Source organism: Ottowia pentelensis, assembly GCF_964341695.1.
The window spans coordinates 112024-336436 of record NZ_OZ224513.1 but is presented as its reverse complement, the minus strand read 5'-3'; the positions used below and the strand labels follow the sequence as shown (position 1 = coordinate 336436).

At 69.4% G+C, this 224413-nt stretch carries 212 protein-coding genes and 2 pseudogenes (2 of these 214 running past the window's edge); 103 read left to right on the top strand and 111 right to left on the bottom strand.

Features of this window, described 5'->3' with window-relative positions; genetic code table 11:
• The 4 genes from ACWHMB_RS01580 to ACWHMB_RS01565 form a co-directional block, all read left to right on the top strand.
• Positions 1–833 carry the 3' portion of a hypothetical protein gene (locus ACWHMB_RS01580; RefSeq protein ID WP_377481208.1) on the top strand. Its footprint begins 790 nt before the window's first position, so 833 of the gene's 1623 nt are visible here — the last part of the coding sequence; its start codon lies off the left edge, out of view; it ends in the stop codon at positions 831–833.
• Positions 834–1018: 185 nt separating this feature from the next.
• Entirely contained in the window at positions 1019–1921 is a 903-nt protein-coding gene (locus ACWHMB_RS01575) for a glutamate ABC transporter substrate-binding protein (protein WP_377481206.1), read from the top strand.
• An 18-nt stretch (positions 1922–1939) separates the two neighbouring features.
• Positions 1940–2602: an amino acid ABC transporter permease gene (locus tag ACWHMB_RS01570; protein WP_377481203.1), complete on the top strand. Its 663-nt coding sequence runs from the start codon at positions 1940–1942 to the stop codon at positions 2600–2602.
• Positions 2599–3399 carry an amino acid ABC transporter permease gene (locus ACWHMB_RS01565; protein WP_377481200.1) on the top strand — a complete coding sequence of 267 codons (801 nt, stop codon included), beginning with the start codon at positions 2599–2601 and terminating at the stop codon, positions 3397–3399. Before ACWHMB_RS01570 ends, ACWHMB_RS01565 begins: the two co-directional genes overlap by 4 nt.
• 15 nt (positions 3400–3414) lie before the next feature.
• Here ACWHMB_RS01565 and ACWHMB_RS01560 read toward each other — a convergent pair whose 3' ends face one another.
• The 6 genes from ACWHMB_RS01560 to ACWHMB_RS01535 form a co-directional block, all read right to left on the bottom strand.
• Positions 3415–4113 carry an FAD-dependent oxidoreductase gene (locus ACWHMB_RS01560; RefSeq protein WP_377481197.1) on the bottom strand — a complete coding sequence of 233 codons (699 nt, stop codon included), beginning with the start codon at positions 4111–4113 and terminating at the stop codon, positions 3415–3417.
• Between the two features lie 24 nt (positions 4114–4137).
• Positions 4138–5217: an ADP-ribosylglycohydrolase family protein gene (locus ACWHMB_RS01555; protein WP_377481194.1), complete on the bottom strand. Its 1080-nt coding sequence runs from the start codon at positions 5215–5217 to the stop codon at positions 4138–4140.
• Positions 5218–5383: 166 nt separating this feature from the next.
• A complete protein-coding gene (ovoA, locus tag ACWHMB_RS01550) occupies positions 5384–7528 on the bottom strand; it encodes a 5-histidylcysteine sulfoxide synthase (RefSeq protein ID WP_377481192.1) in 2145 nt (714 codons plus the stop codon).
• A 75-nt stretch (positions 7529–7603) separates the two neighbouring features.
• Entirely contained in the window at positions 7604–8050 is a 447-nt protein-coding gene (locus ACWHMB_RS01545) for an iron-sulfur cluster assembly scaffold protein (protein WP_377481189.1), read from the bottom strand.
• A gap of 79 nt (positions 8051–8129) precedes the next feature.
• On the bottom strand, positions 8130–8750 hold the full coding sequence (locus ACWHMB_RS01540; RefSeq protein WP_377481186.1) for a glutathione S-transferase family protein: 621 nt from the start codon (positions 8748–8750) through the stop codon (positions 8130–8132).
• Between the two features lie 63 nt (positions 8751–8813).
• A complete protein-coding gene (locus ACWHMB_RS01535) occupies positions 8814–9509 on the bottom strand; it encodes a glutathione S-transferase family protein (protein ID WP_293222535.1) in 696 nt (231 codons plus the stop codon).
• Between the two features lie 98 nt (positions 9510–9607).
• On the opposite strand from ACWHMB_RS01535, the gene ACWHMB_RS01530 reads away from it, so the two are divergent.
• The 4 genes from ACWHMB_RS01530 to ACWHMB_RS01515 all read left to right on the top strand — a co-directional run bounded on the left by ACWHMB_RS01530 (position 9608) and on the right by ACWHMB_RS01515 (position 12948).
• Positions 9608–10567 (top strand): sulfurtransferase, encoded by a 960-nt coding sequence (locus tag ACWHMB_RS01530; protein ID WP_377481183.1) that lies wholly within the window; start codon positions 9608–9610, stop codon positions 10565–10567.
• A gap of 166 nt (positions 10568–10733) precedes the next feature.
• A complete protein-coding gene (locus ACWHMB_RS01525; RefSeq protein WP_377481234.1) occupies positions 10734–11801 on the top strand; it encodes a YeeE/YedE thiosulfate transporter family protein in 1068 nt (355 codons plus the stop codon).
• A gap of 15 nt (positions 11802–11816) precedes the next feature.
• On the top strand, positions 11817–11984 hold the full coding sequence (locus ACWHMB_RS01520; protein ID WP_293222529.1) for a hypothetical protein: 168 nt from the start codon (positions 11817–11819) through the stop codon (positions 11982–11984).
• Positions 11985–12105: 121 nt separating this feature from the next.
• Positions 12106–12948, top strand: a complete 843-nt coding sequence (locus ACWHMB_RS01515; protein WP_377481180.1) for a M48 family metallopeptidase — start codon at positions 12106–12108, stop codon at positions 12946–12948.
• Positions 12949–12954: 6 nt separating this feature from the next.
• On the opposite strand, the gene ACWHMB_RS01510 is transcribed toward ACWHMB_RS01515, so the two are convergent.
• Together ACWHMB_RS01510 and pyrF are read right to left on the bottom strand one after the other, a co-directional pair.
• Positions 12955–13929, bottom strand: coding sequence for a succinylglutamate desuccinylase/aspartoacylase domain-containing protein (locus ACWHMB_RS01510; protein WP_377481177.1), 975 nt, complete (start codon positions 13927–13929; stop codon positions 12955–12957).
• 23 nt (positions 13930–13952) lie between these two features.
• Positions 13953–14777 (bottom strand): orotidine-5'-phosphate decarboxylase, encoded by an 825-nt coding sequence (pyrF, locus tag ACWHMB_RS01505; protein ID WP_377481174.1) that lies wholly within the window; start codon positions 14775–14777, stop codon positions 13953–13955.
• Between the two features lie 63 nt (positions 14778–14840).
• On the opposite strand from pyrF, the gene ACWHMB_RS01500 reads away from it, so the two are divergent.
• Positions 14841–15959 (top strand): phosphoserine transaminase, encoded by a 1119-nt coding sequence (locus ACWHMB_RS01500; protein ID WP_377481171.1) that lies wholly within the window; start codon positions 14841–14843, stop codon positions 15957–15959.
• 106 nt (positions 15960–16065) lie between these two features.
• On the opposite strand, the gene ACWHMB_RS01495 is transcribed toward ACWHMB_RS01500, so the two are convergent.
• The 15 genes and pseudogenes from ACWHMB_RS01495 to def form a co-directional block, all read right to left on the bottom strand.
• Positions 16066–16965, bottom strand: coding sequence for a patatin-like phospholipase family protein (locus tag ACWHMB_RS01495; RefSeq protein WP_377481168.1), 900 nt, complete (start codon positions 16963–16965; stop codon positions 16066–16068).
• 39 nt (positions 16966–17004) lie between these two features.
• Positions 17005–17319, bottom strand: coding sequence for a hypothetical protein (locus ACWHMB_RS01490; RefSeq protein WP_377481164.1), 315 nt, complete (start codon positions 17317–17319; stop codon positions 17005–17007).
• A gap of 137 nt (positions 17320–17456) precedes the next feature.
• Positions 17457–18977 carry a hypothetical protein gene (locus tag ACWHMB_RS01485; RefSeq protein ID WP_377481161.1) on the bottom strand — a complete coding sequence of 507 codons (1521 nt, stop codon included), beginning with the start codon at positions 18975–18977 and terminating at the stop codon, positions 17457–17459.
• A gap of 210 nt (positions 18978–19187) precedes the next feature.
• Positions 19188–20084 carry a phosphoribosylaminoimidazolesuccinocarboxamide synthase gene (locus ACWHMB_RS01480; protein WP_377481158.1) on the bottom strand — a complete coding sequence of 299 codons (897 nt, stop codon included), beginning with the start codon at positions 20082–20084 and terminating at the stop codon, positions 19188–19190.
• A gap of 88 nt (positions 20085–20172) precedes the next feature.
• Complete coding sequence (fba, locus tag ACWHMB_RS01475; RefSeq protein WP_377481155.1) at positions 20173–21237, bottom strand: class II fructose-bisphosphate aldolase; 1065 nt, start codon at positions 21235–21237, stop codon at positions 20173–20175.
• Positions 21238–21298: 61 nt separating this feature from the next.
• The gene (locus ACWHMB_RS01470) at positions 21299–22114 is read right to left on the bottom strand and encodes a bestrophin-like domain (RefSeq protein WP_377481152.1); all 816 of its coding nucleotides are present in this window, start codon (positions 22112–22114) and stop codon (positions 21299–21301) included.
• A gap of 8 nt (positions 22115–22122) precedes the next feature.
• Complete coding sequence (gene pyk, locus ACWHMB_RS01465) at positions 22123–23556, bottom strand: pyruvate kinase (RefSeq protein WP_377481232.1); 1434 nt, start codon at positions 23554–23556, stop codon at positions 22123–22125.
• 288 nt (positions 23557–23844) lie between these two features.
• Positions 23845–25425: a phospholipase D family protein gene (locus tag ACWHMB_RS01460; RefSeq protein ID WP_377481149.1), complete on the bottom strand. Its 1581-nt coding sequence runs from the start codon at positions 25423–25425 to the stop codon at positions 23845–23847.
• A gap of 57 nt (positions 25426–25482) precedes the next feature.
• Positions 25483–26676 carry a phosphoglycerate kinase gene (locus ACWHMB_RS01455; RefSeq protein WP_377481146.1) on the bottom strand — a complete coding sequence of 398 codons (1194 nt, stop codon included), beginning with the start codon at positions 26674–26676 and terminating at the stop codon, positions 25483–25485.
• A gap of 46 nt (positions 26677–26722) precedes the next feature.
• Positions 26723–27070, bottom strand: a complete 348-nt coding sequence (locus ACWHMB_RS01450) for an AzlD domain-containing protein (RefSeq protein WP_293223890.1) — start codon at positions 27068–27070, stop codon at positions 26723–26725.
• A complete protein-coding gene (locus ACWHMB_RS01445; RefSeq protein ID WP_377481143.1) occupies positions 27063–27890 on the bottom strand; it encodes an AzlC family ABC transporter permease in 828 nt (275 codons plus the stop codon). The genes ACWHMB_RS01450 and ACWHMB_RS01445 overlap by 8 nt, the downstream gene beginning before the upstream one ends.
• Positions 27887–28534, bottom strand: a pseudogene (locus tag ACWHMB_RS01440) (methionyl-tRNA formyltransferase); the annotation flags it as partial. The gene ACWHMB_RS01445 and the pseudogene ACWHMB_RS01440, both read right to left, overlap by 4 nt.
• Before the next feature lie 348 nt (positions 28535–28882).
• A pseudogene (locus tag ACWHMB_RS01435) lies at positions 28883–29212 on the bottom strand (methionyl-tRNA formyltransferase); the annotation flags it as partial.
• 57 nt (positions 29213–29269) lie between these two features.
• A complete protein-coding gene (locus ACWHMB_RS01430) occupies positions 29270–29785 on the bottom strand; it encodes a hypothetical protein (protein ID WP_377481140.1) in 516 nt (171 codons plus the stop codon).
• A 184-nt stretch (positions 29786–29969) separates the two neighbouring features.
• Positions 29970–30500: a peptide deformylase gene (def, locus tag ACWHMB_RS01425; protein WP_377481138.1), complete on the bottom strand. Its 531-nt coding sequence runs from the start codon at positions 30498–30500 to the stop codon at positions 29970–29972.
• 144 nt (positions 30501–30644) lie between these two features.
• Between def and ACWHMB_RS01420 the strand changes: the two genes are divergently transcribed.
• Both ACWHMB_RS01420 and dprA read left to right on the top strand, forming a co-directional pair.
• Entirely contained in the window at positions 30645–31934 is a 1290-nt protein-coding gene (locus ACWHMB_RS01420; RefSeq protein WP_447648418.1) for a LysM peptidoglycan-binding domain-containing protein, read from the top strand.
• 30 nt (positions 31935–31964) lie between these two features.
• Positions 31965–33185, top strand: coding sequence for a DNA-processing protein DprA (gene dprA, locus ACWHMB_RS01415; RefSeq protein ID WP_377481132.1), 1221 nt, complete (start codon positions 31965–31967; stop codon positions 33183–33185).
• A gap of 8 nt (positions 33186–33193) precedes the next feature.
• Here the strand turns inward: dprA and ACWHMB_RS01410 are convergent, their stop codons facing one another.
• From ACWHMB_RS01410 to ACWHMB_RS01390, 5 genes are all read right to left on the bottom strand, one after another.
• Positions 33194–35767 (bottom strand): DUF1631 family protein, encoded by a 2574-nt coding sequence (locus ACWHMB_RS01410; protein WP_377481129.1) that lies wholly within the window; start codon positions 35765–35767, stop codon positions 33194–33196.
• 71 nt (positions 35768–35838) lie between these two features.
• Positions 35839–36792 carry a protein translocase subunit SecF gene (gene secF / locus ACWHMB_RS01405; RefSeq protein WP_377481126.1) on the bottom strand — a complete coding sequence of 318 codons (954 nt, stop codon included), beginning with the start codon at positions 36790–36792 and terminating at the stop codon, positions 35839–35841.
• A 13-nt stretch (positions 36793–36805) separates the two neighbouring features.
• Entirely contained in the window at positions 36806–38689 is a 1884-nt protein-coding gene (gene secD, locus ACWHMB_RS01400) for a protein translocase subunit SecD (protein ID WP_293222083.1), read from the bottom strand.
• Positions 38690–38776: 87 nt separating this feature from the next.
• Positions 38777–39103 (bottom strand): preprotein translocase subunit YajC, encoded by a 327-nt coding sequence (gene yajC, locus ACWHMB_RS01395; RefSeq protein ID WP_293222085.1) that lies wholly within the window; start codon positions 39101–39103, stop codon positions 38777–38779.
• A gap of 179 nt (positions 39104–39282) precedes the next feature.
• The gene (locus ACWHMB_RS01390; RefSeq protein ID WP_377481122.1) at positions 39283–42885 is read right to left on the bottom strand and encodes an indolepyruvate ferredoxin oxidoreductase family protein; all 3603 of its coding nucleotides are present in this window, start codon (positions 42883–42885) and stop codon (positions 39283–39285) included.
• A 187-nt stretch (positions 42886–43072) separates the two neighbouring features.
• On the opposite strand from ACWHMB_RS01390, the gene dacB reads away from it, so the two are divergent.
• Positions 43073–44557: a D-alanyl-D-alanine carboxypeptidase/D-alanyl-D-alanine endopeptidase gene (gene dacB / locus ACWHMB_RS01385; protein WP_377481119.1), complete on the top strand. Its 1485-nt coding sequence runs from the start codon at positions 43073–43075 to the stop codon at positions 44555–44557.
• Positions 44558–44615: 58 nt separating this feature from the next.
• On the opposite strand, the gene ACWHMB_RS01380 is transcribed toward dacB, so the two are convergent.
• Positions 44616–45239: a response regulator transcription factor gene (locus ACWHMB_RS01380; RefSeq protein ID WP_377481116.1), complete on the bottom strand. Its 624-nt coding sequence runs from the start codon at positions 45237–45239 to the stop codon at positions 44616–44618.
• Between the two features lie 89 nt (positions 45240–45328).
• Here ACWHMB_RS01380 and ACWHMB_RS01375 point away from each other — a divergent pair, with 89 nt between their 5' ends.
• The 4 genes from ACWHMB_RS01375 (at position 45329) to ACWHMB_RS01360 (ending at position 48547) form a co-directional block, all read left to right on the top strand.
• Complete coding sequence (locus ACWHMB_RS01375) at positions 45329–46324, top strand: diaminopimelate dehydrogenase (protein WP_377481113.1); 996 nt, start codon at positions 45329–45331, stop codon at positions 46322–46324.
• 12 nt (positions 46325–46336) lie between these two features.
• On the top strand, positions 46337–46786 hold the full coding sequence (locus ACWHMB_RS01370; protein ID WP_377481110.1) for a DUF1810 domain-containing protein: 450 nt from the start codon (positions 46337–46339) through the stop codon (positions 46784–46786).
• A gap of 97 nt (positions 46787–46883) precedes the next feature.
• Positions 46884–47348, top strand: a complete 465-nt coding sequence (locus tag ACWHMB_RS01365) for a MarR family winged helix-turn-helix transcriptional regulator (RefSeq protein WP_293224040.1) — start codon at positions 46884–46886, stop codon at positions 47346–47348.
• Positions 47345–48547 carry an MFS transporter gene (locus tag ACWHMB_RS01360; protein WP_293224041.1) on the top strand — a complete coding sequence of 401 codons (1203 nt, stop codon included), beginning with the start codon at positions 47345–47347 and terminating at the stop codon, positions 48545–48547. Before ACWHMB_RS01365 ends, ACWHMB_RS01360 begins: the two co-directional genes overlap by 4 nt.
• A gap of 3 nt (positions 48548–48550) precedes the next feature.
• Here the strand turns inward: ACWHMB_RS01360 and ACWHMB_RS01355 are convergent, their stop codons facing one another.
• On the bottom strand, positions 48551–49048 hold the full coding sequence (locus ACWHMB_RS01355) for a winged helix-turn-helix transcriptional regulator (RefSeq protein ID WP_377481106.1): 498 nt from the start codon (positions 49046–49048) through the stop codon (positions 48551–48553).
• Between the two features lie 100 nt (positions 49049–49148).
• Here ACWHMB_RS01355 and ACWHMB_RS01350 point away from each other — a divergent pair, with 100 nt between their 5' ends.
• On the top strand, positions 49149–50462 hold the full coding sequence (locus ACWHMB_RS01350) for a D-amino acid dehydrogenase (RefSeq protein ID WP_377481103.1): 1314 nt from the start codon (positions 49149–49151) through the stop codon (positions 50460–50462).
• A gap of 42 nt (positions 50463–50504) precedes the next feature.
• Here the strand turns inward: ACWHMB_RS01350 and lysA are convergent, their stop codons facing one another.
• The 4 genes from lysA to ACWHMB_RS01330 all read right to left on the bottom strand — a co-directional run bounded on the left by lysA (position 50505) and on the right by ACWHMB_RS01330 (position 56375).
• Positions 50505–51767: a diaminopimelate decarboxylase gene (gene lysA / locus ACWHMB_RS01345; RefSeq protein WP_377481100.1), complete on the bottom strand. Its 1263-nt coding sequence runs from the start codon at positions 51765–51767 to the stop codon at positions 50505–50507.
• A 40-nt stretch (positions 51768–51807) separates the two neighbouring features.
• On the bottom strand, positions 51808–53034 hold the full coding sequence (locus ACWHMB_RS01340) for an LL-diaminopimelate aminotransferase (RefSeq protein ID WP_293225335.1): 1227 nt from the start codon (positions 53032–53034) through the stop codon (positions 51808–51810).
• A gap of 270 nt (positions 53035–53304) precedes the next feature.
• On the bottom strand, positions 53305–54825 hold the full coding sequence (locus ACWHMB_RS01335; protein WP_377481097.1) for a CoA-acylating methylmalonate-semialdehyde dehydrogenase: 1521 nt from the start codon (positions 54823–54825) through the stop codon (positions 53305–53307).
• A 191-nt stretch (positions 54826–55016) separates the two neighbouring features.
• Complete coding sequence (locus tag ACWHMB_RS01330) at positions 55017–56375, bottom strand: aspartate aminotransferase family protein (protein ID WP_377481094.1); 1359 nt, start codon at positions 56373–56375, stop codon at positions 55017–55019.
• A 103-nt stretch (positions 56376–56478) separates the two neighbouring features.
• Here ACWHMB_RS01330 and ACWHMB_RS01325 point away from each other — a divergent pair, with 103 nt between their 5' ends.
• Positions 56479–57453 (top strand): LysR family transcriptional regulator, encoded by a 975-nt coding sequence (locus tag ACWHMB_RS01325; protein WP_377481091.1) that lies wholly within the window; start codon positions 56479–56481, stop codon positions 57451–57453.
• Here ACWHMB_RS01325 and ACWHMB_RS01320 read toward each other — a convergent pair.
• The 3 genes from ACWHMB_RS01320 to ACWHMB_RS01310 are packed head-to-tail and all read right to left on the bottom strand — an operon-like array spanning position 57344 to position 64454.
• A complete protein-coding gene (locus tag ACWHMB_RS01320; RefSeq protein WP_377481088.1) occupies positions 57344–59479 on the bottom strand; it encodes a two-component system sensor histidine kinase NtrB in 2136 nt (711 codons plus the stop codon). The genes ACWHMB_RS01325 and ACWHMB_RS01320 overlap by 110 nt on opposite strands.
• Complete coding sequence (locus ACWHMB_RS01315; protein ID WP_377481229.1) at positions 59476–60297, bottom strand: carbon-nitrogen hydrolase family protein; 822 nt, start codon at positions 60295–60297, stop codon at positions 59476–59478. The genes ACWHMB_RS01320 and ACWHMB_RS01315 overlap by 4 nt, the downstream gene beginning before the upstream one ends.
• Entirely contained in the window at positions 60297–64454 is a 4158-nt protein-coding gene (locus ACWHMB_RS01310; RefSeq protein ID WP_377481085.1) for a YhdP family protein, read from the bottom strand. Before ACWHMB_RS01310 ends, ACWHMB_RS01315 begins: the two co-directional genes overlap by 1 nt.
• Positions 64455–64573: 119 nt before the next feature.
• On the opposite strand from ACWHMB_RS01310, the gene glnE reads away from it, so the two are divergent.
• Positions 64574–67327, top strand: a complete 2754-nt coding sequence (glnE, locus tag ACWHMB_RS01305) for a bifunctional [glutamate--ammonia ligase]-adenylyl-L-tyrosine phosphorylase/[glutamate--ammonia-ligase] adenylyltransferase (protein ID WP_377481082.1) — start codon at positions 64574–64576, stop codon at positions 67325–67327.
• Between the two features lie 83 nt (positions 67328–67410).
• Here glnE and ACWHMB_RS01300 read toward each other — a convergent pair whose 3' ends face one another.
• From ACWHMB_RS01300 to ACWHMB_RS01290, 3 genes are all read right to left on the bottom strand, one after another.
• Positions 67411–68814, bottom strand: coding sequence for an aminopeptidase P N-terminal domain-containing protein (locus ACWHMB_RS01300; protein ID WP_447648417.1), 1404 nt, complete (start codon positions 68812–68814; stop codon positions 67411–67413).
• Positions 68815–68946: 132 nt separating this feature from the next.
• Complete coding sequence (locus ACWHMB_RS01295) at positions 68947–69255, bottom strand: hypothetical protein (protein WP_377481076.1); 309 nt, start codon at positions 69253–69255, stop codon at positions 68947–68949.
• Between the two features lie 182 nt (positions 69256–69437).
• Positions 69438–70292, bottom strand: a complete 855-nt coding sequence (locus ACWHMB_RS01290; RefSeq protein ID WP_377481073.1) for a nucleotidyltransferase family protein — start codon at positions 70290–70292, stop codon at positions 69438–69440.
• Positions 70293–70381: 89 nt separating this feature from the next.
• Between ACWHMB_RS01290 and ACWHMB_RS01285 the strand changes: the two genes are divergently transcribed.
• The 5 genes from ACWHMB_RS01285 to ACWHMB_RS01265 are packed head-to-tail and all read left to right on the top strand — an operon-like array spanning position 70382 to position 75335.
• Positions 70382–70606 (top strand): AbrB/MazE/SpoVT family DNA-binding domain-containing protein, encoded by a 225-nt coding sequence (locus ACWHMB_RS01285; protein WP_293219742.1) that lies wholly within the window; start codon positions 70382–70384, stop codon positions 70604–70606.
• Positions 70603–70989 carry a type II toxin-antitoxin system death-on-curing family toxin gene (locus ACWHMB_RS01280; RefSeq protein ID WP_377481069.1) on the top strand — a complete coding sequence of 129 codons (387 nt, stop codon included), beginning with the start codon at positions 70603–70605 and terminating at the stop codon, positions 70987–70989. The genes ACWHMB_RS01285 and ACWHMB_RS01280 overlap by 4 nt, the downstream gene beginning before the upstream one ends.
• 40 nt (positions 70990–71029) lie before the next feature.
• A complete protein-coding gene (locus ACWHMB_RS01275) occupies positions 71030–74707 on the top strand; it encodes a class I SAM-dependent DNA methyltransferase (RefSeq protein ID WP_447648416.1) in 3678 nt (1225 codons plus the stop codon).
• A gap of 36 nt (positions 74708–74743) precedes the next feature.
• Positions 74744–75064, top strand: a complete 321-nt coding sequence (locus ACWHMB_RS01270) for a type II toxin-antitoxin system RelE/ParE family toxin (RefSeq protein WP_377481063.1) — start codon at positions 74744–74746, stop codon at positions 75062–75064.
• The gene (locus ACWHMB_RS01265; protein ID WP_377481060.1) at positions 75036–75335 is read left to right on the top strand and encodes an addiction module antidote protein; all 300 of its coding nucleotides are present in this window, start codon (positions 75036–75038) and stop codon (positions 75333–75335) included. Before ACWHMB_RS01270 ends, ACWHMB_RS01265 begins: the two co-directional genes overlap by 29 nt.
• A gap of 144 nt (positions 75336–75479) precedes the next feature.
• Here ACWHMB_RS01265 and ACWHMB_RS01260 read toward each other — a convergent pair whose 3' ends face one another.
• Complete coding sequence (locus ACWHMB_RS01260; RefSeq protein WP_377481057.1) at positions 75480–75926, bottom strand: PaaI family thioesterase; 447 nt, start codon at positions 75924–75926, stop codon at positions 75480–75482.
• A 179-nt stretch (positions 75927–76105) separates the two neighbouring features.
• On the opposite strand from ACWHMB_RS01260, the gene tkt reads away from it, so the two are divergent.
• The 3 genes from tkt to ACWHMB_RS01245 all read left to right on the top strand — a co-directional run bounded on the left by tkt (position 76106) and on the right by ACWHMB_RS01245 (position 79708).
• Positions 76106–78139: a transketolase gene (gene tkt, locus ACWHMB_RS01255; protein ID WP_377481054.1), complete on the top strand. Its 2034-nt coding sequence runs from the start codon at positions 76106–76108 to the stop codon at positions 78137–78139.
• Positions 78140–78224: 85 nt separating this feature from the next.
• Complete coding sequence (gene gap / locus ACWHMB_RS01250) at positions 78225–79226, top strand: type I glyceraldehyde-3-phosphate dehydrogenase (protein ID WP_377481051.1); 1002 nt, start codon at positions 78225–78227, stop codon at positions 79224–79226.
• Between the two features lie 80 nt (positions 79227–79306).
• A complete protein-coding gene (locus ACWHMB_RS01245; RefSeq protein WP_377481048.1) occupies positions 79307–79708 on the top strand; it encodes a DUF3717 domain-containing protein in 402 nt (133 codons plus the stop codon).
• Positions 79709–79781: 73 nt separating this feature from the next.
• Here ACWHMB_RS01245 and ACWHMB_RS01240 read toward each other — a convergent pair whose 3' ends face one another.
• Positions 79782–81080, bottom strand: coding sequence for an integrase (locus tag ACWHMB_RS01240; protein ID WP_377542571.1), 1299 nt, complete (start codon positions 81078–81080; stop codon positions 79782–79784).
• A 383-nt stretch (positions 81081–81463) separates the two neighbouring features.
• Between ACWHMB_RS01240 and ACWHMB_RS01235 the strand changes: the two genes are divergently transcribed.
• Positions 81464–82162, top strand: a complete 699-nt coding sequence (locus ACWHMB_RS01235) for a TerC family protein (RefSeq protein ID WP_377484156.1) — start codon at positions 81464–81466, stop codon at positions 82160–82162.
• 32 nt (positions 82163–82194) lie between these two features.
• Entirely contained in the window at positions 82195–82530 is a 336-nt protein-coding gene (locus tag ACWHMB_RS01230) for a phage holin family protein (RefSeq protein ID WP_377484158.1), read from the top strand.
• Here the strand turns inward: ACWHMB_RS01230 and ACWHMB_RS01225 are convergent, their stop codons facing one another.
• On the bottom strand, positions 82531–84291 hold the full coding sequence (locus ACWHMB_RS01225; RefSeq protein ID WP_377484159.1) for a M48 family metalloprotease: 1761 nt from the start codon (positions 84289–84291) through the stop codon (positions 82531–82533).
• Between the two features lie 77 nt (positions 84292–84368).
• On the opposite strand from ACWHMB_RS01225, the gene moaC reads away from it, so the two are divergent.
• Positions 84369–84881 (top strand): cyclic pyranopterin monophosphate synthase MoaC, encoded by a 513-nt coding sequence (moaC, locus tag ACWHMB_RS01220; RefSeq protein ID WP_377484161.1) that lies wholly within the window; start codon positions 84369–84371, stop codon positions 84879–84881.
• Positions 84882–84884: 3 nt separating this feature from the next.
• On the opposite strand, the gene ACWHMB_RS01215 is transcribed toward moaC, so the two are convergent.
• The 6 genes from ACWHMB_RS01215 to sucC all read right to left on the bottom strand — a co-directional run bounded on the left by ACWHMB_RS01215 (position 84885) and on the right by sucC (position 90920).
• Positions 84885–86414, bottom strand: coding sequence for a PglL family O-oligosaccharyltransferase (locus ACWHMB_RS01215; RefSeq protein WP_377484163.1), 1530 nt, complete (start codon positions 86412–86414; stop codon positions 84885–84887).
• Positions 86415–86453: 39 nt separating this feature from the next.
• Complete coding sequence (locus ACWHMB_RS01210; protein WP_293221193.1) at positions 86454–87086, bottom strand: FHA domain-containing protein; 633 nt, start codon at positions 87084–87086, stop codon at positions 86454–86456.
• 105 nt (positions 87087–87191) lie between these two features.
• A complete protein-coding gene (locus ACWHMB_RS01205; protein ID WP_377484165.1) occupies positions 87192–87977 on the bottom strand; it encodes a Stp1/IreP family PP2C-type Ser/Thr phosphatase in 786 nt (261 codons plus the stop codon).
• A 20-nt stretch (positions 87978–87997) separates the two neighbouring features.
• Positions 87998–88702, bottom strand: coding sequence for a TerC family protein (locus tag ACWHMB_RS01200; protein WP_377484175.1), 705 nt, complete (start codon positions 88700–88702; stop codon positions 87998–88000).
• 108 nt (positions 88703–88810) lie between these two features.
• Positions 88811–89704 carry a succinate--CoA ligase subunit alpha gene (gene sucD, locus ACWHMB_RS01195; RefSeq protein WP_447648415.1) on the bottom strand — a complete coding sequence of 298 codons (894 nt, stop codon included), beginning with the start codon at positions 89702–89704 and terminating at the stop codon, positions 88811–88813.
• A 55-nt stretch (positions 89705–89759) separates the two neighbouring features.
• Positions 89760–90920, bottom strand: a complete 1161-nt coding sequence (gene sucC / locus ACWHMB_RS01190) for an ADP-forming succinate--CoA ligase subunit beta (protein WP_377484170.1) — start codon at positions 90918–90920, stop codon at positions 89760–89762.
• Positions 90921–91105: 185 nt separating this feature from the next.
• On the opposite strand from sucC, the gene argC reads away from it, so the two are divergent.
• From argC to ACWHMB_RS01175, 3 genes are all read left to right on the top strand, one after another.
• On the top strand, positions 91106–92020 hold the full coding sequence (gene argC / locus ACWHMB_RS01185) for an N-acetyl-gamma-glutamyl-phosphate reductase (protein ID WP_377484173.1): 915 nt from the start codon (positions 91106–91108) through the stop codon (positions 92018–92020).
• Positions 92021–92093: 73 nt separating this feature from the next.
• Positions 92094–92639, top strand: a complete 546-nt coding sequence (locus tag ACWHMB_RS01180; protein ID WP_377516474.1) for a helix-turn-helix domain-containing protein — start codon at positions 92094–92096, stop codon at positions 92637–92639.
• Positions 92567–93151, top strand: coding sequence for an IS630 family transposase (locus ACWHMB_RS01175; protein ID WP_377516475.1), 585 nt, complete (start codon positions 92567–92569; stop codon positions 93149–93151). Before ACWHMB_RS01180 ends, ACWHMB_RS01175 begins: the two co-directional genes overlap by 73 nt.
• An 8-nt stretch (positions 93152–93159) precedes the next feature.
• Here ACWHMB_RS01175 and ACWHMB_RS01170 read toward each other — a convergent pair whose 3' ends face one another.
• From ACWHMB_RS01170 to recA, 3 genes are all read right to left on the bottom strand, one after another.
• Positions 93160–93729, bottom strand: a complete 570-nt coding sequence (locus ACWHMB_RS01170) for a hypothetical protein (RefSeq protein ID WP_377484751.1) — start codon at positions 93727–93729, stop codon at positions 93160–93162.
• A gap of 195 nt (positions 93730–93924) precedes the next feature.
• A complete protein-coding gene (recX, locus tag ACWHMB_RS01165; RefSeq protein WP_377484753.1) occupies positions 93925–94407 on the bottom strand; it encodes a recombination regulator RecX in 483 nt (160 codons plus the stop codon).
• 4 nt (positions 94408–94411) lie between these two features.
• Positions 94412–95467 carry a recombinase RecA gene (recA, locus tag ACWHMB_RS01160; RefSeq protein ID WP_293221207.1) on the bottom strand — a complete coding sequence of 352 codons (1056 nt, stop codon included), beginning with the start codon at positions 95465–95467 and terminating at the stop codon, positions 94412–94414.
• Between the two features lie 142 nt (positions 95468–95609).
• Between recA and ACWHMB_RS01155 the strand changes: the two genes are divergently transcribed.
• The 3 genes from ACWHMB_RS01155 (at position 95610) to ACWHMB_RS01145 (ending at position 98345) form a co-directional block, all read left to right on the top strand.
• On the top strand, positions 95610–96089 hold the full coding sequence (locus ACWHMB_RS01155) for a MarR family winged helix-turn-helix transcriptional regulator (RefSeq protein WP_293221209.1): 480 nt from the start codon (positions 95610–95612) through the stop codon (positions 96087–96089).
• 66 nt (positions 96090–96155) lie between these two features.
• Positions 96156–96830: a response regulator gene (locus ACWHMB_RS01150; protein WP_377484755.1), complete on the top strand. Its 675-nt coding sequence runs from the start codon at positions 96156–96158 to the stop codon at positions 96828–96830.
• A gap of 57 nt (positions 96831–96887) precedes the next feature.
• A complete protein-coding gene (locus tag ACWHMB_RS01145; RefSeq protein ID WP_447648414.1) occupies positions 96888–98345 on the top strand; it encodes a sensor histidine kinase N-terminal domain-containing protein in 1458 nt (485 codons plus the stop codon).
• Here ACWHMB_RS01145 and ACWHMB_RS01140 read toward each other — a convergent pair.
• From ACWHMB_RS01140 to ACWHMB_RS01125, 4 genes are all read right to left on the bottom strand, one after another.
• On the bottom strand, positions 98308–98982 hold the full coding sequence (locus ACWHMB_RS01140; protein WP_377484759.1) for a glutathione S-transferase family protein: 675 nt from the start codon (positions 98980–98982) through the stop codon (positions 98308–98310). The two genes, ACWHMB_RS01145 and ACWHMB_RS01140, sit on opposite strands and share 38 nt — an antisense overlap.
• A gap of 75 nt (positions 98983–99057) precedes the next feature.
• On the bottom strand, positions 99058–99792 hold the full coding sequence (locus tag ACWHMB_RS01135; RefSeq protein WP_377484761.1) for an SPOR domain-containing protein: 735 nt from the start codon (positions 99790–99792) through the stop codon (positions 99058–99060).
• The gene (locus ACWHMB_RS01130) at positions 99792–100577 is read right to left on the bottom strand and encodes a biotin--[acetyl-CoA-carboxylase] ligase (RefSeq protein WP_377484763.1); all 786 of its coding nucleotides are present in this window, start codon (positions 100575–100577) and stop codon (positions 99792–99794) included. The genes ACWHMB_RS01135 and ACWHMB_RS01130 overlap by 1 nt, the downstream gene beginning before the upstream one ends.
• Complete coding sequence (locus tag ACWHMB_RS01125) at positions 100574–101122, bottom strand: SET domain-containing protein (protein ID WP_377484765.1); 549 nt, start codon at positions 101120–101122, stop codon at positions 100574–100576. The genes ACWHMB_RS01130 and ACWHMB_RS01125 overlap by 4 nt, the downstream gene beginning before the upstream one ends.
• A gap of 79 nt (positions 101123–101201) precedes the next feature.
• On the opposite strand from ACWHMB_RS01125, the gene ACWHMB_RS01120 reads away from it, so the two are divergent.
• Positions 101202–104219: a DNA topoisomerase III gene (locus ACWHMB_RS01120; protein WP_447648413.1), complete on the top strand. Its 3018-nt coding sequence runs from the start codon at positions 101202–101204 to the stop codon at positions 104217–104219.
• A 13-nt stretch (positions 104220–104232) separates the two neighbouring features.
• Positions 104233–105216, top strand: a complete 984-nt coding sequence (gene rssA / locus ACWHMB_RS01115) for a patatin-like phospholipase RssA (protein ID WP_293225347.1) — start codon at positions 104233–104235, stop codon at positions 105214–105216.
• Here the strand turns inward: rssA and ACWHMB_RS01110 are convergent.
• The 7 genes from ACWHMB_RS01110 to mltA form a co-directional block, all read right to left on the bottom strand.
• On the bottom strand, positions 105208–106737 hold the full coding sequence (locus tag ACWHMB_RS01110) for an MFS transporter (protein WP_293225349.1): 1530 nt from the start codon (positions 106735–106737) through the stop codon (positions 105208–105210). The two genes, rssA and ACWHMB_RS01110, sit on opposite strands and share 9 nt — an antisense overlap.
• On the bottom strand, positions 106734–107654 hold the full coding sequence (locus ACWHMB_RS01105) for a uracil-DNA glycosylase (RefSeq protein WP_293225352.1): 921 nt from the start codon (positions 107652–107654) through the stop codon (positions 106734–106736). Before ACWHMB_RS01105 ends, ACWHMB_RS01110 begins: the two co-directional genes overlap by 4 nt.
• An 80-nt stretch (positions 107655–107734) precedes the next feature.
• A complete protein-coding gene (gene rimI, locus ACWHMB_RS01100) occupies positions 107735–108250 on the bottom strand; it encodes a ribosomal protein S18-alanine N-acetyltransferase (RefSeq protein WP_377484769.1) in 516 nt (171 codons plus the stop codon).
• Between the two features lie 16 nt (positions 108251–108266).
• Positions 108267–108968 carry a tRNA (adenosine(37)-N6)-threonylcarbamoyltransferase complex dimerization subunit type 1 TsaB gene (tsaB, locus tag ACWHMB_RS01095; protein WP_377484771.1) on the bottom strand — a complete coding sequence of 234 codons (702 nt, stop codon included), beginning with the start codon at positions 108966–108968 and terminating at the stop codon, positions 108267–108269.
• Entirely contained in the window at positions 108965–109939 is a 975-nt protein-coding gene (locus ACWHMB_RS01090; protein WP_377484772.1) for a DMT family transporter, read from the bottom strand. Before ACWHMB_RS01090 ends, tsaB begins: the two co-directional genes overlap by 4 nt.
• Before the next feature lie 35 nt (positions 109940–109974).
• Positions 109975–110394: a hypothetical protein gene (locus ACWHMB_RS01085; RefSeq protein ID WP_447648412.1), complete on the bottom strand. Its 420-nt coding sequence runs from the start codon at positions 110392–110394 to the stop codon at positions 109975–109977.
• 79 nt (positions 110395–110473) lie between these two features.
• Positions 110474–111691, bottom strand: coding sequence for a murein transglycosylase A (gene mltA, locus ACWHMB_RS01080; RefSeq protein WP_377484774.1), 1218 nt, complete (start codon positions 111689–111691; stop codon positions 110474–110476).
• Between mltA and ACWHMB_RS01075 the strand changes: the two genes are divergently transcribed.
• The 6 genes from ACWHMB_RS01075 to cobA all read left to right on the top strand — a co-directional run bounded on the left by ACWHMB_RS01075 (position 111624) and on the right by cobA (position 117569).
• On the top strand, positions 111624–111776 hold the full coding sequence (locus ACWHMB_RS01075; RefSeq protein WP_377484776.1) for a hypothetical protein: 153 nt from the start codon (positions 111624–111626) through the stop codon (positions 111774–111776). The two genes, mltA and ACWHMB_RS01075, sit on opposite strands and share 68 nt — an antisense overlap.
• A 323-nt stretch (positions 111777–112099) precedes the next feature.
• A complete protein-coding gene (gene nirB / locus ACWHMB_RS01070; protein ID WP_447648411.1) occupies positions 112100–114610 on the top strand; it encodes a nitrite reductase large subunit NirB in 2511 nt (836 codons plus the stop codon).
• Between the two features lie 10 nt (positions 114611–114620).
• Positions 114621–115007, top strand: coding sequence for a Rieske 2Fe-2S domain-containing protein (locus ACWHMB_RS01065; protein ID WP_377484780.1), 387 nt, complete (start codon positions 114621–114623; stop codon positions 115005–115007).
• A 38-nt stretch (positions 115008–115045) separates the two neighbouring features.
• Complete coding sequence (locus ACWHMB_RS01060) at positions 115046–115858, top strand: formate/nitrite transporter family protein (RefSeq protein ID WP_377484782.1); 813 nt, start codon at positions 115046–115048, stop codon at positions 115856–115858.
• An 8-nt stretch (positions 115859–115866) separates the two neighbouring features.
• Positions 115867–116796: a DNA-binding protein YbiB gene (ybiB, locus tag ACWHMB_RS01055; RefSeq protein WP_447648410.1), complete on the top strand. Its 930-nt coding sequence runs from the start codon at positions 115867–115869 to the stop codon at positions 116794–116796.
• Positions 116793–117569, top strand: coding sequence for a uroporphyrinogen-III C-methyltransferase (gene cobA / locus ACWHMB_RS01050; protein ID WP_377484785.1), 777 nt, complete (start codon positions 116793–116795; stop codon positions 117567–117569). The genes ybiB and cobA overlap by 4 nt, the downstream gene beginning before the upstream one ends.
• A 60-nt stretch (positions 117570–117629) precedes the next feature.
• Here the strand turns inward: cobA and ACWHMB_RS01045 are convergent, their stop codons facing one another.
• The 9 genes from ACWHMB_RS01045 to purE form a co-directional block, all read right to left on the bottom strand.
• Complete coding sequence (locus tag ACWHMB_RS01045) at positions 117630–118730, bottom strand: Fic family protein (protein ID WP_293224072.1); 1101 nt, start codon at positions 118728–118730, stop codon at positions 117630–117632.
• Positions 118731–118869: 139 nt separating this feature from the next.
• Positions 118870–119421 carry an RES family NAD+ phosphorylase gene (locus tag ACWHMB_RS01040; protein ID WP_293224074.1) on the bottom strand — a complete coding sequence of 184 codons (552 nt, stop codon included), beginning with the start codon at positions 119419–119421 and terminating at the stop codon, positions 118870–118872.
• A gap of 15 nt (positions 119422–119436) precedes the next feature.
• Positions 119437–119778, bottom strand: coding sequence for an antitoxin Xre/MbcA/ParS toxin-binding domain-containing protein (locus ACWHMB_RS01035; protein WP_293224076.1), 342 nt, complete (start codon positions 119776–119778; stop codon positions 119437–119439).
• Between the two features lie 33 nt (positions 119779–119811).
• Complete coding sequence (locus ACWHMB_RS01030; RefSeq protein WP_377484788.1) at positions 119812–121092, bottom strand: hypothetical protein; 1281 nt, start codon at positions 121090–121092, stop codon at positions 119812–119814.
• Positions 121093–121495: 403 nt separating this feature from the next.
• Positions 121496–122563 (bottom strand): tartrate dehydrogenase, encoded by a 1068-nt coding sequence (locus ACWHMB_RS01025; protein ID WP_293224080.1) that lies wholly within the window; start codon positions 122561–122563, stop codon positions 121496–121498.
• 73 nt (positions 122564–122636) lie between these two features.
• On the bottom strand, positions 122637–123548 hold the full coding sequence (locus ACWHMB_RS01020; RefSeq protein ID WP_293224082.1) for an SGNH/GDSL hydrolase family protein: 912 nt from the start codon (positions 123546–123548) through the stop codon (positions 122637–122639).
• Positions 123549–123617: 69 nt separating this feature from the next.
• Positions 123618–124697, bottom strand: a complete 1080-nt coding sequence (locus ACWHMB_RS01015; RefSeq protein WP_293224084.1) for an L-threonylcarbamoyladenylate synthase — start codon at positions 124695–124697, stop codon at positions 123618–123620.
• Positions 124697–125881: a 5-(carboxyamino)imidazole ribonucleotide synthase gene (locus ACWHMB_RS01010; RefSeq protein ID WP_293224098.1), complete on the bottom strand. Its 1185-nt coding sequence runs from the start codon at positions 125879–125881 to the stop codon at positions 124697–124699. Before ACWHMB_RS01010 ends, ACWHMB_RS01015 begins: the two co-directional genes overlap by 1 nt.
• Positions 125882–126068: 187 nt before the next feature.
• Positions 126069–126560 carry a 5-(carboxyamino)imidazole ribonucleotide mutase gene (gene purE / locus ACWHMB_RS01005; RefSeq protein WP_293224086.1) on the bottom strand — a complete coding sequence of 164 codons (492 nt, stop codon included), beginning with the start codon at positions 126558–126560 and terminating at the stop codon, positions 126069–126071.
• A 53-nt stretch (positions 126561–126613) separates the two neighbouring features.
• Between purE and ACWHMB_RS01000 the strand changes: the two genes are divergently transcribed.
• Positions 126614–127582, top strand: coding sequence for a tetratricopeptide repeat protein (locus ACWHMB_RS01000; protein WP_377484791.1), 969 nt, complete (start codon positions 126614–126616; stop codon positions 127580–127582).
• A gap of 46 nt (positions 127583–127628) precedes the next feature.
• Here the strand turns inward: ACWHMB_RS01000 and rsmA are convergent, their stop codons facing one another.
• Genes rsmA through ACWHMB_RS00985 form a run of 3 tightly spaced genes read right to left on the bottom strand, consistent with a single transcriptional unit; the run spans position 127629 to position 132256 of the window.
• The gene (rsmA, locus tag ACWHMB_RS00995) at positions 127629–128393 is read right to left on the bottom strand and encodes a 16S rRNA (adenine(1518)-N(6)/adenine(1519)-N(6))-dimethyltransferase RsmA (RefSeq protein ID WP_377484793.1); all 765 of its coding nucleotides are present in this window, start codon (positions 128391–128393) and stop codon (positions 127629–127631) included.
• A gap of 40 nt (positions 128394–128433) precedes the next feature.
• Positions 128434–129900 (bottom strand): peptidylprolyl isomerase, encoded by a 1467-nt coding sequence (locus ACWHMB_RS00990; protein ID WP_377484795.1) that lies wholly within the window; start codon positions 129898–129900, stop codon positions 128434–128436.
• Positions 129893–132256, bottom strand: coding sequence for an LPS-assembly protein LptD (locus ACWHMB_RS00985; protein WP_377484797.1), 2364 nt, complete (start codon positions 132254–132256; stop codon positions 129893–129895). The genes ACWHMB_RS00990 and ACWHMB_RS00985 overlap by 8 nt, the downstream gene beginning before the upstream one ends.
• Before the next feature lie 76 nt (positions 132257–132332).
• Between ACWHMB_RS00985 and ACWHMB_RS00980 the strand changes: the two genes are divergently transcribed.
• The 3 genes from ACWHMB_RS00980 to ACWHMB_RS00970 all read left to right on the top strand — a co-directional run bounded on the left by ACWHMB_RS00980 (position 132333) and on the right by ACWHMB_RS00970 (position 135642).
• Positions 132333–133508: an aminoglycoside phosphotransferase family protein gene (locus tag ACWHMB_RS00980; protein ID WP_377484799.1), complete on the top strand. Its 1176-nt coding sequence runs from the start codon at positions 132333–132335 to the stop codon at positions 133506–133508.
• 63 nt (positions 133509–133571) lie between these two features.
• Complete coding sequence (locus ACWHMB_RS00975; RefSeq protein ID WP_377484801.1) at positions 133572–134726, top strand: ABC transporter substrate-binding protein; 1155 nt, start codon at positions 133572–133574, stop codon at positions 134724–134726.
• 52 nt (positions 134727–134778) lie between these two features.
• Positions 134779–135642: a class II glutamine amidotransferase gene (locus tag ACWHMB_RS00970; protein ID WP_377484803.1), complete on the top strand. Its 864-nt coding sequence runs from the start codon at positions 134779–134781 to the stop codon at positions 135640–135642.
• Positions 135643–135651: 9 nt separating this feature from the next.
• Here ACWHMB_RS00970 and ACWHMB_RS00965 read toward each other — a convergent pair whose 3' ends face one another.
• Positions 135652–137820 (bottom strand): heavy metal translocating P-type ATPase, encoded by a 2169-nt coding sequence (locus ACWHMB_RS00965; protein WP_377484804.1) that lies wholly within the window; start codon positions 137818–137820, stop codon positions 135652–135654.
• 54 nt (positions 137821–137874) lie between these two features.
• Here ACWHMB_RS00965 and cadR point away from each other — a divergent pair, with 54 nt between their 5' ends.
• From cadR to ACWHMB_RS00945, 4 genes are read left to right on the top strand one after another with little or no spacing between them, the layout of a single operon-like run.
• Complete coding sequence (gene cadR, locus ACWHMB_RS00960) at positions 137875–138330, top strand: Cd(II)/Pb(II)-responsive transcriptional regulator (RefSeq protein WP_377484806.1); 456 nt, start codon at positions 137875–137877, stop codon at positions 138328–138330.
• Positions 138331–138388: 58 nt separating this feature from the next.
• Positions 138389–139678 (top strand): solute carrier family 23 protein, encoded by a 1290-nt coding sequence (locus ACWHMB_RS00955; RefSeq protein ID WP_377484808.1) that lies wholly within the window; start codon positions 138389–138391, stop codon positions 139676–139678.
• A 45-nt stretch (positions 139679–139723) separates the two neighbouring features.
• A complete protein-coding gene (locus ACWHMB_RS00950) occupies positions 139724–140014 on the top strand; it encodes a nucleotidyltransferase family protein (protein WP_377484810.1) in 291 nt (96 codons plus the stop codon).
• Complete coding sequence (locus ACWHMB_RS00945) at positions 140011–140355, top strand: HepT-like ribonuclease domain-containing protein (protein WP_377484812.1); 345 nt, start codon at positions 140011–140013, stop codon at positions 140353–140355. Before ACWHMB_RS00950 ends, ACWHMB_RS00945 begins: the two co-directional genes overlap by 4 nt.
• Positions 140356–140473: 118 nt before the next feature.
• Here ACWHMB_RS00945 and ACWHMB_RS00940 read toward each other — a convergent pair whose 3' ends face one another.
• The 6 genes from ACWHMB_RS00940 to aroE form a co-directional block, all read right to left on the bottom strand.
• Positions 140474–140944: a DUF1850 domain-containing protein gene (locus ACWHMB_RS00940; protein ID WP_377484814.1), complete on the bottom strand. Its 471-nt coding sequence runs from the start codon at positions 140942–140944 to the stop codon at positions 140474–140476.
• Positions 140945–141065: 121 nt separating this feature from the next.
• The gene (locus tag ACWHMB_RS00935) at positions 141066–143138 is read right to left on the bottom strand and encodes a TRAP transporter permease (protein ID WP_377484816.1); all 2073 of its coding nucleotides are present in this window, start codon (positions 143136–143138) and stop codon (positions 141066–141068) included.
• A 112-nt stretch (positions 143139–143250) separates the two neighbouring features.
• Entirely contained in the window at positions 143251–144210 is a 960-nt protein-coding gene (locus tag ACWHMB_RS00930; protein ID WP_377484818.1) for a TAXI family TRAP transporter solute-binding subunit, read from the bottom strand.
• Positions 144211–144315: 105 nt separating this feature from the next.
• Entirely contained in the window at positions 144316–144897 is a 582-nt protein-coding gene (locus ACWHMB_RS00925; protein ID WP_377484820.1) for a cob(I)yrinic acid a,c-diamide adenosyltransferase, read from the bottom strand.
• Between the two features lie 7 nt (positions 144898–144904).
• Positions 144905–145354 carry a type II 3-dehydroquinate dehydratase gene (gene aroQ / locus ACWHMB_RS00920; RefSeq protein WP_377484822.1) on the bottom strand — a complete coding sequence of 150 codons (450 nt, stop codon included), beginning with the start codon at positions 145352–145354 and terminating at the stop codon, positions 144905–144907.
• Between the two features lie 41 nt (positions 145355–145395).
• Positions 145396–146235 carry a shikimate dehydrogenase gene (gene aroE / locus ACWHMB_RS00915; protein ID WP_447648409.1) on the bottom strand — a complete coding sequence of 280 codons (840 nt, stop codon included), beginning with the start codon at positions 146233–146235 and terminating at the stop codon, positions 145396–145398.
• Between the two features lie 68 nt (positions 146236–146303).
• Between aroE and ACWHMB_RS00910 the strand changes: the two genes are divergently transcribed.
• The 4 genes from ACWHMB_RS00910 (at position 146304) to ACWHMB_RS00895 (ending at position 149456) form a co-directional block, all read left to right on the top strand.
• Positions 146304–146732 (top strand): hotdog fold thioesterase, encoded by a 429-nt coding sequence (locus ACWHMB_RS00910; protein ID WP_377484826.1) that lies wholly within the window; start codon positions 146304–146306, stop codon positions 146730–146732.
• Between the two features lie 175 nt (positions 146733–146907).
• A complete protein-coding gene (locus tag ACWHMB_RS00905; protein WP_377484828.1) occupies positions 146908–148332 on the top strand; it encodes an FAD-binding oxidoreductase in 1425 nt (474 codons plus the stop codon).
• Between the two features lie 66 nt (positions 148333–148398).
• Positions 148399–148944: a helix-turn-helix domain-containing protein gene (locus ACWHMB_RS00900; RefSeq protein WP_377516474.1), complete on the top strand. Its 546-nt coding sequence runs from the start codon at positions 148399–148401 to the stop codon at positions 148942–148944.
• The gene (locus ACWHMB_RS00895; RefSeq protein ID WP_377516475.1) at positions 148872–149456 is read left to right on the top strand and encodes an IS630 family transposase; all 585 of its coding nucleotides are present in this window, start codon (positions 148872–148874) and stop codon (positions 149454–149456) included. The genes ACWHMB_RS00900 and ACWHMB_RS00895 overlap by 73 nt, the downstream gene beginning before the upstream one ends.
• 86 nt (positions 149457–149542) lie before the next feature.
• Here the strand turns inward: ACWHMB_RS00895 and ACWHMB_RS00890 are convergent, their stop codons facing one another.
• The 14 genes from ACWHMB_RS00890 to mnmG form a co-directional block, all read right to left on the bottom strand.
• A complete protein-coding gene (locus ACWHMB_RS00890) occupies positions 149543–150841 on the bottom strand; it encodes a type II toxin-antitoxin system HipA family toxin (protein ID WP_447648408.1) in 1299 nt (432 codons plus the stop codon).
• Complete coding sequence (locus tag ACWHMB_RS00885; RefSeq protein WP_377483702.1) at positions 150841–151167, bottom strand: helix-turn-helix domain-containing protein; 327 nt, start codon at positions 151165–151167, stop codon at positions 150841–150843. Before ACWHMB_RS00885 ends, ACWHMB_RS00890 begins: the two co-directional genes overlap by 1 nt.
• 201 nt (positions 151168–151368) lie before the next feature.
• The gene (locus ACWHMB_RS00880; RefSeq protein ID WP_377483704.1) at positions 151369–151860 is read right to left on the bottom strand and encodes a BON domain-containing protein; all 492 of its coding nucleotides are present in this window, start codon (positions 151858–151860) and stop codon (positions 151369–151371) included.
• Positions 151861–151921: 61 nt separating this feature from the next.
• Positions 151922–152980 (bottom strand): peptidoglycan-binding domain-containing protein, encoded by a 1059-nt coding sequence (locus ACWHMB_RS00875; protein ID WP_293224131.1) that lies wholly within the window; start codon positions 152978–152980, stop codon positions 151922–151924.
• A gap of 130 nt (positions 152981–153110) precedes the next feature.
• The gene (locus tag ACWHMB_RS00870) at positions 153111–153782 is read right to left on the bottom strand and encodes a class I SAM-dependent methyltransferase (protein ID WP_377483706.1); all 672 of its coding nucleotides are present in this window, start codon (positions 153780–153782) and stop codon (positions 153111–153113) included.
• A 140-nt stretch (positions 153783–153922) separates the two neighbouring features.
• A complete protein-coding gene (locus ACWHMB_RS00865; RefSeq protein ID WP_377483708.1) occupies positions 153923–154747 on the bottom strand; it encodes a sterol desaturase family protein in 825 nt (274 codons plus the stop codon).
• 38 nt (positions 154748–154785) lie between these two features.
• Positions 154786–155331, bottom strand: a complete 546-nt coding sequence (locus ACWHMB_RS00860; protein ID WP_377483710.1) for a midcut-by-XrtH protein — start codon at positions 155329–155331, stop codon at positions 154786–154788.
• A 164-nt stretch (positions 155332–155495) separates the two neighbouring features.
• The gene (locus ACWHMB_RS00855) at positions 155496–155873 is read right to left on the bottom strand and encodes a rhodanese-like domain-containing protein (protein WP_377483712.1); all 378 of its coding nucleotides are present in this window, start codon (positions 155871–155873) and stop codon (positions 155496–155498) included.
• A gap of 145 nt (positions 155874–156018) precedes the next feature.
• Entirely contained in the window at positions 156019–156981 is a 963-nt protein-coding gene (locus ACWHMB_RS00850; protein ID WP_377483715.1) for a ParB/RepB/Spo0J family partition protein, read from the bottom strand.
• Between the two features lie 27 nt (positions 156982–157008).
• On the bottom strand, positions 157009–157572 hold the full coding sequence (locus ACWHMB_RS00845; protein ID WP_377483718.1) for an RBBP9/YdeN family alpha/beta hydrolase: 564 nt from the start codon (positions 157570–157572) through the stop codon (positions 157009–157011).
• 55 nt (positions 157573–157627) lie between these two features.
• Positions 157628–158413 carry a ParA family protein gene (locus ACWHMB_RS00840; protein ID WP_377483720.1) on the bottom strand — a complete coding sequence of 262 codons (786 nt, stop codon included), beginning with the start codon at positions 158411–158413 and terminating at the stop codon, positions 157628–157630.
• A gap of 7 nt (positions 158414–158420) precedes the next feature.
• Positions 158421–159044: a LysE family translocator gene (locus ACWHMB_RS00835; RefSeq protein ID WP_377483723.1), complete on the bottom strand. Its 624-nt coding sequence runs from the start codon at positions 159042–159044 to the stop codon at positions 158421–158423.
• Positions 159045–159122: 78 nt separating this feature from the next.
• Positions 159123–159779, bottom strand: a complete 657-nt coding sequence (gene rsmG / locus ACWHMB_RS00830; protein ID WP_377483726.1) for a 16S rRNA (guanine(527)-N(7))-methyltransferase RsmG — start codon at positions 159777–159779, stop codon at positions 159123–159125.
• On the bottom strand, positions 159776–161761 hold the full coding sequence (mnmG, locus tag ACWHMB_RS00825; protein ID WP_377483729.1) for a tRNA uridine-5-carboxymethylaminomethyl(34) synthesis enzyme MnmG: 1986 nt from the start codon (positions 161759–161761) through the stop codon (positions 159776–159778). Before mnmG ends, rsmG begins: the two co-directional genes overlap by 4 nt.
• Before the next feature lie 255 nt (positions 161762–162016).
• On the opposite strand from mnmG, the gene ACWHMB_RS00820 reads away from it, so the two are divergent.
• Positions 162017–163327: a Glu/Leu/Phe/Val family dehydrogenase gene (locus ACWHMB_RS00820; protein ID WP_293224152.1), complete on the top strand. Its 1311-nt coding sequence runs from the start codon at positions 162017–162019 to the stop codon at positions 163325–163327.
• Between the two features lie 110 nt (positions 163328–163437).
• Entirely contained in the window at positions 163438–164043 is a 606-nt protein-coding gene (gene gstA / locus ACWHMB_RS00815) for a glutathione transferase GstA (RefSeq protein ID WP_377483732.1), read from the top strand.
• Here the strand turns inward: gstA and ACWHMB_RS00810 are convergent.
• The gene (locus tag ACWHMB_RS00810) at positions 164040–165260 is read right to left on the bottom strand and encodes a YbfB/YjiJ family MFS transporter (protein WP_377483734.1); all 1221 of its coding nucleotides are present in this window, start codon (positions 165258–165260) and stop codon (positions 164040–164042) included. The two genes, gstA and ACWHMB_RS00810, sit on opposite strands and share 4 nt — an antisense overlap.
• 112 nt (positions 165261–165372) lie before the next feature.
• Between ACWHMB_RS00810 and ACWHMB_RS00805 the strand changes: the two genes are divergently transcribed.
• Positions 165373–166500 (top strand): alkene reductase, encoded by a 1128-nt coding sequence (locus ACWHMB_RS00805; protein WP_293224158.1) that lies wholly within the window; start codon positions 165373–165375, stop codon positions 166498–166500.
• Between the two features lie 354 nt (positions 166501–166854).
• Here the strand turns inward: ACWHMB_RS00805 and ACWHMB_RS00800 are convergent, their stop codons facing one another.
• Genes ACWHMB_RS00800 through ACWHMB_RS00790 form a run of 3 tightly spaced genes read right to left on the bottom strand, consistent with a single transcriptional unit; the run spans position 166855 to position 170698 of the window.
• Positions 166855–168177: a c-type cytochrome gene (locus tag ACWHMB_RS00800; protein ID WP_377483736.1), complete on the bottom strand. Its 1323-nt coding sequence runs from the start codon at positions 168175–168177 to the stop codon at positions 166855–166857.
• A gap of 17 nt (positions 168178–168194) precedes the next feature.
• On the bottom strand, positions 168195–169961 hold the full coding sequence (locus ACWHMB_RS00795; protein ID WP_377483738.1) for a GMC family oxidoreductase: 1767 nt from the start codon (positions 169959–169961) through the stop codon (positions 168195–168197).
• A gap of 2 nt (positions 169962–169963) precedes the next feature.
• Positions 169964–170698 (bottom strand): gluconate 2-dehydrogenase subunit 3 family protein, encoded by a 735-nt coding sequence (locus ACWHMB_RS00790; protein WP_377483741.1) that lies wholly within the window; start codon positions 170696–170698, stop codon positions 169964–169966.
• 126 nt (positions 170699–170824) lie between these two features.
• Between ACWHMB_RS00790 and ACWHMB_RS00785 the strand changes: the two genes are divergently transcribed.
• From ACWHMB_RS00785 to ACWHMB_RS00750, 8 genes are all read left to right on the top strand, one after another.
• Entirely contained in the window at positions 170825–172123 is a 1299-nt protein-coding gene (locus tag ACWHMB_RS00785) for an integrase (RefSeq protein WP_377542571.1), read from the top strand.
• Between the two features lie 344 nt (positions 172124–172467).
• Positions 172468–173010 (top strand): spore coat protein U domain-containing protein, encoded by a 543-nt coding sequence (locus ACWHMB_RS00780; RefSeq protein WP_377483689.1) that lies wholly within the window; start codon positions 172468–172470, stop codon positions 173008–173010.
• A gap of 52 nt (positions 173011–173062) precedes the next feature.
• Positions 173063–173407, top strand: coding sequence for a hypothetical protein (locus tag ACWHMB_RS00775; protein ID WP_377483687.1), 345 nt, complete (start codon positions 173063–173065; stop codon positions 173405–173407).
• Positions 173408–173447: 40 nt separating this feature from the next.
• Positions 173448–174176, top strand: coding sequence for a fimbrial biogenesis chaperone (locus ACWHMB_RS00770; RefSeq protein WP_377483685.1), 729 nt, complete (start codon positions 173448–173450; stop codon positions 174174–174176).
• Positions 174130–176532 carry a fimbria/pilus outer membrane usher protein gene (locus tag ACWHMB_RS00765; RefSeq protein WP_377483682.1) on the top strand — a complete coding sequence of 801 codons (2403 nt, stop codon included), beginning with the start codon at positions 174130–174132 and terminating at the stop codon, positions 176530–176532. Before ACWHMB_RS00770 ends, ACWHMB_RS00765 begins: the two co-directional genes overlap by 47 nt.
• Positions 176529–177533, top strand: a complete 1005-nt coding sequence (locus ACWHMB_RS00760) for a Csu type fimbrial protein (RefSeq protein WP_377483680.1) — start codon at positions 176529–176531, stop codon at positions 177531–177533. Before ACWHMB_RS00765 ends, ACWHMB_RS00760 begins: the two co-directional genes overlap by 4 nt.
• A 92-nt stretch (positions 177534–177625) precedes the next feature.
• Complete coding sequence (locus ACWHMB_RS00755; RefSeq protein WP_377483677.1) at positions 177626–177862, top strand: type II toxin-antitoxin system Phd/YefM family antitoxin; 237 nt, start codon at positions 177626–177628, stop codon at positions 177860–177862.
• Positions 177859–178245 (top strand): type II toxin-antitoxin system VapC family toxin, encoded by a 387-nt coding sequence (locus ACWHMB_RS00750; RefSeq protein ID WP_377483675.1) that lies wholly within the window; start codon positions 177859–177861, stop codon positions 178243–178245. The genes ACWHMB_RS00755 and ACWHMB_RS00750 overlap by 4 nt, the downstream gene beginning before the upstream one ends.
• A gap of 3 nt (positions 178246–178248) precedes the next feature.
• On the opposite strand, the gene fghA is transcribed toward ACWHMB_RS00750, so the two are convergent.
• The 3 genes from fghA to ACWHMB_RS00735 form a co-directional block, all read right to left on the bottom strand.
• Positions 178249–179082: an S-formylglutathione hydrolase gene (gene fghA, locus ACWHMB_RS00745; RefSeq protein ID WP_377483673.1), complete on the bottom strand. Its 834-nt coding sequence runs from the start codon at positions 179080–179082 to the stop codon at positions 178249–178251.
• Positions 179083–179160: 78 nt separating this feature from the next.
• Positions 179161–179832 (bottom strand): NAD(P)H-binding protein, encoded by a 672-nt coding sequence (locus ACWHMB_RS00740; RefSeq protein ID WP_377483671.1) that lies wholly within the window; start codon positions 179830–179832, stop codon positions 179161–179163.
• Entirely contained in the window at positions 179829–180941 is a 1113-nt protein-coding gene (locus ACWHMB_RS00735) for an S-(hydroxymethyl)glutathione dehydrogenase/class III alcohol dehydrogenase (protein ID WP_377483669.1), read from the bottom strand. Before ACWHMB_RS00735 ends, ACWHMB_RS00740 begins: the two co-directional genes overlap by 4 nt.
• 258 nt (positions 180942–181199) lie before the next feature.
• On the opposite strand from ACWHMB_RS00735, the gene ACWHMB_RS00730 reads away from it, so the two are divergent.
• Entirely contained in the window at positions 181200–182729 is a 1530-nt protein-coding gene (locus ACWHMB_RS00730) for a lyase family protein (protein WP_377483667.1), read from the top strand.
• 1 nt (position 182730) lies between these two features.
• Here the strand turns inward: ACWHMB_RS00730 and ACWHMB_RS00725 are convergent, their stop codons facing one another.
• Both ACWHMB_RS00725 and ACWHMB_RS00720 read right to left on the bottom strand, forming a co-directional pair.
• Positions 182731–183312: a hemerythrin domain-containing protein gene (locus ACWHMB_RS00725; RefSeq protein ID WP_377483665.1), complete on the bottom strand. Its 582-nt coding sequence runs from the start codon at positions 183310–183312 to the stop codon at positions 182731–182733.
• 83 nt (positions 183313–183395) lie between these two features.
• On the bottom strand, positions 183396–185870 hold the full coding sequence (locus ACWHMB_RS00720; protein ID WP_377483662.1) for a heavy metal translocating P-type ATPase: 2475 nt from the start codon (positions 185868–185870) through the stop codon (positions 183396–183398).
• Positions 185871–185990: 120 nt separating this feature from the next.
• On the opposite strand from ACWHMB_RS00720, the gene ACWHMB_RS00715 reads away from it, so the two are divergent.
• From ACWHMB_RS00715 to ACWHMB_RS00675, 9 genes are all read left to right on the top strand, one after another.
• A complete protein-coding gene (locus ACWHMB_RS00715; protein WP_377483660.1) occupies positions 185991–186611 on the top strand; it encodes a class I SAM-dependent methyltransferase in 621 nt (206 codons plus the stop codon).
• 131 nt (positions 186612–186742) lie between these two features.
• Positions 186743–187075 (top strand): YnfA family protein, encoded by a 333-nt coding sequence (locus ACWHMB_RS00710; RefSeq protein ID WP_377483658.1) that lies wholly within the window; start codon positions 186743–186745, stop codon positions 187073–187075.
• Positions 187076–187167: 92 nt separating this feature from the next.
• Positions 187168–187368, top strand: a complete 201-nt coding sequence (locus ACWHMB_RS00705; RefSeq protein WP_377483656.1) for a heavy-metal-associated domain-containing protein — start codon at positions 187168–187170, stop codon at positions 187366–187368.
• Positions 187369–187475: 107 nt separating this feature from the next.
• Positions 187476–187898: a Cu(I)-responsive transcriptional regulator gene (gene cueR / locus ACWHMB_RS00700; RefSeq protein ID WP_377483696.1), complete on the top strand. Its 423-nt coding sequence runs from the start codon at positions 187476–187478 to the stop codon at positions 187896–187898.
• A gap of 153 nt (positions 187899–188051) precedes the next feature.
• Entirely contained in the window at positions 188052–188552 is a 501-nt protein-coding gene (locus tag ACWHMB_RS00695; RefSeq protein WP_377483654.1) for a Spy/CpxP family protein refolding chaperone, read from the top strand.
• Between the two features lie 487 nt (positions 188553–189039).
• Positions 189040–189777 carry a septum site-determining protein MinC gene (gene minC, locus ACWHMB_RS00690; RefSeq protein WP_377483652.1) on the top strand — a complete coding sequence of 246 codons (738 nt, stop codon included), beginning with the start codon at positions 189040–189042 and terminating at the stop codon, positions 189775–189777.
• Between the two features lie 235 nt (positions 189778–190012).
• Positions 190013–190828, top strand: coding sequence for a septum site-determining protein MinD (gene minD / locus ACWHMB_RS00685; protein ID WP_447648407.1), 816 nt, complete (start codon positions 190013–190015; stop codon positions 190826–190828).
• A gap of 3 nt (positions 190829–190831) precedes the next feature.
• Positions 190832–191125 (top strand): cell division topological specificity factor MinE, encoded by a 294-nt coding sequence (minE, locus tag ACWHMB_RS00680; protein WP_377483647.1) that lies wholly within the window; start codon positions 190832–190834, stop codon positions 191123–191125.
• Between the two features lie 124 nt (positions 191126–191249).
• Positions 191250–191924, top strand: a complete 675-nt coding sequence (locus ACWHMB_RS00675) for a hypothetical protein (protein WP_377483645.1) — start codon at positions 191250–191252, stop codon at positions 191922–191924.
• A gap of 20 nt (positions 191925–191944) precedes the next feature.
• On the opposite strand, the gene ACWHMB_RS00670 is transcribed toward ACWHMB_RS00675, so the two are convergent.
• Positions 191945–192172, bottom strand: a complete 228-nt coding sequence (locus ACWHMB_RS00670; protein WP_377483643.1) for a hypothetical protein — start codon at positions 192170–192172, stop codon at positions 191945–191947.
• A 340-nt stretch (positions 192173–192512) separates the two neighbouring features.
• Here ACWHMB_RS00670 and infA point away from each other — a divergent pair, with 340 nt between their 5' ends.
• Positions 192513–192782 carry a translation initiation factor IF-1 gene (infA, locus tag ACWHMB_RS00665; protein ID WP_377483641.1) on the top strand — a complete coding sequence of 90 codons (270 nt, stop codon included), beginning with the start codon at positions 192513–192515 and terminating at the stop codon, positions 192780–192782.
• A 244-nt stretch (positions 192783–193026) separates the two neighbouring features.
• On the opposite strand, the gene ACWHMB_RS00660 is transcribed toward infA, so the two are convergent.
• Both ACWHMB_RS00660 and ACWHMB_RS00655 read right to left on the bottom strand, forming a co-directional pair.
• Entirely contained in the window at positions 193027–194118 is a 1092-nt protein-coding gene (locus tag ACWHMB_RS00660; RefSeq protein ID WP_377483639.1) for a 3-deoxy-7-phosphoheptulonate synthase, read from the bottom strand.
• A 63-nt stretch (positions 194119–194181) separates the two neighbouring features.
• Entirely contained in the window at positions 194182–194424 is a 243-nt protein-coding gene (locus ACWHMB_RS00655; RefSeq protein ID WP_377483637.1) for a 4Fe-4S binding protein, read from the bottom strand.
• Positions 194425–194493: 69 nt separating this feature from the next.
• Here ACWHMB_RS00655 and ACWHMB_RS00650 point away from each other — a divergent pair, with 69 nt between their 5' ends.
• Positions 194494–194781: an acylphosphatase gene (locus tag ACWHMB_RS00650; protein ID WP_377483635.1), complete on the top strand. Its 288-nt coding sequence runs from the start codon at positions 194494–194496 to the stop codon at positions 194779–194781.
• Positions 194782–194789: 8 nt separating this feature from the next.
• On the opposite strand, the gene ACWHMB_RS00645 is transcribed toward ACWHMB_RS00650, so the two are convergent.
• Entirely contained in the window at positions 194790–195374 is a 585-nt protein-coding gene (locus ACWHMB_RS00645) for an NnrU family protein (RefSeq protein WP_377483633.1), read from the bottom strand.
• Between the two features lie 118 nt (positions 195375–195492).
• On the opposite strand from ACWHMB_RS00645, the gene ACWHMB_RS00640 reads away from it, so the two are divergent.
• The 22 genes from ACWHMB_RS00640 (at position 195493) to ACWHMB_RS00535 (ending at position 220897) form a co-directional block, all read left to right on the top strand.
• Positions 195493–197097 (top strand): AMP-binding protein, encoded by a 1605-nt coding sequence (locus tag ACWHMB_RS00640; RefSeq protein WP_377483631.1) that lies wholly within the window; start codon positions 195493–195495, stop codon positions 197095–197097.
• 279 nt (positions 197098–197376) lie between these two features.
• The gene (locus tag ACWHMB_RS00635) at positions 197377–200646 is read left to right on the top strand and encodes a carboxyl transferase domain-containing protein (protein ID WP_377483629.1); all 3270 of its coding nucleotides are present in this window, start codon (positions 197377–197379) and stop codon (positions 200644–200646) included.
• Between the two features lie 180 nt (positions 200647–200826).
• Positions 200827–202122, top strand: a complete 1296-nt coding sequence (locus ACWHMB_RS00630) for a nucleotide sugar dehydrogenase (RefSeq protein ID WP_377483626.1) — start codon at positions 200827–200829, stop codon at positions 202120–202122.
• Between the two features lie 9 nt (positions 202123–202131).
• Entirely contained in the window at positions 202132–203079 is a 948-nt protein-coding gene (locus tag ACWHMB_RS00625; RefSeq protein WP_377483623.1) for a Gfo/Idh/MocA family oxidoreductase, read from the top strand.
• On the top strand, positions 203076–203675 hold the full coding sequence (gene wbpD, locus ACWHMB_RS00620) for a UDP-2-acetamido-3-amino-2,3-dideoxy-D-glucuronate N-acetyltransferase (protein ID WP_293224595.1): 600 nt from the start codon (positions 203076–203078) through the stop codon (positions 203673–203675). The genes ACWHMB_RS00625 and wbpD overlap by 4 nt, the downstream gene beginning before the upstream one ends.
• Before the next feature lie 49 nt (positions 203676–203724).
• The gene (locus ACWHMB_RS00615; RefSeq protein ID WP_293224593.1) at positions 203725–203982 is read left to right on the top strand and encodes a FitA-like ribbon-helix-helix domain-containing protein; all 258 of its coding nucleotides are present in this window, start codon (positions 203725–203727) and stop codon (positions 203980–203982) included.
• A complete protein-coding gene (locus tag ACWHMB_RS00610; protein WP_377483621.1) occupies positions 203979–204416 on the top strand; it encodes a type II toxin-antitoxin system VapC family toxin in 438 nt (145 codons plus the stop codon). Before ACWHMB_RS00615 ends, ACWHMB_RS00610 begins: the two co-directional genes overlap by 4 nt.
• A 5-nt stretch (positions 204417–204421) precedes the next feature.
• On the top strand, positions 204422–205531 hold the full coding sequence (locus ACWHMB_RS00605; protein ID WP_377483694.1) for a DegT/DnrJ/EryC1/StrS family aminotransferase: 1110 nt from the start codon (positions 204422–204424) through the stop codon (positions 205529–205531).
• A 179-nt stretch (positions 205532–205710) separates the two neighbouring features.
• A complete protein-coding gene (locus ACWHMB_RS00600; RefSeq protein ID WP_377483619.1) occupies positions 205711–206700 on the top strand; it encodes an NAD-dependent epimerase/dehydratase family protein in 990 nt (329 codons plus the stop codon).
• Between the two features lie 14 nt (positions 206701–206714).
• Positions 206715–207851: a DegT/DnrJ/EryC1/StrS family aminotransferase gene (locus tag ACWHMB_RS00595; RefSeq protein ID WP_377483617.1), complete on the top strand. Its 1137-nt coding sequence runs from the start codon at positions 206715–206717 to the stop codon at positions 207849–207851.
• 8 nt (positions 207852–207859) lie between these two features.
• Positions 207860–208486: an acyltransferase gene (locus ACWHMB_RS00590; RefSeq protein WP_377483615.1), complete on the top strand. Its 627-nt coding sequence runs from the start codon at positions 207860–207862 to the stop codon at positions 208484–208486.
• A 19-nt stretch (positions 208487–208505) separates the two neighbouring features.
• Positions 208506–209843 carry a glycosyltransferase gene (locus ACWHMB_RS00585; RefSeq protein ID WP_377483613.1) on the top strand — a complete coding sequence of 446 codons (1338 nt, stop codon included), beginning with the start codon at positions 208506–208508 and terminating at the stop codon, positions 209841–209843.
• Complete coding sequence (locus ACWHMB_RS00580) at positions 209821–211254, top strand: lipopolysaccharide biosynthesis protein (protein ID WP_377483610.1); 1434 nt, start codon at positions 209821–209823, stop codon at positions 211252–211254. The genes ACWHMB_RS00585 and ACWHMB_RS00580 overlap by 23 nt, the downstream gene beginning before the upstream one ends.
• 356 nt (positions 211255–211610) lie before the next feature.
• A complete protein-coding gene (locus tag ACWHMB_RS00575; RefSeq protein ID WP_377483608.1) occupies positions 211611–212933 on the top strand; it encodes an ATP-binding protein in 1323 nt (440 codons plus the stop codon).
• Positions 212934–213059: 126 nt separating this feature from the next.
• Positions 213060–214157 (top strand): non-hydrolyzing UDP-N-acetylglucosamine 2-epimerase, encoded by a 1098-nt coding sequence (gene wecB, locus ACWHMB_RS00570; RefSeq protein WP_377483606.1) that lies wholly within the window; start codon positions 213060–213062, stop codon positions 214155–214157.
• A 193-nt stretch (positions 214158–214350) separates the two neighbouring features.
• The gene (locus ACWHMB_RS00565) at positions 214351–214617 is read left to right on the top strand and encodes a type II toxin-antitoxin system Phd/YefM family antitoxin (RefSeq protein WP_377483604.1); all 267 of its coding nucleotides are present in this window, start codon (positions 214351–214353) and stop codon (positions 214615–214617) included.
• Positions 214614–215045 carry a type II toxin-antitoxin system VapC family toxin gene (locus ACWHMB_RS00560; protein ID WP_377483602.1) on the top strand — a complete coding sequence of 144 codons (432 nt, stop codon included), beginning with the start codon at positions 214614–214616 and terminating at the stop codon, positions 215043–215045. The genes ACWHMB_RS00565 and ACWHMB_RS00560 overlap by 4 nt, the downstream gene beginning before the upstream one ends.
• A gap of 82 nt (positions 215046–215127) precedes the next feature.
• Positions 215128–216354, top strand: a complete 1227-nt coding sequence (locus ACWHMB_RS00555; protein WP_377483599.1) for a glycosyltransferase family 4 protein — start codon at positions 215128–215130, stop codon at positions 216352–216354.
• Positions 216355–216429: 75 nt separating this feature from the next.
• A complete protein-coding gene (locus ACWHMB_RS00550) occupies positions 216430–217593 on the top strand; it encodes a DegT/DnrJ/EryC1/StrS family aminotransferase (protein WP_377483597.1) in 1164 nt (387 codons plus the stop codon).
• Entirely contained in the window at positions 217590–218348 is a 759-nt protein-coding gene (locus ACWHMB_RS00545; protein ID WP_377483594.1) for a hypothetical protein, read from the top strand. The genes ACWHMB_RS00550 and ACWHMB_RS00545 overlap by 4 nt, the downstream gene beginning before the upstream one ends.
• Positions 218345–218932 (top strand): sugar transferase, encoded by a 588-nt coding sequence (locus tag ACWHMB_RS00540; RefSeq protein WP_377483591.1) that lies wholly within the window; start codon positions 218345–218347, stop codon positions 218930–218932. Before ACWHMB_RS00545 ends, ACWHMB_RS00540 begins: the two co-directional genes overlap by 4 nt.
• A 96-nt stretch (positions 218933–219028) precedes the next feature.
• A complete protein-coding gene (locus ACWHMB_RS00535) occupies positions 219029–220897 on the top strand; it encodes a polysaccharide biosynthesis protein (RefSeq protein ID WP_377483589.1) in 1869 nt (622 codons plus the stop codon).
• A 20-nt stretch (positions 220898–220917) separates the two neighbouring features.
• Here ACWHMB_RS00535 and ACWHMB_RS00530 read toward each other — a convergent pair whose 3' ends face one another.
• Complete coding sequence (locus tag ACWHMB_RS00530) at positions 220918–221592, bottom strand: MarC family protein (protein ID WP_293224566.1); 675 nt, start codon at positions 221590–221592, stop codon at positions 220918–220920.
• 103 nt (positions 221593–221695) lie between these two features.
• On the opposite strand from ACWHMB_RS00530, the gene ACWHMB_RS00525 reads away from it, so the two are divergent.
• Together ACWHMB_RS00525 and cutA are read left to right on the top strand one after the other, a co-directional pair.
• Positions 221696–222856: an aminotransferase class V-fold PLP-dependent enzyme gene (locus ACWHMB_RS00525; protein ID WP_377483587.1), complete on the top strand. Its 1161-nt coding sequence runs from the start codon at positions 221696–221698 to the stop codon at positions 222854–222856.
• A gap of 2 nt (positions 222857–222858) precedes the next feature.
• Positions 222859–223215: a divalent-cation tolerance protein CutA gene (cutA, locus tag ACWHMB_RS00520; protein ID WP_293224100.1), complete on the top strand. Its 357-nt coding sequence runs from the start codon at positions 222859–222861 to the stop codon at positions 223213–223215.
• Positions 223216–223265: 50 nt separating this feature from the next.
• On the opposite strand, the gene ACWHMB_RS00515 is transcribed toward cutA, so the two are convergent.
• On the bottom strand, positions 223266–224413 hold the 3' portion of the coding sequence (locus ACWHMB_RS00515; RefSeq protein WP_377483585.1) for an FAD-linked oxidase C-terminal domain-containing protein. Its footprint extends 364 nt past the window's final position; the window shows 1148 of its 1512 coding nt (coding positions 365–1512); its start codon lies beyond the right edge, outside the window; it ends in the stop codon at positions 223266–223268.

Below are 224413 nucleotides of genomic sequence, written 5' to 3'. Positions count from 1 at the left end.
GCGAAGGCGCCGCTTTCGCCGTCGTGCTCTTTGAGCACATCGGCTTGATCGCTGCGATCGGCCTCGCCTGCCAGATGGAGCCGGCCAACGGCGCAGAGGCCAGGGCGACCATCGAAAGCAATGTCACGGCGATTGCAGATGGTCTGTGCGCATTGATCCAGAACCATGGAGCGAGTGCATCGCCACGTCTCGACGGACACATCATTGACGTCACCCTGGCACTGATATTCCTGGTGCTTGCTGGAAGACACGACGTGGCCAAGGGCTGGGTCGCCGAAATGGCAAGGAGACTTGACTACTGCTTCAAGACCGAGTCGAAATTTCCTGTGTCAACAGATTCGCTCGAGGATCTCGTGGAGCTTGAAGTCAATCCGAAGGACTCCAAGCTGATCGAAAAGCTGATGAGTACATCCTGGTCCTTGGCCACGATCGCCGCGTGGTGTGTCATTTTCGAGCTGGATGACCACTACGCGGCCCTTGCACGAGGCGCCACTGGGCCATATGCCAAGGTCTGTGCCCAACTCTGGCACCCGACCGAAGAGTGGCCCGGCTCGTGGTACTTCGGCGGATCGCTGGACCAGGGTGCGGCCGAGGCCCCGTACGTACTCCTTCCGTCCACCGCAGACATGAGGCTGCGAATGAAGCAGTTCCGCGAGCGACCGGAGTTCGATTGGGTCGAATCGTCGCCGACGCGCAAGGTCGGGATCTGGGCACTTGACTTCGTTGCATGCAGACACTTTCGAATGCCGGTTCCAGCCACTGCTTGGTATCGGCTCAGCAACGAGGAGACAACGGAAACCAATGACGCGCATGACTCTGCTGCAGCGCAGTGAGGCGCTTTGGCTGAGTGCCGCTGGCGCGACCGACCGCTTTCGCTGCATATCGGTTATAGCGGGTGGACATTGATCGACCGCGTCGTGCCGAATCCGGCTGGTCGCGCCGCCCAGATGGGCGGTCACGAAGAGTCGGGTTGACCTGCGCTATATTGCCCGATGTCACACCCCACCAAGAGGACAGCATGCCGATCAAATCCATTCTCAAATCCACCGTGGTGGCACTGGCGTTCGTAGCCGGTGGATCTGCTTTCGCACAGGGCACGCCCATCAATGCCGCGGCGTTCGACGCGCTGGTGGCGCAGGGGCCCGTGGCCGATGCGGCGACGATCGCGTCGAGCACCTGGGCCAGCAAGATCAAGCAGGCGGGCGTGTTGCGCCTGGGCGGCACGCAAACGTCCAACCTGTTCTCGCTGCTGAACGAGAAGGACGGCAAGGCGCGCGGCTTCGACGCCGGCCTGGCGCAGATGATCGCGCGCTACATCCTGGGCGATGGGGCCAAGACCCAGTTCACGCAGGTGACCTCGTCCACGCGCGAGCAGGTGCTGATCAACGACCAGGTGGACATGGTGCTGGCCACCTACTCCATCACGCCGGCGCGTGCCGAGAAGATTTCGTTTGCCGGCCCCTACTACACCTCGCAGGCCGGGGTGCTGGTGAAGGCCAACAACACCGCCATCAAGTCGTACAACGACCTGGCCGGCAAGAAGGTGGCCACGCAGGCGGGCTCGACGGGGCCGGCGATCCTGGCGCAGTTCGCGCCCAAGGCGACCGTGCAAGAGTTCCAGACGCACCAGGAAGCGCTGGATGCCCTGCGCCAGGGCCGCGTGGACGCCTACGTGACCGACTACACGCTGCTGCTGAACGCTCTGAGCCAAGGCACCGGCGACACCAAGCTGGCGGGCGAGCCCTTTGGCACGAAGGACCCGTATGGCATCGGCCTGCCCAAGGGCTCGGACGGCGTGGCCTTCGTCAACGCCTTCTTGAAGAAGGTGGAAGCCGACGGCACCTGGGCCAAGCTGTGGACCATCGCCATCGGCGAGCGCACCGGCAGCACCGCCGTGCCGACGCCGCCCGCGCTGCCCTGATCTGCTGAACCAGCGCCCATGGGCGACGTTTCCAAGTTGCTGGTCGACTATGGGCCTGCCTTCGGGCAGGCCCTTTTGTTGACCTGGAAGCTGACGCTGCTGTCGTTCGTGCCCGGCTTTTTGCTGGGCATTTTGGTGACGGTGCTGCGGCTGTTGCCGCTGCCGCCGCTGCGCATTGCGCTCACCGTTTACGTCGAGATTTTTCGCAACATTCCCAGCGTGGCACTGCTGATCTTCATCGTGTTCGCGCTGCCCGATCTGCAGGTCGTGATCGACTATGAGCCCAGCGTGATCCTGACCCTGGCGCTGGTCGCCTCGGCCTTCACGGCGGACTATTTGCGCGCCGGCATCAACACCATCGCCGGTGGCCAGATCGAGGCCGCGCTCAGTCTGGGCATGCGGCCGCTGCAGGTCATCCTGTCGGTAGTCTTGCCGCAGGCGCTGCGCGCGGTGGTGCAGCCCATGACCTCGCTGCTCATCGCGCTGATGTTGTCGACCTCGCTGGCCTCGCAGGTGCCGTTTCCGGGCCGCGAACTGACCGCGCTGGTGTCCAAGATCGCCACCGACTCGGCCGCCGGCATCCCGGCGTTCGCGGTGGCGGCGTCCTTGTACGTGGCCACGGGCCTGCTCATTGCCTGGGCGGGCGCGCGCCTGGAAAAGAAAGCGCGGATCCTGCGATGAGCCGCGCGCTGGAAGACATCCTATACGGCGCGCCCAGCCCGCGCGCCCGGGCCACCATGCGGGCGATGAGCGCGTTGGCCGCGGCCGTGCTGGCGGTGCTGGCGGCGGGCGTGGTGTACCAGTTTCATGCCGCCGGGCAGCTCGACGCGCGCTTCTGGAAGTTCTTCGCCTGGTCGACGACCTGGGCCTTTCTGGGCGAGGGCCTGCTCGGCACCATGGCGTCGGCCGCGATGGCCGCCGTCATCGCGCTGGGCCTGGGGCTGGTGCTGTTGCTCGGGCGCCTGGCGCCGGTGCGGCTGCTGCGCTGGCCCAGTGTGGCGGCCATCGAGTTCTTGCGTGGCACGCCAACGCTGCTGCTGATCTACGTGTGCTTTCTGGTGTTGCCGCAGGTCGGCATCAAGCTGAGCACCTACTGGATGCTGACGCTGCCCATCAGCCTCAGCACCGCCGCCGTGGTGGCCGAGGTCTACCGCGCGGGCGTGCTGGCCGTGCCGCGCGGCCAGACCGAGGCGGCGCGCAGCCTGGGCATGAGCGAGGCGCAGGTGTTTTTCTCCATCGTCTTTCCGCAGGCCCTGCGCTACATCGTTCCGGCGTTGGTGGCGCAACTGGTGATCGTGGTCAAGGACACCACCTTCGGCTACGTCGTCACCTATGGCGAGCTGATGCAGAACGCCAAGGTGCTGATCGCCAACTACCACGCGCTGGTGCCGGTGTACCTGGTGGTCGCGGTGCTTTACTGCCTGGTCAACTACGCGATATCCGGGGCGAGCAAACGCCTCGGCAAGCCGATGCATTGAATCCGGCCCGGCCGCTCAATAGCCATCGAACTCCTCGGTGCGGACATTGTCTTCATCGGCCCCCACGTCCAGCACCAGCTCGCGCATGGCCTTGACCATGCCCTCGGGGCCGGCCAGGTAGAACCTCGACGCGGCGATGTCGGCCACGTGCTGGCGGATGGTGGCGGCACCGACGTGGCCCTGGGTGTCGGTATAGACGGGGACAAAAGTGAAGTTCTTGTTCTCGGCGGCCAGGCGCTGCAGCTCGTCGGTGTAGGCCGCCAGCGCGCGCGTGCGGTTGGCGTAGATCAGCGTGATCTTGTGCGGCGCGTGCTCGTGCGTGGCCTGCGCGATGATGCTGCGCACCGGCGTGATGCCGATGCCGCCAATGACGAACACGGCCGGCACGGCGGGGTTCTTGTGCAGGGTGAAGTCGCCCCACAGCGCCAGCAGCTGCACCATGCTGCCGTCGGGCAGCTGGGCGGCGGCGTTTTTGAAGGCGCTGGTTTTGCGCATGCGCGTGGCCATGCGCAACGTGTCCTCGAAGGGCGCGCTGACGAAGGAAAAGCCGTGCTTGGCGTTGTCGCCCGTCAAGCCGGTCGAAGGCGGCAGCACCAGGTCGCCGAACTGGCCGGCGCGGTACTCGAAGCCCTTGGGCTTTTCCAGCGTGAACTCCATCGTGCCTTCGGCGACTTCCTTCTTGTGCAGCAGGTGCACGTCGTAGCTGGTGGACATGGTTGATCTCCTCCTGTTCTAGGTTCAGCCTTGCGCGGCTTGGGCTGCGATGCGCCGCGCCAGTTGCAATCGCTCCTGTGAACGATCCAGCCCTTTGATGAAGCGCTCGGGGATGCCCTGCACGCCCACCATGGCGCCCACCAGCGCGCCGGTGAGGATGGCGCGCGCCTGGTTCTGCCCGCCGCCGTTGATGGCGTGCAGCACGGCGCACTCGAAGTCGTCGGCAAAGCGGGCCGCCAGGTGATAGGCCGCCGGCATCTGGTGGTAGATGGCGCAGGGCATGCCGTAGACCAGCGAGACCTTCCACGCTGGCTCGATGCGCACGTCGGGGTCGAGCGCGGCGGTGGCGATATAGCCCATGCCCAGCAGCGCGTCGGGCGAGGCGAACTGCCCGGCCTGGCGCGGCCGCTCGGGCCCGTCGGGCACGCCTTCTTCATCGGGTTTGGTGACGCTGTGAAACGGCAGCTTGCCCTCGCGCACCAGCCCCATCAACGCGCTGCCGATCTGGCCGTCGAAGCGCACGCCCTGCACCAGCTGGCCCAGCGCCAGCGCGTAGGCGGTGGTCATGGCGCCCACGGTGGCGTCGATCTGCGTCAACGCGGTGTTGCCGCTGACGTGGCGTGCCGCGGCCTGCGGGTCGCGCGCATCGCGCACGGCGATCGCCAGCACCCGCTCGGCGGCCTCGGTGGTGTCGGCCCAGCCGCCCACTTGGCCCCAGGGCTTGCCCCGCTTCACGCGCAGGCGGTACGACTCGCGCATCGACTGGCTGGTGTAGCCGCCGGGGCCGTTGTTGGGCGTGCCGTCGATGAGCGGAAAGAAGTCGCGGTCCATGCGTTGGCAAAAGTCGGCCTCGTCGTAGCCGCCGCGCTCGGCCAGCGACTTCATGGTCAGCTCCAGCAGCCAGCCGGCCTGCGAGGACTCGCCCGCCCGCAGGCCCTCGTGATAGCGCCCCGGCCTGGGCGTGGTGTAGTCGCTGATCCAGGGCCCGTAGGCGGCATGCAGCTGGTCCAGGTTGTAGTACCAGTGCGGGCCCACGCCCAGGGCGTCGCCGATCAGCGCGCCCATCAGGGCGCCGGCGGCGCGGTCTTCGAAGGCAGTGGTCATCGCAGGTCTCCGGTTGGTTGGGAACAACCATAGCCCGAACCGCTGGCGCGTGCCGAATGGGCCGGGGATACCTGCGTTGGGGGTGATGGGTGGACGAGAGATGTCGCCGATGCGAGGCGCCGCCGGCCCTCACCCCAACCCTCTCCCAGAGGGAGAGGGAGTCAAGCTATCGCACCCGCCGCCACAGCGTGGCCTGCGCCAGCGTGTGCTGGAACTTGCGCGCGGTCTCGCGGATGACGAAGGGCACGTCGCGCGGCGCGCCGAGGGGCTCGAAGTGCGGGCCCAAGAGGGCGCGCAGCGCGTCCAGCGTACGCCAGCTCTCGCCGTCCTTCTTGAAGCCGCCCAGCCACTGGTCGCGCGCGGTGTGCTCGGCCAGCCAGGTGTAGGGCGAGGTGATCATCAGCACGCCGCCGACGTTCAGGCGCTCGTGGATGGTGGTGACGAACTTGGCCGGGTCGTACAGGCGGTCGATCAGGTTGGCGGCCAGGATCAGGTCGTAGCCGCCGAACTGCGGCTTCAGATTGCAGGCATCGCCCTGCCAGAACTGCACGCGCGCGGCCGTGCCCTGCAGGCCCAGGTCGTCCAGCTTGACGGCCTTGTACTCGACCAGCTCGCCTTCTTCCACCGCCGTGTAGCGCACCGTGTCGCCGCGCGCCAGCGCCACGCCCTGGTCGATGAAGCGCGCCGAGAAGTCCACGCCCACCACCTCGTCGAAGTGCCGCGCCAGCTCGAACACGGCGCGGCCCACCGCGCAGCCCAGGTCCATCGCGCGGCGGCGCGGGCCGTGGCCCACGGCCTCGACGGCGATCTTGGCCAGCGCCTTGGGAAAGTTGGGCACGCCGTGGTACTCGGCGCCGTAGTGGAACTCCATGTACTGGGTGACCAGATCGTCTGTCTCGTAGTGCGAGGCGGGCGGGCGCACCGGCGCCTTGGCCACCACGTAGCGAAAGCCGGCGTGCTGGAAGAAGTGGCGCCGAAAGGCGTAGCGCGACTCCGGCTCGGCCTCGTTGCCGGTGGCGATCCACGAGCCGCCCTTGATGAGGTTGTGGCGGTCGTCGAAGGTGGGCGTGGTGAAGTCGTCGTAGATCGGGTGCGTCCTGAAACCCTCGAACGGATAGGTGGGCGTCTCGGTCCACTGCCAGACGTTGCCCACCGCGTCGCAAAACGGCCCGTGCGCGAAGCGGTCGACCGGGCAGGCCGAGGCCCAGTGCTCCAGGTACAGGTTGGCGTCGACGGGCCGGGCGTCCTGCAGATGCCAGCCGCTGGTGGCCAGCACGCGGTGCCACTCGTCTTCGGTCGGCAGGCGCACCGGCTGGCCGCTTTGCTGCGCCTTCCAGCGGCAGAAGGCGCGCGCCTCCAGGCAGTTGACCTCGACCGGCCAGTTCCAGGGCATGGCCACTTCCTGCGTCATCGCGCGCAGGCGCCAGCCATCGTGACCTTGCACCCAGAACGTGGGGTGCATGGCCTGGGCGAAGTCGCGCCAGCGCCGGCCTTCGTCGTCCCAGAAGGCGTCGTGCGCGTAGCCGCCGGCGGTGACGAACTCCAGGAACTCGCCGTTGCTCACCAGCAGGCGGCTGGCCTGAAAGGCCGGCACCTCGGCGGCGTGGCGGCCGTACTCGTTGTCCCAGCCATAGTGCTCGCTGTCGAAGGGCTTGCCCAGCGCGACCGGGCCCGCGGGCACGTCGACCAGGGTGTTGGGTGGCGCCGCGCCACGGTCCGGGCACAGCGGCCAGCCGGGCTGCGGGCGCACCCACTCCAGCCGCTGCTGGCGAATCAGCACCGAGGAGGTTTCCAGGTGGATGCGCTCGTGCTCCACGCCCATCACGATGGCCCACCAGGGGTTTTCCCAGTTCACGGGCAGGCTCAAAGGGGCGTTGTCGATCAGGCCGGTGACCAGCGCGCGCACCCGGTCGCGGTAGGCCTGCACGCGCGCCACGGGGGGCCAGTCGTAATGCGCCGCGTCGAGGTCGTCCCAGCTCATCTCGTCCACGCCGACGGCGAAGATGGATTCGAGCTGCGGGTCGATGCGCTCGGTGATCAGGCGCGTGAGCAGCAGCTTGTTGACGAAGAAGGTGGCCGTGTGGCCGTAATAAAAGATCAGCGGATGGCGCAGCGTGATCGGCTTTTCCACCCAGGCCGCGTCGCCCGCCAGGGTGCGAAACAGCGACTCGTAGGCGTCGAAGGTCTGCACGAAGTAGTCGCGCAGGCGCTGGCGAAAGTCCTGCGGGTCGCTGGCATGCAGGTCGAGGCGCCGCGGCAGCGCAACCAGGGCGGGCGGCGTGTTCAACAGGGTGGCTTCAACGCGGTTCATCGGTGTGCGCAAATCTTCTGGTCGTCAATGCCGGCAGGGTAGCACCGTGGCCAAGCCGCCCGATTGAACGCGGGTTTAGGGGCGCGAGCGCGCACGATCAAACAGCTGGCCCAGCGCCTCGAAGGGCAGCAGTGCCGAGCCGTGCCGGTTGGGCACGTCGCGCACCAGCGCGAACATCGCCAGCTCGGGCCAGTCGCTGTCCTCGCGCTCGCCCTTGAGGATGGCGCGCAGCTGCGCGCCCACGCGGCGCACCGTGGCCTCGTCCAGCTCGGCCAGGTGCTCGGCCACGATGCCGGTGCAGGCCTGGCCCAGCGCGCAGGCGTGCACGCTCCAGCCCAGCTGCTGCACGCGGCCGCCGTCGATCAGCGCGTCCAGCGTCAGCGTGCTGCCGCACAGGCGGCTGCGCACGCTGACCGAATCGGCCGGCGGCACGCTCAGGCGCAGGTCGGCGTGCACGCGCCGCTGGTAGCGCTTGAGCGTGCGGTAGAAGTCCTCGAGGGATTCTTCGGTGAGTTCAAACATGGGCCGTTTCGCCGGGCAGGCGCTGCTGATCCATGTCGCATTGTTGCGCGAGCGCGCGCGGCGCGCACGGGCCGGCCCGTCAAGCGGCGCGCGCGCTGGGCCGCTCGGCCACGCGGTCGCGCCAGGCCTGCAGCGCGGCAAAGCCTTCGGCGCCGGCGTTGAACTTCATCAGGCGCGCAAACTCGATGGCGCAAAAGGCGGTGATGTCGGCAATGCTGAAGCGCTCGCCCGCCATCCAGGGCCGCTGCCGCAGCGCCTCGTCCAGCCAGCGCGCCGCGTCGCGCACCTTCACGCCCTGCGACTGGCCGAAGTCCGGAAACTGCGGCTGCTCCAGCGTCGCCAGGCCGGGGTGGGTGTGGCGCACGCAGTTGGCGATGGGCAGCAGCCAGTACCACTCCACGCGGCGGTCGTGCATCTCGATGAAGGCGCGCTCGTCGAAGTCCTCGCCCATCAGATTGGGCTCGGGGTGCAGGCCTTCCAGATAGCTGCAGATGGCGCGCGTCTCGCTCAGCACGCGGCCATCGTCCAGCTCCAGCGCCGGCACGCGCGCCACCGGCACCTTGGCGCGATAGTCCGGCGCGCGGTGCTCGCCGGCGTTCAGGTCGATCGGCACTTGCTCGATGCCGGTGATGCCCTTTTCATGCACGAACATCTGCACGCGGCGGGGGTTGGGGGCGCGGGGGGCGATGTAGAGTTTCATGGGTTTACTATTAAATAGATAGCTGCTTGCGCTTGATCGATGCGGGCCAGAGCCACTTTTCGCTTAAATTTTTGCCCCGGTGACCATGCCGCGCGCCTGGGCCGAGAACTCGGCCGCCTTGGCGTCGCCATCGCGCGCCAGGTCGACCTTGGCGGGCGGGCGCTCGATGCCGCGCTGCACGGCCGGGCGGGCGCGGATGGCGTCGCGCCAGCGGCGCAGGTGATCCAGCCCGTCGATGGAAATGCCCGACCAGCGGTGGGTGCGCACCCAGGCCCAGTTGGCGATGTCGGCGATGGAATAGTCGCCGGCCAGCCATTCGTGGCGCGCCAGCTGGCCGTCCAGCACCTCGAACAGGCGCCGGCCCTCGGCCTGGTAGCGGTCGACGGCGGGCTGGATCTTTTGCGGAAAGTAGCGGTAGAACACATTGGCCTGCCCCATCATCGGCCCGACGCCGCCCATCTGGAACATCAGCCACTGCATCACGCGCGAGCGGCCCTTGGCGTCCGTGGGCATCAAGCGGCCGGTCTTTTCGGCCAGATAAACCAGGATGGCGCCGGACTCGAACACCACGAAATCATCCGCCGCGTGGTCGACGATGACCGGGATGCGCCCATTGGGGTTGAGCGCCAGAAAGTCCGCCCGCCTTTGCTCGCCGGCGGCCAGGTCCAGCACGCGCAGGGTGTAGGGCAGGCCGAGCTCTTCCAGCGCGATGGAAACCTTGTGGCCGTTGGGCGTGGCCGCCGTGTGCAGGGTGATCATGCGGGCATGGTAATAAGCATCTGAGAACTCTGTCTTTGGAATCCCGTGCCGGCGCGGGGACAATCGCAGCCCTTGTCCGTCTGCCCCCGCCCTGCGCCATGCGTTTTCTTCTTCGACTGCTGCTGCCCGCCCTGACCTGGGCTGCCACCGGCCTGGCCCTAGCGGCGTCGCCGCTGGTCACGCCGGCGCAACTCAAGGCCCTGAGCGAGGGCGGCGCGCGCATCATCGACATCCGCGAAGGCCCGGCCTACGCGCTGCAGCACGTGCCGGGCGCGGTGTCGGCCCCCTACGGCCTTTGGCGCGCCACCGGCAAGAACCCCGGCCTGCCGCCCACCCTGCCCGAGATGACCGCGCTGGTGCAGGAGCTGGGCCTGACCGCCGACACGCCCGTCGTCGTCGTCTACACCGGCATCGACGCCACCGACTTCGGCGGCGCCGCGCGCGTGTACTGGACGCTCAAGTCGCTGGGCGTGCGCCAGCTGGCCATCCTGAACGGCGGCCTGACGGCCTGGAAGGCCGCCGGCCAGCCGGTGAGCGACCAGGCCGCCGTGGCGCCCAGGAGCCACTGGCAACCCCGCTTCAACCCCCAATGGCTGGCCACGCGCGAGCAGGTGCGCGCCAGCCTGGACCAAACCGGCGTGCTGCGCGTGGACGCGCGCCCCGCGCCCTACTACCAGGGCCGCATCGCCACCGATTTGGCACACGCGCGCGGCACGCTGCCGGGCGCCGTGAACCTGGACAGCGAGAACCTGTTCGAGCTGGGCAGCGCGGCGCTGATGGACACCATGGCGCTGGAGGACGAGGCCGACAAGCTGAAGGCCGCGCCCGACGAGCCCATCATCACCTTCTGCAACGCGGGCCACTGGTCGGCCACCGACTGGTTCGTGCTGTCCGAGCTGCTGGGCCGCCCCGACGTGCGCATGTACGCCGGCTCGATCATCGACTGGAGCAGCGCCCCCGCTCCCCTGCCCATGGACAACGAGCCCGGCCGCTGGCAGCAGCTGCGCTACGCCGCGCTGAGCTGGGCGCACCGCAACCTGGGCACGAAAGCACCATGAGCACGCCGGGCCGCTCCCAAGTGCGAATTCCGCAGCGCGATGCGCGGAGGAACATCCAATGAATACCTTGGCATCTTCTTCAATCGCCGCGCCGGGCGAGCCGGCGGCGCCCAGCCGTGCCACGCCTGCCGTCCCCGCCGTCGCCTCCAGCGCCTGGCAGCGCCGCCTGCCGCTGTCGCTGGCCATCGCCGCGCTGTTCGGCTGGCTGCTGTGGTCGGTGTCGGCGCGCCAGGCGCTGCTGCTCCTGGTGGGCGTGGGCCTGGGCGCCACACTGGCGGCGGCGCGCTTCGGCTTTACCACCGGCTGGCGCGTGCTGGTCGAAAAGCGCGACCCCAGCGGCGTCTACGGCCAGATCGTGCTCTTGGGCCTGCTGGCGGCGCTGTCGATGCCGATCGTGTCGCACTACGCCGAGACCACGGCCGCGCTGGGCCCGCTGTCGGTCAGCCTGCTGGTGGGCGCCTTCGTGTTCGGCCTGTGCATGCAGGTGGCCGACGGTTGCGGCTCGGGCACGCTGTACAAGGCCGGGCTGGGCGTGCCGCTGAACATGGCGGTGCTGCCGATGTTCGTGCTGGGCAGCTTCGTCGGCTCGGTGCAGCTCAACGACTGGCTGGCGCTGGGCGCGCTGCCGGCCGTGGGCCTGGTGCAGCGCTGGGGCATGGGCGGCGCGCTGGCGGCCACGCTGGCGGGCCTGGTCGTCGTCACCTGGATCATCGGGCGCTGGAGCGGCCAGCCCTTCAACGTGCGCCGCATCCCGCGCCGCTGGCTGTGGGGCGCGCTGGCGCTGGCCGTCTTCGCCGCGCTCAACCTGTTCATTGCCGGCCAGCCCTGGGGCATCGTCTACGGCTTTGGCCTGTGGGGCGCCAAGGCCGCCACCGCGCTGGGCGTGTTCGACCCCACCGCCAACGCCTTCTGGAGCGACCCCGGCCACGCCGAGCGCCTGCGCGAAACCCTGCTGCTGGACGTGACCAGCATCACCAACATCGGCATCCTGGCCGGCGCGCTGTGGGTGGCCGCGGGGCGCCAGCAGACGGCCAAGTCCTTGAGCGGCACGCAATGGCTCATCGGCCTGGTGGCGGGCTTCTTGCTGGGCTACAGCTCGCGCCTGGCCTTCGGCTGCAACGTGGGCGCCATGGTCAGCGGCATCAGCACCGGCAGCGTGCACGGCTGGGTGTGGGTGCCGCTGGCCTTTGCCGGCACCCTGGTCGGGCTGCGCGTGCGGCGCCGCTTTTTCTGATCGGAGCGCCGCGCCATGCTCAACCCCACCACCCGCCGTGCCCTGTTCTGGCTGGTCCTGCTCGGCTTCATCGGCTGGGACTTCGTGCACTCGGCCCCCGTCAACCTGCGGCTGGAGCCGCCCATCATCACCGCCGGCTCGGGCACGCACGTGAGCGCCGGGCACTGCGCGATGCCCAAGTAGGGCGCGGCCCGCTTGCTTCAAGAATCCTGATTCGATAGCTGCTCGCGCTTGTCCCGCGCGGGCCAGAGCCCGATTTGGCTTGATTTGACCGTCGCGCGGCGCGCACGGCAAAATCGGGCGCATGAATTTGCGCACGACCTTTTTCTCCCGCCCCTTGATCCACGGCGCCGCCTGGCTGGGCGCCGCCCTGCTGGCCGCCGGCTGCGCCAGCACCACCAGCGGCAGCGTGGCCGCCGGCGGCGCGGGCCGCTCGCAGCTGCTGCTGGTGTCGTCCGACGAGGTGATGCAGCAGTCGCTGCAGTATTACGAGCAGCAGAACAAGCAGGCGCGCGCCAAGGGCGAGCTGATCACCAGCGGCCCCGAGTGGAGCCGCGTCAACGCCATCATGCAGCGCCTGACGCCGCAGGTGGCGGCGTTTCGCTCCGACGCCGCGCGCTGGCCCTGGCAGCTGGTGCTGATCAACGAGGACACCGTCAACGCGCACGTGATGGCCGGCGGCAAGATCACGGTCTACACCGGGCTGATCCGCAAGCTGCGGCTGAGCGACGACGAGATCGCCGCCGTGATGGGCCACGAGATGGCGCACGCGCTGCGCGAGCACACGCGCGAGAAGATGTCGCAAAGCGCGGCCGGCGACATGGCCATCTCGATCGGCGGCGCCCTGCTGGGCCTGGGCGAAGGCGGCCAGCAGATGGCCAGCATGGGCAAGCAGCTGGCGCTGGACCTGCCCTTTTCGCGCAGCATGGAAAGCGAGGCCGACCTGTACGGGCTGGAACTGGCCGCGCGCGCCGGCTACGACCCGCGCGCCGCCGTCACGCTGTGGCAGAAGATGGCGCAGGCCGGCGGCAGCAACGGCCCCAGCTTCTTGTCCACCCACCCGGCGCCGGGCGACCGCATGGCGGCGCTGCAGGCGGCCATCCCCAGGGTGATGCCGCTGTACGAGGCGGCGCGGCGTGGGCGCTGATCGCGCTTACAACGCGACCTGGTGCGCAAAGCGCACCACGGTGACGCCGGCGCGCGCCTGGCGCGTGGAGGGCATGACCAGCACGCAGTCGTCGTAGGGCGTGACCGCCGCCTCGCCCTGCCCCGGCCCGTCCTGGTGGCCGATGACGATGCCGGCCTTTTCGATCAACTCCAGCCCGGTGAAGGGCCGCACGAAGGCAAAGCGCTCGCTGCGCGCCACCACGGCGCCGTCCACCGTCAGCACCCACTGGCGCGGCGCGTCGCCCTGGCGCCAGCCGGGCAGGGCGGCGTCGAGCGCGGCGCCGTCCAGCGCGCCGGACTGCTGCAGAAAGCGCAGGCACATGTCCTGCGCCACTGCGCGGCTGGACGAGGCGCCGTGAAAGCCGCATTCCAGCAGCAGCGAGCGCGTTTCGGGCGCCACGTGGTCGGGCTGGCCGAAGCGGCCGAAGTCGCGCATGCGCACGCCGTCTTGATGGCCGCCGTCGATCACGATGTGGCCGGGCGTGCGCAGGCTGCGCGCCAGGTCGACGTTGCGCTGGTGCAGGCCCGTCAGCAGCAGGGGCGCGCCGGGCTCGTGCATGGAGTGCAAATCCAGCAGCCAGCTGGCGCGCTGCACGAAGGGCGCCAGCGCGGCGGCGCGCCGGCGCTCCGGCGTGTCGGCGGCCTGGATGCGCTCGGGCGTCCACTGGCGGTTCAAATCCTGCTCGACGAAGCGCGCCGCGTCGGGGTCGGCGGCGTCGAAGCGGTCGAACGCGGCCAGGTTGGCAAAGGCCAGCGTCAGCGTGCCGCGCGCCGGGCGCAGGCCGGCCTCCAGCAGGCCCTTGAGCGCCCAGGCGCCGCACAGCTCGTTGCCGTGGATCAGGGCGCTGATCAGCACGGCCTCGCCGCTGGCGCCGCTGTCGAAGTTCCACACGCCCTCCACGCCGGTGTTGCCGGCGCGCCAGGGCGCGATGTCGGGGACGGGCAGGTCGAAGCTCGGCATGGTGAAACTCTCCAGCAAACAGCTCAGGGGCGCGCCGCGTTCAGTTGGTCGCGCGTGGCCTGCGCGGCGGCGCGCGCAGCAGTGGCGAAGTCGGCGCCGCCGCTGGCGTACAGGATGGCGCGCGAGCTGTTGACGACGATCGGGCCAGCTTCGCGCCAGCCGGCGCGCACGGTGGCCAGCGCGTCGCCGCCCTGCGCGCCCACGCCGGGGATCAGCAGCGGCAGCGTGGGCGCCAGCGCGCGCACGCGCTCGATCTCGGCCGGATAGGTGGCGCCAACCACCAGGCCCAGCTGGCCGTTGGTGTTCCACGGCCCCTGCGCCAGCCGCGCCAGGTGCTCGTACAGGCGCGGCTGTCCGGGCACGTCGGCCAGCCGCTGGTTCTGCAAATCGTCGCCGCCGGGGTTGGAGGTGCGGCACAGCAGAAAGGCGCCCTTGCCCTCGTACTTCAGATAAGGCGCGACCGAGTCGAAGCCCATGAAGGGCGAGAGCGTGACCGCGTCGGCGCCGTAGCGCTCGAAGGCCTCGCGCGCGTACTGCTCGGCCGTGCTGCCGATGTCGCCGCGCTTGGCGTCTAGGATCACGGGCACCTGCGGCGCGATCTGCCGCAGGCGCGCGATCAGGCGCTCCAGCTGGCCTTCGGCCCGATGCGCCGCGAAGTAGGCGATCTGCGGCTTGAAGGCGCAGGCCAGATCGTGCGTGGCCTCGGCGACGGCCACGCAAAAGTCGTGGATGCCCTCGGCGTTGCGCGCCACGCCGGCCGGAAAGCGGCTGGGTTCCGGGTCCAGCCCCACGCACAGCAGGGACTGGTTTTGTTGCTGCGCCTGGCGCAGCTGGTCGATAAAGCTCATGGCGAATGATTTTAGGCACGCGCCCTAAAATTGCAGGCTTCGCCTTTTGTACCCCCTTCCCGCATGACCAAGCCCGCCCGCAAGCCCCAGATCCCGAATTTCTCGTCCGGCCCCTGCGCCAAGCGGCCCGGCTACGACGTCGCGCGGCTGGACTTGCGCGCGCTCGGCCGCTCGCACCGCAGCAGCCTGGGCAAGGCGCTGCTGGGCGCGTGCAGCACCGAGACCGCGCGCATCCTGGGCCTGCCCGCCGGCTACCGCGTGGGCACCGTGCCCGCGTCCGACACCGGCGCGGTGGAGATGGCCCTGTGGTCGCTGCTGGGTCCGCGCGGCGTCGACATGCTGGCCTGGGAATCGTTCGGCAGCGGCTGGGTGAAGGACGTGGTGCAGCAGCTCAAGCTGCAGGACGTGACGCGCCACGAGGCAGACTACGGCCTGCTGCCCGACTTGAGCAAAGTGAACTTCGACCACGACGTGGTGTTTACCTGGAACGGCACCACCAGCGGCGTGCGCGTGCCAAACGGCGACTGGATCCCCGACAACCGCGCCGGCCTGACGATTTGCGACGCCACCAGCGCCATCTTTGCCATGGACATGCCCTGGCACAAGCTGGACGTCATCACCTGGTCGTGGCAGAAGGTGCTGGGCGGCGAAGGCGGCCACGGCATGCTGGTGCTGAGCCCGCGCGCCGTCGAGCGGCTGGAAAGCTACACCCCGCCCTGGCCGCTGCCCAAGATTTTTCGCCTGACCAGCGGCGGCAAGCTGATGGAAGACATCTTTGCCGGCAGCCCCATCAACACCCCCAGCATGCTGTGCGTGGCCGACTACCTGGACGCGCTGCAATGGTGCGATCGCGTGGGCGGCCTGGCCGGCACCATCGCGCGCAGCCAGGCCAACCTGAAGGTCATCGAAGACTTCGTCGCCACGCACCCGTGGATTCACTTTTTGGCCCAGGCGCCCGAAACGCGCAGCAACACCAGCGTCTGCCTCACGCTCGACCTGCCCGCCGAGCAAGTCAAGGCGCTGGCCAAGTTGCTGGAAGCCGAAGGCGTGGCCTACGACATCGCCGCCTACAAGGACGCCCCGCCCGGCCTGCGCATCTGGTGCGGCGCGACGGTGGAGCAGAGCGACCTGCAGGCGCTGATGCCTTGGGTGGAGTGGGGGTATGGGCAGGTACGCGGCTGAGAAACGTGCCGAACCTTCGAGACATCAAGCCGAAACAGGCTCCAGCCCGCTTGGGAAAAGCGCAAGAAGCTACTTATTTGATAGTTATCGAGACACGCGCCGTTTGTCATCCCAGGCCCGATGCCGCAGTCTCCAGATGATCGCGGTGCGCCAGCGGCGCATCCAGCGGCCCGGTGCGATCGAGGCCGCCGGCGTTCAGCCAGTCGGTGCACTGGCGGCTGGCCTGCTCGATCAGCCAAGCGGTACGTGAAAAGTCGAACGCGGAGACGGCCAGCGGGCACAGGGGTGGCACGACCGTGATGCGCGCCTGCGACGCGTAGTGCAGGATGTCGCGGTCCAGCTGGCGCATGCTCAGCAGGCTGAGCACATGCAGCGCCAGCGCCGCCATGTTGCGGGGCGGCTCGCGCAGGGCGCAGCTCATGCCCGTGGGCAGCACGACGATGCGCGTGGCACCCAGTCGAACCGCGGTGGCGATCGGCGTGTTGCTGCAGACGCTGCCGTCGATCAGTCGGCGCTCGCCCAACGCAACCGCTGGAAACACCACCGGGATCGCCGTGCTGGCGCGCAGCGCCTGGCCCAGGTCGCCGGACGACAGCACCACCTCCTCGCCGCTCAGCACGTCGGCGGCAACGATGTGCAGCGCGATCACGGCATCCTCGATGCGCCGCGCGCCCAGCGTGCGGCCGATGATGGCTTGCAGCGCGCGGGCCTCGACCAGATGATCGCGGCCCAGCAGCAAGGCTCGCAGGCCGGCCAGCACGGTCAGCGGGAACACGTCGCGCCGCTGCAGGCTGCGCCACACGTCGGCCAGGCGCCTCACGCCAACGACGCTCGGATCGGCGGCGAAGAAGGCGCCATTGAGCGCCCCCACCGACGCGCCCACCACCATGTCCACCGGCAGGCCGACCTGGCTGAGCGCCTGCAGCATGCCCACCTGGATCGCGCCCAGGCTGCCGCCGCCGCTGAAAACCAGGGCGGTCCTGGGCGGGCGACTCGAAGTGCTCATGTGGGCCTGTGCTCGGCACGGTGGGCGCGTTGCCCGGCGTCAGGAGCGGTTTCCGACCGCGATCCGAAAACCGTGCTCGAGCGCCTGGCGCGTGGCGGCGCGAACGTCGGCGCGCAAGAGTCCGTCGCTCATGACGGGTTGCGCGTGGGCGCTCATCTCGCCCGCCGCTGGCGGCTGCCGCACGGCCTCGGCCTGGACGCTGGCGCGCTGCAGCGCGTGCGTGGCGGTGGGCGCGCCGTTGAACAGCGGCGCCTGGCCGGCGGCCGGATGCATCGGATGCGCCCAGGCGGAACCCGCGAACAACGCGACAGCAGCAACGGCGGCAACGGCGGCAACGGAATGGAACTTGGTCATGATGAATCTCCTTGACAGAACAGCCGCAAGTCGGTGGTGCCATGCCCCGGTTCGACGTCGAAGGGTTCGGCTGGGCGCCTCCGACACCCATTGGATGCATGCCCGAGGCATTTCGTGACACCGACTTGCGCCAAGGATCAAAGCGACTGCAGGTACGCCACCAGGTCCGCGCGCTGCGCATCGGTCAGGCGCAGGTTGCGCTCGGCCGGATCGTTGTAGCGGTTGACGACGCAAGCCAGATCGCGCTGGGCGCGGTCGTGCGATGCGGCCAGGCTGCCGATGTCCGAGCCGTCCCGGCACTTGCCGGACTGGGTGTCGAACGCCCCCGAGCCGTCATGAAAATACGGCGGGTGCTGCCAGATGCCCCGCAGGGGCGAGGTGCGCCAGCGCTGGGTCGCCGAGAACTTGATGTAGTTCTTGTCGAGCGCCACGCTGGCGCTGGCCAGGTGCAGGCCGAAGGTGTTGACGTCCGTGAAGGCCGGCCCGCTGTGGCACGCCACGCACTGCGCCTGGCCTTGAAACAGCAGCTGTCCGCGCGCGACCGCCGCCGCATCCAGCTGGGGCGCCACGCCCCACTGCGCGCCGTCCTTGGCGCGCGTCGGCGCCGCGATCGACCACTGGTAGGCCTCCAGCCCGGGCAGGACGGCGGTGACGCGATCCTCGCCGCCACGATGATCCACGCGGAGCGGCTGGCCGTTGATGATGAGCCGCTCGTCGAAGAAGCTGCCCTGGCCATGCATTTGCGCCACGCCGACGTAGCGGTTCCAGTACGCTACCGGCCCCGCCGGTTCGTGCGCCGTGTCGCCATCGCCCGTGACAGTCGATTTGTCCAGGCCCACCAGGCCGAAGGCCGGCGGGATCAGCACCGGAATGCCCCCGGCGGCTTTGTAGGCCGCCAGGTTGGCATCCACGTCGGGCCCCACCGCCGGGTTGCTGCCCGGGTCGGTGTTGACGTTGATGCGCGGGTCGTAGAAGCCCGGCCCGTACAGCGTGGCCCATGAGGCGTATTCGGCCGCCTGCTTTTCGGTCAGCGCCGGTGACAGCGAGAGAATCGTGCCGGGCTGCAAGTCGCGGTTGGGCCAGCCGTCCAGGCGATGCCCGACGATGCCGACGAGATCGGTCTTGCCGCCGGCCAGCACGTGCAGATCCCTGGACACCGTGGAATGGCACAGCGCGCAGGTCACGCCGAAGCGCTTCAAGGCCAGCCGGCCATCGGGCCCTTGGCTCACTTCGCCCTTGGCGCCCAGCACGGCATCCAGCTTCAGCAGCGCCAGCGTCGTCTGCGGATCGTCCAGGGGAATGGCGCCGCTCTGGATGCCTTCCAGCACCTCGGCAGGCAGGGCGTCGGCATCGATCTTCAAGCCCACCGATGCGGCGGTCAACGGGTCCACCGCCGACTCGATCACCTGGTTCATCATCAGCACGTCGGTCCAGAAGCGCTCGTCGCCGAAGCTGTCGTGGCGAAAGGTCTGCTGGCCCGCCGCCACCAGCGTCGGGTCGAGCGGCAAGGGCGGCTCCTGGCTGACTTCATCGCCCCCACCACCGCCGCCGCAGGCGGTCAACGCGAGCGTGGCCGCGGCCAACACGCTCAGAACGCCGCGCGGATGGCGGCAATGGACGTCCCCCGATCGGGACTTGTCGGTGTCGTATGTCTGCATGGATCGCTACCCTCATGGTCGAATGAAGACGGACGAGTTCTTGCGGACCCGACCGGGCAGCGGCATGCACGGACGCGAACACCCCGCAGGCCGCCCCTGCATTGGATGCAGCGGTGCGTGCTGGCGTTACAGAAAGAAAATTCGCGCCCGTTCGGGCCGGCGGCACGGTGAATCCGGGTGGGTACCCAGGAAACGGGCCGGCGCGCGGCCTCAGCCCATCAAGCGCTGCAAGGCCTCGCGATACTTCGCCGCCGTTTGCTCGATCACCTGGGCCGGCAGCTCGGGCGCGGGCGCCTTTTTGCCCCAGGGCTTGCCATCGACCTGCGCGCTCTCCAGCCAGTCGCGCAGGAACTGCTTGTCGAAGCTGGGCGGGTTGGCGCCCTCGTGCCAGGCATCGAGCGGCCAGTAGCGCGAGGAGTCGGGTGTGAGCACCTCGTCCATCAGCACCAGCGTGCCGTCGGGGCTCAGGCCGAACTCGAACTTGGTGTCGGCGATGATCAAGCCCTTTTGCAGCGCGATGGCGGCGGCGCGCTGGTACAGGTGGATGCTGATGTCGCGGATGCGCGCGGCAAGTTCCGGGCCGATCATTTCAGCGGTGCGCTCGAACGTGATGTTCTCGTCGTGCTCGCCGGCCTCGGCCTTGGCGGCGGGGGTGTAGATGGGCTGGGGCAGCTTGCCGGCGTTCTTCAGGCCGGCGGGCAGGGGCACGCCGCAGACGGCCTGGCCCTGCTGGTATTCCTTCCAGCCGCTGCCGGCGAGATAGCCGCGCACCACGGCCTCGACCGGGATGGGCTTCAGGCGCTGCACCAGCATGCTGCGCCCTTGCACCTGCGCCACTTCATCGGGCGCCACCACGCTTTCGGGCGCGTCGCCGGTCAGGTGGTTGGGCACGATGTCCTTGAGCTGTTCGAACCACCACAGCGCCATTTGCGTCAGCAGCGCGCCCTTGCCGGGGATCGGCTCGCCCATGACGACGTCGAAGGCGCTGATGCGGTCGCTGGCGACCATGAGGATGCGGTCGCTGCCGACGGCGTAGTTGTCGCGCACCTTGCCGCGCGCGAGCAGGGGCAGGCTGTGCAGTTGGCTGGTGTGCAGGGCGGCGCTCATGTCGGGCTCTCGAAAATCTGAATAAAAAAAGCTGCTGGCGCTTGATGGACAAGCGCTAGCAGCTTCTGATTTGATAGCGTTGGCGCGCTCAGACGACGCGCTGCGCCAGCTCGCCCTTGGCGTATTTCTGGGCCATGGCAGGCAGGGCCAGGCCCTTGATCTTGCTGCCCTGGCCTTCGCAGCCGAACTCCAGGTAGCGCTGCTTGCACACGGCCTTGGCGGCTTCGCGCGCGGGCTTCATCCACTCGCGCATGTCGAACTTGTCGGGGCTCTGGGCCTGGAACTGGCGCACCGCGCCGGTCATGGCCATGCGGATGTCGGTGTCGATGTTGATCTTGCGCACGCCGTGCTTGATGGCTTCCTGGATCTCCTTGACCGGCACGCCGTAGGTCTGCTTCATCTGGCCGCCGTACTGGTTGATGATGGCCAGCAGCTCCTGCGGCACGCTGCTGGAGCCGTGCATCACCAGGTGGGTGTTGGGGATGCGGGCGTGGATTTCCTTCACGCGCGAGATGGCCAGCACGTCGCCCGTGGGCGGGCGGGTGAACTTGTAGGCGCCGTGGCTGGTGCCGATGGCGATCGCCAGCGCGTCCAGCTGCGTGGCCTTGACGAATTGCGCGGCTTCCTCGGGGTCGGTCAGCAGCTGGCTGTGGCTCAGCTTGCCGACCGCGCCGATGCCGTCTTCCTCGCCAGCCTCGCCGGTTTCCAGGCTGCCCAGGCAGCCCAGCTCGCCCTCCACCGTGGCGCCGACCTTGTGGGCCATGGCCACCACTTCCTGCGTCACGCGCACGTTGTAGTCGAAGTCGGCCGGGGTCTTGCCGTCTTCCTTGAGGCTGCCGTCCATCATGACCGAGCCGAAGCCCAGCTTGAGCGCGCCGGCGCACACCGCCGGGCTGGTGCCGTGGTCCTGGTGCATCACCATGGGGATGTGGGGATAGGCCTCGGCCGCGGCCTGGATCAGGTACTTGATGAAGTGCTCGCCGGCGTACTTGCGCGCACCGGCGCTGGCCTGCAGGATGACGGGCGCGCCGACCTCGTCGGCGGCCGACATGACGGCCTGCACCTGCTCCAGGTTGTTGACGTTGAAGGCGGGAATGCCGTAGTTGTGCTCGGCCGCGTGGTCGAGCAGCTCGCGCATGGAAACGAGTGGCATGAGGCAGTCCTCCGAGAGTTCAAAAGCCGGTGGGCGCGCGCGCCCGCGAATCCGCCCGATTTTACCGACCGGCGCCCGGCTGCATGGCCGGCGCGGCCGGGCCCGCCTGCACCCGCTGCACGGCGGCGCGCAACGGCGCGTCGCTGATGGCGATGGCGCCCTCGAACGGCCGGTCGATGACGTACACCGCGTGCACCTGCACGCCGATGAACAGGCCCAGCAGCAGCGTCATCCAGCGGCTGGCGCGCGCCTGGTTGGCGTGTGCCAGCGCGGCGAAGGCCAGCACGATGAGGGCGCAGATCAGCATGGCGCGCCACAGCAGCACGGGAATGTGGCCGCTGGCCACGATCAGGCGCGTGTCGCGCGCGGCGGACAGGGCCTGCACGCCGCGGTCGAGCGCGCCGCGCAGCTCGGGCGACTCGGCGCCGAAGCGCTGCAGCGCGTCGATGCGCAGGCGCGCCAGCTGCCGGCCGGTGGCGGCGTCGGCGCCGTCCCAGCTCATGGTCGGCCATTCGCGCGCCAGCACCTGCTGGCCGTAGGCGGCCAGCTGCGCCGACCAGGCCGCGGCCGTGGCCGGCGCGGCGCTGGCGCCCAGGGTGTGCAGCGCGTGGATGGCCGACACCTCGGCGCGCACGGCGTGCTCGGCGTCGTCCACGTCGCGCAGCTCGATGGCGGCCATCAGGCCCATCCAGAACAGAAAGCCGGCCATCATGGGCGAGCCGATGGTGCCCACCAGGCCGCCCACGGCGGACTGGCGCCCGGGGCTGCGCCGCACCCAGGCGCTGGCGGCCAGCGACAGCGCCAGCGCGACGCCGGCGAACACCGCGTAGAAGGTCAGCGAGGACAGCCACAGGGGCCAGTACAGGATGGAGGACATGGGATCGGTCAAGTGACGCGGCAGATCTTGAGCATGTTGGTGCCGCCGGGCGCGCCCATGGGCTCGCCGCAGGTGATGGCGTAGATGTCGCCGGTGCCGACGATGCCCTGCGCCTTCAGGTGACGCTCGGCCTGCGTCAGCGCCTCGTCGCGGTTGGCGCTGGTGTCCATCAGCAGCGGGCGCACGTTGCGGTACAGCGTCATCTTGCGCTGGGTGGCCACCTTGGGCGTGAGCGCGTAGATGGGGATGCGCACGCGGTGGCGGCTCATCCACAGCGCGGTCGAGCCCGAGTCGGTCAGCGCCACGATGGCCTTGGCGCCCAGGTGGTAGGCGGTGAACAGCGTGCCCATGGCGATCGACTGGTCGATGCGCTGAAAGGCCGCGCCGCTGAAGTCGGCGTCCAGCTCGGCGGCGTCGTTCTGCTCGGCGGCCATGCAGATGGCGGCCATCTGCTGCACCGTCTCCAGCGGGTATTTGCCGGCCGCCGTCTCGGCGCTCAGCATCACGGCGTCGGTGCCGTCCAGCACGGCGTTGGCGACGTCGCTCACCTCGGCGCGCGTGGGCACCGGGTTGGCGATCATGCTTTCCATCATCTGCGTGGCGGTGATGACCAGCTTGTCGGCCGTGCGCGCCATGCGGATCATCTTTTTCTGCAGCGCCGGCACCGCCGCGTTGCCCACCTCCACCGCCAGGTCGCCGCGCGCCACCATGATGCCGTCGCTGGCGGCCAGGATTTCGTCCAGCTTGGGGATCGCCTCGGCGCGCTCGATCTTGGCGATCAGCCCCGGCTTGTGGCCCCATTCGGCGCCCGCCACGTGACACAGCTGGCGCGCCATTTCCATGTCGGTGGCGTTCTTGGGAAAGCTGACGGCCACGTAGTCGGCGCGCAGCTGCATGGCGGTCTTGATGTCCTCCATGTCCTTGGCCGTCAGCGCCGGCGCCGTCAGGCCGCCGCCCTGCTTGTTGATGCCCTTGTTGTTGGACAGCTCGCCGCCCAGCTTGACGGTGGTGTGCACCGCCTCGCCCTTCACCGCGTCCACCGTCAGCACGATCAGGCCGTCGTTCAGCAGCAGGGTGTCACCGGGCTTGACGTCGCGCGGCAGCTCCTTGTAGTCCAGGCCCACGCCGCCCACGTCGCCCGGCTCCTTGCGCGCCGCGTCCAGCACGAAGGGCGCGCCGGGCTGCAGCATGACCTTGCCGTCGGCAAACTTGCCGACGCGAATCTTGGGCCCCTGCAGGTCGGCCATGATGGCCACCTGGCGGCCGGCGCGCTCGGCGGCCTCGCGCACCGCGCGTGCGCGCTCGGTGTGATCGGCAGCCACGCCGTGGCTGAAGTTGAGCCGCACCACGTTGACGCCGGCGCGCACCATGGCTTCGAGCAGGGCCGGGTCGCTGGAGGCGGGGCCGAGGGTGGCGACGATCTTGGTGGCGCTGTGGGACATGGCGTGGGCGGCAAAGGCGTTGCGAGCGGACATTCTGGCATGCCGCCGTGACTGGTCGTCGATTTCATGCCGAATCGACCGCCAGCGCCCGCACAGCAAGCACAAGCAGCTATCGATAACAAAGCATATCAGTCACCCATGACGCGGTACATCACCCGCAGGGCATAAAACCCAAAGAGCCCAATGGCCGCGGAGCAGGCCACGCGGGAACGCCGTGGAGCGGGCTTGGCCCGGCCACTGGCGTTGTCCCCCTTGGGGGAAGGCGCCGAAGGCGACACAGGGGGTGTTTTATAACTGCGATTCGATCGGCAGCCAGCTCAGCAACCACACCAGCGCGCGCAGGCCGGCGCCGGTTTCGGGCTCGTGCGTCCACACGCGCTCGCCCGCGGCGCCCTGCCAGCGCAGGCTGCCGTCCTCGGCCAGGGTGACGCGCCAGGCGCTGTCGGGGCGGGTGCCGACGTCGAACAAGTGCCGCACCTCGGCCGCCAGCCCGGCGTGGTCGAACACCACGCCCATCTCGGTGTTGAGCTGGGCCGAGCGCGGGTCGAAGTTGAACGAGCCGACGAAGCCGCGCTGGCCGTCGACCACGAAGGACTTGGTGTGCAGGCTGGCGCCGCTGGAGCCCAGCAGCTCGCGCTCGGTCCTGGCCTGGCCCGGGCGCAGCTCGTACAGCGTCACGCCCTGGCGCAGCAGCGGCGCGCGCCAGTCCATGTAGCCGGCATGCACCATGGGCACGTCGTTGGCGGCCAGCGAATTGGTCAGCACGCGCACCTGCACGCCGCGCCGCGCCTGGCCAGCCAGCAGCAGGGTGCCGGTCTCGCCAGGCACGAAGTAGGGCGAGATCATCCAGCTGTCGCGCTCGGCCGAGTACAGCAGCTTCATGACGTCGAACAGCAGCCAGCCGGCCCGCTCCTGCTGGCTGGCCACGGGCGAGGCCTTCTCGGGCGGATCGGACAGCACGCGGATGCTGGGCGACCAGTGCATCGTCAGCGCGCCGCCGGGCTGCAGCTGCCGGGCCAGGTCGTCGCGCTCGGCCAGCGCCTTCACCCAGGGCGAGGCGCGGGCCTCGTCCTGCCATTGCTGGCGGTGGGCGCTGAATTCCTCGGCCGTCCAGCGCGAGCCCTGGTCGTGCAGCGCGCGCAGCGGCACCACGGCGGCGGAGTTCCAGAAGGCGTCGAACACGGCGCTGGCCTGCGTCACGGCGGGGCCGGTGAGCAGCAGGTCGGCGTCGTGGAAGTTGGTGTCGGCCGCGGCGTCGAAATACTCGTCGCCCACGTTGCGCCCGCCGACGACGGCCAGCCGGTTGTCGGCGATCCAGGCCTTGTTGTGCATGCGGCGGGTGAAGCCGACGAAGCGCAGCCCCATCTCCAGCGCGCGTCGCAGGCCGCCGGCGCGGTTGCGCCCGGGGTTGAACAGGCGCACCTCCAGATTGGGATGCGCGTCCATGGCCAGCAGGGCATCGTCCTGGCCGACCACGTTCATGTCGTCCAGCAGCAGGCGCACGCGCACGCCGCGCTCGGCGGCGGCCATCAGCTCGTGCTGCAGCAGGTGGCCGGTCAGGTCGCCGTGCCAGATGTAGTACATCGCGTCCAGGCTGCGCTCGGCCGCGCGCCCGGTGCGGGCGCGCACCACGAAGGCCGGCACGCCCTCGTGGATCAGCGCGGCGCCGCTCGCGCCGGGGGCTTGCCGGTCGAGCAGCGGCTGCACCAGCCGGTCCAGCCGGGTGGCGGCCGCGGCGGTGGGCAGCGCGCTCGAGGGCTGGCCGCGTGCACCAAAGGCAAAGCGCCCCCAGGACCATAGCGCCAGCAGCGACAGCAAGGCCACCACGACCAGCGCGATCAGGACCCAGCGAAGGACAGGATTGAGCATCAAACAGCCCCCTGACGCTTGCCCGGTCTGCGCTGGCAGCTATGGAAACAGCAGCTTTCAGCCGGCCGCGCGCCGCTCCAGAATCGCCAGCGCCGGCAGCTGCTTGCCTTCCAGCACCTCCAGAAAGGCGCCGCCGCCGGTGGAGATGTAGCCCACGTCCTGCTCGATGCCGTACTTGGCGATGGCCGCCAGCGTGTCGCCGCCGCCGGCGATGCTGAAGGCGGGCGAGGCGGCAATGGCCTGCGCGATGACCCGGGTGCCGTTTTCAAAAGGCGCCAGCTCGAACACGCCCACCGGGCCGTTCCAGACGATGGTGCCGGCCTGCATCAGCTGCGCCGCCAGCCGCGCGGCGGTGTCGGGGCCGATGTCCAGGATCATCTCGCCGGCGGCCACGTCGCTCGCCGGCTTGACGGTGGCGACGGCGTCGGCCTTGAACTCGGTGGCCACCACCACGTCGGTCGGGATCGGGACCTCGGCGCCACGCGCCTTCATGACCTCGATCACCGCCTTCGCCTGATCCACCAGGTCGGGCTCGGCCAGGCTCTTGCCGATCGGCAGGCCCGCCGCCAACATGAAGGTGTTGGCGATGCCGCCGCCGACGATCAGCCGGTCCACCTTGGACGCCAGTGCCTGCAGGATGGTCAGCTTGGTGCTGACCTTGCTGCCCGCCACGATGGCCACCAGCGGGCGCTTGGGCGCCGCCAGCGCGCGCTGCAGGGCGTCGATCTCGGCGGCCAGCAGCGGGCCGGCGCAGGCGATGGGCGCGTACTGCGCCATGCCGTAGGTGGTGGCCTCGGCGCGGTGGGCGGTGCCGAAGGCGTCGTTGACATAGATGTCGCACAGCGCGGCCAGCTGGCGCGACAGCGCGTCGTCGCACTTTTTCTCGCCCGGGTTGACACGGCAGTTTTCGAGCAGCACCAGCTGGCCGGGCTCAACGGCGACGCCGTCGACCCAGTTTTGCCGCAGCGGCACCGCGCGCCCCAGCAGCTCGCCCAGGCGCGCGGCCACCGGCGCCAGCGAGTCGGCCGGCGTCAGCTGCCCCTCGGTCGGGCGGCCCAGATGGCTGGTGACCATCACCGCCGCGCCGGCGTCGAGCGCCAGGCGGATGGCCGGCAGGCTGGCGCGGATGCGCGTGTCCTCGGTGATGGCGCCGGAGGCATCTTGGGGCACATTGAGGTCGGCGCGGATGAAAACCCTTTTGCCGCGGGCGGCGCCCTGGGCGCACAGGTCGGTAAAGCGAATGACGTTCATGACGGAGCGTGGACGGGTGAAGACCGGCCCGATTGTAGGAAGGCGATCAGAGCCCGAAGCCCACGCGCAGCACCAGGTACACCGCCAGCCCGACGAGGATGGACACCGTGAGCGCCTGGCGGTCGTTGCGGCGCCAGAAGCACCAGCCGGCCGTCACCAGCGCGCCCCAGGCCTGGGCGCTGGTGAGCGGCAGCACCCAGTGGCCGCCGGGCATGACGATGTCCGGCGCGATGGCCGCCGTCAGCGCGGCGATCGGCGCGTAGGGCAGGCCGCGCTGCAGCCAGCGCGGCAGCTGCAGGTCGCGGTCGCTGAAGAAGAAACCGCAGCGCGTGAGCACGGTGATCACCGTCATGCCGGCGATGATGAGCAGGGTCCACCCGCGCAGTTCACCCATGGTCCGGCTCCGGTTCCGGCTTGCGCGCGGCTTCGACCCAGCGCTCCAGCCACACGGCGGCCAGCACCGCCACGGCAATCGCCACCACGAGGCCCAGCCGATACGGCAGGCCCATGGCCAGCACGGCGGTGGCGCCGGCCAGCAGCGCCGCCAGCGCGCGCACGCGCGAGGTGATCAGCGAGCAGGTGACGGCCAGCAGGGCCAGCGTGCCGGCGTATTCCAGCCCCCAGCGCGCCGGCAGCGCCGCACCCAGAAAGATGCCCAGCATGTTCAGCGACTGCCAGGACAGCCAGTTCCAGCAGTTGCCGCCCCACAGGTAGGACAGCTGCGCGCGGCGCTGGCGCTCGGTCTCGGCCGGGTGCGGAAAGCGGCGGATGAACAGCACATAGGTCATGTCGCCCATGAAGTAGCCCAGCCAGATGCGCTTGCCGCGCGGCAAAAAGCGCAGGTACTCGCGCAGGTGCACGCCGAACACCAGAAAGCGCAGGTTGACGCACAGCGCGGCAACGAAGATCACCCACAGCGGCGCGCCGGCGGCGATCAGCGGCAGCGCCGCCAGCTGCGCGCTGCCGGCAAACACCAGCAGCGACATCAGCACCGACTCGCCCACGCTCATGCCGCTGCCCACCATGGCCACGCCGGTCATGAAGGCCCAGGCGGCCAGGCCCACCGACACGCCCGCCATGTCGCGCACGCCGACCCAGTACAGCGGATGGCGCGCCGTGTGCGCCCAGCCGTCGATGCGGCGTGACAGCCAGTTGCCCAGGCGCGAAGGCAAGGCGCCCTCGGGCGGCAGCTGGGGCGGCAGCGGCATGTTCATGGCGCCGCTCCCGCCGCGTCGAAGCACTGGCCGGGCGCCAATGCGAAGCCGGCCAGGAACTCGCGCGCCGGCAGGCGCTTGCCGCCGGCGCGCTGCAGTTCGGTGAGCCGCAGCACGCCGCGGCCGCAGGCCACCGCCACGCCGGCGTCGTTTGCAGACAAAATCTGGCCGCAGCGCGCGTCTGCCGGGCGCGAGCAGCTATCAATTTGAGACTGCCACACCTTGATGACCTTGCCGTCCAGCGCCGTGTGCGCGCCCGGAAACGGATCGAAGGCGCGCACCCGCCGCTCGATCGCGTCGGCCGGCAGCGTCCAGTCGATCGCCGCCTCGTGCTTGTCGATCTTGGCGGCGTACGTGACGCCCGCGGCCGGCTGCGGCGTGCGCACCCAGCGTTCGGGCTGGCGCAGCGCCTGCACGATCAGGCGGGCGCCCAGCGCGGCCAGCGCGTCGTGCAGGCTGGCCGTGGTGGCGCGTGCGTCGATCGGCAGTGCCTGCGCCAGCAGCATGTCGCCGGTGTCCAGCCCGGCGTCCATCTGCATGATCGTGACGCCCGTCTGGGCGTCACCCGCCTCGATGGCGCGGTGAATGGGCGCCGCGCCGCGCCAGCGGGGCAGCAGCGAGGCATGGATGTTCAAGCAACCCAGACCCAAGCCCATGCCCCCACGCTCCACGGCTTCGCCTGTTGCGCTGCCCCCCGAGGGGGCCTTCGCGCCTTCGGGCGGCCGTGCGGCGCTCGCGTCACTCCCCCCACGCTCCACGGCTTCGCCTGTTGCGCTGCCCCCCGAGGGGGCCTTCGCGCCTTCGGGCGGCCGTGCGGCGCTCACATCATTCCCCCCACGCTCCACGGCTTCGCCTGTTGCGCTGCCCCCCGAGGGGGCCTTCGCGCCTTCGGGCGGCCGTGCGGCGCTCACATCATTCCCCCCACGCTCCACGGCTTCGCCTGTTGCGCTGCCCCCCGAGGGGGCCTTCGCGCCTTCGGGCGGCCGTGCGGCGCTCATGGCATCGAGCACCCACTGCGGCAGGATCAGGCCGTAGGCGGCCACCACCATGACGTCGGCGCGCGCGGCCCGCAGGGCGGCCTGGGCGGCGGCGGCGTCCTCGGGGTACTTGCCGTCCAGCCGCAGGCTGCGTGGCTGGGCGACGGCGATGCCGCGCGCCTGCGCCAGCTGCTTGACGGGCGACGCCTGCAGCTTCAGGCCGCGCCCGGCCGGGCGGTCGGGCTGGGTCAGCACCAGGGGCACGGCAAAGCCCGCGTCCAGCAGCGCCTGCAGGGCGGCGCGGGCAAACTCGGGCGTGCCGGCGAAGACGACGCTCAGGCTCATGGAAAAGTCAGACGATGGCCCGCCATGGCAGGCGCGAAAACAAGGGGCGATGGGGCTTCAACGGGAGCCGGGCTCGATCTGGTCGGCCACGTTCTCGTCGCCCAGCGACCAGCCGCGCACCACGCCCTCGGGGTCGATGTCGATGTACAGCAGGCGCCAGACGGGCCCCATGGCATAGCGCCAGACCCAGATCTGGCCCTTGAAGTTGTGTACCGCCTCGATGCGCGCCGGCGCGCCGTACTCGCGCAGCACGTCGGCGCGCATCCAGCGGTCGGTCTGGATGCGGCGGGCAAAGCGGCCTTCGTCCAGCGCCTGCTCCACCTGGGTCACGCGGCCCTGGGCGTCCAGGTCGAGGTTGAACACGCGCTGGCCGGAAGGCTGGTACGAATACTGCAGGCGCGCCGGCTGGCCCGCCGCCGCCGGGTACTGCGCCGTGGGGCGGCCCAGGGTGGCCAGCACCTGGGCCTCGGGCGTGCCCGGCGCGATGCGGCTGGGATCGGCAAACAGCGCGCAGGCGCTCAAGGCCAGGGCGGCCACGGCGGCCAACACCACGCGGGCCGCTCGTGCGCTCATGGATCGACCCTCCGCGCTGCGCGCTGCGGGATTCGCGCTGGGGAGCGGCCCGGCGCGTGAACCTGACAATCCCTCCGCGCTGCGCGCTGCGGGATTCGCGCTTGGGACCGGCCCGGCGCGTGAACCTGACAATCCCTCCGCGCTGCGCGCTGCGGGATTCGCGCTGGGGAGCGGCCCGGCGTGCTCATACCGGCTCCCGCACCGCGTCCGCCTTGTCCAGGCGCTCGGCCTTGAGCAGCTTGGTCTTGATGCGCCCGCGCTTGAGCGGCGACAGGTACTCGACGAAGACCTTGCCGACCAGGTGGTCCATCTCGTGCTGGATGCACACCGCCAGCAGGCCGTCGGCATCGATCTCGCGCGCCTGGCCCCGCTCGTCCAGCGCGCGCACGCGCACCTGGGCGGCGCGCTCGACGCCGTCGTAGATGCCGGGCACCGACAGGCAGCCCTCGTCGCCCTTGACGCGTTCGTCGCTGGCCCACAGCAGCTCGGGGTTGATCAGCACCTGGGGCGTGTCGCGCTGCTCGGACACGTCGATGACCAGCACGCGCTCGTGCACGTCCACCTGCGTGGCCGCCAGGCCGATGCCCTGGGCGTCGTACATGGTGGCCAGCATGTCGCGCACCAGCGTGCGGATACGATCGTCGACCGCGGCCACCGGCCGCGCCACGGTGTGCAGGCGCGGGTCGGGATAGCGAAGAATGGGGAGCAAAGCCATGAAAATTGTCGTCCGGATGTCGCTATTTTCGCTACTTTTCGCCTTTCGCGCCGCCTGCGCGCGCCAATCTCGTTGCCCCGAGGCGGGCTTGGCTGCAGAATGTCCGATCAATTGTCAAGCGCCTTGATGCCCTTTCGTAAAACAATGAAACCACTTTTTCACGCCCGCACAGGCCTGCGGCTGGCGCCGCTGGGCGCCCTGGTGGCCCTGCTGGGCGCCGCGCCGCTGGCCCAGGCGCAGCACGGCATCCACTCGCCCGTCACCCCCAAGCAGCGTGCCACGGCACAACAGGCGGCCCAGGCCGGCGTGCCGCTGTCGGCGCTGGCGCCCGACGCGCCCGACGAATACACGGTGCGCCGCGGCGACACGCTGTGGGGCATTTCGGGCAAGTTCCTGCGCTCGCCCTGGCGCTGGCCCGAGCTGTGGGGCATGAACCTGCAGGACATCAAGAACCCGCACCTGATCTACCCCGGCCAGCAGCTCTACCTGGAGCGCAACGGCGACCGCGCCCGCCTGCGCGCGCGCCAGGCCGCCAACGGCCAGCCCGGCGCCACCGTGCACGTGTCGCCGCGCAACCGCGTCGAGATGCTGGACGCCAACCCGCTGCCCACGCTGCAGGCGCACCTGATCGAGCCTTTTTTGAGCGAGCCGCTGGTGGTCGACCAGTTGGAGACCTTCGAGCGCGCCCCGCGCCTGGTGGCCCTGCGCGACCGCGACCGGGTGCTGGTGGTCAAGGGCGACCGCGCCTACGCGCTGGGCCCCGACGACGCGCCGCTCGTAAAGGGCGCCGGCCACCCCAACGAATACCGCGTGTTTCGCACCGCCAAGCCGCTGAAAGACCCGGTCACGGGCGAAATCCTGGGCTACGAGGGCCAGTACGTGGGCCGTGTCGACCTGGCGCGCAGCCAGGGCGCGACCGAGGAAGTGCTCGAAGCCGTCAACGCCGGCAAACTCCCCGCATCGGGCAACGTTGACCCGGTGACGGAGGGCGATGACGGTGGGCCGCGCCACGTGGCCATCCCCGCCACGGTGGACGTGGTGGCCAACAAGGAAGAAATGCGCGCCGGCGACCGCCTGCTGCCCGAGCCGCCGCGCCAGTACCGCAACTACGTGCCGCACGCGCCGGCCCAGCCGGTCGAGGCGCGCGTGGTCTCGGTCTACGGCGACGCCGTGCGCTATGCCGGCAACAACCAGGTGGTGACCATCAACAAGGGCGAGCGCGACGGCATGCAAAGCGGCACCGTGCTGGCCCTGCTGTCCACCGGCCCGCGCGTGGTCGACAAGACCAGCAGCCGGCGCGAACCGATCCAGCTGCCCGACGAGCGCAACGGCTTGGGCATGGTGTTTCGCACCTTCGATCGCGTGTCCTACGTGCTGGTGATGGAAGTCTCCAACCCGGTGCAGGTGGGCGACAAGCTCGTCAACCCACGCTAAGGCGCCACCGGGCGACGCGCGGGCGCCGACATGGACCCGGACGAGCTGGCCGCTTGGCTGCGCCTGACGCTCACGCCGGGCGTCGGCAACGACACCGCGCGCCGTCTGCTGGCGGCCTTCGGACTGCCGCAGGCGATCTTCGTGCAACCCGCCGCGGCGCTGCGCCAGCTGCTCAGCCCCACGCAGGCCAGCGCCCTGGCGCAGGAGCCGCCCGAGCTGGCGGCCCGGCTCAAGGCCACGCAGGACTGGCTGGACGGCGCCGAGGACGGCCTGGGGCGGCGCGTCATCACGCTGGGCGACAGCGCCTACCCGGCCGGCCTGCTGACCATCGAGGACCCGCCGGTGCTGCTGTATGCCACCGGACAGCTCCAGTTGCTCGAATTCGAGTCAAATCGGCTTCCAGCCCCCTCTGACTCTGCGCCAACAGCTATCGATCCGATAGTTAACGGCTGGCCCACCCAGGCGCTGGCGGTGGTCGGCAGCCGCAACCCCACGCCGCAGGGCGCACAAAACGCGCGCCAGTTCGCGCGCCACCTGGGCGCGGCGGGCCTCACCATCGTCTCGGGCCTGGCGCTGGGGGTGGACGGCGCCGCGCACGAGGGCGCGCTGCAGGCCGTGGACGAGACGGCGCCCGCGCGCCGGCTGGCCACCGTGGCGGTGATCGGCACCGGCATCGACCGCGTCTACCCGCGCCAGCACCGCGCGCTGGCGCACCGCATCGCGCGCCAGGGCCTGATCCTGAGCGAATACCCGCTGGGCACGCCGCCGCTGCCGGCCAACTTTCCCAAGCGCAACCGCCTGATCGCGGGCCTGGCCCAAGGCACGCTGGTGATCGAGGCGGCGCTGCAGTCGGGCTCGCTGATCACCGCGCGCCTGGCGGCCGAGCAGGGCAAGGAGGTGTTCGCCATCCCGGGCTCCATCCACTCGCCGCAGTCGCGCGGCGCGCACGCCCTGCTGCGCCAGGGCGCCAAGCTGGTCGAAACGGCCCAGGACGTGCTGGAAGAGCTGCGCTGGCCCGCCGCCGCCGTGCCCGCCGACGCCCCCGGCACCGCGCCGGATGTACCGGCACCCAACGGCGACACCGCCGCCCTGCTGGCCGCCCTGGGCGCCGACCCGGTCGGCTTCGACGCCCTGCAGGCGCGCACCGGGCTGCCCACCGCCGTGCTGCAGGCGCGGCTGCTGGAGCTGGAACTGGAGGGCCAGCTGAGCCGCCTGCCGGGCGGCCTGTTTCAGCGCCTGGCGCGGGCGTAAGCGCGCGCTTACTGCAGCATCTGGCCTGGTTGGACCTGCAGCTTGGCCAGCGCGTCGCGCGTGGCGCGCACGGTGAGCGCCTCGTCTTCCAGCGGCACCAGCAGGCCCGCCTGCAGGTAGGCCGCCAGGCGCTGGGTCTGCAGCAGGTAGCTCCTGCCGGCGCGGCTGGCCAGCAGGTGCAGCTGACCGCGCGCGCTGCGCCACGCGTACTGCACCGCAATGGCGGCGCCCCGGTAGTCCAGCGTGAAGCCGGTCCCCAGGTCGAGCGTGCGCGCCCACTGCACGATCGCCTCCGGCGGCTGCGAGCCGCCCTCGGCCACCACCTCGACCGCGGCGGCGCTGGCGCCGAACACCATCTCGATCACCGCCGGGTCCAGCCACAGGTCGCCCTCGGGATCGTCGGTGACCACGTCCTCCAGCGCCGCCAGCGCGCCCGCCAGCTGCTCCAGCTGCGCCGGCGTGAGGCCTTCCTCGCGCGCCATGAAGGCCTGCATCACGGCGTCGTTGACGATCTTGATCTGCCGGTCCTGCTCCTCGGCGGGCAGAGCCAGCAGGCCCATGCCCTCGCGCAGGCTGTGCAGCAGGCGGGGCAGCTGCTGCACCACGCGCGAGCGCTCGGCGCGATCGGGCTTGGCGCTGACGGCCCACAGCAGCTCGGCCGCCGCCTGCTTGAGGCGCAGCGTGTCGGCATGCTGCGGCCCCTGGCGCACGGCGGCGATGGCCAGCACGTCCGACCAGATGCGAAACAGGAAGTCGCGCACCTCGTCGCCCACCGGCAGGCTGGCCAGCATGCGGCGCAGCTCGATGGTGTACTGCACCGCCAGCGCCTCCTTTTGCTCGACCTGCTGCGCCAGCGTGGCCGCCTGCTGCACGCCGCCGGCCTCGACCAGCGAGCTGCCCAGGAATTTCTTGAACTCGTCGAGCATGAGCTGGTACACGCGTCGGCCGGTCTCGGGGTACTGCTCGATCACCTGCACGATGCGCTTGACCTCGCGCTCCAGCCGCTCGTCGGTGACGGTGGCGGCGTCGAAGCCCAGCGCGCAGGCGCCCATGCGGTCGATCAGCTGGCGCGCCGGGTGCTCGACCGAGGCGAAGAAGTCGGGCTCGGCCAGCGCCAGCCGCAGCACCGGGATCTGCAGCCGCGCGAACCACACGCGGATGCCGGGCGCGATGCGCTCCTCGGCCAGGATGGCCTGAAACATCAGGGCCACGATCTCGATGACGGCCTTTTCGCTCGGCCGCTCGGCCTTGGCCTTCAGCTCGGTGGCGCGCTGGCGCAGCTGCTGCGCCACCACGCGCACGTCGGACACGCCCACGGGAGCGGTGTCGCTGCCGCGGCCGATCCATTCGGTGGCGGCAAACGCGGGATCGGGCTCGGCCAGCGCCTGCGCCAGCGGCGGCGAGGGCGGCTGCGGCGCCACGCCCGAGTCGTAGTCGGCCACGTGGTCGCTCAGCAGGCGCCGGATCTGGCCCAGCACGCCCTGCGCGCGTTGGCGCACCCGCGCCATCGGCGACAGGCCGGTCACCAGGCGCGTCTCCTGCGCCGCCCGCACCAGCGCCGAGGGCCGAACGCCCGCGCGCCAGCCGGTGGTGGCGCCGCCGGCGCCGCTCTCCACCCCGTCGCCCGCCGGCGCCAGCGACGCGCCCTCGCTGCGCCCGCCGACCCAGCGCTCGCCACCCGGACGGGCGTAGCGGCCCGTCCCCGCGGCCGGGCCCCGGCCCACGCCGCCCGACGGCGCGCGCGGCGTGGCGCCGCCGCCCGACATCGGCGCGCCGCCATAAGCGCCCGGCTGGGCGCCCCAGCCGGAGCTGCCGGTGGCCGGCCCGGCGGCATCGGCCGCGCCGTGGCCGGCAGCCGTGTTGGATGCAGCGGGCGGGCGGCCAGGCGCCCCGGCAGGGCCCGAACCCGCACCGGCGGGGCGGCGCGGCCTCAGCTCCAGCTCGGCGGCAATGCCCTGCTGCTGCAGGAAAGCGTTGGCCTGGGTGTAGGCGTCCTTGTAGCGCGGTGCCAGCGCCGTCTGCACGGCGGCGTGCACCAGCGCCCACATGGGGCGCGTCAGGCCCTGGTCGGTCCAGGCCTTGAGCAGGGCCTGCACCAGCACCTCGGGGCGCAGCGGGTCATCGCTGGCCAGATCCTCGCCGCGCTCCAGCCGCTTCATGCGCAGGCGCAGGTCGTTCCATTCGCTGCCCGCGCCCTCGACCACCGCGGCGCCCAGGCGCGAGGCGATGATCTTGCCTTCGACCACGTCGTCATCGACCAGATCGAAGTCCAGCGACGGCTTGCCGCCGGGTCGCGCGCCGCTGGTCGCCGTGGCCGCGCGCGCCGCGCCGGCGGTCGCCCACTGGCGGTGCGCGGCGTCCAGCCAGGCCGCGCGCACGCGCTTGAAGGCGCCCGCCGCCTCCATGGCCACCGACAGCTCGGCCATCGACAGACGGGTGCCGCCGCGCAGGGCGCCGTCGAGCTGGCCGTCGATGGCCGCGCCCAGCGGGTCGATCATGGCGTCGACCGCGCGCGTGAAACGCTCGCGCAATTGGCGCGCGAGCGGGTGCGGCGGGGAAGCGGGCGGCGCGGAGGTGACCATGGGCGTGCGATCCTTGACTCAGTATCGCACGCGCATCGGGCGCCAAAAGGCGCCCGATCGTGAACTATTGACTACACCACCGCACCGGCATTGGGGTCGTTCGGGTCGGTGCCGCCCGAGCGGTGGGTCTTGATCAGGTCCTCGCGCTTGATGCCCAGCCACATGGCGATGGCGGCGGCGACGAACACCGAGGAGTAGATGCCGAACAGGATGCCGATGGTCAGCGCCACCGCGAAGTAGTGCAGCGTCTCGCCGCCGAACAGCAGCATCGACAGCACCATGATCTGCGTCGAGCCGTGGGTGATGATGGTGCGGCTGATGTTGGCCGTGATGCCGTGGTTGATGATCTCCACCGTGTTCATCTTGCGAAAGCGCCGGAAGGCCTCGCGGATCCGGTCGAAGATGATGACCGACTCGTTGACCGAATAACCCAGCACCGCCAGCACCGCCGCCAGCACCGAGAGCGAGAACTCCCACTGGAAGAAGGCGAAAAAGCCCAGGATGATGACCACGTCGTGCAGGTTGGCGATGATGCCGGCCACCGCGTACTTCCACTCGAAGCGCAGCGACAGGTAGATCATGATGCCGATCACCACGAAGGCCAGCGCCTTCAGGCCGTTGGAGGCCAGTTCCTTGCCCACCTGCGGGCCGACGAACTCGTTGCGCCGCAGCTCGACGTCGGCATCGGCGGCCTGCAGCGCCGTCATCACCTGCTGGGTCTGCTGCGCCGAGGTCTCGCCCTTTTGCAGCGGCAGGCGGATCAGCACGTCGCGCGAGGTGCCGAAGTTCTGCACCTGCGCATCCGCGTAACCCATCTTGGCCATGGTGTCACGCACCTTGCCCAGGTCGGCCGGCTGGCTGTAGGCCACCTCGATCACGGTGCCGCCGGTGAACTCCACCGACAGGTGCAGCCCGCGCGTGACCAGGAAGAACACCGCCAGCGCGAAGGTGACGAACGAGACGACGTTCAACAGCAGCGCGTAGCGCATGAAGTTGTAGTCGCGGTGAATCTTGAAAAATTCCATGGTCTTGCTCCGCTCAGCCGGCGTCCGACACCAGTTCGCCCTTGGCCTTGGGCTTCCAGACGGTGCCGATCGACACGGTCTTGAGCTTCTTCTTGCGGCCATACCAGAGATTGACGATGCCGCGCGAGAAAAACACCGCCGAGAACATCGAGGTCAGGATGCCGATCACGTGCACCACGGCGAAACCGCGCACCGGGCCCGAGCCGAAGGCCAGCAGCGCCAGGCCGGCGATCAGCGAGGTGACGTTGGAGTCCAGGATGGTGGCCCAGGCGCGGTCATAGCCGGCGTGGATGGCCGCCTGCGGCGACATGCCCTCGCGCAGTTCCTCGCGGATGCGCTCGTTGATCAGCACGTTGGCGTCGATGGCCATGCCCAGCGTGAGCGCCATGGCCGCCATGCCGGGCAGGGTGAGCGTGGCCTGCAGCATCGACAGGATGGCCACCAGCAGCAACAGGTTGAACGACAGCGAGATGGAGGAAAACAGCCCGAACAGGTGGTAGTACAGCGTCATGAAGATGACGATCACCACGAAGCCCCACATCACGCTGTGAAAGCCCTTGGTGATGTTGTCGGCGCCCAGGCTGGGGCCGATGGTGCGCTCCTCGATGATCTCCATCGGCGCGGCCAGCGAGCCGGCGCGCAGCAGCAGGGCCAGGTCGTTGGCCTCGCTCACGCTCATCGAGCCCGAGATCTGGAAGCGCGTGCCCAGCTCGGCCTGGATCACCGGCGCCGTCAGCACCTCGCCCTTGCCCTTCTCGAACAGGATGATGGCCATGCGCTTCTTCAGGTTCTCGCGGCTGACGTCGCGCATGATGCGACCGCCCTTGGCGTCCACCGTGAGGTCGACCTTGGGCTGCTGGGTCTGCGAGTCGAAGCCCGGCTGGGCGTCGGTCAGGCTGTCGCCGCTGATGATGACCTGTCGCTTGACCACCACCGGCGTGCCGTCGCGCTCCAGGAATTTCTCGTCGCCGAAAGGCACCGGGCCCTGGCCCAGCGCCGCCGCGCGGCCCTCGGCGCTGTCGTCCACCAGGCGCATCTCCAGCGTGGCGGTGCGGCCCAGGATGTCCTTGGCCTTGGCCACGTCCTGCACGCCGGGCAGCTCGACCACCACGCGGTCGGCGCCCTGCTGCTGGATCACCGGCTCGGCCACGCCCAGCTCGTTGACGCGGTTGTGCAGCGTGGTGATGTTCTGCTTGATGGCGTTGTCCTGCACGCGGCGCAGGGCCTCGGGCTTGTAGTTCAGCACCACCCGGCCGTCGCCGCCGGCGGCTTGGTTGACCTGCAGGTCGGGGAACTTGTCCTGCACCAGGCGCCGCACGGCGTCCAGCGCGGCCGGGTCCTGGCCGGCGCGCACCTCGATGGTCTGGCCTTCGCGCGAGATGCCGCCGTAGCGCACGTTCTTGTCGCGCAGCGCCACGCGCAGGTCGCTCACCTGGGTGTCCAGGTTCTTGGTCAGCGCCGTGCGCATGTCCACCTGCAGCAGGAAGTGCACGCCGCCGCGCAGATCCAGCCCCAGGTACATGGGCTTGGCGTTGATCGCCTGCATCCAGGCGGGCGTGCGCGACACCAGGTTGAGCGCCACGATGTAGCCCGGGTCGGACGGGTCGGGGTTGAGCTGCTTCTCGACCAGGTCCTTGGCCTTGAGCTGGACGTCGGTGGTGTCGAAGCGCGCCCACACCGAGCCGCCTTCCAGCGTCAGCTGGTTGGGCGGCGTGCCCGCCTGCTTCAGGATGCCCTCGACGCGCGCCAGGGTGTCGGCGTCGATCCGGGTGATGGCCTTGCCGGCGGTCACCTGCACGGCGGGCGCCTCGCCGTAGAAGTTGGGAAGGGTGTAGAGCACCCCGATCACCAGCGTGAAGAGGATGATCGCGTACTTCCAGATCGGATAGCGGTTCATGGGAGAGGGGCCAGGTCGAAAGCGAGGGCCCGGGCGGCCGGTGTGCCCGGCCCGGGCCGCGAGAGGGGCGGCGCGCGCCGCCGGTGATTACTTGAGGGTGCCCTTGGGCAGCACCTGCACCACGGCGCTGCGCTGCATCTGCACTTCCACGCCCTGCGCCACCTGCACGGTGAGGCTGCCCTCGCCCAGCGCCGTCACGCGGCCCAGCAGGCCGCCGGCGGTCGCCACCTCGTCGCCCTTGGCCAAGGCCTCGATCATGGCGCGGTGCTCCTTTTGCTTCTTCATCTGCGGGCGGATCATGATGAAGTACAGCACCACGAACATCAGCACCAGCGGCAGCATGCTCATCAGCGAGGAGGACATGTCGCCCCCGGCGGCGGGGGCGGTTTGGGCAAAGGCGTTGGAAATGAACACGGGGGCAACTCCTGAAAGGGGGAAGGTCGAGACGGCGCACGCACCCGGCGGCGCCCGAGATGGGACGGCTTCACCCGCGCGCGGGCGAACCCTTTATTGTAATTCGCGCGGGTGCCGTGAAGACCCCGGCGGGCGCGGCAGAGTTCCGCCCGCCCGCGCGCGGCGCCGCCCGGCGCGCCTCAGGCCGCCCGGCGCAGCGCCGCGGCCTGCGGATCGCGCCACTGCGCCAGCAGTGCGCCCCAGCGCTCGCGCGCCGCCTTCAGGTTGCGATCCTTCACGTGGCCGTAGCCCTTGATCTGCTCGGGGATGCGGGCAATTTCCAGCGCCGTGGCGTGGTTGTCGGCGTTCAGGGCCTTCAGCACCTCCTCGATGCTGGCGCGGTATTCGCCGATCAGGGCGCGCTCGGTGCGGCGCTCGGAGGTAGCGCCGAACACGTCCAGCGCGGTGCCGCGCAGGCCCTTCAGGCGCGCCAGGATGCGGAAGTTGCGCAGCATGCTCGGGCCGTACTTGGCCTTGACCAGCTCGCCCTTTTCGTTGCGCTTGGCCAAGAGCGGCGGCGCCAGGTGGTAGTTCAGCTTGAAGTCGCCTTCGAACATGCCTTCGACGCGTGCCAGGAAAGCCGGATCGCTGTGCAGGCGCGCCACCTCGTACTCGTCCTTGTAGGCCATCAGCTTGAACAGGCCCTTGGCCACCGCCTCGCTCAGGCTGGTCTTGCCCAGCGTGCCCTCGGCCTGCCGCACCTGGTCGACAAAGGCCTGGTAGCGCTGGGCGTAAGCGGCGTTCTGGTAGCCGGTCAAAAACTCCACCCGCCGCGCGACGATGGACTCCAGCGTCTCGCGCGGCTTGAGCTGGATCGGCTGCTCGCCCAGGCTGGCCAGCGCCTTCTTGACGCGCTCGAAATCGTGCGCCGCCTGGCGGCCCCATTCGAACGCGGCCTTGTTGTTCTCGACCTGCACGTTGTTGAGCTCGATCGAGCGCAGCAGCGAGGCGCGCTCGAGCGGCACCCAGCCCTTTTGCCAGGCGTAGCCCAGCAGCATGGGGTTGACGTACAACGTGTCGCCCATCAGCTTGCTGGCCACGGTGTTGGCGTCGAAGCTGGCCACGCCGGCCTCGCCCACGGCGCGCGCGATGTCGACGGCGCAGCGCGCGGCCGGGTTCTGCCAGCCGCCGTCCTTGACGAAGGCGGCGGTGGGCGTGGCGTAGGCGTTCAGCGCCACGTGCGTGCGGCCTTCGCGCATGCGCGACACCGTCTCGGGGTTCACCGCCACGATGGGGTCGCAGCCGATCACCAGGTCGGCCGCGGCCGCGCTCACGCGCGTGGTGCGGATGTCGTCCTGGCTGGCGCCGATCAGCACGTGGCTCCAGGTGGCGCCGCCCTTTTGCGCCAGGCCCGCCGCGTCCTGCGTGATGATGCCCTTGCCTTCCATGTGCGCGGCCATGCCCAGCAACTGGCCGATGGTGATGACGCCGGTGCCGCCCACGCCCGCCACCACGATGCCCCAGGCGCCACCGGGCTGGGCCTGCGGCAGCGTCGGTTCGGGCAGCGCGCCCAGCTCGAAGGGCGAGACGCCGGACTTGGTCTTGGCCTTTTTCTTGAGCTGCCCGCCCTCCACCGTGATGAAGCTGGGGCAAAAGCCCTTGACGCAGGAAATGTCCTTGTTGCAGGTGCTCTGGTTGATGGTGCGCTTGCGGCCGAACTCGGTTTCCAGCGGCTCCACCGACAGGCAGTTGCTCTTGACGCTGCAGTCGCCGCAGCCCTCGCACACCAGCTCGTTGATGACCACGCGCACGGCCGGGTCGACCATGGTGCCGCGCTTGCGGCGGCGGCGCTTTTCGGTGGCGCAGGTCTGGTCGTAGATGATGACCGTGGTGCCCTCGATCTCGCGGAACTCGCGCTGGATGGCATCCAGCCGGTCGCGGTGCTGGATCTCGATGCCGCTCGGCAATCCCTCGGCACGCGCGCCCTCGTACTTTTCGGGCTGGTCGGTGACGACGGTGATCTTCCTGGCCCCCTCGGCGCGCATGTTCTGCGCGATCTGCACGACGGACAGGCCCTCGGGCCGCTCGCCGATGGGCTGGCCGCCCGTCATCGCCACGGCGTCGTTGTAGAGGATCTTGTAGGTGATGTTGACGCCCGCCGCCACGCTCTGGCGCACCGCCAGCGTGCCGCTGTGGTAGTAGGTGCCGTCGCCGAGGTTGGCGAACACGTGCTTTTCGTTGCTGAAGGGCTGCTGGCCGGTCCAGGGCACGCCCTCGCCGCCCATCTGCGTGAAGCCGATGGTGTTGCGGTCCATCCAGATGCTCATGAAGTGGCAGCCGATGCCGGCCATGGCGCGCGAGCCCTCGGGCACGCGCGTGCTGGTGTTGTGCGGGCAGCCCGAGCAGAACCAGGGCAGGCGCTCGGCGCCGCTGCCCTCGGTTTGCAGCACCTGCAGGGTGTGCTGGGCGCCGTCCAGGATGGCCAGCTGGCGGTCCAGGCGCGCCGTGGTGTCGGCGTCCAGCCCCAGCTTCTTCAGCCGCTCGGCAATGGCGCGGGCGATCAGCGCCGGCGTCAGGTCGGCCGTGGCGCGCAGCAGCACGTTGGCCGTGGGGTTGGTGCGCGACCACTCGCCGCCGCTCATGTCGCCCTCGCCGCCGCTGCGGAACTTGCCGACCACGTTGGGGCGCACGTCGGCGCGCCAGTTGTACAGCTCTTCCTTCAGCTGGTACTCGATCACCTGGCGCTTTTCCTCGACGACGAGGATTTCCTTCAGCCCGGTGGCGAACTGGCGCGTGGCCTGCGGCTCCAGCGGCCACACCACGCCCACCTTGTGCAGGCGAATGCCCAGTTGGCGGCAGGTGGCGTCGTCCAGGCCCAGGTCGAGCAGCGCCTGGCGCGTGTCGTTGTAGGCCTTGCCGCTGGCGATGATGCCGAAGCGGTCGTTGGGACCCTCGATGACGTTGCGGTTCAGCCGGTTGGCGCGGATGTAGGCCAGCGCGGCATACCACTTCCAGTTGAACAGGCGCTCCTCCTGCGGCAGCGCCGAGTCGGGCCAGCGGATGTGCACGCCGCCGGGCGGCATCTCGAAGTCGGTCGGCACCACGATCTCGACCCGCTCGGGGTCGATCATGGCGGTGGCGCTGGACTCGACCACCTCCTGGATGGTCTTCATGCCGGTCCACACCCCGGCGTAGCGACTGAGGGCGAAGGCGTGCACGCCCAGGTCCAGAATCTCCTGCACGCTGGCCGGGAAGAACACCGGAAAGCCGCAGGCCTCGAAGATGTGGTCGCTCTGGTGCGCGGCCGTGCTGCTCTTGGCGATGTGGTCGTCGCCCGCCACCGCGATCACGCCGCCCCAGGGCGTGGTGCCGGCCATGTTGGCGTGCTTGAACACGTCCGAGCAGCGATCCACCCCCGGCCCCTTGCCATACCAGATGCCGAACACGCCGTCGAACTTGTTGCTGCCGGGCGGCGCAAAGCCCAGCTGCTGCGTGCCCCAGAGGGCCGTGGCGGCCAGCTCTTCGTTGACGCCGGGCTGGAACACGATGTTCTGCGCCTGCAGATATTGGCGCGCGGCCCACAGCGCCTGGTCGTAGCCGCCCAGGGGCGAGCCGCGGTAGCCGCTGACGAAGCCGGCGGTGTTCTTGCCCGCCAGGGCGTCGCGCTGGCGCTGCAGCATGGGCAGCTTGACCAGGGCCTGGATGCCGCTCATGAAGGCGCGGCCGTGCTCCAGGCTGTACTTGTCGTCCAGCGTGACGGTTTCCAGCGCCTGGCGGATGGATTCGGGCAGGGGGGCGTTCATGGGGCGGGTCTCCTCGGGAGCGGTGGCGGGGCGCGATTGCCCAGAGTGTATGCGGCCTCCCCCGGTTCATGCCGGCGCAGGGGCGGCTCGCGCGGCGCCCGCCCGGCCGCCTTTTTTGCCGCCGCGCCAGGCCGCGCGCCTACACTTGGCGCCCATGCACACGCGATGGCCGGTCCGGATCCTGGGAATGGGGGCACTGCTGCTGGGCACGGCCAGCGCGGGCGCGGCGCCGACAGCGGCCCTGCCGGCCGAGGTGGCGGCGGCGCTGGCGCAGGCCGGCGTGCCCGAGTCGGCCGTGGCCATGGTGGTGGCGCCGCTGCCCCCGCCGCCGGGCGCCGTCAGCCGCCGACCCGAGCCGGTCAACGCCAGCGGCGAGGCCAACCCGGCCGCCGCGCCGCAGGCGCTGCCGGCGCCGCGCCTGGCCTGGCGCGCCGACGCGGCGATGAACCCGGCCTCGGTGATGAAGCTGGTGACCACCTACGCCGGACTCGACCTGCTGGGGCCGGGCTATTTCTGGAAAACGCGCGTCTACACCCAGGGCTACGTCAAGGACGGCGTGCTGCACGGCAACTTGCTGATCCAGGGCAGCGGCGACCCCAAGCTGGTGCGCGAGCGCCTGGCCGGCCTGATCGACGCCATCCGCGCCAAGGGCATCACCGCCATCGACGGCGACATCGGGCTGGACCGCAGCGTGTTCAAGCTGCCGCCGCACGATGCGGCCGCCTTCGACGACGACCCGCTGCGGCCCTACAACGTGGGGCCCGACGGGCTGCTGGTCAACTTCAAGGCGCTGGTGTTCAAGTTCATCCCCGAGCGCGGCGGCGTGCGCGTGGAAAGCGAGCCGCCCATCGCCGAGGTGCAGGTTCCGCCACGCGTGACCGCCGCCAAGGGCCGCTGCGGCGACTGGCGCACGCTGCTGGCGGCCGACTTCAGCGACCCGCTGCAGGTGCGCTTCAAGGGCCGCTTTCCACTGGCCTGCGGCGAGCAGCAGTGGGCCGTGGCCTACCCCGACCCGGACCGTTTCGCCCCGCGCGTGATCGAGGGCATGTGGCGCGCCGCCGGCGGCACCTTGAGTGGGCGGGTGTTGTGGCTGGATCGCCCCGCCACCGGCCAGCCGCTGGTGACGGGCTATTCGCTGCCGCTGGGCGAGGTGGTGCACGACATCAACCTGTACTCCAACAACGTGATGGCGCAGCAGCTGTTCCTGACGCTGTCGGCCAGCGTGGACGGGCACGGCAGCTTTGCCGAGTCCACCAACACGCTCAAGCGCTGGTGGCGCAGCCGCTTCGGCCTGCGCGCCACGCCGGTGGTGGACAACGGCTCGGGCCTGTCGCGCGAGGGGCGGGTGACGGCCGCCTCGCTGGTGGCGCTGCTGCAGCAGGCGGCCGTCGGGCCCAACGCCGAGGTGTTCGAGCGCTCGCTGCCGGTGGCCGGCGTGAGCGGCACCCTGCGCCGCCTGGCGGCACGCAGCCCGCAGTCGGAGGCGATCGGCAACGCGCGGCTGAAGACCGGCAGCCTGCGCGACGTGGCCGCCATTGCCGGCTACGCCTGGGGCCGCTCGGGCCAGGCCTATGCGGTGGTGGGGATCGTCAACGACCCCCGCGCCGGCGCCGCGCGGCCGGCGCTGGACCGGCTGGCGGAGTGGGCGATCCGCGATCAGCCGCTCGAGTAGCCGGCCGGCATTTTCAAGCCAAATCAGCCTGCAGCGCCCTCCAATCAAGCGCAGGCAGCTATCGTTTTTGTATCAAATTGGCCAGCTCGACGGCCGACTTGACGTCCATCTTCTCGAACACGCGGGCGCGGTGCACCTCGACCGTGCGCACGCTGATGTTCAGCTCGTCGGCGATCTGCTTGTTGGCGCGGCCCTCGGCGATGCGCGTCATCACCGCCGCCTCGCGCTCGGTCAGCTCGGCCAGCCGCGCCTGCAGCGCCTGGCGCCGGGCGCGTTCGGCCAGCCGCTCGCGCGACAGCGCCAGCGCCTGCTCCACGCGGTCGACCAGGGCGTTGTCCGAAAACGGCTTCTCGCAAAAGTCGAAGGCGCCGCGCTTGACGGTGTCCACCGCCGTCGGCACGTCGGCGTGCCCGGTCAGGAAGATCACCGGCCAGACGGCGGTCACGCCGCGCGCCAGCAGGCGGTCGAACAGCGTCAGGCCGCTGACGGCCGGCATGCGCACGTCCAGCAGGATGCAGCCGGGCGTGGCCGGCTCGGCCTCGCCCAGCGTCTGCTCGAAGGCGCCGGCGCTGGCGTGGGTCTGCGACAGCAGGCGGCGCGAACGCAGCAGCCAGGCCATGGCCTCGCGCACGCTGGGGTCGTCGTCGATGATGTGGACGATGGCATCACCGGGGTGGGTCATGGGGTGAATTCTAGGAGGCGGTCGGGCCAGCGGCGCGGCGTTTCATAATGCCCGTCCGACCTTTTCACCCACCTTTCCAGGCTCGTTTCATGGCAGCAGCAAGCAAACCCATCCGCATCGGCATCGTCGGGCACGGCAACCTCGGGCGCGGCGTCGAAGCCGCCATGGCCCACAACCCCGACCTGCGCGTGAGCGGCATCTACACCCGGCGCGACCCGGCCCAGGTCACGCCGCTGGCGGCCGGCACCCCGGTGCATCGCATGGCCGATCTGGCGGGCCACGCCGGCCAGCTCGACGTGCTGATCCTGTGCGGCGGCTCCAAGGACGATCTGCCGCTGCAGTCGCCCGAGTTGGCGGCGCGCTTTTGCATCGTCGACAGCTTCGACACCCACGCGCGCATCCCCGAGCACTTCGCCGCCGTCGATGCCGCCGCGCGCGCCGGCCGCACCACGGCGCTGATCTCGGCCGGCTGGGACCCGGGGCTGTTCTCGATCAACCGCGTCTACGCCGAGGCCCTGCTGCCCGATGGCGAGACCTACACCTTCTGGGGCAAGGGCGTGAGCCAGGGCCACTCCGACGCGCTGCGCCGCGTGCCCGGCGTGGCCGGCGCCGTGCAGTACACCGTGCCGGTGGAGGCCGCCATGCAGCAGGTGCGCAGCGGCACGCGCCCCAGCCTGAGCACGCGCCAGAAGCACACGCGCGAGTGCTACGTGGTGCTGAAGGACGGCGCAGACCCCGACGCGGTGCGCCAAGCCATCGTCAGCATGCCGCACTACTTCGACGAGTACGACACCACGGTGCACTTCGTCAGCGCCGAGCTGCTGGCCCGCGAGCACGGCCGCATCCCGCACGGCGGCTTCGTCATCCGCAGCGGCAACACCACGCCCGCGCACAAGCACGTGATCGAATACCGCCTGCAGCTGGACAGCAACCCCGAGTTCACCTCCAGCGTGCTGGTTGCCTACGCGCGCGCCGTGCACCGCCTGCACCAGCAGGGCCGCTTCGGCGCGCTGACGGTGTTCGACGTCGCGCCCGGCCTGCTGTCGCCCAAGAGCGCCGAAGAACTGCGCCGCGGCGACCTGTAGGGGCGGACCGCCATGCCCGGCGTCCAAGACCGCTGGGACTTGGTGCGCTTCGTGCAGGCGCAGCAGCCCAGCTACGCCGACGCGCTGGCCGAATTGCGCGCCGGCCACAAGCGCACGCACTGGAGCTGGTACGTGCTGCCGCAGCTGGCCGGCCTGGGCCACAGCGCGATGTCTCAGCGCTACGCCCTCTCGGGCCTGGACGAGGCGCGCGCCTATCTGGCCCACCCCTTGCTCGGCGCGCGGCTGCGCGAATGCGTGGCGGCGCTGAACGCACACGCGGGCCGCCGCGCCGACGACATGCTGGGCGCGGTGGACGCGCTGAAGCTGCATTCCTGCCTGACGCTGTTCCTGCAGGCCGCGCCCGGCAGCGCGCCCTTTCAAGACGCGCTCGAAACCTTCTTCGGCGGCGCACCGGACACAGCCACGCTGCGCCTGCTCGCGGCGCCGCCGGCGGCGCGCTGACCGGCGGGGGCGCGGCGGCCCTGCAGCGATCGTGTTGCAATGGTCGGCCGCCGAGCCTACAATTGCATAGTTATGCTATGCAATTATCCCGTCGGCAATGTCCAGTCCGGCCTCTGATGCCTCGACGGGCGCCGAGTTGCTCGACGTCATCGTGCGGCTCAACCGCTGGGTGACGCACCACAGCGACTGGACCGTGCCGGTGGCCCAGGTGCGCGTGCTGGCGCAGATCGACGACTGGGGCGAGGCGCGCACCAGCGATCTGGCCCGCGCCGAGCGCTGCAGCCAGCCGACCATGACCACGCGCCTGCAGCAGCTCGAAGCGCTGGGCTGGGTGGCCCGCGCGCGCGACCGCCAGGACGCGCGCGCCACGCCGCTCACGCTCACCGACGCCGGCCGCGCCGTGCTGGCCGACGCCCGCAGTGCGCGCACGCGCGTCATCGACACCCTGATGGCGCCCATGGACGCGCCCCGGCGCCAGCGCCTGCAGGCCGCCACGCGCGCGCTGCGCGAGCTGCTGGACGCCGCCTACAACCAACTTCCCCCGACCCGCCGCTCGCCATGAATTTTTTGCACCAACCCAAGGCCGTGCTGGCCGTCGCCTTCGCCTGCGTGATCGCCTTCATGGGCATCGGCCTGGTCGACCCCATCCTCAAGCCCATTGCCGATTCGCTCGGCGCCACGCCCTCGCAGACCTCGCTGCTGTTCACCAGCTACATGGTGGTCATGGGCCTGGCCATGCTGATCACCAGCGCGGTGTCCAGCCGCCTGGGCGTCAAGCGCACCCTGCTGCTGGGGCTGGCGATCATTATCGTCAGCGCCGGCCTGGCCGGGGCCTCCGACTCGATCGGCGCCATCGTCGGCTGGCGCGCGCTGTGGGGCCTGGGCAACGCGCTGTTCGTCGCCACCGCGCTCACCGCCATCGTCTCCAGCTCGGGCGGCTCGGTGCGCGAGGCGGTGATCTTCTACGAGGCCGCGCTGGGCGTGGGCATCGCTGCCGGGCCGCTGATCGGCGGCGTGCTGGGCTCGATCTCGTGGCGCGGCCCGTTCTTCGGCGTTTCGGTGCTGATGACCGTGGCGCTGCTGGTCACGGTGTTTTTGCTGCCCAGGACCGCGACGCGCGCGCAGCCGACGTCCCTGGGCGAGCCGTTTCGCGCCCTGCGGCATCGCGGCCTGCTGGGCGTGGCGCTGACGGCGCTGCTCTACAACTTCGGCTTCTTCACCTTGCTGGCCTACACGCCGTTTCCGCTGAACATGAACGCGCACCAGGTGGGGCTGGTGTTCTTCGGCTGGGGCGTGGCGCTGGCCGTCTCGTCGGTGTTCATCGCGCCGCGCCTGCAGCAACGCTGGGGCACCGTGCCGTCGATCCTGGCCGCCCTGCTCGGCTTCGCGCTGGTGCTGGCGGCGATGGCGCTCTGGACCGAGCAGCGCGCGGTGCTGGTGGCCGGCGTGGTGGTGGCCGGGCTGTTTCTGGGCATCAACAACACGCTGGTGACCGAGACCGTCATGAACGCCGCGCCGGTGCCGCGCGGCGTCGCCTCGGCCGCCTACAGCTTCGTGCGCTTTGCCGGCGGCGCGGTGGCGCCCTGGCTGGCGGGCTTTCTGGGCGAGCGCATCAACGACCACGTGCCCTACTGGGTCGGCGCCGCCGCCGTGCTGCTGGGCGCGGGCGTGCTGGCCTACAGCCGGCGCCACCTGCTGCACATCGACAAGGTGCTGGCGCACGGCGCCGCGCCCATGCCGCTGGCCGCCGCTCCCCGGTAGGGCTCACAAGCCCACGGGCAGCACCAGGCTTTCCTTGACCTCTTCCATCACCACATAGCTGTTGCTCTGCGCCGGCACCGGGATCTGGCGCAGGATCTGGCCCAGCAGGTCGCGGTATTCGCGCATCGCCGACAGGCGCGCCTTGACCAGGTAGTCGAAGGCGCCCGAGATCAGGTGGCATTCCAGCACGCGCGGCTCCAGCAGCAGCGCCTGGCGCACGGCGTCGAACACCGCCGCCGACTTGGACGCCAGGGTCAGCTCGACGAACACCAGCAGCCCGCGCCCCAGCGCCTCGGGGTTGACGCGCGCGTGATAGCCCAGGATCACGCCCGAGCGCTCCAGCCGGCGCACGCGCTCGCTGCAGGGCGACACCGACAGGCTCACGCGCTCGGCCAGTTCGGTCATCGTGAGGCGCCCCTCGCGCTGCAATTCTTCGAGGATTTTGCGGTCGATGCGATCGAATTCCATGTTTTCACTCTCGATGGTCAAATCGGCAGTCATTTTTGCTGAAACATGGCCGTATGCCAATGCATTTCGGTGACTTTCACCCCCGGCCGCTGCCTAAACTGCCCCCATCGAACCAAGGGTTTTGGAGACAGTCATGAAAGTCATCGTTCTGGGCGGCGGCGTGATTGGTGTCAGCACCGCGTACTACCTGGCGCGCGCCGGCGCGCAAGTCACCGTGCTGGAGCGCGAAAGCGGCGTGGCGCTGGAGACCAGCTTCGCCAACGCCGGCCAGGTCTCGCCCGGCTACTCCACGCCCTGGGCCGCGCCCGGCATTCCGCTCAAGGCCGTCAAGTGGATGTTCCAGAAGCACGCGCCGCTGGCCATTCGCCTGGACGGCAGCATGTTCCAGCTGCGCTGGATGGCCGCCATGCTGCGCAACTGCACCAGCGCGCGCTACGCCGTCAACAAGGAACGCATGACGCGCCTGGCCGAGTACAGCCGCGACTGCCTGCGCGGCCTGCGCGCCGACACGGGTATCGAGTACGAGCAGCGCACCCTGGGCACGCTGCAGGTGTTTCGCACCGCCAAGCAGATGCAGGCCGCGCAGCGCGACACCGCCGTGCTGCAGGAGTGCGGCGTGCCCTATCGCATGATGACGGACGCCAGCGCCCTGGCCGAATACGAGCCCGCGCTGGCCCACGCCCAAGGCCTGGTCGGCGGCCTGCAGCTGCCGGGCGACGAAACCGGCGACTGCCAGCGCTTCACCACCGAGCTGGCCGAGCGTGCCAAGGCGTTGGGCGTGCAGTTTCGCTTCGGCGTGCAGATTGCCGAGCTGCAACAGCGCGCCGGCCAGATCAGCGGCGTCAAGCTGGCCGGCGAAGCCGGCGAGACGCTCACGGCCGACCGCTACGTGCTGGCGCTGGGCAGCTATTCGCGCGCGCTGCTGGGCCCGCTGGGGCTGGACCTGCCGGTCTACCCGGTCAAGGGCTATTCGCTGACGGTGCCGCTGGTGGACGAGGCGCGCGCGCCGCGCTCCACCGTGATGGACGAGACCTACAAGGTCGCCATCACGCGCTTCGACCAGCGCATCCGCGTCGGCGGCATGGCCGAGCTGGCGGGCTTCAACCTGCGCCTGAACCCGGCGCGCCGCGCCACGCTGGAGATGGTCACGCGCGGTCTGTTCGACGGCGGTGGCGACCTGCCGGCCGCGACCTTCTGGACCGGCCTGCGCCCGATGACGCCCGACAGCACACCCATCGTCGGCGCCACGCGCCTGTCCAACCTGCTGATCAACACCGGCCACGGCACCTTGGGTTGGACCATGGCGGCCGGCTCGGGCAAGCTGGTGGCCGACCTGACGCTGGGCCACCGGCCCGACATCTCGACCGACGGCTTGGGCCTCGGTCGCTATTCAAAACAGAGCGCCTCGCGCTTGACCGGCGCGGGCCACCGGCCGGTTCATGCCTGAATTTCGCCGGCCCGGCGTTGCAACGCCGGGCCGCGCGCCCACTCACGCCGGTCGATAGACGTCGGGCTGGAAAGCCAGCGTGGCAAAGTGGTCCTGCAGCGTCTCGGCGCGGCGGATCAGCTCCACCTGGCCACCTTCGCGCAGCAGCAGCTCTTGCGGGCGCAGGCGGCCGTTGTAGTTGAAGCCCATGGCGTGGCCGTGGGCGCCGGTGTCCTGGATCAGCAGCAGGTCGCCGTCCTGCGTGGCCGGCAGGGCGCGCTGCACAGCGAACTTGTCGTTGTTCTCGCACAGCGAGCCCACCACGTCGACCACCGGGTCGCTGGCGCCGGGCGTCTTGCCCAGCACGTCGATGTGGTGGTAGGCGCCGTACATGCCCGGGCGCATCAGCGCCGACATGCAGGCGTCCACGCCGACGTAGTTGCGATAGATCGCCTTGTGGTTGATGACCTGGGTCACCAGCACGCCGTGCGGGCCGGTGACGTAGCGGCCGCTTTCCATGTAGACCTTGGGCTGCCAACCGTGGCGCTGCTTGAATTCGCCCAGCAGCGTGGCCGTGGCCTGGCCCAGCTTCATCACGTCGAAGGCGCCGTCCTCAGGGCGATAGGGAATGCCCAGGCCGCCGCCGATGTTGATGAACTCGAAGCGGATCGACAGCTGCTGGCCCAGCTGGGCGATCAAGTCGAGCAGCATCTGCACCGTCTGCACCATGTAGTCGGCGTTGCGCTCGTTGGACGCCAGCATGGTGTGCAGGCCGAAGCGGCGCGCGCCGCGCTGCTTCGCCTTGCGGAAGGCGCTGGCCAGCTGCTCGTGCGCCACGCCGTACTTGGCCTCCTCGGGCGTGCCGATGATGACGTTGCCGCTGCGCGCCGGGCCGGGGTTGTAGCGAAAGCACACCAGCTCGGGCATGCGCGGAACCTTGTCGATCAGGCTGATGTCGTCCAGGTTGAGGATGCAGCCGCCGTCGGCCAGCGCCGCCTCGAATTCATCGGGCGTGGTGTTGTTGGACGTGAACATGATGTCCTCGCCGCGCCCGCCGGCCTGGCGCGACAGCTGCAGCTCGGCCACCGAACTGCAGTCGTAGCCGAAGCCCAGCTCCTGCATGATGCGCAGGATGGCCGGGTTGGGCAGGGCCTTGACGGCGTAGTACTCGCGAAAGCCGGGCACGCCGGCAAAGGCCTGCTTCAGCAGGGCGCCGGTTTCGCGGATGCCGACCTCGTCGTAGATGTGAAAGGGCGTGCCGAAGTGCTGGGCCAGCGCGGGCAACAGGGGCTCGAGGCGCTGGCGAAAGCCGGAAGACATGGGCATGGCTGGAATCCGTTGTGAGTCGGGTTGAAGGCGCGGGTGCTTATTTTTTCAGTGCATCCGCAATGCGCTGCATCGCTTTTTGCACGTTCTCGAAGCTGTTGAAGGCGCTGATGCGGATGTGGTTCTCGCCGCAGCGGCCGAAGCCGGCGCCGGGCGTGCAGACCACGCCGGCTTCCTTCAGCAGAAAGTCGAAGAAGCCCCAGGAATCGCGCTCGGAGCGCACCCAGATGTAGGGTGAGTTGTCGCCGCCCACGCACTCGAAGCCCATGCGCTGGAAGGCCTGGCGCACATAGGCCGCGTTGGTCAGGTAGTGGTCGATCAGGCCGCGCACCTGGCGGCTGCCCTCGGGGCTGAACACCGCCTCGGCGGCGCGCTGCACCGGGTAGGACACGCCGTTGAACTTGGTCGTGTGGCGGCGGCTCCACAGGTCGCGCACCGACACCGCCGCGCCGCCCGTGGTGTAGGCCATGCAGCGCTTGGGCACCACGGCGTAGGCGCAGCGCACGCCCGTGAAGCCGGCGGTCTTGGAAAAGCTGCGGAACTCGATGGCCACGTCCTGCGCGCCCTCGATCTCGTAGATCGAATGCGGCAGCTCGGGGTCGCGGATGAAGGCCTCGTAGGCCGCGTCGTACAGGATCAGCGCCTTGTTGGTCCGTGCGTAGTCGACCCAGGTCTTGAGCTGCGCGCGCGTGATGGTGGCGCCGGTGGGGTTGTTGGGAAAGCACAGGTAGATCAGGTCGACCGGCTGCGTCGGCAGGGCCGGCACGTAGCCGTTGGCGGGCGTGCATTCCAGGTACACCAGGCCGGGGTAGCGGCCGTCCTGCGGCGCGCCGGTGCGGCCGGCCATCACGTTGGTGTCGACGTAGACCGGGTACACCGGGTCGGGAATGGCGACGCGGATGTCGCCCGCAAACAGCTCCTGGATGTTGCCGGTGTCGCACTTGGCGCCGTCGCTCACGAACACCTCATCGGCCGCGATGTCGGCGCCGCGCGCCTGGAAGTCGTGCTTGGCAATGGCCTCGCGCAGAAAGTCATAGCCCTGCTCGGGCCCGTAGCCGCGAAAGGTCTCGGCGCGCGTCAGCTCGTCGACGGCCTTGTGCATGGCCGTCACGCAGGCCTCGGGCAGCGGCTGGGTCACGTCGCCGATGCCCATGCGGATCAACTCGCGCCCCGGGTTCTCGTCCTGGTACTCGCGCACGCGCTTGGCGATGTTGGCGAACAGATAGCTGGCTTGCAGCTTCTGGTAGTTCTCGTTGATGTGGATCATGGCTGGAAGGCCCGGTGAGGGTGGATGAGGCTCCGCACACGCCTCTGTCCGCAAACCCTGATGCACGGCCCCCGTTGGGCCCTCGCCTTCAGCCAGCCTGGGGCCCGCGCCATGGGGCCCGACTTGATCCCGACAGAGTGTCGGATTTCGGGGCGGTAATTCTAGGGCATGGCGGCCGGGCGGCGGGTCCGCCTCGATGATGTCACCTGAAAACCCGCGCGACAGCGCTGTCGCGAGGGTGTCTTCGGGCGCACGCTCGGCCGCGCGCGTTCAGGCGTGATGGCTCGGAAAACTGAACACCGCCCCCTCGCGCACCCCCGCCGAGGGCCAGCGCTGGGTGATGGTTTTGCGCTTGGTGTAAAAGCGCACGGCGTCGGGGCCGTAGGCGTGCAGGTCGCCGAACAGGCTGCGCTTCCAGCCGCCGAAGGAGTGGTAGGCCACGGGCACGGGCAGGGGCACGTTCACGCCCACCATGCCGACCTGAATGTGATCGGTGAAGTGGCGCGCGGCCTCGCCGTCGCGGGTGAAGATGCAGGTGCCGTTGCCGTATTCGTGATCGTTGATGAGCTGCATGGCCTCGGCCAGCGAATGCGCGCGCACGATGCCCAGCACGGGGCCGAAGATTTCTTCCTGGTAGATCTTCATGCCCGGGCGCACCTCGTCGAACAGGCAGGGGCCGAGGAAATAGCCTTCTTCATGGCCCTTGACCTTCAGGCCGCGGCCATCGACCAGCAGCCGGGCACCCTCGGCCACGCCGCTGTCCACGTAGGCCTTGACCTTCTCGAAGTGTTGCCGGGTCACCAGCGGCCCCATGTCGTTGCCGTTGTCGCTGCCGGGACCGACCTTCATTTTCGCGATTTCAGTCTTGAGCCCGGCAATCATCCGGTCGGCCGTTTCGTTGCCCACGGCGACGATCAGCGGCACGGCCATGCAGCGCTCGCCGCAGCTGCCGTAGGCCGCGCCCATCATGGCGCTGACGGCGTTCTGGATGTCGGCGTCGGGCATCACCACCGCGTGGTTCTTGGCGCCGCCCAGGGCCTGCACGCGCTTGCCGTGCTTGCAGCCTTCGGCATAAATGGCCTCGGCGATGGGCGTGGAGCCCACAAAGCTGACGGCCTTGACGCGCGGGTCGCGCAGCAGCGCATCGACGGCAGCCTTGTCGCCGTTGACGACGTTGAGCACGCCGGGCGGCAGGCCGGCCTCCAGCGCCAGCTGGGCGATGCGCAGGGCCGACGAAGGGTCGCGCTCGCTGGGCTTCAGGATGAAGCAGTTGCCGCACACCACGGCCATCGGCCACATCCACAGCGGCACCATGGCCGGAAAGTTGAAGGGCGTGATGCCCGCCACCACGCCCAGCGCCTGGTGCTCGGCCCAGGAGTCGATGCCGGGGCCGGCGTTGCGGCTGTGCTCACCCTTCAGCAGCTCGGGCGCGTAGCTGGCGTATTCGATGTTCTCGATGCCGCGCTGCAGCTCGCCGTGCGCGTCGGCCAGCACCTTGCCGTGCTCGGCGGTGATGAGCTGCGCGATCTCGTCGGCGTGCTGCTCCAGCAGCTGCTTGAGCTTCATCATCACGCGCGCGCGCTTGAGCGGCGGCGTCTCGCGCCAGGCCGCAAAGGCCTGTTCGGCCGAGGCGATGGCGCGCTCGACCAGGGCCGGGCTGGCCAGTTCGACGCTGGTGGACGAGGCCCCCGTGGCGGGGTTGAACACCGGCTGCGAGCGGCCGTGCTCGTGCACGATCTGGCCGTCGATCAGGTGGCCGACGGTGGCGGTGACGTTTTTGTCGTGTTGCATGGTTTTATGAATAAAAAATGCTTGTAGCGCCCGTCCATAAAGCGCGAACAGCTATTAATAAAATAGTAAATACCGAGCGCAGAGGCCGCGGAGATTACGCAAAAGACGCAGAAAAACCCATCATATTTTTGACTTTCTCTTTTGCGTCCTCTGCGAATCCTTTGCGCCCTCTGCGTTCGGCTGTTGGAAGTTCAGGCCGTTTCCATCAGCGCATCGCCCAGCGCGCTCACCAGCCGGTCGATCTCGGCCGGCGTGGCGATGAAGGGCGGCGCCAGCTGGATGGTGTCGCCGCCGTAGCGCACGTAGAAGCCCTTCTTCCAGCAGGCCATGGCGATCTCGTAGGGACGCTTGGCGGGTTCGCCCGGCAGGGATTCGATGGTGAAGCCGGCGGCCAGGCCGTAACTGCGGATGTCCAGCACATGCCTGGCCCCCTTCAGGCCGTGCACCGCGGCCTCGAAGTGCGGCGCCAGCGCCTTGGCGCGGCCCACGCCGTCCTCGCGCTCCAGCAGATCCAGCGCCGCGATGCCGGCGGCGCAGACCACCGGGTGCGCGCTGTAGGTGTAGCCGTGGGCGAACTCCAGCATGTAGTCGGGCCCGCCCGCCGCCATGAAGCTGTCGTAGATCTCCTTGCTGGCCACCACGCCGCCCAGCGGCTGCGCGCCGTTGGTGACCTGCTTGGCGAAGGTCATGATGTCGGGCACCACGCCGAAGGCCTCGCTGCCGGTCATGGCGCCGCAGCGGCCAAACGCCGTGATGACCTCGTCGAAGATCAAGAGGATGCCGTGCTGGGTGCAGATTTCGCGCAGGCGCTGCAGGTAGCCCACGGGCGGGATGACCACGCCGGCCGAGCCGCTGAAGGGCTCGACGATGACGGCGGCGATGTTGCTGGCGTCGTGCAGGGCGATCAAATCGAGCAGGCGGTCGGCCAGCGCCACGCCGCCTTCGGCCGGCTGGCCCTTGATGAAGCTGCCCAGGGGCGGCTGGGTGTGCGGCAGGTGGTCGGCCTCGATGCCCTGGCCATAGGCCTTGCGATTGCCCACCATGCCGCCCACCGAAATGCCGCCGAAGTTGACGCCGTGGTAGCCCTTCTCGCGCCCGATCAGCCGCGTGCGTCCGCCCTGGCCCTTCAGGCGCCAGTAGGCGCGCGCCATCTTGAGCGCGGTGTCGGCGGCCTCCGAGCCGCTGCTGGTGAAGAACACGTAGTCCAGGCCGGCGGGCGTGAGCGCCTTGATCTTGTTGGCCAGCTCGAAGGACAGTGGGTGGCCGAACTGAAAGCCCGGCGAATAGTCCAGCCGCGCGGCCTGCTGGCCGACGGCCTCGGCGATCTCGCGCCGGCCATGGCCGAGGCCGCTGCACCACAGTCCCGACAGGCCGTCGAAGATCTTGCGGCCCTCGCCGTCGGTGTAGTAGGCGCCCTGGCCCGCCACCACCAGGCGCGGGTCGCGCTTGAACTGGCGGTTGGCGGTAAAGGGCATCCAGTGCGCGTCCAGCCAGGCGGCGTCGGTGCGCAGGGGGCTGGCGGCAGAGGCGGGGCTGACGATGGCGCTCATGGCTGGGTCCTCGAAAAGGGGCTGATCGAACGAAATTGACGCCGCCATTGTCAGCCGGTGCTTTAATCGGTCAAATCAGCAAATATTCCAGCTTGTTTGCCGAATGCCGCAAGTAAAGACCCGCCCACCCCGCGCCCGCGCCCTGCTGGGGCAGCTCAGCGACATGGACCTGCGCCTGCTGCAGGTGTTCAAGGCGGTGGTCGACTGCGGCGGCATGGCGGCGGCCGAGCTGGAGCTGAACATCGGCATCAGCGCCGTCAGCCGCCACGTGAAGGACCTGGAAACGCGCCTGGGCCTGACGCTGTGCCGGCGCGGGCGCGCGGGCTTCGCGCTGACGGCCGAGGGCCAGCGCGTGTACGACGAGACGCTGCGCCTGCTGGCGGCCGTCGACGGCTTTCGCGCCAGCGTGCACGACATCCACGCGCGCATGGGCGGCAAGCTGGCCATCGCGCTGTTCGACAAGACCGCCAGCAACCCCGCCGCGCGCATCCACCAGGCGATCGCGGCGTTTCGCGACCAGGCGCCCGACGTGGCGCTGGAGCTGCACGTGGGCACCATCCAGGCGATCGAGCGCGGGGTGCTGGACGGCAGCTTCGCCGTCGGCGTGATCCCGGCGCACCGCGCCTCGGGCAGCCTGCGCTACGAGCGGCTGTTCGGCGAGACCATGCGCCTGTATGCCGGCGCCGGCCATCCGCTATTCGATCAGGAGCACCTCGCGCTGGACTGGAAAGCGCTGCGCGCCCGTGCGGACTTTGCCGGCCTGGGCTATCACTCGCCCAACCTGGAGCTGGCGCACGCGCGCCACCTGCAGCGCGGCGCCACCGCCTTCGACCAAGAGGCGATCGCCACGCTGATCCTGTCGGGGCGCTTCGTCGGCTTTCTGCCCGACCACTACGCCGACGCCTTCGTGCGGCGCGGCCAACTGCGCGCCGTGGCGCCGGCCAGCCTGCACTACGCCTGCGACTTCGTCAGCGTGCTGCGCCGCTCGCCGCAGCCGCCGCGCGCGGCGCTGGCGTTTCATCAGGCGCTGCGGGCGGCGCATGCGCCGGCGGATCGGCCACCGTCAGGCCGAAGCTGAACACCGTGCCGCGCGGCCACTGCGGCTCGTGCACCAGCGCGCCGCCGTGCTGCTCGATGGCGGTGCGGCACAGCGACAGGCCCAGGCCCATGCCCTCGGCCTTGGTGGTGAAAAAGGGCGTGAACAGCTGGCCGGCCACCTCGTCGCTGATGCCGCTGCCGGTGTCCGACACGGCAAAGCGCAGCACGGCGCGCGCGCCGCGCGCCAGCGGCTCGGGCTGCACCGTCAGGCGCAGCAGGCGCGGCGACGGGCTGTCGGCCATGGCCTGCATGGCGTTGCGCGCCAGATTCAGCAGCACCTGCTCGATCATGGTCGGCTCGCACCACACCGCCGGCAGGCTGGGCGCGCAATTGATCTGCACGCGCACGCCCAGCTTGCGCGCCTGCAGCTGCACCAGCGGCAGCACGGCGTCCAGCAGCGCGGCGGGCGCCACCGCCTGGCGCTGGCTGGCGCGCCGGCGCACCAGGTCGTGCACGCTGTTGATGACCTTGCCGGCGCGGCCGGCCTGCTCGGCGATGCGCGCCAGCGCCACCCGCAGGTCGGCCAGCGTCGGCGTCGGCGCGGCCTCGGCGGCCAGCAGGTTGAGCGAGCCGTTGGCGTAGCTGGAGATCGCCGCCAGCGGCTGGTTCAGCTCGTGGCTCATCAGCGAGGCCATTTCGCCCACCGTGGCCAGACGCGAGCTGGCGGCCAGGCGCTCCTGGCTGGCGCGCGACATCTCCTCGGCGCGGCGCTGCGCCGTCAAATCCAGCACCGCGCCCATCCAGCCGCCGTGCTTGCCGGTGGCGCCGATCAGCGGCGCCTCGATGATGAGCACCGGAAAACGCGTGCCGTCCTTGCGCATGAACACCGACTCCATACCCTCGCGCGAGGGCGCCGCCGCGCCGGCCAGCCGCACCGCCTGGCGCTCGGCGTATTCCGACACGTGCTCGGGCGGCCAGTAGGGCGCGGGCAAGGCGTGGCCGATCAGCTCCTCGGGGGCAAAGCCGGTCATGGCGCAAAAGGCCGGGTTGACGTAGGTGATGCGCCCCTGCAGGTCGCGCGCGCGCAGGCCGGTGACCAGCGAATCTTCCATCGCCTTGCGAAAGGCCAGCGCCTCGCCCAGCTCGGCCTCGGCCTGCTGGCGGCGCCGAAAGTCGCGCGCCAGCAGGATCAGCACCGTCACCAGCGCGATCGACAGGCCGGTGACCAGCGCCGTCATCACGTTGGGCAGGGTGTCGGGCGCCTGGCGGCCGCCGTCCATGCGCAGCACCAGGGCGACGCCCGGCAGGTCGAACAGCTGCTGCGACACGAACAGGCGCGCGCCGCGCCGCGGCCCGCCCTGCACCGCCAGCCGGGTGCCGTCCAGTTCGGTGAAGGCCACGCTCTGGCGCTGGGTGTAGGCGGGCGCCAGCATGGCGCTCAGCATGCCGGCGAGCGAGTACGTCACCACCAGGTAGCCGCTGCGCCGCGCGCCGCTGCCGATCGGCAGGCACATCTGCATCACCTCCTCGCCCACGCCGGCCGAGCGCTGCACGAAGTGGCTTTCTGAGTAGCTCGCGCCATCGAGCCGGGCGGCGTTGGCGCAGACCTCGCGCACACGCTGCACCTCCTGTCCGAGCGGTCCCTCGTCGGGCAGCTGGAACGCCGGGTAGTACGGGCTGTCGGCACTGGCCAGCAGGCGCAGGTGGGTGTCGCGCCACTCCAGGCGCAGCCAGTCGCGGTAGCGGTCCAGCAGCGCCATGGCGGCCGGTGGCCAGCCTTCGGGCGTCAGCTGCAGGATGGCCAAGCCATGCAGGTCCTGCTGGCGCCGCACCAGCCCCTGGCGCAGGGTTTGCGCGGCGGCGGCGTTGTCGCGGTCGAGCGCGCGCTGCAACTCGTCGATCTCGTGGTTGCGCGCCAGCCAGGCCAGCACGCCCAGCATCAGCGCCACCACCAGCACCAGCGCCACCCACAGCCGCCAGCGCCGCCACAGCGCCAGCAGGCGCTGCCAGCGCGCGCGCACCTGCTGGGCCAGGCGCGGGCCGACGCGGGCCGCGGCGGCGGTCACAGCCGCCGGTGCTCCAGGGCCGGCAGCTGCCGGCGGCGCGCTTGCAGCGCCGCGGCGTCCAGCTCGGCCAGCACCACGCCCGCGCCCTCGGGCCGCTGCGCCAGCACCTGGCCCCAGGCATCGACCACCATCGAGTGGCCCCAGGTGCGCCGGCCGTTCTCGTGCACGCCGCCCTGCGCGGCGGCGATCACGCCGCTGAGGTTTTCGACCGCGCGCGCGCGCAGCAGCAGCTCCCAGTGCGCCTGGCCGGTGACGTAGGTAAAGGCGCTGGGCACCAGCAGCAGGTCGGCGCCCTGCGCCGCGTAGGCGCGGTACAGCTCGGGAAAGCGCAGGTCGTAGCACACCGACAGGCCGACGCGCCAGCTGTGGCCGTCGCGCGCGGGCAGCTCGAACAGGACCGGCCGGCTGCCGGCGGCCAGCACGGCGGCCTCGTCGTACTGGCGCTCGCCGTCGTTGAAGCGAAACAGGTGGATCTTGTCGTAGTGCGCCACGCGCTCGCCCGTCGGCGCAAATACCAACGAGGCATTGCGCACCCGATGCTCATCGCGCGGCGCGCGCGACAGCGGCAGCGTGCCGCCGACGATCCACAGCCCCAGCTCGCGCGCCGTGGCGGCCAGCCAGGACTGGATGGGGCCCTCGGCCAGCGGCTCCTGCAGCGCCAGCTTGTCGGTGTCGCGCCGGCCCATGACGCAAAAATATTCGGGCAGCACCGCCAGCTCGGCGCCGGCGGCAGCGGCCTCGGCCAGCAGGGCGTGGGCGGCGCGCAGGTTGGGCTCGACCTGGGTGCCGGAAACCATCTGGATGGCGGCGACGTGCATCATTTCTCCTTCGGTGCGGGGCTCGCGGCGGCGGCGGCGGCAGCAGCAGCGGAGGCGGCGGCCGCCGCCGCATCGGCCGACAGCTTGACCGGCACCACCTCCGGATTGTCCCAGCTGCCGGTGATTTCGAACTCGCGCGTGGCCGCCTGCGCCAGCGGCTGCTTGAGCACCAGCTGCGCCACGAACGCCCCCAGCCCGATGGCGGGGTTGATCAGCGCCGTGGCCAGCGCGGCGGTGCCGGCGTCGATCTCGGGCACCACCAGCACGCGCAGCTTCTGCGTCTCGGCATCCAGGTTCACCTGGCCGTCCATCAGCACGGCGGCGTTCACGCCCTTCATCTGCAGGTTGCTGGTGTGCGCCACACCGTGCGTGATCTGGGCATCGCCGCGCACGAAGTCGAACGCGAAGCCGCTGCTGAACACGTCGCGAAAGTCCAGCGTCAGGCGGCGCGGCAGCGCCTGCAGGCTGAGCACGCCCAGCAGCTTGGCCAGGCCCGGATCGGCCTTGAGGAACTGGCCGGCGCCGATGTCCAGGTGCAACTTGCCGTCCATGCTGGGGTAGTGCGGCGAGTAGGGCGAGCCGACCCAGCCCAGCTCGCCGTCGATGCGCCCCTGCCCGCCGCGCAGCACGCCGGCCATGCCGAAGCGCGCCAGCAGGGCGCCGGCGTCGCGCACGTCCAGCTTGAAGTCCAGCGCCGTGCGCCGCTGGTCGGCCGCGCTGCGCACCGAGCGCGCGCCCGGCGGCAGCGCCGGCGCGCCCGGCTGCGTGGCCCAGCGGCCGGAGGCGCTCAGGCTGGCTTCGGGCACGGTCAGCGCCAGCCGCGTCAGCTGCCAGTCCTGCAGCGCCTCGGCGTCGGGCGCGGCGCGCGCCTGGTCGGCGTCCAGGTTGACGGCCTGCACCTCCAGCCGGCCCAGCTTGTGGCCGTGCAGCTCGAACTCGTCGACCACCACGTCCAGCGCCGGGATGCGGCTGGGCGGCTGCTCCAGCGCGTTGGCGTCGGCCGCGTCGCCGGCGGCCAGGTTCAGGCGCGACAGGCGCGCGCGCACGGCGCCGGGCTGCCCGTGGGCGCCCTCGGTGTACTCCAGGCGCCCGGCCAGCTCGCGTGCCTGCACCTGGGCCTGCCAATGCTCGCCACTGCGCGTGGCGACGGCGTGCAGCTCGTGCAGCTTGCGCCGGTCCACCTGCAGCACGCCGACGTCGAAGGTCCATTGCTCGGGCAGCAGGCCGGCGCCGCCCGAGGCGAGCGCCGTGTCGGTCGGCACTGTGGGCGCCGCGGCTTCGGTGGCTGGCGCCGCGCCGCTTCGGGCCGGCGCCGCAGTCAGGCGATCGACCGCGCGCTGCCAGGCATCGACGTCGATCTCGGGCCAGCGCACGCTGGCGTGCACGCCGGCAGCCGGCAGCGCCAGCGGCTGGGCCGTGGCCTGGCCCAGCGCCACCGCGCCGCGCGGGGGCGCGCCCGCGCCCTGCTGCAGCTCCAGCGCCAGGCGGTCGGCCAGTTGCACCTGCAGGCGCTCGCGCGCGCCGCCGCCCGGACCGCCGGCCGGCGCCAGCTCGACGTGCAGCGGCCAGGCGGCGTCGGCCGGCTTGTCCAGCGGCGCCGGCCAGTCCAGCGCCAGGCCGCGCAGCGCGCTGCGCACGTCCAGTCGCATGGCCTGGCCCTGAAAGCCGAGCTCCAGCTGATAGTCGGCGCTGCCGCTGGCCTGGCGTGCCAGCGCGGCCACGGCGCTCCAGGCCGGCCCCCATTCGCCCGCCTGGCGCAAGCCCTCGGCGCTGGCCTGGCCGCTGGCCTGGATCTGCACCCGGGACGCATCCGCCGCCGTGCCGCCGCTCACCTGCACCGACCCGCCCAGCGCGCGCGCCTGGGCGCCTTCGATGGCGAAACCGGCTTCGGAAAAGCTCACCGCGCCGCTGGCCTGCTCCAGCGGCGGCGCGGCGGCGGCCAGGCGCAGCGTGTTGCCGGCCGGCCGCACGCGCCCCTGCACCTTGGCCTGCTCCAGCTGGTGCACCGGCAGGTCGAGCTTCAGGTCCAGCGTGGCGTCCCCGCTGGCGCTGGCGCCGTCCAGCGCGTGATGCGTGAACTCGGCCACCGGCGAGTCGCGCACGATGGCCAGCGCCGCCGCCAGCGGCCCGCTGCCCGTGGCCTGCACCTGCACCCGCGGCTGCTTGAAGTCGGGCACGCCGGCCTCGATGCCGGCCCAGCGCCAGCCGGCATGGCCCTGCACCTGGGCGGCGCCGGCGTGCACCTGCATGCCGGCGCGCTCGAACACCAGCTCGCCTTTCAGCGCCTCCAACGCGGGCCAGGGCGCCTGGCCCTTGGGCTGCAGGCCCGGCGGCACGTAGGCCAGCAGCACGCCGCTCACCGGCGCGGCGATGCGGAAGGTGCCCACTTCGCCCGGCAGGTTGTAGGGCAGCTCGTGCAGCCGGCCCTGCACGCGCACCGTCACGTCGCGGCCATCGCCCTTGCGCACGGCGTCGCGCACGTAGTGGCGCGCGGGCGCCGGAATGCTGAGCGGCAGATAGCGGTACACGCGCGCGCCGTTGGCGCGGCTGAAGCCCCCTTGCAAGTCGAGCACGCCCGGAAAGCGCGCGCCGCTGCCATCGGCGTTGTCGCCGCTGTGCCAGCGCGCCGAAAAGCGGCCGGCGGCGTCGGCGTTGGCCAGCGTCAGCTCGTCCACCTGCACCTCGATGCGCTCGCCCTGCACGCGCCACTGGGCCTGGGTCTTGAGCGCGTCCAGCGGGATGCGTGGCTCTTCGAACACGCCCGGAAAACTGAGCGCACCGTTTGCAATCGTCACGCTGGCGTGGCCGCCGGCCGGCCCGGCATCCAGTTGCAGCGTCGCGCCCTCCACGCCCGGAACGCCGGGGCGCGCATGGCCCTTGGCGTCGGGCGCGCGCTCCTGTGCGTCGACCCGCAAGCCCGTGGCCCGGGCCTGCAGCCGCCAGTCGCTGGGCGCCTGCAGCGGGCCGTCCCAGCGCGCGTCCACGCGCTCGATCAGGCCGGCCACCGGCTGCCGCTGCAGGCGCTCGCCCCACGCGGGCGGCAGCGGCAGGCTGGCGGCCAGCCGCGCCAGCATGGCCAGGTCGAGCCGGTCGGCCTGCAGCGTGCCGCCGGCCGCGCGGTGGCTGAAACTCAGGTTGCCGCCCGGCCAGGCCGTGCCGTCGGGCAGGGTAAAGCGCAGCACCTGCGTCGAGGCCTGAAAACCATCGGCCTGGCGGCGCCAGACCAGGCGCGTGCTCAGGTCGGCGAAGGCCAGCGGCGCCAGCCGCGACGCCAGCGTGGCGGCGGCGCCCTGCAGGGCCACGTCGGCGCGCGCGTCCACCGGCGCGCCGCGGCGCACGTCCAGCCACAGGCGCAGGGCGGCGGCGCCGCGCAGCCCGCCCACGCCCTGCGCCTGCAGCCACGGCGCCAGCGGGGTCGCGGCGGCGGCCTGCACGCCGGGCAGGCTGGCGTACAGCTGGCCGTCCCAGCTTTGCCAGCGCCCGGCGTGGCGCTCCAGCAGGGCCTGACGGAACTGGCCGATCAGCGTGAAGCGCTCGCCCCAGGCGGGCGGCGGCGTGGCGTCCACGCGCCACTGGTGGCGGCGCAGGCCGTTGCGCAGCACCGCGTCGATGCGCTCGAAGGCCGCCGGCGGCGCGCCCTGCTGTGCGTCGGTCCAGCTCAGGCGCGCGTTGCGCAGCACGATTTCTTCCTGCGCGAACAGCCAGTCGGCGGCGCGCGTGTCGCCCGCCGTCGGCGCGCTCAGGTCCAGCCCGCCCAGCCACCAGCGGCCCTGCGCGTCGCGCGCCAGCGCCAGCTCGGCGTCGTCGATCACCAGCTGCTCCACGCCGCCGCGCAGCAGCGAGGCGACCGAGAACACCACCAGCGCGCGCGGCACCCGCAGGCCGCCCTGGCCGTCGGGGCCAGGCACGCGCAGATCGCGCACCGCCACCTGGGGCACCAGGCCGTTGGCTTCGACCGTGAGCGTGCCGATCGTCACGGAAGTGCCCAGCGCCTGCGTGGCCGCCGCCTGCAGGCGCGGACGAAAAACGTCGATTCGCGGCACAATGAACCAATGCAGTGCCGACCAGGCCAGCACGATGAGCAGCAGCAAGGCGCCCACGATGCGCACGGCCCAACGCACGGCAACGGCAAGAACGCGGATCGGAAAGGGACTCAAGAGCGTGCGCGTGAAGCAGTCGATGAAAGCCGACCGGCGGCAGGGGGAAAGAAATTATGACCCGCGATGAAGCGCCGGGTTCGGTGCTGACACCCGATTCGCCCCACTTGGCAGGGGCCATGCACTCACGCCTGGTGCAGCGCCTGCGCCGCCGCTACGCCGACGAACTGCCCCTGCTGCCGCCCGGCACGCCCGATGCCGCCGCCATGGCCGCCACCCTGCAGCGCCTGCGCGCACGCGGCCACGCCACCGGCGCGGCGCTGCGCATCCTGCGCCAGCTGGTGATGGAGCGCCTGGTGGTGCTGGACTGCGAACAGGGCGCGCCGCTGGCCACCGTCACCGGCGTGGTCACCGCGCTGGCCGAGCTGGCGCTGGACGTGGCCTGCACCGAGGCCTTCGAGCAGCTCGACGCGCGCCACGGCGCGCCCCTGACGGCGGCCGGCGAGCGCGCCCAGCTGTGGGTGGTGGGCATGGGCAAGCTGGGCGCGCGCGAGCTCAACGTCTCCAGCGACGTCGATTTGATCTACATCTACGACGCCGACGGCGAAACCGCCGGCCGCGCGGGTGACGCCGAGGGCGCCGGCCGCATCTCGGTGCAGGAATACTTCACCCGCGCGGTGCGCCTGGTCAGCACCCTGATCGGCGACGTCACCGAGCACGGCTTCGTGTTTCGCGTCGACCTGGCGCTGCGGCCCAACGGCAACTCGGGCGCGCCGGCCAGCTCGCTGGCCGCGCTGGCCGAATACATGCGCGTGCAGGGGCGCGAGTGGGAGCGCTTTGCCTGGCTCAAGAGCCGCGTGGTGGCGCCGCGCGCCGTGCTGGCCGGCGGGCCGGTGCTGGCGCTGCGCTCGGTGGTGCAGCCCTTCGTGTTTCGCCAGTACCTGGACTACAGCGTGTTCGACGCCCTGCGCGAGCTGCACCGCCAGGTGCGCGAACACGCCAACAAGCGCAGCGCCGGGCGCCCGGCGCGCGCCAGCGACGTCAAGCTCTCGCGCGGCGGCATCCGCGAGATCGAGTTCATCGTGCAGCTGCTGCAGGTGGTGCGCGGCGGCCAGTACCCCGAGCTGCGCACGCGCCCGACGCTGGACGCGCTGGAGCGCATCGCCCGCGCCGGCCTGATGCCCGCCGAGGCCACCCAGGCGCTGGCGCGCGCCTACGTTTTTCTGCGCCGGGTCGAGCACCGCATCCAGTACCTGGACGACCAGCAGACGCACCTGCTGCCCACCCACGACGAGGACCTGCTGTGGCTGGCGCGCACCATGGGCTACCCCGACCTGTTCGCCTTCCTGGGCGAGTTCGACACCCATCGCGAGACGGTGGCCGAGCAGTTCGACCAGCTGCTGGGCGGGCCCGAGCCTTGCAAGGCCTGCAACAGGCTCAAGCCCGCTCCGGCCGGCCAGGCCGCGCCCGACGAGGGCGCCGACCTGGCCCGCCTGCCCGCGCTGACCGAGCACGCCGCCGTGCGCGCCGAGCTGCAGCGCTGGTGCGCCCTGCCGCACGTGCAGGGCCTGCGCGAAGACGCGCGCCAGCGCCTGCTGCGCGTGATGGGGCTCACGCTGCAATGGCTGAACGCCGGCCGCGTGAGCGACACCGCCGTGCTGCGCTTTCTCGAATGGGTGGACGCGCTGCGGCGGCGCCAGAACTACCTGGCCCTGCTGCTGGAGCGCCCCGCCGCGCACGAGCGCCTGCTGCGCCTGCTGGGCACCGCGCGCTGGCCGGCGCGCTACCTGATGCGCCATCCCGGCGTGATCGACGAGCTGGCCAACCCCGAGCTGCTGGCCGGCCGCTTCGACGCCGCCACGCTGGAGCGCGAGCTGCACGAGCGCCGCAGCGCGCTGGCGCGCGGCGGCGAGGACGACGAGGAAAACCTGCTGGCCCTGCTGCGCCGCGCCCACCACGCCGAGGTGTTCCGCACCCTGGTGCGCGACGTCGAGCGCAGCATCACCGTCGAGCAGGTGGCCGACGACCTGTCGGCGCTGGCCGACGCCATCCTGCGCGTCAGCCTGCGCTGGTGCTGGCCGCTGGTGCGCCACCACCACCGCGCCACGCCCCAGCTGGGCGTCATCGGCTACGGCAAGCTGGGCGGCAAGGAGCTGGGCTACGGCAGCGACCTGGACCTGGTCTTCGTCTACGACGACGAACACGAGCAGGCCGCCGAGATCTACGCCGCGCTGGTGCGCAAGCTGATCACCTGGCTGACGCTGAAAACCGGCGACGGCGACCTGTACGAGATCGACACCGCCCTGCGCCCCAACGGCGGCTCGGGCCTGCTGGTGACCTCCTTCGGCGCCTACGCCGACTACCAGCAGCAGCGCGGCAGCAACACCGCCTGGACCTGGGAGCACCAGGCCATGACCCGGGCAAGAATGGTGCCCCCCGAATTGCCCAGCGACAGCTCGGCGGCCCCTTCACCCATGGAGCAGCGCTTCAACGCCATCCGCCACGCCGTCATCACCGCGCCGCGCGACCATGCCGCGCTGCGCACCGAGATCGTGGCCATGCGCGAGCGCATGCGCGGCGCGCACCCGGTGCCGGCCGGGCAGTTCGACGTCAAGCACAGCCCCGGCGGCATGATCGACGCCGAGTTCGCCACCCAGTACCTGGTGCTGGCCCACGCCGGCGAACACCCCGAGCTGGAGCCCAACCTGGGCAACATCGCCCTGCTGGCGCGCGCCGAGGCCGCCGGCCTGCTGCCCGCCGGCGTGGGCCAGGCCAGTGCCGACGCCTACCGCAGCCTGCGCCACGTGCAGCATCTGGCGCGGCTGGACGAGCAGCCCACCCAAGTGCCGCCCGAGACCCTGGCCAGCGAGCGCGCGGCCATCGGCGCGCTGTGGCAGGCGGTGTTCGGCGCGGCGGCCGGCACGTCGTCCTAGATACTATTATTTATATAGCTGCCAGCGATTGATGGACAAGCGCCGGAGCCACTTTTTATTCAAAACCCTGGGGCCCGCCCGCCTCACCCACGCATCAGCGCCTCGATCTCGTCGGGCGCCACCGGCACGCCGCGCGAGATCAGCTCGCAGCCGGTTTCGGTCACCACGGCGTCGTCCTCGATGCGGATGCCGAGGTTCCAGAACTCCTGCGGCACGCCCTCGCCGGGGCGCACGTACAGGCCAGGCTCCAGCGTCAGCACCATGCCGGCGCGCAGGATGCGGCTGGGCCGGTCCTTGATGACTTCGCCCGACAGCGGGTCGGTGCGCTCGCTCACCTGGCCCAGCTCGCTGGGCTCCACGTAGCTGCCGCAGTCGTGCACGTCCAGCCCCAGCCAGTGGCTGGTGCGGTGCATGTAGAACGGAAAGTAGGCGCGCTGGGCGATCACGTCGGGCGCGCCGCCGACCTTGCCCGCATCCAGCAGGCGCAGGTCCAGCAGGCCCTGGGCCAGCACCTTGACCGCCGCCTCGTGCGGGTCGTTGAAGCGCGCGCCCGGCCGGGTGGCGGCGGCGGCCGCGTCCTGGCTGGCCAGCACCAGCTCGTACAGCGCGCGCTGCGGGCCGCTGAAGCGCCCGTTGGCCGGAAAGGTGCGCGTGATGTCGCTGGCGTAGCCGTGCAGCTCGCAGGCGGCGTCGATCAGCACCAGCTCGCCGTCGCGGATGGGCGCGTTGCCGGCGCGGTAGTGCAGCACGCAGGCATTGGCGCCAGCGGCGACGATGCTGGTGTAGGCCGGGAACTCCGAGCCGTGCTGGCGAAACTCGTGCAGCAGCTCGGCCTCCAGGTGGTATTCGCGCACGTCCTCGCCGGCGCGCAGCATGCGGCTGCTGCGCTGCATGGCGCGGATGTGGCCGCGCGCGCTGATGGCGCCGGCGCGGCGCATCAGCGCCAGCTCGTGCGCGTCCTTCGTCAGGCGCATCTCGTCCAGCAGCGCGCAGGCGTCGCGCTGCGTCTCGGGCGTCAGCGCGCCATAGCGGGCGCGGGCGCGCACCTGTTGCAGCCAGCCGTCAACGCGCGACTCCAGCCCGGCGTGGGTGGCAAAGGGGTAGCACACGGTGGCGCGGTTTTCCAGCAGCCGGGGCAGGCGCGCGTCCAGCTCGGTGACGGCAAAGGCCTCGTCCACGCCCAGCGCGGCGGGCGCCGCCTCGGGCCCCAGGCGGTAGCCGGTCCAGACCTCGCGCTCGGCGTCCTTGGGCTGGCAAAACAGGGTGCTGCGGCCGTCGGCGGCCAGCACCAGCCAGGCCTGCGGCTCCTCGAAGCCGGTCAGATACCAGAAGTAGCTGTTGGCGCGATAGGGAAAGTCGCTGTCGCGGTTGCGCTGCTGCTCGGGCGCGGTGGGGATGATGGCGATAGCGCCCGGGCCCATCTGCGCGTTCATCTGGGCGGCCAGGCGCGCACGGCGGGCCGCATGGGGAGAGTCGGTGCGGTTCATGCCGCCAATCATGGCACGCAGTGGCGCGCGCTGCGTGGCGCGCTCCCAAACGACATCACCCCGGACGGGCGAACCCGGCCGGGGTGATGCGTGCGATGCCGCACGGCAGGCCCTCGGGCCCGCCGCTGGGGATCAGGAGTGTTGGCCCAGGGCGGGGTGATCGCCGCGGGCAATGGCGTTGATCGTGGCGCTGCGCACTTCGGCGCGGGTCAGCGTGCTGGCGGGCTCGGCCTGCAGGGCGACGGCGCTCAGCTCGCCCGAGGCAGGCATCTCACCGGCCGCGGCACGCACGTCGGGGCGTTGCGCGCTGCTGCTCAGCGCGATGGCCGTGTCGGCGAAGGGCGCTTCGCCGGCGGCGGGCTGCAGCGAGGCGGCAAAGGCGTTGCCCGACAGCAGCAGGGCGGCGGCAGCGGCGGCGATGGAGGCATTGAACTTGGTCATGATGGCTTTCCTTTTCAAAACTGAATCAATCGGTCTGGATGTCGAAGGTCTCAGTTGTTTGCCTTCGATGGAACGTAGTTTGCGCCGACCGACCAGTTTAAAAAAGCTATTGAAAGTGATTTGACTATTTCCAATTTGGAAACAATGGCGTGATAGAGCCCCGTCGCCGCGCCGTGATGCCGCTATTGCAGCGCCGCCAGCCGCTCGGGCGTGCCGACGTCGGTCCAGGCGCCGGTGTACAGCTCGGCGCCGACCTGCCCGGCGGCGATGGCGCGGCGCAGCAGCGGCGCCAGCGGCGCGGCCACGCCCTGCGGGTTGCCGGGCGCGATGTCGCACCAGGGCGGCTCGAACAGCGCGCGCCGGTACAGCCCCACGGTGCTGAAGGTGTAACGGCCCCCACGCTCCCCCGCTGCGCGAGGTGCGCTGCCCCCCGAGGGGGCCTGCCCGCCTTGGGGCGGCCCGGCGGCGGGCGGCGCGCCCCCCGGCGGCGCCTCATTCAGCGCCAAGCCGTCCACCCCGATGCCGAAGTCGCCCGCCGGGTGATGCGGCGGGTTGGGCACCAGCCACAGCTGCGCCAGCCGGCCGCTGGCGGCGAAGCGGCGCACCGCCTCGGGGTCGAAGCGGAAGTCGGGCGCAAAAATGTCGCCCGCCAGCACCCAGAACACGTCCTCCGCCGTGGGCGCCAGCAGCGGCAGCGCGCGGGCGATGCCGCCGGCCGTCTCCAGCGCGCGGCCGAAGTCGCGGCCTTCGGGCGAGAAGCGGATAGCGGGTTGGTCATTTTTCGATAGCTGCTCGCGCTTGCCCATCAAGCGCTGTGGGCCAAAATAGCCCTCGATCTGCTCGCCCAGCCAGGCGGTGTTGACGACGACTTCGCGCACGCCATCGCGCGCCAGCGCGTCCACCCACCACTGCAGCAGCGGCCGACCGCGCACCGGCAGCAGCGGCTTGGGCGTGTGGTCGGTCAGCGGGCGCATGCGCTCGCCGCGGCCGGCGGCCAAAATCAGCGCGCGCGGCGCGGGCAGGGCGTCCAAAGTCATGGCGTGACTGTAGAAGATCGCCAGCGCCCGCTGGACAGCCGCGCCGGGCCGATTTATTATTACGTCTGTAATAACGTCAGGAGCCCATCATGCACACCCTCAAACTCACGCAGATCGGCAATTCGGTGGGCGTGATCCTGCCCAAGGACGCGCTGGCCAAGCTCAAGCTGCAAAAGGGCGAATCGGTGTTCCTGACCGAATGCGCCGACGGTTTCATCCTCACGCCCTACGACCCGGCGCTGGACGAAGAGTTGAACGCCGGGCGCGAGTTCATGCGCGAGTACCGCGACACCTTCCACCAGCTGGCCAAATGAGCTGGCGCTGGATCAGCAAGCCCGCGCTGCTGCTGCTGCACGCCGAAAGCCTGGCCGAGCACGGCGGCAGCCCCGGCCTCCGTGACGAGGGGCTGCTCGACTCGGCCCTGGCGCGCCCGCAAAACCTGCTGGCCTATGGCGAGCCGGACGCGGCCGCGCTGGCCGCCGCCTACGGCAGCGGCGTGGCGCGCAACCACCCCTTCATCGACGGCAACAAGCGCGCCGCGCTGCTTTCTATCGGCCTGTTTCTGCACCTGAACGGCTGGCGCCTGACCGCCAGCCAGGCCGACACCACGCGCACCATGCTCGCCCTGGCCGCCGGCGAGCTCCCCGAAGACGCCCTGGCCGACTGGCTGCGCCGCCACGCCGCGCCGCGCGCCTGAACGGCCCACGGTGGGCGGGCCGCACCTATCATTGCCCGCCATGCCCCCGCCGCCCGACCTCGCCGCCGCCGACCCCGCGCACGCCGCCGCCAACCAAGCCGCCGCCGCCTTCATCGCCCGCTGGCAAGGCGTGCAGGCCAGCGAGCTGGCCACCGCGCAAAGCTTCGTCATCGACCTGTGCCGGCTGCTGGGCGTGGCCGCGCCACACCCCACGCCCGAGCAGGACTACATGTTCGAGCGCCCCATCACCTTCGCGCACGGCGACGGCTCCACCAGCGCCGGGCGCATCGACTGCTACCGGCGCGGCGCCTTCGTGCTGGAGGCCAAGAAGCTCAAGGCCGCCGGCCACACGCGCAGCTTCGACGACGGCCTGATCCGCGCCCGCAGCCAGGCCGAGGGCTACGCCCGCGCGCTGCCGGCGGCCGAGACGCGCCCGCCCTTCCTGCTGGTGGTCGACGTCGGCACCGTGATCGAGGTCTACGCCGAATTCAGCCAGAGCGGCGCCACCTACACGCCGTTTCCCGACCCGCGCAGCCACCGCATCGCGCTGGCCGACCTGGCCCGCCCCGACATCCGCGCCCGCCTGGCCGCCATCTGGCGCGACCCGCACAGCCTCGACCCCGCGCGCATCAGCGCCCGCGTCACGCGCGAGGTCTCGGCCCTGCTGGCCGAGCTGGCGCGCTCGCTGGAGGCCAGCCCCGATTTAACGTCAAATCAGGCCGCAGCGCCCGCCCATCAAGCGTCGACAGCTTCCGAAGTGGTAGCAAACTACCTCACCCGCTGCCTGTTCAGCATGTTTGCCGAGGACGTCGAGCTGCTGCCCAAGGGTGCCTTCACCCAGCTGCTGCAAACCCACCGGCACGACCCCGAAACCCTGCGCCAGATGCTGCGCATCCTGTGGGCCGACATGGACCACGGCGGCTTTTCGGCCGCGCTGGCCGGGCGCGTGCTGCACTTCAACGGCAAGCTGTTCAAGGGCGCGCAAGACGAGGGCTACAGCCTGCTGCTGACACGCGCGCAGATCGAGCTGCTGATTGCGGCCGCGCGCTGCAACTGGCGCGAGGTCGAGCCCGCCATCTTCGGCACCCTGCTCGAACGCGCGCTCGACCCCGCCGAGCGCCACGCCCTGGGCGCGCACTACACCCCGCGCGCCTACGTCGAGCGCCTGGTGCTGCCCACCGTCATCCAGCCACTGCGCGCCGAATGGCAGGACGCCCACGCCGCGGCCCTGGTGCTGGCCGCCGAGGCGCACGCCTTGGACGGCCGCGCCGCCGACGAAAAAATGGCCGCCGCGCGCCAGCAGGTGCGCGCCTTCCACCACCGCCTGTGCAGCCTGCGCGTGCTCGACCCGGCCTGCGGCAGCGCCAACTTTCTCTACGTCACGCTCGAACACCTGAAACGCCTCGAAGGCGAAGTGCTCAACACCCTGGCCGACCTGGGCCAGACGCAGGACGCGCTGGCCTTCGAGGGCGAGACGGTGACGCTGCAGCAGCTGCGCGGCATCGAGCTGAACGAGCGCGCCGCCGCCCTGGCCGAGCTGGTGCTGTGGATCGGCTGGCTGCAGTGGCACGTGCGCACCCACGGCCTGGCCAGCGTGGCCGAGCCCGTGGTGCACAACTACGGCAACATCGAATGCCGCGACGCCGTGCTGGCCTGGGACGCGCAAGAGCCGGCGCATGACGCCGCCGGCCGCCTGCTTTCGCGCTGGGACGGCGTCACGCACAAGCCCCACCCCGTCACCGGCCAGCCCGTGCCCGACGAGGCCGCCCAGGTGCCGCAGTGGCGCTACCTGGGCGCCCGCAAGGCGGCCTGGCCGCCAGCCGACTTCATCGTCGGCAACCCGCCCTTCATCGGCAAGCAAAGAATGAGCGACGCATTGGGCGAAGGCTACGTGCAGGCGCTGCGCGCCGCCTGGCCCGAGGTGCCCGAAAGCTGTGACTTCGTCATGCACTGGTGGCAGCACGCCGCGGCGCAGGTGGCCGCCGGCGCCGCGCAGCGCATGGGCCTCATCACCACCAACAGCCTGCGCCAGACCTTCAACCGCCGCGTGGTCCAGGCCGCGCTGGCCGCCGGCACCCACCTGGCCCTGGCCGTGCCCGATCACCCCTGGGTCGACGGCGCCGGCAACGCCGACGTGCGCATCGCCATGAGCGTGCTGGCCCCCGGCCCCGGCACCGGCACGCTGCTCACCGTCACCGACGAAACCCCCGGCGAGCACGGCGAGATGGCCGTGCAGCTGCAGGCGCGCGAGGGCCTGATCCACGCCGACCTCAGCATCGGCGCCAACGTGGCCGCCGCGCAAAGCCTGCGCGCCATGCAAGGCATCTCCTCGCCCGGCGTCAAGCTGCACGGCGCCGGCTTCATCGTCACGCCCGAGCAGGCTGCGGTATTGCTCCCTCTCCCTCTGGGAGAGGGTGGGGGTGAGGGCCAGCGACACCTGATCCGCCCCTACCGCAACGGCCGCGACCTCACCGACACCCCGCGCGGCGCGCTCGTCATCGACGCCTTCGGCCTCGGCAGCGACGAGCTGCGCGACCAGCACCCCGCCGTCTGGCAATGGCTGCACGAGCGCGTCAAGCCCGAGCGCAATGCCAACAACCGCGCCAGCTACCGCGACAACTGGTGGCTGTTTGGCGAACCGCGCAAGGACTTGCGCCCGGCACTGGCCGGCCTGCCCCGCTACATCGCCACGGTGGAAACCGCCAAGCACCGCACGTTCCAGTTTCTCGACGCCGCCATTCTGCCCGACAACATGCTCATCGCCATCGCGCTGGACGATGCCTATGCGCTGGGCGTGCTCTCCAGCCAGGTGCACATCGACTGGGCGCTGGCCACCGGTGGCACGCTGGAAGACCGACCCCGCTACAACAAGACCCGCTGCTTCGAAACCTTCCCCTTCCCCGACGAAGACACCGGCCTGACCGCGCCCCTGCGCCAGCGCATCGCCCAGCTGGCCGAGCAGATCGACGCCCACCGCAAGCGCGTGCTGGGCCACGACACCTTCCCCCTCTGGGGGAAGGCAGGGATGGGGGCCGGCGGCACCAGCGCCGACGTCGAGCCTGCGCCAGCGGCCCCCACCCCAACCCTCCCCCAGCGGGGGAGGGAGCAACAGCCGGGGCGCGAGAAATTGACCCTGACCGGCCTGTACAACGTGCTGGCCGCCTTGCGCGAGGACCGCGCGCTGACGGCCAAGGAAAAGGCCATCCACACCCAGGGCCTGGTCGGCGTGCTGCGCGAGCTACACGACGAGCTGGACGCCGCCGTGCGCGCCGCCTACGGCCTGCCACCTGCCGCCGACACCGAGGCCGTGCTGGCCCGGCTGGTGCAGCTCAACGCCCAGCGCGCCCAGGAAGAAGCCGCCGGCCACGTGCGCTGGCTGCGCCCGGCGTTCCAGAATCCTGAAAAATCACTATCAAAACAAGAGCTGATCGCGCTTGACCATCGAGCGCCAGAGGCCAATTCGAGCACTGAAAAATCACTATCGAAACAAGAGCAATTCGCCCCCCAGCCCTGGCCCTCGGCCCTGCCCGACCAGGTGCGCGCCGTCGCCGCCGTGCTGGCCCAGGCCAAGTCGCCCCTGCCCCTGCCCGCCATCGAGGCGCACTTCAAGGGGCGCGGTGCCTGGACGAAAAGCCTGCCCACCCTGCTCGCCACCCTGGAAGCCCTGGGCCGCGCGCAGGCGGTGGCGGTGGATGGTGAGGCGGGGTGGCGGGGGTGACTGGCACATTCGTAGCCATCGGGCTACACTTCGACGATGTTCACGGTCGTCGAAACCGAGCATTTCACGCAATGGATCAACGGCCTGCGCGACCTGCCGACGCGCATTCGCCTGCTTCGGCGTTTGGGCAAGGCGGCGCGCGGGCAGTTGGGCGACGTCAAGCCTGTCGGGCAGGGTGTGTGGGAAATGCGCGAGTTCTTCGGCCCGGGTTGGCGCATGTACTACGTCCGGCAAGGCGGCACCCTGATCGTGATGCTGGGCGGTGGTGACAAGGCCTCGCAGCAGGCGGACATTCGGCACGCGCATTCGATGGCGCAGGAGTTGAGCAATGAGCAAGATCAAGACCCGCCCGTTTGACATGGCGCAGCATCTGCAGGGCGAGCAGGAGATGGCGGAATACCTGCGTCAGGTGCTGCACGACGGCGACCCGATCGAGCTGGCCGCGGCGTTGGGCGACATCGCTCGCGCGCGCGGCATGACCCAGCTGGCGCGTGACACCGGGCTGTCCCGCGAAAGCCTGTACAAAAGCCTCTCGGGCGAGCGCGCGCCCAGTTCGGACACGCTGCTGAAGGTCATCCGCGCGCTGGGCTTCAACCTGACCATCGAGCCGGTGGAGCAGCCGCAGTGACCCGGCACAAGCCCCGCCCCAAACAGCCGCCCAAGGAGTCCGGCGCAGCGCCGATTGGGCCGGCGCGCCGCTGGGATGGTTTCTTTCTGGATGGCCCGCGGGTCAGCGAGGATTTCCTGCCCGCTCGCGCAAGTCAGACGGACTTCACACCCCAAACCCCGCCGGCAGCTCCGGCCCGATCTTGAACACCCCGCTGGCGCGCGCGCAGGGCACGCCGTCGGCCGTCACCAGGCCCTGCGCGAACACCAGCGTGCGCGTGGCGCGCAGCAGTTCGGCCCTACCCTCGATCCAACAGCCCAGCGGCGCGGGCGCGAGGTAGTCGATCTGCAGGCTGATGGTGGGCAGAAAGCGCCGCCCCGGGTGCTCGCCCTTGCGATGCACCGTCAGCGGGATCAGCATGTCGCAAAAGCTGGCCATCATGCCGCCGTGCAGGTTGCCCATGGGGTTGACGTGGCGCGGCTCCACCCGCAGGCCCAGGCGCACGTCCTCGCCCTGGTGCAGCAGGTAGAGCGGGCCGTTGACGCCGATGAAACCGCTGTCGGCAGACAGCGGGCGAAAGCCGGGCGGGATGGCGGGATGCGAGGGGGACACGAGGGGACTCCGGATGCAAGGCAACGGGCCAGCATAGCGGCTCGCGCGGCGCCGGCGGTTGTCGCAGGCGACAGCAAAAAGATGATCTGACCCCCATTAAGGGGCCGCCTCGCAGGGCCATTGGCGGCCGGTAAAATCAGGGGTTTACCCCCGCCGCACCCGCCCACTGGAGCCGCCTCATGGCAAACCCCTCTCGCATGGCCAACGCGATTCGCGCGCTGGCCATGGACGCCGTTCAACAAGCCAAGTCGGGCCATCCCGGCGCGCCGATGGGCATGGCCGACATGGCGGTGGCGCTGTGGGCGCGCCATCTGCGGCACAACCCGGCCAACCCGCAGTGGCCGGGGCGCGACCGCTTCGTGCTGTCCAACGGCCACGGCTCGATGCTGCTGTACGCGCTGCTGCACCTGACGGGCTACGACTTGCCCATGCAAGAGCTGAAGCACTTTCGCCAGCTGCACAGCAAGACGCCCGGCCACCCCGAGGTGGGCGTGACGCCCGGCGTCGAGACCACCACCGGCCCGCTGGGCCAAGGCCTGGCCAACGCGGTGGGCATGGCGCTGGCCGAGAAGCTGCTGGCGGCCGAGTTCAACCAGCCCGGCCACACCATCGTCGACCACCACACCTACGTCTTTCTGGGCGACGGCTGCCTGATGGAGGGCATCAGCCACGAGGCCTGCGCGCTGGCCGGCGCCTGGAAGCTGGACAAGCTGATCGCGCTGTACGACGACAACGGCATCAGCATCGACGGGCGCGTGCAGCCCTGGTTCGTCGACGACGTGGCGGGCCGCTTCAAGGCCTATCAGTGGAACGTGATCGGCCCGATCGACGGCCACGACGTCAACGGCGTGGACCGCGCCATCGAGCAGGCCAAGCGCGCCAGCGGCAAGCCGACGCTGATCATCTGCAAGACGCACATCGGCAAGGGCAGCCCGAATCGCCAGGACACCGCCAAGGCGCACGGCGAGCCACTGGGTGCCGACGAAATCGCCCTCACGCGCAGCGCGCTGGGCTGGGAGTACGGCCCGTTCGAGATTCCGGCCGACGTGTACGCCGACTGGGACGCCAAGGTGGCGGGCCAGGCCGCCGAGCAGGCCTGGGACGACGCCTTTGCCGCCTACGCCGCCGTGCACCCGGCGCTGGCCAGCGAGTTCGCGCGCCGCGTGGGGGGCGAGCTGCCGCGCCACTTTGCCCAGGTGGCGGTGGACGCCGCCGTCGAGGCGCACACCAAGGCCGAGACCGTGGCCAGCCGCAAGGCCAGCCAGCTGGCGCTGGAGGCGCTGACCGCCGAGCTGCCCGAGCTGCTGGGCGGCAGCGCCGACCTGACGGGCTCCAACCTCACGCTGACGGCGCACACGCTGAACCTGCGCTTCGACGAGCAGGGCGCGGTGGTCAAGAACGAGGCGGGCCAGGGCGGGCGCCACATCAACTACGGCGTGCGCGAGTTCGGCATGGCCGCCATCATGAACGGCATTGCGCTGCACGGCGGCTTCATCCCCTACGGCGGCACCTTCCTGACCTTCAGCGACTACAGCCGCAACGCCATCCGCATGGCGGCGCTGATGAAGCAGCGCGTGGTGCACGTGTTCACGCACGACAGCATCGGCCTGGGCGAGGACGGTCCCACGCACCAGAGCATCGAGCACGCCGCCAGCCTGCGCCTGATTCCGGGCCTGTCCGTCTGGCGCCCGGCCGACACCGCCGAGACCGTGGTGGCCTGGGCCGTGGCGCTGGAAAATCGCCACCAGCCCACCGCGCTGCTGCTGAGCCGCCAGAACCTGCCCTACCTGCCCAAGCGCGACCTGGGCGACATCTCGCGCGGCGCCTACGTGCTGAGCGAGCCGGCCGACGTGGGCCTGAAGAAGAAGACCCAGGCCGTCATCATCGCCACCGGCAGCGAGGTGCACCTGGCGCTGAAGGCGCAGGAGCTGCTGGCGGCGCAAAAGATCGCCGTGCGCGTGGTCTCCATGCCCAGCACCACCGCCTTCGACCGGCAGGACGCCAAATACCAGAAGGCCGTACTGCCCGCCGGCCTGCCGCGCATCGCCGTCGAGATGGGCGTGACCGACGGCTGGTGGAAGTACGGCTGCGCGGCCGTCGTCGGCATCGACCGCTTCGGCGAGTCGGCGCCGGCGCCGGTGCTGTTCGAGCACTTCGGCTTCACGCCCGAGAACGTCGCCGCCACGGTGCGCGCGGCGCTGGGTCGCCGCTGAGCGCGGTTTCAAGCCAAATCGGCCTGTAGCCAGCACCCATCAAGCGCAAGCAGCTATCAATTACTTAGCAAAAAGGAAACGTGTCATGACCATCAAGATCGGCATCAACGGCTTCGGGCGCATCGGGCGCATGGTGTTTCGCGCCGCCATCGCGCGCCACGAGGACATCCAGGTCGTCGCCATCAACGACCTGCTGGAGCCCGACTACCTGGCCTACATGCTGACCTACGACAGCGTGCACGGCCGCTTCAAGGGCGAGGTCAAGGTCGAGGGCAACACCCTGGTCGTCAACGGCCAGAAGATTCGCCTGACGGCCGAGCGCGACCCCGCCAACCTGAAGTGGGGCGAGGTCGGCGCCGAGGTGGTGCTCGAATCCACGGGCCTGTTCCTGACCAAGGAAACGGCCGAGAAGCACCTGGCCGCCGGCGCCAAGAAAGTGATGATGAGCGCGCCCAGCAAGGACGACACGCCCATGTTCGTGTTCGGCGTCAACGACGACACGTACCAGGGCGAGGCCATCATCAGCAACGCCAGCTGCACCACCAACTGCCTGGCCCCGGTGGCCAAGGTGCTGAACGACAAGTGGGGCATCAAGCGCGGCCTGATGACCACCGTGCACGCGGCGACCGCCACGCAAAAAACCGTGGACGGCCCCAGCAACAAGGACTGGCGCGGCGGCCGCGGCATCCTCGAGAACATCATCCCCAGCAGCACCGGCGCCGCCAAGGCGGTGGGCAAGGTCATTCCGGCGCTGAACAAGAAGCTGACCGGCATGAGCTTTCGCGTACCCACCTCCGACGTGTCGGTGGTCGATTTGACGGTCGAGCTGGAAAAGCCCGCCACCTACGACGAGATCAAGGCCGAAATGAAGGCGCAGAGCGAAGGCAAGCTCAAGGGCATCCTGGGCTACACCGAGGACAAGGTGGTGGCCACCGACTTCCGCGGCGATGCGCGCAGCTCCATCTTCGACGCCGACGCCGGCATCGCGCTGGACGGCACCTTCGTCAAGCTGGTCAGCTGGTACGACAACGAGTGGGGCTACTCCAACCGCTGCCTGGACATGGTGCGGGTGATGGCGCGCAAGTAAGCCGCTCGCCCCCATCGCAGCAAGGCGCGCCCGCGGGCGCGCTTTTTTCTGCCCCGCTGCCGCGCGCGATACTGCCCGCCATGGACGTGCTGCACATCACCGACCTCGAGGCCGCCATCAACCACTGGCGCCAGCGCGCACCCGCCGGCCCCAGCGCCGCGCTGGCGCCCGAGCTGGCGGCGCTGGCCGAGGTGTACGCGCGCATGGTGATCGAGCACCGCGACGAGCTGGACGCCGCGCACCTGCCCGCCGCCGCGCGCCGCGCCTGGCTGGCCTGGTACGCCGGCACGCCCGACGCGCCCTGCATCGCCGTCTGCTCCACCGCCCAGGGCGACGCGGTGTGCAAGGGCTGCGGGCGCACCGAGGCCGAGGTGCGCGACTGGCCGGCGCTCGGCCCCTGGGCCAAGCGCGCCGTGTGGCGGCGCATCACGCGCGAGGGCACGGCGCTGCGCTTTACCCGCTATGCGGAGCGCGCGCGCTGACCCGCCGCCCGGGGGTCGTGCAGTCTTTTCCAATTCAGGTATGAGCCTGAACGAGCCGGATTGAAGGTTGGGTTCAGGCCAAGCGTCTGGATCGTTTTTCAATTGTCGCAAACAGCGCCATGCGCGCTGCATTGAGCTGTTCAGCGGCCTGCAAGTCAGTCACTTGCACGGCCTGCTGTTGCAGCAGCTGGACAGTGATGCCGCGGCGCAACTGCTTGTCAATGTCCGGCAAGCTCGCGAGCTTCTCCAACGGCGTTTGCACCAGCTCGGGTGGGTAGGTCTTGCGAATTTTGCCCTTGGCATCCATCACCTGCTTGGCAAACAGGCAAGGGCGGTGCAGGTTGACGTAGGTGTTCAGATGCTCTTGGCAGAACGTGTTGATCAGGCCGGCAAAGCGCTGCGGAATATGGCTGTAGCCGAACGTCTTGCGCACCACGGCGGCGTTCTTGCTCTCGGCCAACGCGTTGTCATTGCTCTTGCGCGGGCGCGACTTGGTCTGCTCGGCCTGCAGCTTGCCCAGCAAGGCGGCCACCTGTCGATTGACGAACTCGCCGCCGTTGTCCGAATGAAAGCCGCGGATCGGAAACGGAAACTGAGCCATGAGCTGCTCCAACACCGGCAGCAAGAACGCCTCGCTGATGCGCTCGCAGCAAGCCACCACCTCCCACTGAGTGAGGATATCGACGGCATTGACGTAGTACACCCCCTTGATGCGATCGAGATCGCCCTGATGGACGCTGTCGATGCGAATGAAGCCCACTCGCCCGCCGGGGTCGGGCGCGCGTCGCTGGCCAATGGCATTGAGCACGGGCCGGGTTTTGGTCAAGGACACCCGGGCGGCTTTGTATGGGCCGCTCTTGCGCAGGTTGTACAGGTGCGAGGGCGACAGTTGCGCCAGGCGTTCAAAGCGCGCATCACCGTGCACATGCCAGGCGCGGCGCAGCAGGTGCACCGTCGCCGGCCCCGACAAGCAGCCATGGGCGCGATCAACGCTCACCAGCAGCGCCACATCGGCGGGGCTGTAGCGCCGGGCAAAGGCATGCGCTGGCACGCGGTAGCGCTTGGCCAGAGGCTGGCCTTCCAGCACGCGCGCCAGCAGCCGCGTCAGTTGCGCGCGCGAGTAGCCGCTGGTGCGCGCCAGATAGCGCAGCACGATGCCCTTGTCGGGCCTGGACAGACGCGTATAGCCCAAGCGGCGCACCACGCTGGCAATGTGCGCATAGCGCTCTTGATCATCGGCGAAGGCGCTGAAGCTGACCTCCAGCGTGCCTTCGAGAAACGCCTGCAATTGGGCAATGCTGCCCAGCCGGGATTCGTCCATGTCGATCACCATCTGAAAAATGATCGACCCAGATCGCCCATTCAGGCTCATATCTCGTTGGAATCTCGGCAACTCGTTCAGGCTCATACCTCGTTGGACAAGACTCGTGCTTGCCAAAAGCCGCGATCGATGTTCCAATATTGGGTTGTTGAAGGGGAGTAGCTCCCCGCCGCGCGGTTTTGCAGCGCGGCATCGCCGGTTCGTCAATACGAAGCATGCAGGCCACGAGGCTTGCCCAGTCTTCCGGGCCGGTGGGTGGTGCGTCCAGACTAGGGCGCGCCGCCGAGCAAGACCTTCGACCCAACCCCGTTCGGGGTGCGTTGGTCGAAGTCACCGGTCTTGCCACAGGCGTTCCTGTCTTTCTTGCCGCAAGCCCGCTCGATCAACGCGCGTCCGCGCGATCGACACGTCTTGCAAACAAGGAACCTGCTCTCATGGAATTCATGTCCGCCCCCTGGTGGTCCGCCCTGCTGGCCATCATCCTGATCGACCTGGTGCTGGCCGGCGACAACGCCATCGTCATCGCGCTGGCCGCGCGCAACCTGCCCAAGTCGCTGCAGACCAAGGCCATCGTGTGGGGCACGGTGGGCGCCATCGGCGTGCGCACGCTGATGACGCTGATCGTGGTGTGGCTGCTGAAGATTCCGGGCCTGATGCTGGTCGGCGGCCTGGGCCTGCTGTGGATCGCCTACCGGCTGGTGGCCGACACCGACACCGGCAGCGAGGAGCACGGCCCGGCCGCCAGCACCTTCTGGGGCGCGATGAAGACCATCGTCATCGCCGACGCGCTGATGGGCATCGACAACGTGCTGGGCGTGGCCGGCGCGGCGCACGGCGCGATGGACCTGGTGGTGATCGGCCTGCTGATCAGCGTGCCGATCGTGGTGTTCGGCTCGACCCTGGTGCTCAAGCTGGTCGAGCGCTTTCCGATCATCATCCAGCTGGGCGCCGCCGTGCTGGCCTACACCGCCGCCTCGATGGTCACCAGCGAGCCGCTGCTGGCCGGCTGGTTCGGCACCCGCGAGGCGCCCGAGCAGGCGCTGCGCTGGGCGGTGGCGGCGCTGGCCATCGTGGGCGTGCTGGGCGCCGCGCGCTGGGCCACGCGCCGCCCGCGCGGCACCGACGCGGCTTGAGGCCGCCGCCCCGACTGCGCTAAGCTGCGCGCATGATCCTGATCCTGAAATGGCTGCTGTCGGCGGGCGCGCTGCTGCTGATCGCCTACCTGTACGGCGGCGTGCAGGTGGCCAGCTTCGGCTCGGCGCTGTGGGCGGCGCTGGTGATCGGCCTGCTCAACGCCGTGCTGCGGCCGGTGCTGGTGGTGCTGACCATTCCGGTCACGGTGATCACGCTGGGGCTGTTCCTGTTCGTCATCAACGCGCTGATGTTCTGGGCCGCCTCGGGCCTGCTGTCGGGCTTTCACGTCAACGGCTTCGGCGCGGCGCTGCTGGGCTCGCTGATGTATTCGGCGCTGGGCGTGCTGATCAACCAGGCGTTGGGCTGATCAACGGTTCTTCTGCTCCTCCAGGCGTTGCTGCTGCAGCAGCGCCTGGGCCTCGCGCATGCGGGCATCGACGATGCTGGCCTCGATCAGCGCCGCGCTGTCGCCGGGGTGCTGGCGCGAATAGTCCTGCGCGGCGCGCCAGCGGTTGACCGCGCCGGCGTAGTCCAGTTGCGCCAGCGCCACCTCGCCCTCGGCGCGCAGTGAGCGCAGCATCTGCCCCTGCGCCGCATCGGCCTGCGCCAACGCCTGCCAGGCGCCGCTGTCATGGGCGTGATCGGCAACCCAGGTGCGCAGTTGCGACGCCGCCTCGCCCGCCTGGCCGGTGCGCAGCAGGGCCTGCGTGCGCAGCATGAGCACGGCACGGCCCGCCTGGCTGGTCGATGAGCCCCCACGCTCCGCGGCTGCGCCTGCTGCGCTGCCCCCCGAGGGGGCGCTCGCCGCCTTGGGGCGGCCCGGCGGCGGCTCGGGCTGGCCCCCACGCTCCGCGGCTGCGCCCGCTGCGCTGCCCCCCGCCGGGGCGCTCACGGCCTGATCGCGTCGTGCCAGCACGCTGGCGGTGGTCGGGACGTTGGCCAAAATCGCCAGTGCCCGGGGCGCCTGGTCGGCGCGCAATGCCAGTTCGGCCTGCAGCAGATGCACCTGGCGCAGCGCGCGCGGGTGCTCGGCCATCAGCGGGGCCAGCCGCTCGGCCAGCGCCTGCGCGGGGGGCAGCTCGCGCAGCTCGGCGCGTGCCAGGGCGGCGGCGTAGAGCGCGCCGGCGCGCTGTGCCAGCGGCTGGCGGGCGAAGTCGGGCTGCGCGGGCTCGCCGGCCCAGGCGCGCAGCACGTCGACGCCGGGGCGCGAGAGCACGCGCGCCCGCGCGGCCACCAGCACCGTCTCCCAGTCCGTGCCTTCGGGCGGCAGGTGCAGGGCCTGCACGCGCTGCTGCATGTCGGCGATGCGCTGGGTGGTGAGCGGGTGGCTGCGCAGGTAGGGCCAGTCGCCGTTGTCGTCCACGCGCGCGGCGGTCTGCAGCTTCTGGAACATGCTGACGAAGCCCTGCGGCGCAAAGCCGGCCTGGCTCATCACGGCGTAGCCCACGCGGTCGGCCTCGCGCTCCATGTCGCGCGAGAAATTGAGCTGCTGCTGGGCAATGGCGGCCTGTCCGCCCACGGCCAGCGCGGCGCCGGCCTGCGGGTTCTTGCTGGCAGCGATGGCGCCCGCCACCATGGCGGCGATCAGCAACGGCGTCTGGCGGCTTTGCTGGCCCAGCAGGCGCGCGATGTGGCGCTGGGTGACGTGGCTCATCTCGTGGCCCAGCACCGAGGCCAGTTCGTCGCGCGTGCGCACCACGCCCACCAGCCCCAGGTTCAGGCCGAAGTAGCCGCCGGGCAGCGCAAAGGCATTGATGCTGCGGTCGCGCCCCAGAAAGACCTGCCAGGCAAAGCGCTCGTCCAGTTCCGGCGGCAGCTCGCCGCGCGTGCGCGCGCCCGCCAGCAGCGCGCGCCAGACGCCGTCGACGTATTCGCCGATCACCGGGTCGTCGATGTAGTCCGGGTCACGGTACAGCTCGCGCGCGATGGCGTCGCCCAGCTTGCGCTCGGCCAAAGGCGTCATCTCGCCGGCCTCGCCCAGCGAAGGCAGGGCGCCGCCGGCCGCGCCGCCCTGGGCCGCGGCCGGCAGCGCGCCCAGCAGCAGCGCCGCCGTCGACACGACGGCCAGCGCGGCGCGCCGGGCCAGGCGCGCGGCGCGCGGGGGGGATGAATGAAACGGCAGGCTCATCGGACGGCAGGGCGGCGGCGCTGCCCCTATGATGCCCCATCCGCCCGCGTGTTCCCGGGCCTTTGTGACCGCTTGCCATGCCCAAATCCGCCGCCTCGCCGCTCACCCATTTCGACGCCCAGGGCCAGGCCCACATGGTCGACGTCGGCGCCAAGCCCGCCACGCACCGGGTGGCGGTGGCCGGCGGGCGCATCGAGATGCAGGCGGCCACGCTGGCGCTGATCGAAGCGGGCACGGCCCAGAAGGGCGACGTGCTGGGCGTGGCGCGCATCGCCGGCATCATGGCGGCCAAGAAGACCAGCGAGCTGATTCCGCTGTGTCACCCGCTGGCCCTGTCACGGGTGACTATCGATTTCATAGCTGCTCGCGCAGATGCAACGGGCGCCAACGGTATTTTTTGCACTGCAACGGCGGAAACGACCGGGCCGACCGGGGTGGAAATGGAAGCGCTAACGGCGGTGCAGATCGCCCTGCTGACCATCTACGACATGTGCAAGGCGGCGGATCGCGCCATGACCATCACCGGCGTGCGCCTGCTGGAAAAGCGCGGCGGCAAGTCGGGGCACTACCGGGCCGACGGCCAGCCCTAGCATTCAGCGCGCGGGCGGGCTGGCGCCGCTGGCCGCCGGCTGCAGGTGCTGCAGACCCTGCAGCAGGCGGGCGTTGTCTTGCGTCCAGCGGCGGTAGTCGGCCGGAAAGGCGGCCCGAAAGCGCGCCATCTGCGCCAGCGCAATGTCGTCGCGGCCCAGCAGGCTGGCGGCTTCGATCACGCGCGTGATGACGCGCGGCTCGGGCGAATAGTGTAGGCTTTGGCGGGCGGCGGCCAGCATCCAGGCGGCGTCGGCGCGCGTGACGGGCCGGGTGGTCACCTCGGCAAAGCGCACGGCGCCGGCAAACAGCCAGGACTGGCGCGCCGCCGCCATCGGATCGTCGCGCCACCAGGCGGTGCGCTGCGCGGGCGGCAGATAGACCTGGCTGATGCGCCAATAGTCCCAGCCCGCATAGAGGGTGGCAGCCAGCAGCAGCGCTGCCACGCCCAGGCGCAGGCCGGGCGCGAATGCAGGCCTGGCCTGTGCGGGCGCCGCCGCCCGCGTGCGCCACAACAGCCAGACGCTGATCAGCGCGGCGATCTGAAACGGTCCGTACCACAACGGGTATTCGACCGCACTGTGCAGCCCGATCACCATCAGCACGCCCCAGGCCAATTGCCGCGCCGGATCGGGCTCGCGCCAGGGCGCGCCGCGCCACAGCAGCCAGGCCAGCGCGGCACACGCCACCAGGGCCAGCGGCACGCCCAAGGTCACGGCCAGGTGCAGCGGCAGGTTGTGCGCGTTGTCCAGGATGTAGCAAAAGCGCAGTTCCGGAAACAAGGTGACGTAGTGCGCCCAGGCCAGCTCGCCCCAGCCCCAACCCGTCCACGGCTTGAGGGCGATGAGGTGCAGCACGTTGTGCCACAGCGCGACGCGGCTGCCGCACAGGCTGTCGCCCTCGCGCAGGCGCTCGACCATGTCCCGTCCGCTCGGCACCGCACCCCACTGCGCCAGCAGGGGCAAGAGCAGCGCTGCCACGACGTACAGCAGCACGGCCAGCCCGACGCGCCATGATGCGCGCCGCGCCCCCCGCTCCCACCATGCGATCATGGCGGCGGCGGCCAGCAGCTCGACCAGGCCGATGCGCGATACCGTGGCCGCCAGGGCCACGAGCAGCAGCGTGCCCAGCCACGCCGCCCACCGCCCACCCACCCACCCACGCTGCTCCAGCGCGCGCAGGGCCAGCAGGCTGATCACGAGCAGCGTGGCCAGCTGGTTGGGCTGGCGCAGGTTGCCGAACGCACGCGCGTTTGCGCTGCTGTTGACCCACGGATACAGCGGCCCTTCCAGGCTGAAGTACTGCAGCAGCGCGATGACGGCGCTGATCAACGCCGCCGTGAGCCAGCCGGCCGCCACGGTGTCGACGACACGCTGCGGATCCCGCCCCGACGGCCACAGCGCCAGCAGCAGCGCGGCGCAGGCCAGCGACACCAGGTACGGCTGCACGCCCGCTGTCGGGCCGGAAGTGAAGGGCCACAGCCAAGGCAGGGCCACCAGCACGACCAGGCCCAGGCGCCGCGGGGAAACAGACATGGCGCGATTGTGCCCATCGCGGGCGCGGCGCCGGGTCGATTAAACGTCCAGATACTCGAGACGCACGGCCCCCATGGCGATCTGGTCACGGTTTTGCAGGGCGATGGGGCCGCCTTCGACCGACACGCCGTTGACGCTGGGGACGTGTGCCCCCTCCACATGGGCCAGCTCGAAGCCGTGCGCACTGCGGCGAATGGCCGCGACCGAGAACCCGGCCCGGCCGATGGTGGTGACTGGCTTGGTCAGCGGCAGCTCGCGCCCGCGGGCGGCGCCCGTCAGCACGCGCACCCTTGCACCCCGGCCCGCCGGCGGCTCGGGCAAGGCCGCCAAGTCGCTCTCCAGGCCCTCGATCTCGGAGGACGGCGCATCGTCGACGGCTGCACCCGCGTGAACCAGGTAGCGCACGGCACAGCGGCCGATTTCCATCACGTCGCCGTCGGCCAGGGTGTGCTTGCGCACCGCGCGGCCGTTGACGAAGGTGCCGTTGGTGCTGCCCAGATCTTCCAGCACGGCGTCGGGACCCGCCATCTGGATGACGGCGTGCTCGCCGCTGACGGCGAGGTTGTCGATCACGACGTCGTTGTACGGCCGCCGGCCGATGGTGGACCGGTCCTTGGTCAGCAGCGCTTCCTTGATGACGACACCGTCGATCGAGACGATCAACTTGGGCATGGACACACTCCCTGTGGCACGGCGAGGCCGGCGACCCACGCGGCTCCCGGCTTCATTTCATTTTTCGGATCACAGGAAGATACCGTCAATCGGCTTGCTTTGTAGCTACTTCTTCCACCATTTTCCGGCGTTTCCTGACTTTTTTATCATTTGCCCCACGTGCACCAGGATCACCGAGACGTTGTCGCGTCCGCCCGCCGCCTTGGCCGCGTCGATCAGTTGCTGCGCCTGCACGGGCAGCGGGACGGGGTCGGCCAGGATGGCGGCGATCGCGCGGTCGGGCACCATTTCGGTCAGGCCGTCCGAGCACAGCAGCAGGATGTCGCCCACGCGCAACGGATGCTGGCGGGTTTCCAGCAACACGGTGTCTTCCACCCCCAGCGCCCGCGTCACCCAGCTGCGATAGCCCGAGACGGCCGCCTGCTGGGGCGTGATGAGGCCGGCGTCGAGCTGCTCCTGCAGCAGCGAGTGATCGCGCGTCAGCTGCGCCAGCGCCCCGTCGCGCCAGAGGTAGGCGCGCGAATCGCCGGCGTGGCCGACCAGCACCTGGCCCTCGTGCAGCACCGCCAGCACCACGGTGGTGCCCATGCCGGCGCAGTCGGGATGGGTGTTGGCGGCTTCGAAAATCTGGCGATTGGCCCGGTCGGTGCTGTCCTCCATGGCGCGCAGCACCTCGGGCGCCGAAGCCTCGGCAGCCGCCTGGTCCAGCCACGCGCCCAGCGCATGGCCGATGTGCTCGACCGCCATGGCGCTGGCCACTTCGCCCGCGTTGTAGCCGCCCATGCCGTCGGCCAGCACGGCGATGCCACGGGCTTCGTCCACGCGCACCGCGTCCTCGTTGTTGGCGCGCACGCAGCCAACGTCGGTCAGGGCGCAGTAGGTGAGCTGCATGGGCCCGGACCTCCCGGGATTCAGCCGGCGGGAGCGGCGGCGCGGCGGCGCTGCAGCCACTTGCCGATCACCAGCACCAGCAGCGCGCCCGCCACGCCGAGCGCATAGTGCCAAGTGCGATCCTGCGGCAGCCAGGGCACCAGCGCCGGGTCGGTGTGGGCCATGGTGCCGGCGATCCAGCCCAGCAGCATGCCGCCCAGGGTGATGATGATCGGGAAGCGGTCCATCAACCGCAGGATGATCTGGCTGCCGCCGACGATGATGGGGATGCTGACCAGCAGGCCGAAGATGACCAGCGCGAGTTCGTGCTTCTCGCCTGCGCCCTGCGCGGCGGCGGCGATGGCAACCACGTTGTCGATGCTCATCACCAGGTCGGCGACGATCACCGTCTTGATGGCCGTCCACAGCTTGTCGCTGGACTGGATGTTGCCGTGCTCGTCCTCGTCGTCGGGGGCGATCAGCTTGACGCCGATCCACAGCAGCAGCAGCGCGCCGATGAACTTCAGGTAGGGGATCTGCAGCAGCGCCAGGGCGAAGGCGATCAGGATGATGCGCAGCACGATCGCGCCGACCGTTCCCCACACGATGCCCTTGGTGCGCTGGTTGTCGGGCAGCTTGCGGCAGGCCAGGGCGATCACCACCGCGTTGTCACCCCCGAGCAGGATGTCGATCATGATGATCTGCCCGACGGCGACCCAGAAGTGCGGGGTGAGGAATTCTTCGATCATGTCTCTTTCGTTCTCGTGGCGGCGGCGCCGCCGAAACAAGGCAGCCGGATCACCCGCGTCGAGCGTCCGGCTGCAAGAAATGCTGGCGTGCCGCAGCGGCGCCGCTTACAGCAGGGTCTTGAGCAGCTTGCCCATCTCCGACGGGTTGCGCGTGACGTGGAAGCCACATTCTTCCATGATCGCCAGCTTGGCGTCCGCGGTGTTGGCGCCGCCCGAGATCAGCGCACCGGCGTGGCCCATGCGCTTGCCCGGAGGCGCGGTGACGCCGGCGATGAAGCCGACCACGGGTTTTTTCATGTGGGTCTTGCACCACTGGGCGGCATCGGCCTCGTCCGGGCCACCGATTTCGCCGATCATGATCACGGCGTCGGTGTCGGGATCGTCGTTGAAGGCCTTCATCACGTCGATGTGCTTGAGGCCGTTGATCGGGTCGCCGCCGATGCCCACGGCGCTCGACTGGCCGATGCCCAGTTCGGTCAGTTGTGCCACGGCCTCATAGGTCAGCGTGCCGGAACGGGACACCACGCCGACACGGCCCTTTTTGTGGATGTGGCCGGGCATGATGCCGATCTTGATCTCGTCGGGCGTGATGAGACCCGGGCAGTTGGGGCCCAGCAGCAGGGTCTTCTTGCCGCCCTTGGCTTCCTTGGCCTTCATCTGGTTGCGTACCATCAGCATGTCCTTGACCGGGATGCCCTCGGTGATGCAGATCGCCAGGTCCAGCTCGGCCTCGACGGCCTCCCAGATCGCGGCGGCGGCGCCCGCCGGCGGCACGTAGATCACGGAAACCGTGGCGCCGGTCTGTTGGGCGGCTTCCTTGACGGAGGCGTAGATCGGCACGTCGAAGATCTTCTCGCCGGCCTTCTTGGGGTTCACGCCGGCCACGAAGCAGTTCTTGCCGTTGGCGTACTCGATGCACTTCTCGGTGTGGAACTGGCCCGTCTTGCCGGTGATGCCCTGGGTGATGACCTTGGTGTCTTTGTTGATGTAAATCGACATGATGTGTCCTACCTAGTCAGTCGGGGACAGCGCTGGAGGCCTGTCCCCAAAGTCATTACTTGACGGCCTCGACGATCTTGGTGGCCGCTTCGGCCATGGTGTCGGCGCTGATGATGGGCAGGCCGGACTCGGCCAGCATCTTCTTGCCCAGTTCTTCGTTGGTGCCCTTCATGCGCACGACCAGCGGCACGGACAGGTTCACGGCCTTGCAGGCGGTGATCACGCCGGTGGCGATGGTGTCGCACTTCATGATGCCGCCGAAGATGTTCACCAGGATGCCCTTGACCTTGGGGTTCTTGAGCATGATCTTGAACGCCTCGGTGACCTTCTCGGGGGTGGCGCCGCCGCCCACGTCCAGGAAGTTGGCGGGCTCGCCGCCGAACAGCTTGATGGTGTCCATGGTGGCCATGGCCAGTCCGGCGCCGTTGACCAGGCAGCCGATGTTGCCGTCCAGGCTGATGTAGGCCAGGTCGAACTTGCTGGCCTGCACCTCGGCCGGGTCTTCCTCGTCCAGGTCACGCAGGGCCACGATCTCGGGGTGGCGGAACAGCGCGTTGGCGTCGAAGTTGAACTTGGCGTCCAGGGCAATGATGTTGCCCTTGCTGTCGCGGTTCAGGGGGTTGATCTCGACCAGGCTGGCGTCGGTCGCCATGTAGCACTGGTACAGCTTGCGGCACACGTCCACAAACTGCGGCACCGAGCCGGCGGGCATGGCCACGCCCGTGGCCAGTTCCTGGCCCTGCGCGTCGGTCAGGCCGACCAGCGGGTCGACGAACACCTTGACGATCTTCTCGGGCGTGTTGTGCGCCACTTCCTCGATGTCCATGCCGCCTTCGCTGGAGGCAATGAAGGCCACCTTCTGCGTCGCGCGGTCGGTGACCACGGACAGGTAGTACTCCTTCTGGATGTCGGCGCCTTCCTCGATGTACAGGCGGCGCACCTTCTGGCCCTCGGGCCCGGTCTGGTGCGTGACCAGCTGCATGCCCAGGATCTGGCCGGCCAGCTCCTTCACCTGCTCGATGGACTTGGCCAGCTTGACGCCGCCGCCCTTGCCGCGCCCGCCGGCGTGGATCTGGGCCTTGACCACCCACACGGGGCCACCCAGTTTTTGCGCCGCCTCGACGGCTTCCTGAACGGTGAACGCGGGGATGCCGCGGGGAACGGGCACGCCAAATTGACGCAGGATCTCCTTGCCCTGGTACTCGTGGATTTTCATGAGGCTCTCTCGGAGTGGGAACGGAAACGCCCGGGCCGCCGGTCCAGCAGGGCTGGCGCCGCCCGCGTGCGTGCAGCAACGTGATGCGCCCGTGAATGTATCATGCTGCGGTGCATCAATCACGGCCGAGCGGGCATTGGGCCCGCCGCGGGGGATGCCTTTTCATTCGCACGAGGACAGCGCGCATGGCTCGGATTTTCATCGACGGCGAGGCCGGCACCACCGGCCTGCAGATCCGCGAGCGGCTGCAGGACATGGCCGGCGTGACCGTGGTCAGCATCGACCCGGCGCGCCGCAAGGACCCCGCGGCCAAGCGCGAGATCATGGCCGCGGTCGACCTGGTCATCCTGTGCCTGCACGACGACGCGGCGCGCGAGTCGGTGGCCATGATCGACGCCCTGCCGGGCAACAAACCCCGCATCATCGACGCCAGCACGGCGCACCGCGTGGCCGAGGGCTGGGTGTTCGGCTTTGCCGAGCTGGCACCTGGCCAACGCGCCGCCATCCAGGCCGCCGAGCGGGTGGCCAACCCCGGCTGCTACGCCACCGGCGCCATCGCGCTGCTGCGCCCGCTGGTGGACGCCGGCGTGCTGCCGCCCGACTACCCCGTGACCCTGCCCTCGGTGAGCGGCTACACCGGCGGCGGGCGCACCATGATCGAGGCCTACGAGGCCGGCCAGGCCCCCGCCTACGAGCTGTACGCCCTGGGCCTCAAGCACAAGCACCTACCCGAGATCGTGAAATATGGGCACCTCACGCGTCGGCCGATCTTCATCCCGGCCGTGGGCAACTTCGACCAGGGCATGCTGGTCGAGCTGCCGCTGCACCTGGACCTGCTGCCCGGTCGCCCCGGCGCCGGGCGGCTGCACGACATCTATGCCGCCCACTACGCCGGCAGCGAGTGGGTGCGCGTGGAGCCGGCGCACGAGTCCGGCAAGCTGGACGCGGTGGCGCTGAAAGACAGCGATCGCCTGGAAATCCGCGTCTTCGGCAATCAGGATGCCGGTCACGCCGTGGCCGTGGCGTGCCTGGACAACCTGGGCAAGGGCGCCAGCGGCGCCGCGGTGCAAAACCTGCAGCTGATGCTGAACCTGGACTGAAGCCCGGGCTTATTCCATTTCCATATCAATAGATCAATAATATCCATGTCACCGATCCCGCAAGGAGAACGACATGGCAAGAACAGCCCGAGGTGCCGACAGTCTGGAGTCGGCCCGTCAAATGCTGGCCGGCGCACAGACCGCTGAGCAGCTTCGCCAAGCACAGGCGGTGGTGTTGCCGCTGGACTATGGCTTGAGCCTGGAGCAAACCGCGCAGGTCATCGGCCGCTCCCCGGCGTGGACCTGCCGCTTGCGCAATCGCTTCCTGGCCGGCGAGGTTGCAGGTGACGGCCAGCGCCCCGCGCGCGGCGGCAGGCGCCACCAGAACATGACGACTGAGCAGGAGCGCCAGGTGCTGGCGCCCTTTCTTGATCGCGCTCGCACGGGCGGCATCCTGGTGGTCGGTCAAGTCAAGTGTGAAATCGAAGCTGCCCTGGGCCGTCCCATGGCGCTGTCCTCGGTCTACAACCTGCTGCACCGCCACGGCTGGCGCAAGCTGGCCCCCGACAAACGCCATCCGCAAAGCGATCCTTTGGCTCAAGAGGAGTGGAAAAAAAACTCCCCGAGCGCCTTGCCGAAATCTGCTCGCACTGGCCGCAGCAAGGCCCCATCAAGCTGATGTTCCAGGACGAGGCGCGCTTTGGACGCATCAACGACGTGCGCCGCTGCTGGGCGCCCAAGCCGGTGCGGCCGCTGTGCCAAGCCATGTTGACCCACGAGTACACCTACGCGTACGCCGCCGTCGATGTGGCAAGCGGCCAGTTGGACTCGCTCATCTTGCCTCACGTCAACACCGAGTGCATGCAGTTGTTTCTCGACGAGGTGAGCGAGCGTCACCCGCACGAGCGCATCGTCATGGTGCTTGACGGTGCCGGCTGGCATGCCAGTGGTGAGCTGCACCCGCCCGCCAACATGCGCCTACTGAGCCTGCCCCCCTATGCGCCGGAGCTCAACCCGGTGGAGCACGTGTGGGACGAGCTGCGCGAGAAGCGATTCCACAACCGCGTCTTCGACAGCCTGGAGGCGCTCGAAGATCACCTTGAGCTCGCCCTGCGAGACTTCGAGAGCAACTGCGAACGGATCCGATCCATCGTCGCCTGGCCGTGGATTATTGATGCGCTATTGAATTAGAAATGGAATTAGGGCACGCCGTTTTCCAGCGGCTGCAGCAGCAGGGCGGCGGCATGGGCGAACTCGCCCGCCGCAGTGCGGCCCGCGCGCGCCAGGATGGCCTCCAGCAGCGGGTTGAGCAGGGGCAGCAGTTCGGGCACCTGAGCCGCGCGCTCGACGCGCCAGCGATAGGGCGCGCCGGTGTCGCCCAGATGGCGCTCGATCGAGCGCAGCATGAAGTCCCCCAGTGCCTCGTGCACGCTCGGTTCGCCGCGCGGGCTGGCCATCGGCGCAGCAAAGGAGGACAGGTCTTGCGGCACGCTGGCCAGCAGTTCGGACGCCGCTCCGGATCGCGTGGCCCGGCCGCCCGCCGTCGGGCGGGTCGTCGTCGCCGAGTCGGGAAAAATATAGCCCGCGGCCAGCAGCCAGCGCAGGCCACCCGTGGTGATGGCGTTGCGGCCCACGGAATTCAGCAGGTCGGCGCGGGTGCGCCGGCCATCGACCATGCGCAGCAGCGCGTGCAGCTCGCGCAGCAGCAGCGGTTGCTCGGCCGCGCATTCGCGCCGACCCTTGGGGCTCAAGCTGAAGACGGTGTCCATTGTTGTTCTCTCCCTGGCGGCCGCTTCGTACCGGGCCGTTCCGTCCGGCGACGCTCGAGCCGCACCGGACAAGCGCCGATTGGAAAGCAGGCCGAGGGGCGCCGTCAATGGGCTGCCGGTCGCCGCGGCGCAGGCCGTCACGCTGCGCGCGACAAATGTCACGCCGGATGCGTCCGGACATCGGCGCGGGCGGGATCAGCCCGGCTCGTCCTCGGCCGGCGGGTGGTTCAGCAGCTGCCGCACCACTTCGCCGCCGAAGCCGCGCGCAGCCAGAAAGCGCATCTGGCGCGCCCGCTCGGCCGCATCGCGCGGCGGCTGGCCGAATTTCTTGCGCCAGACCTCCTGCGCGCGCGCCAGCTCGGTGTCGCGCAGCGCGCCGGCTGCCGTGCGGATCAGCTCTTCGGGCACGCCCTTGGCGCGCAGCTCCTGCAGCACGCGCGCGTTGCCCACGCGGGCCGCACGGCGATGCACCAGCGACTCGGCCACGCGTGCCTCGTCGATGAAACCCTTGGCGGCCAGCTCGTCCAGCACGCGCTCCACGGCGCCGGGCGCGTCCTCGTCGGTGACGAAGCGCGCCAGCTTGGCCGCCAGCTCGGCGCGCGAATGCTCGCGGGCGGCCAGATAACGCAAGGCTCGCGCCTTGAGGGACGGGCCGGGGCGCGCGGCCGGACCGCCCACCGCCTCAATCCTGCTCGTCGCCCGCGGCCGCCGGTGCCGCTGCCGGCCGCAGGGCAATGCCCAGTGAGTCGCGCACCTTGTTTTCGATCTCCCTGGCCAGATCGGCGTTCTCGCGCAGAAACTCGCGCGCGTTGTCGCGGCCCTGGCCGATTTTCTCGCCGTTGTAGGCGTACCAGGCGCCGCTCTTGTCCAGCACCTTGGCGTTCACGCCCATGTCGATGATCTCGCCCTCGCGCGAGATGCCCTCGCCGAACAGGATGTCGAACTCGGCCGTCTTGAAGGGCGGGCTGACCTTGTTCTTGACCACCTTGACCTTGGTCTCGTTGCCGATCGCCACGTCGCCCTTCTTGATGGTGCCGATGCGGCGGATGTCCAGGCGCACGCTGGCGTAGAACTTGAGCGCGTTGCCGCCGGTGGTGGTCTCGGGGCTGCCGAACATGACGCCGATCTTCATGCGGATCTGGTTGATGAAGATCACCGTGCAGTTGGTCTTCTTGATGGTGGCCGTCAGCTTGCGCAGCGCCTGGCTCATCAGGCGCGCCTGCAGGCCGGGCAGGCTGTCGCCCATCTCGCCCTCGATCTCGGCCTTGGGCGTGAGCGCCGCGACCGAGTCGACCACCACCAGGTCGACCGCGCCCGAGCGCACCAGGCTGTCCACGATCTCCAGCGCCTGCTCGCCGGTGTCGGGCTGGCTGATCAGCATGTCGGACAGGTTGACGCCCAATTTCTGCGCGTAGCCCGTGTCCAGCGCGTGCTCGGCGTCGATGAAGGCGCAGGTGCCGCCCAGCTTCTGCATCTCGGCGATGACCTGCAGCGTGAGCGTGGTCTTGCCCGAGCTTTCCGGACCGTAGATCTCGATCACCCGGCCGCGCGGCAGGCCGCCCACGCCCAGGGCGATGTCCAGGCCCAGCGAGCCGGTGGAGACGACCTGGATGTCCTCGATCGCCTCGCCCTCGCCCAGGCGCATGATGGTGCCCTTGCCGAACTGCTTTTCGATCTGGGCCAGCGCGGCCTGCAGGGCCTTGGCTTTCTCGGTCTTGTCGGCAACCGCCATGTCCATGATTTTCTCCTTGTGATTCAGTGGCTTGGTGCATTCAGCCCCGCCGATGAACGGGACGATCTGGATGCATGAACAGGACTGTACAGGAATACATTTAATTCGGTAAACCGATTTTTAAGTCAGTTTGACTTACCATTGCCAAATGATCTTCGAAGCCGCCGACGACCGCTGGCGCCAGACCCACCTGGGGCGCCTGCTGGGGCACGCCATGCGGCGCTTCGACGAGCGCGTGCTGACCTTGATGGCGGCCAGCGAGCGCGCTCCGCTGGCGCTGTCCAACCTGGCGGCGCGCGACAAGGTGGGCGCGGCCATCGTGCACGTCACGCGCCATCTGCCGCTGGGCGGCGCGCGCCTGACCGAGCTGGCGCTCTGGGCCGGGATGAGCAAGCAGTCCATGGGCGACCTGGTCGACCAGTGCGAGGCCTGGGGCTTGGTCACGCGCGAGCGCGACGCGCACGATGCGCGCGCGCGGCGCATCGCCTTCACCACCGCCGGGCTGGACTGGCTGGCCGCCTTCCAGGCCGCCGTGACGCAGGCCGAGGCGGAATTTCGCGCCGCCGTGGGCGCCGAGGTGGCCACGGTGGTGGCGCTGGGGCTGGATGCCTACGCCAGCGGCCCCTGAAGGGCGGGGCGCGCCACTAGAATTTCCCTTCGAACGCCCGCCGTGGCGCAACCGCCGGAGACACCCATGCGCATCCTCATTGCCGAAGACGACCAGGTGTTGGCCGATGGCCTGCTGCGCAGCCTGCGCGCCGCCGGCGCGGCGGTCGACCACGTGGCCAGCGGCGCCGAGGCCGACACCGCCCTGCTGGCCAACACCGAGTTCGACCTGCTGATCCTGGACCTGGGCCTGCCCAGGCTGCACGGCCTGGAGGTGCTGCGCCGCCTGCGCGCGCGCGGGCAGTCGCTGCCGGTGCTCATCCTGACGGCCGCCGACGGCGTGGAGGAGCGCGTCAAGGGGCTGGACCTGGGCGCCGACGACTACATGGCCAAGCCCTTTGCGCTGTCCGAGCTGGAGGCGCGCGTGCGCGCGCTCACGCGCCGCGGCATGGGCGCGGCCAGCAGCGTGATCCGCCACGGCCCGCTGGAGTACGACCAGACCGGCCGCGTGGCCCACATCGACGGCCAGCTGATCGACTTGTCGGCGCGCGAGCTGGGCCTGCTGGAGGTGCTGCTGCAGCGCTCGGGCCGGCTGGTCAGCAAGGAGCAGCTGGTCGAGCGCCTGTGCGAGTGGGGCGAGGAAGTCAGCCACAACGCCATCGAGGTCTACATCCACCGCCTGCGCAAGAAGATCGAGCAGGGGCCGATCCGCATCGCCACGGTGCGCGGGCTGGGCTACTGTCTGGAAAAAATTCAAGGCTGATTGGCCTGCAGCCCGCGTACCATCTGCGCAAGCAGCTATCAATATAGAAGTATCGGCGTGAAGCTCTTTCAACGCACCCAGCGCTCGCTGTTCGGCGAGATCCTGGACTGGATGCTCACCCCGCTGCTGCTGCTGTGGCCCATCAGCCTGGCGCTGACCTGGCTGGTGGCGCAGAGCCTGGCCAACAAGCCCTTCGACCGCGCCCTGGTCGACAACACCCAGGCGCTGGCGCAGTACCTGAGCGTCGGGCCCGACCACCGCCTGCAGTTCGCCTTTCCGCAGGCCGCCGGCGAGCTGCTGCGCGCCGACGATGCCGACAACGTGTACTACCAGGTGCTGGGGCCCGGCGGCGCCTTCGTCTCGGGCGCGCGCGCGCTGCCGCACCCGCCCGGGGCGCCGGCGGCCGACGCCGGCGCCCCGGCCGCCGAGCCACAACTGCGCGACGCCGAATACCAGGGCGTGCCGGTGCGCGTGGCCGCGCTGTGGGTGCCGGTCGAAGGCCTGGCCGGCCCGGCGCTGGTGCAGGTGGCCGAGACGCGCGAAAAGCGCAGCGTGCTGGCCGCCGAGATCATCAAGGGCGTGATGCTGCCGCAGTTCGCCATCCTGCCGCTGGCGGTGCTGCTGGTGTGGCTGGCGCTGGTGCGCGGCATCCGGCCGCTGTCCGAGCTGGAGCGGCGCATCCGCGGGCGCCGCCCGGACGACTTGTCGCCGCTGGACGAAAGCGCCGTGCCGCAGGAAGTGGGCCCGCTGGTGGACTCGGTCAACGAGCTGCTGACGCGGCTGAAGGACTCCATCGCCACGCAAAAGCGCTTCCTGGCCGACGCCGCGCACCAGCTCAAGACCCCCCTGGCCGGACTGCGCATGCAGGCCGGCCTGGCCCAGCGCGCCGACGCCAGCGAGGCCGACCTGAAGCAGTCGCTGCAGCAGATCGGCCGCGCCAGCATGCGCGCCACGCACACCGTCAACCAGCTGCTGGCGCTGGCGCGCGCCGAAAGCGGCAGCACCGAACTGGCGCGCCAGCCCTGCGACCTGGCCGCCATCACGCGCGACGCCGTGCAGGAGGCGGTGCCGCGCGCGCTGCGCCAGCGCATCGACCTGGGCTACGACGGCCCGCTGCCCGGCACGCCCGGCACCGTGCTGACGGGCAACGCCACCCTGCTGCACGAGCTGGTGCGCAACCTGGTGGACAACGCCCTCAAGTACACCCCCAGCGAGCCGGCGCAGCCCGGCGTGGTGACGGTGCGCCTGCGCATCGGCAGCCTGCACGATGCGCGCGTGCTGCAGGTGGAGGACAACGGCCCCGGCATCCCCGCCGCCGAGCGCGCGCACGTCCTGCAGCCCTTCTACCGCGTGCTGGGCAGCGCGGTGGACGGCTCGGGCCTGGGCCTGTCGATCGTCGACGAGATCGCGCGCCAGCACCGCGCGACGGTCGCGGTCGACGACGCGCACCCGGGGCAGCAGCCGCCGGGCGCCCGCTTCACGGTGCGCTTTCCGTCGCCGGCCGATACAGGTTGAGCTGCAGGCGCTCGCGCTCGATGGCGCGCGCCACCGCCGGCACCTGGGCCGTGCGCTGCACGTGCGTCCACAGCAGCGCGCGCTGCGCCGGGTCGATGCCGGCCAAGCTGCCCCAGCGCGTCAGCGTCAGCGCGTAGGTGTCCAGCGGGCCGCAGTGCGCGCCACCCAGCCAGTCGTGGCCGCCCGCGTGCGCCGCGCGCACCCGCTCCTGCAATTCGTCCAGCAGCGCCGGGTACTGCGCGCGCGCATGGGCCTGGATGGCCTTCTGCGCCGCCTCGTCGTCGGTGAACTTGTGCGGCATGAAGATGTGGGTGAAGGTGGGGTGCACCGTGTTGTTCATCCAGGCCAGCGCCTCGACGAAGCGCGCGCGCGCCAGCGGCTCGCGCGGGATGAAGGCGTTTTCCGGGAACAGGCCGTCGATGTAGGTCACCAGCGCCAGGATCTGCGTGATGACCTGGCCCTCGTGCACCAGGGCAGGCACCTGGCCGCGCGGGTTGATGGCCCGGTACTCGGGGCTGTTTTGTTCATTCTTGTGCAGCTTGACCAGCATCGGCTCGAAGGTGGCGCCGGCCAGTTCGAGCATGGAATGCGGCACGAAGGAGCAGGCGCCGCTGGCGTAGTAGAGCTTGAGGGTCATGGCGAGATCCTGAAGGACGACGAAATGGACTGGGCAGCATACCGCGCACGCGCGGCGGGCTCAATCGGCGCGGGTTCATTCGCAGGGATGCAGCGGCCGGCCCGCCAGCGCCGGGCCCAGCGCCAGCACCTGGGCGCGCAGCGCGGCGTCGGCCTGCGGCAGGCGCAGCTGGTAGCTGGCGCTGTCGCGCCGCTCGGCCACCACGTGCGCGGTGCGCACGCCCTTGCGGCCCAGCTCGCCCAGCGCGCGCTGGGCGGCTTCTTCGGTCGAATAGCGCCCCAGGGAAATGCCGGGCTCGAAGGCCGCGCCGGGGCGGTCGGTGTCCACCCCCAGCTCGCGCAGCTCGGCGCGCTTGGCACGCACCGCGTCGGCGTCGGCCAGCTTGCCGATGTAGACCATCCAGCGACCCGACAACACGGTGCCGTCCAGGCGCCAGCTGCCAACCGGCAGGCCGGCGACGGCGTTGCGCAGCGCGCCGGCCTGCTGCTCGTCGAAGGGGCCGGCCTGCAGGCACGCCGCGGCCACGGCCACGGCCGGGGCGGGTGCCGGCTCCGGTGCCGTGGTCGGTGTCGGCACGGGCGCCGAGGCCGCCATGCCGGCATCCGGCGGCGGGCTGGGGCGGGCCGCCGGCTCGCTGCGGCGCGCGGGCGCAGCGGCGGGGGCGTCCTCGGCCAGCGCATGCAGCCGCAGCGCCTCGGCGTGCAGCGGCGCCGGGCGCGGCGCCTCGGCCGCGCCGCCGGCGGCGCTGCGCGACCACGCCCACAGGCCGGCGTTGGCCAGCAGCAGCAGCAGCACCAGGGCGCGCAGCATCAGCGCCCGCCCTCCGCGGGCCGCACGCTGACCTCGGCGCTGCTGATCTCGCGCCGGCCGGCCGCGGTGTCGACCTGCAGCGCGCCGCTCGGTCCCACGCCCAGGGCCAGGCCTTCGGTGCCGTCGGACAGGCGCACCGGGCGGCGCGCCAGCACGTCGCGCGCGTTGAAGCGCGCCGCCAGCGGCGCAAAGCCGTCCTGCTCGAAGCACCGCACGGCCTGCACCAGCGGCGCCAGCAGGCGCGCCAGCGCCGCCGGCGCATCCACGCCCGGCAGCAGCTCCTGCAACGCCGCGGGCGGGGTGGAGAAGCCCTCGCCCGGCCGCGGCGCGATGTTCAGGCCGACGCCGATCACCACCTGGCGCGTGGCCTGCGCGGGGGCGACGGCGGTTTCGACCAGGATGCCGGCCAGCTTGCGGTCTTGCCACCACAGGTCGTTGGGCCACTTCAGGCCGATGGCCGGGTGCAGGCTTTCGGCCACCGCCAGGCCGACGGCCAGCGACAGCCCCGACCAGTCGCGCGGCGCCAGCGGCAGGGCCAGCGAAAACGACAGCGCCGCCCCCGGCGCGCCGCTTTGCCAGGGCCGGCCCAGGCGGCCGCGCCCGGCGCTCTGCTGCTCGGCCACCAGCAGCGCCGGCGTGGTGGCGCCGGCGCGGGCGCGGCGCATCAGCTCGGTGTTGGTCGAATCGATGCGGGCGCACACCTCGACGGTGACACCGGGCAGCACCGCAGCCAAGCTGGCGCGCAGATCGGCCGCCGGCCAAATGAGCGCCAATGGTTCGTTCATGCCTTCCTGCGCTGGCCGGACTTGGCCTTGGCCTTGCGTGGCGCGCCCTCGGCCGTTTCGAGGTCGCTGGACAGCAGGGTGCCGCGACAGTTTCGGCTGCCGCAGCGGCAGGGGTAGTCGGCCTTGAGCTCGGGCGTGAGCGGCTCGTCGATCACCAGGCCGTAGTCGTAGTTCAGCTCGGTGCCGGCCGGGATGGCGCGGCGCGCCTTGATGAAGATGCGCCCGTCCTCCTCGTCGGCCACGCAGTTCGGCGAGCAGCTGTGGTTGATCCAGCGCGAGGCGTTTCCCCCGTGCAGCGCGTCGATCACGCGGTCTTCGTCGATGTGGAAGTAGAAGGTGTGGTTGGGATCCCGCGGATCGTGCGGGTGGCGCCGCTGCGCCTCGTCCCAGCTGATGATCTCGCCCACGTATTCGATGATGCGCGTGCCGCGCGGGATGTCCACCAGCGCGAACACGCCCTTGCCGTGCACGCCCGAGCGGCGCACCTGGATGCGGCGGCCCGTGCTGGATTGGGCCGGGGACGAAGCGGGAGATTTGTGGACCACGGGAAATTTGCTATGTTGAATTCATGCATGTGCGTGCGCAGGCGCGCGCGCGTGAGAGCATCGGATTCTAAAGAGCCCCATGAAGACACTGGTCATCGCTGAAAAACCCTCGGTCGCGCAGGACATCGTGCGCGCCCTCACGCCCGTCGCGGGCGCCTTCGACAAGCACGACGAGCATTTCGAGAACGCGCACTACATCGTCACCAGCGCCGTCGGCCACCTGGTCGAGATCCAGGCGCCCGAGCAGTACGACGTCAAGCGCGGCAAATGGAGCTTCGCCCACCTGCCGGTGATTCCGCCGCACTTCGACCTCAAGCCCGTGGACAAGACCAGGACGCGCCTGAACGCGGTGGTCGAGCAGGCGCGGCGCAAGGACGTGGACCGCCTGATCAACGCCTGCGACGCCGGGCGCGAGGGCGAGCTGATCTTTCGCCTGATCGAGCAGTACGCCTTCGGCGGCGATGAAGCCGCCGCTCCAGCCCGCGGAAAGGCGCAGCGCAAGCCGGTGCAGCGCCTGTGGCTGCAAAGCATGACGCCGCAGGCCATCCGCGACGGCTTCGAGCACCTGCGCAGCGACGCGCAGATGCGCGGCCTGCAGGACGCCGCGCGCAGCCGCAGCGAGGCCGACTGGCTGGTCGGCATCAACGGCACGCGCGCCATGACGGCCTTCAACTCGCAGGGCGGCGGCTTCTTCCTGACCACCGTCGGGCGCGTGCAGACGCCCACGCTGGCGGTGGTGGTGGAGCGCGAGGAGCAGATCCGCGCCCACGTGGCGCGCGACTACTGGGAGGTGCACGCCAGCTTCGGCGCCGAGGCCGGCAGCTACGTCGGCAAGTGGTTCGACGCCGCCTGGAAGAAAAACCCCGACGACGCCGAGCAGCGCGCCGACCGCCTGTGGCAGGCCGCGCAGGCGCAGGCCATTGCCGCCGCCGTGCAGGGCCAGCGCTGCCGCGTGCGCGAGGAAAGCAAGCCCAGCACCCAGGCCAGCCCGCTGCTGTTCGACCTGACCAGCCTGCAGCGCGAGGCCAACGGCCGCTTCGGCTATTCGGCCAAGACCACGCTGGCGCTGGCGCAAAGCCTGTACGAGCGCCACAAGGCGCTGACCTACCCGCGCACCGACTCGCGCCACCTGCCCGAGGACTACCTGGCGGTGGCCAAGAAGACCTTCGAGATGCTGGCCGGCGGCCACCAGGGCCACCTGGCGCCGCACGCGCGCAAGGCGCTGGAGGCGGGCTACGTGCGCGCCAGCAAGCGCATCTTCGACAACAGCAAGGTGTCGGACCACTTCGCCATCATCCCCACGTTGCAGGAGCCCGGCAGCCTGTCCGAGGCCGAGCGGCGCCTGTACGACCTGGTGGTGCGCCGCTTCATGGCGGTGTTCTATCCCAGCGCCGAATATCAGGTCACGACCCGCGTCACCACGGCCACGCACGAGGGCAAGGACTACGACTTTCAGAGCAACGGCAAGGTGCTGGTGCAGCCCGGCTGGCTGGCCATCTACGGCAAGGAGGCGGACGACGAGGTCGAGAAAAAGGAGGGCGACAGCGGCAAGTCGCTGGTGGCCGTGCGCCCCGGCGAGCGGGTGCAGCACGAATCGACCGAGATCAAGGCCCTGCGCACGCGCCCGCCGGCACGCTACAGCGAAGCCACCCTGCTGGGCGCCATGGAAGGCGCCGGCAAGACCATCGACGACGACGAGCTGCGCGAGGCCATGCAGGAAAAGGGCCTGGGCACGCCCGCCACGCGCGCGGCCATCATCGAGGGCCTGATCGGCGAGAAATACCTGCTGCGCGAGGGCCGCGAGCTGATCCCCACCGCCAAGGCGTTCCAGCTGATGACGCTGCTGCGCGGGCTGCAGGTCGAGGAACTCAGCAAGCCCGAACTGACCGGCGAGTGGGAATACAAGCTGGCGCAGATGGAAAAGGGCCAGCTCAGTCGCGAGGCCTTCATGCGCGAGATCGCCGCCATGACCGAGCGCATCGTCCAGAAGGCCAAGGAGTTCGACCGCGACAGCGTGCCGGGCGACTACGCCACCTTGCACACGCCCTGCCCGCACTGCGGCGGCGTGGTGAAGGAAAACTACCGCCGCTATGCCTGCGTCGGCCGGTCGGACGACGCTTCACTTTCCGGGGTCGACGGCGCCGCCGAAGGCTGCGGCTTTTCCTTCACCAAGACGCCGGGCGGGCGCACCTTCTCGACCGAGGAGGCCGAAACGTTCCTGCGCGAGCGCCGCATCGGCCCGCTGGACGGCTTTCGCAGCAAGGCCGGCTGGCCCTTCAGCGCCGAGCTGACCCTGGTGCCCGACGAGGCGACGGGCATCCCCAAGCTCGAGTTCGACTTCGGCGACGACGCCAAGGCCGAGCAGACGGGCGAGATCGTCGACCTGTCGGCGGTCGAGAACCTGGGGCCGTGCCCCAAGTGCGGCGGCGCCGTCAAGGCCTTCGGCAAGAGCTACGTGTGCGAGCGCAGCGTGCCCACCGCGCAGCAGCCGGTGCCCAGCTGCGACTTCAAGAGCGGCCAGGTCATCCTGCAGCAGCCGGTGGAGCCGGCGCAGATGAGAAAGCTGCTGCAGGACGGCAAGACCGACGTGCTGGACAAGTTCGTCAGCATGCGCACGCGCCGCCCCTTCAAGGCCCGCCTGGCCTGGAACGCCGAGGAGGGCAAGGTCGGCTTCGAGTTCGAGCCGCGCGAAGGCGGCCGCAAATACCCGCCGCGCAAGACCGCGGCCGCCGCCGCCGCTGCCAAAACTACAAAATCAGGAGCTGCCGGCGCTCGATCCACGGGCGCTGCAGCCCCAAAAACCTCAAAAACCGCGGCCACCGCCAAGAAAGCCGCCACGCCCGTCAAAAAGACCGCCAAGGCCCCGCGCGCCGGCACGCTCAAGCCCAGCGCCGCCCTGCAGGCCGTCATCGGCGCCGGCCCCTTCGGCCGCGGCGAGGTGATGAAGAAGCTGTGGGACTACATCAAGGCCCACCAACTGCAAGACCCGCAGGACAAGCGCAGCATCCGCGCCGACGACAAGCTGAGGCCCGTCTTCGGCGCCGACAGCGTCGGCATGTTCAAGCTGGCGGGCATCGTGGGCCAGCATCTGTCCTGATCCGGGCTGCGCCATGCCGACGTCGCCCATCCACCGCCGCCCCCGCATCGGCCTGGCCCTGGGCAGCGGCTCGGCACGCGGCTGGGCGCACATCGGGGTGCTGCGGGCGCTGCTGGAGGCCGGCATCAAGCCCGACGTGGTGTGCGGCGCCTCGGTGGGCGCCATCGTGGGCGCGGCCTATGCCACGGGGCAGCTCGACCGCTTCGAGGACTGGGTGCGCGGCATGGACCGGCGCGCCGTGATGTCGCTCATGGACTTCAACCTGAGCGGCGGCATGCTCAAGGGCGGGCGGCTGGTGGCCACCTTGCGCGAGCACTTCGACGCCCAGCCGATCGAGGCGCTGGCCATGCCCTTTGCCGCCGTCGCCACGGCGCTGCACACCGGCGACGAGGTGTGGCTGCGCAGCGGCTCGGTGACCGACGCGGTGCGCGCCTCGTTCGCGCTGCCGGGCCTGTTCACGCCGGTGTGGCAGGACGGGCGCCTGCTGGCCGACGGCGGCCTGGTCAACCCGGTGCCGGTGACGCTGGCGCGCGCGCTGGGTGCCGACTGGGTGATCGCGGTCGATCTGAACCACGACAAGCTGGCACGCTACTTTCACGACACGCCGGCGTCGGCGCCCGAACCCGAGCCGCCCGAGGCATCGGCCGGCTGGATGCAGTCGCTGCAGCAGGGCCTGGGCGCGCTGTGGCCGCTGGGCAAGGACGCGCCGGCGCCCGACGCCGAGCCGCCGCTGCCCTCGCTGCTGAGCGTGGTGAGCGACAGCATCAACGTGATGCAGGTGCGCATCACGCGCAGCCGCATGGCGGGCGATCCGCCCGAGGCGGTGGTGGCGCCACGCCTGGCGCACATGGCGCTGCTGGACTTTCACCGTGCGGCCGAGGCCATCGACGCCGGCCGCGCCGCCACGCGCGAAATCCTGCCGCAGCTGGCCGAGCTGGGCCTGATCAGCCCGCCCGCCGCGCCCGCGCCGCCCGCGCCGAATCCGCCTTCAGCCTGAGCGCGGCGCGACGCCGTCCATGGCAAAGCGCCGCGGCACCGCCAGCAGCACCGCCGCCATGAAGACGGCGGCCACGGCCATGCCGACGTACAGCTCGCTGGTGGCGGCCGCCAGCGCGGCCTTCAGCCAACTCTGCACCGCGGCGGGCGCGGCGCCGCCCTGCAGCAGCGCCAGCACCGAGTCGACGCCGGCCGGCAGCTCGCCGCGCAGCGCCGGCGGCGCCTGCGCCAGCCGCTGGCCCATGGCGTGGTTGAACAGGGCGCCGAACACCGCCGCGCCCAGGCTTTGCCCCAGGTAGCGCGCGAACATGTTGCCGCCGGTGACCACGCCGCGCTGCTGCCAGCCCACCACCGACTGCGCGCCCACCAGCAGCGCGGTGGACAGCAGGCCGAAGCCGGCGCCCAGCACCAGCTGGTCGAGCACCACCGCCCACACCGGCTGCGGCTGCGGCAGGGCGCGAAAGCCCAGCGCCGCCGCCAGCGCCAGCGCGGCGCCCAGCAAGGCCGTGTCGCGATAGCCGATGCGCAGGTACAGCCGCGCCGACAGCGCCGAGGCCGCGGGCCAGCCCAGGCTCAGGCTGGCCAGCACCAGGCCGGCGGCAATGGCGCCCAGGCCCTGCACCGACTGCAACAGGGTGGGCAGATAGATGCTGGGCGCCATCATGGCCAGGCCCATGGCGATCATCACGAGGTTGGAGCCGGCCAGCGCGCGGTCGCGCCACAGCCAGCCGGGCATCACCGGCTCGGCGGCGCGCCCTTCCACCCACACCAGCGCCGCCAAGGCCGCGGCGGCGGTGGCCAGCAGCGCCAGCGAGGGCGCCGAGCCCCAGGCCCAGGCCTGTCCGCCCTCCAGCAGCGCCACGATCAGCGCGCCCAGCGCCAGCAGCACCAGGGCGGCGCCGGCCCAGTCGATGCGCGGGCGGCGCAGCTGGCGCCGCTCGTGCAGAAAGCGCCCGATCAGGCCCAGCGCCAGCACGCCGATCGGCAGGTTGACCAGAAAAATCCAGTGCCAGCTGGCGTACTGGGCAAAGGCGCCGCCCAGCAGCGGCCCGGCAATGGCCGCCATGCCCCACATGCTGGACAGCCAGCCCTGCACGGCGCCGCGCTCTTCCACCGCATACAAATCGCCCGCCAGCGTGTTGACGGTGGCCATCACCGCGCCCGCGCCCAGGCCCTGCAGGCCGCGAAACACGATCAGCGCATGCATGCTCCACGCCAGCGAGCAGGCCGCCGAGCCGGCCAAAAAAATGAGGGCGCCGCCGATCAGCACCGGCTTGCGGCCCAGCAGGTCGGCCAGCTTGCCGTAGATCGGGATGGTCACGGTCTGCGCCAGCACGTAGATCGAGAACACCCAGCTCACCAGGGCCAGGCCGCCCAGATCGCCCACGATCTGCGGGATGGCGGTGGCCACGATGTTGGTGTCCATGGCGGCCAGCAGCATCATGGCCATCAGGCCGGCCAGCACCCAGCGGCGCTGGCGCGCGTCGGGCGCGGCGGGGGCCGGCGCCGCGGCGACGGTCATGACTCGGCGGCGTCCGCAACCGACTGCACGGTGGTCAGCGCCAGGCACAGGTCCTGCCAGGCCTTGGCCTTGTCGGGCAGGGCGCGCAGCAGGTAGGCCGGGTGGTAGGTCACGATCACCGGCACGCCCTGGTAGTGGTGCACGCGCCCGCGCAGGCGGCCGATGGGCTCGCTGGTGTTCAGCAGCGCCTGCACGGCAAAGCGCCCCATGGCCAGGATGATGCGCGGGCGCACCAGTGCCACCTGGCGGCGCAGGTAGGGCTCGCACTGCGCCATTTCGTCCGGCAGCGGGTTGCGGTTGCCCGGCGGGCGGCACTTGATGACGTTGGCGATGTAGACGCCGTGCTTCAAGCCATTTTGGCCTCCAGCGCCCACTGGATAAGCGCTGTCAGCTTCCGCTTTGATAGCATCATCGATGGTGCGCGACAGGCCGATGGCGGCCAGCATGTTGTCCAGCAGCTTGCCGGCCGGGCCGACGAAGGGCTCGCCCAGGCGGTCCTCGGTCTCGCCCGGCGCCTCGCCCACCACCATCCAGTCGGCCGTGCGGCTGCCGACGCCGAACACCGCCTGCGTGCGGCCCACGCACAGCCCGCAGGCGCGGCAGCCGGCCACGGCGGCCTGCAGCGCGTCCCAGTCCATGGCCTCGATGCCGGCGGGACGCGGGCTGGGCACGAAGTCGCCGGCGGGCGCGGGCGCTGCGGCTGGTGCAGCGGGGGCGGGCGGCGTGGCGCGCACGCGCGGCGGTGGCGATGCGGCCGGGGCCATGGGCGTCGCAGGCTGCACGGGCGGCACCGCCTCGGCCGCCACTGCCGCCACCCGTTCGGCCGGCGGCGTGGGCGCCCTGGGCTGCGGTGCCCACAGCCGCACGCCCATTTCCGCGAGCATCGCCCGCTGGCGCGCATCCAGATCCAAAGTCATCATGCCCCCACGCTCCCCCGCTTCGCGTGGTGCGCTGCCCCCCGAGGGGGCGTTCGCGCCTTCGGGCGGCCGGGCGGCGCTCACGCCGCACCCCCATCCGCCAGCCGCAGGTTCATCACCACCGCATCCTCGCGCTGGCCGCGGCCGGCGGGGTAATAGGCCTTGCGCAGGCCGACCTGGGCAAAGCCGTGCTGGCGGTAGATGTGCTGAGCGCGCACATTGCTGGCGCGCACCTCCAGCCACAGCCATTCGGCCTGCTGCCAGCGCGACCACAGCGCCAGCGCGTCCAGCATGGCGCGCGCCCAGCCCTGGTGCTGGTAGGCCGGCGCGACGGTGATGTTGAGCAGGTGCACCTCGCGGTAGCCGGCCATGGCGACGAAGTAGCCCGCCAGCTCGTCACCGACCCACAGGCACTGCGCCAGGTAGCCGGCGGCAACGCTGTCGCTGAAGTTGCCGCGCGACCAGGGGTGGCTGTAGACGGCCTGCTCGATGGTCTGCACCGCGTCCAGTTGCGCGGCCGACAGCGGCTCGAAGCGCGCCGCACCCGGCGGACGGGGCAGCGCGTCGGCGAGGGGCGGGGTGGGCAGGGCGCTCATGATCGCTCGCCTGACGTCAGCGCGCGGCCGCCGCGGCGCGCTCGGCGGTGGTTTGCGCCACCTTGTCGCGCACGTACAGCGGCAGCGCCTGCTCGGCCGGCACCGCACGGCCGGCGGCCAGCAGCGCCGGCGCCAGGCCCAGCAGGGCGTGCGCGCTGGGCGCGGCGGCGTGTTGCGGCAGCGCCCGCAGCGCGGCCGGCAGGCGTGCGCCGTAGGCCGCGAAGGCGTTGCCGGCCAGCACCCAGGGCGCCGCCGGCCCGGCCGGCAGGGCCAGGGCCTCGGGCGCGCCCACCTGGGCCTCGCCCAAAGCCGTCCAGCCGGCGCCGGCCGTCCAGGCCCAGGGCTGGGCATAGACCTGGTCCATGCGCGCGTCCAGCAGCGCCAGCACGGACGTGCCGCCGTGGGCGGCGCGCGCGTCCTCGGCCACGGCCAGCAGGGTGTCGACCGGCAGCACCGGCACGGCGGCGCCGAAGGCCAGGCCCTGCGCCACGGCGCAGGCGGTGCGCAGGCCGGTGAACGAGCCCGGCCCGCGCCCGAAGGCGATGGCGTCCAGCTCGGCCAGCGCGAGGCCCGCCTCGTGCAGCAGGCGCAGCACGATGGGAATCAGCGTGCTGGAGGCCTGCGCGCCGCCGGCGCCCGTGTGCAGCCACTGCCGCTCGCCGCGCTGCACGCCGATGGACAACTGCTCGGTGCTGGTGTCGAAGGCCAACAGCTTCATGAGGCGGCCTCCTGCAACGCGTGGTCGCCCCGCGTGGCGGCCGGCGCCGTCACGCCCAGCAGGATGCCGGCCGTCACCAGCACCAGCCCGGCGACCAGGTTCCAGCCCAGCGGCTCACCCAGCAGCGCCACCGCGCCCAGCGCCGACAGGCCGGGCACCAGGGCGGTCAGCATGGTGGTGCGCACCGGCCCGAAGCACCGGATCATGACGACGAAGGTGATGCCGGCCAGCACCACCAGGCCCAGGCCCTGGAACAGCGCCTGCGCGATGACTTCGCTCCACGGCGCCTGGTGCAGCCGCGAAGGCAGCCAGCCCAGCGCCGTGCCCAGCACGAAGAAGGGCACGTAGCACAGCGCGCCGAAGGCCGTGATGGCGATAGTGGCGCGCACCGCGTCGAACGCGAAGCGCCGCGCCAGCACGCCGTACATCGACCAGCAGAAAGCCGCGCTGACAAAGATCAGGTCGCCCTTCCACACTTCGCCGCCCGTCAAGGCCGTGCGCAGGCTGGCGCCGCCCACCACCAGGCCGCCGCCGGCAATGCAGCCCAGCGCCAGCAGCCGCGCGCGCGTCAGCCGCTCGCCCAGGATCGGCACCGCCAGAAAGCCCGCCCACAGCGGCAGGCTGCCGGGCATCAGCACCGAGGCGTGCGCGGCCGGCGCGTAGAAAAAGCCCGCATAGCACAGCACCGAATACAGCAGGCCGCCGAACAGCCCGGCCCAAGCGGTTTGCCTGAATGGCAGGGGCGACAGCCCCCACAGCGAGGCGCTGCCATGCGCCGGCCCGCCGCGCCGCGTGAGCCACAGCGCCCAGGGCACGGTGACCACGGCCGCGCCCCCCAGGCGCACCAGCGCCAGGTCGAAGGGCAGCAGGGTGTGGGAGACCGAGGCCCGGCCGACGATGATGAAGCCGGTCCACAAGGCCACCGTGACGACGGCCGCCAGGGTGCCGGTCGCGCGCGGTGACAGGGGCATGGGGCGATTATCGCCCTGCGCCCCTCGGCGCGGCGCTACCCCGGCCCCACGTTGCCGTCGCCAAAGCGGATGTTGGTCTCGACCGGCGCGTCGGGGTCGTAGGGCGGCGGGTTGCGCGGGCCCGGGCGCGGCGCGGCGCGCACCGGCGCGGGCGGCTGGCCGGCGGCGGGCGCCACGCGGGTGCAGGTGACGGCCTCGGGGATGCCGGCGTAGCTCAGGCGCACCAGGCGCTGGTCCACGCCCAGGCCGAAGTCGGCCGTGAGGGTGGCATCGCCGTAAATCAACGCGTCGGCCTGCTGCGATGGCCGCCGCTCCAGCACGGCGTGGCCGCGCTGGCCGTCCAGCAGGGCCATGTCCTCGTACAGCCGCGCCTCGAAGCCGAGGCCCTGGGGGCATTGGTAGGCCAGGCGCGGCGCGTCGCGCAGGGCGGCGCAGCCGGCCAATGCGCCGAACACTATCAAATAAATAGCTACCTGCGCTTGGTGCGCAAGCGCCACAGACCGATTTGGCTTGAAACCGCTGCGCACGCCGCGCCTACTTGGGCCACAGCGCCCACAGCTGGAGCGGCTGCTTCATGCGCCCGGCCAGCTCGCCCGCCTCGGCACCCCAGCCGGCAAAGTAGTCGGCGCGCACGGCGCCGCGGATGGCGCTGCCGGTGTCCTGCGCCAGCACCAGGCGCTGCAGCTTGGCCACCGGCCCGCTGGAGACCAGCCACACCGGCGTGCCGTAAGGGATGCTTTGCGGATCGACGGCGATCGAGCGCCCGGGCGTCAGCGCCACGCCTTGCGCGCCCTTGGGGCCGAACTGCTCGTCCAGCGGCGTGAGCGGCTCTTCGCGGAAGAACACCACGCGCGGGTTGCTCCACAGAAAGTCCTGCACGCGCTCGGGGTGCTCGGCCAGCCAGGCCTTGATGCCGGGCCAGGTGGCGTCCTGGATGGCGCCCTGACTCAGCAGCCAGCTGCCGGGGCTGCGATAGGGCTGGTTGTTGGTGCCGGCAAAGGCCAGGCGCACCAGGCGCTGGCTGCCGTCGGGCTCGGTCACGCGCACCCGGCCCGAACCCTGGATCTGCAGGATCATGGCGTCCACCGGGTCGGCCAGCCAGGCGATCTCGCTGCCGGCCAGCTGGGCGCGCACCTCGGGGCGGGTGTCGATGTCGCGCCGCGTGTACCAGGTCTGGCGCGCGTTCAGGCCGGGCGGCGGGGCGAAGATGGGCACCTGGAAGGCGCCGCCGGGCTGGCGCGCGGCCTCGTACACGGGCTCGAAATAGCTGGTCAGCAGGCCATCCGTGACGCTGCCGTTCAGCGGCTCGACGCGGTAGGGCTGCAGGCGCTGGCGCATCCACTGGCGCTGCTCCTCGGGCGTGGCCAGCGACAGGCGCCGCACCTCGCTGCACAGGGCCTTGAAGGCGGCCGGCGGGCGCTCGCAGCTTTTCAGCCAGGCGTTCCAGGCCTCGTAGGTGGCGTCCTGGTCGAAGCCCGGCAGGTCGGCCCAGCGCACCGGCACCCAGCGGCTGCCCGGGCGCTGCAGCGCCGGCCCGGTGGGCACGCTGTCGGGCGTGGCGGTGAGTGGCGGCAGGGGCGACTCGGCGCCTGCGGCCGGCACGCTGGGCGCCGGCGGCTTGAGCGCGCAGCTGGCCAGCGTTCCTACAATGGCGGCCATTGCCAAAACACGGACTCCCCGCGACATGACGATCCTGATTCTCGAAGCACTGGGCGTGCTGGTGCTGTTTTTGCTGATGATCTGGTGGACCATGTTTTCGGGACGCAAGAAGGGCGAGTTGCCGCCCAGTGAATCGTCGGAACAGCGGGACGAAGGCCCCAAGGGTCCGCCAGCCTGAACGACTCAGGGCGCGCGGCGCCGAGTCGATGGACTGGCTCGCGCCATTATGGTTCCAAGCTCGGCCTGCACGGCGCGGGGCGGTGCAGGCCCGCGCGCGCACCACATCGGTGCAGCGGGGTGATCGGTGGTCACGTCGCTGGCGTTTCGCACCAAGTTCGATTTTCATAGCGTCCAGCCCTTTTCCATCAAGCGCTGCGGCGCTTCCACCTTCATTCATTCTTCCTCTTCGGCGCGCTTGGCACGCTAGTTGCTGAGCTCTGCTTGCAAGCACGGCACCCGCCGTGGCTTCCAAGCGGTTCGGGGACAGGCCCCGGGGAGAAGATGGTGACTCGATCCAGACTGGTGATGGTGGGCAACGGCATGGCGGGCGTGCGCACGCTGGAAGAGCTGCTGAAGATCGCGCCCGATCGCTACGACATCACGGTGTTCGGCGCCGAGCCGCACCCCAACTACAACCGCATCCTGCTGTCGCCGGTGCTGGCGGGCGAGCAGCAGCTGTCGCAGATCGTGCTGAACGACTGGAGCTGGTATCGCGAGCACGGCATCCAGCTCCACGCCGGCTGCACGGTGACCGCGGTCGACCGGCGCCGGCGCCTGGTGCGCGGCGTGACGGCCGCCGGCCAGGCCATCGAGGCCGGCTACGACCGCCTGATCCTGGCCACGGGCTCCAAGCCCTTCATGCTGCCGATCGCCGGCAGCGAGCTGCAGGGCGTGCTGGCCTACCGCGACATCGCCGACACCGAGGCCATGATCGATGCGGCGGCGAAGTACCAGCACGCCGTGGTCATCGGCGGGGGGCTGCTGGGCCTGGAGGCCGCCAACGGCCTGATGAAACGCGGCATGCAGGTCACCGTGGTGCATGGGGCAGAGTGGCTGATGGAGCGCCAGCTCGACCGCGTGGCCGGGCAGATGCTGCAAAAGGCACTGAGCGAGCGCGGCATGCGGTTTTTGATGCAGGCGCAGACCCAGGAGCTGCTGGGCAACGAGGCCGACCGGGTGCGGGCCGTGCGCTTCAAGGACGGCAGCGAGGTCCCCGCCGACCTGGTGGTGATGGCCGTGGGCATACGCCCCAACACGGCCCTGGCCGAGTCCATGCACCTGCATGTGAACCGCGGCATCGTCGTGGGCGACACGCTGCAGACCACCACCGACGCGCGCATCTACGCCGTGGGCGAATGCGCGGCGCACCGGGGCATCGCCTACGGCCTGGTGGCGCCGCTGTTCGAGCAGGGCAAGGTATTGGCGAATCACCTGGCGGAGTTCGGCATCGGCCGCTACCCCGGCTCGCAGACCTCCACCAAGCTCAAGGTCACGGGCATAGACCTGTTCTCGGCCGGCGATTTCATGGGTGGCCCGGACACCGAGGAAATCCTGCTCAGCGACCCCGCCAGCGGCCAGTACAAGAAGCTGGTGCTGAAGGACGACAAGCTGGTCGGCGCCTGCCTGTACGGCAACACCGTGGACGGCAGCTGGTACTTCAAGCTGCTGCGCGATGCGCGGCCGGTGAGCGACATCCGCGCCACGCTGATGTTCGGCGAGAGCAACATCGGCGAGGGCGGCCACGCCGGCCAGAGCCAGGCCGCCGCCATGCCCGACACGGCCGAGGTCTGCGGCTGCAACGGCGTGAGCAAGGGCGCGATCTGCAAGGCCATCAAGGACAAGGGCCTGTTCACGCTGGACGAGGTGCGCAGGCACACCAAGGCCAGCGCCAGCTGCGGCTCCTGCACCGGCCTGGTGGAGCAGATCCTGATGGCCACGGTGGGCGGCGCCTACGCCGCCACGCCCAAGACCAAACCGGTCTGCGCCTGCACCGACCACGGCCACCAGGCCCTGCGCGACGCGATCCGCACGCACCATCTGCTGTCCAAGGAGGCGGTGTTCGCCTTCATGGAATGGAAGACGCCCGACGGCTGCCCCAGCTGCCGCCCGGCCGTCAACTACTACCTGCTGAGCACCTGGCCCAAAGAGGCGCAGGACGACCCGCAAAGCCGCGCCATCAACGAGCGCAGCCACGCCAACATCCAGAAGGATGGCACCTACAGCGTGATCCCGCGCATGTGGGGCGGCGAGACCACGGCCGATGAGCTGCGCCGCATTGCCGACGTGGTGGACAAGTACCAGATTCCCACGGTGAAGGTGACGGGCGGCCAGCGCATAGACCTGCTGGGCGTGAAGAAGGAAGACCTGCAGAACGTCTGGAACGACATCGGCATGCCCAGTGGCCACGCCTATGCCAAGGCGCTGCGCACCGTGAAGACCTGTGTGGGCAGCGAATGGTGCCGCATGGGCACGCAGGACAGCACGCAAATGGGCAAGGATTTGGAGCGCGCCTTTGTCGGCATGCATGCACCGCACAAGCTCAAGTTCGCCGTCAGCGGCTGCCCGCGCAACTGCGCCGAGAGCGGCATCAAGGACGTGGGCGTGATCGGCGTCGATTCGGGCTGGGAGATGTATATCGCCGGCAACGGCGGCATCAAGACCGAGGTGGCGCAGTTCTTCACCAAGGTGAAGACCGCCGCCGAGGTGCTGGAGTACACGGGCGCCTTCATGCAGCTGTACCGCGAGGAGGGCTGGTACCTGGAGCGCACGGTGCACTACGTGGCGCGCGTGGGCCTGGACCACGTGAAGAAGAAGGTGCTGGACGACGCCGCCAACCGCCAGGCCCTGTGGGCGCGGCTGCAGCAGGCGCTGGCCGGCGAGCCCGATCCGTGGTTCGAGGGCGAACGGGCGCGCGTGGATGCGCGCCAGTTCATCCCGATCGTGCCGCAGGCCGCGCCATTCGATGCCCAATCGACCTGCAGCCGGCCAGCGGCAAGCGCCATCAGCTCTTGAAAGAATAGCAATGACCGAATGGACCGCCATCTGCTTCGTGCACGACATCCCCGCCCTGGGCGCGCGCCGCGTGCGCCGCGCCCGCGGCCTGGACGTGGCCATCTTCCGCAACGGCGCGGGCGAGCTGTTCGCCCTGCTCGACCGCTGCCCGCACCAGGGCGGCCCGCTGTCGCAGGGCCTGGTGTTCGGCCGCAGCGTGGCCTGCCCGCTGCACGGCTGGACGATCGAGCTGGCCGACGGCCAGGCCGCCGCGCCCGACACCGGCTGCACGCCGCGCTTCGCGCTCAAGGTCGACGCCGGCATCGTGTACCTCAGCACGCAGGAGCTGGCCAGCCACGCGCTCGACCTGCCGGCGCCGGTGGCCGGCCCCTGCCGGCGCCGCCATGCCCTGGCCTGAATCCCGCTCCGTCCCCTGAACCCAGCCGAAAGCCCAAGATGTCCTACCTCAGCCCAACAGAGTTCGTCACCAAGATGGTGGATACCGGCGAAGCCAAGATCCACATGTCCACGCGCGACACCCTGATCCGCGCCTACATGGCCGGCGCCATCCTGGCGCTGGCGGCGGTGTTCGCCGTCACCGCCTCGGTGATGAGCGGCTCGGCCCTGATCGGCGCGCTGCTGTTTCCGGTGGGGGTGTGCATGCTCTACCTGCTGGGCTTCGACCTGCTGACCGGCGTGTTCATGCTGACGCCGCTGGCCTGGTTGGACAAGCGACCGGGCGCCAGCATCAAAGGCATCCTGCGCAACTGGGGCCTGGTGTTCGTCGGCAACTTTCTGGGCGCGCTCACCGTGGCGGCGATGATGGCCTTCATCTTCACCTATGGCTTTTCGGTGCCGCCCAACGAGATCGGCCAGAAGATCGGCCACATCGGCGAGGCGCGCACCCTGGGCTACGCCAAGTACGGGCTGATGGGCTGGCTGACCATCTTCTTGCGCGGCGTGCTGTGCAACTGGATGGTGTCGACCGGGGTCGTCGGCGCCATGATCTCCACCACCGTCAGCGGCAAGGTCATCGCCATGTGGATGCCCATCATGCTGTTCTTCGCCATGGGCTTCGAGCACTCGGTGGTCAACATGTTTTTGTTTCCCTCGGGCCTGATGATGGGCGGCAACTTCTCCATCCTGGACTACTTCATCTGGAACGAAATCCCGGTGGTGCTGGGCAACCTGGTGGGCGGCATCGCCTTCACCGGCCTGACGCTGTACACCACGCACGCCCGCACCGCGCCGGCGCGCACGCTGGCCTGAGTCTGGTCATGAGCATCGGCGCCTACATCAAGCAGATCGGCCGCGGCGCGCGCGGCGCCAGGGGGCTCACGCGCGCCCAGGCGTCCGACCTGCTGGGCCAGGTGCTGGACGGGCGGGCCGGCGAGCTGGAGGTGGGCGCCTTCTGCGTCGCCATGCGCATCAAGGGCGAGACGGCCGAGGAGATGTGCGGCTTCGTCGACGCGGCGCAGGCGCGCGTGGCCCGCTTTCCGGCGGGCGCCGACGGCCGGCCGCTGATCGTGCTGCCCAGCTACAACGGCGCGCGCAAGCTGCCGGTGCTGACCCCCCTGCTGGCCCTGCTGCTGGCGCGCGCCGGCGAGAGCGTGCTGCTGCACGGCATGCGCACCGAGGCCGGCCGGGTTGTGTCGTCCGATGTGCTGGCAGCGCTTGATCTGCCTGCGCTGGCAGCCATCAAACCGATAGCATCGGGCAAAGTCGCCCATGTCGCCACGCCGCTGCTGCACCCCGGCCTGGCGCGCCTGCTGGCCACGCGCGAAACCCTGGGCCTGCGCAACCCCGGCCACAGCGTTGTCAAGCTGCTCACCCCCTGCGCCGGCCCGGCGCTGCTGGTGACCAACTACACGCACCCCGCGTACTTCGACACCCTGTGCGCCAGCTGCGCCACCCTGGGCCTGGACGCGCTGCTGTCGCGCGGGCTGGAGGGCGAACCGGCCGCCAACCCGCGCCGCGCGTCGCGCCTGGACGCCTTTGTCGCCGGCGCGCACCAGCTGCTGGACGAGCAGCAGCCCGGCACGGCCGCCGAGGTGCCCGGCCTGCCCGCCGCCATCGACGCGACCGCCACGGCCGACTACACGCGCCGGGTGCTGGCCGGCGAGCTGCCGGTGCCGGCGGCCCTGCAGCGCCAGGTCGATCGCATCGTCGAGTTGAGCGCGCGCATCACGGCGAGGACACCGTCATGACCCGCAGCCTTGGCAGCTGCACCCTGGTCGGCGCCGGCCCGGGCGACCCCGAGCTGCTCACGCTCAAGGCGCTGAAGGCCATCCAGGCCGCCACCGTGCTGCTGGTCGACGACCTGGTGAGCGCGGCCATCGTGGCCCTGGCGCCGGCCGCCGCGCGCGTGGTGCCGGTGGGCAAGCGCGGCGGCTGCCGCAGCACGCCGCAGGCCTTCATCCACCGGCTGATGGTGCGGGCCGTGCGCGCCGGCGAGCACGTGGTGCGACTGAAGGGGGGCGATCCCTTCATCTTCGGCCGCGGCGGCGAGGAGGTGGAGCACCTGCGCGCCGCCGGCATCGCCGTCACGGTGGTCAACGGCATCACCGCCGGCCTGGCCGGCATGACGGGTCTGGGCGCACCGCTCACGCACCGCGAGCATGCGCATGGCGTGCTGTTCGTCACCGGCCACAACCACCCGGGCGAGGCGGCCACCGACTGGCGCCAGCTGGCCGCCACCGCGCGCGACGCGCGCCTGACCCTGGTCATCTACATGGGCGTGGCCGGCTGCGCCGACATCCAGCAGGGCCTGCTGCAAGGCCTGCCCGCGCACACGCCGGCGGTGGTGATCCAGCACGTCAGCCTGCCCCGGCAGCGCCACGTGCGCACCACGCTGGGCCGCCTGCAGGGCAGCATCGAACGCGAAGGCCTGGGCAGCCCGGCGGTGATCGTGGTCGGCGACGTGGTGCGCGGCGTGGCAGCGAGCAATTTATGGGTCGAAACAGCCTGCGGCCGTTGCTGAACAAGCGCGGGCAGCTTTTATTTTTATAGCTTTGCGCGAACGACGGCTGCGCCCCAACCCTCACCCCGCCACCAGCTCGTACGCCGTGCTGCGCCCGCCCCCCTCCAGCTTGCGCAGCACGCCCAGCGCCATCAGTTCGTTGATGTCGCGCAGCGCCGTGTCGGGCGAGGACTTGGTCATGGCCGCCCACTTGCTGCTGCTCAGCTTGCCCTCGAAACCGTCGAACCAGCGGTTCAGCATCTGCGTCTGGCGCGGGTTCATCGGCGTGCCGGCCCAACGCTGCCAGAAGCGCGCCTTGGCCAGCACCGCATCCAGGCCATCGTGCGCGCTCGCCACCGCGCGCTCCAGCGCGGCCAGGAACCAGGTCAGCCAGGGCGTCACGTCCAGCGCGTCGGCGCGCGTCACCGTCTGGGTGCGCTCCAGAATCTCGTAATAGGCCTTGCGCTCGCGCTGAATCTGCGCCGACAGGCTGTAGTAGCGCTGCGGCGCCATGCCGTCGGCGCGCGCCAGCAGCAGGTCGCCCACCGCGCGGGCGATGCGCCCGTTGCCGTCGTCGAACGGATGCAGCGTGACCAGCCACAGGTGCGCCAGCCCGGCCTTGATCAGCCCCGGCTCGCCGGTCGGCGCGTTCACCCAGGCCAGAAAGTTGTCCATCTCTTGCGCCAGCCGCGTGGCCGGCGGCGCCACGAAGTGCACGCGCTGGCGCTGCACCGGGCCGGAAACCACTTCCATCGGCCCCGCCGCATCGTCGCGCCAGGCCCCCACGCAGATGCGCGCGACCCCGCTGTACCCGGTGGGAAACAGCGCCGCATGCCAGCCGAACAACCGCTCCGCGCTCAAAGGCGCGTCGCAGCGGCCCGTGGCGTCCAGCACCATCGCCACCACGCCCTCCACATGCCGATCCACCGGCGCCAGCGCGCCGATGTCCACCCCCAGCCGCCGCGCGATCGACGAACGGACGGATGCCACCGGCAACGCCTCGCCCTCGATCGCACTGGTCTTGACCACGTCCTCGGTCAGCGCCGCCAGACTGGCCTGGCCTTGGGCGGCCAGCCCCACATCGGCCAAGCGCCCCGCCAGCAAGCCCTGCGCGCGACTCACGCACTCCAGCGCGGGCCAGTCGGTGAGTTGCCAGAGGTAGATTTTTTCACCGCGTGACATGCGGAGATTGTGGAATTTAATCGCCGCAACCACAACGAGCCGCGCACCGGCTTATGCCCTACGATTGCGCTCGCAACCATACCCGATTGGATTGACCTGTTTCCCTATGGCATGATCTCAACGCAAGAGCACCGATCTGTCACATCTCCTCGTGGTCATACAAACCATTGGCTTTAGCCCACGCGAGCCACTCCACCTCTTCGCTCTCCAGAATTTCCAGCTCGCAATCTATGGCCAGGCGCTCTGGAAACAAAATCAAGTTATCGCAAGACCATCGCGCTGATGGCGCGATCAGGCCATCACACCCCAAATACTCCACCGCAGCCCCGATCTGCTGAGTTCGCAGCAAACCAACCTCTTTGTATTGCTCCCTGGGCACGCCCAAGCTCGCGATGTCAGCCTGAATGAGCTTCAACGTACGCCGTGAAGAAACCTGCAAGCGGTGAACTGTTACCGGCTTCGTCGGAACTGGGGTCATTCGCGCGTAGTGAAAGGAAATCTCGGCCAGCGATCCTTCTCTCTGCTGGCTGGTGTACAGCACGGGAGCGGCTCGCGGAACCATCCATCGCCCGCCGTTGGTCGAAGCAGCGACAGGCGACAGGTTCTGCCTCGTTGCCCTGAAAACAACGCCATCAAAGGGCACTGGCTTAAAGGCCGCCAGTGCCTCCAGCAAATCAGGATCATGCTGCACGATGCAATCTCTGTCTTATAGGTAAACCCCATCGAGCAGTCGATCCACTACGGCAAGTACATCGTCTACCTGTCCCTGCTGAATCAGTTCAGCCGGCACTCTTCCTTCGAGGACGCGCTGGCGCGATAGCAACCACATGCGTGCGTCCCGGGGTTCGTAGACGTCCGCCAGTTTGTCTACGATGTACTCCAGCTCCAGCAGTTGTTTTTCAGTTGCCGCATGCGGCAATGTCTTCCCGGTGCTCCACCGGGACACCGTCTCCGGCCTGACATTCAAGATATTGGCTATGTCAGCCGAACGCATAGCTCCCTTGTCATGAATCGATTCAAGCCGACGCGCGATGGCATTGGCACCCATTGCGACTCCTCAAGAAGTTGAAGAAGTTGAGAATTAGCCATTCCCGACACGGGCGATCCGTGTCTTGGGATGGCTTGCGAACGACTTTTCCCGGCGTTCTTTGGCATAAGGCCCCAAAGTCGTTCTCAGCGTGTTGAGCCCCTTCGCCTTGACCTGCATCTTCTTGAGCAGATCCTCTGGGAGAGACATCTGTTTGGCAATCATGGCCACATCACTGGCAGGGCGGATGTGATCCTCCAAAAACCACGAGGGCCGAAGCGTTTCTGGGATTTGGCCCAGTGCGGCCACCTGCTGGCTGCGCTGATGCAAAAAATGCCGCTCCGGCATCGCACACATGTCCTCGACCCCACGCGGGCAACAGTGCGCATCATGACACCCGAATCTGGCGCGCGCCTTTCCGCCACCAGCCTCAAAAAAACGCTCCGCGTCGTCGCGAGGAAGCGACATGTCGATCTGGGGGATATAGACACGCACCTTTGGGCTAAATCCTCGGCCACTGGGCGGCTTGCGCCAGTTGCTCACCTCCAGCCGCTCGCTCAGAGTAATCCCATGAGCGATACCCCCTACCCCACCAAATGCCATCAGCGACAGGCCTGGTATACCGCCAACATGGTCAGCAACGATGGGCACACCCAACGCTTGAAAATCTGTAGCGGCATCGCAATAACGAACAATCTGGGTTGCATTGCTGTCCGCTCCGCAACCCGCCACGTTCAGCCACAAACCTTGCACATTGGCGGCCCGCAGCCATTCGATCACCGCTAAGCGTTTGGCTGGCGTGCGAAAGATCTCGTACGAAATGGTCAAGGGATACAGAACTTCGATGGCTCCGCCCCCATTGCGGTCAAGCGCGTCCCGCAGGTTGCTCGCGAGCGCGATGTCAATAGGCAACCATGGCGATTCAACCTCAGTGATCAGATGTGTTGGTGCCAGCACCTGAGAGAACCCATTATCCATAGCAAAGGCAGCAAGGCCTTCAGCGCACTGTCTTTGCGCAAACGCTGTCTGAAAGTCCTGCACCGTATGGGGCCGATCCTTGGCCCACGGCAAGTCTTTCATCGATGAACGATACCCACCCGGCGTCGCCATGGCAGCGGTCATTGGGTCAAGAACCACATCAATCCGCCTCTCCTGCGCCAGCGTCAGCAACTCCTTTTGGTGTTTGACCAGCTTGGCTTCCAGAACGACCCCTGTGAACTGGATGTGTCGTGTTGCGATGAAACTCTGTAGCTCAGGGCTACCCACGCGGGCAACACGGATGTAAAGACCTAGGGGATCGGGAGCTGAACGTACGAGGCGCAGATTGGGGGTCATGGCAATGGACTCCAAAGTGTTGGGGAGATTATCTTTTTAACAGCCATTTGTCAAGTCTTATTTATTGACATTTCAATTGACTCGAACCCAACCATGCGAAAAATTGCTGTCCACATCAAATGGCTCCCCCTCACCTCGGTAAGAACAACAACCACACCACCAGCAACACATTCACCACCCCGCTCACGCCCAGCAACAGTTTCCACGGCATCGTCAGGTCGCGCTGCGGCAGCGGGGTATCGGGAAGGCCGCGGTCAGGGGGCAGCTGACGACGCGTTCGAGGGCGAGCAGGAATTCCTCAACGGCTCAAAGTACCGTCGCTTGCCGTGCGCCGCCGCGTTCAAGGCGCGGCTCTTGGCGACCTGATTCTCGACGTAGCGACCTCGTAAGCGCTCGCCACCTATCAGATCAACGCCGCAATCGCCTGACCCATCTCGACGGTGTTGGCCGTGCCGCCCAGGTCGCGCGTGCGCGGGCCTTCGCGCAGCACGGTCTCGATGGCACGCAGGATCGCATCGTGCGCCGCCTGCTCGCCCAGAAACTGCAGCATCAGCGCGGCCGACCAGATCATGGCCACGGGGTTGGCGATGCCTTGGCCGGCAATGTCGGGCGCCGAGCCGTGCACGGGCTCGAACAGGCTGGGGAATTGGCGTTCGGGGTTCAGGTTGGCCGAGGGCGCCAGGCCGATGGTTCCGGTGCAGGCCGGGCCCAGGTCGCTCAGGATGTCGCCGAACAGGTTGCTGGCCACCACGACGTCGAAGCGCTCGGGCTGCAGCACGAAGCGCGCGGTGAGAATGTCGATGTGGTGCTTTTGCACGGCCACCTGCGGGTAGCGCGCAGCCATGGCGTCGGCGCGGCCGTCCCACCAGGGCATGGAAATCGCAATGCCGTTGCTCTTGGTGGCGACGTCGAGCTTCTTGCGCGGGCGCGCCGCCGCCTGCTCGAAGGCAAACTTGAGCACGCGGTCGGTGCCGAAGGCGCTCATCACCGTCTCCTGCACGACGATTTCGCGCTCGGTGCCGGCATACATCACGCCGCCCAGGTTGGTGTATTCGCCCTCGGTGTTTTCGCGCACGACGAGAAAGTCGATGTCGCCCGCCTGCTTGCCGGCCAGCGGGCAGGGCACGCCCTCGAACAGGCGCACCGGGCGCAGGTTGATGTACTGGTCGAACTCGCGCCGAAACTTCAGCAGGCTGCCCCACAGCGACACGTGGTCGGGCACCGTGGCCGGCCAGCCGACGGCGCCGAACAGCAGCGCGTCCATGGGCTGCAGCTGCTGCTTCCAGTCGGGCGGCATCATCTCGCCGTGCTGGCGGTAATGCTCGCAGCTGGCCCAGGCGATGGGCGTGAGGTCGAGCTGGACGCCGAACTTCTGCTGCACGACGGCGAGCACGCGCAGCGCCTCGGGCATCACCTCGGTGCCGATGCCGTCGCCGGGGATGACGGCGATGCGGTGGGGGCGTGCGCGCACTGGACGACCCTCCGCGCTTGCGCGCTGCGGGATTCGCACTTGGGAGCGGCCCGGCGTGCTCATGTCTGCCGCCTTACCAGCGTTGCTTGAAGCGCGTGTAGGCGTTCTCGAGGTAGCCCTCGTTGGTGAACAGGCGCAGCATGGCGGGCGTGAAGTACAGGCTGTCGGCAAACAGCCAGCGGTTGTAGTCGGCGCCGGCCACCAGCGTGCCGGTGGTGCAGGTGCTGGCGTCGGGCGTGGTGCAGACCGGGTCGTTGCCGTTGTCGACCGGATAGTTCTGGGGCTTGTTGTAGACCAGGTTGAAGAACAGCGCGGGGTCGAAGTACAGCACGGTGGCGCCCATGTCGACGATCTGGGTCAGCAGGCGGTCGTTGAAGGCCACCGACATGCGGGTGGCGTCGTCGGTGATGTTGCGGTTGCGCGCCCAGGGCGTGATGCCCAGGTTGTACACGCCGCTGACCACCACGTGCGTGGCGCCGGCAGCCACCACGCGGCGCACCTGGTCGGCCAGCGCGCGGGCGGCGGTGTCGATGGCGGTGTCGGTGGCGGCCGAGATGCCGGTGGCGGCCACGGCGTCGACGATGTCGCTCATGCCGCCGTTGATGAACACCACGTCATTCTTGCCCAGCGCGGTGCGCGCCAGCACGGCGTCGATCTGCGCCGTCACGCTGGGGGCGTTGGTGCCGCTGGTGGTGTCGGCCAGGGCCACGCGGGCGTTGCCCTGCGCGTAGCCGAAGCCGCCGGCGGTGGCGGCGGTGAGCGTCAGGTTGTAGTAGCCCGCCAGCTGCTGCAGCCAGTTGGGCGTGCCGTCGTTGACGGTGTAGCGGTGGCCGTTCTGGCCCACGTCGGCAAAGCCGTCGCCCACGCTGATGAAGCGCTCGGGATGCAGGTCAGACACCACCGAGCCCGAGCCGCAGGAGGCCAGCAGGGCGGTGGCGGCAACCAGCAGGCCGCCAGCGGCGCGGCGAATCCACAAGGAAGGCATGGGGTGAGCTCCAGAGACGACAAAAGCGCAAGTTTAACGAGGGCGCGACGGGCCGCGCCGCACTCGCCGTCAGCCGGCCGCGGTGGCGCGCTGCAGGCGGTCGCGCACGCCGTCCCAGGCGGCGTCCGCCGGTGGCGTCTCGACCCAGATCAGTCTGGCCTGCGCGTCGTCGAAGGCGCGCAGCACGGCAAACAGCTGCTGCGCGGCGGCGCCGGCGTCGTCGGGCATGCGGCGCAGCAGCAGGTGCGCGCTGGGCGAAGCGAGCGGCGCGCGCGCCCACACGGCGATGTGGCGTGCGTCGGCCCCCAGCAGCTGCAGCGCGGTGCGCAGCTCGGCCGCGCTCATCAGGCGCACGCGGGCGCGCGGCGCGTAGTGCGCGGCCAGCGTGCCCGAGGCCTTGGGGTCGGGCGCGCCCAGCTCGGCCTGCGTGCGCAGGCGCTGGCCGGCGGCACGCTCGATGTCGGCGCGCGCCAGCTGGCCGGGCCGCAGCAGCACCGGCGCGCCGCGCGTGCAGTCGACGATGGTGGATTCGATGCCGACCGCGCAGGCGCCGCCGTCCAGCACCAGCAGGTCGTCGCCGAACTCGGCCGCCACGTGGGGTGCGGTGGTGGGGCTGACGCGGCCGAAGCGGTTGGCGCTGGGCGCCGCCAGCCCCAGCACGCCGCGCGCCGCGCAGGCCGCCAGCAGCGCCTGCGCCACCGGGTGCGCCGGGCAGCGCAGGCCGATGGTGGGCTGGCCGCCCGCCGCCGCTTCGGCCACGCCGGCCCGGCGCGGCAGGATGAGGGTGAGCGGGCCGGGCCAGAAGGCGTCGATCAGGCGCTGGGCAAAGGCCGGCACGGCGGCGTGTGATGTTTGCCCCCACGCTGCGCTGCTTCGCATGCTGCGCTGCCCCCCGAGGGGGCCTTCGCCGCCTTGGGGCGGCCCGGCGGCAGCGAAATGCGCAACCTGCGCTGCGCTGGCCACGTGCACGATCAATGGGTGATCGGCCGGCCGGCCCTTGGTGGCGTAGATCTGGCGCACCGCGGCGGCGTTGTCGGCGTCGCCGGCCAGGCCGTAGACGGTTTCGGTCGGCAGGCCGACCAGCTGGCCGGCGGCCAGGGCGTCGGCGGCGCGGGCGATGGATGCGGCCTGCTGGCCGTCCAGGATCATCACCAGGCCTCGATGCCCAGCAGCGCCGCCGCGCGCAGCGCCTGCTGGCGCACGCTGGCGGCATCCGGGCCGATGACGGTGAGGTGACCCATCTTGCGGCCGGGCCGCGCCTGGGCCTTGCCGTACAGGTGCAGGCGCGCGCCGGGCAGGGCCAGCACGGGGGCCCAGGGCGGCTGGCGCGGGGCACCGGCCGCGTCGAACCACAGCTCGCCCAGCAGGTTGAGCATGATGGCGGCGCTGTGCTGGCGCGGCGCCGGCAGCGGCAGACCGGCCAGGGTGCGCACCTGCAGGTCGAACTGCGACAGGTCACACGCGTCGACCGTGTAGTGGCCGCTGTTGTGCGGGCGCGGCGCCATCTCGTTGACCACCAGGCGCCCGTCCTGCAGCACGAAGTATTCGACGCACAGCACGCCGACGTAGCCCAGCTCGTTGACTATGTTTTTGGTAGCTGCTTGCGCTTGCTGGACAAGCGCTGTGGGTAGATTTTGTTCAAAAACCTCGGTCACGGCCAGGATGCCGCCGCGGTGCAGGTTGCGCTGCACCGGCAGGCTGACCACGCTGCCGTCCGCGCCGCGCGCGACGATCACCGAGCACTCCAGCGCCAGCGGCAGCAGTTGCTCCAGCACGCAGGCCACGCCGCCCATCTGCCGCCAGGCGGCGGCCAGCTCGGCGCGCGTGGCCACGCGCGCCTGGCCCTTGCCGTCGTAGCCCAGGCGGGCCGACTTGAGGATGCCGGGCAGCAGGGCGCCGGGCACGGCGGCCAGGTCGGCCTCGGACTCGATCACCGCGTGCGGCGCCGGCGCCACGCCGCTGGCGGCGGCGCAACGGGCAAAGTGCGCCTTCTCGCGGATGCGGTCCTGCGCGATGGCCACGCACGTGGCCGGTGGCGCCACCGCGCGCGTGCGCGCCAGCTCGGCCAGCGCCTCGGCCGGCACGTTCTCGAACTCGGTGGTGATGGCGTGGGCGCGCGCGGCCAGCTCGCGCAGGGCGTTGGCGTCGCGGTAGTCGGCCTGGATGAAGTGGTGGGCGATGCGCCCGGCCGGGCTGGCGCGGTCGGGGTCGAGCACCACCGTCTCGTAGCCCAACGCCTGCGCCGCGTGCACGAACATGCGGCCCAGCTGGCCGCCGCCCAGCACGCCCAGGGTGGCGGGGCGGCCGTCCACCATGCTGCTGGGAAGGATCATCATGCCTCCAGGCTGCGCGGCTGCCGTGGCTGCGCGTCACCCGCAGCGCATGAAACACCGCGTGCCCAATGGCCGCGAAGCAGGCCATGCCAGCGATCGCCGTGGCCGGGGTCTCCCCGGCCACTGGCGATGCCCCCTTGAGGGGGGAGGCGAAACATCGCGCAGCGAGTGGAGCAACGGGGGTGGTTCATTTCGGCGGCAAAGTCATGGCGCGCGCGGCGGCGGTTTGTTCGGCGCGAAAGGCGTGCAGCCGCTCGCGCAGGGGCGCGTCGTCGGCCGCCAGCAGAGCGACCGCAAACAGCGCCGCGTTGGCCGCGCCGGCCGCGCCGATGGCGAAGGTGGCCACCGGCACGCCCTTGGGCATCTGCACGATGGAATGCAGAGAATCGACGCCCTGCAGGTGGCGCGAGGCCACCGGCACGCCCAGCACCGGCACCACGGTCTTGGCCGCCAGCATGCCGGGCAGGTGCGCCGCGCCGCCGGCGCCGGCGACGATGGCGCGCAGGCCGCGCGCCTCGGCCTGCTCGGCATAGGCAAACAGGTCGTCGGGCATGCGGTGCGCCGAGATCACGCGCGCCTCGTGCGCAATGCCGAACTGCTGCAGGATGTGCACCGCGTGCTGCATGGTGTCCCAGTCGCTGCTGGAACCCATCACCACGCCGATGAGGGGACTCGTCATGAGGCTATTGCACAATGGTTGTTTTCCCCGATTTTGCCCGCACATCAGCCAACATGATCGACGTCACCGTACAAAACTTCGAAACCGAGGTGCTCAAGGCCTCGATGACCGCACCCGTGCTGGTGGACATCTGGGCCGAGTGGTGCGGCCCCTGCAAGCAGCTGGGCCCCGTGCTCGAGCAGCTCGAGCTCGAATACGCCGGCCGCTTTACGCTGGCCAAGCTCGACGCCGACAAGCAGCAGGACATCGCCGGCCAGCTGTCGCAGATGTTCGGCGTGCGCAGCATCCCGTTTTGCGTGCTGTTCGCGGGCGGCCAGCCGGTGGACGGCTTTGTCGGCGCGCTGCCCGCCGCGCAGGTGCGCCAGTTCCTGGACAAGCACGTGCCCAGCGAGGGCGCGCTGGCCGCCGAGGCCCAGGCCGACGAGGCCGACGCGCTGCTGGAGTCGGGCGACACCGACGCCGCCCTGGCCAAGCTGGCCGACGCGCTGGCGCAAGACCCCGGCAACGACGCCGCGCGCTCGGACTACGTGCGCCTGCTCATCGCCACCGCCCGCTACGACGAGGCCGCCGCCGCGCTGGCCGAGCCGCTGGCGCGCGAGCCGCGCCCGCTGCACTTCGACGCCCTGCGCCGCTGGCTGGATGCGATCGAGTTCGTGCAAAAGGACGAGCGCGGCAACTGGCCCGTCGAGCAGTTCGACGCCAAGATCGCCGAGAACAAGCGCGACTTCGACACCCGCTTTGCCAAGGCCCAGGCGCTGCTGGCCGAGGGCGCGTGGACGGCCAGCATGGACGAGCTGCTCGAAATCATCATGCGCGACCGCAAGTGGAACGACGAGGCCGCGCGCAAGACCTACGTCGCCATCCTCGAGTTGCTGACCCCGCCGCCGCCCAAGCCCGGCGCCGCCGCCGATGGCAAGAGCGCCGGCGGCATCGAGCTGACCGGCAAGGCCGCGCAGCAGCAGGACCCGCAGGCCGAACTGCTGTCGAGCTACCGGCGCAAGCTGAGCATGGCGCTGAACTAAGGGTCTTTCAGGCCTTCAGCGCCCGCCTTGCAAGCGCGGGCAGCTCTTATTTTTGAAGTGAAGTGGCGAGGGCGAGGTATTCGTCCACCGGCACCTCCTCGGCGCGGCGCTGCACATCAAACTCACCCGTAAATCCGCGCGCCTCCAGCCACCGGCCCAGCGTGTGGCGCAGCAGCTTGCGCCGCTGGCTGAAGGCGACCTGCACCAGCTCGGACAGCAGCGCGGCGTCCACGGGCGCGAAGTCGGCGCGCGGCTGCATGCGCACCACGGCGCTCATCACACGCGGGGGCGGATCAAACGCATCGGGCGGCACGGTGAGCACGCACTCCATGGCGTAGCGCCATTGCAGCATCACCGACAGGCGCCCGTAGTCGGAGGTAGAGGGCGCGGCCACCATGCGGTCGACGACCTCCTTTTGCAACATGAAGTGCTGGTCTTCGATGCCGTCCGCGAAAGGCAGCAGGTGAAACAGGATGGGGCTGGAGATATTGTAGGGCAGGTTGCCGGTGACTCTGATTTTTGTAGCTGCCAGCGCTTGCGCCACCTGCGCAAAATCCACTTTCAGCACGTCGGACTCGATGACGGTGAGCTGCGGGTGCGCACGCAGGCGGGCGGCCAGGTCGCGGTCCAGCTCGATCACCGTGAGAAGCCCCAGGCGTTCCACCAGCGGCTGGGTCAGCGCCGCCAGGCCGGGGCCGATCTCGACCACGGCCTGACCGGGTCGCGGGTCGATGGCGCGCACGATGGCGTCGATGACGGCCGGGTCGGCCAGAAAGTGCTGGCCGAAGCGCTTGCGGGGGATGTGCTTCATCGGGATGGGCCCGTGACGGCGCACCGCGCCGCCAAGGGGCTCATTGCGGCGGCTCGCGGTACTCGACGTAGGCGCGCCCGCGCACTTCCTTGGACCAGGTGTCGAAGGCCTCCTCGGCCTTTTTCTCGCGCAGCACGTTGCGCGCCAGCTGGCGCTGCTGCGCGCTGGTGAGCACCTGCTCGCGCCGGCCTTCGACCTGCACCAGCTGCACGCCGGCGGGGGTGACGACCGGATCGCTGATCTGGCCGGCGTCCAGGTTGCCGACCACGCGCTCCAGCTGGGGCACGAACTGGCCGGGCGGCACCCAGCCCAAGTCGCCCCCGGTGGCGGCGCCGTCGTCCTGCGAATACTGGCGCGCGAGTTGTTCAAAAGTGGCCTGGCCCGACTCGATGCGGCGCTTGATGTCGGCCAGGCGATCGCGCGCCACCTGCACGCTCTGGGTGGGGCCGACCTTGAGCGTGATGCCGCGCACGTGGGTGAGCGGGATCTTGACCTCGGGCAGGTCGCGGTTGATCTTGCGCTCGAGCACCTTGAGGATGTGAAAGCCGGCCGGCGAGCGCACCGGCCCGACGATGCCGCCCACGCGCACGCCCTGGGTGCTCTTGACGAACAGCTCGGGGTATTTGTCCAGCGGGTGCAGGCCCAGCACGCCGCCGTCGCGGCCGCGGTTGTTGGCGTCGGAGTATTCGGCCGCCAGCTTGGCGAAGTCCTCGCCCGCGCGCGCCTTCTCGGCCGCCTCGTCGGCGCGTTTTTGCAGCCGGGCGACTTCGTCGGCGCTGGCGTTCTCGGGCACCTCGACCAGGATCATGGCCAGGTTGACCTCGGGCACGGCGGTCTGCGCCCCGGTCTGCTCGCGGATGTAGGCGTCGACGTCGGCGTCGGTCACGCGGATGCGCGGCTCGATCTCGCGCTCGCGCAAGCGCGACAGCAGCACCTGGTTGCGCACGTCGGCCCGAAAGTCCTTGACCGAAATGCCCTCCTGCTCGATGCGCCGGTACAGCTCGGGCACGGTGGCCAGCTGGTTCTGGCGGGCAATCGACAGCTCGGCCTGCTCCAGGGTGGCGTCGTCCACCGTCAGGCCCAGCTCGCGTGCGTACTGCAGCTGGGCGCGCTCGGAGATCAGGCGCTCGAGCATTTCCTTGCGCAGGGTGGCGGCGGGCGGCGGCACCATGCCGCGCTCGCCCATCTCGCGCAGGGCCCGCGCCACGCGCGCGCGCACCTCGTTGTTGGTGATGGGCTCGGTATTGACCACGGCGACGATGTAGTCGGCAGGGCTGGGCGCCGCCGCCGGAGCGGAGGCCGCTGCCGCGGGCACGGCGGCGGCGGCGGCGGCCGGCGCGGCCGCGGCGGGGGCCTTGGGCTTGGCCGCGGGCGCCTTGGCCTTGGCGGCGCGTTGGCTGGGGCGCTTGCCGTCGGCGGCGGACTGGGCCTGCGCCGGCGCGGCCAGGCCCGCCAGCGCGGCCACGGCGGCCCAGGCCAGAAGGTGTCGATGCAGGGGCTTATTCATAGTCGGTGAACCGGCTCGGTGTGGTGGTTTCCTGGCGCAGCAGCTGGTAGTGGGGAATGCTGTTGCGCAGGCTGCGCAGCGGGCTCGATCCCAGGCGCGAGAGGCCGACGAGCTCCAGCTGGAACATGATGCGCTTGGTCGACGAGGTGAGCGAGCTGTTGACCTTTTCGAGCACCACGCGACCGATCCAGCAGCCCGCATCGTATTCGAAGCCCAGCAGGCCCTCCACCACGCGGCGGTCGGTCATGCTGTAGTTCAGGCGGCCGACGCTGTACCACTGGCCGCCGCAGCTGCCGCCGCCCGAACGCCGCGTGGTGCCCAGCTCGCCGCGCACGCCCCCGCCGCCCAGCGGCCACTGCCAGCCGACGTCGACCGACTCGTTGGCCAGGTCGCGCTGCAGGCGATAGGCGGCGCTGACAGTGCGAAACGGCCCCGGCGAATAGCGCGCCTGCACCGTGGTGCGGGTGGAGCGGTGCGTCTCGCGGTTGTACTGCACCACCGAGTCGAAGGCCCAGTGCGGGTCCCAGTTGATGCCGGCGCCCAGCATCAGGTCCGACAGGCCCTTGTCGGCCGGCGTGCCGCCGGGCAGCACCACCTGCTGCGGGCGGAAGCGGTAGCGCTGCGCGACCGACAGGCGCAGCGCCTCGGCGCCGGTCTGCGCGTCGAGCAGGCGGCTGGTCAGACCCGTCGTGACCAGGTTGTTGTCGACGATGCGGTCGTTGCCGGCAAAGATGTTGTCGGCCCAGATGGTGGCGAAGTTGAAGTCGTACAGGCCGCTGTCGTAGTTGGGCAGCAGGTTCTGGTCGCGATACGGCGTATAGACGTACTTCAGGCGCGGCTCCAGCGTCTGCGTGAAGGCGCGGCCGAACCAGCTGGCGTCGCGCTCGAACACCAGGCCGCCGTCCAGGCTGAGGGTGGGCAGCACGCGGCCGGCCGACGTGCGGCCATCGGCCAGCGGGCGGTCGAACTGATAGTGGCTGGCGTGCAGCTGCAGCTTGGGCGTGAAGAAGCCCCAAGGCCGCAGCATGGGGCGCGCCAGCTGGGCATGCATGAACTCGCGGTCGGCGTTGGGCTGGCCGGTCCAGAACGAGTCGGCGCGAAAGCGCGTGGCATCGAGGTCGATCGAATAGTCCAGCCCGCCGTCGCCGGTGCGGCCCCAGCGCGCGCTGAGTTGCGGCAGCCGGTCATAGGGCGGCACGATGGGCGCGCTCAGGTCCTGCAGCGTCTGCCACTTGAGCGCGCGCAGGTTGACCGACCAGTCGCCCCGCCCCCAGGACAGGCCGCCGTCGCTGGCCAGCAGGCGCGTGGTCAGCGGCATGCCGCGACTGCTGAAGTCGCGCCAGTAGTCGTTGTCGCTCACCCGATTGAGGTTGAGCGCCAGGCCCAGGCTGCCGATGCTGGACAGGCCCGTCTCATAAGTGCCGTTGTGCCGCGTGAACAGGCCCCAGCGCGTGCGCTGGCGCAGGCGGTCGTTGGGCATCAGGTTGCCGGTCACGCTGCCCTGGTAGTTGTTTTCGAGGTAGCGGAACTCGCCGCCCGCATCGACCCCGCGGCGCGACATCACGGTGGGCGTGAAGGTGGCGTCGCGGTTGGGCGCGATGTTCCAGTACCAAGGCACGGACAGCAGCAGGCCGCTGGTGCTGTCCAGCCCCATGGTGGGCGGCAGCCAGCCCGACTGGCGCGCGTCGCTGAGCGGAAAGCGCATCGAGGGCACCGGCAGGATGGGCACGCCCTTGAAGTCGAGCACCGCGCCTTCGGCCTGGCCCACGTCGTCCTCGTGGTCCAGCGTCAGCTTGTCGGCGCGCAGGATCCAGTCGGGCACCCAGTCCGGCCCGGGCCGCACGCAGGTGGTGTAGTTGGCCTCGGTCAGCGTGGCGCGGTCGCGGTCCTGAAAGTCGATGCGCGCGGCGTCGCCGTGGGCGTCGTTGATCAGCAGGCGATAGGTGAGCTGCAGCAAGAAGCCCTCGAAGGCGTCGACCTGCAGTTGCCCCTCGCGCGCGGTGTAGCGGTCGCCCTTGGAGTTGACGCGCACGTTGCCGGTGGCCGTCGCCACGTCGGTGCTCTGATCGAAGCTGAGCGTGTCGCCCCACAGCGCAAGCCCCGGGCGGCGCAACTCGGCGTGGCCCTGCACCGTGGTCTCCAGGTCGGCGCGGCCGGTGATCGCGTCGCCCGACACGAAGGTGACCGAGGGCTGGCCGGGCGGCAGCTTCTCGGCCAGCCTGGGCGTGGCGCGCAGCCGCAGCGGCGCGTCGTCCGCCAGCGGCGCCGGCTGCGCCAGCGCGGCACCGGCCAGGCACGCCAGCGCCGCGGCCACCACCGGCCGCAGGGACGGTGGGGGCCGGCACAGACCACGCAAGCCACGGGAAAGGAAGCAATCAGGCACGGGCAAACAGACGGCGCACCGCCAAGGCGCGCCCTAGAATCAATTATCCATGAGCCCCACCGCGCCCACCTCGCCACCCGCCGCCCCGACGTGGGACGATCCGACCCGCCAGCAGGCCTTCGAGCGCTGGCTCGCCGCCTTGGCCGGCGTGCAGGGGCTGCGCCCCGGGAGCCTGCGCATCGCCTCGGCCGACGCCAGCTTTCGGCGCTACCTGCGCATCGACACCGCAGGTGGCGGCTCCCGCATCATCATGGACGCCCCGCCGGCGCACGAAAACTGCGCCCCCTTCGTGCGGGTGGCGCAGCTCATGCAGGACGCGGGCCTGAACGCGCCGCGCGTGCTGGCCTGGGACGAGGCGCAGGGCTTCATGCTGCTGACCGACCTGGGCGCGCGCACCATGATGGAGGCCATCGACCGCGAGCGGCCCGAGGCCAACCGCCCGCTGTACGAGCAGGCGGTGGGCGTGCTGCTGCGCTGGCAGCAGGCCTCGCGCCCCGACGTGCTGCCGCCCTACGACGCCGCGCTGCTGCAGCGCGAGCTGCAATTGTTTCCGGACTGGTACTTGGCGCGCCACCGCGGCGTGGCGGTGGAGGGCGCGCTGCGCGAGACGCTGACCAAGACCTTCGATCTCATCGTTGCGCGCAACCTGGCGGCGCCGATGGTGTATGTGCACCGCGACTTCATGCCACGGAACTTGATGGTGAGCGAAGCCACACCTGAGCCGCCGCCGGGCCGCCCCAAGGCGGTGAGCGCCCCCTCGGGGGGCAGCACAGCAGGCGCAGCAGGGAGCGTGAGGGCTCCGTGTCTTGGCGTATTGGATTTTCAGGACGCCGTCCACGGTCCCATCACCTACGACATCGCCAGCCTGATGCGCGACGCCTTCCTGAGCTGGGACGAGGAGTTCGTGCTCGACATCACCATCCGCTACTGGGAGCGCGCCAGGAAGCTCGGCCTGATGGATTTCGAGGACTGGCACAGCGACTTCGGCAGTTTCTGGCGTGCGGTCGAGTGGATGGGCCTGCAGCGCCACCTGAAGGTCGCCGGCATCTTCGCGCGCCTGACGCTGCGCGACGGCAAGCCCAAATACCTGGCCGACGCGCCGCGCTTCATCGCCTACATCCGCCACACCGCGGCGCGCTACCGCGAGCTGGCGCCCCTGCTGCGCCTGATCGACCAAGTCGAGGGCACGGCCGCCGAAAGCGGCTGGGCCTTTGGGCGGATGTGACGGCCCGTGCAAGCACGCTGCCCCTTCTGAACCTTCATCCTGCCAAACCCGGAGACCCGCACCATGCCATCGACCTCGCCGTTCAAACCCATCGCCCTGCTGGCCGCGCTCGGCCTGTGCTGCACCGCGGCCATGGCCCAGATGAAGGTGGGCGTGGTCTATTCGGCCACCGGCCCGACCGCGCTGGTGGGCATTCCGCAAAAAAACAGCGTGCCCCTGCTGCCCAAGAAGATCGGCGACCTGACGGTGGAATACATCGGCCTGGACGACGCCAGCGACCCCACGCAAACCGTCAACAACGTGCGCAAGCTGCTGGCCGAGCAGCACATCGACGCGCTGATCGGCCCCAGCGGCTCGCCCAACGCCATGGGCGTCATCCAGTTCATCGCCGACGCCGGCGTGCCCATGCTGGCCCCGGTCGGCACGGCGGCCGTGGTGCAGCCGATGGACGAGCAGAAGAAGTGGGTCTTCAAGACCACGCAAAACGACGAGATCATCGGCGCCGCGCTGTTCGACCACATGGCCAGGACGGGCATCAAGACCCTGGGCTACATAGGCATGGCCGACCCCTATGGCGAGAACTGGTTTCGCGTGGCCAGCGAGCTGGCGGCCAAGCACGGCATCCAGATCATCGCCAACGAGCGCTTTGCCCGCACCGACAGTTCGGTGGTGGGGCAGACGCTCAAGCTGGTGGGGGCCAACCCCGACGCGGTGCTGGTCGGCGCCGCCGGTGGTCCCTCGGTGCTGCCCGAGATCAGCCTGGTCGACAAGGGCTACAAGGGCAAGATCTACCAGACCCACGGCGCGGCGCTGCCGGCCTTCATCAAGCTGGGCGGCAAGAAGGTCGAGGGCACCATCATGGCCGCCAGCCTGATGCTGGTGCTGCCCGAGATTGCCGACAGCAACCCGTCCAAGAAGCTGGCCACCGAGTACATCGACGCCTACAAGAAGCTCAACGGCGAGGCCCCCGCCACCTTCGGCGCCAACGTGTACGACGCCGGCCTGCTGCTGGCCAACGCCGTGCCCAAGGCCGAGAAAGCGGGCAAACCCGGCACGGCAGCGTTTCGGTCGGCCCTTCGCGACGCGCTGGAGCAGACCAAGGAGCTGGTCGGCACCCAGGGTGTCTACAACATGACGCCGCAGGATCACAGCGGCTTCGACGAGCGCGGGCGCGAGCTCATCACCATCCAGGACGGGCAGTTCAGGCTGCTGAAATAAGCGCCCGGCCGAGCCGCTTGCCTTGGCGCGCGCGCCGGCGTATACCGGGCGCATGTGCCGCCTGCTCGCCTACAAGGGTCGTCCGCTGCCGGTGGACGACCTGCTCTACCGGCCCGACCACTCGCTGGTCCAGCAGAGTCATCACGCCAACGAGGTCTCCGAGCCGCTGAACGGCGACGGCTTCGGCCTGGGGTGGTACGAGCCCGACATCACGCGCGAGCCGGCGGTGTTCGCCTCGGTCACGCCGGCGTGGAACAACCGCAACCTGCGCTACATGGCGCCCAAGCTGGTGTCGCCCTGCATCCTGGCGCACGTGCGCGCGGCCACCGAGGGGCAGGTGTCGGAGTTCAACTGCCACCCGTTTCACCACCAGAACCTGCTGATGGCCCACAACGGCAGCGTGCGTCCGTTTGCACGCATCAAGCGCGCCCTGGTCGAGCGGCTGTCCGACGAGCGCTTTCTCTGGCTCAAGGGCCAGACCGATTCGGAGCACCTGTTCGCCCTGTTTCTCGACCGCTACCTGGCCCGGCGCGAGCGCGACGCCGAGGCCATGGCCGATGCGCTGCAGGCCATGTTCGACGAGCTGGCGGCCCTGAAGGCGGCGCACGGCGTGACGCAGGCCAGCGGGCTGAACATGGTCGTCACCGACGGTCGCGCGCTGGTCGCCGCGCGCCACTGCGACGACCCCGGCGTGGCGCCGGCATCGCTGCACCACACCGAAGGCAGCCACTACGTCTGCGACGCCGGCGGCTGCCGCATGGCGCCAGCGCCGCACCATGAGCAAGCCGTGCTCATCGCCTCCGAGCCCCTGACGCGCGAGAGCCAGCACTGGCGCGACGTGCCGGCGCGGCACTTCGTGCTGGTCGACGCGCACAACCGCATGTCGTTTCGGCCGATCCGCATGGCTGGCGGCTGAGCCCCGCACTCAGCGCCGCAGCAGCCGCAGGCCGTTGGCCACCACCACCAGGCTGGCGCCCATGTCGGCGAACACCGCCATCCACATGGTGGCGATGCCGGCCACGGCCGCCACCAAAAACACCGCCTTGATGCCCAGCGCCAGCCCGATGTTCTGCCACAGCACGCCGTGCACGCGGCGCGACAGGCGCAGCAGCTCGGGCAGGCGGCGCAGGTCGTCGTTCATCAGCACCACGTCGGCCGCCTCCATGGCGATGTCGGTGCCGGCGCCGCCCATGGCCACGCCCAGATCGGCGCTGGCCAGCGCGGGCGCGTCGTTGATGCCGTCGCCCACCATGGCCGTGGGGCCGTGCGCGGCCCGCAGCGAGGCGATGCGCGCCAGCTTGTCGGGCGGCAGCAGGCCGCCGATGGCCTCGCTCACGCCCACCGCCTGGCCCACCGCCCGCGCGGCGGCCGGGTGGTCGCCCGACAGCATCACGGTGGTCACGCCCATGGCCTTCAGCTCGGCGAGCGCCTCGGGCGCGTGGTCCTTCACCGTGTCGGCCACCGCCAGCAGGGCCAGCACCTCGCCGTCGCGCGCCAGCAGCGACACGCTGCGCCCCTGCGCCTGGTGCGGCGCCAGGCGCGCCGCCACGGCCTCGCTGCCCAGGCCCAGCGCCTGCGCGGCGCGCCAGCCGATCAGGCGCAGGCGCTGGCCGTCGATGCGCGCGCTCACGCCGTTGCCGGGCGCGTCGGCAAAGCCTTCGCTGGCGCCGGCTTGCACGCCCTGCGCGGCCAGGCCGGCGGCAATGGCGCGCGACACCGGGTGATCGGATGCGGCGGCCAGCGTGGCGGCCCAGCGCTGCCAAGTGGCGGCGGGCACGGTGCCCGTGAGCGCTTCGCTCGCCACCAGCGCGGGCTGGCCCACGGTCAGCGTGCCGGTCTTGTCGAAGGCCATGGCCTTCATCAGGCGCGCGCGCTCCAGGTGCACGCCGCCCTTGATCAAGAGGCCCCGCCGCGCCGCCTGCGCCAGTGCGCTGACCAGGGTAACCGGCGTGGCGATCACCAGCGCGCAGGGGCAGGCGATCACCAGCAGCACCAGCGCCTTGTACAGGGCGTCGTGCCAGGCCCAGCCCATCGCCCACGGACCCAGCAGCGCCACCGCCAGCGCCAGCGCGAACACCAGCGGCGTGTAGACGCCCGCGAAGCGGTCGACCAAGGCCTGCGTGGGCGCGCGGCTGGCCTGCGCCTGCTCCACCGCGTGGATGATGCGCGCCAGCTGCGTGTCGCGCGCGGCAGCCGTCACGCGCAGCACCAGCAGGCCCGTCTGGTTGAGCGTGCCGGCGTACACCGCATCGCCCACGCCCTTGTCCACCGGCAGGCTCTCGCCCGTCACCGGCGCCTCGTCGACGGCGCTGCTTCCTGCGGTCACCACGCCGTCCAGCGCCAGCCGCGCGCCGGGCTTGACGCGCACCTGCGCGCCCACCGCCACCTGCGTGGCGGGCACGCTGCGCCAGGCGCCGTCGGCGTCCAGCCGCTCCACCTCGTCGGGCGCCATGCGCAGCAGGTCGCCGATGGCCCCGCGCGCGCGGTCGACGGCACGCGCCTCCAGGTGCTCGGCCAGTGCGTACAAGGCCATCACCATGGCGGCCTCGGGCCACTGGCCGATCAGCAGGGCGCCGGTGACGGCCACGGTCATCAGCGCGCTGATGTTGAGCCGCCCGCGGCGCAGCGCCAGCAGCCCCTTCCAGTAGGTGGACAGGCCCGACAAGGCCACCGCCAGCACCGCCAGGACCACACCGAGGGGCGCCCAGCCGGGCGGCGCCAAGGCGTGCGTCAGCTCGGCGAGCAGGGCCAGCAGCAGCGCGGCCACGATGCGCGGCAGCGTGGGCGCCAGCAAGGCCGAGCGCCAGTCGAACGCGCGGGCCTGGCGATCGTGCCCATGCTCATAGTCGTGCGCGTGCCCTTCGCTTGGCGCGCCGTCCGCCGGCGCAAAGCCGGCCGCGCGCAGGCTGGCCTCGACCGCGGGCAGGCTGCCCGGCGCGGCCTCGACGTGCAACTCGCGCGCGCCCAGGTGAAAGCGCAGGCCACGCAGGCCGGCAATGTCCTTCAGGGCGTGGCGAATCTCGGCTTCCTCGGCCGCGCAATCCATGTTGGGAATGCGGTAGACCCGTTGATCAATGGTGGCGGTGGGGCTCATAGGGTCATTGGAAACCCTGGAGCAACTCCAATGTCAAGCGCGTAGCATGGGGCCATGAAGATCAGCGAACTCGCCGCCGCCACCGACACCCCGGCCGACACCATCCGCTACTACGAGCGTGCCGGCCTGCTGCCCGTGCCGCCACGCACCGGCAACAACTACCGCCACTACGACGCCGGCCACGCCGAGCGCCTGGCCTTCATCCGCCAGGCGCGCGGGCTGGACATGTCGCTGGACGAAATCCGCACCCTGCTGCGCTGGCAGGCCGAGCCCGGCGCCGACTGCGGGGCGGTCAACGCGCTGGTGGACGAGCACATCCGCCACATCGCCACCCGCATCCGCGAGCTGCGCGCGCTGGAGCGCCAGCTGAAGGTGCTGCGCGCGCAGTGCCGGCAGGCCAGCGACACCGCGCACTGCGGTATCCTGGCCGGGCTGAGCCACGCCGACGCACCGCCGGTGGGCGCGGCGCCGCCGCACCAGCACATCGCCGGGCCGCACGGACGGCACTGAAAGCCCTCGCTTCTCCACTACCATCGGGGCCATCAAAAACCCCCGAGGAGCGGAGAAGATGAGCCTGTTCAACTGGCAAGAAAAGCCGGTCGCGGCGCTGGCCAACGAGGGGGTGATCGCCCCCGACGAGCGCCTGCCCTGGCCCCAGACCACGGCCATGGGCGTGCAGCACGTGGTGGCCATGTTCGGCTCCACCGTGCTGGCACCCATCCTGATGGGCTTCGATCCCAACCTGGCGATCTTCATGAGCGGCATCGGCACGCTCATTTTTTATTTCATCACCGGCGGCAAGGTACCCAGCTACCTGGGCTCGTCGTTCGCCTTCATCGGCGTGGTGATCGCCGCCACCGCCTACGCGGGCCAAGGGCCCAACGCCAACATTCCGGTGGCGCTGGGTGCCATCATCGTGTGCGGGGCGATCTACGCGCTGATCGGCGTGGTGGTGCAGGCCATCGGCACGGCCTGGATCGAGCGCCTGATGCCGCCGGTGGTAACCGGCGCGGTGGTGGCGGTGATCGGCCTGAACCTGGCCTCCATCCCGGTCAAGAACATGGCCGCCAGCGGCTTCGACAGCTGGATGCAGGCCGTCACCTTCGTCAGTGTGGCGCTGGTGGCGGTGTTCACGCGCGGCATGGTGCAGCGCCTCTTGATCCTGGTGGGGCTGGCCATCGCCACCGCGATCTACCTGGTGCTGACCAATGGCATGGGGCTGGGCAAGCCGATGGATTTCTCGGGCATTGCTGCCGCGGCGTGGCTGGGTTGGCCCAAGTTCCAGGCCCCGGTGTTCGACAGCGCCGCCATGCTGCTGATCGCCCCCGTGGCGCTGATCCTGGTGGCCGAGAACCTGGGCCACATCAAGGCCGTGAGCGCCATGACCGGGCGCAACCTGGACCCCTACCTGGGCCGCGCCTTCATCGGCGACGGCATCGCCACCATGGTCTCGGGCAGCGCCGGCGGCACCGGCGTGACCACCTATGCCGAGAACATCGGCGTGATGGCCGCCACGCGCATCTATTCCACCGCGGTGTTCATCGTCGCCGCCATCGTGGCACTGTGCCTGGGCTTTTCGCCCAAGTTCGGCGCGCTGATCCAGGCCATTCCGCTGCCGGTGATGGGCGGCGTGTCGATCGTCGTATTCGGCCTGATCGCGATTGCCGGCGCGCGCATCTGGGTCGACAACAGGGTTGATTTCTCCGATCCCGCCAACCTGCTGATCGCCGCGCTGACGCTGATCCTGGGCACCGGCGACTTCACCCTCAAGTTCGGCGGCTTTGCGCTGGGCGGCATCGGCACCGCGACCTTCGGGGCGGTGTTTTTGGCGGCCTTGCTGCTGCGCAAAACGCGGTGACCGGTAGGGCGCCGCATCCACAGGCGAGCGCTATCATTTGACCTCATGCTGCTCGATCAACTGCGTGCCAACAAGGGGCTGATCCATGCCGCCTGCCGCCAATATGGCGCCGGGCGCATTCGCGTGTTCGGCTCGGTGGCACGCGGCGAGGAGCAGGCCAACAGCGATGTCGACTTTCTGGTCGACCTGCCGCAAGGCTACGACCTGTTCACCCAGCGTCTGCCCCTGCAAAGGCGCTTGTCGGAAATCACCGGTCGCCGCTCCGACCTGGTGCCGACGCACGAACTCAATCGGCACCTGCGCGCCGCCGTGATGAACGAGGCCATCGAGCTGTGAGCAAGCAGTGGCGGGCTTATGCCCTGCACATCCTGGACACGGTCGAGAAGCTGCGGCGCATTCAGCAGCGCGGCGACCTGACCCGAGACGACATCCTGTACGACGCGGCGCTGCGCAACCTGCAGACCCTCTCGGAAGCGACCCAACGCTTGCCCGATGAACTCAAGCTGCGCTTCCCGTCGATACCGTGGAGCGAGATCGCGGGCTTTCGGAACATTCTGGTTCACAACTATCTCGGTGACATCGATGCGCGCACCGTCCTGTCCGTGCTGCAGCATCACGTGCCCGCGCTCGAATCCGCCGTGCAGGCCATGCTGGCCGAGGCGGACGGAATGCCCTGAGCCCGATAGGGCTTTGAAGGAAGTGACGGCGCCATCGCCTTGGCAAATGATCTGAGCGCAAGGTCAAATCAGGCTCAAGCCCTTGTCCGACAAACGGCAATAGCTATCAATAACGAAGTCATGAGACGCCCGTTTCCTCGCACGCCCACAGCAGCGTGATGTCGCCGTCGGACGGCAGCCAGGCGCCCATCGGGCGGCAGGGTTGGCCGGCCGGGCACAGATCGAAGTCGGCCGTGTAGGGCGAGCGCGTCAGCCGCAGCGCACCCTGCGGCTGGTCGGCGGGCACGTAGTCGTACCAGGCGCCGTGGTGCACCGCATCCGGCGGCGGCTCCATGCCAGCGCCGGTGCCCTGGATGCGCGCCCGCGTCAGGCGCAAGTGCGGCCGGCCGGCGCCGTCGCGCTGCACCTGGTAGTCCTCTTCCCAGCGGATTTTCTCGATCGAATGCATCCACGCCAGGGTGAAGCGCGTCTGCGGCACGAAGCGCACGCGGGCGTCGCTCGTGGCCGGCAGCGCGCCGTCCGCATCGGCGCCCGGCGGCAGGCCGGCGGCCAGCGCCAGGCACACGCCCAGGACGGCTGCAGCGCTCACCAGACGACCCTCCGCGCTGCGCGCTGCGGGATTCGCGCTTGGGAGCGGCCCGGCGCGCTCATTGGACTGCCCTCCGCGCTGCCGCGCTGCGGGATTCGCGCTTGGGAGCGGCCCGGCGCGCTCATGCCGGCGCGGCCGCGCGCACCTGGCGGGTACGCCACACGTGCCACAGCACGAAGGCGGCGGTGGCGGCAAAGCCGATTTCGTCGGTCCACGGCACGGCCGCCACCAGGAAGCACGCCGCCAGCAGGCAATACAGGCGTTCGACCCAGTTCAGCGGCGTGAACAGATAGCCGATGGCCGCCGCACCCCACAGGCCGATGGCCACCAGCGCCTTGATCACGACGTAAGCGGTGGCCCCCCAGCTGTCGCCCAACAGCAGCAGCTCGGGCGAATACACCATCATGTAGGGCGTGATGAAGCCGGCGATGGCGATGCGCATGGCGTGCAGGCCGATCTTCAGGCCCGACTCGCGCGCGATCGGCGCGGCGGCGAAAGCGGCCAGCGCCACCGGCGGCGTCAGGTCGGCCATGATGCCGAAGTAGAACACGAACATGTGCGAGACGATCAGCGGCACGCCCAGCTGCAGCAGGATGGGCGCGGCCAGCGAGCTGGTGATGATGTAGTTGGGAATAGTGGGGATGCCCATGCCCAGCATCAGGCAGGTCAGCATGGTCAGCACCAGCGCCAGCAGCAGGTTGTCGCGCCCCAGGGCGATGACGTAGCCGCCCATCTCGGCCGCCACGCCGGTGAGGTTGATGATGCCGATGATGACGCCCACCAGCGCGCAGGCGATGGCCACCGGCAGCGCGTGGTGCGCGCCGTCGACCAGCGCCTGCACCGCCAGCCGGCGCGCGTCCTGCCCCGTGTGCAGCGCAAACGTGACCGCCACCAGCAGCGCCACCAGCACGAAGAAGGTGCCGACGCCGAACTTGAAGAAACCCGCCGTGGCGATGCCCAGCAGCACCCAGAACAGCACCCGCAGCGCGGTGCTGCCCACGCCCGTCATGCAGGCGGCGCCGAAGATCAGGATCGCCGTCAGCCCCAGCCCCACGGTGCCCGAAAACAGCGGCGTGTAGCCCGAGAACAGCAGCACCACCAGCCCGATCAGCGGCAGCAGCAGATACCACTGGCGCTTGATGGCCAGCCAGGGGTTGGGACACTCCTCCTTGGGCAGGCCCAGCAAGCTCTTGCGCCCGGCCTCCAGATGCACCATCCAGAACGCGGTGACGTAGTAAAGGATGGCCGGGATGGCCGCCGCCTTGCAAACGTCCACGTAGGGGATGTTCAGCGTCTCGGCCATGATGAAGGCCACCGCGCCCATCACCGGCGGCATGATCTGCCCGCCCATGCTCGCGGTCGCCTCCACACCGCCGGCGAAGGCGCTGGAGTAGCCGAAGCGCTTCATCAGCGGGATGGTGAACTGACCCGTGGTGACCACGTTGGCCACGCCCGAGCCGTTGATGGTGCCCATCAAGCCCGAGCTGATGACCGCCACCTTGGCCGGCCCGCCGCGCGTGTGGCCCACCGTGCCCATGGCGAAGTCGGTGAACAGCTGGATCATGCCCGCCTGCTCCAGGAAGGCGCCGAACAGGATGAACAGGAAGATGTAGCTGGACGACACGTAGGTCGGCGTGCCGTACAGGCCCTCGGTGCCGAAGGACAGCGTGCTGATGATCTGGTCCAGCCCGTAGCCGCGGTGCTGGAAGGCCTGCGGCAGGTATTGGCCCCACAGCCCGTAGGCCAGGAACAGCCCGCAGATGATGGGCAGCGCCCAGCCCATGGTGCGGCGCGCGGCCTCGAACACCAGCACCAGCAGCACCACGCCCACCACCCAGTCGGCGTCGCTCAGGGTGCCGGCGCGCTGCACCAGGTCGGCCTCGAAGATCCATTGGTAGATGCCGGTGGCGAAGCCCGCCAGGCCCAGCACCCAGGCCAGCGGCTTGAAGCCGGCGCGGGCGCCGTGCTTCTTGCTGAAGCCCGGCTCGATCAGGAAGATCATCAGCAGCACGAAGCCCACGTGCACCGCGCGCACCACCTGGCTGGAGAGGGGGCTGAAGGCGGCCGTGATGACCTGGAAGCTGGAAAACACCAGCGCCACCCAGAACACGGCGCTGCGCCAGGCCAGCTTGTCGTGCGTGGGGGCGGGGGGTGCGTCGAGCGGCGTGTGGCTGACGGCGGCGGCATCGGTCATGGCGAGCTTTCTATCGCGCGGGTGGCAAAACAAGGGGCGCGCCCATCAAAAAACCGGCGCTTCGCAGCGCCGGTTCTCGATGGTTTCACCCTTCGGACATCGGCAGGGCGCCTTACTTCAAGACGCCGGCCTCGCGGAAGTAGCGCTCGGCGCCGGGGTGCAGCGGAATGGGCATGCCCGTCAGCGCGTTCTGCAGCTTGATCGCCTTGGCGGCGTTGTGCGCGGCATACAGGGTGTCGAGGTTGCCGTACATGGCCTTGGCCATCTGGTAGACCAGCTCGTCGGGCACCTTGGACTGCGTGATCAGGAAGTTGGGGATGGCCACCGTCGGCACCGCCTCGGTCTGGCCGGTGTAGGTGTCGGCCGGAATCTCGGTGGCCACGTAGGCCGGGCTGCCGATCTTGGCCACCACCTCCTTGGGCACGGCCACCACGCGGATCTTGACCGAGCTGGCCAGGTCGCGGATGGAGGCCACACCCAAACCGGCCGACTGCAGGGTGGCGTCGAGCTGGCGGTTCTTGATCAGCTCGACCGATTCGCCGAACGGCAGGTACTCGACCTTGGCCAGGTCCTTGTACGTCAGGCCCGCGGCCTTGAAGATGGCGCGCGCGTTCAGCTCGGTGCCCGACTTGGCGGCGCCCACCGACACGCGCTTGCCCTTCAGGTCGGCCAGGGTCTTGATGCCCGAATCCTCGCTGGCGACGATCTGGATGTAGTTGTTGTAGGTGGCCGAAAAGCCGCGCAGGTTCTTCAGCGGCTCCTTGAAGCCGGCGTCGGCATCACCCGCCCAGGCGTCGGCCACCGCGTCGCCGAGCGAAAACGCCAGCTCGCCGCGCCCGGCCTGCAGCAGGTTGAGGTTCTCGGCCGAGGCCTTGGTGACCTGCGCCGTGGCGCGCGCGTCGGGAATCGCCTTGGCGAAAATCTGCGCCAGCGACACGCCCAGCGGGTAGTACACGCCGCTCTGGCCGCCGGTCAGCACGTTGATGAATTGCGGCTTCTGGGCCAGGGCGGCCCCGCCAAGTGCCAGCAGACCGGCCATCAGGCCGGCCGCCAGGGTGGTTTTCAAACGCATCTTGCCTTGCTCCTCTCTTGCGTATGGCAACAAAGGAAACCATGGTAAGGGACGATGCGGACCGCGAAAACCCGGGATTCACCCCATGCGGGTCAATCGCCGCGCTCACTCGCCGTGCTGCGTGCGCTCCAGCTTGTCGCTCTTCCAGTAGACCTCGTCATTCAGCTCGTGCCCGCTGGCGTCGCGGTTGAACACCCGCGCCAGCACGAACATCAGGTCCGACAGGCGATTGAGGTAGCGCCGCGGCGTGGGCTGCAGTTCCTCGTGCTCGCCCAGCGCCACCACCGCGCGCTCGGCGCGGCGCGCCACGGTGCGGCACACGTGCGCCTGCGCGGCGGCGCGCGTGCCGTTGGGCAGGATGAACTCCTGCAGGCGCGGCAGCTGCGCGTTGTAGGTCTTGAGCGCCGCGTCCAGCTGCGCCAGCGCCTCGTCCTTGAGCAGCGTGAAGCCCGGGATCGACAGCTCGCCGCCCAGGTTGAACAGCTGCTGCTGGATGTCGGTCAGCAGCTGGCGCACGTCGGCCGGCAGCGGCTCGCACAGCAGCAGGCCGATGTGGCTGTTGAGCTCGTCGACGTCGCCCATGGCCTGCGGGCGCGCGCTGGCCTTGGACACGCGGGTGTTGTTGCCCAGGCCGGTGGTGCCGTCGTCGCCGGTGCGGGTGGCGATCTGCGTCAGGCGTTTTCCCATGATGTTCTCATTTTTTGATAGCTGTCTGCGCTTGCCCCACCAGGGCGCGCAACCCCAAAAGGTATGAATCGACGCCGAAGCCGCAGACCTGGCCGGCAGCGATCGGCGCGATGAAGGAGCGGTGGCGAAACGGCTCGCGCGCGTGGATGTTGGACATGTGCACCTCGACGATCGGGCAGCGCAGGATGGCCAGCGCATCGCGGATGGCGAGGCTGGTGTGCGTCCAGGCGCCGGCGTTGATCAGCACGCCATCCGCCGCGTCGCGGTGCGCCTGGTGGATGCGCTCGCACAGCGCGCCCTCGTGGTTGGTCTGAAAGCACTCCACGCCGACGCCCAGCTCCTGCGCCAGGCTGCGCAGCCCGGTGTCGATGTCGGCCAGCGTGGCCGTGCCGTAGTGCGCCGGATCGCGCTGGCCGAACATGTTGAGGTTGACGCCGTGCAGGACGAGGAGCTTCATGCCTGCCATTATGAAGAACGCTGCCAGCAGGGATATGCGCCTCAATCCAGCGGCACCGCCAGCCGCGCCAGCACCGCGCGCGTGTCGGGCCGCACGCCGCGCCACAGCGCGAAGGACTCGGCCGCCTGCTCCACCAGCATGCCCAGGCCGTCGGCCACGCGGGCGCAGCCGGCGGCGCGCGCCGCCGCCAGAAACGGCGTCAGACCCTGGCCGTAGACCATGTCGTAGGCCAGTGCGCCGGGCGCGAAGGCGCTGGGCGGCACGGCCGGCGCCTGCCCGCTCAGGCTGGCCGAGGTGGCGTTGACGACGACATCGAAGGCGCCGGCGCCCGCCAGCGCGTCCAGCCCGCCGCCGGCCAGCGCCACGCCGCCCAGGTGCGGTGCCAGCTCGCGCGCCAGCGCGTGCGCCTTGTCGGCCGTTCGGTTGGCGATGAAGATGCGCGCCGCGCCGGCGCGCGCGATCGGCAGCAGCACGCCGCGCGTGGCGCCGCCCGCGCCCAGCAGCAGCACGCGCCAACCCGCCAGCGGCGTGCCCAGGTTGTGCTCGATGTCGCGCACCAGGCCGATGCCGTCGGTGTTATGCGCCCGCGCGTGCGCGCCCTCGAAGATCAGCGTGTTGGCCGCGCCCGCCAGCCGCGCATCCGCGCTGGCCTCGTCGGCCAGCTGCAGCGCCGCCAGCTTGAAGGGCAGGGTCACGTTCAGCCCGCGCCCGCCGGCGGCGCGAAAGGCCTGTACGGCGCGCTCGAAGCCGCCTGGCGCGGCGCCGCCGTCGATGGCTTCGTAGGTCATGTCCTGCCCCGTGGCTTGGGCGAACAGGTCGTGGATGAAGGGCGACTTGCTGTGGGCGATGGGGTGGCCGATGACGGCGTAACGGTCGGGCATGGGGCGATGGTAGCGGCCCGCCTGCTGCGGTAGGCTTGATACATCGACCACTCATGAGGGCCCGCGCCATGCGCATCTGGCAACAAGCGATTTCGGTGGAGCGGCTGACCGCCATCCACCTGGACACTGCGGTGCAGCACCTGGGCATCGAGTTTCTGGAGGTGGGCAACGACTTCATCCGCGCCCGCGTGCCGGTCAATGCGCACACACGCCAGCCCTACGGCCTGCTGCACGGCGGCGTCAGCGTGGTGCTGGCCGAGACCCTGGGCTCATGCGGCGCCGCCTTTTGCTGCCCCGAGGGCTGGCGCGCCGTGGGCCTGGACATCAACGCCAACCACCTGCGCGGCGCCACCGCGGGCTGGGTGACGGGCGTCACGCGCCCGGTGCACATCGGCCGCAGCACGCAGGTGTGGGCGATCGAGATGAGCAACGACGCCGGCGAGCCGACCTGCGTGTCGCGCATCACCATGGCGATGCTGGCGCCGCGCGGGGCGTAGCCGGCGAGAGATGTGAAGCGGGCAGGATTCAAAGCAAAATATGCTTGTAGCGCGCACCCATCAAGCGCGGAAAGCTATTGTTTTTGAAGGTCCTGTCGACCCAATTTCATCACTGCCCACCGCACGCCGCCGCGCGCGCCACCGTACACTGTCCCTCATCCGCAGGAGCCCCCCCATGAACGCCCCCACCCAAGCCGTCCACGTCACGCCCGAGATCAAGCCACGCCCCGTGCCGGCGGCCCTGATCGATGCGCTGAAAGCACGCTTCGGCGCGCAGTTCTCGCAGGCGCAGGCCGTGCGCGAGCAGCACGGGCGCGACGAGTCGGCCTTCACCACCGTGCCGCCGCCGGCTGCCGTGGTGTTTGCCGACAGCACGGCCGACGTGCAGGACGCCGTCAAGCTGTGTGCTCAATACAAGGTGCCGGTGATTCCCTACGGCGTCGGCTCCTCGCTGGAAGGGCATTTGCTGGCCGTTCAGGGCGGCGTCAGCCTGGACGTGAGCCGCATGAACAAGGTGCTGAGCGTCAACGCCGAAGATCTGACGGTGACCGTGCAGCCGGGCGTCACGCGCGAGCAGCTCAACGCCGAGATCAAGAGCACGGGCCTGTTCTTTCCGATCGACCCTGGCGCCAACGCCAGCCTGGGCGGCATGTGCGCCACGCGCGCCAGCGGCACCAACGCCGTGCGCTACGGCACCATGCGCGAGAACGTGCTGGCGCTCGAGGTCGTCACCGCCGCCGGCGAGGCCGTGCGCACCGGCACGCGCGCCAAGAAAAGCAGCGCCGGCTACGACCTGACGCGCCTGTTCGTCGGCAGCGAAGGCACGCTGGGTGTGATCACCGAGGCCACCTTGCGCATCTACCCGCTGCCCGAGGCGGTGGCGGCGGCGATCTGCTCGTTTGGCAGCATCGCCGACGCGGTCAACACCGTGATCCAGATCATCCAGCTGGGCGTGCCCATCGCGCGCGTCGAGCTGCTGGACGGGCACACCGTGCGCATCGTCAACCAGCACAGCAAGCTCACGCTGCGCGAGGGGCCGATGCTGCTGATGGAGTTTCACGGCTCGCCCGCCGGCGTGAAGGAGCAGACTGAAACCGTGCAGGCCATCGCGGCCGAGCACGGCGGCGCCGGCTTCGAATGGGCCGACACGCCCGAGGAGCGCTCGCGCCTGTGGGCGGCGCGGCACAACGCCTACTTCGCCGGCGTGCAAAGCCGCCCCGGCTGCCGCTGCATCACCACCGACGTGTGCGTGCCCATCTCGCGCCTGGCCGACGCGCTGCTCGACAGCGTGCAAGAGGCCGACGACAGCCGCATCCCCTACTTCCTGGTCGGCCACGTGGGCGACGGCAACTTCCACATGGGCTACCTGATCGACCCCGACGACGACGCCGAGCGCGCGCGCGCCGAGCAGCTCAACCGCCAGGTCGTCGCGCGCGCCCTGGCGCTGGGCGGCACCTGCAGCGGCGAGCACGGCGTGGGCCTGCACAAGATGGGCTTTCTGCTGGACGAGGCCGGCGCCGGCGCGGTGGACCTGATGCGCACCATCAAGCGCGCGCTGGATCCGCTGGACATCATGAATCCGGGGAAGGTGTTCAGTTGAGTTGATTCCATTTCCATATCAATAGATCAATAATATCCATGTCACCGATCCCGCAAGGAGAACGACATGGCAAGAACAGCCCGAGGTGCCGACAGTCTGGAGTCGGCCCGTCAAATGCTGGCCGGCGCACAGACCGCTGAGCAGCTTCGCCAAGCACAGGCGGTGGTGTTGCCGCTGGACTATGGCTTGAGCCTGGAGCAAACCGCGCAGGTCATCGGCCGCTCCCCGGCGTGGACCTGCCGCTTGCGCAATCGCTTCCTGGCCGGCGAGGTTGCAGGTGACGGCCAGCGCCCCGCGCGCGGCGGCAGGCGCCACCAGAACATGACGACTGAGCAGGAGCGCCAGGTGCTGGCGCCCTTTCTTGATCGCGCTCGCACGGGCGGCATCCTGGTGGTCGGTCAAGTCAAGTGTGAAATCGAAGCTGCCCTGGGCCGTCCCATGGCGCTGTCCTCGGTCTACAACCTGCTGCACCGCCACGGCTGGCGCAAGCTGGCCCCCGACAAACGCCATCCGCAAAGCGATCCTTTGGCTCAAGAGGAGTGGAAAAAAAACTCCCCGAGCGCCTTGCCGAAATCTGCTCGCACTGGCCGCAGCAAGGCCCCATCAAGCTGATGTTCCAGGACGAGGCGCGCTTTGGACGCATCAACGACGTGCGCCGCTGCTGGGCGCCCAAGCCGGTGCGGCCGCTGTGCCAAGCCATGTTGACCCACGAGTACACCTACGCGTACGCCGCCGTCGATGTGGCAAGCGGCCAGTTGGACTCGCTCATCTTGCCTCACGTCAACACCGAGTGCATGCAGTTGTTTCTCGACGAGGTGAGCGAGCGTCACCCGCACGAGCGCATCGTCATGGTGCTTGACGGTGCCGGCTGGCATGCCAGTGGTGAGCTGCACCCGCCCGCCAACATGCGCCTACTGAGCCTGCCCCCCTATGCGCCGGAGCTCAACCCGGTGGAGCACGTGTGGGACGAGCTGCGCGAGAAGCGATTCCACAACCGCGTCTTCGACAGCCTGGAGGCGCTCGAAGATCACCTTGAGCTCGCCCTGCGAGACTTCGAGAGCAACTGCGAACGGATCCGATCCATCGTCGCCTGGCCGTGGATTATTGATGCGCTATTGAATTAGAAATGGAATGAGCCCCCCCTGCGCAACTCAAGGTTTGCTCATGGACAACCGGGCCTGAACTCGAGGACGTCACCCGGCCGACGCCATCAAAGCAGGCGGGCCGCAGCGTCCAGTTGCACATGCTCGAAGGCGGGCGCGAAGTCGTCCAGCTCTTCCGCACGCAATCCCACCCCCGGCGTTTGCGCCAGCTGCCGCCATTGGCACACCGCCGCGTACACCTCGCCCAAGACAGTCAAGGCCTCGGCTTTGCCCAGGGCAAAGTAGGCAGCCCGCGCCAGCAGCATGGCCACGTCGGTGACCGGCCCGTCCCGCTCGGACAACCAGGTCTTGGATTCGCGCTCCTTGTCGGGGAAGGGGTTCAGGTCGAACGCCGGGGCCAACCGCCACTGCCCGTGCGCCACATGCAGAAAGCCGTGGTTTTGCAAGTGGTCGTCCACGTTGGTGATCAACAGATTGAACACCAGCCGCCGCCAGAGCTGGCGCACATCTTCAGTGGGCGCATGACCATGGGAGCGGATGGCGTCGGCCGCTTCGGTGTAGCTGCGCTCGTCCTCGCGCGAGGCTTGCAGTAGCGAGGCCGCCGATTGATAGGGAATGCGCCCACCCTCGCCATCACGGTCAAACCGCTGGATGACGGCAACCGGCACCTGTTCGTTGCCGCTGCCCAGCAGCACCACGCGTGCGGGCGCCACATCCACGCCCGCCAAGGCGGCCAGGCGCAAGGCCAGCACCTCGCCGCGCGTCACGCTGCGCGCGTCCTGCACGCTGGGGAACTTGCCGATCGCCAGACGGCCGTCTGCGTCGATCAGCGTGCACTTGGGCCGCATGCCGCCCAACGACGTGCCCTTGCCCTGCAAGTAGCGCAGGTCTTCGGCGGTTTCCTGTCCACGCTCCACTGCACGGCTGGCCTGGAAGATGTGCTCCAGTTCGATCAGGGGTGGGGTGCTGCGCTGGCCCTGGGCCACGGTGCGCTGCCAAGCCCCGTCGGCGCCACCCAGCCGCAGCGCGCCCACGCGGCTGAAGTCGTCCACCGCCAGCAGATAGTCCAGCTCCGTCAGCGCGGGCAGTTGCGGGTTGGCGCGGCGGCGCTTGGCGTGGTCGCGGGCGATGACGCGTCGCCCCCAAGCATCGGGCGCGGTATCGGCCAGCGCGCCATGGAAGACCGAGTCCTGCGCGCTGGCCGCCTTGTGCGCCTGGTAGCCCGCCACCAGCGGCAGGTCGGCCGATACGCCAAAGCGCACGGGGTTGTTCAGCCAGGCCTGGTCATAGGCAAAGGCGCAGTGCTCGCGCCGCCCCTGCCGGGCGTACACCAGCGTGCCCAACGCCAGCCCGACCTTGCCGATGCCGACCTGAACCTCCTGGCGCAGCGCCGCGGGGGCCACCATCACAGGGCTCCCGAGGGCGTGCGGGATTTGCTGCGCACCCGCTGAGGCAACTGCTCATCCATCAGCGCCAAGCCGATTTCATCCTTTGGCGTGTCCAGCAGATGTTCCAGGGCCTGCAGCTCGCCAAACACATGCAGCGCGCGAGCAAAAAAATGGATGGGCACGCGCGCATCGCCCTTTTCCATGCGCCGCACCGTGGACAGTGACGCACCCATGCGTTCGGCCAGCGAGGCTTGGGAGACATGCCGACGCCGGCGCGCCAGGGACAGGTCGGCGCCGAGCTTGAGCAGGGCGCGTTGTACCGGCAGTGGAATGGAAGGCGGCAATTTAAACGATCCAATGAAGCTTTCAATGATATTTAATCGTTCCCATTAAAACCATTATAAGTTCATTGGCGTGCGACGCCAACAGCAGCCCATGGCGTAAGCCGCCCGCACCATCACAGCGCTTCATCGCTCAGCGCCTGTTGTTGCACGCCGACGGTCGAGCGGATCACCGTCGCGCAACCAGCTCAGCATTCACTCGTTTCACCGAGCCACCCTGTACGGCACCGGCCCCTGCGTCTCGCCAGGCACAACCAGCTGGTTGACGACCCCCATCACATCATCGACCAGGCCCACCGATTGCTCCAGCAAGCGTCCCTGCTCCTCCGACCGCACGCAGCCCTTGAGCGTGACGATGCGGCGCTGGCCCAGCACCCACACGCTGGTGTCGGCAAAGCGCGGGTCGTACTGGATGTACTTTTGCACGCGCGGGATGATCTCGGCGTCGTACTGGTACGAATTGGGCAGGCGGCAGCGCCCGGAGGTGTAGCAGCTGGTGCCGTGCTGGGTGCGCTCGTGCTGCTGCTCGCGCACCTGCTGCTCGGTGTAGAGCGGCCCCTCGGGTACGGGGCAATGGGCGATGGCCGACGTGACCTGCACGAAGGGGTCGTTGAAGGCATTGCTGCGCGCCGGCTCGGCGGGCCCGCCCGCGTGGGCCGCGGCCGCCAGGCACAGGGCCAAGAGGGGCCAGCGCATGGGGTTCACCCCTCAGCCATGGCCTGCCGCAAGAAGAGGGATGGGGCCGGGCCCCACCCGCTCACTTGCCGGACAGCACGTCCTGCGTGGCGGCGTCCAGCCGGCCGCTGGGCTGCAGGCTGTTGTCGCGCTGGAAGGCGCGCAGCGCCGCGGCGGTGCGCGGGCCGGCGGCGCCGTCGGGCGTGCCGACGTTGTAGCCCAGCTCGTTCAGCCGCGCCTGTGCCTCGCGCATGGACAGGGTCTTGCCGCCTTGGCCGGGAATCGAGGTTCGCGAAGGTCCGGCACCGCCGTCCACGCCCAGCCGACCGCCGCCGCCCAGGCCCTGGCCCTGCACCGACTGCGCCTTGTAGTTGCGCAGCGCGACGACCATCTGGTTGTACGCATCCATGAAGGCCGCCGTGATGACCTTGCCCTGCGGCGTGTTCTGGTAGCCGCCCAGGCCGGCGCCCGCACCGCCGCCGAACAGCGCGCCCATGCCGCCGAAGTCGGTCTTGGAGGCGCTGCCCTCCGACGCCGCCACCTGCACGCCCGAGCGGTTGTCGACCAGGGTCAGCATGACGTTGGCCTCGCGCGTCTTGGTGCCGGCCGCCACCGCGCCCAGCACCGCGCCCCCGCCGCCGAACAGCCCGCCCAGCGCGCCGCCGATGCCGCCGGTGTTGCCCTCGTTGAAGACGATTTCGGGCGACAGGCCGTAGTCGGACGCCACCATCTGGCCGCCGCCCATCTGGCTGCCCTGGCGCATTTGGCCGGACTGCATCAGCTCGCGCTCGCGGCTCATGGCGCGCATGCCGGCGGCGCCGCGCTCGACGACGACGAAGCAGTTGGACTGCTGGATCATCAGGCGCAGCAGGTTGGAGGTGGGCGGCAGCTTGTATTCGTTGCGCAAGATGGTGTACCAGCCGGCGTTCTGGTTCTCGACCAGCGACACCGTGCCCAGCGGCGAGGCGCAGCGCTGCAGCTCGGAATTGGCGTTGGCCGAGCCCGCGCCGGCGGCGCTGCCGGTGGCCACGGTCTTGCTGTCCGAGCCGCCCATCTTGAGGTCGGTGGTTTCGCAGCCGGCCAAAGCCAGGGCGGCCAGGAGGGCGGTGGTCGTCAGTGCGGTGCGTTGGATCGTCAACATGCGGAGGTCCTCCCGGTTCGGGGTGTCTGGTTTTTTGGGCTGCTTGGCCGGGCCTGCGCGGCCCGAAAAGCGGGCGCCCATGATAAGCGCATGGGCTGGCGGAAGATAGTGCGGTTTACGCTCTATGCCGTCACGCCGACGGCGCGTGCGCCAGCACGTCCACCCGCGCCGGCGGCAGGTTGGCCAGCACGCGCTCGCGGCGCTGGCACACCAGGCCGGCCTGCTGCCAGGGCGAAGGGCCGTGCAGCGCGTAGGTGAACTGCAGCAGCCGCCCGCCCGGCGCCAGCACCTGCGCGCCGGCCTGCAGGATGCGCTGGCGCGCCGGCGCCGGGATGGACAGCAGCGGCAGGCCCGAGACGATGTGCCGCACGCGCACGGGGCCGTCAGCCCCGTCCAGTCGAGCCAGCAACGCCGGCAGCTCGGCCGCATCGCCGTGCAGCACCTGGATGGCCGGAAAGCGCTGGCGCAGGTGGGCCGCCAGGCGGTCCGACTGCTCGACCACCGCCAGCCGCGCGGCGGGCACGCCGTGCGCCAGCAGGGCGGCGGTGATGACGCCGGTGCCGCCGCCCAGCTCCACCACCCAGCCCTCGTCCGCCAGGTCGACCAGCGCGGCCATGCGCGCGGCCAGGTAGGGCGAACTGGCGCAGATGGCGCCGACGGCCAACGGCTGGGCCATCAGCTCGCGCAAGAACAGCGAACGCGGCGAGCGCGACACCGCGCGCCGCATGCGCACCACGCCGGCGCGCGCCTTGCGCACGGCGCTGACCGGGCGCACCGCCAAGGCGCGGGCCAGGGCAACCATTTCAAGCGGTGGGGGAACGCGGCTGTGGGGCATGGCGATGGGCGTGGCGCAGCGGGGGCGGCGAGCGCGCAGCTTACACCGTTGCCGCGCCCAGCCGCCATCGAATCGGGCTCACCCGGGGGCGCACATGCAAGAGACTGTCACGCGCCATCGCGGGCGGCGCGGGGCCGGGCCGCCTCAGCCACCGGCGCGGCCGCAGCACTGAACGGCGCGCGCAGCAGGGCCGCCAGCGACTGGCTGCGCGCGTCGCGCCCGCGCTCCAGCCCCATGGTCAGACCGCGCCCACCGTCCGGCGGCACCGGGGTCGCGCTGCGAAAAAGATGATCGAACAGCGGCAGCAGCGTGGCGTAGTTGCTGTCGGTCTGCGGCCGGTGGGCGCTGTGGTGCACGCGGTGGTAGGCGGGCGTCACTACCAGCCAGCGCAGGCCGCGGTCCAGCCACGCGGGCAGGCGCAGGTTGCCATGCGACAGGGTGGCGACAGCCAGCGCCACCAGGCTGTAGGCCAGCACCGCCAGCGGCGGCGGCGCCAGGGCGATCAGCACGGGCAGGGTGAGCAGCGCGCCGACCAGGTTTTCCAGCGGATGGTGGCGGTGCGTGGTGGTGGCGTCCAGCTCGACGTCGCTGTGATGCACGGCGTGCAGGCGCCACAGCCAGGGCATGGCGTGCGAGAGGCGGTGCAGCGCGTAGGCCATGCTTTCCATCACCAAGAATGTGAGTACCCACTGCGCCCAGACTGGCCAACCCCACTGCACGAGGCCACCCTGCATCGTGAGGCCCAGCGGCCCGGCCACCGCCCAGAACAGCAGCGGCGTGGCCAGCGTGGTGCCCACGGCCAGCACCGACAGTGCGCCGTTGCGCGCCCAGCGCCGCAGCGGCGCCCCGGCAGCGTGCAGGGGCGACAGCGATTCGAGAAAAAGAACCGCCGCCATGCACAGCACGGCGGCGCCCAGGTAGATCTCGTTCATTCAAGCATCGGCGGCGCGCAGCGCGGCGCACCGCCCCGTTAAACCGGTGGTCCCGCCAACTGGACGTAGCAACTCGCCCCGGCCGCCACCACGGTGCCCACCAGGCATTGGGGCGAGCCGGAGTCCGGTGCAACCCAGCTTACCCCCGGGGTATTGGTGGTCAGGGACTTGATCTGCTGGGACACGGCCGTGCCATTGGTCACCATCACGGGAGCGCCGATGACGCTCACGTTCACCGTGCCCCCACTCGCTGACGTCATTGTGACCCCTGGCACCACCGCCTGCACCGACTGCACCCAGTGGCCGCTGGCCAGTCCCCCGGCCGCCAAGCCGCCGCCCAACAGCAGATGGGTCAGCAAGCGGCTGTCGACCCGGTCGCGCAGGGCGCGATAGGCGACCGCCATCACCAGCAGCGCCAGCAGCAGCAGCGACCATTCGCCCAAGGTGGGCACGGTTGCCGCCGACAGCGGGCCGTAGACGATGGCCCCAGCCACCGGAATGCCCGCCCAGGCGCTGGGTGCCAGACCCCAGGCGGCCAGCGCGCCGACCGCCGTCAACCCCGTGCGCAAGAAATGTCGCTTCATGGCTCACCGTCCTCTTTTCAGTTGTTGAACGTGAAAATTTTCAGCAGCCTCATCTTGTTTACGCAATACGCCAAATGGCCATTTCAGGACTGTCGGCTCGGTTTTGTCTTGCGGCGGCGACATTTCATGACACGTCGCCGGACATCCACCGCCACCGACGTTGGTCAGCTCTCAATCGGCTTGCCCTCCGCCTGCCAGGCCTTGATGCCGCCGTCCAGGTGCGCCACGTCGACGTAGCCCAGCGCGCGCAGGCTGAGCACGGCCAGCGCCGAGCGCCCGCCCGAGGCGCAGTGCAGGATGACGCGCCGCTGCGGGTCGAGCTCGGGCTTGTGGGCGGGGCTGCTCGGGTCGGCGTAGAACTCCAGCATGCCGCGCGAGGCATGCACCGCACCGGCGATGCAGCCCTGGGCGCGCTCGGGCGCGTCGCGGATGTCCACCAGCGTGGCGCCGGCGGCCAGTTCGGCCTGCACCTGGTCGGGGCTCAGGTTCTCGATCTGGCGCTTGGCCTCTTGCACCAGTTGGGCGGCGGTCTGGGTGGTCATGGGCGGCTCCGGTTCTGCGGTCACGGGCGCACGGCGCATCACCTCAGACTGCGGGGGCGCGCCGGCGCGAGGGTGGCGGAAATTTTGCGCGTGCGCGCCGACGGCCGGCAATGGGGCCGCACCCCGTGTTTACCCTTGATCGGGGTCAAGCCCCGCGCAGCCGCTCGATCAGGCCGTTCAGTTCGTCCAGCGAGGCGAACTGGATCGCCAGCTCGCCCGCCTGGGCGTCGGCGGCGCCGCGGCGGCCGGCCTTGCGCACGCGCACCTCGACCTGGGCCAGCAGCAGGTCGGACAGCTCTTCCTCCACCCGGCGCACGTCGCCCGACTTGTCGGCCGGCTGGTTGCGCTTGCGCGGCGCGGTGAGATTGAACTCGGCCGACAGCTTGCGCGCCAGCGCCTCGGTCTGGCGCACGTTGAGCTTGCGCGCGGCCACCTGGTTGGCCGCCGTGATCTGCGCCGCGCCTTCCAGCGTGAGCAGGGCGCGCGCGTGGCCCATGTCCAAATCGCCCGCCATCAGCATGGTCTGCACCGGCTCGGCCAGGTTGAGCAGGCGCAGCAGGTTGCTGGCGGCGCTGCGGCTCTTGCCCACGGCCTGGGCGGCGCGCTCGTGGGTGAGGCCGAACTCCTGCACCAGGCGGCGAATGCCCTGCGCCTCTTCCAGCGGGTTGAGGTCTTCGCGCTGGATGTTCTCGATCAGCGCCATGGCGGCGGCCGATTCGTCGGGCACCTCGCGCACCAGGGCGGGCACCTCGCTCAGGCCAGCCAGGCGGGCGGCGCGAAAGCGGCGCTCGCCGGCGATGATCTCGTAGTCAGCTCTTGAATCGATAGCTGCTCGCGCTTGTCCATCAAGGACTGGAGCCCCATTCGACCTAGAAATGCGCCGCACCAGAATCGGTTGCATGATGCCCTGCGCCTTGATGCTTTCGGCCAGCTCGTAGAGCGCGCCTTCGTCCATGCGGGTGCGCGGCTGGTACTGGCCGGGCGCCAGCTGGTCCAGCGCCAGCATCATGGGGGTGCCGGCGGGCGTGGCGGCATCCGGGGCCAGCGTGGCGGGGCCCAGCAGTGCGTCCAAGCCGCGGCCCAGGCCCTTGGGTTTCTTGGTCACCATGGTGGGGGCTCCAATGCAAAGGTTCGTTCAGGACGCGGCGGGCGTGGCGGCCAGCGCGCGCAGGGCTTGCCAGCCTTCGGGCCAGTCGCCCAGGCCGGAGTCGGCGTTGAGGTGGCCGCGCGCGCCCCCGTCCTGCCAGCCGGCGCCCCAGTCCTGCGCCAGCTGCCGGGCGTAGTCCAGGCGGGCGTAGGGGTCGTCGCTGCTGGCCATGACCAGGGCGGGAAAAGGCAGGCGCTGGCGCGCGGGCGGCGCCCAGCCGGGGATCTGCTGGCGCAGGTCGGCGCGCTCGATCTCTGGCGGCGCCACCAGCAGCGCGCCGGCCACGCGCGCCGTCTCGCGCGAATGCGCGGCCCACCAGGCCAGCAGCAGGCAGCCCAGGCTGTGCGCGGCCAGCAGCACGGGGGCCGGTTGCGCCAGCAGGACGTCTTGCAGGCGCGCCGTCCAGTCGCCGCGCAGCGGGCGCTGCCAGTCGTGCTGCTGCACGCGGGTGGCGCCGTGCGCGGCCTCCCAGCGGCTTTGCCAGTGGCCGGGGCCGCTGCCCAGCCAGCCGGGCAAGGTCAGCACGCGGGGCGAGGCTTGATGATCTATCATTTTGATAGCTGCTCGCGCTTGCTGCATCCGGGCAAACCGCCCATTTGGCCCTGAATCATGCCCGCAGGCCGCGCGCCACCAGCTCTTCGGCAAAGGCGACGAAGGCCTTGCTGCCCTTGGCCGCCGGGTCGAACAGCACGCCCGGCAGGCCGTAGCTGGGCGCCTCGGCCAAGCGCACGTTGCGCGGAATGATGGCGTCGAACACCTTGTCGCCGTAGTGCGCCTTGAGCTGGTCGCTGACCTGCTGCTGCAGGGTGATGCGGGCGTCGAACATCATGCGCAGCAGGCCGATCAGGCGCAGGTCGCGGTTGAGGTTGGCGTGCACCTGGCGGATGGTGTTGGTCAGGTCGGCCAGGCCTTCGAGCGCGAAGTACTCGCACTGCATGGGCACGATCACGCCCTGGGCGGCGCACAGGCCGTTGAGCGTGAGCATGCTCAAGCTGGGCGGGCAGTCGATCAGCACGAAGTCGTAGTCGGCGCTCACTTGCGCCAGCGCGTCCTTCAGGCGGCGCTCGCGGCGCTCTTCGCCCACCAGTTCGACCTCGGCACCGGCCAGCTCGCGGTTGGCGCCCAGCACGGCATAGCCGGCGCCAGCCTCCTTCAGCTTGTCGGGCACCACGGCGGCCTCGGCGATGCTGGCCGATTCGAGCAGCACGTCGTACACCGACAGCTCCATCGCGCGCTTGTCCACCCCCGAACCCATGGTGGCGTTGCCCTGCGGGTCCAGGTCGACCAGCAGCACGCGCTGACCGATGTGCGCCAGTGCGGCGGCCAGGTTGACCGTGGTGGTGGTCTTGCCGACGCCGCCCTTCTGGTTGGCGATGCAGAAGATTTGAGCCATCGGGGGTTCAGTGGGAAGTGACCAGCTTGACGCCGAAGCCGATCAGGAACACGCTGGCCAGCTTGCGCAGCAGGCTGCTCAGGCGGGCGCTGGCGCGCAGGCGCTCGGCAAAGCGATGCACCAGCAGCGACTCGATCAGGCCGTACAGCAAGGTCAGCACGGCGGCGGTGGCCGCCAAGGCGGCAAAGGTGACCATGCCCTGCTGGCGCGCCGGGTCGATGAACAGCGGCAGGAAGGCAACGTAAAACACGATCGCCTTGGGATTGAACAGGGTGATCAAGAACCCCTGGCGAAAATGCCGCCGCGTGGTGGGCGCCGCCACCGCCGCGCCCTCGCCCTCGCCCGGGCGCATGCGCCACATGCGGATGCCCAGCCAGGCCAGATAGATGGCGCCCACCCATTGCAGGGCCGAAAACGCCATCGGATAGGCGTGCAGCAGCGCCGCGACGCCGCCCAGGGCGCATCCGATCAGCACCTGGTCACCCACCATCACCCCCAGCGTGGCGGCCAGGCCACCGCGCATGCCGTGCTGCGTGGCGCCGGTGGCGATCACCAGGTTGCCGGGGCCGGGGATCATCAAGAACAGCCAGAACGCGGCGACGAAGGCGGCGTAGTCGGTGATGCCAAACATGCTTGAAATTTCTCGGAGGTGAGTGGCGAGTTTACGGGACTTTGGCGCGCCACCGAACGCGATTTCGCCCCGGATGTTTCACGTGGAACCGACCGGTCGCAGCCACACCAGGCAGCGCTCGGCATCCAGACCCGGCACCCGCAGCGGTTCCACGTGAAACACCTCGGCCCCCGCCGGCAGGGCCGCGATCTCGTCGTCGGGGCGCTTGCCCTTCATGGCCAGCCAGACGCCCTGCTCCGCCAGAGCGCCGCGCGACCAGCTGATGAAGTCGGCCAACGAGGCAAAGGCACGCGAGGCGATGATGTCGAAGGGCTCGTGCAGCGTCTCGACCCGGGCATGGCGCCCCGCCAGATTGTCCAGACTCAATGCGCCCGCCGCCTGCTGCACGAAGGCCGCCTTCTTGGCCACCGCGTCCACGCAGGTGACGGCGATCTCGGGGCAGCAGATGGCGATGACCACGCCCGGCAAGCCGCCGCCGCTGCCCACGTCGAGCAGCCGCGCCGGGCGCCCCTGGGTGTGGCGACGCAGCGGCGGCACCACGGCCAGGCTGTCCAGCAGATGGTGCGTCAGCATCTGCGCCGGGTCGCGCAGCGCCGTCAGGTTGTAGACGCGGTTCCATTTGGCCAGCAGGTCCAGATAGGCCAGCAGCCGGGTTTGCGCGGCCCCGTCCAGCGCCAGGCCCAGCGTCGCCGCGCCCTGGCGCAGGCGCTCGGCGCGATCCGCCGCGCCGCTCATGCGGCGCGCGCGTCCGCATCGGCGCTGCTCGCCTGCAGCGCCGGCGGCAAGCCGCCCTTCTTCTTCAGGTGGATCAGCAGCAGCGACACGGCAGCCGGCGTAACGCCGGAAATGCGCCCGGCCTGACCCAGGGTCTCGGGCCGGTGCTTTTGCAGCTTTTGCCGCACCTCGATCGACAGCGCGCCAACCTGCATGTAGTCCAAGTCGGGCGGCAGTCGCAGGTTCTCGTAGTGCGCGGCGCGCTCCACCTCGTCGCGCTGTCGGTCGATGTAGCCAGCGTACTTGGCGGCAATCTCCACCTGCTCGATCACCTCGTCCGCCGCATCGCCCAGCGTTTCACGTGAAACACCGCCGGCGGCGTAACGTCCGCCGTCCAGACTCATCAGCGCCGCATGGTCGATGCCCGGTCGGCGCAGCAGGTCGAACAGATTGTGCTCGTGCTCGATGGCCTTGCCCAGCACGCGCGCCGACTCCTCGGCCGGCAGGATGGCGGGGTTGACCCAGGTGGCCTTGAGCCGCTCGGTTTCACGTGAAACCGCGTCGCGCTTGCGGTTGAAGGCGTCCCAGCGCGCGTCGTCGATCAGGCCCAGGCGTCGGCCCGTCTCGGTCAGGCGCATGTCGGCGTTGTCCTCGCGCAGCTGCAGGCGGTATTCGGCCCGGCTGGTGAACATGCGGTAGGGCTCGGTCACGCCCTTGGTGATCAAATCGTCCACCAGCACGCCCAGATAGGCCTCGTCGCGGCCGGGCAGCCAGGCGCTCTCGCCCCGGCACAGCAGCGCCGCGTTGATGCCGGCAAACAGGCCCTGCGCCGCCGCCTCCTCGTAGCCGGTGGTGCCGTTGATCTGGCCGGCAAAGAACAGGCCGGCGATGGCCCGGGTCTCGAAGCTGCCTTTCAGCGCGCGCGGGTCGAAGTAGTCGTACTCGATGGCGTAGCCCGGCCGCAGGATGTGCGCGTTCTCCAGCCCGGCGATGCTGCGCACCAGCTGGTACTGGATGTCGAACGGCAGGCTGGTCGAGATGCCGTTGGGGTAGACCTCGTGCGTGTCCAGGCCCTCGGGCTCCAGAAAGATCTGGTGGCTGTCCTTGCCGGCAAAGCGGTTGATCTTGTCTTCCACGCTGGGGCAATAGCGCGGGCCCACGCCCTCGATCTTGCCGGTGAACATGGGGCTGCGATCGAAGCCCGCGCGGATGATGGCGTGCGTGCGCTCGTTGGTGTGCGTCACCCAGCACGGCAGCTGGCGCGGGTGCATCGCCGCGCGGCCCATGAAGCTGAACACCGGCATGCGCGCGTTCTGCCCGCCCGGCATGCCGTCGCCCGGCTGCACCTCGCAACGGGCGAAGTCGATCGTGCGGCCGTCCAGCCGCGGCGGCGTGCCGGTCTTCAGGCGCCCTTGCGGCAGCTTGAGTTCCTTCAGCCGCGCCGACAGGCTGACGGCCGGCGGGTCGCCCGCGCGGCCCGCGGGGTAATTGTCCAGGCCAACGTGGATGCGCCCGTCCAGAAAGGTGCCGGCCGTCAGCACCACCGCGCGCGCCCGAAAGGCAATGCCCACCTGCGTGACGGCGCCCACCACGCGGTCGCCCTCCAGCAGCAGGTCGTCCACCGCCTGCTGGAACAGCACCAGCTTGGGCTGGTTCTCCAGCCGGCGGCGGATGGCGGCCTTGTACCGCACGCGGTCGGCCTGCGCCCGCGTGGCGCGCACGGCCGGGCCCTTGCTGCCGTTGAGGATGCGAAACTGGATGCCCGCCTCGTCGGTGGCCAGCGCCATCGCGCCGCCCAGCGCGTCGACCTCGCGCACCAGGTGGCCCTTGCCGATGCCGCCGATGCTGGGGTTGCAGCTCATCTGCCCCAGGGTCTCGATGTTGTGCGTCAGCAGCAGGGTGCGCGCGCCCATGCGGGCCGCCGCCAGCGCCGCCTCGGTGCCGGCGTGGCCGCCACCGACGACGATGACATCAAAGGATTCGGGGTGCAGATAGGACGTCACGACAGGGCTCCGGCGCCGCCCGGCCAGGCTGGCACGGGCAAACTGCCTATTTTATGAGCAAATCAACCTTGGCCGTTGCCGGGTGGCCGCAAGTAGCTATCATTTTTATAGTTTTCCCAACCCCCCGCTTGCCCGCACTGGAAACATCGCCAAGCCGGCCCGCCGTCGCCCGCCTCGGTCGCCTGCGTGACAATGGGCACGTCGCCCGCTGGCGCTGCCAGCCGCGCGATGGTTTCAACCGAAGGAGACTCGTCCATGGCCAACGCCAAACCCGCGGCAGCGGTGTCCACCGCGCACGTCCTGCCGTCCTACCTCGACCCCAATCACCTCGGCCCCTGGGGCATCTACCTGCAGCAGATCGACCGCGTCACGCCCTACCTGGGCCACCTGGCGCGCTGGGTCGAGACGCTCAAGCGCCCCAAGCGCGCGCTGATCGTCGACGTGCCGATCGAGCTGGACAACGGCACCATCGCCCACTTCGAGGGCTACCGCGTGCAGCACAACACCAGCCGCGGTCCCGGCAAGGGTGGCGTGCGCTTTCACCAGGACGTGACGCTGTCCGAGGTGATGGCGCTGTCGGCCTGGATGAGCATCAAGAACGCGGCGGTGAACGTGCCCTACGGCGGCGCCAAGGGCGGCATCCGCGTCGATCCGCGCACACTCTCGCACAAGGAGCTGGAGCGCCTGACGCGCCGCTACACCAGCGAGATCGGCATCATCATCGGCCCGTCCAAGGACATCCCCGCGCCCGACGTCAACACCAACGACAAGATCATGGCCTGGATGATGGACACCTACTCGATGAACGTGGGTTCCACCGCCACCGGCGTGGTCACCGGCAAGCCGGTGGACATGGGCGGCTCGCTGGGCCGCAAGGAGGCGACGGGCCGGGGTGTGTTCACCGTGGCCTGCGAGGCCGCCAAGCAGATCGGCCTGCCGATCGAGGGCGCGCGCGTGGCCGTGCAGGGCTTCGGCAACGTCGGCGGCATCGCCGGCAAGCTGTTTGCCGAGGCCGGTGCGCTGATCGTCGCCGTGCAGGACCATACCGGCGGCGTGGCCAACGACAAGGGCCTGGCCGTGCCCAAGCTGCTGGAACACGTGGCCAAGACCGGCGGCGTGGCCGGCTTCAAGGGCGGCGAGGCCATCACGGCGGCCGACTTCTGGGCCTGCACCTGCGACATCATGGTGCCCGCCGCGCTGGAAGGCCAGGTCACGCGGGCCAACGCCGGCAAGATCAAGGCCAAGATGCTGATCGAGGGCGCCAACGGCCCCACCACCCCCGAGGCCGACGACATCCTGCACGACAAGGGCGTGCTGGTGGTGCCCGACGTCATCGCCAACGCCGGCGGCGTCACCGTCAGCTATTTCGAATGGGTGCAGGACTTCTCCAGCTTCTTCTGGGACGAGGACGAGATCAACCGCCGCCTGGTCGGCATCATGAAGCACGCCTTCGACGCCGTGTGGCAGACCGCGCAGGAGCACCAGGTGAGCCTGCGCACCGCGGCCTACATCGTGGCCTGCACGCGCATCCTGAACGCGCGCGACCTGCGCGGGCTGTATCCTTGATTGTGCCCCCCAAGCCCGGCAAAAAATCCCGCGTTCTGCTACGCTGAGTGCGCCCCGGCGGCCGTTCGCGCGCCGCCGGGTTCAGGTCCAACTCTCCCCTTTTTCAAACCATGAAGCTCTACTACTCCGCGGGCGCGTGCTCGCTGTCGCCCCACATCGCGCTCGAAGAAGCCGGCATCAAGTACGAGGCCATCTCCGCGCCCACCAAGACCAAGGTCTTGCCCGACGGCAGCGACTACCGCAAGATCAACCCGCTGGGCTATGTGCCCTACTTGGTGCTCGATGACGGCACCGGCCTGCGCGAAGGCCCGGCCATCGTCCAATACATCGCCGACCAGGCGCCGGCCAAGAAGCTGGCGCCCGCCAACGGCACCCTCGCGCGCTATCAATTGCAGAGCTGGCTGAACTTCATCGGCACCGAGGTGCACAAGACCTTCAGCCCGCTGTTCAACCCCGCCACGCCCGACGACGTCAAACAGGCCACCAAGGACCGGCTGCTCAGCCGCCTGACCTGGGTCGACGGCGAGCTGGCCGGCAAGAAATACCTGATGGGTGAGGACTTCAGCGTCGCCGACGCCTACCTGTTCACCATCACCAACTGGGCCAAGCCCACCGGCGTCGACATCAGCGGCCTGAAGAACCTCGCCGCCTACCGCGAGCGCATCGCCGCGCGCCCGGCCGTGCAGCGCGCGATGAAGGCCGAGGGGCTGATTTAACCCCGCGCCAGCGGCTTTTGCCGCCACGCCGCCAGCGCGCCCAGCCACAGCGCGGCGGCCGAATACAGCAGGCCGCGGGCCAGCCCGCCCGGGCCGTCGGCGATCCAGCCCACCACGGTGGGCCCGACGATCTGGCCGAAGGCAAACAGGATGGTGAAGGCGCTGATGCCCGCCGCCCATTGCGCGGCCGGCAGGTTGTGGCGCACGAAGGCGGTGGTCGAGGCCACCAGCGACAAAAACACCGCGCCGAACAGCAGGCCCGAGGCCAGCACCACCGGCCACGCGCCGGTCAGCGCCGGGGCGATGGTGGCCACCCCCAGCAACGCGTTCAGCAGCGCCAGCGCACCGCCGCCCTTGGCGCGGTCCAGCAGCCGCGCCCAGATGCGCGCCGAGGCCACCACCGCCAGCCCCAGCAGGGTGTAGAACAGCGTGACCGCGCCGGCGCTGGCGCCCTGCTCGCGCAGCAGCGCGATCACGAAGGTCATGTAGCCGATGTAGCCGACGCCGAACAGCGTGTAGCCCGTCAGCGCCCAGCGCATGGACCACCAGGAGATTTTCTCGGTCAAATTGGCTTCTGGTGCTTGTCCAATCTGCGCAGACAGCTCTTGTTTTTGTAGTGTCTTGGCCGGCCAGACCAGCACCGCCGTGGCCGCCAGGCACAGCGCCGCCATGCCCCACCAGGCCCAGGCCCAGCCGTGCGCCACGTCGCGCGCCGCCGCCAGCAGCGGCGGCACGCCCAGCGCCGACAGGGCGATGCCCCAGCCCACGCCGCCGTAGTACAGGCCCAGCAGCAGACCAGCCTGCTGGGGCGCGCGCGTGCCCAGCCGCGCGGCCAGCAGGCCGCCGGCAATGAACACGAAGGCGCTGGCCACGCCCGCCAGCAGGCGCTGCAGCAGCAGCGGCGCCGCCTCGATGAAAAAGCCCGACAACGCCATGAACACGCTGGCCAGCACCGAGCCCCACAGCAGCAGCGGCGCGGCGCCCCAGCGGCGCAGCAGCCACGGCGTGACCAGCGCGCCCAGCAGGTAGCCGGCGGCGTTGACGGTGTTCATGGCGCCGGCCAAGGTGTAGCTCCAGGCCAGGTCGTCCTTCATCACCGGCAGCAGCAGGCCGTAGGCAAAGCGGGTGATGCCCAGCGACACGGCGGCGCCCAGCGACAGCGCCAGGGCCAGATAAACGGGGGCGGGGCCGGCGGGCGCGGCGGGCGGTGCGGTCATCGCCCGATTGTGGCGCAGCCCCGCGGTGGGGGCCGCGTGCCCGGGGCCTGCAAGACACCCCGCGGCCGTCGCACAATGGGCGCTGCTGTCCTTGTCACCCGAAAGCCCGACGATGTCCCATCCGCTGTTTTCCTCCCTGCGCCTGGGGGCGCTCACCCTGCCCAGCCGCGTCGTCATGGCGCCGCTCACGCGCAATCGCGCGCCCGGCGCCGTGCCCACCGCACTGATGGCCGAGTACTACCGCCAGCGCGCCGACCCCTGGCGCGGCGCCGCCCTGATCGTGAGCGAGGGCACCGCCATCAGCCCGCAGGGCCAGGGCTACGCCGACGTGCCCGGCCTGTACGACAGCGAGCAGCTCGACGGCTGGCAGCAGGTGACCAAAGCCGTGCATGCCGCCGGCGGCCTCATCTTCTGCCAGCTGTGGCACGTGGGGCGCGTATCGCACCAGCTCTTGCAGCCCGACCACCAGGCGCCCGTGGCGCCCTCGGCCATCCGCGCCAACACCAAGACCTACGTGATCGACGGCGAAGGCAAGGGCGGTTTCACGCCCACCAGCGAGCCGCGCGCGCTGCACCGGCGCGAAATCCCCGGCCTGGTGCACGAGTTCGCCGTCGCCGCGCGCAATGCCGTGCAGTCGGCCGGCTTCGACGGCGTCGAAATCCACGGCGCCAACGGCTACCTGCTGGACCAGTTCCTGAAGACCGGCGCCAACCAGCGCGAGGACGACTACGGCGGCGCCATCGCCAACCGCGCGCGCCTGATGCTGGAGGTGACGCGCGCCGTGGCCGACGCCGTGGGCCCCGGGCGCACCGGCCTGCGCGTGTCGCCCGTCACGCCCGCCAACGACATCGTCGACGCCGACCCGCAGCCGCTGTTCGACCACCTGATGCGCGAGCTGGGGGCGCTGCCGCTGGCCTACGTCCACGTCATCGAGGGCGCCACCGGCGGCCCGCGCGAGGTCGAAGGCCGCCCCTTCGACTACGCCGCCATGAAGGCCGCCTACCGCGAGGGCGGCGGCCAGGGCGCGTGGATGGTCAACAACGGCTACGACGGCGCGGCGGCGCGCAGCGCCCTCGAATCGGGCCACGCCGACCTGGTGGCCTTCGGCAAGGCCTTCATCAGCATGCCCGACTGGACCGAGCGCCTGCGCCGGGACCTGCCCTTCGTCGCGCCCGAACGCGCCACCCTGTACGGCGGCGGCGCCCACGGCTACACCGACTATCCTGCGCTGGGGGATTGAAGCGGTTTCGCATTGGACAAGACATGCCGGTCGCGGGGGGGGGGATCAGGCCGTCGGAGCGCCCGGCTCCGTTCATGTCCCCCACCGGCCTGCGGCCGGCTCCGCCTTCACTTCACTGCGCCAGGCGCCCCAACGACCTGATCCGAGGCGTCGCGCGCCGAATGGGCTACCTGGTGTGTGAGCGCCGCATCCCGCCAAGGGGCGTGGGTGGGCAGCGCAGCGAGGTCAAGGCGGAGATGGCCGTCGCAGACGGACAGCGGGGGACACGAGCGGAGCTGCCCACCCACGCCCCTTGGCCCACCACCACCCGCCCGACGCTCTCAACGCGTTGATGGCAATTCGGCATGAACCGGCTCAGTGCGTCGACGCCGTCGCCGCGCGCACCTGGGCCACCTGGGCGGCCGTCACCGCCGGGGCGTCGTTGGACCAGCTTTGGCGCACGAAGCTGGCCAGCGCCGCCACCTCGTCGTCCTTCAGGCGCCAGCCGAAGTCCGGCATCGCCAGGCGCGCCGGCCGCAGCTGGGTGGAGGGCATGGCCGCGCCGTTCAGGATCACGGCGATCAGGCCGCCCGCCTCCTTGGCGGTGACCAGGGCGTTGCCGTCCAGTTGCGGAAACACCGCCTTGGCGCCCTTGCCGTTGGTGAAGTGGCAGGCGCTGCAGTTGTCCAGGTACAGGCGCGCGCCCAGCTCCATCTGCGGCGAGGCGCCGTTCAGCGTCTGGGTGGTCGCCACGGCGCTGGCGCGCAGCGCCGTCAGACCGTTGACCGGGCGGTCCTGGCGGATGGCTTGCAGATAGGCGACGACGGCGTCCAGGTCGTCCTTGGGCAGGTACTGCAGCGAGTGGTCGACCGCCAGCGCCATCTCGCCCGTCACGCCGGTGCTGTCGCTGCGGCCGGTGGCCAGCAGCGCCGCCAGCTGCGCCGCGCTCCAGCGCTGCGCGTCGCTGTCCTTGGCCCGCAGGTCGGGCGCCGGCCAGCCGTTCAGCACGGCGCCGGTCAGGAAGTCGCTGGAACTGGCGTCGTAGCCCTTTTCGGCAAAGGTCAAGGTGCTGCGCGGCGTGTGGCAGGAGCCGCAGTGCGCCAGTCCTTCGACCAGGTAGGCGCCGCGGTCGAGCCGGGCGTCGCCCATGTGCGGCTCGAAGCCCGCCTTGGGCAGGGCCACCCAGTTCCAGGCCCGGATGCCCCAGCGCTGGTTGAACGGAAACTTCAGCTCGGTCACCGGCGCCACGGCACGCACCGGCGCCACCTCGTGCATCAGGTAGGCATACAGGGCGCGCACGTCGGGCTCGCTCATCTTGCGGTAGCTGGGGTAGGGCATGGCCGGATACAGCGGCGTGCCGTCCTTGCGCACGCCATCGATCAGCGCGGCGCGAAACTCGTCCAGCGTGTAGTTGCCGATGCCGTTGTCCTTGTCGGGCGTGATGTTGGTCGAGTAGATGACGCCGTAGGGCGAGGCGATGGCCAGCCCGCCGGCATAGGGCTGGCCCTTGGGCGCCGTGTGGCAGGCCATGCAGTCGCCCGCCACGGCCACCGCCCGGCCCGCGCCCGGCGGCGGCTGGTAGTCGGCCGGCAGCGCCGTCGCCGGCGCGCTGCGCTGCGGTGGCACGAACATCAGGCCCAGAACCACGACGATGCCGATCACGATCAGCACGCCGACGATGCGAAGCAGCGCTTTCATGTGAGGCTCCTTGCGGTTCAGACCAGCGGCCGCGGGTTCTTCAAATAGTCTTGCCGGATCGCCCGCGCCGACCAGTAGGCCAGCGCGCCCACGGTGCCGGTGGGGTTGTATTGCAGGTTCTGCGGAAAGGCGCTGGCGCCCATCACGAACACGTTGTGCACGTCCCAGGTCTGCAGGTAGCGGTTGACCGCGCTGCGGCCGGGGTCGGTGCCCATGATGGCGCCGCCGACGTTGTGCGTGGTCTGGTAGGGCCGCACGTCGTAGTGCGCCCCTTCGCCCTTGTAGCCCGAGGCCCAGTGCGTGGGGTTCATCGACTGGGCGATGGCCTCGATCTTGCCGCGCATGAACTGCGTCATGCGGATGTCGTTGGGCTTCCAGTCGAAGGTCATGCGCAGCATGGGCTGACCGTGGCGGTTGCGGTAGGTCGGGTCCAGGTCCAGGTAGCAGTCGCGGTAGGACATCACCGAGCCATGGCTGGCGATGCTCATCGAATGGCCGTACCAGTCCTTGACGCCCTGCTTCCAGCCCGCGCCCCAGCCCGGGGTGCCGGGCGGCAGCGGCATCGAGGCGATGGGCCGGCCGTTGAACTGGCCGCTGTTGATGTAGCTGCCGCCGATGAAGCCCTCGCGGCCGAAGTCGATCTGGTTGACGGCGTAGTCGTCGATCACGATGGCGCTGGAGCCGGCGCCCACGAAGGGGTTGAAGTGCACGCCCTTGAAGAACATCGAGGTGCCGCCGGTCATCTGGTAGGCGTAGTTCTTGCCCACCACGCCCTCGCCGGTCTCGGCCACGTAGGGCTTGCCGATGCCCGACAGCAGCAGCAGGTGCACGTTGTAGAACTGGTAGGCGGCCAGGATGACCAGGTCGGCCGGCTGGAACACCTCCTCGCCCTTTTCATCGACATAGGTCACGCCGGTGGCGGTCTTCTTGTCGGCCGCCAGTTCCACCCGGATCACCTCGGCGTGCGTGCGGTAGCTGAAGTTGGGCTTGTGCTTGAGCGCGCCCAGGATGCAGGTCTGCGGCGCCGACTTGGAGTAGTTGATGCAGCCGAAGCGCTCGCAAAAGCCGCAGAAGTTGCACGGCCCCAGCTGCATGCCGTATTCGTTGGTCCAGGTGTCCGACAAATTGGCCGAGGGCAGCGGAAACGGGTGGTAGCCCATGGCCTTGGCCGCGTCGCCGAACATCTTGCCGTTCAGCAGCGTGGGCAGCGGCGGCAGCGGGAACGGGCGCTTGCGCGGCCCTTCGAACGGGTTGCCGCCGGCCTGCGTCTGGCCGCCCAGGTTGCCCGCCTGGCCGGAGATGCCGCACACGTACTCGAAGCGGTCGAAATGGGGCTCCAGCTCGTCGTAGCTGACGCCCCAGTCCTCGATCGTCATGCCCTCGTCGATCACCTTGGCGCCGAACTTCTCGGTCACGTACGAGCGCAGGCGCAGCTCCTCGGGCAGCGCGCGCCAGGTGTGGCCGTTCCAGTGCACGCCCGCGCCGCCCACGCCGTTGCCCGGCAGAAAGCTGCCCAGCACGCGATAGGGCAGCGCCGTCTCCTGCAGCGAGCGGCGGATCGTCAGCGTCGAGTGCGCTGGCGGCTCCGTCAGCTTGAGCCGGATGCCGTACTTCAGCTCGTCGATCATTTTCGGGTAGGCGAAGTCGGGCACCGTGTCGCGGTCTTCGCCGCGCTCCAGCGCCAGCACGTTCAGCCCGGCCTCGGCCAGCTCCATCGCCAGGATTGAGCCCATCCAGCCCAGGCCCACGATCACCGCATCGGTTTTCTTTTCTTGCCGTGCCATGTTCAACCCCTTGCCCCGGAAATGGCCACCGGTCCCAGCGGGTAGGGCTTGTCTTGGTCGTTGGCCCATTCCAGAAACGCCCCGCGCGCACCCGGAAAGCCGATGTGCTTCCAGCCCACCATCTGGTGGTTGCCGCCGTACATCGGGTCGGCAAAAAAGCCTTCCTTGGTGTTTTGCAGCAAGAAGGTGAAGAAGTCGCGCAGCTCGGGCTTCAGGCCCAGCTTGCCGGCCTGCAGCGTCTTCAGCACCTCGTCCTGCGCCGCCTCGTCCAGCGCGGCAAAGGCCTTGCCCTTGTTCTGCGTGCACCAGCCGTCCACCGCGGCGATGGCCTCGCGGTAGATCTGCGCCGGCGTCAGCGGCGACTGAAAGCCGCGCTGCGGATCGGCGCCGGCCTCGTGCGGGCCGCCCAAGAACCAGTCCGTCGCGTTGCCGAAATCGCCCGCCAGCTGCCGGTCGATGAACACCGGCACCTGCGCCTCGATGGCGCCCGGCCCGTCGCCCGCCGAGGGAATCAGCCGTGCGCAGGCCGCGCGCACGAAGGTCCATTCGCCGGCGCTGAGGTACACCGGCTTGTACTCGTCCAGCAGCGCCTTGGCCGCCTGCGACGCCGACGGGCCGCCGGCCAGCAGCACCGCCCCGCTGCCCACCGCCGCCTTCAGCATGAAGCGCCGGTTGGGCCGGCTTTCCGGCGGCGTCAATTCGTGCCACGTGGTGGGTGGCTGCCGTTCGTCACTCATCGCGCTCTCCCTCGCATGGCGAAAGTTCAGGCCCGCTCACGCTATCACAAGGCCGGCAGGTTTGCAGGACGTAGTCTTGTCCAACGAGGTATGAGCCTGAACGAGTTGCCGAGATTCCAACGAGATATGAGCCTGAATGGGCGATCTGGGTCGATCATTTTTCAGATGGTGATCGACATGGACGAATCCCGGCTGGGCAGCATTGCCCAATTGCAGGCGTTTCTCGAAGGCACGCTGGAGGTCAGCTTCAGCGCCTTCGCCGATGATCAAGAGCGCTATGCGCACATTGCCAGCGTGGTGCGCCGCTTGGGCTATACGCGTCTGTCCAGGCCCGACAAGGGCATCGTGCTGCGCTATCTGGCGCGCACCAGCGGCTACTCGCGCGCGCAACTGACGCGGCTGCTGGCGCGCGTGCTGGAAGGCCAGCCTCTGGCCAAGCGCTACCGCGTGCCAGCGCATGCCTTTGCCCGGCGCTACAGCCCCGCCGATGTGGCGCTGCTGGTGAGCGTTGATCGCGCCCATGGCTGCTTGTCGGGGCCGGCGACGGTGCACCTGCTGCGCCGCGCCTGGCATGTGCACGGTGATGCGCGCTTTGAACGCCTGGCGCAACTGTCGCCCTCGCACCTGTACAACCTGCGCAAGAGCGGCCCATACAAAGCCGCCCGGGTGTCCTTGACCAAAACCCGGCCCGTGCTCAATGCCATTGGCCAGCGACGCGCGCCCGACCCCGGCGGGCGAGTGGGCTTCATTCGCATCGACAGCGTCCATCAGGGCGATCTCGATCGCATCAAGGGGGTGTACTACGTCAATGCCGTCGATATCCTCACTCAGTGGGAGGTGGTGGCTTGCTGCGAGCGCATCAGCGAGGCGTTCTTGCTGCCGGTGTTGGAGCAGCTCATGGCTCAGTTTCCGTTTCCGATCCGCGGCTTTCATTCGGACAACGGCGGCGAGTTCGTCAATCGACAGGTGGCCGCCTTGCTGGGCAAGCTGCAGGCCGAGCAGACCAAGTCGCGCCCGCGCAAGAGCAATGACAACGCGTTGGCCGAGAGCAAGAACGCCGCCGTGGTGCGCAAGACGTTCGGCTACAGCCATATTCCGCAGCGCTTTGCCGGCCTGATCAACACGTTCTGCCAAGAGCATCTGAACACCTACGTCAACCTGCACCGCCCTTGCCTGTTTGCCAAGCAGGTGATGGATGCCAAGGGCAAAATTCGCAAGACCTACCCACCCGAGCTGGTGCAAACGCCGTTGGAGAAGCTCGCGAGCTTGCCGGACATTGACAAGCAGTTGCGCCGCGGCATCACTGTCCAGCTGCTGCAACAGCAGGCCGTGCAAGTGACTGACTTGCAGGCCGCTGAACAGCTCAATGCAGCGCGCATGGCGCTGTTTGCGACAATTGAAAAACGATCCAGACGCTTGGCCTGAACCCAACCTTCAATCCGGCTCGTTCAGGCTCATACCTGAATTGGAAAAGACTGACGTTGCCAAAGCGCTACGCGAAGGCGAGCGGCGGACACGTCCGCTCCAGCGCCTGCTCCCGGCATCGTGCGCACAAATTCACGAACGCTTGGGGCATGCGATTTCGCCCTCGCAACAGCGTGCGGTTCTGCACGTTTTTCGGGCCTCGAAAACTTGTGTGCCATGGGGCCGGCCCATACGATCCGCACCCATCGCAATGACTACTTTTCGGTTCATGGTCCTTGCCCAACCGGTACCCACTGTTCCAGCCCTTCAACCCACGCGGCATGCCGCATGAAAGTCCAAACATCATGAACAAGCAACTCATCGCCAAGCTGGCCCTGCTGACCCTCGCTGCCGGCGCCAGCACCGCGCACGCGGACCTCGTCACCTCGAGCTTCAAGGTCAAGATCGCGATCACCAAGACCTGCGCCGTGACCACCGCCGCACCGGACATCGACCTGGGCGGCGCCGCGGCCACCGCTACCGCCGTGAACATGAATGGCTTGACCACCTTCAAGGTCAACTGCTCGAAGAGCACGCCCTTCTACATCGGCCTGGCGCCCTCGGCGGGCAACGGCGGCACTGCCAACGGCACCGGCGCCATGGCCAGCGTGGCCAATGTCGCCACCAACACCGACAAGGTGCCGTACACGCTCTACTCCGACGCCGCCATGTCCACCGTGTGGGGCAATACCGCCACCACCAGCTCGGCGGGCAACGGCAAGTCCGGTAGCGGTCTCGGCATGGCCAGCGCCAATGCGGTCAGCTTCACCGCCTACGCCAAGGCCACCAACATCGACTTCACGCCCGACAACTACATCGACACCGTAACGGTGAACGTCAACTACTGATTACGCAAGTCAACCTGGCTCCAGCCCTGGACTGCACCTACAAGGCATCTCCGTGCGGCTGCATTTGATCGTCCGTGTCGTCATGCTGGCCTGTTGTTCTGCCAGCGCGGCTGCGGTCCAAGCCGGGCAAGCCAGCCTGACCTTCCCGGTGCGCGTGCAGCTGCTCTCCACCTGCCGCGTCGCGCCGCCGTCGCCTTGGGACTCTCACATGGCCGGCGCCTTGCTGATCCGCTGCTCGCATCAAACGCCGTTCAGTGCCCGCCTGGTCGCGCCGGCCAGCACCGGCGTGGCGGCCACGGGCCGCGGCATGGGCCGCGTCAGCGCCATCCTGCCCACGGGTGATCGGCCGGCCGCCGGCCCCGCCCAAGCGCCGGTCAGCGTCCATGTAAGCTACTGAATTCGTTCACTTTTCGTTCACTTTTCCATTCAAGGCCATCATGCGCCGCATCCTTTCCTGCGCCCTCGCCGGCGCGGCCTTTCTGGCAAGTGCCGCCGCCTGTGCCAGCGGCCTGCAGGTGTCGCCCGTGTCGATCGAGGTGCCGGCGACGCAAAACGCCGAAGGCCTGTGGCTGTCCAACACCGGCGACAACCCGGTGCGAGCCCAGGTGCGCGTGTACCGCTGGACGCAGGAGAACGACGCCGACCAGCTGGCGCCCACCAAGGAGCTGCTGGCCAGCCCGCCCATGATCGAGCTGGCGGCGGGCGATCGCCAGCTGATCCGCGCCATCCGCCTGGGCGCGCCGCCCACCGGCGGTGCCGAGGCCGCCTATCGCCTGATCATCGACGAGCTGCCCAGCGAAGACCCGGCGCGCAAGGGCCTGCAGTACGTGCTGCGTTATTCGGTGCCGGTGTTCGTGCAGCCGGCCGGCGCAGCGCCCAGCGCGCCGCAGCTGCAGGCGGCGCTGCTGCGCGAGGGCGACAAAACCCTGCTGGAGGTCAGCAACAGCGGCGGCACGCACGCGCAGCTGGCCGACATCAGCTACACCAGCCCCGCCGGCCAGCGCAGCACCGTGGCGCCGGGCCTGCTGGGCTACGTGCTGCCGGGCATGCGCATGCGCTGGGCCGTCAAGGTGCCCGCGGGGGCGCTCGGCGAAGGTGGCCAGTGGCAAGGCATGATCAATGGCCAGACCGAGCAAAGCCTTCCGCTGGCCGCGCGCCCTCGCTGAGGCGCTGCTGCTGGCGCCGGCCCTGCTGGCGGGGCCCGTCCACGCCGCCGATGCCTCGGCGAGTGCGGCGGGCGCGGTGCTGGGCGCGGCCGAACCCAGCCTGGCGGGCGGCAAGGGTCAGGACGTGTACCTGGACGTCACGCTCAACGGCGCCGCGCGCGGCTTGGTGCATTTCGGCGATCGCGCCGGCCAGCTGTGGGCCTCGGCCGCCAGCCTGCGCGCGCTGGGCTTCGTACTGCCCGCCGGCGGCGCCGATCCGGTAGCCCTGCACGATCTGGCCGGTCTGCAGCAGCAGTACGAGCGCGCACTGCAGCGCGTGACGCTGACGGCGCCGCTGACCCTGCTCAAGCTGCCCGAAACCACGCTGACGGTGCCCGGCATCGAGGCGCAGCCCGTCAGCGCCGCGCCCGGCCTGCTGCTCAACTACGACCTGTACGGCACGCGCAGCACGGGCGCGGGCGGCGCCGGCGCGCTCAACGCCTTCACCGAGCTGCGCGCCTTCGGACGCTGGGGCGTCGTCAGCAGCACCCAGCTGGCGCGCAGCAATCACGGCGGCGTCGACACCCAGCAGCAGCCGCGCACCGTGCGCCTGGACACCGGCTGGTCCCAGTCCTGGCCCGACCGCCTGCTGACGGTGCGCGTGGGCGACACCCTGACCCAGGCCCTGCCCTGGACGCGCGCCACGCGCATCGGCGGCATCCAGATCGGCAGCAATTTCGCGCTGCAGCCGTATCTGAGCACCACGCCCGTGCCCTCGCTGCTGGGATCGGCCACGCTGCCCTCGCAGCTGGACCTGTACGTCAACGGCATGCGCCAGTACAACGGCCAGGTGCCGGCCGGGCCGTTCCAGCTCAACACCCTGCCCAGCATCAGCGGCGCCGGCAACGCCCAGGTGGTGCTGACCGACGCCTTCGGCCGCAGCACCACGCTCAATTTCTCGCTCTACGGCACGCAGCAGCTGCTCAAGCCCGGGCTCACCAGCTGGTCGGTCGAGTTGGGCCGCGTGCGCCAGAACTACGGCCTGGTGTCCAACGACTACGGCCACGACCCGATGCTGAGCGGCAGCTGGCGCCGCGGCTGGAGCGACACCCTGACCGTGGCGGCCCACGCCGAGGCCACGCGCGGCCTGGCCAACGTGGGCGCCGGCGCAGCGGGGCTGCTGGGCAACGCCGGCGTGCTGAACGGCGCGCTGGCCGCGTCCAGCGGCACCGACCGACATGGCACGCAACTCAACCTGGGCTACAACTGGAACAACGAGCGCTTCAACGTCGGCCTGACCGGCACGCGCACGCAGGGCCAGTACCGCGACGTGGCGGCCCTCAGCGGCGCCCTGCTGGCGCGCGCCAGCGGCAGCGCCACCGTGGGCTACAACGCGGGCGAGGTGGGCAGCTTCTCGCTCAGCTATCTGTATCAAAACTACCCCGGCCAGGCCGCCTCGCGCTACGTCAGCGCCGGCTGGTTCAAGTCGCTGGGCCGGCAGGCCACGCTGTCGCTCACCGCCAACCGCGACCTCACCGACCGCAAGCTCTACAGCGTGTTCCTCAACCTCAGCTGGGCGCTGGACGCGCGCACCAGCGCCAGCACCGGCCTGCAGCGCGACAACGCCGGCACCCAGCTGACGGCCAGCGCCAGCCGCTCCACCCCCAGCGACGGCGGCTGGGGCTGGAACACCCAGCTGCGCCAGGGCGGCGGCCAGCACGGCGCGCAGGGCGAGGTCAATTACCAGGGCCCCTATGGCCGCTACGCCGCCGGCGCCAACGTGGTGAACGGCGCCAGCACCGTCTACGGCGACGCCAACGGCGCGCTGGTGTTCATGGGCGGGCACCTGTTTGCCGCGCGCCAGATCTACGACGCCTTCGCCCTGGTTTCCACCGACGGCGTGCCCGGCGTGCCGGTGCGGCTGGAAAACCGCCCCATCGGCAGCACCGACGCCAGCGGCCACCTGCTGGTCACGCCGCTGAACGCCTACCAGAACAACAAGCTGGGCATCAACCCCATGGACCTGCCCGCCGACCTGCGCATCGACCGCGTGGACGCCATCGCCACCCCGCCCGACCGCGCGGGGGCGCTGGTCGAGTTCGGCATCACCCCGGTGCGCGCCGCGCTGGTCACGCTGGTGGACGCCGCCGGCCAGCCGCTGCCGCTGGGCAGTCGTGTCACGGTCAACGGTCAGGCCGGCAACGCCGTGGTGGGCTTTGACGGCGAGACCTATCTGGACACGCTGGACGAACACAACCAATTGACGGTACAAACCCCCGCCGGCCGCTGCGGCGCCCCCCTCGACTACCGCAAGGACACCGGCGGCGCCATTCCCCGCATCGGCCCGCTGCGCTGCACCCCGGAGACCCGGCCATGAATCCACCGCGACGCTTTCTGGCACCAAAAGCGCAGCTAGCGCTGTTGGCACTGTGTGCATTTTTGCTGGCCACGGCACCGGCACACGCGCAGATCAGTTGCACCGCTTCGATGTCGACGCTGAACTTCGGCAGTATCAACTCACTGGCCAGCTACACCACGAGCACTGCCACCCTCACCTACAACTGCACCAACGCCGACAGCAAGAACACCCACTCGGCGCGGTTGTGCTTCAGCATTGGTGAACCGGCCGGCGGGCAGCTCATGCCGCGGCTGATGAGCAGCGGGGCCACCAACAAGCTTCAGTTCCAGATGTATCAGGACTCGGCCTACGCCACGCCTTGGACCAGCCAGCTCTGGGGCAGCCCCACTTCGCCGTACCAAGTCACGCTTACGCTCGGCAAAAGCGCGAGCACGAACAGCACGGCCACACTATACGGGCAGGTGCTGGCAGGCCAAAACACAGCGATTCCGGGCAGCTACGTCGACGAGTACGCGCCCTCGGACACCGCGCTGCGAATCAACGACGTCAGTGGGAACGCTGCGCCATCCACGTGCGGCAACACGGGCAACATCACCTTCCCCTTCACCGTCAGCGCCACCGTCACCAAGCAATGCGTGGTGAACGCTGTCTCCGACGTCGACCTGGGCAGCGTCCCCGCCAGCGCCACCAACATCGCCAACAACGGCAACATCAGCATCACCTGCAGCAACACCACACCCTACTACGTGGGCCTGAGCCCGTCCAACACGAGCAGCGCCGGCGCGGGCGTGATGTCGGCCGGTGCGGGCAACACCGACCAGGTGCCCTACCAGCTCTACCAAGACGCGGCCATGACCAAGATCTGGGGCAACACCGCCACGGCCACCGGCGCGGGCAACGGCGTGGCCGGCAGCGGTACCGGCGTCGCCAAATCCCACACGGTGTACGTGCGCGCTCCCTCGGCCGACTACCGGCCCGACAGTTACAGCGACACAGTGACGGTGAACGTCAATTACTGAGCCTGCGTTGGGCAGCCCGGCAACAACGGGCATCCGGACGTTTTGCCTTAGTCCACAGACTTAGTCAATAATGACGCACTCAAGGAGCGCCCATGTCCACCGTCATCAACGTCCACGAGGCCAAGACCCAGTTCTCCCGCCTGCTCGAACGCGTGCACGCGGGCGAGGAAATCATCCTGTCCAAGGCCGGCAAGCCCTACGCCCGCATGGTGCCCTTGGCGCCCGTGGCCGCGCGTCGCCAACCGGGCCGCCTGAGCGGGTTGGCGCTCGATGCCGGGTTCTTCGACCCGCTGCCCGAGGAAGAGCTGAGCGCCTGGGAGCGCGAGTGAAGCTGCTGCTGGACACGCATGCCCTGCTCTGGTGGTGGCTGGACAGCCCGCAATTGCCGGCCAGCGCGCGCGCCCTGATGGCCGATGAGGCCAACCCGGTCTTCGTCAGCGCGGCCAGCGCCTGGGAAATCGCCACCAAGCACCGCCTGGGCAAGCTGCCCGGCGCCGAGGCCGTGCTGCCCCGCTTTCACGACCTGCTGCAGGCCGATGGCTTCCAGCATCTGCCGATCACCTGGGCGCATGCCGTGCGGGCCGGCGGCTACGAATTGGCGCACCGCGATCCGTTCGACCGCATGCTTGCCGCGCAGGCCGAATGGGAGCAGTTGACCCTGCTCACGCGCGACCCGGCCTTCGCGCTGTTCGACACCCCGGTGGCCTGGTAGGCCTCAGCCGCGCAGCGCCGCCGCGTGGTGGGCCACGTGCTCGCCCATGAAGCTGGCGATGAAGTAATAGCTGTGGTCGTAGCCCGGCTGCATGCGCAGCGTGATCGGGTGCCCCGCCTTTTCGCACGCGGCCTGCAGCAGGTCGGGGCGCAGCTGCGGCAAAAATTCGTCGGCCTCGCCCTGGTCGATCAGCAGGGGCAGGCGCTCGGCGCGGGCTTGGGCGATCAGCGCCGCCGCGTCCCAGTCGGCCCAGACCTTGGGGTCGCTGCCCAGATACGCGGTCAGCGCCTTTTGCCCCCAGGGCACTTGCGCCGGTGCGGCGATGGGCGCGAAGGCCGACACGCTGCGGTAGCGCCCCGGGTGGCGCAGCGCGGTGACCAGTGCCCCATGCCCGCCCATGCTGTGGCCGAAGATGCCGCGCGCCTGCGTGGCGGGAAAGTGCTGCTCGATGAGCGCCGGCAGCTCCTCGGCCACGTAGTCCTGCATGCGGTAGTGCGCCGCCCACGGCTGTTGCGTGGCGTTGACGTAGAAGCCCGCGCCCTGGCCCAGGTCGTAGGCCGCGTCGTCGGGCACGCCGGGGCCACGCGGGCTGGTGTCGGGTGCCACCACGATCAGGCCGTGCTGCGCCGCGTATTGCTGCACGCCCGCCTTGGTGATGAAGTTCTGCTCGCTGCAGGTCAGGCCCGACAGCCAGTACAGCACCGGGCAGCGCTCGCCGGCCAGCGCCTGCGGCGGCAGGTAGATGCCAAACTTCATGTCCGTGCCGGTGCTCGCGCTGGCGTGCTGCCAGACTTCCTGCCGGCCCTTGAAACTGGCGTGGTGTTCGATGCGTTCCATGAAGCGCTCCTGCATTCAAGTTCAAAGTCGGCTGGGTCGAGGCACGAAACCCAGCGAGGGCGCGAGAGACTCGCTGGGTTACGCTGCGCCAACCCAGCCTACTGTGGCGCCCTGCATGGCGCCCGACGGCAGCACCACGCGGCCCTGCGCGCTGGGCACCTGCCGGCACAGCGCGGCCGCCACGTCGGCGGCGTCGATGGCGCGCAAGTTGGACGGGATCAGCGGCCGCAGCAGGGCGTCCAGCCGCGCCCAGCGCAGCTCGCCGGCGCGCACCGGCTGGCTCAGCACGGCGCGGTCGCCGCGCAGCATGGAGGGCCGGGCGATCACCAGCGCGTCGAAGCCCAGCGCGGCCAGCGCGTCCTCCAGCTCGCCCTTGACGCGGCTGTAGAACACGCTCGACTTTGCTCTCGCGCCCATGGCGCTGACCAGGCCCGTGCGGCGCGCGCCGGCGGCCTGGGCGGCGCGCGCCACGGCCAGGTTGGCGTCGAAGTCCACCGCCCGAAACGCCGCCTGGCTGCCCGCCTGTTTGATGGTGGTGCCCAGCGCCAGATACACCTCGTCCACCGGCGGCAGGGCGGGCAGGGCGGCGAAATCGACGACGTGCATGTGCAGCTTGGGATGCGTCCAGTCCAGCGATCGGCGCGCCAGGCCGTGCACCTCGGCCACCGTCGGCTCGGCGCACAACTGCTGCACCAGGCAGCGCCCGACCAGGCCGGTGGCGCCGGCGACGGCGACGCGCCGTGAGGTCATGCGTAATGCACCACCGAGCGGATCGACTCGCCCGCGTGCATCAGCTCGAAGGCGCGGTTGATCTCCGTCAGCCCCATGGTGTGGGTGACGAAGGGCGCCAGCTGGATCTTGCCGCTCATGGCGTCTTCCACCATGCCCGGCAGCTCGCTGCGCCCCTTGACGCCGCCGAAGGCCGTGCCCAGCCAGCGCCGACCGGTGACCAGCTGGAACGGGCGGGTGCTGATCTCCTGCCCCGCGCCGGCCACGCCGATGATCACGCTCTGGCCCCAGCCGCGGTGCGCGCATTCCAGCGCCGCGCGCATCACGTTGACGTTGCCGATGCACTCGAAGCTGTGGTCCACGCCCCAGCCCGTCATCTCGACGATCACCTGCTGGATGGGTTTGTCATGGTCCTTGGGGTTCACGCAGTCGGTGGCGCCGAAGGTCTTGGCCAGCGCGAACTTGTCGGGGTTGGTGTCCACCGCGATGATGCGCCCGGCGCCGGCCAGCTTGGCGCCCTGCACCACCGCCAGGCCGATGCCACCCAGGCCGAACACCGCCACGCTGTCGCCCGGCTGTACCTTGGCCGTGTTCTTGACGGCGCCCAGGCCGGTCGTCACGCCGCAGCCCAGCAGGCAGACCTGCTCGGGGTTGGCGTCGGGGTTGACCTTGGCCAGCGAGACCTCGGCCACCACCGTGTATTCGCTGAAGGTGCTGCAGCCCATGTAGTGGTAGATGGGCTGGCCCTGGTAGCTGAAACGCGTGGTGCCGTCGGGCATCAGGCCCTTGCCCTGGGTGGCGCGCACCGACACGCACAGGTTGGTCTTGCCCGACTTGCAAAACAGGCATTCGCCGCATTCGGCGGTGTACAGCGGAATCACGTGGTCGCCCGGCTTCACGCTGGTGACGCCCGCGCCGCACTCGACGACGATGCCCGCGCCCTCGTGGCCCAGCACGGCCGGAAAGACGCCTTCCGGATCCTCCCCGCTCAGGGTGAAGGCGTCGGTGTGACACACGCCGGTGTGGGTGATCTTGATCAGCACCTCGCCCTTCTGGGGCGGGGCCACGTCGAGCTCGACGATCTGCAGGGGTTGGGCGGCCTCGAAGGCCACGGCGGCACGGGATTTCATGGCGTGTTTCTCGCTGGCTGGCAGGGAACGTTCGGGGCGCCCGGCGGTGCGGCTGCGCCCGTCCGAAACCGGCAAGCCTAACCCATGCCGAGTGATGCCGGGGCAGCGCGGCGCGATGCCCTTGCCGGCTAAACTATTCAATTGATAGCTACTCGCGCTTGATGGACGCCCGCTACAGGCCTATTTGATTCGAATTGTTCGAGCGCGCGCAGCGTGCCGCCTCCGTAGAATCACGCCATCACCCCCGACGGAGGCCCCATGAAACCCACCCTTCGCGCCCGGGCCGCAGCGGCCGTGCTGGCCCTCGGCGCCGCGTCGGTGCCGGCGCAGAGCGCGCCCGACGCGCCGCGCGACCCCTTCTTCTGGCTGGGCGAAATCAACAAGGCCTCGCTGGTCATCAACAGCGAGCAGGGCCTGCTCGATCCGGCCATCGCGCCGCTCTTGGCGGCCGGCCTGGCCCGGGTCATCGCCGACGGCAATCGGCCCGGCGCCAAGCGCCCCGCCACCGTCATCCGCTTCGAGCCGCTGATGATCGCCGCCGCCGGCGAGGACGTGACGCTGCTGCACGCCGGCCGCTCCAGCCAGGACATGCACGCCACCTACCGCAGCGCCATCCTGCGCGACAAGCTGCTGCAACTGGCCGAGCAGCTGGACCAGACCACGAGCACGCTGGTCGACCTGGCCGACAAGAACCGGGACGTGGTGGTGCCCAACTACACCAACGGCGTCGCCGCGCAGCCCAACAGCTACGGCCACTACCTGCTGGGCCATGCCGCCGGGCTGCTGCGCGACGCCCAGCGCATCCGCGAGACCTATGCGCGCATCGACCGCTCGCCCATGGGCACCACGGTGCTCAACGGCACCAGCTGGCCGCTGGACCGCCAGCGCATGGCGCGGTTCCTGGGCTTCGAGGCGCTGGTGGACAACGCCTACGATGCCGCGCAGATCTCGTCCATGGACCAGCCGGTGGAAGTGGCCGGCATCGTCACCAGCCTGGCCCTGCGCACCGGCAACTTCGTGCAGGACGTGATGACGCAATACGCCGAGGCGCGGCCCTGGATCCTGCTGCAGGAAGGCGGCGGCAACACCTACATGTCCAGCGCCATGCCGCAAAAGCGCAACCCCGGCCTGCTCAACGACACGCGCAGCGAGGCCTCGACCACGGTGACGCTGGCCATGGGCCCGATCATCCAGACGCACAACATCACGCCCGGCATGGCCGACCCCAAGAGCGTCCAGCAAAACAGCGCCATGGTCGACAGCGCCATCGCCACCCTGCGGCGCTGGCGCCGCGTGCTGAACGCCCTGGTGCTCAATCCGCAGCGCGCGCTGGAAGAGCTCAACAGCGACTGGACCGCCTCGCAAGAGCTGGCCGACGTGCTGATGCGCAAGTACCGGCTGCCGTTTCGCGACGGCCATCACTTTGCGTCGGAAGTCGTGTCCTACGCCCGCGCGCACGACATCAAGCCGCTGGACTTTCCCTATGCGCAGGCGCGCCGCATCTACGCCGAGGCGATGCAGGATTCGAAGTACGGCCAGGAGCTGCCGATGAGCGAGGCCGAATTCCGCGCCACGCTCGACCCGGTGGCCATCGTCAACAACCGCGCCACCCGCGGCGGCCCCCAGCCGGTCGAGATGCAGCGCATGCTGAAGGAGGCGCGCGAACAGCTGGCGGCGCAGGGCGCGTGGATCGCGGCGCGGCGCACCCACATCGACGCCTCGCTGGCCGCGCTCGATGCGCGGTTCGACGCCATCGCCGCCCAGGCGCTGGCGTCGCCGGCGAAATGACTCAGCTGCCCAGCCCGATCGGCGCCGGCGCCGCCATCACGATGCGTGAGAACAGGCGCTCGTAGTCCTTCTCGGGCGCGTAGTGGCCGGTCAGCGGGTCGCGGTTGGCCTCGAAGGCGGCGTCCAGCGCCTGCCAGTCCTCGGCGGTCAAATGCTTGACGGCGGCGGGCAGAATTTCCTGCTCCTCCAGGTGCATGTGCGACAGGTACAGATCGACATAGCGCGTGAAGGCCTTGGTGAAGGCCGCGCGCCGGCTCTCGCCCATCAGCTCCCACGCGATCAGCAGGTGCTGCAAATCGCGCACCGCCTTTTCGGTGTATTCGTGGTCGTGGTCCAGCCGGGCGATGGCGGTGGCCGTGTCGGGTGCGGCCTTGAGCACGCGCGGAAACAGCAGCTCGGTCTCCTTGGGGTGGTGCAGGCGCTCGGGAAACTCGTCGATGTAGAACAGCATGGCGCGCAGCACGTCGAAAAAGCCGCGCGCATCGTCCTGCGGTCCGCGCTCGACCAGCATGCGGGTGGACTGCAACATGGCGGCCAGCGACGAGTGCTCGTCGCGGATGATTTTCAGGCTGCTGGGGGTCATGGCAAGGGCTCCAGGATGAAGGCCCAGTCTAGGGGGCGCGCGCAGCCCTGTCCCTGACCTGGATCAAGTCTGCGCGCCGCGCCTCAGGCCGGCGGGCGCCAGCGCCGCAGCAGCAGCGCGTTGCTCATCACGCTGACCGAGGACAGCGCCATCGCCGCGCCGGCCAGCACCGGGTTGAGGTAGCCCAGCGCCGCCAGCGGAATGCCGGCGGTGTTGTAGACGAAGGCCCAGAACAGGTTCTGCCGGATCTTGGCCACCGTGCGGTGCGACACGTCCAGCGCCGCCGCCACCAGCCCGACGTCGCCGCGCATCAGCGTGATGCCCGCCGCGTGCATGGCCACGTCGGTGCCGCTGCCCATGGCCATGCCGACGTCGGCCGCCGCCAGCGCCGGGGCGTCGTTGACGCCGTCGCCGACCATGGCGACGATATGACTGCCCCCACGCTCCCCCGCTGCGCGAGGTGCGCTGCCCCCCAAGGGGGCGCTCGCCGCCTTCGGGCGGCCGGGCGGCGGCTCGGGGTGCCCCGCAGGCCGCAAGGTATTGCTCCCTCTCCCGCGCGCGGGAGAGGGTTGGGGTGAGGGCCGGGGCGCAGCCTGGGCCGCGGCGCCTTGCAAGGCCCGCCCACCCTCACCCCTGCCCGCTCCCGCCAGCGGGAGAGAGGGAAGATCGCCCCGCTGCAGCGCCCGCACCGCCTCGGCCTTGTCGCCCGGCAGCACCTCGGCCAGCACCTCGCCGGCCTCGGGGCGCAGGCCCAGGCGGCGCGCCATGGCCTCGGCGGCGCCGCGGTTGTCGCCCGAGATCATCACCGTGCGCACGCCCTGCGCGTGCAGTTGCTCGATGGCCGCGCGCGCCTCGGGCTTGGGTTCGTCGCCGAAGGCCAGCAGGGCCAGGGCACGCGGCGCGGGGTCGCCGTCGGCCTGCACGGTCAGTATCGAAACCGTAGCGCCTTGCGCTTGCTGCGCCTGGGCTGCAGCCTCGAAAGGCTTTAAATCGACGCCCAGCTCGCGCATCCAGCGCTGGCTGCCGATCAGCACGCGCCGACCGCCGACGACCCCATCCGTGCCATGGCCCGGCACGGCGCGCACGTCTTGCGGCGCATCGATCGCCACGTCACGCGCCTTGGCCGCCGCCAGCACGGCGCGCGCCAGCGGGTGCTCGCTGCCGCTTTGCAGGCTGGCGGCCAGGCGCAGCGCGTCCAGCTCGTCGGCGCCTGGCGCCGGCGCCAGGGCCAGCAGGCGCGGCTTGCCGACGGTGAGCGTGCCGGTCTTGTCGAAGGCCACCGTGTCCACGCGGTGCGCCACTTCCAGCGCCGCCGCGTCCTTGATCAGGATGCCGAACTTGGCCGCCACCCCCGTGCCGGCCATGATGGCCGTGGGCGTGGCCAGGCCCAGCGCGCAGGGGCAGGCGATCACCAGCACCGCCACGGCGCGGATGATGGCCGTCTCCAGCCCCGCGCCGGCCCACCACCAGCCGACGAAGGTCAGCAGCGCGATGCCGATCACCACCGGCACGAAGATGCTCGACACCTTGTCCACCAGCCGCTGCACCGGCGCCTTGGCCGCCTGCGCGTCTTCCACCAGGCGGATGATGTGCGCCAGCACGCTCTCGCTGCCGGCGGCCGTCACCTGCAGCACCACGCGGCCCTCGCCGTTGATCGAGCCGCCGGTCAGCGCGTCGCCGGCGCCCTTGGCCACCGGCAGCGGCTCGCCCGTCAGCATCGACTCGTCGACCTGCGTGGTGCCTTCCAGCACCGTGCCGTCGGCGGGCACGCGCTCGCCGGGGCGCACCGCCAGCCGGTCGCCGGCACGCAGCTCGTCCACCGGAATATCTTTCTCCCCCTCGAAATCAATCAGGTGCGCCCGCTCGGGCCGCAGCGCATGCAGCGCGCGGATGGCGGCCGTGGTCTGGTGCTTGGCGCGCGACTCCAGCCACTTGCCCAGCAGCACCAGCGTCACCACCACCGCCGCGCTTTCAAAATAAAGGTGGGCGTGCTCGCCATGGCCCGAAAACAGCCACAACCACACCGACAGCGCCCAGGCTGCCGTGGTGCCCAGCGCCACCAGCAAATCCATGTTGCCCGTGCCCGCCTTCAGCGCATGCCAGCCCGCCTTGTAAAAACGCGCGCCCAGCCAGAACTGCACCGGCGTGGCCAGCACGAACTGCAACCAGGCCGGCGGCATCCAGCTGACGCCGAACGGCAGCAGCAGCATCGGCAACACCAGCGGTGCGCTCAGTGCCAGCCCCAGGCCCACCGGCGCGAAACCGGCCCAGGGCGAGGCGCTGGCGGCGTCGATGGCGGCGTTGGCCGCGCGCGGCTCGTAGCCGGCATCGCGCACCGCGCGCCGCAGCTGCGGGGCCAGGTCGCCGGCGCTGCCCGCCAGCGTGATGCGCGCGCTCTCGGTGGCCAGGTTCACCGCCGCCTGCTGCACGCCCGGCACCTTGGCCAAGGCTTTCTCCACCCGGGCCACGCAGCTGGCGCAGGTCATGCCGCCCACGCCCAGATCCATCGTCGAAAGTGCGTTTGAAGTGTTCATGGCCGGCAGTCTGAGGCTTTCCATGATGGGAAGGTCAAGACCCTTGCGCGGCAACGCGCGCCCTTGGGCAAAATATCCGCGACCGGGCCGCCCGGAGTCCGATCGGCCATCGCCGGACGCCGGCCCTCGAAACCTGGAGGATGCATGCCTTCAAAGCAACATTGGGAACACGTCTACGCCGCCAAGGCCACCGACGCGGTGAGCTGGTACCAGGCCCACGCCGAGCACTCCCTGCGGCTGATTCGCGACACGGGCCTGCCACGCACGGCGGCGCTGATCGACGTCGGCGGTGGTGCCTCGACCCTGGTGGACGACCTGCTGGCCGAGGGCTACCAGGACCTCAGCGTGCTCGATCTTTCCGCCGCCGCCCTGCAGGCCGCCCAGGCGCGCCTGGGCCCGCGCGCCGGCGCGGTGAAATGGCGGGTGGCCGACATCACCCGGGCGGTGCTGCCGGTCCATGCCTATGCGCTGTGGCACGACCGCGCCGTGTTCCACTTTCTGACCGACCCCCAAGACCGCCAGGCTTACGTCCAGGCCGTATTGCGCGCGGTCAAGCCCGGCGGGCACGTCATCGTCGCCACCTTCGCCGAAGACGGCCCCCTGCAGTGCAGCGGCCTGCCGGTCGTGCGCTACCGCGCCGACCAGCTGCACGCCGAGTTCGGCGACGCGTTCGAGCTGCTGGCGCACGAGCGCGAGGTGCACCACACGCCCTTCGGCACCGTCCAGCCCTTCACCTACTGCTACTGCCGCAGGGCCGTTTCGTGAGCGAAAACGCCTGCCGCACGCTCGGCATCGGGTTGCTTTCGCACCCGGATTTTTCGGCGTGTCTGTCCCACAGGGACGCCATCGAACGTTTGGGGCGGCATGCCTGATCGCCGACCCGTGGAGGACAGCTCGTGGACATCCTGAAAGTGCTTGGCCTGTTCATCGTGACGGCCCTGGCCGAAATCATCGGCTGCTACCTGCCCTACCTGTGGCTCAAGCAGGGCCGCAGCGCGTGGCTGCTGCTTCCGGCCGCCGCCAGTCTGGCGGCCTTTGCCTGGCTGCTGAGCCTGCACCCCCAGGCGGCTGGCCGAACCTATGCGGCCTATGGCGGTGTCTACATCGGGGTCGCCATCGTCTGGCTCTGGGCGGTCGAGTCCATTCGCCCCTCGCTCACCGACTGGATCGGCGTATCGGTCTCGCTGCTGGGCATGCTGATCATCGTGTTCGGCCCCCGGCACGCCTGAGCGCGCGTCAAACGCTTGACACCAGCCCTTGACATTCCCACCGTGTCAAGCTTCAAGATGCAGGCTTCAACCCCTTTTTTGGAGCTTTCACCATGGATCAAACCTTCACCGTCACCGGCATGACCTGCGGCCACTGCGAGGCCGCCATCAAGCGCGCGCTGGCGCAGGTCGACCCCGCCGCCCAGGTGCAGATCGACCGCAGCCAGCAGCGCGTGCAGGTGCAGGGCAGCCAGCAGCCGCGCGAGGCCCTGGCCGCCGCCATCCGCGAGGAAGGCTACGAAGTCGCGGCATGAGCACGCACGCGTTTCGCACCGCGGCCGAGCGTCGTGACTCCTTGAGCGCCGCACGGCCGCCCGAAGGCGCGAAGACCCCCTCGGGGGGCAGCGCAACAGGCGCAGCCGTGGAGCGTGGGGGCCTTGATACCGGCCCCATCAACATCGGCCAGGCCGCGCGCGCCTCGGGCGTGTCGGCCAAGATGGTGCGCCACTACGAGTCGCTGGGCCTGCTGGGCGCGGTGGCGCGCACCGACAGCGGCTATCGCCAGTACCGCGCCGCCGACGTGCACACGCTGCGCTTCATCAAGCGCGCGCGCGACCTGGGCTTTTCCATGGCCGAGATCGCCGAGCTGGTCAGCCTGTGGCACGACCAGGGCCGCGCCTCGGCCAGCGTCAAGCAGATCGCCAACGCGCACGTGGCCGAGCTTGAAAAACGCATCCAGGCCATGCAAGACATGCGCCGCACGCTACAAAATTTGGTTCAGCACTGCCACGGCGATGCGCGCCCCGAGTGCCCCATCCTGGACGATTTGTCGGGCGGCCGCTGACCTGGCCAGCGCCCAACTTTACGCAAGCCATACCGGCCGGCGATGGGCCCGAAACAGCGGCGCGCCAGACTTGCCTGCAAGCCGGTGACGTCTCCGAGGCGCGCATCGGCCTTCGCATCAACGCCTCTGGACTTTGTGCAAAGGAAACCTGCCATGACCCGCACCCATCCCATCCTGCTCGCCACCCTGCTGGCCGCCGCCAGCACCTGGTCGCTGGCGCAAACCGCACCCGCCCCGGCCACCGGCCCGGCCGCCACGGCCCAGGCCACGCAGTCCGACGGCACCCGCGCCCAGCGCTGGGCCGAGCGCCGCGCGCAGCGCCAGGAGCAGCTGAAGGCCGCGCTCAAGCTGAGCCCGGCGCAGGAAGGCGCCTGGAGCACCTACACCGCCGCCATGCAGCCGCCGGCGCAACGCCCCGCGCGCATGGACCGCGCCGAGATGGCACAGCTGACCACGCCGCAACGCATCGAGCGCATGCAGGCCGTGCAGGCCGAGCGCCAACAGTTGATGAACCAGCGCCTGGACGCCGTCAAGTCCTTCTACGCCCAGCTGACGCCCGAGCAGCAGAAGGTGTATGACCAGCAAAGCCTGCGCCGTGGTGACGGCTATGGCCATGGTCCGCGCATGCACGGGGAACGCGGCATGCACCGCTGATCGCGCCGGTATCTCCCCTCCAGGCGCCCGCCGGCCTTCAAAGCCGGCGGGCTTTTTCGTGCCCGACCCGTATCGCCCGGGCCGAAACGACTTATGCACAAACTGTGTATATCGCCTGAGCAATGCCGATCTTGTCCACAGATCGGTCGAAAACCAGGGACTTGTCCCCGTCGCCAATGCATCGCCAGCGAGGCTTTTGCACAAGGCGCCAAGGCAGGCAAGTCATTGTCCATCAAGGACAAACCCAGTTTCATCCCCAATCGGCAGGGCTTCTACTACGACTACCAATCTGAAATACCAGTCCATCAGGGAACAGCCGGGAACCGCCCATTTCGCTTTTTCACCTCGCGCCGCACCGGCATCTCATTTCAAAAACAAACGCCTTCGGCACCCCGAGGGCCGCTGGTAAGATCGGTCCGCTTTTGCCCCGCCGCCGTCCCAGTCAGGCGCTCGGCGCGCAGCGGCGATATCACCTCTCGCTCATCCCATGTCCGTTGCCCTTGCCGGCCGCAGCCCCGCCACCTTCGAGATCAAGAGCGCCAGCCTGCCGCTGCTGGCGCTGCGCCTGAAGTCGGTCGACCTGGACGCCCTGGCGCAGGAGCTGCAGGCGCACTACGGCGACATGCCGGATTTTTTTGCCGACGACCTGCTGGTGGTGGATCTGTCGGCCCTGCCGGCCGACAGCGCCGAGGCGCCGCTGGATTTCGCGCGCCTGACGGCGCTGCTGCGCACGCATCGCCTCAAGCCCATCGGCGTGCGCGCCGGCAGCGCGGCGCAGCGGGCCGCCGCCACCGCGGCCGGCCTGCCGGATGCGCCCGACATGCGCCTGCCGCAGGCCTCCGCGCCCGCCTCGAGCGCGCCGGCCGATCTGCCCGCCCCCGGCGCGCTGGTGATCGACAAGCCGCTGCGCTCGGGCCAGCAGGTGTATGCGCGCGGGCGCGACCTGGTGCTGCGCGCCATGGTCAACCCCGGCGCCGAGGTGATTGCCGACGGCCACATCCACGTCTACGCGCCGCTGCGCGGGCGCGCCATCGCCGGCGCGCGCGGCTGGGCCGAGGCCTGCATCTTCGCGCGCGCCATGCAGCCCGAGCTGGTGTCGGTGGCCGGCGTGTACCGCACCAGCGACGAGCCGCTGCCCGAATCGGTGTGGGGCCACGCGGCCACGGTGTCGCTGCGCAGCAGCGAGGCGGGCGACACGCTGATCTTCGAGCCCATCACCGACTGAAACAGCCGGACGCAGAGGACGCGAAGATCACGCAAAAGACGCAAAAGGATTCAATTTTTCAATCAAATTGACTTCCAGCGCTCCCAATAGGGGCGCTGTGTGCTATAGTTTTTAAAGCAATCGGTTCGACTTTTTCCGCGCCTTCCGCGAATCCCTTGCGTCCTCTGCGTTCGGCTGTTTTTGACGACCGAGTTTCCCTTCAACCGTTTCAGCACAAACCAAGGCTGCTTTCGACATGGCAAGAATCGTCGTCGTGACTTCCGGCAAGGGCGGGGTGGGCAAGACCACCACCAGCGCCGCCTTCGCCTCGGGCCTGGCGCTGGCCGGCCACAAGACCGCCGTAATCGACTTCGACGTCGGCCTGCGCAATCTCGACCTCATCATGGGCTGCGAGCGGCGCGTGGTGTACGACCTGATCAACGTCATCCAGGGCGAGGCCAACCTCGCGCAGGCGCTGATCAAGGACAAGAACTGCGAGAACCTCTACGTGCTGGCCGCCAGCCAGACGCGCGACAAGGAAGCGCTGACGCAAGAGGGCGTGAAGAAGGTGCTGGACGAGCTGGCCGGGATGGACTTCGAGTACATCGTGTGCGACTCGCCCGCCGGCATCGAGTCGGGCGCGCTGATGGCCATGCACTACGCCGACGAGGCGCTGGTGGTGACCAACCCCGAGGTCTCCAGCGTGCGCGACTCCGACCGCATCCTGGGCATGCTGGGCAGCAAGACGCAGCGCGCCATCGACGGCAAGGAGCCCGTCAAGGAGCACCTGCTGATCACGCGCTACAACCCCAGCCGCGTGGCCGACGGCCAGATGCTGAGCCTGGAGGACATCCAGGACATCCTGCGCATCAAGCTGATCGGCGTCATCCCCGAGAGCGAGGCGGTGCTGCAGGCCTCCAACCAGGGCCTGCCCGCCGTGCACCTGAAGGGCACCGACGTGGCCGGCGCCTATTCCGACGTCATCGAGCGCTTTCTGGGCGCCGACAAGCCCATGCGCTACGTCGAGGCCGAGAAGCCCGGCTTCTTCAAGCGCCTGTTCGGGGGGCGCTGAGCGATGTCCTTCCTGTCCTTTTTTCTCGGCGAGAAGAAAAAGACCGCCAGCGTCGCCAAGGAGCGCCTGCAGATCATCCTGGCGCACGAGCGCGTGGGGCGCAACGCGGCCGAGCCCGACTACCTGCCCGAGCTGCAGCGCGAGCTGATCGCCGTCATCGGCAAGTACATCAAGATCGATCCCAAGGACATCAAGGTCAACCTGGAGCGCCAGGACGACCTGGAGGTGCTGGAGGTCAAGATCGAGCTGCCCGAGAAGGCCGACCGGCCCGGCAAACTCAGCGTGCAGACGGGTTGAGATGCCTCGGGCCCGGACCGGCCGCACCAGGCGCCGCGTGGGCCCGTGCAGCGGCGCCGACCCCGGTAAGCTTCGCCGCCGTCATGACCGTATCATGGGCATCCAGCGCGCCTGAAACCCGGTCATGTCATCCGATTCCCCCATCGCCACCGAAGCGCCCCGGCGCCCGCCCGAGCCCGCCCGCGAAACCGGCTGGCCGCGCTGGATCGCCGTGCTGGTGGCCCTGGGGCTGCTGCTGTTCGGGCTGAAGGCCTACCAGTGGCTGCAGGGCTACGTGGCGCAGCGCCATGCCCTGGCGCGGCAGGAGACCCCGGCGCTGGCCGAGCCGCAGGCCAGCCTGGTGCCGACCGCCCCGACCGCCACGCCCAACGCCGAGGCCGAACCGATCGCCCCCGCCGTCACCGGCGAGGCCGTGCACCGCTGCCTGCGCCCGGATGGCCAGATGGTGCTGACCAACCAGGCCTGCCCCAGCGGCAGCCGGCCCGAAGCCGCGCCGCCCGCCGCGGACCAGCGCCCGCCCGCCGCCGCGGCCATCCGCTGGGCCGGCGACGATCCCAGTCTGCACGACGCCACCTGCCATTACCTGACGGCCGAGATCGAGCGCCTGGGCTACGAGTTTCAGCAGCCGCTGCCGCCGCCGGTGATCGACGGGATCTCCACCCGCCTGTCCACCCTGCGCGGCGAAAGTGCCCAGGGTGGCTGCGCGCCGCTGCCCAAGCCTGCGGCGGCGCCGGGCGAGCGCTCGTCGCACAAGGTGCTGACCGAGCGCAACAACGCCGCGCCCAAGGCGCGGCGTTGAAGGGGCGCGGGCGCCCCGGGTCAGGGGCGCGGCTTGGATGCCGGGCCGCTGCTCGGCCCGAAGCTGCTTTGCGCCGCCTTGGGCGCCGACGCCGGTGCGCTGGCGGGGACGGCCGGCGCCGCGGCGCTGCGCGTGCTGGTCGCCGCCGGCCGGCTGGGTGCCGGTGTCTGGGCCGATGCCGGCAGGTTCCAGGCCATCGCGGTGGTCATGACGACGGCGGCGGCGGTGCGGGCGAGTGGCTTGCTCATGTCGGGATTCCTTTCGGTCGGTTGAACATGAGCCCCAGTTTGCCGCCATTCGCTGTTACAACAACGGCGCTGGTGTTGGCCTTGTAACGGTGTGAATGCACACTAACTTGACATTTTCCAACCACCGTCCGCCGCCGCGTCGGCACCACCGCCCCCGCCCCGGCGGGCGCCGTGCGATGGCGAAAACGCCCCGCGCGCGTTAAAATGCCCGGTTCAACCGACTGGGGGTCAGTCGTTGGCGCCATGCCTTCGCCGTCATCGGGAGTTGCAGCAAACCACCCACTGCAGCGCACACCGCAGCCCGCAAACCCCAATGCACGGACGCACAAGGAGCATTCACATGGCCAAGGAAGAACTGATTGAAATGCAGGGCATCGTCAACGAGGTGCTGCCCGACACGCGCTTTCGCGTCACGCTGGACAACGGCCACGAACTGGTGGCCTATTCGGCCGGCAAGATGCGCAAGAACCACATCCGCATTCTGGCCGGCGACCGCGTGACGCTGGAGCTCTCGCCCTACGACCTGAGCAAGGGCCGCATCAGCTTCCGCCACCTGGAGCGCCGCGGCCCGCCGCCCACCGGTGGCAACCCGCAGCGCCGTCGTCGCTGAAGTCAGCCCCACCCCCGTTGCTCCACTCGCTGCGCGATGTTTCGGCATCCCCCCTCGAAGGGGGCATCGCCAGTGACCGGGGAAACCCCGGCCACGGCGATTGCTGGCATGGCCTGCTCCGCGGCCCCTCGGCTCTTTCGGTTTCATGCACTTCGAATGGTGTTGGCCGCCGCTACTGTTTTTAAGAACTTTTTGCCGCTGGCGCGCATGGGGCAAGCGCGGACAGCTATAAAAACAAGAGTAATCAGCGGGTCCTGGCGCGCCGCGACCGCACCGCGTCGGCCAGCGCGTGCAGCACCGGCACCGTCTGCTCGAAGCCGATGCAGGCGTCCGTCACCGACACTCCGGGCTTGAGCGGCTGGCCCGCTACCAAGTCCTGCCGCCCCTCCTGCAGGTTGCTTTCGATCATCACGCCCACGATGCGCGCGTCGCCCGCCGCCAGCTGCGCGGCGATGTCGCGCGCCACCTCGATCTGCCTTTGATGCTGCTTGCTGGAGTTGGCGTGCGAGCAGTCGATCATCACCTGCTCGCGCAGCCTGGCGGCCTTCAGCAAGGCGCAGGCCGCGTCCACGTCGGCCTTTGAATAATTGGGCTGCTTGCCGCCGCGCAGGATGACGTGGCAGTCGGGGTTGCCGCGCGTCTCGAACACGGCGGCCTGGCCCATCTTGGTCAGGCCCAGAAAGGCGTGCGGCGCCTCGGCGGCGACGATGGCGTCGGCCGCCACCTTCACGCCGCCGTCGGTGCCGTTCTTGAAGCCCACCGGGCAGCTCAGGCCGCTGGCCAGCTGGCGGTGACTGGGGCTTTCGGTGGTGCGCGCGCCGATCGCGCCCCAGCTCACCAGGTCGCTGATGAACTGCGGGCTCAGCAGGTCGAGAAACTCGGTGCCCACGGGTAGGCCCAGCGCCAGCACGTCCAGCAGCAGGCGCCGGGCCAGGCGCAGGCCTTCGTTGATGGCATAGCTGCCGTCCAGGTGCGGGTCGTTGATGTAGCCCTTCCAGCCCACGGTGGTGCGCGGCTTTTCGAAGTACACGCGCATCACCACGATCAGCTCGCCGGCCAGCGCGGCGGCCTCGGCCTGCAGGCGCCGCGCATAGTCCAGCGCCTCGTCGTGGTCGTGGATCGAGCAGGGGCCGACCACCACGATCAGCCGGTCGTCCTGCCCGTGCAGCACGCGCGCCAGCGCCGCGCGGCTGGCCTCGACCAAATCGCTGGCGGCCGGCGGCGCCGGCAGCCATTCCTGCAACAGCGCGGGGGTGATCAGCGGGCGCACCGCGCCGATGCGCACGTCGTCGATGCGGGTGCTGTCCAGGGTGCCGGGGGCTTCGAATTCGGGCATGGTGAAATTTTCAGTCAATTGTGCTTCTGGCGCCCGTGGATCAAGCGCAAACAGCTATCAAAATCATACTTCATCGGGCAGCGGACTCCGCTTTTCGCGCCGCACCATGGCGATGGCGTCGAACGGGCAGCGCACCGCGCACAGGGCGCAGCCGGTGCAGCCGTCGGCATCGTCCAGTGTCGAGATCTTGACGCCGCCGCGCGGATGCAGCGACAGCACGTGCGGCGGGCACACCGCCACGCACCAGCCGCAGCCGGTGCAGCGTCCGGGGTCGATCACCGGCAGGGCCAGGCCGCGCGCTTGCATGGTGCGGCCATTGTCGCGGCTGGCGGCCGCGTGCGCCCCCGCGCCACGGCATGCCTATCATGGCGTGTCATGCAAGCCGAGCCGATTTCCCGCCACCTGCGCATCGAAGGCCGCGTGCAGGGCGTGTTCTACCGCGCCAGCCTGATCGACGAGGCGCGCCGCCTGGGCCTCACGGGCTGGGTGCGCAACCGGCTGGACGGCAGCGTCGAGGCCGTGGCGCAGGGCGCGCCCGAGGCCGTGCAAGCGCTGATCGACTGGGCCCGGCGTGGCCCGCCGCGCGCGCAGGTGAGCGCGGTGCGGGTCAGCCCGGCACCGGTCCAAGCGGGTGCGGGTTTCGAGCAGCGCGACACCGTCTGAACGGGGCTTCAGGCGCGCGGAAACGGCGCCACCCCGATCCAGGCCGCGTGCAGCCAGAAGGCAAACACCGCCCAAGCGACCACGCCGACGAGCACCGCGATCGCGGTCGGGCCCATGGTGCCCGGTGCATACACGGTGCCCAGCGCCCGGTCGCGCCGGCGCGCGGCGCGAAAGTCCAGCACCGCCCACAGCAAGAAGGCGCCGAACAGCACCAGATCGGCCAGCGTGCCCGTGGCCAGCAGGTGGCCGAAGGCCCACAGCTTCACGCCCAGGATCATCGGGTGGTGCAGCCGCGCGCGAATGCGGTTGCGCGGCACATAGGCCGCCGCCACTAGGATGAAGGCCGCCAGCGTGAACAGCGAATTCAGGTGCTTGAGCATGGCCGGCGGGCTCCACAGCACCACCGGCAGCAGGCGCGCCTGCGCAAAGCCCCACACGATCAGCGCGAAGCCGATCAGCGAGAGGGCGGAGTACAGCCCCTTCCAGCCCATCTCGCCCCACCGTGCGATGCCGCGCGTGCGCCAATCCTCGGCAAAGATGCGCACCGAATGCACGCCCAGAAACACGATCAGCCCCAGCACCAGCATTCCCATCTTGCGCTCCTGTTGTGCGCCATGGCGCGTGGCGCGCATTATGGGCTGTCGCCCAGACGCTGACGCGCCTCTTCGGCAAGTGGCACCATGCCTCCGATCCCTTCAAGGAGCGTCCACCATGCCCAACCCCGACCAGCCCCTGCACGAGCACCTGCGCCAGCACGCCCGCACCCGCCCCGAGCGCCCGGCCCTCATCTGGTACGGCGCCACCCTCACGTGGGCCGAGCTGGACCGCGCCAGCGACGCCTTTGCCGCGCGCCTGCAGGCGCTGGGCGTGCAAAAGGGCGAGCCGGTGCTGCTGTATCTCAACAACTGCCCGCAATACATCGTGGCGCACTACGGCATCCAGAAGATCGGCGCCATCGTCTGCCCCAGCGGGCCGCTGAACAAGGCGCACGAGCTGGGCTACCAGGTGGGCGACCTGCGGGCGCGCGTGATCGTGGCCGCCAGCGAGCTGCTGCCGGTGGTGGAGCAGGTGCGCCCCGGCAGCACGCTGCAGCACGTGTTCGCGGTGCACTACGCCGACCTGCTGCCCGCGCAGCCCACGCTGGACTTGCCCGCCGAGCTGCTCGCCGCGCGCCAGGCGCCGCGCCACATGCCCGCCGGCTGCGAAGACTTCGAGGCCGTGATGCGCCAGGACGCGCGGCCCGCGCCGGTCGATCTGAGTCTGGACGACGTGGCGTTGATGACTTACACCAGCGGCACGACGGGCCTGCCCAAGGGCGCCATGCTGAGCTACGGCAACGCCCTGTTCAAGACACGGGTCACGGCGCAGACGGCCGAGCTGGGCGCGGACGACGTGGCGCTGTCGGTGGCGCCGCTCTACCACATTGCCGGCATGCTGATGGCGGTCAACACCCCCGTGCTGGCGGGCGCCACGCAGGTGCTGCTGTTTCGCTTCGACCCGCTGGCCGTGCTGCAGGCCATCGCCCGATACCGGGTCACGCACTGGTACTCCATCGCGCCCATGAACCCCGCCTGCATGCAGGTGCCGGGCGCCGAGCGCTACGATTTGAAGAGCTTGCGGCGCAACCCGGTGACCAGCTTCGGCATCACCTTCACCGAGCCGCTGGCGCAGCAGTGGCAGGCCTTCATCGGCGGCGCGTGCATCAGCTGCGAGGCGGCTTATGGCCTGAGTGAAACGCACACCATGGACACCGGCATGCCCTTTCACGCCATCCGCTGGGGCACGCACGGCAAGCCCATGCCCGGCGTCCGCATCCGCATCGTCGACCCCGACACCGGCGCCGAGCGGCCGACGGGCGAGCTGGGCGAGATCATCCTGCTGTCGCCCGGCAACTTCAAGGGCTACTGGAACAAGCCCGAGGCCACCGCCGCCACGCTGAAGAACGGCTGGGTGCACACCGGCGACATGGGCAAGCTCGACGCCGAGGGCTACCTGACCTTCATCGGCCGCTTCAAGGAGATGATCAAGGTCTCGGGCTACAGCGTGTTCCCCGAGGAGGTCGAAACCATCCTGATCAAGCACCCGGCGGTGGCGCAGGCCGCCGTCATCGCGCAGGCCGACCCGGACAAGGGCGAGGTGGTCAAGGCCTTCATCGTCAAGAAGCCCGGCGCCGACGTGACGGCCGAGGCGCTGATCGCCTGGTCGCGCGAGAACATGGCCTTGTACAAGGCGCCGCGCCACGTGCGCTTCATCGACGCCCTGCCGGCCACGGGGGCCGGCAAGGTGCTGCGGCGGATGTTGAAGGATGTGGATTGACTGCAGCAGCCCAATCGGTTGGGATGCGCCGCCGCCCCTCACCCCTCCCTCTCCCCAGAGGGGCGAGGGCGATCGGCCTTGTGGGTTTTACCCCCTCTCCCTCTGGGAGAGGGTTGGGGTGAGGGCGGCGGCGTTGCAACACACGGAAGCGGATTCAAGTGAGCTCTTCAACCTTCAAAAAAATCCTCATCGCCAATCGCGGCGTTCTGGCCACAGGCCAGGCGAAGCAAACCGCCCTGGCGCGCGTCAGCGCGCGGGCGATGAGCCGCGAGACCCCGCATGTTTAATAAAATCCTCATCGCCAACCGCGGCGAAATCGCCCTGCGCATCGTGCGTGCCCTGCAGGAGCTGGGCATCGCCAGCGTGGCGATCTATGCCGACGACGACGCCCACGCGCCCCACGTGCAAGCCGTCGACACGGCCGTCGCCCTGGGCGCCACGGGCCCGGCGGCGTACTTGGACGGCGCGCGCCTGCTGGCCATCGCGCGCGAGCAGGGCGCCGACGCCATCCACCCCGGCTACGGGTTCCTCAGCGAGCGCGCCGACTTCGCGCGCGCCTGCGCGGCGGCCGGCGTGCGCTTCATCGGCCCCATGCCCGAGCAGCTGGCGCTGTTCGGCGACAAGGCCCAGGCGCGCGCGCTGGCGCTGCGCCTGGGGGTGCCGCTGCTGCCGGGCAGCGCGGGCGCCGTCACGCTGGATGAGGCGCAGGCCTTTCTGGCCGCGCAGGGCGGCGCGGGCGTGATGCTGAAGGCCGTCAGCGGCGGTGGCGGACGCGGCATGCGCGCGGTGCGCAACGCGGACGAGTTGGCCGCCGCCTACGAGCGCTGCCGCGGCGAGGCGCGCGCGGCCTTTGGCGTGGACGACGTGTACGTCGAGCGCCTGATGGAAGGCGCCCGCCACATCGAGGTGCAGGTGCTGGGCGATGGCGTGGACGCGATGGCGCTGGGCGAGCGTGAATGCACGCTGCAGCGGCGCTTTCAGAAACTGGTCGAAATCGCGCCCAGCCCCAGCCTGCCCCAGGCGCTGCGTGACAAGCTGACCGCCGCCGCGCTGCAGATGGCGAGCGCGCTGCGCTATGAGGGCCTGGGCACCTTCGAATTCCTGGTCGATGCCGCCTCCAGCGACCTGCCCTTCGTCTTCATGGAGGCCAACCCGCGCCTGCAGGTCGAGCACACCATCACCGAGGAGGTGTTCGGCATCGACCTGGTGCAGGCGCAGATCCGGCTGGCGGCCGGCGAGCGCCTGCGCGCCGTCGGGCTCGACCCCGCCGCGCCGCCGCTCCCGCTGGGCACTGCGATCCAGTGGCGCATCAACGCCGAGACGCTGGACGCCCAGGGCCAGGCCACGCCCGGCAGCGGCACGCTTTCGCGCTTCGATCTGCCCGCCGGCCCCGGCGTGCGCGTCGACACCCACGGCTTTGCCGGCGCCACGCCCTCGCCGCATTACGACACCCTGCTGGCCAAGCTGATCGTGCACGCGCGCGGCGGCTTTGCCGATGCACTGCGCCGCTCGCAGCGCGCGCTGGCCGAGTTCCGCATCGAGGGCCTGCCGACCAACGTGCCACTGCTGCGCGCCCTGGCCGCGCGGCCCGAGATGGCCAGCCAGCAGCTGCATACGCGCTGGCTGGAGGCGGCGCTGCCCGAGTTGCTCGATGCTTCCAAATCAATAGCTGTTTGCGCACAACCCGCGGGCGCTGCAAGCCAAAATCATTTAAAACCCGCGGCCGACGTGCCCGCCCACGCCATCGTGGCCCCCATGCCCGCGCGCCTGGTGCAGCTGAGCGTGGCCGTGGGCGACGAGGTGCCCCAGGGCGCCGAAATCGCCGTGCTCGAAGCCATGAAGATGGAGCACGTGCTGGCCGCGCCGCACGCCGGCCGCGTGTCCCGGCTGCTGGCCGTGCCCGGCGGCTATCTGGGCGAAGGCCAGCCCCTGCTGGTGCTCGACCCCATCGCGGGTGAGGTGCACCAACGCGCGGAGGATGCCACCGCGCACGACCCCGACCACATCCGCGCCGACCTGCAGCGCGTGCGGGGCCGCCAGGCCCACACGCTCGACGCGGCGCGGCCCGAGGCCATGGCCAGGCGCCACGCCCAGGGCAGCCGCAGCGCGCGCGAGAACATCGCGGACCTGTGCGACGCGGGCAGCTTCATCGAATACGGCGCGCTGGCCATTGCCGCACAAACGCGGCGGCGCAAGCTCGACGACCTGATCGCCAACACGCCGGCCGACGGCATGGTCACCGGCATCGGCGGTGTCAACGGCGCCATCTTCGGCCCCGAAAAAGCGCGCACGGTGGTGATGGCCTACGACGCCACCGTGCTGGCCGGCACCCAGGGCATGCGCAACCACGCCAAAACCGATCGCATGCTGGGCCTGGCGCTGAGCCAGCAACTGCCCCTGGTGCTGTTTGCCGAAGGCGGTGGCGGGCGACCGGGCGACACCGACACCGCCTTTGTCGCCGGCCTGCACATGCACACCTTCGCCGCCTATGCGCAGCTGTCGGGCCAGGTGCCGGTGGTCGGCATCGTGCACGGGCGCTGCTTTGCCGGCAACGCCGCGCTGGTGGGCTGCAGCGACGTCATCATCGCCACGCGCGCCAGCAACCTGGGCATGGGCGGGCCGGCCATGATCGAGGGTGGCGGCCTGGGCGTGTTCGCCCCCGAGGACATCGGCCCCAGCGCCGTGCAGCACGCGGGTGGCGTGATCGACGTGCTGGTCGACGATGAGGCGCAGGCGGTGGCCGCGGCGCGCCACTACCTGTCGTTTTTCCAGGGTCGGGTCAAGGACTGGATCGAACCCGACCAGCGCGCCCTGCGCCAGCTGGTGCCCGAAAACCGCCTGCGCGTGTACGACACCCGCCGCGCCATGGAAGGCCTGGTCGACCAGGGCAGCCTCTTGATGCTGCGCACCGGCTTCGGCATCGGCATCCACACCGCTTTTGGGCGCATCGAAGGCCGCCCGGTCGGCCTGCTGGCCAACAATCCGCTGCACCTGGGCGGCGCCATCGACGCGCCCGCCGCCGACAAGGCCGCGCGCTTCATGCAGCTGTGCGACGCGCATGGGCTGCCCATCGTCAGCCTGGTCGACACGCCCGGCTTCATGGTCGGCCCCGAGGTGGAAAGGACCGCCCAGGTGCGCCACGTCAGCCGCATGTTCGTCACCGCTGCCGCCTTGCGCGTGCCCTACTTCAGCGTGGTGCTGCGCAAGGGCTACGGCCTGGGGGCCATGGGCATGACCGCCGGCAGCTTCCACGCGCCGCTGTTCACCATCGCCTGGCCCACCGGCGAATTCGGCGGCATGGGCCTGGAAGGCTACGTGCGCCTGGGCTTTCGCAAGGAGCTGGCGGCCGCCCCCGAAGGCCCCGAGCGCGACGCCCTCTTTGCCCAGCTGCTGGCGCGCCAGTACGCGCACGGCGAGGCCATCAACATGGCCACCGCGCTGGAGATCGACGCCGTGATCGACCCCTTTGATACCCGCGCCTGGCTGGCGCGCGGGCTGGCCGGGGCGCGCGTGGCAGCGGGCGGGCGGCGGTTTGTGGATGCGTGGTAGCGCCGCTGGCTGGATCAGTTCCCGCCACGCAGTGATCGCGGCTGAAGGCTCGTTTCGTTTGCGATGATGGGGGTGGCGGCCTGCCCAATCTGGCGCGCACCACAGGCTGCGACAATTCTCCCCGCGCACCACCCGCGGATTCCATCGTTTGGACCGAATGTCGCCCAACATCCTTCACCCATGAACTTCAGCGCTTCCCGCTTGGCCGTCGTCGGCCTGGGCTACGTCGGCCTGCCGCTGGCCGTCGAATTCGGCAAGCAGCGCGCCACGCTGGGCTTCGACATCAACTCCGCCCGCGTGGCCGAACTGCAGGGCGGGCACGACCACACGCTCGAATGCAGCCCCGAGCAGCTGCGCGCCGCCCACCACCTGCGCTTCAGCCACCAGACGGCCGACTTGAAGGACTGCCAGGTCTTCATCGTCACCGTGCCTACCCCGGTGGATCAGACCAACCGGCCCAACCTCACACCCCTCATCAAGGCCAGCCAGACCGTGGGCGCCGTGCTGAAAAAGGGCGACGTGGTCATCTACGAGTCCACCGTCTACCCCGGTGCCACCGAGGAGATCTGCGTGCCCGAGCTGGAGCGTGCCAGTGGCCTCAGGTTTAACCAGGACTTCTTCTGCGGCTACAGCCCCGAGCGCATCAACCCCGGCGACAAGGTCAACACCCTGACCACCATCAAGAAGATCACCAGCGGCAGCACGCCCGAGGTGGCTGCGGCCGTCGATGCGCTTTACAGCGAGGTCATCTCCGCGGGCACCCACAAGGCCGGCTCCATCAAGGTGGCCGAGGCCGCCAAGGTCATCGAGAACACCCAGCGTGATCTGAACATCGCCCTGGTCAACGAGCTGTCGGTCATCTTCGCGCGCCTGGGCATCGACACGCTCGAGGTGCTCGATGCGGCCGGCAGCAAATGGAACTTCCTGCCCTTTCGCCCGGGCATGGTGGGCGGCCACTGCATCGGCGTCGACCCGTACTACCTGACCCACAAGGCCGAGCAGGTGGGCTACTTGCCGCAGGTCATCCTGGCTGGACGGCGCATCAACGACAACATGGCGCGCTACGTGGCGCGCAACACCATCCGCCGCATGCTGCAGAACGGCCTGGACGTCCCGCGCTGCACCATCGGTGTGCTGGGCATCACCTTCAAGGAAAACTGCCCCGACATCCGCAACAGCAAGGTGGTCGACATGGTGCGCGAATTCGAGGCTTGGGGCGCCAAGGTTACCGTGGCCGACCCGTGGGCCGATGCCGACGAGGTGGCGCGCGAGTACGACATTCGACTCGAACCGATCGACGCCGGGCATCCTGTCGATGCGCTGGTCGTCGCCGTCGGGCACCGCGAATATCGTTGTCTCGCGCCGACCGAACTGCGCCGCTACTGCCGTGGTCCAAAGCCGGTGCTGGCCGATGTCAAGAGTCTGTACGACAGGCACGAGGCCGCAGCCCAAGGTTTCAGCGTATTCCGCCTCTGAACGCGACCCATGAAAAACTTCGCCCTCATCGGCGCCGCCGGCTACATCGCCCCGCGCCACATGCGCGCCATCAAGGACACCGGCAACCGCCTGTCCGTGGCCTACGACATCAACGACTCGGTCGGCATCATCGACAGCATCTCGCCCCAAAGCGAGTTCTTTACCGAGTTCGAGCACTTCTACGAGCACGCCCACCAGCTCAAGCGCAACCCCGCCACCGCGCTCGACTACGTCGCCATCTGCTCGCCCAACTACCTGCACCACCCGCACATCGCCGCCGGCCTGCGCCTGGGGGCCGACGTCATCTGCGAAAAACCCCTGGTGCCCACGCCCGAGCTGCTGGACGAACTCGCCCTGGTTGAAAAAGAGACCGGCCGGCGCGTATACAACATCCTGCAGCTGCGCCACCACGACGCCATCCTCAAGCTGCGCGAAAAGGTTGCCGCCGCACCGGCCGACCGCAAGTTCGACGTCGAGCTGACCTACATCACCAGCCGCGGCAAGTGGTACATGGAAAGCTGGAAGGGCGACCCGCGTAAATCCTTCGGCGTGGCCACCAACATCGGCGTGCACTTCTACGACATGCTGCACTTCGTCTTCGGCCAGCTGCAGCGCAACGTGGTGCACTACAGCGGCGAATCCAAGGCCGCCGGCTACCTCGAATACGAACGCGCCCGCGTGCGCTGGTTCCTGTCCATTGACGCGAACGACTTGCCCGACGCGGTCAAGGGCAAGAAGCCCACCTTCCGCAGCATCGACATCAGCGGCGAGCAGCTGGAATTTTCCGAAGGCTTCACCGAGCTGCACACCACCAGCTACCGCGAAATCCTGGCCGGCCGCGGCTACGGCCTGGCCGACGCCCGCCACTGCATCGAGACCGTCAATGTCATCCGCACCGCTCAGCCGGTGCGCGGCGCAGCGGGCGAGGTGCATCCCTTCGTGGCGCGGCTGGCATGACGGGGCCCAACTACACCGTCCACCCTGGCGCCATCGTCGATGAGGGCGCGCAGATCGGCGACGGCAGCCGCATCTGGCACTTCGTGCATGTGTGCGGCGGCGCGCGCATCGGGCGGGGCGTGTCACTGGGGCAGAACGTCTTCGTCGGCAACCAGGTCGTCATCGGCGACCGCTGCAAGATCCAGAACAACGTCAGCGTGTACGACGGCGTCACGCTGGAAGAGGGCGTGTTCTGCGGTCCCAGCATGGTCTTCACCAACGTCCACAACCCGCGCGCCCTGATCGAGCGCAAGAGCGAATTCCGCGCCACCCTGGTGAAAAAAGGCGCCACCCTGGGCGCCAACTGCACCGTGGTCTGCGGCGTGACGATTGGCGAGCACGCCTTCATCGGCGCTGGCGCCGTCGTCAACAAGGACGTGCCCGCCTACGCCCTGATGGTCGGCGTGCCGGCCCGTCAAGTCGGCTGGATGAGCGAGTTCGGCGAGCAACTCGACCTACCCGCGCAGGGTCAAGGCGAGGCGGTGTGCCGGCACACGGGAGCGCGTTATGTTCTGCATGGTCAGATACTGCACAAAGTGGCGACCACTGCCCCATGAATCATTGACTACAATGATTGCATCGCAATCAATGCATCAAAAAGCGACCATGAGCAGCATCACCATCCGAAACCTGGACGACCAACTCAAGGCCAGCTTGCGGCTGCGCGCCGCGCGCCACGGCTTGTCCATGGAGCAGGAAGTCCGAAACATTCTGCAAAGCACCCTGGCCGCCGAGCCGGGTGCCGTCGATGGCCTGGACTTTGCCTTGCGCATCAACCGGCGCTTCAAGGGCCTGGGGGCGGACGACATTCCCTTGCAAGCCCGCCAGTCCGCGCGCCCGCTGCCCGATTTCGGCAGGCCATGAGCAGCACCGCTTACCTGCTCGACACCAACGTCCTGTCCGAGCTGATGCGTGAAAACCCCGCGCCAGCCGTGCTGCAATGGTTTGCCGGTCAGGCGGCCAGCCTGCTGCACACCAGCACCGTCACCCAAGCTGAAGTATTGACTGGCATCGCCCTGCTGCCGGCCGGCAAGCGTCGCGACACACTGGCGCAAGCCGCGCAGCAGATTTTTAAAGAAGACTTTCTCGGGCGTTGCATCACTTTCGACAGCGCCGCCGCCGAGCACTACGCCCTGCTGCGAGCGCAACGCCAGCACGCCGGCCAGCCCATCCACACCGAAGACGCCCAGATTGCGGCGATCGCGCTGGCGGCCGGAATGGCGCTGGTCACCCGCAACACCAAGGATTTCGAAGGGATCGACGGCCTGGCGCTCGTCAACCCTTGGCAACCGCACTGAACCCCGTGGACTTCATCGACCTCAAGACCCAATACCAGCGCCTGAAGGCCGACATCGACGCCGGCATCGCCCGCGTGCTGGCGCACGGCCAATACATCCTGGGCCCCGAAGTGGCCGAGCTGGAAGAAAAGCTCGCCGCCTACACCGGCGCCCGCCACTGCATCAGCGTCGCCAACGGCACGGATGCGCTGCAGATTGCGCTGATGGCGCTGGGCGTGGGGTCGGGCGACGAGGTCATCACGCCAGGCTTCACCTACATCGCCACCGCCGAAACCGTGGCCCTGCTGGGCGCCAGGCCCGTGTACGTGGACGTTGACCCGCGCACCTGCAACCTCGACCCGGCGCTGCTGGCAGCCGTCATCACCCCGCGTACCAAGGCCATCATCCCCGTCAGCCTGTACGGCCAGTGCGCCGACTACGACGCCATCAACGCCATTGCCGCCCAACACGGCATCCCGGTGATCGAAGACGCCGCGCAAAGCTTTGGCGCCACGTACAAGGGCCGAAAAAGCTGCAACCTGACCACCATCGCCTGCACCAGCTTCTTCCCCAGCAAGCCGCTGGGCTGCTATGGGGACGGCGGCGCCATCTTCACCAGCGACGACCAACTCGCCACCGTGCTGCGCCAGATCGCCCGCCACGGGCAAGACCGCCGCTATCACCACGTCCGCGTGGGCGTCAACAGCCGCCTGGACACCCTGCAGGCGGCCATCCTGCTGCCCAAGCTGGCCGTGCTGGACGAGGAAATCGCGCTACGCCAGCAAGTCGCCCAGCGCTACGCCGACCTGCTCCCTCCCCAGCGAGCGGGCGAGAGCAGGGGTGAGGGCGCATCCACCATCCAACTCCCACACATTGAACTCCACAACACCAGCGCCTGGGCGCAGTACACCCTTCAGGTTGCCAACCGCGACCAGGTGCAGGAGCGCCTGAAGGCCGCCGCCATTCCCGCCGCAGTGCACTACCCCATCCCGCTCAATCGGCAACCCGCCGTGTCTGATCCCGATGCGCGCCTACCCGTGGGCGACGTCTTGGCACAGAAGGTGCTGAGCCTGCCCATGCACCCATATTTAGGGGAGCATCAAATCGTTGCCATATTAAGTTTTGTGCATGGGTAGATCGTAACACTTGGCGCTATGCTTAAAACAGTGGCGAAATTAAAAATGTTTCTTAACAAGAAAATCTTGCAGAACAGAAATTTAAATCAAATGAATAATATTCCGTATTATTAATGCGAACGTAAATTGTGAGAGGCGAAGTGAGTTTCCAAGATATGAAAATCATATAAAAATTGAACATGATTAATAATAAGACTATTTTTATAACCGGAGGCGCTGGCTTCATCGCTAGTACTCTGATTGCCCGTCTTGTGGATCACAATCGTATTGTTGTATTCGACAACTACACACGCGACAGTCTGAAAGACACGGCCTACGCCAATCATCCAAACGTACGCCAAATTCGAGGTGACGTACTTAATTTCGACCATCTTAAAAATTCCATGATCGGTGCAGAAATTGTTGTACATGCTGCTGCGATAGCCGGCATCGAGAGTACAGTCCGAAACCCAGTAACAACAATGCGCGTCAACATGATGGGAACGGCCAATACGCTTGAAGCGGCCCACCAGATCGGCGGAGTTGAGCGCTTTTTGGAGTTCTCAACCTCCGAAGTATTCGGCTCCCACGCCTTTCGTGTACAGGAAACCACCAGCACAGTGACCGGCGCGGTTGGTGAGGCGCGCTGGACCTATGCAGTCAGTAAATTAGCCGGTGAACACCTTGCCCACGCTTACTTCAAGCAGTATGGTTTGCCAACTGTCACGGTGCGGCCGTTCAACGTCTACGGACCTGGACAGACCGGCGAGGGTGCACTTTCCATCTTCATTCGCAAAGCTTTGAAAAACGAGGACTTACTTGTCTTCGGAGACGGCACTCAGATCCGCGCTTGGTGTTTTGTGGATGACATGGTTGAGGGCGTTATACACTGCTTAGAGCATCCCAAAGCCATCGGCGAATCCTTCAATATTGGCAACGCTCGCGCCGTTGTGACCATCTACGGCTTGGCGGAGGCGGTGTTACGTGTAACGGGGAGCAAATCGAATGTGCAGTTCCGCCAAGCCTTATCTGCCGACATCGATTTACGCATTCCAAACGTCGAAAAGGCACGGGAAATGCTGGGGTTCTCGGCTGCTGTCGAACTCGAAGATGGCTTGCGACGAACCGCTAAATGGATCGCAGCTAACGAGTCTAATTTGCCTGGATTGGCGCCGATTTTCCTTAACTGAACTGGAATGTCTATATGCTTCGGCTGTCCATCCCCTCAATTGACGAGTCCGTGATCGAGGCAGTGAATGCTGTTTTGCGGTCGGGGCAACTCGTTTATGGCGTACAGGGCCAGCGTTTTGAAGCAGTGCTACAAGAATTTCTGGGCGTGCGCCACGCAATCCTCGTGTCTTCCGGCACGGCAGCTTTGCATCTCGCGCTTGTAGCACTCGGTATCGGGGCAGGGGATGCAGTGCTAATTCCAGACTTTACTTTTCCAGCGACTGGCAATGTAGTTCGCTTGGTGGGTGCAAATCCTGTCTTTGTGGACGTTAACCCTTCGACCTATTGCGTCACGCCAGAATCCGTCGCAGCTGCAATCGACGCATGGCGCGGCCCACAAAAATTGCGTGCTTTCATCCCCGTGCACGAATTTGGCCATCCGGCAGACATGGAGGCACTTCTTCCGCTTGTACGATATCACGGTTTGAAGGTAGTCGAAGATGCGGCCTGTGCCCTCGGTGCAACAGAGCGCGGAAAGGCTTGCGGCACTCACGGCGATATTGGCTGTTGGTCCCTACATCCGCGCAAGACACTGACCACCGGTGAAGGCGGCATTCTTTCGACGGACGATGATGCCTTGGCGGCTAAGCTTCGCCTCTTGCGTAACCATGGCATGGTCCGACAGCCGCAGGGAATACGCTTTGATGAGCCTGGCTACAACCTGAGACTTACCGACATTCAATCAGCAATGGGTTTGGCCCAGTTCCCGCGTCTGCCACACTGGATTAATCAGCGGCGCGTGCTTTCTGCTGACTACCGCAAGGCATTGACACCGATGGTCTCAGCAGGTCTTATGACTCTTCCGGCCAATCACCTTGGGCACAGCTGGCAAACGTTCATGATCGTGTTAAGCGGAGAAATCGATCGCGCCACATTAATAGATAAATTGGCCAAGGGAGGCGTCGAGGCCAACTTGGGAGCTCAATGCCTTTCTATGCAGCCAGCGTTCAAGGACGTTCGCCCTGTACCATTGACCACACACGCATCGCAGCTTTTCAAACACGGGCTAGCTTTACCGTTCTGTGAGAGCTATGGACCGCAACAAGTGGCGCAAGTTGCTAATTTACTGGAAACGCTACTATTAACGCCAGGCACCTGCCGACCAACCTGATAGTTCAAATGAATGACCTTGACAGATTGCTGAGAGCCTTTGCGCCGAATTTTGATTCCCTTGTTGATGAAGTTTTGGCTACAAGAATAGGAAGCCAAAGAAATGAGAATCTGCGTAGGCACATTGCGCTTAGATGGCTCTCCGAATTACTTGCTGACGATGAGCGTGCCAAACTATATGGATTACCTGCAAGTTGTCGAGTCCGTGAGCAGACAAAGATTCTCATGCCGGAAAAATTAATTTGCGGCGAGTATGTCTGGATTGGAGAGAACGCCTTTATTGATGCTTCGGGCGGGCTTGAAATCGGCGATCACACGACGATCGGTGTTGGGGTGTATGTTTGGACCCACACCAGCATATTGAGTAACATGCTTGGGGCGAATACCCCTGGTGGGAGACACGTGATTCGGCGACCCACGCGCATCGGAAGCAGATGCTACATCGTCGGCCATGCCGTCCTGAACCCGGGAATTACCATTGGAGAAGGTGCAGTGGTGCTCCCCTGCTCATGCGTCACGGCCGATGTGGAGGCCGGGGTAATCGTCGCTGGTGCACCAGCACAGCCAATTGGTCACGTGAATACCGCCTTCCTTGCTGAACTCCAAACGGAGTTGGAGGCTCAACGATCCCAGTAAACCTGAATTGAGGGGAAACGTGAGGATTTTTATTGGTCCAACTGAGGTCGCGGGCATCGGACATGGTTTGACGCGGGGCTTGCGTCATTTGGGTTTCGAGGTTGACGGCGTGTTTGAGTCACGCCATCCTTTTTCCTACGAAGCTACTCAACATACGAGCATCATCGCTCGTTGGTGGTGCGCCACCGGAGGACTTGCGCGCAACTTGCGCTCAAGCGGATCGGCATTGGCGTGGCCAGTCGCGGCTGTTCATCTATTTTTGGCGTGGCCGGTTCTTGCACTTGCCTTGATTCGGTATAAGGCATTTGTGTTTCTGTCTGGCAACACAATTACTAATACGCGTTTCGAGCTTTTCTTGATGCGCCTTTTTGGTAAGCGTTGCATAGTTCTGTTTGTTGGCTCTGATGCTCGACCACCGTATATCAACGGTGCTTGGGCTTGGTCGGATGTGAAGACGATGAAGCGGCTCACGCAAAAAATTCGTCGACGTGTTCGTCGCTTTGAAAGCGCTGGGATAATATGTGTCAATTCCCCTGGTGCGGCGCATTTTCATCGTCGACCTATCATTAATTGGTTTGCGTTCGGATTTCCTAGTGAAATTTCTGATCGTCAGGTAAAATCAGGATCAAAGCAAGGCGAACTTTCCGAAATTAAAGCTGCCTGCCTCGGTTCGAAGGTTAGGTTGCTGCACAGCCCTTCTAATCCCCAGGTAAAGGGAACTGAAAAAATAGAACAGATTATAAATTCTTTGTCGTCTCGAGGGCTCCCAATCGAATGGGTAAAGATCAGTGGGCTCAGCAATTCTCAAGTGCTGGACGAAATTAGACGCTGCGATCTGGTTGTCGATCAACTTTTTTCCGATACACCAATGGCCGGTTTGGCCATAGAGGCAGCGCAACTCGGCAAGCCGGCGTTAGTGGGAGGCTATCTCGCGCGTGCGCAAAACTTAATTTCCGGCAATTGGCGGATGCCACCCAGTCGCTTTGTTGATCCCGAAAAATTTGAAGCGGCGTTGGAGGCGTTGGTAGTCGACACTGAGGCACGTCGGTCTTTGGGCGATGCTGCTCTCAATTTTGTAGAATCTTCGTGGTCATGTGAAGCTGTGGCGGGCCGGGCGATTTCCTGCCTTAAAGGTGAAATACCGGACGAATGGTGGTTCGATCCGTCAGCCACGACTTACCTGCAAGGCTGCGGGCTTGACGAGACCGAAGGCCGACGTCGGGTGCGTGAGTTGGTTGACGCCTATGGGAAAAATGCTCTGGGCCTTGATGACAAGCCATCGCTCACGGGGGCATTTCTCGATTGGGCCGGGCGGCGTGAACCCACAGCAGCCAATGTTCAAGCAACTCGCGCGTGATGGCAGTATTTACGCTGCCGGCGCGATCGTGTCGCGCGGACTCGCATTGCTCGCGGCGCCGGTTTACACGCACTTCCTGGAGCCTGCCGGCTATGGTGCGCTGGACCTGATTTTGACGGCAGGGGTTCTGCTGACGCTGGTGGTTGCCCTAGAGGTCGGCCAAGGTCTAGCCCGAGAGTGGGCAGCCTTGCCAGACTCTAAAGCGCAGCGCAGGATGGCCGGCACCGCGGTGTGTTTCACCGCTTTGATGCATGGGGGTTTTTTGGCGGTAGCGTTACCGTTTTCTGAGTCGCTGTCAGAGGCGATATATGGTACTACGGACCGTTCAAACGTCGTGCAAGCGGGTCTAGTTTATATTGCTTGGAACGCGCTGTACCTACAGTTACAAGCCCAATTCCGTTGGTCGATGCGACCGCTGAGTTACGTCGCAATTAGCGTTATGTACGGCGTGTTGACACTAATGCTGGGATACTCCCTCGGCCGCCAGTGGGGCGTGGCCGGCGTGCTTGTAGGTCAGACGCTAGCTGCAGCTAGCGCGGTTGGGATTAGCCTCTGGGCTTTGCGCACTCAATTCGAATGGGGACTCGATCTGAAATATTTGCGCAACATGCTTGCTTACTCGATGCCGCTGGCGCCTTCGGGCTTGGCGACCTTCGGCAGTTTTCATGTGAATCGTTTCATTCTGAACGCCTATGCTGATTTAGATCAAGTGGGTTATTACGCAATGGCGTCCAAGGTGGCAGCTGTCACCGCACTGTTAACTGTTGGCATTCAGACGGCATTGACCCCCCTCGTCTACCGCTACCATGAAGCTCCCGAAACCCCGAGTCAGCTGGTTCGCCTACTTGAAGGCTTCACTACTGCAGCACTAGTGTTAAGTCTGGGGTTGACGCTGTATGCACAGGAGTTGGTCTTGTGGTTTTCGGGTCCGGCGTACCTCCCAGGTGCTGTACTGGTAGCCTGGTTGGTGCCCGCAACTTTGCTGTCGCAAATGTACGTCTTCTTTCCGGGGTTGGCTCTTGCGCGTCGCACGGTGACTCAGTTGTTGATTACCGTACTGAGTGGCTTTGTGGCGCTGTGCCTTAACTTAGTCCTAATCCCAATAAAACAAGGCCAGGGCGCCGCAATCTCAACACTGATCACGGCGGTGTTCTATCTTGGGGTTTGGATCTATGTAAGCCAGCAAAGCTATCGCCTCCCGATCCGCCTAGGACGAATCGCTCTTGCGATATTTACATATATTGCCTTGCTTGGTGTGGCATCCTTCATGAATTCATTTGAACTGGTAAGTTCGTTGGCACATCTCGCCAAGCTTGGTTTGCTAATAAGCATGGCCATCGTTTGTGGCTTGTTGAGGCTCTTCCGGATTCAGTCCGCGACCAAGCCCCCAGTAGATTACGAGCATCCCTAATACCTTAAAAAAATTCTCGCCGTTCTGGGCGTACGTCCGCAGTTCATCAAGGCCAGTTTGGTCTCGCACGCGGTGGCCAAGGCGTCTGGCCTGGTTGAGGTGCCGATGCATACCGGCCAGTATTTCGACGCCAACATGTCCGACGTCTTGCCTGCCGAGCGACCGCGTGCCCTGCGTGACCTTGCGTGATGAGACCGAATGGGTGGGGTTGGTTGACGCGCGTTGGAATCTCTTGGTACCGCCGACGGATACGAGCGGAGTCACTGTTGACATCCAGGCCGCGCTCATCCTTATAGAGAAATCACTCCGCCGATTTATCCTTATATAAAGGACAAAATAATATAAATTCATCCCGCATGGAAAGCCAGTACACCCTCCTCCTGCTGCAAAAAATCATCGACGCCCAAGCCGCGCCCCTGCCGGGCCTGACGCGCCGTGACGTCTGGCTGCCCGCCGTGCCCGGCAAGGCGCTGGCCGTGATCGGCATGCGGCGCGCGGGCAAAACCAGCTTTTTGTGGCAATTGCTGGCCGACCGCCACGCCCAGGGCACCCCGCGCGAGGGGCTGCTGTACATCAGCTTTGAAGACGAGCGTCTGGCCGGCATGCAGGCGAGCGACCTGGACGCGCTGGTGGAGGCCTATTACCGCCGGCATCCCGAGTGGCGCGACCAGCGGCACTGCACCTTCTTCCTTGACGAGATTCAGACCGTGCCCGGCTGGGAACCGTTTGCCCGCCGCCTGCTGGATACCGAGAACATCGAGCTGTTTCTGTCCGGCTCCTCGGCCAAGCTGCTCTCGCGCGAGGTGGCCACCAGCATGCGCGGGCGCGCGCTGGAGGCCACCGTCACCCCCTTCAGCTTTCGCGAAGCGCTGCGCCACGCCGGCCGCGAGCCCGGCAAACCCCCTGGCCACCTGACCAAGGGCGAACAGTCGCAGCTGGACCACGACCTGGGCGCGTATTTGCAACACGGCGGCTTTGCCGAGGCGCAAGGCCTGGACACCCGCAGCCGCAGCGAGCTGCTGCGCAGCTATGTCGACGGGGTGCTGCTGCGCGACGTGATGGAGCGCCACAACCTGAGCCAGCCCCAGGTGTTGCGCTGGCTGGTGCAGCAGCTGCTGGGCAACGCGGCGGGGGCGTTCAGCATCAACAAATTTCATGCCGACCTGCGTTCGCGCGGCGTGCCGGTGGCCAAGGACACCTTGCACCAGATGCTGGCGCACCTGGAAGATGCCTTCCTGCTGCACAGCGTGGCGCTGGCCACCGACTCCATCCGCCGCCAGCAGGTCAACCCGCGCAAGGTGTACCCGGTGGACACCGGGCTGATCGCGTTGTTCGACCGCTCTGGCAAGCCCAATACCGGCCACGCACTGGAGGTAGCGGTGCTGCACACCCTGCTGCGCAGCGGCGCGCAGGTGGGCTATGTGCTGACCCCGGCCGGTTGCGAGGTGGACTTTCATGCCGCCTTGCCCAGCGGCGAGCAATGGCTGGTGCAGGTGTGCCTGGACCTGGGCGACAGCGCCACGCTGCAACGCGAAGTGCACGCCCTGCAGGACGCCCGTCAGCAATGGCCCCAGGCCCGCTGCCTGCTGGTGGCGCAGCAGGTGCCGCCCACCGTCGCCCTGCCGCCAGGCATTGAATTGCACCGCGCCAGTCATTGGCTGCTGGAAGGAAGGCCGTGACAGAAAAATCATCCCTGTGGGCGACGTGATGTACGACGTGCCACGCACCCTGGCCCGCGCTGCACAACTGGGCCGCCCGCTCGACGTGGCCACCCCGCTGGCCACCTGCCGCAGCAGCTATAAAACATGAGAAAAATTCTCACCGTCCTGGGTGCACGTCCGCAGTTCATCAAGGCCAGTGTGGTCTCGCACGCGATTGCGCAGACGTCGGGCCTGACCGAGGTGGTGCTGCACACCGGCCAGCACTTCGACGCCAACATGTCGGCCGTGTTCTTTGAAGAACTGGGCATGAACAAGCCCGATCATTTCCTGGGCATCCACGGCGGCACGCATGGCGCGATGACGGGGCGCATGCTGGACGCGATCGAGCAGGTGCTGCTGGTGGAGCGCCCCAGCGCCGTGCTGGTTTACGGCGACACCAATTCCACGCTGGCCGGCGCGCTGGCCGCCGTCAAGCTGCATGTTCCCGTGGCACATGTCGAGGCCGGGCTGCGCAGTTTCAACATGGCCATGCCGGAGGAGGTCAACCGCATCCTCACCGACCGCATCTCGCGCTGGCTGTTCACGCCGACGCAGGCGGCGGCCGAGCACCTGCGGCGCGAAGGCGCCGCGCCACGCGGCATCGTCGAGGTGGGCGACGTGATGTATGACGTGGCTCTGCACCACGGCCGGCGCGTGCGGCACGACGGCGGGGCGATGGCCCGGTTGGGCCTGGCGCAAAAGTGCTACGTGCTGGCTACCGTCCACCGCGCGGAGAACACCGATGACCCACAGCGCCTGGCGGCCATCGTCGACGCCTTGCAGGCCACGGCCCATCAGTTGCCCGTGGTCTGGCCCTTGCACCCGCGCACCCGGGCCGTGCTGCAGCAGGCTGGTCGCCTGGAATCACTGGCGCACCACGTGCATCTGATCGAGCCGGTGGGCTACCTGGACATGGTGCAGTTGGAGAAGTACGCGGCGCTGATCGCCACCGACTCGGGCGGGGTGCAGAAGGAGGCCTTTTTTCACCAAGTGCCTTGCGTCACCCTGCGCGACGAGACCGAATGGGTGGAACTGCTGAAGTCGGGCTGGAACCGGCTGGCCCCGCCGACGGACGCGGAATCGGTGGCGGCCGCCATCGGGGCGGCCCTGGGCAGCCGGGGAGCGGCCGTGCAACCTTACGGTTCAGGCGACGCCGCGCAGCGGATCGCCCGCGGGCTGGCCGATGATCTGGCGCGGCTTTAAGCATCGCGCCCCTTCGGCCGGCTTGCCACCGTTGCGACGAAATTTCGGTCCGCACAATGCTTCCGTGCGCTTGTCATGACCAAGTAGGCACCGCTCTGCCATCCAAAATAAAAATATCGGCGTTTTCGGAAGAATGTGACTACAAATTGACGATTAATTTATAATAGAGAGCTACATTTCCTATGGGGTGAACGTGGATATCGCCATTCGTGAACTCAAATCGAATCTCTCCCGGGTTCTTGCTGCAGCGCGGGACGGCGAGACGATCGAGGTGACCTCGCATCGCAAGCCGGTGGCGCGCATTGTCGGCATCCCGCCGCAAGCCGATGAGGGCCTGCGGCGTCTGATGGCCACTGGCGCACTGACGTGGCGCGGTGGTAGGCCGAAGCTGGGGGCGCCCGTGGCGCTGTCAGCGGGTGGCGCATCCGTCAGTCAGACCGTGCTCGAGGATCGCGGGTGATCCTGTTTGCCGATACCTCGGCGCTGGTCAAGCTGTATGTCCAGGAGGCATACAGCGACGCCATGCAGGCACTGGTGGGCGAGGCGCGGATGCTTGCCGTGTCGCGCATCGCTTGGGCAGAGACCATGGCAGCATTTGCACGGCGTGTGCGCGAGCAGCCCGCCGATGCCGTCGCCATCGAGGGTTTGCGCATGCGCTTGCGCGCCGACTGGCCCGCTTATGCGGTCATCGAGGTGACGCAGCCGCTGGTGGAACTGGCAGGCGACTACGCCGACACATTTGCGCTGCGCGCGTACGACAGTGTTCAACTGGCGTCGGCGCGGATCTTGCAAGAAGGTTCTAGCGAGGTCTTTCAGTTCGCCTGTTTTGACGCGCGTCTGCAGAAGGCGGCGAAAGTGCTTGGCATGGGCACGCCGGACAACAGATGAACAAGGCCAGCATCGCGTTGCAGCGTGACGCAAGGGCAGCCATCACAAGAGGCCAACGTCCATGGCTGCTGGATCTGCACGCTTGAACATCTTGCTCATCAACCACTACGCCGGCTCGCCGCGCCATGGCATGGAGTTTCGGCCGTACTACCTGGCGCGCGAATGGACGCGCATGGGGCACCAGGTGCAGATCGTGGCGGGATCGTATTCGCACATCCGCGCGCAGCAACCGCAGATGCCGCCGGCGCGCCACCGCGACGAAATCATCGACGGCATCGGCTACCGCTGGTACGCCACGCCCGGCTACCGAGGCAACGGCGTCGGCCGGGTGCGCAGCATGCTCTCGTTTTTGTGGCATCTGAGGCGCGATGGCAGGCTACTGGCGGATGATTTCAGGCCCGACGTGGTGATTGCCTCCAGCACCTACCCGATGGACATCTGGCCCGCGCGGCGCATCGCCCGCAGGGCCGGGGCCAGGCTGGTGTACGAGGTGCATGACCTGTGGCCGCTCTCGCCGATGGAGCTGGGCGGCATGTCGCGCCGGCACCCCTTCATCGTGTGGGTGCAGATGGCCGAAGACCACGCCTATCGCCACGCGGACAAGGTGGTGTCGATGCTGCCCAGGGCGCTGGAGCACATGCGCTCGCGCGGCATGGCGGCCGATAAGTTCGTTTACGTGCCCAACGGCGTGGATGAGGCCGAATGGGCCGACCCCGCACCGCTGCCGCCCGAAGTCGCGCAGCAACTGGAACGGCTGAAGGTCAACCGCCTGCCCATCGTCGCCTATGTCGGCACCCACGGCCTGGCCAATGCGCTGGATGCGCTGCTGGACGCGGCGGCCATGCTCCAGGGCAAGGCGCAGGTTCTGCTGGTGGGGCCGGGGCCGGAGCGCGAGCGCCTGCTGGCGCGCGTGCGGCAGGAGGGCTTGGCCAATGTCACCATGTTGCCGTCTGTCCCCAAGCAGGCGGTGCCCAGTCTGCTGGCCGAGGTGGATATCGCGTACATCGGCTTGCTGCCACAACCGCTGTTCCGGTTTGGCGTCTCACCCAACAAGTTGATGGACTACATGATGGCTGCCAAGCCCGTGTTGTTTTCCGTGCGTGCCGGCAACGACCCCGTCGCGGAAGCGGGTTGCGGACTGACGGTGCCGCCCGACGATCCCCCCGCGATTGCCCGCGCGATCGATGCCTTGGCCGCACGCACGGTGGCCGAGCGGCAGGCGATGGGGCAGGCCGGGCGGGCGTATGTCTTGAAGAACCACACGTATCCGGTTCTGGCGCGGCGCTTTCTCGACGCCATGCGCGCGTGAGCCGGCGGACGTGGGCCTGCGACAATGCGCACCGTTTGCGTCTTGTCCAAATGTCAGACTCGCGTGTGTCCCGGCATGACTTCTGAAGCCCGTTCCTTTATCCCCTTCGCCCGCCCCGACATCACCGAGGCCGAGGTCGACGCCGTGGCGCGCGCGCTGCGCAGCGGATGGGTGACGACCGGGCCGGAGACCAAGGCCTTCGAGCAGGAATTCGCTGCGTATCTGGGGGGTGGTCTGCACGCCGTCGCCGTCAATTCGGCCACCGCCGGCCTGCACCTGGCGCTGGAGGCGATCGGCATCGGCCCCGGCGACGAGGTGATCGCGCCCACGCTGACCTTCACCGCCACGGTGGAAGTGGCGCGCTACCTGGGCGCCGATGCGCGGCTGGTCGACGTCGATCCGGTGACGCTCAACATCGACCCCGGCGCCATCGAGGGCGCCATTACATCGCGGTCCAAGGCCATCCTGCCCATGCACTACGGCGGCCTGTCCTGCGACATGGGCGCGATCTTCGCCATCGCTCGTCGCCACGGCCTGCAGGTGGTGGAGGACGCCGCGCACGCCTTGCCTGCGACACATCAGGGAGCGCTGGTCGGCCAATTGCCGAGCGCGGCGGCGGTGTTCAGCTTCTACGCCAACAAGACCATGACGGCGGGCGAAGGCGGCATGGTGGTCACGCGTGACGAGGCACTGGCCGCACGCATGAAGGTGATGCGCCTGCATGGCATCAGCCGCGATGCCTTCGATCGCTTCAGCAGCCGCACGCCAGCCTGGTACTACGAGATCGTCGCGCCCGGCTTCAAGTACAACCTGACCGATATCGCCGCCGCGCTGGGCCGGGTGCAGTTGCAGCGCCTGCCAGCCTTCGTGCAGCGCCGCAGGCAAATGGCGGCGCGCTACCTGCGCGAGTTGAAAGGCCTGCCGCTCATCCTGCCGGCCGACGCGCCCGTGGGCGACACGCACGCCTGGCACCTGTTCGTGCTGCGCCTGTCGGATGCGGCGCGGGTGACGCGCGACGACGTGATCCAGCGCCTGTCGGACGCCGGCATCGGCACCAGCGTGCACTACGTGCCGCTGCACCGCCAGCCCTACTGGCGCGATCGCTACGGCCTGACGCCCGAGCAGTTTCCGCATGCCGAGCGGGCGTATCAGCGCATGTTCAGCATTCCGCTGTTCACCGCCATGAGCGACGAGGAGCAGGGCCGCGTGATCACGGCGCTGCGGGCGATCCTGGGATGAGTGCGGCGACCGAGCCGGCACGCCAACCCGCGTCGCCGCCTGACGCCGCGGCGGCGCTGGCTTGGGTCGACGCCCACCGCGCCTGTTTCGGCTGGAGCACCCGCGCCTGGGCGCGGCCGTGGCGCGACTTCGTGCAGGCGCACCACGGCCTGCACGTGGGCGAGGCGCTGGAACTGGGCGCCGGGCCGCGCTCCTCGCTCGCCCCACTGTTGCTGGGTTTGGCCGAGCGCGTGGAGTGCTCGGTGTACGACGGCGCTGACTTGCCCGCCGTGCAGGCGCTGAATGCCGGCCTGCTGGATGCCGGGGCGCGTGCACGGCTGCGCTACAGCCAGCATGACCTGCGCGCGCTGGAAGGTCGCTGGGACCTGATCGCCATGAAGTCGGTGCTGGGCGGCGTTTTTCGGGTGCATGAGTCCGGGCTGGCCGACGTGCACGCCGCTCTGGCGCGCCTCATCGAGCGCAACCTCAAGCCCGGCGGCCTGCTGGTGACGCTGGACAACGGCCGCACCGCGCTGGCGCCGCTGCTGGCGCGGCGCGGCGCGCGGCGCAACGGCTGGCGCCTGTTCGGGCGCGCGGACTTGCCGCAGGCCGATGCGCACTACGGCTTCGGCGTGCTGGGCATGGGCTCGGCCGCCACGCGCTGGGGCGTCGTGGGCGCGCGCATCGACGACGGGCTGTACGGCGTCGATGTGCTGCTGACGCCGCTGGCGCGCCAGCATGCGGTGCATCTGAATGTGTATTGCAGAGCGCCATGAGCAAGCGCCTGCTGGATCTGCTCGTGACGCTGCTGCTGTTGCCCGTGGCGCTGCCTCTGATGGTGGCGATCGCGCTGTGGGTGCGGCTGGATTCGCCCGGCCCGGCGCTGTTTCGCCAGCCGCGCGTGGGGCGCGGCGGGCGGCTGTTTCGCATCCACAAGTTCCGCACCATGTGCGCGGCCGGTGGCGGTCCGCAGATCACCGCGCGGGGCGACGCGCGCATTACGCGCGCCGGGCGCTGGCTGCGCGCCACCAAGCTGGACGAGTTGCCGCAACTGATCGACGTGTTGAAGGGCGACATGAGCCTGGTCGGCCCGCGCCCGGAGGTGCCGCGTTACATGGCACTGTACCCCGAGGACGCGCGCCGCCTGATCCTGTCGGTGCGGCCGGGCATCACCGACCGCGCGGCGATCGAGTTTCGCGACGAAGAGCGCCTGCTGGCCGAAAGCCACGACCCCGAGCGCACCTACGTCGAGTGCATCATGCCGATCAAGCAGCGCCACTACCTGACCTACGTGGCGCAGCACAGTGTGGCCGGCGACCTGCGCATCCTGCTCGATACACTGCGCGCCATGTTCGGATGACCTCAGATCTGGATCAAACGAGCCGTACCCCGGAATGCTTCAACCGATGTTAGCCATCAAAAACAAGGTCACGGGACGTCTGGAGAGGAACCGCGCATGACAAGGGCCGGCGCCGTATCGCTGAGCACCCTGCGCCGCGACGCGACCAGCAAGAGCTGGCTGGTCGACCTGCCGCTGATCGTGCTGGCCTGGTGGCTGGCGTTCTGGCTGCGCTTCAACCTGGGCCTGCCCTGGCCCTATTTCGATCACGCGCTGCTGACCACGCCCATTGCGCTGCTCTGCATGGCGCTTGGCCTGGCGCTGGCGCGCGTGCCGCGCCAGTCGTGGCGCTACGTCAGCTTGGCCGATTTGCGCCTGCTGGCGGTGGGCGTGGCGCTGGGCGCGCTGTTGACCACGGCGGTGGTGATGGGTCTGCGCATCGATGGTTTTCCGCGCTCGGTGTTCGCCATCAGCGCCGTGCTGACGCTGGTGCTGCTGGCCGGAGCGCGGGCCAGCTGGCGCACGCTGATCGAGCGTGAACGTGAACGCACGCACGGCCACCCCGGCCAGCAACGGCAGCCGCTGCTGGTGGTCGGCACGCTGGACGAAGCCGATCACGCGCTGCGCGCGCTCAAGGGTGCCGATGGCTGGCAGGTGGCCGGCATCGTCTCGCCGCTGGCCGCCGACCACGGGCGCACCGTGCAGGGCGTGCGCGTGCTGGGCGACGTGCCGGCACTGGCCGACATCGCCGCCACGCTGCAGGCCCGCACGGTGCTGCTGGCCAGCGCGCCGGGTGCACCGCTGCGGCGCGAGGCGCTGCTGCGCTGGTCGGGCGCGGGCCTGAACCTGCTGACCTTGCCCACGGCCGACGACTGGCTGCGCCCGGGCGCCACGCCCAGCCCGCGCCAGGTGCGGCTGGAGGACCTGCTGGGCCGCACGCCGGTGCAGCTCGACACCGCGGGCCTGACGGCGTTGTTCGGCGGCCAGACCGTGCTGGTCACCGGTGCGGGCGGCTCGATCGGAGCCGAGCTGTGCCGCCAGGTGGCGCGCCTGGGTGCCGCGCGCCTGGTCTGCGTCGACGTTTCCGAGTTCGCCACCTACCGGCTGGAGCAGGAGCTGCGCCGCGACCACCCGGCGCTGGAAGGCGTCTATTGCACCGCCAACGTGCGCGAGGTCGAGCGTCTGCTGGCCATCGCTCGCGCGCATCCGCCCGGCGTGGTGCTGCACGCCGCCGCCTACAAGCACGTGCCCTTGATGGAGCAGGGCAACGAGATCGAGGCGCTGCGCACCAACGTGCTGGGCACGCTCAACGCCGCGCGCGTGGCGGGCGCGGTGGGCGCGGCGCGCTTCGTGCTGGTGTCCACCGACAAGGCCGTCAACCCGACCAGCGTGATGGGCGCCAGCAAGCGCCTGGCTGAACAGGTGGTGCAGGCCGTGGCGCGGCAATTCCCGGCGACGCAGTATGTTTCGGTGCGCTTCGGCAACGTGCTGGGCTCCAGCGGCTCGGTGGTGCCGCTGTTCACGGCCCAGATCGAGATGGGCGGGCCGGTGACGGTGACGCACCCCGACATCGTGCGCTATTTCATGACCATCCCCGAGGCCGCGCAGCTGGTGCTGCAGGCGGGGCTGATGGGCCGGTCGGGCCAGATCTTCGTGCTCGACATGGGCGAGCCGATGAAGATCGTCGAGCTGGCCCGCCTGCTGATCCGCCTGTCGGGCAAGAGCGAGGCCGAGGTGCCGATCGCCTTCACCGGCCTGCGTCCGGGCGAGAAGCTTTACGAGGAACTGCTGGCCGATGACGAGACCACCGAGGCCACGCCGCACCCCAAGCTGCGCGTGGCCAAGGTCGCGCCGCCCGCGGGCGACGTGGCCGCGCTGGCCGAGTCCTGGCTGGCCGCCGCCGGTGCCGCGCCGACGGCTGATGCGGTCCGCGCTTGGCTGGTCGGCCAGGTGCCGGAATACCGGCCCCATCCAGTCCGCTTTTGAGCGCCCGCCGGCGCCCCACCTCACACGCTGCGCAGCAGCGCGCTCACGCCGTCCCACAGAATCTGCACGCCGATGCTCAGCAGGATGAAGGCCATCAGGCGCATGAACACGATCTGCCCGATCTCGCCCAGCGGGCGCAGCAGGCGGCCGGCGTAGCGGTAGGTCAGCGCCACCAGAACGCCGATCAGCACCATGCCCAGCACGGCGCCTGAAAAAGTCACCAGCGACTCGGTGACGCGCGGCGTGTGCAGGCTGGCGCCCACGGTGATGGCCACCGCGATCGAGCCGGGGCCGCAGGTGAGCGGAAAGGTGAGCGGGTAGAAGGCGCGGATACGCACATTGCTTTCGGTCACCGCCTGCGCCATCTGGTCGGCATCGCCGTCGGCGGCCTGCTGGGCGTTCAGCATGCGCCAGGCCATCGAGGCCACCACCAGCCCGCCGGCCACGCGCACGATGGGCAGCGAGACGCCGAAAAAATCCAGCACGTAGGAGCCCACCAGCGTGGCGCCGGTCAGCAGCACCGCCACGTTGCGGCCGATGCGCCGCGCCAGGTCGGCGCGGATGGCGTCGTGCACGCCGTGCGTCAGCGTGGTGAACAGGGGCGCCGTGGCCAGCGGGTTGATGATGGGCAGCACGGTGGCCACGGCAAACAGCAGGCTCTTGCCAAAGGTCGCGAGCAGGAGCGGGATTTCCATGGCCGCCAATGGTAGCGGGCGGCTGCGTGATAAGCTGAATCGTTGCCCCCGGCGGGGCCTGTTCCTCGCATGGACGGGCCCAAGCCTTCTTCGGAGTTTGCCCATGCCTTCCCTGCTGCCCCACATCGACCCCGACGGCCTGCTCGAGTTCTCGGTGGTCTACACCGACCGCGCGCTCAACCACATGTCCCGGCGCTTTCAGGGCGTGATGACCGACATCGACGCCATGCTCAAAGAGGTGTATGGCGCCGATGCCACGGCGCTGATCCCCGGCAGTGGCACCTTCGGCATGGAGGCGGTGGCGCGGCAGTTCGCCGGCGGGCAGCAGGTGCTGATCGTGCGCAACGGCTATTTCAGCTACCGCTGGAGCCAGATCCTGGAGGCCGGCGGCATCACCACGGGCGATCGCATCACGGTGCTCAAGGCGCGCCGCACGGGCGAGGGCAGCCAGGCGCCCTGGGCGCCGGCGCCGATCGACGAGGTGCTGGCCGCCATTGCGCGCGACAAGCCCGGCGTGGTCTTCGTGCCGCACGTGGAGACGGCCAGCGGCATCCTGATGCCCGACGAGCAACTCCAGCGCATCGGCGCGGCGGTGCACGCGGTGGGCGGCCTGTTCGTGCTGGACTGCGTGGCCTCGGGCGCGGTGTGGGTGGACATGCGCGCGCTGGGGGTGGACGCGCTCATCAGCGCGCCGCAAAAGGGCTGGAGCAGCTCGCCGGCCTGCGCCATGATCGGCCTGTCGGCGCGCGCGGTGAAGGCACTGGAGAGCACCACCAGCAGCAGCTTCTCGATGGATTTGAAGAAGTGGCGCCAGATCATGCAGTCCTACGAGACCGGCAGCCACGCCTACCACGCCACCATGCCCACCATGGCGCTGATCGACCTGCGCGACACCATGCGCGAGACCCGCGAGCGCGGCTTTGCCACCGTGCGCGCGCAGCAGTTCGAGCTGGGGCGCCAGGTGCGCCAGCTGCTGGCCCAGCGAGGCTTTCCCAGCGTCGCCGCCCAAGGCTTCGAGGCGCCGGGCGTGGTGGTCAGCTACACCACCGACCCCGAGGTGCAGAACGTCAAGAAGTTCATCGCCCAGGGCGTGCAGGCCGCCGCCGGCGTGCCGCTGATGTGCGACGAGCCCAAGGACTTTTCCACCTTCCGCCTGGGCCTGTTCGGGCTGGACAAGTGGGCGCATGTGGAGCGCAGCGTGGGCCAGCTGGCGGCGGCGCTGGACCGCATGGGCTATCCGGCGCGCGCCAACGCGCCCGCTTGAGCATGCCCGCACCGCTGCCTTGGCTGGTGGTCACCACCGTCGGCTCGCGCGAGGAGGCCCAGGCGCTGGCGCGCGCCATCGTGCATCTGCAGCTGGCCGCCTGCGTGCAGATCGAGCCGATCGAGAGCATTTACCGCTGGCGCGGCGAGGTGTTCGAGGACGGCGAGTTTCGCCTGCTGTTCAAGACCATCGCCAGCCAGTACGCGCAGCTGGAGGCGGCGATCCGCGCGCGCCACCCGTACGAGCTGCCGGCCATCCACGCCATCGCCACCACGGCGGCCGACCCGGTGTACGCGGCCTGGGTGGCCGAGAACTCGGGTGGCACGGGTGATCGCGTGCCGATTGGCGGAATACTATAAAAATAATAGCTATTGGCGCTTGATGGACGGGCGCTGCAGCCATAAAAAGCTTAAAATCGCTCCAGCTCCGGAAACGGCAGCCGCCCGCCGCGCACCACCGGCTTGCCGTACTCGGCGCAGCGCGCCAGGGTCGGGATCAGCTTGCCGGGGTTGAGCCCCTCGGCGGGGTCGAACGCATGCTTGAGCGCCAGCATCTGCGCGTTCTCGGCGGCGGTGAACTGCACGCACATCGAGTTGAGCTTTTCCACCCCCACGCCGTGCTCGCCGGTGATGGTGCCGCCCATGGCCACGCTGGTCTCCAGGATGTCGGCGCCGAAGCGCTCGCAGCGCTCCAGCTGGTCGGGGTCGTTGGCGTCGAACAGGATCAGCGGATGCAGGTTGCCGTCGCCGGCGTGAAACACGTTGCAGCAGCGCAGGCCGTACTTGTGCTCCATCTGGGCAATGGCCTCCAGGATGTCGGCCAGGCGCCGGCGCGGAATGGTCGAGTCCATGCACATGTAGTCGGGGCTGATGCGCCCCGACGCCGGAAAGGCGTTCTTGCGTCCGCTCCAGAACTTCAGGCGCTCGGCCTCGGAGCCGCTCACTGCAATTTTGGTAGCGCCTGCCGCAAGCAGGACGCCGGACATGCGCTCGATTTCTTCGGCCACTTCTTCCGGCGTGCCATCGCTCTCGCACAGCAGGATGGCCGCCGCGTCCAGGTCGTAGCCGGCATGCACGAAGCCTTCGACCGCGCGCGTCATCGGCCCGTCCATCATCTCCAGCCCGGCCGGGATGATGCCGGCGGCGATGACCGACGCCACCGCCGCGCCGGCCGCGCGCACGTCGGCAAAGCTGGCCATGATGCAGCGCGCGAGCAGCGGCTTGGGCAGCAGCCGCACCGTGACTTCGGTGGTCACGGCCAGCATGCCCTCGCTGCCGACGACCAGGGCCAGCAGGTCGTAGCCGGGCGCGTCCAGGGCCGCGCCGCCGAACTCGACCGGCTCGCCTTCCACGCTGAAGCCCTTGACCGCCAGCACGTTGTGCAGCGTCAGGCCGTACTTCAGGCAGTGCACGCCGCCCGAGTTCTCGGCCACGTTGCCGCCGATGGTGCAGGCGATCTGGCTCGACGGGTCGGGCGCGTAGTACAGGCCGTGCGGCGCCGCCGCCTCGCTGATGGCCAGGTTGCGCACGCCGCACTGCACGCGCGCGGTGCGCGCCA

Coding starts and splice junctions, on each gene's coding strand:
- ACWHMB_RS01560 (WP_377481197.1), bottom strand. CDS start 4,113: ATGTCCACCAGCTACGACGTGCACCTGCTGCACAAGAAGGAAGTCGCC.
- ACWHMB_RS00965 (WP_377484804.1), bottom strand. CDS start 137,820: ATGAGCCCCACCGCCACCATTGATCAACGGGTCTACCGCATTCCCAAC.
- ACWHMB_RS00730 (WP_377483667.1), top strand. CDS start 181,200: ATGAAACCCACCCTTCGCGCCCGGGCCGCAGCGGCCGTGCTGGCCCTC.
- ACWHMB_RS00855 (WP_377483712.1), bottom strand. CDS start 155,873: ATGACCACCCAGACCGCCGCCCAACTGGTGCAAGAGGCCAAGCGCCAG.
- ACWHMB_RS01420 (WP_447648418.1), top strand. CDS start 30,645: ATGAAACCACTTTTTCACGCCCGCACAGGCCTGCGGCTGGCGCCGCTG.
- ACWHMB_RS01500 (WP_377481171.1), top strand. CDS start 14,841: ATGACCAAGCCCGCCCGCAAGCCCCAGATCCCGAATTTCTCGTCCGGC.
- ACWHMB_RS00660 (WP_377483639.1), bottom strand. CDS start 194,118: ATGCCCGAATTCGAAGCCCCCGGCACCCTGGACAGCACCCGCATCGAC.
- ACWHMB_RS01365 (WP_293224040.1), top strand. CDS start 46,884: ATGTCCAGTCCGGCCTCTGATGCCTCGACGGGCGCCGAGTTGCTCGAC.
- ACWHMB_RS01455 (WP_377481146.1), bottom strand. CDS start 26,676: ATGAACGTCATTCGCTTTACCGACCTGTGCGCCCAGGGCGCCGCCCGC.
- ACWHMB_RS00525 (WP_377483587.1), top strand. CDS start 221,696: ATGCCTTCCCTGCTGCCCCACATCGACCCCGACGGCCTGCTCGAGTTC.
- ACWHMB_RS00930 (WP_377484818.1), bottom strand. CDS start 144,210: ATGCGTTTGAAAACCACCCTGGCGGCCGGCCTGATGGCCGGTCTGCTG.
- ACWHMB_RS00715 (WP_377483660.1), top strand. CDS start 185,991: ATGCCTTCAAAGCAACATTGGGAACACGTCTACGCCGCCAAGGCCACC.
- def (WP_377481138.1), bottom strand. CDS start 30,500: ATGGCTTTGCTCCCCATTCTTCGCTATCCCGACCCGCGCCTGCACACC.
- wecB (WP_377483606.1), top strand. CDS start 213,060: ATGAGAAAAATTCTCACCGTCCTGGGTGCACGTCCGCAGTTCATCAAG.
- ACWHMB_RS01380 (WP_377481116.1), bottom strand. CDS start 45,239: ATGACCCACCCCGGTGATGCCATCGTCCACATCATCGACGACGACCCC.
- wbpD (WP_293224595.1), top strand. CDS start 203,076: ATGACGGGGCCCAACTACACCGTCCACCCTGGCGCCATCGTCGATGAG.
- argC (WP_377484173.1), top strand. CDS start 91,106: ATGGCTCGGATTTTCATCGACGGCGAGGCCGGCACCACCGGCCTGCAG.
- ACWHMB_RS01180 (WP_377516474.1), top strand. CDS start 92,094: ATGGCAAGAACAGCCCGAGGTGCCGACAGTCTGGAGTCGGCCCGTCAA.
- cutA (WP_293224100.1), top strand. CDS start 222,859: ATGCCCGCACCGCTGCCTTGGCTGGTGGTCACCACCGTCGGCTCGCGC.
- ACWHMB_RS00890 (WP_447648408.1), bottom strand. CDS start 150,841: ATGGTGGCCCCCGCGGCGCTGCGCCAGGAGGTTCAGGTCGGCATCGGC.
- ACWHMB_RS01230 (WP_377484158.1), top strand. CDS start 82,195: ATGATCCTGATCCTGAAATGGCTGCTGTCGGCGGGCGCGCTGCTGCTG.
- ACWHMB_RS01135 (WP_377484761.1), bottom strand. CDS start 99,792: ATGCTGCGCGCCCTGGTGCTGCTGCTGCTGCTGGCCAACGCCGGCCTG.
- sucC (WP_377484170.1), bottom strand. CDS start 90,920: ATGAAAATCCACGAGTACCAGGGCAAGGAGATCCTGCGTCAATTTGGC.
- ACWHMB_RS01410 (WP_377481129.1), bottom strand. CDS start 35,767: ATGGTCACCTCCGCGCCGCCCGCTTCCCCGCCGCACCCGCTCGCGCGC.
- ACWHMB_RS00670 (WP_377483643.1), bottom strand. CDS start 192,172: ATGAGCAAGCCACTCGCCCGCACCGCCGCCGCCGTCGTCATGACCACC.
- ACWHMB_RS01215 (WP_377484163.1), bottom strand. CDS start 86,414: ATGTCTGTTTCCCCGCGGCGCCTGGGCCTGGTCGTGCTGGTGGCCCTG.
- ACWHMB_RS00765 (WP_377483682.1), top strand. CDS start 174,130: ATGGCCAGACCGAGCAAAGCCTTCCGCTGGCCGCGCGCCCTCGCTGAG.
- ACWHMB_RS01575 (WP_377481206.1), top strand. CDS start 1,019: ATGCCGATCAAATCCATTCTCAAATCCACCGTGGTGGCACTGGCGTTC.
- ACWHMB_RS00635 (WP_377483629.1), top strand. CDS start 197,377: ATGTTTAATAAAATCCTCATCGCCAACCGCGGCGAAATCGCCCTGCGC.
- ACWHMB_RS01570 (WP_377481203.1), top strand. CDS start 1,940: ATGGGCGACGTTTCCAAGTTGCTGGTCGACTATGGGCCTGCCTTCGGG.
- ACWHMB_RS00785 (WP_377542571.1), top strand. CDS start 170,825: ATGAGCCTGAATGGGCGATCTGGGTCGATCATTTTTCAGATGGTGATC.
- ACWHMB_RS00835 (WP_377483723.1), bottom strand. CDS start 159,044: ATGTTTGGCATCACCGACTACGCCGCCTTCGTCGCCGCGTTCTGGCTG.
- dprA (WP_377481132.1), top strand. CDS start 31,965: ATGGACCCGGACGAGCTGGCCGCTTGGCTGCGCCTGACGCTCACGCCG.
- ACWHMB_RS01485 (WP_377481161.1), bottom strand. CDS start 18,977: ATGCAGACATACGACACCGACAAGTCCCGATCGGGGGACGTCCATTGC.
- ACWHMB_RS00675 (WP_377483645.1), top strand. CDS start 191,250: ATGTCATCCGATTCCCCCATCGCCACCGAAGCGCCCCGGCGCCCGCCC.
- ACWHMB_RS00925 (WP_377484820.1), bottom strand. CDS start 144,897: ATGGGAAAACGCCTGACGCAGATCGCCACCCGCACCGGCGACGACGGC.
- ACWHMB_RS01245 (WP_377481048.1), top strand. CDS start 79,307: ATGGACGTGCTGCACATCACCGACCTCGAGGCCGCCATCAACCACTGG.
- rsmA (WP_377484793.1), bottom strand. CDS start 128,393: ATGAAGCACATCCCCCGCAAGCGCTTCGGCCAGCACTTTCTGGCCGAC.
- ACWHMB_RS00550 (WP_377483597.1), top strand. CDS start 216,430: ATGACTTCTGAAGCCCGTTCCTTTATCCCCTTCGCCCGCCCCGACATC.
- ACWHMB_RS00870 (WP_377483706.1), bottom strand. CDS start 153,782: ATGGTTGCCCTGGCCCGCGCCTTGGCGGTGCGCCCGGTCAGCGCCGTG.
- minD (WP_447648407.1), top strand. CDS start 190,013: ATGGCAAGAATCGTCGTCGTGACTTCCGGCAAGGGCGGGGTGGGCAAG.
- ACWHMB_RS00625 (WP_377483623.1), top strand. CDS start 202,132: ATGAAAAACTTCGCCCTCATCGGCGCCGCCGGCTACATCGCCCCGCGC.
- ACWHMB_RS00935 (WP_377484816.1), bottom strand. CDS start 143,138: ATGACCGATGCCGCCGCCGTCAGCCACACGCCGCTCGACGCACCCCCC.
- ACWHMB_RS01450 (WP_293223890.1), bottom strand. CDS start 27,070: ATGGGTGAACTGCGCGGGTGGACCCTGCTCATCATCGCCGGCATGACG.
- ACWHMB_RS00630 (WP_377483626.1), top strand. CDS start 200,827: ATGAACTTCAGCGCTTCCCGCTTGGCCGTCGTCGGCCTGGGCTACGTC.
- minC (WP_377483652.1), top strand. CDS start 189,040: ATGTCCGTTGCCCTTGCCGGCCGCAGCCCCGCCACCTTCGAGATCAAG.
- ACWHMB_RS01330 (WP_377481094.1), bottom strand. CDS start 56,375: ATGAGCGCCATCGTCAGCCCCGCCTCTGCCGCCAGCCCCCTGCGCACC.
- ACWHMB_RS01430 (WP_377481140.1), bottom strand. CDS start 29,785: ATGAGCGCACGAGCGGCCCGCGTGGTGTTGGCCGCCGTGGCCGCCCTG.
- ACWHMB_RS01530 (WP_377481183.1), top strand. CDS start 9,608: ATGCGTTTTCTTCTTCGACTGCTGCTGCCCGCCCTGACCTGGGCTGCC.
- ACWHMB_RS01155 (WP_293221209.1), top strand. CDS start 95,610: ATGATCTTCGAAGCCGCCGACGACCGCTGGCGCCAGACCCACCTGGGG.
- ACWHMB_RS01225 (WP_377484159.1), bottom strand. CDS start 84,291: ATGAGCCTGCCGTTTCATTCATCCCCCCCGCGCGCCGCGCGCCTGGCC.
- ACWHMB_RS00580 (WP_377483610.1), top strand. CDS start 209,821: ATGTTCAAGCAACTCGCGCGTGATGGCAGTATTTACGCTGCCGGCGCG.
- ACWHMB_RS01120 (WP_447648413.1), top strand. CDS start 101,202: ATGAAGACACTGGTCATCGCTGAAAAACCCTCGGTCGCGCAGGACATC.
- ACWHMB_RS01565 (WP_377481200.1), top strand. CDS start 2,599: ATGAGCCGCGCGCTGGAAGACATCCTATACGGCGCGCCCAGCCCGCGC.
- ACWHMB_RS00845 (WP_377483718.1), bottom strand. CDS start 157,572: ATGATAGATCATCAAGCCTCGCCCCGCGTGCTGACCTTGCCCGGCTGG.
- ACWHMB_RS00950 (WP_377484810.1), top strand. CDS start 139,724: ATGCTGCTCGATCAACTGCGTGCCAACAAGGGGCTGATCCATGCCGCC.
- ACWHMB_RS00790 (WP_377483741.1), bottom strand. CDS start 170,698: ATGAGTGACGAACGGCAGCCACCCACCACGTGGCACGAATTGACGCCG.
- ACWHMB_RS01325 (WP_377481091.1), top strand. CDS start 56,479: ATGCCGCAAGTAAAGACCCGCCCACCCCGCGCCCGCGCCCTGCTGGGG.
- ACWHMB_RS00980 (WP_377484799.1), top strand. CDS start 132,333: ATGAGCCCCACCGCGCCCACCTCGCCACCCGCCGCCCCGACGTGGGAC.
- ACWHMB_RS00970 (WP_377484803.1), top strand. CDS start 134,779: ATGTGCCGCCTGCTCGCCTACAAGGGTCGTCCGCTGCCGGTGGACGAC.
- ACWHMB_RS00540 (WP_377483591.1), top strand. CDS start 218,345: ATGAGCAAGCGCCTGCTGGATCTGCTCGTGACGCTGCTGCTGTTGCCC.
- ACWHMB_RS00530 (WP_293224566.1), bottom strand. CDS start 221,592: ATGGAAATCCCGCTCCTGCTCGCGACCTTTGGCAAGAGCCTGCTGTTT.
- aroE (WP_447648409.1), bottom strand. CDS start 146,235: ATGCCCGACCGTTACGCCGTCATCGGCCACCCCATCGCCCACAGCAAG.
- ACWHMB_RS00545 (WP_377483594.1), top strand. CDS start 217,590: ATGAGTGCGGCGACCGAGCCGGCACGCCAACCCGCGTCGCCGCCTGAC.
- ACWHMB_RS01295 (WP_377481076.1), bottom strand. CDS start 69,255: ATGACCAAGTTCAATGCCTCCATCGCCGCCGCTGCCGCCGCCCTGCTG.
- glnE (WP_377481082.1), top strand. CDS start 64,574: ATGCACTCACGCCTGGTGCAGCGCCTGCGCCGCCGCTACGCCGACGAA.
- ACWHMB_RS01315 (WP_377481229.1), bottom strand. CDS start 60,297: ATGCACGTCGCCGCCATCCAGATGGTTTCCGGCACCCAGGTCGAGCCC.
- ACWHMB_RS01535 (WP_293222535.1), bottom strand. CDS start 9,509: ATGATCACCCTGCACACGGCGGCCACGCCCAACGGCCACAAGGTTTCC.
- ACWHMB_RS01090 (WP_377484772.1), bottom strand. CDS start 109,939: ATGCCCCTGTCACCGCGCGCGACCGGCACCCTGGCGGCCGTCGTCACG.
- ACWHMB_RS01205 (WP_377484165.1), bottom strand. CDS start 87,977: ATGCAGCTCACCTACTGCGCCCTGACCGACGTTGGCTGCGTGCGCGCC.
- ACWHMB_RS00695 (WP_377483654.1), top strand. CDS start 188,052: ATGACCCGCACCCATCCCATCCTGCTCGCCACCCTGCTGGCCGCCGCC.
- ACWHMB_RS01340 (WP_293225335.1), bottom strand. CDS start 53,034: ATGATCCACATCAACGAGAACTACCAGAAGCTGCAAGCCAGCTATCTG.
- rsmG (WP_377483726.1), bottom strand. CDS start 159,779: ATGAGCGGCGCGGCGGATCGCGCCGAGCGCCTGCGCCAGGGCGCGGCG.
- ACWHMB_RS01045 (WP_293224072.1), bottom strand. CDS start 118,730: ATGTCACGCGGTGAAAAAATCTACCTCTGGCAACTCACCGACTGGCCC.
- ACWHMB_RS01170 (WP_377484751.1), bottom strand. CDS start 93,729: ATGGACACCGTCTTCAGCTTGAGCCCCAAGGGTCGGCGCGAATGCGCG.
- ACWHMB_RS01015 (WP_293224084.1), bottom strand. CDS start 124,697: ATGATCCTGGACGGCCAGCAGGCCGCATCCATCGCCCGCGCCGCCGAC.
- ACWHMB_RS00590 (WP_377483615.1), top strand. CDS start 207,860: ATGAATGACCTTGACAGATTGCTGAGAGCCTTTGCGCCGAATTTTGAT.
- ACWHMB_RS01370 (WP_377481110.1), top strand. CDS start 46,337: ATGCCCGGCGTCCAAGACCGCTGGGACTTGGTGCGCTTCGTGCAGGCG.
- nirB (WP_447648411.1), top strand. CDS start 112,100: ATGGTGACTCGATCCAGACTGGTGATGGTGGGCAACGGCATGGCGGGC.
- ACWHMB_RS00655 (WP_377483637.1), bottom strand. CDS start 194,424: ATGCAAGCGCGCGGCCTGGCCCTGCCGGTGATCGACCCCGGACGCTGC.
- ACWHMB_RS00755 (WP_377483677.1), top strand. CDS start 177,626: ATGTCCACCGTCATCAACGTCCACGAGGCCAAGACCCAGTTCTCCCGC.
- ACWHMB_RS01275 (WP_447648416.1), top strand. CDS start 71,030: ATGCCCCCGCCGCCCGACCTCGCCGCCGCCGACCCCGCGCACGCCGCC.
- ACWHMB_RS01350 (WP_377481103.1), top strand. CDS start 49,149: ATGAAAGTCATCGTTCTGGGCGGCGGCGTGATTGGTGTCAGCACCGCG.
- cadR (WP_377484806.1), top strand. CDS start 137,875: ATGAAGATCAGCGAACTCGCCGCCGCCACCGACACCCCGGCCGACACC.
- ACWHMB_RS00720 (WP_377483662.1), bottom strand. CDS start 185,870: ATGGAAAGCCTCAGACTGCCGGCCATGAACACTTCAAACGCACTTTCG.
- ACWHMB_RS01065 (WP_377484780.1), top strand. CDS start 114,621: ATGACCGAATGGACCGCCATCTGCTTCGTGCACGACATCCCCGCCCTG.
- ybiB (WP_447648410.1), top strand. CDS start 115,867: ATGAGCATCGGCGCCTACATCAAGCAGATCGGCCGCGGCGCGCGCGGC.
- ACWHMB_RS01075 (WP_377484776.1), top strand. CDS start 111,624: ATGACGATCCTGATTCTCGAAGCACTGGGCGTGCTGGTGCTGTTTTTG.
- ACWHMB_RS00880 (WP_377483704.1), bottom strand. CDS start 151,860: ATGCGCTGGCCCCTCTTGGCCCTGTGCCTGGCGGCCGCGGCCCACGCG.
- ACWHMB_RS01300 (WP_447648417.1), bottom strand. CDS start 68,814: ATGAACCGCACCGACTCTCCCCATGCGGCCCGCCGTGCGCGCCTGGCC.
- fghA (WP_377483673.1), bottom strand. CDS start 179,082: ATGGAACGCATCGAACACCACGCCAGTTTCAAGGGCCGGCAGGAAGTC.
- ACWHMB_RS00575 (WP_377483608.1), top strand. CDS start 211,611: ATGGAAAGCCAGTACACCCTCCTCCTGCTGCAAAAAATCATCGACGCC.
- tsaB (WP_377484771.1), bottom strand. CDS start 108,968: ATGAAGCTGTTGGCCTTCGACACCAGCACCGAGCAGTTGTCCATCGGC.
- ACWHMB_RS00640 (WP_377483631.1), top strand. CDS start 195,493: ATGCCCAACCCCGACCAGCCCCTGCACGAGCACCTGCGCCAGCACGCC.
- ACWHMB_RS01140 (WP_377484759.1), bottom strand. CDS start 98,982: ATGACCCTCAAGCTCTACTACGCCAGCGGCGCCTGCTCCTTCGTGCCG.
- ACWHMB_RS00610 (WP_377483621.1), top strand. CDS start 203,979: ATGAGCAGCACCGCTTACCTGCTCGACACCAACGTCCTGTCCGAGCTG.
- ACWHMB_RS00725 (WP_377483665.1), bottom strand. CDS start 183,312: ATGACCCCCAGCAGCCTGAAAATCATCCGCGACGAGCACTCGTCGCTG.
- recA (WP_293221207.1), bottom strand. CDS start 95,467: ATGGACATGGCGGTTGCCGACAAGACCGAGAAAGCCAAGGCCCTGCAG.
- ACWHMB_RS00795 (WP_377483738.1), bottom strand. CDS start 169,961: ATGGCACGGCAAGAAAAGAAAACCGATGCGGTGATCGTGGGCCTGGGC.
- mltA (WP_377484774.1), bottom strand. CDS start 111,691: ATGGTCCACCAGATCATCAGCAAAAACAGCACCAGCACGCCCAGTGCT.
- ACWHMB_RS00800 (WP_377483736.1), bottom strand. CDS start 168,177: ATGAAAGCGCTGCTTCGCATCGTCGGCGTGCTGATCGTGATCGGCATC.
- ACWHMB_RS01290 (WP_377481073.1), bottom strand. CDS start 70,292: ATGACTTTGGACGCCCTGCCCGCGCCGCGCGCGCTGATTTTGGCCGCC.
- ACWHMB_RS01360 (WP_293224041.1), top strand. CDS start 47,345: ATGAATTTTTTGCACCAACCCAAGGCCGTGCTGGCCGTCGCCTTCGCC.
- pyrF (WP_377481174.1), bottom strand. CDS start 14,777: ATGAGCTTTATCGACCAGCTGCGCCAGGCGCAGCAACAAAACCAGTCC.
- ACWHMB_RS01210 (WP_293221193.1), bottom strand. CDS start 87,086: ATGCCCAAGTTGATCGTCTCGATCGACGGTGTCGTCATCAAGGAAGCG.
- ACWHMB_RS00990 (WP_377484795.1), bottom strand. CDS start 129,900: ATGAATAAGCCCCTGCATCGACACCTTCTGGCCTGGGCCGCCGTGGCC.
- purE (WP_293224086.1), bottom strand. CDS start 126,560: ATGACGAGTCCCCTCATCGGCGTGGTGATGGGTTCCAGCAGCGACTGG.
- ACWHMB_RS01110 (WP_293225349.1), bottom strand. CDS start 106,737: ATGACCGTCGCCGCGGCGCCGGCCCCCGCCGCGCCCGACGCGCGCCAG.
- ACWHMB_RS01555 (WP_377481194.1), bottom strand. CDS start 5,217: ATGACCACTGCCTTCGAAGACCGCGCCGCCGGCGCCCTGATGGGCGCG.
- ACWHMB_RS00850 (WP_377483715.1), bottom strand. CDS start 156,981: ATGGTGACCAAGAAACCCAAGGGCCTGGGCCGCGGCTTGGACGCACTG.
- cobA (WP_377484785.1), top strand. CDS start 116,793: ATGACCCGCAGCCTTGGCAGCTGCACCCTGGTCGGCGCCGGCCCGGGC.
- ACWHMB_RS01335 (WP_377481097.1), bottom strand. CDS start 54,825: ATGCAACACGACAAAAACGTCACCGCCACCGTCGGCCACCTGATCGAC.
- ACWHMB_RS01390 (WP_377481122.1), bottom strand. CDS start 42,885: ATGAACGCCCCCCTGCCCGAATCCATCCGCCAGGCGCTGGAAACCGTC.
- ACWHMB_RS00910 (WP_377484826.1), top strand. CDS start 146,304: ATGCGCATCTGGCAACAAGCGATTTCGGTGGAGCGGCTGACCGCCATC.
- ACWHMB_RS00955 (WP_377484808.1), top strand. CDS start 138,389: ATGAGCCTGTTCAACTGGCAAGAAAAGCCGGTCGCGGCGCTGGCCAAC.
- secD (WP_293222083.1), bottom strand. CDS start 38,689: ATGAACCGCTATCCGATCTGGAAGTACGCGATCATCCTCTTCACGCTG.
- ACWHMB_RS00805 (WP_293224158.1), top strand. CDS start 165,373: ATGTCCCATCCGCTGTTTTCCTCCCTGCGCCTGGGGGCGCTCACCCTG.
- ACWHMB_RS00975 (WP_377484801.1), top strand. CDS start 133,572: ATGCCATCGACCTCGCCGTTCAAACCCATCGCCCTGCTGGCCGCGCTC.
- ACWHMB_RS01270 (WP_377481063.1), top strand. CDS start 74,744: ATGTTCACGGTCGTCGAAACCGAGCATTTCACGCAATGGATCAACGGC.
- gap (WP_377481051.1), top strand. CDS start 78,225: ATGACCATCAAGATCGGCATCAACGGCTTCGGGCGCATCGGGCGCATG.
- ACWHMB_RS00865 (WP_377483708.1), bottom strand. CDS start 154,747: ATGAACGAGATCTACCTGGGCGCCGCCGTGCTGTGCATGGCGGCGGTT.
- ACWHMB_RS01495 (WP_377481168.1), bottom strand. CDS start 16,965: ATGAGCACTTCGAGTCGCCCGCCCAGGACCGCCCTGGTTTTCAGCGGC.
- ACWHMB_RS00770 (WP_377483685.1), top strand. CDS start 173,448: ATGCGCCGCATCCTTTCCTGCGCCCTCGCCGGCGCGGCCTTTCTGGCA.
- moaC (WP_377484161.1), top strand. CDS start 84,369: ATGCCCAAATCCGCCGCCTCGCCGCTCACCCATTTCGACGCCCAGGGC.
- ACWHMB_RS01130 (WP_377484763.1), bottom strand. CDS start 100,577: ATGAACGAACCATTGGCGCTCATTTGGCCGGCGGCCGATCTGCGCGCC.
- ACWHMB_RS00600 (WP_377483619.1), top strand. CDS start 205,711: ATGATTAATAATAAGACTATTTTTATAACCGGAGGCGCTGGCTTCATC.
- ACWHMB_RS00780 (WP_377483689.1), top strand. CDS start 172,468: ATGAACAAGCAACTCATCGCCAAGCTGGCCCTGCTGACCCTCGCTGCC.
- ACWHMB_RS00810 (WP_377483734.1), bottom strand. CDS start 165,260: ATGACCGCACCGCCCGCCGCGCCCGCCGGCCCCGCCCCCGTTTATCTG.
- ACWHMB_RS00740 (WP_377483671.1), bottom strand. CDS start 179,832: ATGACCTCACGGCGCGTCGCCGTCGCCGGCGCCACCGGCCTGGTCGGG.
- ACWHMB_RS01280 (WP_377481069.1), top strand. CDS start 70,603: ATGAGCTGGCGCTGGATCAGCAAGCCCGCGCTGCTGCTGCTGCACGCC.
- ACWHMB_RS00875 (WP_293224131.1), bottom strand. CDS start 152,980: ATGTTGACGATCCAACGCACCGCACTGACGACCACCGCCCTCCTGGCC.
- ACWHMB_RS00760 (WP_377483680.1), top strand. CDS start 176,529: ATGAATCCACCGCGACGCTTTCTGGCACCAAAAGCGCAGCTAGCGCTG.
- ACWHMB_RS01445 (WP_377481143.1), bottom strand. CDS start 27,890: ATGAACATGCCGCTGCCGCCCCAGCTGCCGCCCGAGGGCGCCTTGCCT.
- ACWHMB_RS01490 (WP_377481164.1), bottom strand. CDS start 17,319: ATGACCAAGTTCCATTCCGTTGCCGCCGTTGCCGCCGTTGCTGCTGTC.
- fba (WP_377481155.1), bottom strand. CDS start 21,237: ATGCCACTCGTTTCCATGCGCGAGCTGCTCGACCACGCGGCCGAGCAC.
- dacB (WP_377481119.1), top strand. CDS start 43,073: ATGGGGGCACTGCTGCTGGGCACGGCCAGCGCGGGCGCGGCGCCGACA.
- tkt (WP_377481054.1), top strand. CDS start 76,106: ATGGCAAACCCCTCTCGCATGGCCAACGCGATTCGCGCGCTGGCCATG.
- ACWHMB_RS00650 (WP_377483635.1), top strand. CDS start 194,494: ATGCAAGCCGAGCCGATTTCCCGCCACCTGCGCATCGAAGGCCGCGTG.
- ACWHMB_RS01480 (WP_377481158.1), bottom strand. CDS start 20,084: ATGAGCGCCGCCCTGCACACCAGCCAACTGCACAGCCTGCCCCTGCTC.
- ACWHMB_RS01470 (WP_377481152.1), bottom strand. CDS start 22,114: ATGTCCTCCATCCTGTACTGGCCCCTGTGGCTGTCCTCGCTGACCTTC.
- infA (WP_377483641.1), top strand. CDS start 192,513: ATGGCCAAGGAAGAACTGATTGAAATGCAGGGCATCGTCAACGAGGTG.
- aroQ (WP_377484822.1), bottom strand. CDS start 145,354: ATGAAGCTCCTCGTCCTGCACGGCGTCAACCTCAACATGTTCGGCCAG.
- ACWHMB_RS01515 (WP_377481180.1), top strand. CDS start 12,106: ATGAATTTGCGCACGACCTTTTTCTCCCGCCCCTTGATCCACGGCGCC.
- ACWHMB_RS00735 (WP_377483669.1), bottom strand. CDS start 180,941: ATGAAATCCCGTGCCGCCGTGGCCTTCGAGGCCGCCCAACCCCTGCAG.
- ACWHMB_RS01240 (WP_377542571.1), bottom strand. CDS start 81,080: ATGAGCCTGAATGGGCGATCTGGGTCGATCATTTTTCAGATGGTGATC.
- ACWHMB_RS00615 (WP_293224593.1), top strand. CDS start 203,725: ATGAGCAGCATCACCATCCGAAACCTGGACGACCAACTCAAGGCCAGC.
- lysA (WP_377481100.1), bottom strand. CDS start 51,767: ATGCCCATGTCTTCCGGCTTTCGCCAGCGCCTCGAGCCCCTGTTGCCC.
- ACWHMB_RS01545 (WP_377481189.1), bottom strand. CDS start 8,050: ATGTTTGAACTCACCGAAGAATCCCTCGAGGACTTCTACCGCACGCTC.
- ACWHMB_RS01355 (WP_377481106.1), bottom strand. CDS start 49,048: ATGACTGCCGATTTGACCATCGAGAGTGAAAACATGGAATTCGATCGC.
- secF (WP_377481126.1), bottom strand. CDS start 36,792: ATGGAATTTTTCAAGATTCACCGCGACTACAACTTCATGCGCTACGCG.
- ACWHMB_RS00860 (WP_377483710.1), bottom strand. CDS start 155,331: ATGAAGCGACATTTCTTGCGCACGGGGTTGACGGCGGTCGGCGCGCTG.
- sucD (WP_447648415.1), bottom strand. CDS start 89,704: ATGTCGATTTACATCAACAAAGACACCAAGGTCATCACCCAGGGCATC.
- ACWHMB_RS00645 (WP_377483633.1), bottom strand. CDS start 195,374: ATGGGAATGCTGGTGCTGGGGCTGATCGTGTTTCTGGGCGTGCATTCG.
- ACWHMB_RS00705 (WP_377483656.1), top strand. CDS start 187,168: ATGGATCAAACCTTCACCGTCACCGGCATGACCTGCGGCCACTGCGAG.
- ACWHMB_RS01150 (WP_377484755.1), top strand. CDS start 96,156: ATGCGCATCCTCATTGCCGAAGACGACCAGGTGTTGGCCGATGGCCTG.
- ACWHMB_RS00900 (WP_377516474.1), top strand. CDS start 148,399: ATGGCAAGAACAGCCCGAGGTGCCGACAGTCTGGAGTCGGCCCGTCAA.
- ACWHMB_RS01520 (WP_293222529.1), top strand. CDS start 11,817: ATGCTCAACCCCACCACCCGCCGTGCCCTGTTCTGGCTGGTCCTGCTC.
- ACWHMB_RS01375 (WP_377481113.1), top strand. CDS start 45,329: ATGGCAGCAGCAAGCAAACCCATCCGCATCGGCATCGTCGGGCACGGC.
- pyk (WP_377481232.1), bottom strand. CDS start 23,556: ATGTCCCACAGCGCCACCAAGATCGTCGCCACCCTCGGCCCCGCCTCC.
- ACWHMB_RS01285 (WP_293219742.1), top strand. CDS start 70,382: ATGCACACCCTCAAACTCACGCAGATCGGCAATTCGGTGGGCGTGATC.
- ACWHMB_RS00820 (WP_293224152.1), top strand. CDS start 162,017: ATGGCCAACGCCAAACCCGCGGCAGCGGTGTCCACCGCGCACGTCCTG.
- ACWHMB_RS01010 (WP_293224098.1), bottom strand. CDS start 125,881: ATGATCCTTCCCAGCAGCATGGTGGACGGCCGCCCCGCCACCCTGGGC.
- ACWHMB_RS01265 (WP_377481060.1), top strand. CDS start 75,036: ATGAGCAAGATCAAGACCCGCCCGTTTGACATGGCGCAGCATCTGCAG.
- ACWHMB_RS01035 (WP_293224076.1), bottom strand. CDS start 119,778: ATGGGTGCCAATGCCATCGCGCGTCGGCTTGAATCGATTCATGACAAG.
- ACWHMB_RS00595 (WP_377483617.1), top strand. CDS start 206,715: ATGCTTCGGCTGTCCATCCCCTCAATTGACGAGTCCGTGATCGAGGCA.
- ACWHMB_RS01020 (WP_293224082.1), bottom strand. CDS start 123,548: ATGCCTTCCTTGTGGATTCGCCGCGCCGCTGGCGGCCTGCTGGTTGCC.
- gstA (WP_377483732.1), top strand. CDS start 163,438: ATGAAGCTCTACTACTCCGCGGGCGCGTGCTCGCTGTCGCCCCACATC.
- ACWHMB_RS00905 (WP_377484828.1), top strand. CDS start 146,908: ATGAACGCCCCCACCCAAGCCGTCCACGTCACGCCCGAGATCAAGCCA.
- ACWHMB_RS01235 (WP_377484156.1), top strand. CDS start 81,464: ATGGAATTCATGTCCGCCCCCTGGTGGTCCGCCCTGCTGGCCATCATC.
- rimI (WP_377484769.1), bottom strand. CDS start 108,250: ATGAGCGCCCTGCCCACCCCGCCCCTCGCCGACGCGCTGCCCCGTCCG.
- ACWHMB_RS01540 (WP_377481186.1), bottom strand. CDS start 8,750: ATGAAACTCTACATCGCCCCCCGCGCCCCCAACCCCCGCCGCGTGCAG.
- ACWHMB_RS01510 (WP_377481177.1), bottom strand. CDS start 13,929: ATGCCGAGCTTCGACCTGCCCGTCCCCGACATCGCGCCCTGGCGCGCC.
- rssA (WP_293225347.1), top strand. CDS start 104,233: ATGCCGACGTCGCCCATCCACCGCCGCCCCCGCATCGGCCTGGCCCTG.
- ACWHMB_RS01030 (WP_377484788.1), bottom strand. CDS start 121,092: ATGACCCCCAATCTGCGCCTCGTACGTTCAGCTCCCGATCCCCTAGGT.
- ACWHMB_RS01000 (WP_377484791.1), top strand. CDS start 126,614: ATGATCGACGTCACCGTACAAAACTTCGAAACCGAGGTGCTCAAGGCC.
- minE (WP_377483647.1), top strand. CDS start 190,832: ATGTCCTTCCTGTCCTTTTTTCTCGGCGAGAAGAAAAAGACCGCCAGC.
- ovoA (WP_377481192.1), bottom strand. CDS start 7,528: ATGAACCGCGTTGAAGCCACCCTGTTGAACACGCCGCCCGCCCTGGTT.
- ACWHMB_RS00840 (WP_377483720.1), bottom strand. CDS start 158,413: ATGGCTCAAATCTTCTGCATCGCCAACCAGAAGGGCGGCGTCGGCAAG.
- ACWHMB_RS00535 (WP_377483589.1), top strand. CDS start 219,029: ATGACAAGGGCCGGCGCCGTATCGCTGAGCACCCTGCGCCGCGACGCG.
- ACWHMB_RS01105 (WP_293225352.1), bottom strand. CDS start 107,654: ATGACTTTGGATCTGGATGCGCGCCAGCGGGCGATGCTCGCGGAAATG.
- ACWHMB_RS01460 (WP_377481149.1), bottom strand. CDS start 25,425: ATGCTCAATCCTGTCCTTCGCTGGGTCCTGATCGCGCTGGTCGTGGTG.
- ACWHMB_RS01060 (WP_377484782.1), top strand. CDS start 115,046: ATGTCCTACCTCAGCCCAACAGAGTTCGTCACCAAGATGGTGGATACC.